Source organism: Paenibacillus sp. J31P13, from assembly GCF_056269295.1.
The window spans coordinates 1-183,842 of sequence record NZ_JBWDNR010000009.1 but is presented as its reverse complement, the minus strand read 5'-3'; the positions used below and the strand labels follow the sequence as shown (position 1 = coordinate 183,842).

General features: G+C 42.1%; 143 protein-coding genes, 4 tRNA genes, 1 rRNA gene, 3 pseudogenes and 1 riboswitch. Of the genes and pseudogenes, 27 read left to right on the top strand and 124 right to left on the bottom strand.

What is annotated here, in order from left to right:
• The 3 genes from AC0YOD_RS24175 to AC0YOD_RS24165 all read right to left on the bottom strand — a co-directional run.
• On the bottom strand, positions 1-3,746 hold a 3,746-nt coding region (locus AC0YOD_RS24175), incomplete at its 3' end, for an InlB B-repeat-containing protein (protein WP_475801890.1).
• A gap of 186 nt (positions 3,747-3,932) precedes the next feature.
• Entirely contained in the window at positions 3,933-5,303 is a 1,371-nt protein-coding gene (locus AC0YOD_RS24170; RefSeq protein ID WP_475801889.1) for a DEAD/DEAH box helicase, read from the bottom strand.
• Positions 5,304-5,464: 161 nt separating this feature from the next.
• Positions 5,465-7,315, bottom strand: a complete 1,851-nt coding sequence (locus AC0YOD_RS24165; protein WP_475801888.1) for an LTA synthase family protein — start codon at positions 7,313-7,315, stop codon at positions 5,465-5,467.
• 266 nt (positions 7,316-7,581) lie between these two features.
• Between AC0YOD_RS24165 and mbcS the strand changes: the two genes are divergently transcribed.
• Positions 7,582-9,177, top strand: coding sequence for an acyl-CoA synthetase MbcS (mbcS, locus tag AC0YOD_RS24160; RefSeq protein WP_475801900.1), 1,596 nt, complete (start codon positions 7,582-7,584; stop codon positions 9,175-9,177).
• Positions 9,178-9,311: 134 nt separating this feature from the next.
• Here the strand turns inward: mbcS and AC0YOD_RS24155 are convergent, their stop codons facing one another.
• The 22 genes from AC0YOD_RS24155 to AC0YOD_RS24050 form a co-directional block, all read right to left on the bottom strand.
• A complete protein-coding gene (locus tag AC0YOD_RS24155) occupies positions 9,312-10,358 on the bottom strand; it encodes a sensor histidine kinase (protein ID WP_475801887.1) in 1,047 nt (348 codons plus the stop codon).
• A gap of 3 nt (positions 10,359-10,361) precedes the next feature.
• Complete coding sequence (locus AC0YOD_RS24150) at positions 10,362-11,039, bottom strand: response regulator transcription factor (RefSeq protein ID WP_475801886.1); 678 nt, start codon at positions 11,037-11,039, stop codon at positions 10,362-10,364.
• A gap of 34 nt (positions 11,040-11,073) precedes the next feature.
• Positions 11,074-13,554 (bottom strand): ABC transporter permease, encoded by a 2,481-nt coding sequence (locus tag AC0YOD_RS24145; RefSeq protein ID WP_475801885.1) that lies wholly within the window; start codon positions 13,552-13,554, stop codon positions 11,074-11,076.
• Positions 13,541-14,242: an ABC transporter ATP-binding protein gene (locus tag AC0YOD_RS24140; protein ID WP_475801884.1), complete on the bottom strand. Its 702-nt coding sequence runs from the start codon at positions 14,240-14,242 to the stop codon at positions 13,541-13,543. The genes AC0YOD_RS24145 and AC0YOD_RS24140 overlap by 14 nt, the downstream gene beginning before the upstream one ends.
• A 142-nt stretch (positions 14,243-14,384) precedes the next feature.
• On the bottom strand, positions 14,385-15,092 hold the full coding sequence (locus tag AC0YOD_RS24135) for an ECF transporter S component (protein WP_475801883.1): 708 nt from the start codon (positions 15,090-15,092) through the stop codon (positions 14,385-14,387).
• A complete protein-coding gene (locus tag AC0YOD_RS24130) occupies positions 15,077-16,720 on the bottom strand; it encodes an ABC transporter ATP-binding protein (protein ID WP_475801882.1) in 1,644 nt (547 codons plus the stop codon). The genes AC0YOD_RS24135 and AC0YOD_RS24130 overlap by 16 nt, the downstream gene beginning before the upstream one ends.
• On the bottom strand, positions 16,693-17,574 hold the full coding sequence (locus AC0YOD_RS24125; RefSeq protein WP_475801881.1) for an energy-coupling factor transporter transmembrane component T: 882 nt from the start codon (positions 17,572-17,574) through the stop codon (positions 16,693-16,695). Before AC0YOD_RS24125 ends, AC0YOD_RS24130 begins: the two co-directional genes overlap by 28 nt.
• A gap of 5 nt (positions 17,575-17,579) precedes the next feature.
• A complete protein-coding gene (locus AC0YOD_RS24120; protein ID WP_475801880.1) occupies positions 17,580-18,410 on the bottom strand; it encodes a DUF4430 domain-containing protein in 831 nt (276 codons plus the stop codon).
• A gap of 11 nt (positions 18,411-18,421) precedes the next feature.
• Positions 18,422-19,921 carry an S-layer homology domain-containing protein gene (locus AC0YOD_RS24115; protein WP_475801879.1) on the bottom strand — a complete coding sequence of 500 codons (1,500 nt, stop codon included), beginning with the start codon at positions 19,919-19,921 and terminating at the stop codon, positions 18,422-18,424.
• Positions 19,922-19,990: 69 nt separating this feature from the next.
• Positions 19,991-23,125, bottom strand: a complete 3,135-nt coding sequence (locus AC0YOD_RS24110) for an S-layer homology domain-containing protein (protein ID WP_475801878.1) — start codon at positions 23,123-23,125, stop codon at positions 19,991-19,993.
• Between the two features lie 166 nt (positions 23,126-23,291).
• Positions 23,292-23,491, bottom strand: a riboswitch (cobalamin riboswitch).
• A gap of 54 nt (positions 23,492-23,545) precedes the next feature.
• The gene (abc-f, locus tag AC0YOD_RS24105; protein ID WP_475801877.1) at positions 23,546-25,465 is read right to left on the bottom strand and encodes a ribosomal protection-like ABC-F family protein; all 1,920 of its coding nucleotides are present in this window, start codon (positions 25,463-25,465) and stop codon (positions 23,546-23,548) included.
• 101 nt (positions 25,466-25,566) lie between these two features.
• Complete coding sequence (locus AC0YOD_RS24100; protein WP_475801876.1) at positions 25,567-25,710, bottom strand: RAxF-45 family protein; 144 nt, start codon at positions 25,708-25,710, stop codon at positions 25,567-25,569.
• A 106-nt stretch (positions 25,711-25,816) separates the two neighbouring features.
• Positions 25,817-26,413, bottom strand: a complete 597-nt coding sequence (locus tag AC0YOD_RS24095) for a PepSY domain-containing protein (protein ID WP_475801875.1) — start codon at positions 26,411-26,413, stop codon at positions 25,817-25,819.
• 124 nt (positions 26,414-26,537) lie between these two features.
• Positions 26,538-27,134, bottom strand: coding sequence for a PepSY domain-containing protein (locus tag AC0YOD_RS24090; protein WP_475801899.1), 597 nt, complete (start codon positions 27,132-27,134; stop codon positions 26,538-26,540).
• A gap of 84 nt (positions 27,135-27,218) precedes the next feature.
• Positions 27,219-28,619 carry a sensor histidine kinase gene (locus AC0YOD_RS24085; protein WP_475801874.1) on the bottom strand — a complete coding sequence of 467 codons (1,401 nt, stop codon included), beginning with the start codon at positions 28,617-28,619 and terminating at the stop codon, positions 27,219-27,221.
• Positions 28,616-29,311: a response regulator transcription factor gene (locus tag AC0YOD_RS24080; RefSeq protein WP_475801873.1), complete on the bottom strand. Its 696-nt coding sequence runs from the start codon at positions 29,309-29,311 to the stop codon at positions 28,616-28,618. Before AC0YOD_RS24080 ends, AC0YOD_RS24085 begins: the two co-directional genes overlap by 4 nt.
• A 171-nt stretch (positions 29,312-29,482) precedes the next feature.
• Positions 29,483-31,744 carry a helix-turn-helix domain-containing protein gene (locus tag AC0YOD_RS24075; protein WP_475801872.1) on the bottom strand — a complete coding sequence of 754 codons (2,262 nt, stop codon included), beginning with the start codon at positions 31,742-31,744 and terminating at the stop codon, positions 29,483-29,485.
• A gap of 305 nt (positions 31,745-32,049) precedes the next feature.
• Positions 32,050-39,612: a discoidin domain-containing protein gene (locus AC0YOD_RS24070; RefSeq protein ID WP_475801871.1), complete on the bottom strand. Its 7,563-nt coding sequence runs from the start codon at positions 39,610-39,612 to the stop codon at positions 32,050-32,052.
• A gap of 98 nt (positions 39,613-39,710) precedes the next feature.
• On the bottom strand, positions 39,711-41,273 hold the full coding sequence (locus AC0YOD_RS24065) for an ABC transporter substrate-binding protein (protein ID WP_475801870.1): 1,563 nt from the start codon (positions 41,271-41,273) through the stop codon (positions 39,711-39,713).
• A 68-nt stretch (positions 41,274-41,341) separates the two neighbouring features.
• The gene (locus tag AC0YOD_RS24060; RefSeq protein ID WP_475801869.1) at positions 41,342-42,211 is read right to left on the bottom strand and encodes a carbohydrate ABC transporter permease; all 870 of its coding nucleotides are present in this window, start codon (positions 42,209-42,211) and stop codon (positions 41,342-41,344) included.
• 14 nt (positions 42,212-42,225) lie between these two features.
• The gene (locus AC0YOD_RS24055) at positions 42,226-43,182 is read right to left on the bottom strand and encodes an ABC transporter permease (RefSeq protein ID WP_475801898.1); all 957 of its coding nucleotides are present in this window, start codon (positions 43,180-43,182) and stop codon (positions 42,226-42,228) included.
• Between the two features lie 346 nt (positions 43,183-43,528).
• On the bottom strand, positions 43,529-44,983 hold the full coding sequence (locus tag AC0YOD_RS24050; RefSeq protein WP_475801897.1) for a DHA2 family efflux MFS transporter permease subunit: 1,455 nt from the start codon (positions 44,981-44,983) through the stop codon (positions 43,529-43,531).
• Positions 44,984-45,509: 526 nt separating this feature from the next.
• On the opposite strand from AC0YOD_RS24050, the gene AC0YOD_RS24045 reads away from it, so the two are divergent.
• The gene (locus tag AC0YOD_RS24045; protein ID WP_475801868.1) at positions 45,510-46,163 is read left to right on the top strand and encodes a hypothetical protein; all 654 of its coding nucleotides are present in this window, start codon (positions 45,510-45,512) and stop codon (positions 46,161-46,163) included.
• Positions 46,164-46,202: 39 nt separating this feature from the next.
• Here the strand turns inward: AC0YOD_RS24045 and AC0YOD_RS24040 are convergent, their stop codons facing one another.
• The 4 genes from AC0YOD_RS24040 to AC0YOD_RS24025 all read right to left on the bottom strand — a co-directional run bounded on the left by AC0YOD_RS24040 (position 46,203) and on the right by AC0YOD_RS24025 (position 50,544).
• Positions 46,203-47,015: an MBL fold metallo-hydrolase gene (locus tag AC0YOD_RS24040; RefSeq protein WP_475801867.1), complete on the bottom strand. Its 813-nt coding sequence runs from the start codon at positions 47,013-47,015 to the stop codon at positions 46,203-46,205.
• Between the two features lie 78 nt (positions 47,016-47,093).
• Positions 47,094-48,686, bottom strand: coding sequence for an extracellular solute-binding protein (locus tag AC0YOD_RS24035; RefSeq protein WP_475801866.1), 1,593 nt, complete (start codon positions 48,684-48,686; stop codon positions 47,094-47,096).
• A gap of 70 nt (positions 48,687-48,756) precedes the next feature.
• Positions 48,757-49,629 carry a carbohydrate ABC transporter permease gene (locus tag AC0YOD_RS24030; RefSeq protein WP_475801865.1) on the bottom strand — a complete coding sequence of 291 codons (873 nt, stop codon included), beginning with the start codon at positions 49,627-49,629 and terminating at the stop codon, positions 48,757-48,759.
• A gap of 39 nt (positions 49,630-49,668) precedes the next feature.
• Complete coding sequence (locus tag AC0YOD_RS24025; RefSeq protein ID WP_475801896.1) at positions 49,669-50,544, bottom strand: ABC transporter permease; 876 nt, start codon at positions 50,542-50,544, stop codon at positions 49,669-49,671.
• 298 nt (positions 50,545-50,842) lie between these two features.
• Here AC0YOD_RS24025 and AC0YOD_RS24020 point away from each other — a divergent pair, with 298 nt between their 5' ends.
• Entirely contained in the window at positions 50,843-53,083 is a 2,241-nt protein-coding gene (locus AC0YOD_RS24020; RefSeq protein ID WP_475801864.1) for an AraC family transcriptional regulator, read from the top strand.
• 99 nt (positions 53,084-53,182) lie between these two features.
• On the opposite strand, the gene rlmD is transcribed toward AC0YOD_RS24020, so the two are convergent.
• Positions 53,183-54,577 (bottom strand): 23S rRNA (uracil(1939)-C(5))-methyltransferase RlmD, encoded by a 1,395-nt coding sequence (gene rlmD / locus AC0YOD_RS24015; protein ID WP_475801863.1) that lies wholly within the window; start codon positions 54,575-54,577, stop codon positions 53,183-53,185.
• Between the two features lie 364 nt (positions 54,578-54,941).
• Between rlmD and AC0YOD_RS24010 the strand changes: the two genes are divergently transcribed.
• The gene (locus tag AC0YOD_RS24010; protein ID WP_475801862.1) at positions 54,942-55,919 is read left to right on the top strand and encodes a tRNA dihydrouridine synthase; all 978 of its coding nucleotides are present in this window, start codon (positions 54,942-54,944) and stop codon (positions 55,917-55,919) included.
• 517 nt (positions 55,920-56,436) lie between these two features.
• Here the strand turns inward: AC0YOD_RS24010 and AC0YOD_RS24005 are convergent.
• Together AC0YOD_RS24005 and AC0YOD_RS24000 are read right to left on the bottom strand one after the other, a co-directional pair.
• Positions 56,437-56,610: pseudogene (locus AC0YOD_RS24005) on the bottom strand (S-layer homology domain-containing protein); the annotation flags it as partial.
• A 427-nt stretch (positions 56,611-57,037) separates the two neighbouring features.
• Complete coding sequence (locus tag AC0YOD_RS24000) at positions 57,038-65,704, bottom strand: family 10 glycosylhydrolase (protein WP_475801861.1); 8,667 nt, start codon at positions 65,702-65,704, stop codon at positions 57,038-57,040.
• Between the two features lie 201 nt (positions 65,705-65,905).
• On the opposite strand from AC0YOD_RS24000, the pseudogene AC0YOD_RS23995 reads away from it, so the two are divergent.
• Positions 65,906-66,034: pseudogene (locus tag AC0YOD_RS23995) on the top strand (TCP-1/cpn60 chaperonin family protein); the annotation flags it as partial.
• A gap of 155 nt (positions 66,035-66,189) precedes the next feature.
• On the top strand, positions 66,190-66,627 hold the full coding sequence (locus tag AC0YOD_RS23990) for a site-specific integrase (protein WP_475801860.1): 438 nt from the start codon (positions 66,190-66,192) through the stop codon (positions 66,625-66,627).
• 227 nt (positions 66,628-66,854) lie between these two features.
• On the opposite strand, the pseudogene groEL reads toward AC0YOD_RS23990, so the two are convergent.
• The 5 genes and pseudogenes from groEL to AC0YOD_RS23965 all read right to left on the bottom strand — a co-directional run.
• Positions 66,855-67,022, bottom strand: a pseudogene (gene groEL, locus AC0YOD_RS23985) (chaperonin GroEL); the annotation flags it as partial.
• Between the two features lie 150 nt (positions 67,023-67,172).
• Positions 67,173-68,090, bottom strand: coding sequence for an STM4504/CBY_0614 family protein (locus AC0YOD_RS23980; protein ID WP_475801859.1), 918 nt, complete (start codon positions 68,088-68,090; stop codon positions 67,173-67,175).
• 86 nt (positions 68,091-68,176) lie between these two features.
• Entirely contained in the window at positions 68,177-69,529 is a 1,353-nt protein-coding gene (locus AC0YOD_RS23975) for a YopA family protein (protein WP_475801858.1), read from the bottom strand.
• A 246-nt stretch (positions 69,530-69,775) separates the two neighbouring features.
• Positions 69,776-70,153, bottom strand: coding sequence for a tyrosine-type recombinase/integrase (locus tag AC0YOD_RS23970; protein ID WP_475801895.1), 378 nt, complete (start codon positions 70,151-70,153; stop codon positions 69,776-69,778).
• Complete coding sequence (locus AC0YOD_RS23965) at positions 70,150-70,854, bottom strand: DUF6710 family protein (protein WP_475801857.1); 705 nt, start codon at positions 70,852-70,854, stop codon at positions 70,150-70,152. The genes AC0YOD_RS23970 and AC0YOD_RS23965 overlap by 4 nt, the downstream gene beginning before the upstream one ends.
• A 313-nt stretch (positions 70,855-71,167) precedes the next feature.
• On the opposite strand from AC0YOD_RS23965, the gene AC0YOD_RS23960 reads away from it, so the two are divergent.
• Complete coding sequence (locus AC0YOD_RS23960; protein WP_475801856.1) at positions 71,168-71,887, top strand: hypothetical protein; 720 nt, start codon at positions 71,168-71,170, stop codon at positions 71,885-71,887.
• 620 nt (positions 71,888-72,507) lie between these two features.
• On the opposite strand, the gene AC0YOD_RS23955 is transcribed toward AC0YOD_RS23960, so the two are convergent.
• The 16 genes from AC0YOD_RS23955 to isdC form a co-directional block, all read right to left on the bottom strand.
• On the bottom strand, positions 72,508-74,253 hold the full coding sequence (locus tag AC0YOD_RS23955) for a DUF2326 domain-containing protein (protein ID WP_475801855.1): 1,746 nt from the start codon (positions 74,251-74,253) through the stop codon (positions 72,508-72,510).
• Entirely contained in the window at positions 74,250-74,666 is a 417-nt protein-coding gene (locus AC0YOD_RS23950) for a hypothetical protein (protein ID WP_475801854.1), read from the bottom strand. The genes AC0YOD_RS23955 and AC0YOD_RS23950 overlap by 4 nt, the downstream gene beginning before the upstream one ends.
• Before the next feature lies 1 nt (position 74,667).
• Positions 74,668-76,122 carry a metallophosphoesterase family protein gene (locus AC0YOD_RS23945; protein WP_475801853.1) on the bottom strand — a complete coding sequence of 485 codons (1,455 nt, stop codon included), beginning with the start codon at positions 76,120-76,122 and terminating at the stop codon, positions 74,668-74,670.
• A 692-nt stretch (positions 76,123-76,814) separates the two neighbouring features.
• Positions 76,815-77,387 (bottom strand): recombinase family protein, encoded by a 573-nt coding sequence (locus tag AC0YOD_RS23940; protein WP_475801852.1) that lies wholly within the window; start codon positions 77,385-77,387, stop codon positions 76,815-76,817.
• 372 nt (positions 77,388-77,759) lie between these two features.
• Positions 77,760-78,416, bottom strand: a complete 657-nt coding sequence (locus AC0YOD_RS23935) for a hypothetical protein (protein ID WP_475801851.1) — start codon at positions 78,414-78,416, stop codon at positions 77,760-77,762.
• Between the two features lie 1,013 nt (positions 78,417-79,429).
• Complete coding sequence (locus tag AC0YOD_RS23930) at positions 79,430-81,244, bottom strand: hypothetical protein (RefSeq protein WP_475801850.1); 1,815 nt, start codon at positions 81,242-81,244, stop codon at positions 79,430-79,432.
• 747 nt (positions 81,245-81,991) lie between these two features.
• The gene (locus AC0YOD_RS23925; RefSeq protein ID WP_475801849.1) at positions 81,992-82,435 is read right to left on the bottom strand and encodes a hypothetical protein; all 444 of its coding nucleotides are present in this window, start codon (positions 82,433-82,435) and stop codon (positions 81,992-81,994) included.
• 107 nt (positions 82,436-82,542) lie between these two features.
• On the bottom strand, positions 82,543-83,184 hold the full coding sequence (locus AC0YOD_RS23920) for a hypothetical protein (protein WP_475801848.1): 642 nt from the start codon (positions 83,182-83,184) through the stop codon (positions 82,543-82,545).
• A gap of 572 nt (positions 83,185-83,756) precedes the next feature.
• A complete protein-coding gene (locus tag AC0YOD_RS23915; protein ID WP_475801847.1) occupies positions 83,757-84,668 on the bottom strand; it encodes a tyrosine-type recombinase/integrase in 912 nt (303 codons plus the stop codon).
• A gap of 164 nt (positions 84,669-84,832) precedes the next feature.
• The gene (gene groL / locus AC0YOD_RS23910; protein WP_475801846.1) at positions 84,833-86,467 is read right to left on the bottom strand and encodes a chaperonin GroEL; all 1,635 of its coding nucleotides are present in this window, start codon (positions 86,465-86,467) and stop codon (positions 84,833-84,835) included.
• Positions 86,468-86,547: 80 nt separating this feature from the next.
• Positions 86,548-86,829, bottom strand: a complete 282-nt coding sequence (groES, locus tag AC0YOD_RS23905) for a co-chaperone GroES (RefSeq protein ID WP_102714681.1) — start codon at positions 86,827-86,829, stop codon at positions 86,548-86,550.
• A gap of 134 nt (positions 86,830-86,963) precedes the next feature.
• A complete protein-coding gene (locus tag AC0YOD_RS23900) occupies positions 86,964-87,743 on the bottom strand; it encodes an ABC transporter ATP-binding protein (RefSeq protein ID WP_475801845.1) in 780 nt (259 codons plus the stop codon).
• Complete coding sequence (locus tag AC0YOD_RS23895) at positions 87,733-88,716, bottom strand: FecCD family ABC transporter permease (RefSeq protein WP_475801844.1); 984 nt, start codon at positions 88,714-88,716, stop codon at positions 87,733-87,735. Before AC0YOD_RS23895 ends, AC0YOD_RS23900 begins: the two co-directional genes overlap by 11 nt.
• 63 nt (positions 88,717-88,779) lie before the next feature.
• Positions 88,780-89,706 (bottom strand): heme ABC transporter substrate-binding protein IsdE, encoded by a 927-nt coding sequence (gene isdE / locus AC0YOD_RS23890; protein WP_475801843.1) that lies wholly within the window; start codon positions 89,704-89,706, stop codon positions 88,780-88,782.
• 115 nt (positions 89,707-89,821) lie between these two features.
• Positions 89,822-91,756 carry an NEAT domain-containing protein gene (locus AC0YOD_RS23885; protein ID WP_475801842.1) on the bottom strand — a complete coding sequence of 645 codons (1,935 nt, stop codon included), beginning with the start codon at positions 91,754-91,756 and terminating at the stop codon, positions 89,822-89,824.
• 30 nt (positions 91,757-91,786) lie between these two features.
• Positions 91,787-92,833 carry a heme uptake protein IsdC gene (gene isdC, locus AC0YOD_RS23880; protein ID WP_475801841.1) on the bottom strand — a complete coding sequence of 349 codons (1,047 nt, stop codon included), beginning with the start codon at positions 92,831-92,833 and terminating at the stop codon, positions 91,787-91,789.
• A gap of 513 nt (positions 92,834-93,346) precedes the next feature.
• Here isdC and AC0YOD_RS23875 point away from each other — a divergent pair.
• Genes AC0YOD_RS23875 through isdG form a run of 3 tightly spaced genes read left to right on the top strand, consistent with a single transcriptional unit; the run spans position 93,347 to position 96,454 of the window.
• On the top strand, positions 93,347-94,294 hold the full coding sequence (locus AC0YOD_RS23875; RefSeq protein ID WP_475801840.1) for an ABC transporter substrate-binding protein: 948 nt from the start codon (positions 93,347-93,349) through the stop codon (positions 94,292-94,294).
• A gap of 10 nt (positions 94,295-94,304) precedes the next feature.
• Complete coding sequence (locus AC0YOD_RS23870) at positions 94,305-95,303, top strand: FecCD family ABC transporter permease (RefSeq protein WP_475801839.1); 999 nt, start codon at positions 94,305-94,307, stop codon at positions 95,301-95,303.
• Complete coding sequence (gene isdG, locus AC0YOD_RS23865) at positions 95,300-96,454, top strand: heme oxygenase (protein ID WP_475801838.1); 1,155 nt, start codon at positions 95,300-95,302, stop codon at positions 96,452-96,454. The genes AC0YOD_RS23870 and isdG overlap by 4 nt, the downstream gene beginning before the upstream one ends.
• A 110-nt stretch (positions 96,455-96,564) precedes the next feature.
• On the opposite strand, the gene AC0YOD_RS23860 is transcribed toward isdG, so the two are convergent.
• The 4 genes from AC0YOD_RS23860 to AC0YOD_RS23845 all read right to left on the bottom strand — a co-directional run bounded on the left by AC0YOD_RS23860 (position 96,565) and on the right by AC0YOD_RS23845 (position 101,363).
• A complete protein-coding gene (locus AC0YOD_RS23860; RefSeq protein WP_475801837.1) occupies positions 96,565-97,698 on the bottom strand; it encodes a glycoside hydrolase family 88 protein in 1,134 nt (377 codons plus the stop codon).
• Between the two features lie 40 nt (positions 97,699-97,738).
• A complete protein-coding gene (locus AC0YOD_RS23855; protein ID WP_475801836.1) occupies positions 97,739-99,580 on the bottom strand; it encodes a heparinase II/III domain-containing protein in 1,842 nt (613 codons plus the stop codon).
• A 108-nt stretch (positions 99,581-99,688) separates the two neighbouring features.
• Positions 99,689-100,582, bottom strand: a complete 894-nt coding sequence (locus AC0YOD_RS23850) for a sugar phosphate isomerase/epimerase family protein (protein WP_475801835.1) — start codon at positions 100,580-100,582, stop codon at positions 99,689-99,691.
• Complete coding sequence (locus AC0YOD_RS23845; protein ID WP_475801834.1) at positions 100,554-101,363, bottom strand: phytanoyl-CoA dioxygenase family protein; 810 nt, start codon at positions 101,361-101,363, stop codon at positions 100,554-100,556. Before AC0YOD_RS23845 ends, AC0YOD_RS23850 begins: the two co-directional genes overlap by 29 nt.
• Positions 101,364-101,550: 187 nt before the next feature.
• On the opposite strand from AC0YOD_RS23845, the gene AC0YOD_RS23840 reads away from it, so the two are divergent.
• Positions 101,551-102,345 (top strand): helix-turn-helix domain-containing protein, encoded by a 795-nt coding sequence (locus AC0YOD_RS23840; RefSeq protein ID WP_475801833.1) that lies wholly within the window; start codon positions 101,551-101,553, stop codon positions 102,343-102,345.
• A 154-nt stretch (positions 102,346-102,499) separates the two neighbouring features.
• Here AC0YOD_RS23840 and AC0YOD_RS23835 read toward each other — a convergent pair whose 3' ends face one another.
• The 8 genes from AC0YOD_RS23835 to AC0YOD_RS23800 form a co-directional block, all read right to left on the bottom strand.
• Positions 102,500-103,090 (bottom strand): TetR/AcrR family transcriptional regulator, encoded by a 591-nt coding sequence (locus AC0YOD_RS23835; protein ID WP_475801832.1) that lies wholly within the window; start codon positions 103,088-103,090, stop codon positions 102,500-102,502.
• 41 nt (positions 103,091-103,131) lie between these two features.
• Positions 103,132-104,292 (bottom strand): YhgE/Pip domain-containing protein, encoded by a 1,161-nt coding sequence (locus AC0YOD_RS23830; protein WP_475801831.1) that lies wholly within the window; start codon positions 104,290-104,292, stop codon positions 103,132-103,134.
• A gap of 132 nt (positions 104,293-104,424) precedes the next feature.
• Complete coding sequence (gene tatC / locus AC0YOD_RS23825) at positions 104,425-105,177, bottom strand: twin-arginine translocase subunit TatC (protein WP_475801894.1); 753 nt, start codon at positions 105,175-105,177, stop codon at positions 104,425-104,427.
• A gap of 127 nt (positions 105,178-105,304) precedes the next feature.
• Positions 105,305-105,538, bottom strand: coding sequence for a twin-arginine translocase TatA/TatE family subunit (gene tatA / locus AC0YOD_RS23820; RefSeq protein ID WP_475801830.1), 234 nt, complete (start codon positions 105,536-105,538; stop codon positions 105,305-105,307).
• A 73-nt stretch (positions 105,539-105,611) separates the two neighbouring features.
• Positions 105,612-106,667, bottom strand: coding sequence for a molybdopterin-binding protein (locus AC0YOD_RS23815; RefSeq protein ID WP_475801829.1), 1,056 nt, complete (start codon positions 106,665-106,667; stop codon positions 105,612-105,614).
• Entirely contained in the window at positions 106,664-107,158 is a 495-nt protein-coding gene (locus tag AC0YOD_RS23810) for a MogA/MoaB family molybdenum cofactor biosynthesis protein (RefSeq protein ID WP_475801828.1), read from the bottom strand. Before AC0YOD_RS23810 ends, AC0YOD_RS23815 begins: the two co-directional genes overlap by 4 nt.
• Before the next feature lie 26 nt (positions 107,159-107,184).
• Positions 107,185-107,664, bottom strand: a complete 480-nt coding sequence (gene moaC, locus AC0YOD_RS23805; protein ID WP_475801827.1) for a cyclic pyranopterin monophosphate synthase MoaC — start codon at positions 107,662-107,664, stop codon at positions 107,185-107,187.
• 29 nt (positions 107,665-107,693) lie between these two features.
• Positions 107,694-108,290, bottom strand: a complete 597-nt coding sequence (locus AC0YOD_RS23800) for a 5-formyltetrahydrofolate cyclo-ligase (protein WP_475801893.1) — start codon at positions 108,288-108,290, stop codon at positions 107,694-107,696.
• 163 nt (positions 108,291-108,453) lie between these two features.
• Between AC0YOD_RS23800 and AC0YOD_RS23795 the strand changes: the two genes are divergently transcribed.
• Complete coding sequence (locus tag AC0YOD_RS23795) at positions 108,454-110,391, top strand: ABC-F family ATP-binding cassette domain-containing protein (protein WP_475801826.1); 1,938 nt, start codon at positions 108,454-108,456, stop codon at positions 110,389-110,391.
• A gap of 112 nt (positions 110,392-110,503) precedes the next feature.
• Here the strand turns inward: AC0YOD_RS23795 and AC0YOD_RS23790 are convergent, their stop codons facing one another.
• The 6 genes from AC0YOD_RS23790 to AC0YOD_RS23765 all read right to left on the bottom strand — a co-directional run bounded on the left by AC0YOD_RS23790 (position 110,504) and on the right by AC0YOD_RS23765 (position 115,892).
• On the bottom strand, positions 110,504-111,154 hold the full coding sequence (locus tag AC0YOD_RS23790; protein ID WP_475801825.1) for a response regulator: 651 nt from the start codon (positions 111,152-111,154) through the stop codon (positions 110,504-110,506).
• Complete coding sequence (locus AC0YOD_RS23785) at positions 111,132-113,528, bottom strand: ATP-binding protein (RefSeq protein WP_475801824.1); 2,397 nt, start codon at positions 113,526-113,528, stop codon at positions 111,132-111,134. The genes AC0YOD_RS23790 and AC0YOD_RS23785 overlap by 23 nt, the downstream gene beginning before the upstream one ends.
• Positions 113,529-113,559: 31 nt before the next feature.
• Positions 113,560-113,733 (bottom strand): hypothetical protein, encoded by a 174-nt coding sequence (locus AC0YOD_RS23780; RefSeq protein ID WP_475801823.1) that lies wholly within the window; start codon positions 113,731-113,733, stop codon positions 113,560-113,562.
• Positions 113,734-113,862: 129 nt separating this feature from the next.
• On the bottom strand, positions 113,863-114,792 hold the full coding sequence (locus tag AC0YOD_RS23775; protein WP_475801822.1) for a polyprenyl synthetase family protein: 930 nt from the start codon (positions 114,790-114,792) through the stop codon (positions 113,863-113,865).
• Between the two features lie 48 nt (positions 114,793-114,840).
• Positions 114,841-115,080, bottom strand: coding sequence for a hypothetical protein (locus tag AC0YOD_RS23770; RefSeq protein ID WP_475801821.1), 240 nt, complete (start codon positions 115,078-115,080; stop codon positions 114,841-114,843).
• Between the two features lie 59 nt (positions 115,081-115,139).
• On the bottom strand, positions 115,140-115,892 hold the full coding sequence (locus AC0YOD_RS23765; protein ID WP_475801820.1) for an ABC transporter ATP-binding protein: 753 nt from the start codon (positions 115,890-115,892) through the stop codon (positions 115,140-115,142).
• A 751-nt stretch (positions 115,893-116,643) separates the two neighbouring features.
• Here AC0YOD_RS23765 and AC0YOD_RS23760 point away from each other — a divergent pair.
• The 3 genes from AC0YOD_RS23760 to AC0YOD_RS23750 all read left to right on the top strand — a co-directional run bounded on the left by AC0YOD_RS23760 (position 116,644) and on the right by AC0YOD_RS23750 (position 117,959).
• Positions 116,644-116,832, top strand: a complete 189-nt coding sequence (locus AC0YOD_RS23760) for a hypothetical protein (protein ID WP_475801819.1) — start codon at positions 116,644-116,646, stop codon at positions 116,830-116,832.
• Between the two features lie 517 nt (positions 116,833-117,349).
• Positions 117,350-117,589 (top strand): hypothetical protein, encoded by a 240-nt coding sequence (locus AC0YOD_RS23755; protein ID WP_475801818.1) that lies wholly within the window; start codon positions 117,350-117,352, stop codon positions 117,587-117,589.
• A 115-nt stretch (positions 117,590-117,704) separates the two neighbouring features.
• Positions 117,705-117,959, top strand: coding sequence for a hypothetical protein (locus tag AC0YOD_RS23750; protein WP_475801817.1), 255 nt, complete (start codon positions 117,705-117,707; stop codon positions 117,957-117,959).
• A gap of 213 nt (positions 117,960-118,172) precedes the next feature.
• On the opposite strand, the gene AC0YOD_RS23745 is transcribed toward AC0YOD_RS23750, so the two are convergent.
• The 14 genes from AC0YOD_RS23745 to yyaC all read right to left on the bottom strand — a co-directional run bounded on the left by AC0YOD_RS23745 (position 118,173) and on the right by yyaC (position 132,308).
• Positions 118,173-119,738 (bottom strand): 2-isopropylmalate synthase, encoded by a 1,566-nt coding sequence (locus AC0YOD_RS23745; protein WP_475801816.1) that lies wholly within the window; start codon positions 119,736-119,738, stop codon positions 118,173-118,175.
• A gap of 129 nt (positions 119,739-119,867) precedes the next feature.
• On the bottom strand, positions 119,868-120,005 hold the full coding sequence (locus AC0YOD_RS23740; RefSeq protein WP_475801815.1) for a hypothetical protein: 138 nt from the start codon (positions 120,003-120,005) through the stop codon (positions 119,868-119,870).
• Between the two features lie 696 nt (positions 120,006-120,701).
• Positions 120,702-121,778, bottom strand: coding sequence for a tRNA (adenosine(37)-N6)-threonylcarbamoyltransferase complex transferase subunit TsaD (tsaD, locus tag AC0YOD_RS23735; protein WP_475801814.1), 1,077 nt, complete (start codon positions 121,776-121,778; stop codon positions 120,702-120,704).
• Positions 121,775-122,263: a ribosomal protein S18-alanine N-acetyltransferase gene (gene rimI / locus AC0YOD_RS23730; RefSeq protein WP_475801813.1), complete on the bottom strand. Its 489-nt coding sequence runs from the start codon at positions 122,261-122,263 to the stop codon at positions 121,775-121,777. The genes tsaD and rimI overlap by 4 nt, the downstream gene beginning before the upstream one ends.
• The gene (tsaB, locus tag AC0YOD_RS23725; RefSeq protein ID WP_475801812.1) at positions 122,260-123,087 is read right to left on the bottom strand and encodes a tRNA (adenosine(37)-N6)-threonylcarbamoyltransferase complex dimerization subunit type 1 TsaB; all 828 of its coding nucleotides are present in this window, start codon (positions 123,085-123,087) and stop codon (positions 122,260-122,262) included. Before tsaB ends, rimI begins: the two co-directional genes overlap by 4 nt.
• Positions 123,084-123,572 carry a tRNA (adenosine(37)-N6)-threonylcarbamoyltransferase complex ATPase subunit type 1 TsaE gene (tsaE, locus tag AC0YOD_RS23720; RefSeq protein ID WP_475801892.1) on the bottom strand — a complete coding sequence of 163 codons (489 nt, stop codon included), beginning with the start codon at positions 123,570-123,572 and terminating at the stop codon, positions 123,084-123,086. The genes tsaB and tsaE overlap by 4 nt, the downstream gene beginning before the upstream one ends.
• Positions 123,573-123,587: 15 nt before the next feature.
• Positions 123,588-124,694, bottom strand: coding sequence for a thiamine-phosphate kinase (gene thiL, locus AC0YOD_RS23715; RefSeq protein ID WP_475801811.1), 1,107 nt, complete (start codon positions 124,692-124,694; stop codon positions 123,588-123,590).
• Positions 124,695-124,754: 60 nt separating this feature from the next.
• Positions 124,755-125,624 carry a YitT family protein gene (locus tag AC0YOD_RS23710; protein ID WP_475801810.1) on the bottom strand — a complete coding sequence of 290 codons (870 nt, stop codon included), beginning with the start codon at positions 125,622-125,624 and terminating at the stop codon, positions 124,755-124,757.
• 264 nt (positions 125,625-125,888) lie between these two features.
• Positions 125,889-126,971, bottom strand: coding sequence for an HD-GYP domain-containing protein (locus AC0YOD_RS23705; RefSeq protein ID WP_475801809.1), 1,083 nt, complete (start codon positions 126,969-126,971; stop codon positions 125,889-125,891).
• Positions 126,972-127,094: 123 nt separating this feature from the next.
• Entirely contained in the window at positions 127,095-128,750 is a 1,656-nt protein-coding gene (locus AC0YOD_RS23700) for a histidine kinase N-terminal 7TM domain-containing diguanylate cyclase (protein WP_475801808.1), read from the bottom strand.
• Between the two features lie 173 nt (positions 128,751-128,923).
• A complete protein-coding gene (locus tag AC0YOD_RS23695) occupies positions 128,924-130,111 on the bottom strand; it encodes a class I SAM-dependent methyltransferase (protein ID WP_475801807.1) in 1,188 nt (395 codons plus the stop codon).
• 85 nt (positions 130,112-130,196) lie between these two features.
• Entirely contained in the window at positions 130,197-130,859 is a 663-nt protein-coding gene (locus AC0YOD_RS23690) for a DUF6483 family protein (RefSeq protein ID WP_475801806.1), read from the bottom strand.
• Between the two features lie 18 nt (positions 130,860-130,877).
• Positions 130,878-131,720: an alpha/beta fold hydrolase gene (locus tag AC0YOD_RS23685; protein WP_475801805.1), complete on the bottom strand. Its 843-nt coding sequence runs from the start codon at positions 131,718-131,720 to the stop codon at positions 130,878-130,880.
• A gap of 57 nt (positions 131,721-131,777) precedes the next feature.
• Positions 131,778-132,308, bottom strand: a complete 531-nt coding sequence (gene yyaC / locus AC0YOD_RS23680) for a spore protease YyaC (RefSeq protein ID WP_475801804.1) — start codon at positions 132,306-132,308, stop codon at positions 131,778-131,780.
• 185 nt (positions 132,309-132,493) lie between these two features.
• On the opposite strand from yyaC, the gene AC0YOD_RS23675 reads away from it, so the two are divergent.
• The gene (locus AC0YOD_RS23675) at positions 132,494-132,721 is read left to right on the top strand and encodes a DUF1128 domain-containing protein (RefSeq protein WP_475801803.1); all 228 of its coding nucleotides are present in this window, start codon (positions 132,494-132,496) and stop codon (positions 132,719-132,721) included.
• 169 nt (positions 132,722-132,890) lie between these two features.
• On the opposite strand, the gene AC0YOD_RS23670 is transcribed toward AC0YOD_RS23675, so the two are convergent.
• From AC0YOD_RS23670 to AC0YOD_RS23655, 4 genes are all read right to left on the bottom strand, one after another.
• Complete coding sequence (locus AC0YOD_RS23670) at positions 132,891-133,343, bottom strand: hypothetical protein (protein ID WP_475801802.1); 453 nt, start codon at positions 133,341-133,343, stop codon at positions 132,891-132,893.
• A gap of 204 nt (positions 133,344-133,547) precedes the next feature.
• Positions 133,548-135,134, bottom strand: coding sequence for a UDP-glucose--hexose-1-phosphate uridylyltransferase (locus tag AC0YOD_RS23665; RefSeq protein ID WP_475801801.1), 1,587 nt, complete (start codon positions 135,132-135,134; stop codon positions 133,548-133,550).
• A 35-nt stretch (positions 135,135-135,169) separates the two neighbouring features.
• Positions 135,170-136,156 carry a UDP-glucose 4-epimerase GalE gene (gene galE / locus AC0YOD_RS23660; RefSeq protein ID WP_475801800.1) on the bottom strand — a complete coding sequence of 329 codons (987 nt, stop codon included), beginning with the start codon at positions 136,154-136,156 and terminating at the stop codon, positions 135,170-135,172.
• 49 nt (positions 136,157-136,205) lie between these two features.
• Positions 136,206-137,378 (bottom strand): galactokinase, encoded by a 1,173-nt coding sequence (locus tag AC0YOD_RS23655; RefSeq protein WP_475801799.1) that lies wholly within the window; start codon positions 137,376-137,378, stop codon positions 136,206-136,208.
• Positions 137,379-137,594: 216 nt separating this feature from the next.
• Between AC0YOD_RS23655 and AC0YOD_RS23650 the strand changes: the two genes are divergently transcribed.
• Together AC0YOD_RS23650 and AC0YOD_RS23645 are read left to right on the top strand one after the other, a co-directional pair.
• Positions 137,595-138,452 carry an AraC family ligand binding domain-containing protein gene (locus AC0YOD_RS23650; RefSeq protein ID WP_475801798.1) on the top strand — a complete coding sequence of 286 codons (858 nt, stop codon included), beginning with the start codon at positions 137,595-137,597 and terminating at the stop codon, positions 138,450-138,452.
• 113 nt (positions 138,453-138,565) lie between these two features.
• Positions 138,566-139,795, top strand: coding sequence for an NAD(P)/FAD-dependent oxidoreductase (locus tag AC0YOD_RS23645; protein ID WP_475801797.1), 1,230 nt, complete (start codon positions 138,566-138,568; stop codon positions 139,793-139,795).
• 118 nt (positions 139,796-139,913) lie between these two features.
• Here the strand turns inward: AC0YOD_RS23645 and AC0YOD_RS23640 are convergent, their stop codons facing one another.
• Positions 139,914-140,465 (bottom strand): hypothetical protein, encoded by a 552-nt coding sequence (locus AC0YOD_RS23640; RefSeq protein WP_475801796.1) that lies wholly within the window; start codon positions 140,463-140,465, stop codon positions 139,914-139,916.
• Positions 140,466-140,720: 255 nt separating this feature from the next.
• Here AC0YOD_RS23640 and AC0YOD_RS23635 point away from each other — a divergent pair, with 255 nt between their 5' ends.
• Entirely contained in the window at positions 140,721-141,920 is a 1,200-nt protein-coding gene (locus tag AC0YOD_RS23635) for a magnesium transporter CorA family protein (RefSeq protein WP_475801795.1), read from the top strand.
• A 77-nt stretch (positions 141,921-141,997) separates the two neighbouring features.
• On the opposite strand, the gene AC0YOD_RS23630 is transcribed toward AC0YOD_RS23635, so the two are convergent.
• Positions 141,998-142,966, bottom strand: a complete 969-nt coding sequence (locus AC0YOD_RS23630) for a Gfo/Idh/MocA family protein (protein WP_475801794.1) — start codon at positions 142,964-142,966, stop codon at positions 141,998-142,000.
• A 150-nt stretch (positions 142,967-143,116) separates the two neighbouring features.
• Between AC0YOD_RS23630 and AC0YOD_RS23625 the strand changes: the two genes are divergently transcribed.
• A complete protein-coding gene (locus tag AC0YOD_RS23625) occupies positions 143,117-143,938 on the top strand; it encodes a lipase family protein (protein WP_475801793.1) in 822 nt (273 codons plus the stop codon).
• 101 nt (positions 143,939-144,039) lie between these two features.
• Here the strand turns inward: AC0YOD_RS23625 and trhA are convergent, their stop codons facing one another.
• The 9 genes from trhA to AC0YOD_RS23580 form a co-directional block, all read right to left on the bottom strand.
• Positions 144,040-144,684 (bottom strand): PAQR family membrane homeostasis protein TrhA, encoded by a 645-nt coding sequence (trhA, locus tag AC0YOD_RS23620; protein WP_475801792.1) that lies wholly within the window; start codon positions 144,682-144,684, stop codon positions 144,040-144,042.
• A gap of 79 nt (positions 144,685-144,763) precedes the next feature.
• On the bottom strand, positions 144,764-145,459 hold the full coding sequence (locus tag AC0YOD_RS23615; RefSeq protein ID WP_475801791.1) for a hypothetical protein: 696 nt from the start codon (positions 145,457-145,459) through the stop codon (positions 144,764-144,766).
• A 64-nt stretch (positions 145,460-145,523) separates the two neighbouring features.
• Positions 145,524-146,912, bottom strand: a complete 1,389-nt coding sequence (locus tag AC0YOD_RS23610) for a glycoside hydrolase family 26 protein (RefSeq protein ID WP_475801790.1) — start codon at positions 146,910-146,912, stop codon at positions 145,524-145,526.
• Positions 146,913-147,185: 273 nt separating this feature from the next.
• Positions 147,186-147,389 carry a hypothetical protein gene (locus AC0YOD_RS23605; protein ID WP_475801789.1) on the bottom strand — a complete coding sequence of 68 codons (204 nt, stop codon included), beginning with the start codon at positions 147,387-147,389 and terminating at the stop codon, positions 147,186-147,188.
• A gap of 32 nt (positions 147,390-147,421) precedes the next feature.
• Complete coding sequence (locus AC0YOD_RS23600) at positions 147,422-148,339, bottom strand: TRM11 family SAM-dependent methyltransferase (protein ID WP_475801788.1); 918 nt, start codon at positions 148,337-148,339, stop codon at positions 147,422-147,424.
• A gap of 25 nt (positions 148,340-148,364) precedes the next feature.
• Positions 148,365-150,179, bottom strand: coding sequence for an FTR1 family iron permease (locus AC0YOD_RS23595; RefSeq protein WP_475801787.1), 1,815 nt, complete (start codon positions 150,177-150,179; stop codon positions 148,365-148,367).
• A 37-nt stretch (positions 150,180-150,216) separates the two neighbouring features.
• The gene (gene efeB, locus AC0YOD_RS23590; RefSeq protein WP_475801786.1) at positions 150,217-151,545 is read right to left on the bottom strand and encodes an iron uptake transporter deferrochelatase/peroxidase subunit; all 1,329 of its coding nucleotides are present in this window, start codon (positions 151,543-151,545) and stop codon (positions 150,217-150,219) included.
• Between the two features lie 4 nt (positions 151,546-151,549).
• On the bottom strand, positions 151,550-152,407 hold the full coding sequence (gene efeO / locus AC0YOD_RS23585) for an iron uptake system protein EfeO (protein WP_475801785.1): 858 nt from the start codon (positions 152,405-152,407) through the stop codon (positions 151,550-151,552).
• A gap of 150 nt (positions 152,408-152,557) precedes the next feature.
• Complete coding sequence (locus AC0YOD_RS23580) at positions 152,558-153,127, bottom strand: hypothetical protein (protein ID WP_475801784.1); 570 nt, start codon at positions 153,125-153,127, stop codon at positions 152,558-152,560.
• Positions 153,128-153,499: 372 nt separating this feature from the next.
• Between AC0YOD_RS23580 and AC0YOD_RS23575 the strand changes: the two genes are divergently transcribed.
• Positions 153,500-154,447 (top strand): hypothetical protein, encoded by a 948-nt coding sequence (locus tag AC0YOD_RS23575; protein WP_475801783.1) that lies wholly within the window; start codon positions 153,500-153,502, stop codon positions 154,445-154,447.
• Positions 154,448-154,741: 294 nt separating this feature from the next.
• Positions 154,742-154,993, top strand: coding sequence for an NHLP leader peptide family RiPP precursor (locus AC0YOD_RS23570; RefSeq protein WP_475801891.1), 252 nt, complete (start codon positions 154,742-154,744; stop codon positions 154,991-154,993).
• 80 nt (positions 154,994-155,073) lie between these two features.
• Here the strand turns inward: AC0YOD_RS23570 and AC0YOD_RS23565 are convergent, their stop codons facing one another.
• From AC0YOD_RS23565 to AC0YOD_RS23555, 3 genes are all read right to left on the bottom strand, one after another.
• Positions 155,074-156,996, bottom strand: coding sequence for an ATP-binding protein (locus AC0YOD_RS23565; protein WP_475801782.1), 1,923 nt, complete (start codon positions 156,994-156,996; stop codon positions 155,074-155,076).
• A gap of 169 nt (positions 156,997-157,165) precedes the next feature.
• Positions 157,166-158,080, bottom strand: a complete 915-nt coding sequence (locus AC0YOD_RS23560; protein WP_475801781.1) for a Gfo/Idh/MocA family protein — start codon at positions 158,078-158,080, stop codon at positions 157,166-157,168.
• Positions 158,081-158,184: 104 nt separating this feature from the next.
• Positions 158,185-158,802 carry a class I SAM-dependent methyltransferase gene (locus tag AC0YOD_RS23555; RefSeq protein WP_475801780.1) on the bottom strand — a complete coding sequence of 206 codons (618 nt, stop codon included), beginning with the start codon at positions 158,800-158,802 and terminating at the stop codon, positions 158,185-158,187.
• A gap of 167 nt (positions 158,803-158,969) precedes the next feature.
• Here AC0YOD_RS23555 and AC0YOD_RS23550 point away from each other — a divergent pair, with 167 nt between their 5' ends.
• Together AC0YOD_RS23550 and AC0YOD_RS23545 are read left to right on the top strand one after the other, a co-directional pair.
• On the top strand, positions 158,970-160,013 hold the full coding sequence (locus AC0YOD_RS23550) for a SepM family pheromone-processing serine protease (RefSeq protein ID WP_475801779.1): 1,044 nt from the start codon (positions 158,970-158,972) through the stop codon (positions 160,011-160,013).
• Between the two features lie 419 nt (positions 160,014-160,432).
• Positions 160,433-161,209 carry a DNA-binding response regulator gene (locus AC0YOD_RS23545; protein WP_475801778.1) on the top strand — a complete coding sequence of 259 codons (777 nt, stop codon included), beginning with the start codon at positions 160,433-160,435 and terminating at the stop codon, positions 161,207-161,209.
• A 22-nt stretch (positions 161,210-161,231) separates the two neighbouring features.
• Here the strand turns inward: AC0YOD_RS23545 and AC0YOD_RS23540 are convergent, their stop codons facing one another.
• Positions 161,232-161,555, bottom strand: a complete 324-nt coding sequence (locus tag AC0YOD_RS23540) for a hypothetical protein (RefSeq protein ID WP_475801777.1) — start codon at positions 161,553-161,555, stop codon at positions 161,232-161,234.
• A gap of 384 nt (positions 161,556-161,939) precedes the next feature.
• Between AC0YOD_RS23540 and AC0YOD_RS23535 the strand changes: the two genes are divergently transcribed.
• The gene (locus AC0YOD_RS23535) at positions 161,940-162,908 is read left to right on the top strand and encodes an acetylxylan esterase (protein ID WP_475801776.1); all 969 of its coding nucleotides are present in this window, start codon (positions 161,940-161,942) and stop codon (positions 162,906-162,908) included.
• 63 nt (positions 162,909-162,971) lie between these two features.
• On the opposite strand, the gene AC0YOD_RS23530 is transcribed toward AC0YOD_RS23535, so the two are convergent.
• The 9 genes from AC0YOD_RS23530 to speD all read right to left on the bottom strand — a co-directional run bounded on the left by AC0YOD_RS23530 (position 162,972) and on the right by speD (position 173,851).
• Positions 162,972-164,006, bottom strand: coding sequence for an SGNH/GDSL hydrolase family protein (locus AC0YOD_RS23530; protein WP_475801775.1), 1,035 nt, complete (start codon positions 164,004-164,006; stop codon positions 162,972-162,974).
• A 135-nt stretch (positions 164,007-164,141) separates the two neighbouring features.
• On the bottom strand, positions 164,142-165,584 hold the full coding sequence (locus AC0YOD_RS23525; RefSeq protein ID WP_475801774.1) for a nicotinate phosphoribosyltransferase: 1,443 nt from the start codon (positions 165,582-165,584) through the stop codon (positions 164,142-164,144).
• Between the two features lie 132 nt (positions 165,585-165,716).
• Entirely contained in the window at positions 165,717-166,316 is a 600-nt protein-coding gene (locus tag AC0YOD_RS23520; RefSeq protein ID WP_475801773.1) for a response regulator, read from the bottom strand.
• Positions 166,317-166,343: 27 nt separating this feature from the next.
• Positions 166,344-167,462 (bottom strand): sensor histidine kinase, encoded by a 1,119-nt coding sequence (locus AC0YOD_RS23515; protein ID WP_475801772.1) that lies wholly within the window; start codon positions 167,460-167,462, stop codon positions 166,344-166,346.
• A gap of 109 nt (positions 167,463-167,571) precedes the next feature.
• On the bottom strand, positions 167,572-168,630 hold the full coding sequence (gene desA, locus AC0YOD_RS23510; RefSeq protein ID WP_475801771.1) for a Delta(5) desaturase DesA: 1,059 nt from the start codon (positions 168,628-168,630) through the stop codon (positions 167,572-167,574).
• A 248-nt stretch (positions 168,631-168,878) separates the two neighbouring features.
• Positions 168,879-170,111: an aminopeptidase gene (locus AC0YOD_RS23505; RefSeq protein WP_475801770.1), complete on the bottom strand. Its 1,233-nt coding sequence runs from the start codon at positions 170,109-170,111 to the stop codon at positions 168,879-168,881.
• A 101-nt stretch (positions 170,112-170,212) separates the two neighbouring features.
• Complete coding sequence (locus AC0YOD_RS23500; protein ID WP_475801769.1) at positions 170,213-171,820, bottom strand: metallophosphoesterase; 1,608 nt, start codon at positions 171,818-171,820, stop codon at positions 170,213-170,215.
• Between the two features lie 345 nt (positions 171,821-172,165).
• Entirely contained in the window at positions 172,166-173,035 is an 870-nt protein-coding gene (locus tag AC0YOD_RS23495) for an SDR family oxidoreductase (RefSeq protein WP_475801768.1), read from the bottom strand.
• A 6-nt stretch (positions 173,036-173,041) separates the two neighbouring features.
• Positions 173,042-173,851, bottom strand: a complete 810-nt coding sequence (gene speD, locus AC0YOD_RS23490; protein WP_475801767.1) for an adenosylmethionine decarboxylase — start codon at positions 173,849-173,851, stop codon at positions 173,042-173,044.
• Between the two features lie 193 nt (positions 173,852-174,044).
• On the opposite strand from speD, the gene AC0YOD_RS23485 reads away from it, so the two are divergent.
• Positions 174,045-175,811 (top strand): hypothetical protein, encoded by a 1,767-nt coding sequence (locus AC0YOD_RS23485; RefSeq protein ID WP_475801766.1) that lies wholly within the window; start codon positions 174,045-174,047, stop codon positions 175,809-175,811.
• 90 nt (positions 175,812-175,901) lie between these two features.
• Here the strand turns inward: AC0YOD_RS23485 and AC0YOD_RS23480 are convergent, their stop codons facing one another.
• From AC0YOD_RS23480 to AC0YOD_RS23460, 5 genes are all read right to left on the bottom strand, one after another.
• Positions 175,902-176,612 (bottom strand): hypothetical protein, encoded by a 711-nt coding sequence (locus AC0YOD_RS23480; protein ID WP_475801765.1) that lies wholly within the window; start codon positions 176,610-176,612, stop codon positions 175,902-175,904.
• A gap of 39 nt (positions 176,613-176,651) precedes the next feature.
• Positions 176,652-178,136, bottom strand: a complete 1,485-nt coding sequence (locus AC0YOD_RS23475; protein WP_475801764.1) for a nicotinate phosphoribosyltransferase — start codon at positions 178,134-178,136, stop codon at positions 176,652-176,654.
• Position 178,137: 1 nt separating this feature from the next.
• Positions 178,138-178,947, bottom strand: a complete 810-nt coding sequence (locus tag AC0YOD_RS23470) for a ribose-phosphate pyrophosphokinase (RefSeq protein ID WP_475801763.1) — start codon at positions 178,945-178,947, stop codon at positions 178,138-178,140.
• Positions 178,948-178,970: 23 nt separating this feature from the next.
• Positions 178,971-179,771, bottom strand: a complete 801-nt coding sequence (locus AC0YOD_RS23465) for an NUDIX domain-containing protein (protein ID WP_475801762.1) — start codon at positions 179,769-179,771, stop codon at positions 178,971-178,973.
• Between the two features lie 136 nt (positions 179,772-179,907).
• Complete coding sequence (locus AC0YOD_RS23460) at positions 179,908-180,897, bottom strand: Gfo/Idh/MocA family protein (RefSeq protein WP_475801761.1); 990 nt, start codon at positions 180,895-180,897, stop codon at positions 179,908-179,910.
• Positions 180,898-181,132: 235 nt separating this feature from the next.
• On the opposite strand from AC0YOD_RS23460, the gene AC0YOD_RS23455 reads away from it, so the two are divergent.
• Complete coding sequence (locus AC0YOD_RS23455; protein ID WP_475801760.1) at positions 181,133-182,509, top strand: DUF5808 domain-containing protein; 1,377 nt, start codon at positions 181,133-181,135, stop codon at positions 182,507-182,509.
• A gap of 16 nt (positions 182,510-182,525) precedes the next feature.
• Here AC0YOD_RS23455 and AC0YOD_RS23450 read toward each other — a convergent pair whose 3' ends face one another.
• The 6 genes from AC0YOD_RS23450 to AC0YOD_RS23425 all read right to left on the bottom strand — a co-directional run.
• Positions 182,526-183,119: a P-loop nucleotide/nucleoside kinase family protein gene (locus tag AC0YOD_RS23450; protein ID WP_475801759.1), complete on the bottom strand. Its 594-nt coding sequence runs from the start codon at positions 183,117-183,119 to the stop codon at positions 182,526-182,528.
• 93 nt (positions 183,120-183,212) lie between these two features.
• Positions 183,213-183,287 (bottom strand) — tRNA-Gly (locus tag AC0YOD_RS23445).
• A 7-nt stretch (positions 183,288-183,294) separates the two neighbouring features.
• Positions 183,295-183,368, bottom strand: a tRNA-Gln gene (locus AC0YOD_RS23440).
• A gap of 32 nt (positions 183,369-183,400) precedes the next feature.
• Positions 183,401-183,477: transfer RNA gene (locus AC0YOD_RS23435), tRNA-Asp, on the bottom strand.
• A 37-nt stretch (positions 183,478-183,514) separates the two neighbouring features.
• Positions 183,515-183,591: transfer RNA gene (locus tag AC0YOD_RS23430), tRNA-Met, on the bottom strand.
• 170 nt (positions 183,592-183,761) lie between these two features.
• Positions 183,762-183,842, bottom strand: a 23S ribosomal RNA gene (locus AC0YOD_RS23425); the annotation flags it as partial.

Genomic DNA, 183,842 nt, shown 5'->3' with positions numbered 1-183,842 from the left:
GCAATCACTGTATTATAGTCTGCGCCCACATTCGCTACCGCACTGCCTCCATCTGTGTCAAAGCTTACTGCGTAGTTAATTGGTGTCCACTTCGCATAAAGAATCGTTGCACCCTCAACTTTATCTGTTGCAAAGTCCCATACATTCGTTAGACCAGATTCCTTATACCACCCACCAAAGGTGTAATGGGCTTTTGCTGGCGCGATCGGTGCAGCAATCACTGTATTATAGTCTGCGCCCACATTCGCTACCGCACTGCCTCCATCTGTGTCAAAGCTTACTGCGTAGTTAATTGGTGTCCACTTCGCATAAAGAATCGTTGCATCTTGAACCTTTTCCGTTGCAAAGTTCCATTCATTCTTTAAATTAGAATCCTTGTACCAGCCGTCAAACGTATAATGTGCTTTCGTTGGCGCTGTTGGTGCAGTGATTACCGTATTGTAATCAGCATTCACATTCGCTACCGCACTGCCTCCGTCTACATTAAAGCTGATGAGATAGTTATTAATCGTCCATTTCGCAAATAACTGCGTATCACCTAGCACCTTGTCTGCCGTAAAGTTCCATGCATTTGTTAGACTTGATTCCTTGTACCAACCACCAAACAAGTAATGTGCTTTCGTTGGTGCGATCGGTGCAGCAATCATCGAATTGTAGTCTGCGTCCACATTCGCTACTGTACTGCCACCATCTACTTCAAAGCTGACCTCGTAGGGAATCGGATTCCACTTCGCATAAAGAATCGTATCATTCTGAACTTTGTCAGCGGCAAAATTCCATGCATTTGCAAAACCGGATTCCTTGTACCAGCCACCAAAGGTATAATGGGCTTTTGTTGGCGCGATCGGTGCAGCAATCACTGTATTATAGTCTGCGCCCACATTCGCTACCGCACTGCCTCCATCTGTATCAAAGCTTATTGCGTAGTTAATTGGTGTCCACTTCGCATATAGGATCGTTGCGCCCTCAACTTTATCTGTTGCAAAGTCCCATACATTCGTTAGACCAGATTCCTTATACCAGCCACCAAAGGTGTAATGGCCTTTTGTTGGCGCGATCGGTGCAGCAATCACTGTATTATAGTCTGCGCCCATATTCGCTACCGCACTGCCTCCATCTGTGTCAAAGCTTACTGCGTAGTTAATTGGTGTCCACTTCGCATAAAGAATCATTGCATCTTGAACCTTTTCCGTTGCAAAGTTCCATTTATTCGTTAGACCTGATTCCTTGTACCAACCGCCGAAGTTGTAACCAGTCTTTGTTGGCGCGATTGGTGCCGAAATTGAAGTATTGTAATATGCGTTCACATTCGCTACCGCACTGCCGCCATCTACATCAAAGCTTATTGTATAGTTAATTGGCGTCCACTTCGCATAAAGAATCATTGCATCTTGAACTTTATCGGTTGCAAAGTTCCATTTATTCGTTAGATCTGATTCCTTGTACCAGCCATCAAACGTATAATGCTCTTTCGTTGGCTCTGTTGGTGCAGTAATCATCGTATCGTAATCAGCATTCACATTCGCTACCGCACTGCCTCCATCTACGTCATAGCTGATCACATAGTTAACAGGTGTCCACCTTGCATAGAGGATCATTGCGTCCTGAACTTTGTCTGTTGAAAAGTCCCATGTATTCGTTAGACCAGATTCCTTGTACCAGCCTCCAAAGGTATAATGGGCCTTCGTTGGTGCTGTTGGTGCAGCAATCACTGTGTCATAGTCTGCGTTCACATTCGCTACTAGACTGCCTCCATCTACATCAAAGCTAACCTCGTAACGATTAGGGGTCCACTTTGCATAAAGAATTGTTGCGTCTTGAACCTTATCGGTTGCAAAGCTCCATTCATTTGTTAGGCTAGATTCCTTATACCAGCCACCAAAAGTGTAATGGGCCTTCGTTGGCTCTGTTGGTGCAGTAATCACCGTGTCGTAGTCTGCATTCACATTCGCTACTGCACTTCCACCAGCTGTATTAAAACTTACCGTATAATTAATAGGTATCCACTTCGCATAAAGGATCGTTGCACCCTGAACTTTGGCTGTTGCAAAGTCCCATACATTCGTCAGACCAGATTCCTTATACCAGCCACCAAAGGTGTAATGAGCCTTTGTTGGTACGATAGGTGCAGTAATCACCGTGTTGTAGTCTGCGCCTACATTCGCTACTGTACTTCCTCCATCTACGTCAAAGCTGATCACATAGTTAACAGGTGTCCACTTCGCATAGAGGATCGTATCATTCTGAACTTTATCTGTCGTAAAGTCCCACGCGTTCGTTAGACTTGATTCTTTATACCAGCCACCAAAGGTGTAATGCTCTTTCGTTGGCGCGACCGGTTCAGCGATAATTGTATTATAGTTTGCGTTCACATTGGCTATCGTACTGCCTCCATCTACATCAAAGCTTACTGCGTAGCTAATTGGTACCCACTTTGCATAGATTGTCGTGCTGCTTGTGATTGTTTTTGTTGCAAAATCATACGGCGTCGCAAAACCTCCGTCTGCATACCACTTATCAAAGGTATACCCTGTCTTCGTTGGGTCCGCAGGTATGGCTGCCTTAGCACCATGATCGATTTGTTGCAAAGCGACTGGACTGCCTCCATCTACATCAAAGCTGACCGCATAGCTATTAATCGACCACTTAGCAAATAAAGTTGTATGGTCTAGTACCTTATCAGTCGTAAAGTTCCAAACATTCGTTAACCCTGAATCCGTATACCAGCCACCGAAGGTATAGTTCGCTTTTGTCGGTGCTGTTGGTGCAGTAATTATTGTATTGTAATCAGCATTCACACTCGCTACTGCACTGCCTCCATCTACATTGAAGTTTACAGCGTAGTTATTGGGTGTCCACTTGGCGTAAAGGATCTTATTTGCTGTTCCCATATTAAATACGGTATTCACAGCATAGTCTGTTCCACTTCCATCAGCTGCGCTATTCCAGCCTGCAAAAGTATATCCTGTCTTCGTTAAAGCTCCCGAATTGCCAAGTACAGTGACTTGCGACGCTTCTGCATAGGTGCCGTTGCTGTCTATTGGGGGTGTTCCATTTGAATTTCCATTACCGGAGTAGGTTAAAGTGAATTGAGGGGCTTCAAACACGAGATTATCAATAATGCCATACATATAATCTTGAGGAATAGGGTCAGTGTCTGTAAATCTAATTTGATCCACGTTTTTCCATGCATTTCCTATAAAGGTCAATTCCCCACCGGTATAATCTCCCGCAGCCGTATTATGCCTTGTCCAGGATACGACCGAGTTATTAGTTCCATAGGAAGTAGCCATTCCTTTTGCTGTTTTAAAATTGACCTGAGCGCTTGCAACCTCCACGCCATCATCATAGCCTGTTACCGTATAAATCTCAGAGAATCCGAAAGTATGATCATAAACTTCCATTTCTAATGAGCTCATTTTGAAATTATTTTCTTTAACTTCTGAAGCAAACTGAAAATAGGTTCCCGTTTGGTTTCCGACATATTTAAAAAACAAAACATTTCCGGAACCAATTGTTAATCCATTCTCCCATGAATCGACAGCAACTTGATCGTTCACAGAATCCGTAGAATAGACAATCCCATTCAAAGTCAAAGGACCGTTTATGTTACTAGCTGTACCTAATGCAACATTGTCAAAATTTTGATTTACGGGTGCCTGTGCTGCATTACCTATTGCAGACGATGCGACAAACAAAAGTATAATTGCCGTAAATAAAAAAAGCGACTTAAAGCGCTTACTCATACTGCTTCCTCCTAATGTTTTGTATTAATCATTTCTGACTAATTTTTTACAGTTTGAACTGTAACGGAATACCATTCGACAAATATCGGCAATTATCCTGCTGGGATTAATGAAACTCGACAAATATTTTTACAAAAAAAGGCACAGAGCATTTACTCTGTGCCTTTCGTATCTCAATATCAAAATTTAGTGTTCTCTGCTTGCTTTATTGCTTTTTTGAAACCATTCAGATTTTGGCTTACGTGCTGGAGCCTTGGATTTACCAGCAGGCTTAGATGACGCGTCCGTTGTTGTCCAAGGCGATTTATTAGCTGCTTTTACCGGCGCTTTTGCTGGTCCTTTTACCGGTGACTTTGATGGCGCCTTAGCAGGTGCTCTTCCCGATCCTGCTGCCGGTGCTTTTTTAGCCACTGGTTTATTCCGCATCGGGTAAGCATGGTCTGTCACTTCTGGTATAGACTTTCCGATCAGCTTCTCAATATCCTTCAAAAACGGAAGCTCATCTGCTTCACAAAAGGATATTGCAGTCCCGCTCATCCCTGCTCGGCCTGTACGGCCAATTCGGTGAACATAGGTTTCCGGAATATTAGGAAGATTGAAATTGAACACATGAGAAAGCTCATCCACATCAATTCCTCTTGCTGCGATATCCGTCGCTACCAAAACGCGCGTTGCTCCGCTTTTAAAATTTCTTAGCGCATTTTGACGCTCATTTTGAGATTTATTACCGTGAATCGCCTGAGCCGAAATATTCACCTTAGTCAGATCTCGCATAACGCGGTCAGCGCCGCGCTTTGTACGGGTAAACACGAGTGCTGATTTTATCGATTCATCCTTCAGCAGGTGATTCAGTTGATTTTGTTTGTTGCCGCCTTCTAACAAATAGATGGATTGCTCTATTCGATCCACAGTAGAAGATACCGGAGTAATTTCTACTTTCACTGGATTAACTAATAGCGTTTTGATCATTTTGGATATTTCCGGAGGCATCGTTGCCGAGAAGAAAAGAGTTTGCCTTTTGCTAGGCATCTTAGTAATAATTCTCTTCACGTCATGAATAAAGCCCATATCCAGCATTCTATCCGCTTCATCTAGAACTAATATTTTTACAAATTGCAAATCAATACGCTTTTGATTAATTAAATCAATAAGACGACCAGGAGTTGCAATAATAATATCTGCACCTTGGTTTAATGCCCGCTCTTGCGCCTTTTGAGAAACACCGCCAACAATAGCAGAACAACGGATATCGGTGTACTGGCTATATGCCTTAATGTTATCTGCAATCTGAATAGCAAGCTCTCTTGTCGGCGTTAGAATCAATGAGCTTATGCGACGCTGCGCATTCGAGCTGCTCTTCTGTTCGCTTAACAATTGAACAATTGGCACAGCAAATGCAGCCGTTTTACCTGTTCCTGTCTGAGCGCAGCCAAGCAAATCTCTACCTGCCAGCACAGCTGGAATTGACTGCTCCTGAATCGGAGTCGGTGCAGTATAGTTCTCTTTGCTTAAAGCTTTTAAAATCGTTGGTATAATACCTAAGTCGTTAAATGTCATGTTTCTCCTCAATTTCAACTACATATATTGTTAATCGTAAAACATCTCTTGTTGCGTCTCCACGAATCGGACTATTATGTCGTAACAAATAACGATAACACATATGAGTATGATAATAGAAGTGGAAATTTACGAGAGTATGAAAAAAAGATCATTTTTGGTTATTTATCCGGCAATTGTTCGACATAGTTATCGGATAGATTTAACAGCTTCAACGCACGGCTATACTGACTCTCAGTCGTCCCATGCTTCGTAATGCCATTGTCGGTCAGTTGATAATTTGTTCCATCTTCATAAGCGATACCCGGCAAATACATGTTGGTGTCATTAATAAATGATCCGGTAGGAAGAAAATGCCGCATAGGCAAAATATTCGTATTTTGGTTCAACAGATCCTCACCAAAATGAATTTGATCTTGCAGGGATATCCCCGTCAAATTCGCAACCGTAGGCAAGATGTCCACTTGACCGCCTGTCTTGTCAAAGACAGCTGGATAAGTTACGCCCGGCGCGGAAATAATAAACGGAATGTTGAACATGTCTGTATACCCATATTCTCTGCCGAGCAATTCCTTCATTAGGTCCTTTTCATCTGAGCTAAGCGAATAGAGCGGCAAGCCTTGATGATCTCCGTAGAATAATACGATACTGTCATCCCATATTCCTCGCTTCTTAAGATCATCAATGAAAAGTCCAACGGCATAGTCCGTATAGTTTTGTGCATGTATATAGTCACCGACTAAAGTGTCATCATATTTTGGGGACAATTTCATATGGTACTTGGACTCAGGCAGCTTATAAGGATGATGAGAGCTCATTGAAATAACTTGGGCATAGAAAGGCTTTGTATCCTTGTTCATTTTCTCAAGCTCATCTGCTGTCTTGGCATAGAGCACTTCATCAGAAGCACCGAAAGCAATATGATCATCATCTCCAAAGAAGCTTTGATCGTAATAATGTTCAAAACCGATAGCTTTGTAAAGCTCTTTACGGTTCCAAAAATCCACAGAGTTCGTGTGAAAAGTGGCAGTCGTATAACCATTCGCTGCAAGCAGCTTTGGCAAGCTTGGGAGTGATTTATCCACATAGTTCTTGATTGCCGGTTCATGCTGCGGTACATACAGTGATGTATTCACAACAAATTCGGCATCAGAAGTTGTCCCTTGACCCACCATCGTATAAAAATTATTAAAATAGAAATTTTCCTTTATCAGCTTATTCAGGTTCGGTGTAACTTCCTGTCCCTCAACCTTTAGGCCAAGCAAGAAGTTTTGAAAAGATTCCAGTTGAATGATAATGACATTCTTGCCTTTGTCAGCATCCCAGTAAGTTGATATTGGAGAATTTTTAATCCCTTTTAAATCATTTATTGCGTCTTGCGTGATTTCGCTGCGATCAACAAATTCCTTTTTCTGAGTCGAATCCTTGAAAATCGTATAAATTTCATAGCTTAGAATGCCCATTCCTTCAGCTTTCTTGTTCTCGTTCATGCTGGCTTGATTAGGCAAAATATTGAACACACATAGAGCGATTGAAACCACTAATGAAGCTAAAAGCACACGTTTATCCAATCGATTCATACCAAGCTTTTTAAGCTTGCGAACTGTTTTAGGTCTGAACATAAATACCCCGAAGACGATAATATCTATAAAGATTAACAAGTAATATGGGTCAAGTAAGGAATACGTACTCTCTCCAACCTTTGTCACCTTATCCGCTTGACTAAGTGCATGATAAGTCGCAATAATTCCATAATATTTGTAATACATGAGGACTGAGAAATAAATGACCGTTACTAGCAAATTGACAACCATGTAGTAGAGAAATTTACGCTTGGACGCAAACCATTCAATAAAGAAGAAAACAAGCCATAGAATAGGAATCTCTGTTAACCATGTTAATAGAGAAGGACCGTTATCAAAGATGACGAACCAAGCTAAAGAACTCTTAAGAAGAAGAATGATTGTAAACGTAATAAATGGTCTGTTGCGAAGCCATTGATATAAAGGCAAATCGGACGCCTTCCTTCTATATACGCACCAAAAAACCTGTTAATGAATTTAGGACAGATTCGATAGGTAACGTATTATTTTAGTAGTAAAGTAAATTTAGACTAGATGTATTATGAGCCATTTGCATCCTATTGTCAAAGGCAACTTTTACAATACAGTCACAAAACATTCTTGAAGTGATTATACAGCGCTAGCTTCTGAAATCTAGGGATCATGCTATACTTATGTTATTGATTCTAACCAACACTTTGTTATAGGAGATGCTCATTTTGGATAATCTGCAATGGATCGCACCCGAGTACTACAACATCACATCGGAAATGGAAATGCATCCTTCCGATAAACTTGCTCTTAAATGGTTAAGTGAACAAGGGGACTATAAGGAAATTACATACGGTGAGCTGCGTAAGCAGGCTAATCAGCTCGCGGGTGGATTAGCAGGCCTCGGTCTTCGCCAAGGAGATCGTGTTCTGGTCATGGTTCCAAGAAGAATTATCTCTTATGTCATCTATTTGGCTTGTCTCAAGCTGGGACTTGCCGTTATACCTTCCTCCGAGATGCTTCGGGCCAAAGATTTATCATATCGTCTTCAGCATTCTGAAGCCAAAGCGGTCATTGCATGGTCCGAAATCTCGCATGAAGTCGATAAAATTGAAGAAGATATCCCGGATCTTCGATATCGCATTTCCGTTTCTGACCATGGAGGAGAGACGGAAGCAGGCTGGCTGGATATTGAAAAGTTAATGCTCGGTCAGTCCGATACCTTCACTGCAGTAAATAGTCGCAGAGATGATATCGCTATTCTTGCCTATACCTCCGGAACGACTGGCAACCCGAAAGCTGTCGTTCATACGCATGGTTGGGGTTATGCTCATTTGCGTATCACATCTTCACTATGGCTCGATATTCGCGAATCCGATACCGTCTGGGCAACCGCTGCGCCAGGCTGGCAAAAATGGATTTGGAGCCCTTTCTTAACCGTTCTAGGGAACGGGGCGACCGGCTTCGTATACAATGGGTCGTTCCAATCTGAACGGTACTTACAGCTCTTACAGGAGCAAGGTATCCAAGTACTGTGCTGCACACCAACGGAATATCGCTTAATGGCTAAGACGGAAGGCTTGCAGCAGTATGACTTGTCTCAGCTGCGCTGTGCTGTCTCCGCTGGAGAACCCTTAAATCAAGAGGTCATCAGCACCTTCCAGCGGAACTTCGATATTACCATTCGCGACGGTTATGGACAAACAGAGAGCACACTGATCATCGGTACGCTCAAGGACACTCCCATTCGAGCAGGCTCCATGGGCAAGTCAATTGCTCCAGGACTTGTAGAGGTCATAGATGAAGATGGAAAACCGCTACCTGCGGGAGTCGTTGGAGATATTGCCGTGCATTTGAGCATGCCTGCTTTGTTCCAGACCTATTACAAAGACCCTGAACGAAAAGACATTTGCTCGCACGGGGATTATTTCATAACAGGTGACCGGGCACGGAAGGACGAGGACGGTTATTTCTGGTTCGAAGGCCGCGGCGATGATATCATCATCAGCTCTGGCTACACAATCGGTCCCTTCGAAGTCGAAGATGCTCTCTTAAAGCATCCCTCAGTCAAGGAGTGTGCTGTTGTTGCGAGCCCCGATGAAATTCGCGGTCATATTGTTAAAGCCTTTATCGTGCTGAAAGACGGATCATACGGATCTCCTGAACTAGTTAAGGAACTGCAATCCCATGTCAAAGAGTGGACAGCCCCTTATAAATATCCGCGCAAAATTGAATTCATACAGGATCTACCGAAGACGTCCTCAGGTAAAATACGGAGAATAGAGCTTCGTGAGCAAGAAAATCGTTCAACGCAAAAGTAATCTTGTGGAGAGCCGGTTCCAGGTAATGAAGAAAAGAGAGGCGAAAGCCTTTCTTTTTTTTTTATTTCTTCTGCTGTTTTCACACTTACAAGCAACGGGGTCTAGGGCTGACATTAAAGCAGCGATTCTTCCAGTCATCTCGCTTTGATGTCATTCATCCCGCTAATCGGAATAAATAGCGAGAACAAACTTCCCTTACCCAGCTCAGAGCTCACCTTCATATAGCCGCCCTGCTCCATAATAATCTTTCTGGTCAAATACAATCCAATGCCAACACCTTGCGTATACTTGGCATCAGCTCCGCGATAAAAGCGTTTGAATATATCACTAATTTCATGCTGGGGTATGCCCATTCCATTATCCTCGATATCAATTCTAGCAAACAGCTCATATTTCTGAATGGTGATGATCACGATTCCTGCTTCAGCAGTGTATTTCACTGCATTTTCAAGTACGTTCACTAGCGCTTCCCCTGTCCATTTGACATCATGAAGCAGCTTAGCCCCTTGCTCACCGCCAAATCGGATCTCCACACCCTTTGCTTCTGCACTCGGATAAACCTGCTTGATTGCGCCAAGTATCGTGTCGCGGATATCATGCTCCTCCGCATGGATCGTAATAATCCCGCTTTCAAGTCGGGACATCTTAATCAAGCTGTCCATCAGCCACGTCAGCTTCTCCGTCTGGCTTAACAGAATCTCTGTAAATTGCTGACGCTTATCAGCTGCTAGAGCGCTATCCATAAGCAATCCGTTATACATGTTCAGATTGGCGAGGGGTGTTTTTAACTGATGGGCAATATCCGAAATCAGTGATTTCATCTCTTCGCTTTCCTCTTTATAACGCAGCTTGCTCATCCTTAGAATACTGGTTAGCTTCAGAACCTGCTCCTGCAGCTTCGATAACATATTGTCTTCAAATAAAGGGAACTCTTCGCGTCCCTGCATATCAATAATTGATTGAATGGTTTCGGAGAGCTTGAGCAGGGTAAGTGACATTTGGTTCCGAATAGCCAGCATACACCATATAAGTATACAGGCTGCTGCCACTGCAAATAGAATTGATATTTTGATTACGACACTGCTTGCTTCACTGTAGATTAACAGGTAAAAAAATAAACTGCACGAGATAACATAAAGCGCCGTGCTAGTCATAATGATGCGGGTAAAGGAGCTTTTCATCATTCACTCCCCCCACGTATAGCCGATGCCAAAGACTGTTTTTATATAGATGCAATGTTTCGCATCATCTTCTATTTTATTGCGCAGCCGTTTGATATTTACACTGAGCGTGTTCTCATCGACAAAATCACTGTCCAAATCCCACAGCTTCTCAAGTATGAGCTGCCTTGTCAGCACCTGCTTATCATGCTGGGTAAGAATGCACAGCAGCTTATACTCGGTGGTCGTTAGCTTAATCTCAAAATTTCCCTTGTACACCTTCATTTTGTCATAGTGAATGGTCAAATCCTTATAGGTGAACAATTGCGAATTATCTTCCCTGCCGCTCCTGCGCAAAACCGCCTTCAGGCGTTGATATAATACTTCTACACTAAACGGCTTGGCGATATAATCATCTGCACCATTTTTGAAGCCCTCAAGCATGTCCTCTTCCGTATCTTTGGCTGTCAAAAATATAATAGGGACATCCGAGCTTTGACGGATATCCTTGCACAGTTCAATACCGCTTCTGCCCGGCAGGTTAATATCAAGAAGAATGAGGTGAATGTCATGGCTTCGGAAGGCAATGAGCGCCTCTTCACTTGAAAAAGCAGATATCGTATCATATTTTTCCTTAGCGAGCGCAAAGGAAAGCCCTTCATTTAATAAACGATCATCCTCGACAATTAACAGCCTGGCCATGACATTCACCTCCTTTTTTTACTATTATATCCTCTTACTCGCCCTCCCTCAATCGTTCCACAATACTCAGCTTCCTCGTCCTGTTATAGGCGATGATGGGTACACTCAGACAAACCCCGAATACAAGCACGAATGCAGTAAGCAAAGGAATGGTTGGGAAGGCGTAGATGGCATAATCCGCTTCTTGGGAAAAGAGATAGAAAGCACCATAACTGATGAGTGTGCCTAAAGATGCGATCAATGATAGTGATATAACTGCATAGCCTATTCCCTCCAGCAGCAGCATCTTACGCAGTTGACGCTTCGTCATGCCAATGCTCTCCATCACAGCAAGCTCATGCTTGCGTACCACTACACTCGTAACCATCGTACTAATAAAATTCAGTATCCCAATAAAGGCTAGAAGCAGTGTAACGGCACCGCCTAAAATGTAGAAGGTGATCTTGGCAGATTCCATTTTCTCCGCCCACTGCAGCTTTGACGTCAGTTCTATCTCTCGGTCGCCTCCGATTAATGCTTTCAATTGATCTTGAACTGCTGGCTGCTGCTCTTTATCGGCCATAATATTCATTTTGTACATTATGGGGTCTTTAATCAGCTTCTCTATAACACTTTGACTGACGTACACATTAGGCGCCATACCGCCGTAAGGACTTTCAAACTGTGGTCCAACAAATCCTCCAATTTCTAGATTTGCCCCCTCTCCACTCGGCAATTCAATCGAGAAATCATCGCCTAGCGTAATAGCGTCTCCCCGTGCGCCTAGCAGAGCAATTTCACCTTTTTTGAATCTTTCCACATCAATCGGTGTTTCCAAATCCTTATTTAATTCCGTAATATACTTATCATCAATCCCAATAAGCAGCGACCAAAATATATCACCCGCTATTATTTGCTCATCTGTTAGCCGCTCTGAACTGAACATTTCAGTAAACTGATCTACATATTTTCCGAATACCTGAGGTGAATATTTAATTTTGATCGATTCCACATAGGTTTTCCTGACATCGGTAACGCCTTCCGTATGCTGAACAGCCTCAACAAACGCCTCCGTTAATTTTTGCTTAGTCTCAGCCTGATAGCCGGCGCTGGCCGTTTGGTTAACCACTTCAAAATCATTTTCCAAATAGCTAGCAATAAAATTATCGGTATTCATGCTTAGCACAAGCGTATTAATCGTCAGGAAAATCGTAAGACCGAGGAATAGAGAGAGAAACACAGTAACTGCCCGCTTCTTATCTCTGAAAATATTTCGCATCGCCATGCGGTGGAGCTTGGAGCCATGCTTGCCCTTTTTTGCACGTGTTCTCACATACTTCTGAGCTTCAATCGGTGAGATCTTCCCAGCAATACGAGCCGGCTTCCTGCATCCGGCCATTGTTGTCATCCATGCAAATAATGCTGCTCCCATATAAATGACCGGATGGAAAGATATTTCAATATCCGTGTCTATGGTGAACGCGCTAAGCGCCATCGGAACCGCAACGAATGAGGTGATGAGACTCGCAGCAAGTCCAAGCGGTATGCCTATCCACGCTAATTTGACGGCTTGACCGTTAACCATTTTCTTCACTTGTTTTGGCGTCATGCCTATCGTTTTCAGCAAGCCGTAAAATTTAGTATCCGTAGATATAGAAATGTAGAGCACATTGTAAATAAGCAAATATCCGCTCAGCATAACAAACAAGACAATACCTGCAATCCCAGCCCCCGTTGCTATTTTTGAGCTATTTTCATTATTGCTTTCCGTGTAGTTGATCAGCTCTTGCTCTGCACTAAGCTTTAAATCCTGCTGCAGTTTTTCCAGCTCTTTTTTTACATTGGTTCCGCTTTTAAATTGTAGAGATGCAGCATCCGACTTATTGATATCCATCCCTGCGGACTCAGCAAAGGCATGGGATACGATAATCATCCCTTTATTGCCAACGTTCAGTTGTGAATAATCATCATACCAACCGCTCAGAACAAATGACTCCTTATGCTCCTGTGATCCATCAGCACCCCCGAGAGTATGATAGCTCAAGGGGAAAGTCATGCCGATCTTCGGCTCTGTTACACCTAATTTATCTAAAATCCAAGTCGGCACAATGATTTCATTAAACTTCTCTGGATAAGCATTCCATTTGTTTCCAAGCAAAGGAGCCCTCATCGTCTCCCATTCTGTATGATCGAACCACTGCATACGAATATCCGCATCGTCCAGTTCTCCAGCAGGAATCACTTTACCTGCCTCGCCGTTCAATCCTACCTTTTTCACATTAGGCGATTTTTTCAATTGCTCAATTTGCTTATGAGAAGGATGAATAAGTGCTGCGTCTGCTTTTGTACCGATCATTTTGAGCTGCTGCATATCCAAGGTCTTCATATAACTCATCCCGATACTAAATACGGAGGTGAGCAGCCACGTAGTCATGAGAATCGCCAATATCACATAACGATTTCTCGTACGATTGGCCTTCAAGCTTCTGCGGATTAGTTTTTTGATGATGGGCTTATTGGAATTAGGAAACATCATGCGTGTTCCCCCCAATCACCTTACCGTCACCAATGCGGATGATCGTATCGGCGAGTTGGGCGATTTCTTCACTATGCGTGATCATCACCATCGTCTGATTAAACTGTTTGCTTGTTACCTTTAATAATCCGATCACTTCCTGACTTGTTCGACTATCCAAATTACCTGTAGGCTCGTCCGCTAGAATGATAGACGGCTTCGTCGCCAGCGCTCGGGCAATCGCTACCCTTTGCTGCTGTCCGCCAGACAATTGACTAGGAAGGTTATCCAGCTTTTGCGACAGACCTAACGTTTTAACAATATGCTCTAGGAATGAATGATCGATCTTATTCCCGTCCAGCTCAATCGGCAGCACAATATTCTCATACACATTAAGAATGGGAACGAGGTTGTATTGTTGAAAAACAAATCCAATCTTCCTTCTCCTGAACACCGTCAGTTCATCATCATTCATATCAAAGATAGATTTGCCGTCTACGATAACTTGTCCGCTTGTCGCTCTATCCAAACCACCCAACATATGCAATAGTGTGGACTTTCCGCTTCCTGAGGTTCCTACAATAGCAGCGAACTCTCCCTCTTTGATTTCAATATTGATGCCATCAAGCGCCTTGACCTCATTGGATTCCTTCCCATATATCTTCCTAAGATCAACCGTTTGCAAAATACTAATGATGATCCGCTCCATCCTGTAATTTGATTTACAGTCTGAATTATACCCATCTCATCTTACATTCTTGTGACAAGGATGATTAAAGCAAAAAGAAGCTTCTCACAAGTTCGATGAACGGATGTGAAGCTTCTTTTTGCGTATTTATATATATGATTGATTACTGCAAGATACCGTATTTTTTCTTGAGACGCTCTAATTTCTCTCCAATTGGTTTGGCTAAGATAAATAGAAAAATGACATTTGAAACGGCGTAAATAATCGTAAAAGGCAAAGCCGATGCTATTGCTAGCATAAACGCTTCTTTCGAGAACATTCCTGTAGTTGAGATCGCACCCCAAATATCCATACCGAATGAAAAGAAGATACCAGCAAAAATGCCAAACAGCGCAAGTGGAATTTTACGATGCATCATTCCTGTCTTACCAAGCAAGCCGGCGATAAAGCCAATCATTCCCCATGTAAACATTTGAAAGGGCGTCCACGGTCCTTGTCCGAAAAAAAAGTTGGATACGAGCGAGGTTGTTGCTCCTGTTATAAATCCCGCTTCTGCTCCGAGTGAAAATCCGGTAATCGCCGTAATAGCGGTAACCGGTTTAATGCCTGGTGTTACAACAAATAAGCATCGACCTGCAACTGAAATTGCCGCCATGACCGCAATCGTTAATATTTCTCGAGGCTGCGGACGACGGCGTTCAAAACGAAGGAAAAATGGCACACATGCAAGCAGCACGAGCACAATCGAGACCATATAATATTTTCGGTCTTCCAATACGGTTACACCTAGATAAATAACAAACGGCATGACAATGAAAAAGATCATACCTGAAACGATAACGCGAAGGTTTTTCGTTATATATTGCGGCATGAAGCAATCACATCCTCACACGTAATCGCATGATCGAGAACATGGCGTGACATCCGATGTGCGGCAGTCGTATAAAAGCGATTGCCGCTATAAAATGTCCTTGGATTATCACAGGACACAATATTTCCGTCAAAGAACAGGGCGCATCGTTCACTATACATCGCAGAAAACTCAATATCATGTGTCACGATCACGACCGTAAGCCCCCTTCGTTGAAGGGATTTCAAAATATCTGCTAACGACTGCTTCGCAAAAGCGTCAATTCCTTTTGTAGGCTCATCAAGCAATAAAATTTGCGGTTCTAACAATAATACTTTTGCAAGAGCTACTTTCTGCTGTTCACCGCCGCTTAAGTCGTAAGGATGACGCTCCAGCAAATGACCGATTTCAAGAAGAGCAATCAGCTCTTGCAGCTTCGTTTCTGTCTCTTTTTTTCCATGAGCCATTTTCTGAAGCTCATCCTTCACTTTCTTTTCAACGAATAACGTTCGAGGGTCTTGCGGAAGGACAGCAATTAAGCTCCGATACAGCTCATCATTTGAATATTTTTTCAGCTTTCTTCCTTTTATAAGAACATCCCCGCGATATGGTTTTTCGAGACCAGCCAGCACTTTTAATGCAGTCGATTTGCCTGTCCCATTACCGCCTAAGATCGTCAGTATCTCCCCTTCATAAACCTGCAATTGGAAGGAACGCAACACATCCTCCCCATCACGCTCATAACGAAAAGAAACATCCTTAGCTTCCATGATGACAGGTCGATTAGTCTCCATTGGCTCTGCGTGCAGCTCCACTTTTTCAATGTGCTGAGTTGCCAGCCATTTTTGACCTTCCTTTATCGTTAGCGGGGATTCTCCCAGTTGGTTACTACTTGCATGAAATACACGCATAGCAGTTGGAAGAGCTTGAATCATGGCATGATTCTGGGGAAGTGATGCAAGCGCCAATCTCGGACTGCCGTCATAAATAATCTTTCCATGCTCCATTACGATGACTTTATCTGCTACTGGCAGCACTTCCTCAAGGCGATGCTCGATTAAAATAATCGTTATGCCCAGCTCTTCATTCAATCGATGCAGCGTCGAAATAAATTCCATTGCCGCAATGGGATCAAGCTGTGAAGTCGGCTCGTCCAATAGTAATACCTTCGGCTGCATAACCATAATAGAAGCTAAGTTTAGCTTTTGCTTCTGACCGCCAGACAGTTCAACGGTCTTTTTGCGAAACCATGTATGAATACCAAAAAAGCTTGCCATTTCAGCAACTCTTCGGCGAATGGTGGGTGTATCGACACCTAAGCTCTCTAATCCGAAGGATAGCTCATGCCATACTTTATCCGTTACCACTTGGTTTTCAGGGTTTTGAAGCACGAATCCAATGTCGGAAGCCGCGATTTGAGGATCAAGCTCTTCTAGAGGAATGCCGTTATAACTAATCGATCCGCTTCGCTGTCCATGCGGAGCTAATTCTCGTTTCAACTGTCTCAGTAACGTGCTTTTTCCACATCCTGATTGCCCGACTAAAACGACGAAGTCTCCTTGTTTAACAGAAAGCTGTATATTTTGTAATACCAATTGTTCGTCATTTGGATATTGAAAGCTTACATCGTTGATTTCAAATATCGCCATTTCAATCCCTCCACAAGCTCTATACCAACAGGAATGGCTATTAGCATGGCATACACACTATAAAAAAATAAATGCTCCAAAGTCGAGGAAATCCCCGTTAAGGTTGGATAAAAATAAAACGCTGTCGATCCGAGTAAACTCCCGATTCCACTTATAACAAATAATAAGAAAATAATGGCTAGCAGGATGCCGTCCCGTTTCTCAAATACAAAAAGTGAAAATGTCGTACGCTTCTGTAAGCCATAGCCTCTCGCCTTCATGGAATCTGCCGTTTCGATCGCATTCTCCAGCGCCCACGTGATTAATATCGATAAGATTTGCATAATACACCGAATACGATGCCATAGCGAACCAACTGTGTGGTCCATCCCAATCGTTTTTTGTGATTGTCCAATAAGCTTCAGCTGATAAGTAAAACGTGGTATAAGCCGCATCGTAATAGAAAGCACAAGGGAAAAGACCGGTGATATACGGCTGAACAGATACAAAAATTTATCTGACGTCATCACGCTGTTATAGCAGCTGCACCAAAGCATTACCGATACTAGCATCGTTGCCATCGCAAGCCCATATAAAATCGCTTCCAATGTTATTCGATTATCATTCATATAGAACAATACCATTTCACCATTATGGCTAATGAGCGGATTAATGATCATGATAATCAAAAATACCGGGATATACATTTTTAAGCTTTTAAAAAAGTAACGGCCGTTCAACACCGCGTTTAAGCTCATCGCTCCAATTAACGTAATGGCTAAATAAACGGGGTGCATAAAGAACATCGTCATGAAGACAACTACTGCAAAATAAGAAAACAAAACGATCGGATGATACTTTTCAAATACCCTCATCGCCCTTACATCCCCGCCCCTAAATCACGTCCTAAATCAACCGTATAATGCCACTCAATAACATCTCCGTCTTTCAATACATATTGACCGCAGCCATAATTGGGATAAATCCCATTCACTTGATACATCCAGCCGCTTAACTCTCCTGCACTAAATTCATACAAGTGGTTAATGCCTTCTACATAAACGCTCTTATAAATATTTTTGGATGCGCCTTGATATTCAAGCTGAATTTTATGCTCCTTTGTCGCACGGAGAAGAACATCCCACACACTCTCATCGTCAGTTAAAAGCTCATATTTCGCAGCTTTCAAAATAACGCCGTCTTTTGGCACATATTTTTCATCTTGCAATTCAGAATCTAGTAAGTCCCAATTTTTCAAAAGGGTTTCAGCATGAATAGCAATCGTAACAAAACGCTTCTCCTTCTTTATAGGTTCCTGTTCAGCAGGTTTACTTGTTGGTTTAGGTGAAGGTTTCGTTGACGGTTTAACGCTAGGTTTACTTGTCGGTTTAACTTGCTGCTGCACTTCGTTGGTTGCAGTCGGTAATGGAGTCTCTGGCTGCCCCTCAATTGATTGACCCGAATCGGTAGCAGCTGGATTGCCCGTACTTACTGCCTCTTCCTCTTTCGCTGCGTCCTTTTGAACACTTTCATCCTCATGAAGCTTATCTAACTTATCGTTAATAGCCGCTTCATCTTGCGCAGCTTCTTGTTGTTCAACACTTCGTTCCTCATTGGACATACGATCATGCTGCTCAACGCTTTGAATGGAACATGAAGCGAGTAAAAGGGAAAGCGTCATTAAAATGAGTGCTCTTAACAAATATTTCAACGTTATTCACCTCATTTCACTAGATTATAGAAGTTGACGAACAACTTTGACGCTTCTGCTCTTGTCGTATAGGCTGATGGATAGAATAGGCCATTCGATCCTTCTGCCAGTTTTAAATCATAGAGAAACGTAATGGACTGTTTGGTTTCGTCATTAAAGCGCGCTATATCGGAGAATGGAGCCAGCTTTGCAGCTTCGTACTTCTTGCCTTCCTTATATTGATAACCTCGCGCCAACATGAGAGCTAGCTCTGCTCGCGTCAACTTATTGTCGGGATTAAACTTGGCTGCATTCAATTGAATAATTCCTGCTTCAAATACTGCTGCAATTTCGTCCTTTGCTGCTTTGTTGTATTTGGCTATATCGCTATAAGGGGCATCTTGTGTGTGTTGAAGCTTTAGCGTTCTCGCAATTAACGATGCTGCTTGCACACGAGTTAGCTGCACTTGTGGTCGAAACGTACCATCCTCATAGCCTTTCATCAAACCAAGCTCAAATGCTTGCTCGATCACTTCGCTCCCCCAGTGATTCGATATATCTGAAAAGCTGCTTTCTCTTGGCTTTGCATCCGTCATATCATAGAGCTTTGTCTTGCCTGCAAGCATTCTCTCGTATGCTGCAATGGCATATGCTGCTTGCTCCGTTGCCATTCCATTGGATACCTTCTCAGTAAGCTGATGTTTAAAGCCTCCATCAGCCGCATAATAAAATTGAAGCAGACCATCCAAGACGCCTTTAAAGCGGTCATCCTTCAATGGATTAATCGATAAGCTGGTTAATGCCGTAATAAGCTGAGCAATATTTTCAACATTTCCTGTCTCCGCGTTCTCATACTTTCCTTTGTTCAGCAATGATTGACTTAACTCTGTCAGTGCTTTATTAATAGCTACTTTGACATCTGCTCGGTCTATATAAGTGGATAGAGCTTGAATAGCCATAGCTGTTATATCCGAATCCGATTGCGTCCCTGACAATGAAAACCCGCCATTATCAAGCTGCTTGCCCAATATATAATCGATCATCTCTTCACGACTATTCGTTGCTGTCTTAGGTATGTCATATTGCCATGAATCGAGAGCAATAAGTGCAAAGATAGGTCCATTAAGACCTTGCCATTTTACCTTATCAAAATCATAAAGCTTTTCAACTAAGTTATAACCGCCTACATTCCGTGCATCTTTACCGATAGATGACAATGCCAAAATAACACGCGAGTACTCGGTGTATTTGCGACTGTGCAGTTCCCCTTTTCTCTCCTGCACTTCCTTAACAAGATTTGTATAATAGTCCTCATAATAATGTGCAGGCACCTTATATCCACCGCGAGCAAGTGAAAGGATGAACCATTCATTGTTATATGTAGGATTGGGCACATTCTTGACCATGTACGCACTTGCCGTTTCATATGCAGCTGATACCGGTTCATTCGCAGACACGTGCTGCGTCAGTATCCCAGAGAACAAAAATAAGACCATAGCGATGATCATGATACTGCGTTTTAAAACTTGCATCTTAACACTCCTCTTCTAAAAATAACGGAAGAGCTGTTCTTGTACATGACAAGAACAGCTCCGCTATCTTTACATTAATCCGCTAACATTTAATGTCCGTTTTAGGATCTTCGCCATTTGTGCGCGCGTAAGCTTGCCTTCTGGGTCAAATGTACCGTCCGATTTACCTGTCATAATATCCAAAGCTTGAAGCAGCTTAATATCATCAAGGAAATAGGAATGAATATCTGCAGCATCGGAGTAATTATCCTTTGCTACCTTATCTGTTTGATATTTCACGTATGCCAGGACACGAGCCATTAATGCTGCTGCCTGCTCCCGTGAAATTGTTGCATCTGGATTAAATGTTGTTGCAGAAGTCCCTTCAGTAATTCCTGCTTCAAATAGTGCTTGGACTTCTCCTTCATACCATTTACCAGCTGTATCATCAAAGCTGCCTTTACCGCTGGATTGTAATCCGAGCGCGCGTGAAATCATTGCCGCAAACTCGCCTCTTGTAATCTCTGCAAGAGGATTGAAGGTTCCAGTGTCTTGGCCTTTAACAACATAACGTGATGCCAAAAATTCGATTTCATCCCTATTATTCACGCGATCCAAGTCATTAAATGATACATGGGTTGTCGTAATCACAAAATCATTATTTACTTTCGTGTAAATAACGATCTGATTATTAACGATAGTATGAGGTACTGCGCGATACTCCCCATTTACTTTTACTAAAATAACCGTATTATTCGCTAGATTTGCCGCTGGTATCGTTACTTTCACATACTCATTTGAAGTTGCAAATGGGATCACTTTACCATCCTTGTCTACTGCTTCAACATGAACAGAGATTGCATCACCACTTTGTTTCACTGATACAGTAAGCTTAGCTGCATCTGTTAGTGAAGCAAGCTTCGGCAGTTCAATCTTTGTGCCCGTCTTATCTGCAATGACAATCACATTTGTGGTTTTATCCTGAAGCTTTTGCTTGATGATTTCAGCTGATACTTCAGCCTTCATCTCGCCGTCTTTACTTTCAACAATAATGGCTGGAACTTCGACAGTAGGTGTGCCGCCGCCAACATCATTTCCAAGGTCTTCTGTGTAAACCCACTCCATACGGTCACCAGCTTTTACCGAGTAAGCATCAGAAGCATATTCGGGGAATACACCGTTAACACGGTACATCCAGCCGCTTTTTGGTCCTTTATCGAACTCTTTTAATCCATTAATCCCTTCCACATACATACCCATAGATGTCTTCCGTGTTTGCAATGAAATACCGTTTAGGTTTGCAGCCTTTTGCAATACATCAAAAGCTGTTGCATTGGCTGGAACATCCGCTTTAAACTCATTTAGTAGAGTCGAGCTGCCAGTACGAATTGAAATATAGGTTGAAATCGTTTGATTTTCATTGCCGTTACCGTTGCCGTTTCCTGGGTTGCCATTGCCATTTCCAGGGTTTTCTCCGCCTGTACCCGGGCCTTCAACTGGAGGAACGGTTGTACTTTCTTTGAGACGAACAAAAGTTGATTTCTGATGCAAAGCATCCGAAAATGCAATATATACTTGTTCTAAAGCCATTAAATTAGATTTTGTATCAGCGGCTTTCCAACGAATACCGCCATTTTCAAGCTGATAATTTTCTGCTAGGTAGCTTACGATATTAATCGTTTTTCCGTCTTTCTCGTACGTCCATTTATCAGAGAATAAATCTTCTCCTACAGACGCTAAACCAGAAATAATAGAAGCCATTGAATTTGCATTATCGATAAAGCCTTTTTCTATAAATGATTTATGATAGCCTGCAACTGCTTTTTGAATAGCTGACTCTACTGCCGGTTGATCACGATGTGGAGCTAAAGCAAACAATATCCATCCTGTTGCATCTAGATCTCCAAAATAACCGGTTGTTGCATTTTGCAATTTTAAAATAGCGTCAATCTGTTCTGCTTGCTTGTATTGTGCATTTACGAGATCAAGCGCGACCAAAGCAAATGACTCGCCCCAAATGGTTGAGAACATCCCCGAACCTTTTTGTTTTGCAATTAAATCTTCTACATAGTTACGTGTTTTTAAGTTCGTTGGATCGAGACCTAGAATCTTAGCGCCAATGATCGTTCCTGAATCTTCATTTGCAGCGCTTGATGCTTGTCCCGCAGCTTTTGTCCAAGCTGTGTTTTCACTTGTTGGTGAAACAAGCCATGGATAGCTTTTAATATCTACCCCAGCTGCATACATAGCTGAAAGCATCCAATAGCCGCTGTATGATTCATTGACACGAGTATTAACTAAACTTTTTTCAGTAAGAAAATACGTTTTGCCTTTTTCAAGAGCTTTCTCTACCTTCTCGCGAGGGGTAGGCTCCACTACTGGTTCTTGAATCGTTAATTCCTTGTATGTACGAATAATACGAGGATAAGAAGCGATTTCCTTTGTTTTCGTTCCAACGTACAAAGAGCCTGGTAAATCCTTAGTAAATTTAAGCTCATGTGTACCAGCAAGTGAGTCTTCAGCTGGTATCGTTGCTTCACCGTTCTCGTCTGTCACATATTGCTTGCCATTCATTTCAATCGTTACTTGATCCAAATTAGCTAATAAATCTTCTTCTATAGTCACGAAGATGTAACTTAAAATGCTGTATTTTCCCGTTACTTTGATTTTTATAGGTTCACCTGCAACAGCTGTTGTCGGCATCTCAATGAAGGGCTCAAATGTAACCTTATCTACCGTGTCGACTCCTGATCCAAGATTCATACCATAATCGGTGAAATTTTGGAGGACCGAAGAGAAGTTTATGTAATGCCAAACAATTTCATCGCCGTCTTTAATTTCATAATCTGGAGCATATACATCCGGATATACACCATTCACTTTATACATCCAGCCGCTGGCAACACCTAGCTCGCTATCTGCTTCACCATTGATAGATTGAAAATAACCGGATTTGTTAATATACGGAATTGCATTAGCATCCAACGCTTGCTTCGTTACCTCTTCTGCTGTAACGGCTGCGTTACCCGTTGCTACAAAATCATGAAGCTTTGCAATCGTACCTTTATATCCTTCTACACGTACATCCACTTTCACGGATACTTGCTCGGTAGCAGCTACGCTTGGTTCTTCCGCTCTTACAATTGATACAGGTAATACAAGTGATAATGACAACATGAGTGCGATGACTATATTAAGCCATCTTTTTTTCAATCCCAATCCCACTTTTAAATAACCTCCTAATTTTTTTGGTGAATGTCCTGCAAGATAGGCACAGCAAAAACCGCCATTTCTCAAAAAAAGAGAAATGGCGGAAAACAGTAGAATCGCATATTTAAATAGATACCCGTTCTTCTATTTGCCGTACATCCTCTTAGCTTCCGAAGAGAGTTGATACGATCAGAGAAAGGTAGGTCTCCTGGCTTGTGCGTCCTTTTACTTTAACGCCTTCCCATCTGCTAGAAGCATTGCACTCCTTGAGACAGTGGCTATCGTTATTTCATCTGCACATACAGTTGCGGAAACAGCTTCGGATTTTAACCGAATTCCCTATTAAGCTGACGAATCAGCACCTTTATCCTGCAATCTTATATTCACTTAAATAAGAGTATATCATAGAAATGATAGGTTAAGGAGTAAGATTTTTCACATCTCCATCCACAGTTCTAGAAGCTCATCGAGCTGCGATTGCTTCCCTTCACGCTCACGCCACTTTGCTTCAAGCTGAATGGTATTGCCAATACTATCTAATCGTTGCAGTTCATCATCATGACGGGCTAACTCCGCTTCCAGTACCGTAATCTTTAGCTCCAGTTGCTCACGTTTCCGCTCATTTATACGTGCCGTATTACTGCTTTCAACCAGCTTTGTATCTGAATACTGCCGATCAGTTTTGCGAGGTGGACCACTTATCGATGCACTTTCTTGCATTGACTGTTTCTCACGTTTTTCTTTAAAGTCATCGTAATTTCCAAGATACGTTGCAATTCTGCCTTGCTTCAGCTCCCATACTCGCTTCGCTAGGCGATTAATAAAATATCTGTCATGAGAAATCGCAAGCACTGTTCCCGGATAATCCTCTAGTGCTTCTTCTAATGCTTCCCGCGAAGCCATATCGAGATGATTAGTCGGCTCATCCAGCAGAAGCAGATTCGGCTTGCGCATCACTAACAGAGCTAATCGCAGACGTGACCATTCTCCGCCGGACAGCATTTGCAGCGGCTTGAATACGTCAGCGCCGTAGAATAAATATTTTGCCAGCACATTTCGCGCTTCGCCTTCCTCTAGACTTCCCTCCATACGGAAAAATTCCAGCACTGTCTGCTTGTTATCTTTAACCGGCTCCTGTTGTGCTAAATATCCGATCTCCACACGCGAGCCTTGTTCTACCTCGCCAGTATCCGGCGAATCCATGCCCATAATTAATTTAAAGAGTGTCGTTTTTCCCGAACCATTATCCCCGAGAAGCACAACCTTCTCCCCATAGAGCAGGCTTCCCTCCGTTCCATTCAAAATCATGCGACCATCATATTGCTTGGTCACCCCTTCGAATGAAATAACCTTACGACCAGAACGGTCTAGTGGTGATAATTCGAAATCCGCCGTTCTCCGCTCCAGAACGGGACGCTTAACTGACTCCATCCTCTCCAACGCTTTACGAATAGAGGCTGCTCGCTTGAAAAACTTCTCATTCCCAGCTACACGCCCCCATTCCTCCAGCTGGCGGATGGTTTCTTTCATTTTTTTGATCACCTTTTGTTGCTCTTGATACTGTGCGAACTGTTGCAGAAGACGCTCTTCCTTCTCCTTCATATATCCGCTGTAGTTAGTGAGGTACGTAAATGCCTCTCCGTCCTCCAGCTCGATCATTTTCGTACCGACAATATCGAGAAAATAACGGTCATGCGATACGATGACACATGCTCCTTCGTACCGCTGAAGAAATTGCTCCAACCACTCTATGCCCTTGAGATCCAGATGATTGGTCGGCTCATCTAATAGCAGCAAAGCTGGACGGACAACCAACTGAGATGCAAGCACAACACGCGTCTTCTCTCCGCCAGACAAGCTGCCAAACCTCCGCTGATCGTTTTTTCGATCAATTTGTAAACCGCTTGCCACCTGATCAATAGCTGTATCCATCTCATAGCCGCCGCTTCGTTCGAATCGCTCTTGAACGGTCGCATACATCTTGAGCAAACGCTCCAATTTTTCTAGATCTGCAACAGCCTCTGGGCTGGACATCTGCTGTTCCATTTCCGACATTTCTTGCTTGGTAATCATCAAATCCCGATAACCGTAAGCAAGCACTTCATATACAGTCAATTCCTCGAACTCAGCAGGAATTTGCGGCAAATATCCGATCTGCAAATCTTTTTTAATCGTAAGCGAGCCTTCGTCTACCCCTTCATGCCCTGCAATTAATCGGAGCAAGGTTGATTTCCCGCTGCCATTGCGGCCGATAAGTCCGACTTTCTCACCCTCTTGGAGTTGTAGCGTTACCCCTTCCAAAACAAGGTTTGCTGCATGGTATTTCTTTATCTGTTGAACATTAACTATTATCATAGTAAGAGCCTCCTGTTAGATGAAGACCCTAGCTCCAAAACACAAAAAGAGCCGCAGCAACAAGCCTGCGACCCTTAGGATTATCATACGATCCGTTGTGGTTAAGGTAGGCGTCTTCTCGCGAATGGTTCAATCGTATTAGCATTTTTGGACAGACTGATCCCGTTAACGGAAAATGCATGAACAATGCCAGCCATAGCTAACGGCAGCTGGCTAATACGGTTGTTGGCCATTTCGTGATTCACCTACCTCACCCCCTTCAAATTATTATTGTTAATGTATCATAGTGCATGCCGTCATTGCAATGCCTATTCCAAATAAGGAAATCTCTGATCATTTGAACACAGCATTTTAGTCGTCATTGTGGTCATCAAAATCATTATTAGCATCGTTAGCTTCATAATCAACCGAAAGAACGCTGCCGCCTACTGCTGCAATCTCTACTTCGGCGATCCCTTTGCTTGTCTTGATCTTCACTTCATATTGCTGCATTCCGTCATCCCGCTCACTCTTTATTTTCAGCACTTCACCTTTAACTACCTTCAAAGCCAGCTTGCTAGCCTGCTCTTCTGTAATAGCATTCTGAGAGTTGCCTGCATTGGAAGTATTGGGTGTTACAGCAGAAGTCGTTGAATCATTAAGAGCCTCATTACTCTCTTCATCTTCGTCATCATTCTCTGTGTACAACACTTTTCCTGAATTTGCAGCTATATACACATCAACCTCTTCAAGGCTGTCTTTTTTAGTAATCTCTACTTCATAAAAAACGTTGCCATTCTCGCGCTCTAGCTCAATATCCGTGACTGTGCCCGGCACCTCTTTCAAAGCAATCGCCTTTGCTTTTTCTTTACTGATGTTGGGCGAAACCGCATTTGCTGCAATAGCTGATCCAGGGACTGCGATTATCGTTGCAATAGCTACTGTCATAATCCAACTTTTTTTATTCATGTTCATCTTCCTCCTTCTATTAGCTGCTTGCTTAGCTTACTTACACTTTAACGCAGCTAACTATGAGCAAGATTACAGCTACATTAGAATTTGATTATAATCATAACGCTGATGTTTCACATGATCACCTATCTTCCATGTCATCATCATCCCACGTTATGGATATGATCTCACCAGAAGCTGCATTTAACTGAACGTCTGCCTCCCGTCCACCCTGTGTTTCAATCTCTACAACGTAATACCATTTGCCATGAACCTCATCAATATCTATGTCTGTTACCTTTCCATCGACCTTAGCTATGGCTAACTTAGCTGCCTCTTCCTCATTTATCAAAATAGCAGGATTATGAGGATGTCCTTTGTCTGGGGAAACCGAAGGAGCGGTTGGATGCGGGGTCTTTTCCGGCTCAGTCGTCTGCGTACCATTTGGAGTTGCATTTCCGTTTGGTGTATGGCTCTCATATTGTTCAACACTGTTGATCTCCGTAATGCCTTTATTCCCCTTGTCCACTTTCAAATCATATAGTCCTGTTTCAGCTTGCAAACGAATCAGGTAAGAGTTGCCGATTAATGCCGCGCTTATGATTTCTCCCTCATATTGATTCAGTACCTCTTGTTCCGCTTCATCAATCGTAAGGCTCGGCTTATTGTCCTTTTGTAAGTACAGAGCCATGGCTGCAACCAATATCAGTACGATAAAAAAAAGCGATGCAGCTAACACCCACAATCTGCGCGTTCCTTGAAATGCTATAGGATCATCCCCTCTATCGATCTTTCCCTTATCGTAACCAATGATTATTATATTTTACTGAGAAGGCATGGTTTGTTCCGACTGCTCCAAAGGGAGAATCAGAATAGCTGTAGTGCCTTTGCCTTCCCGGCTTTTCAATACTAATTTCACCCCTATACCTTCAGAAATTTCTTTTGCCAAGGAAAGACCAAGCCCAGCACCGCCCTCCTGATCAGCATCTTTGCTTCTCGCCTTATCTACCCGATAAAAACGATTAAAAACAAGCAAAAGCTCATCCTCCGGAATACCAATTCCTTGATCCGTTACTTCGATATAACTATTGCTTTGATTAACACCAACTTTAACTATAATTTCATCGCTGCTATATTTTCTGGCGTTATCGAGCAAAATAAACAATAGCTGCTTCAACATATCCGCATCCGTAAATGCAAGCGCCTTTTTATCGTCTTCCCTTACTACGGTTAGCTCTCTATTGTAAGTATTGCGAAAGCTCGTGGTCGTTTGTTCAACTAATGGAAGCAAATCAATTGTATCCATCGCAAGCACCCAATGCCGATGGGGCTTAGCGAGGAGTAAAAGTTGTTCAGTCATTACCTTCATGCGCACTGCTTCCGAATGAATGGCCTCTACTGACTCCATGTAGAGCTCAGGTCGCTGCTGTCCTCTTCGTTTCAATAGACTGGCGTAGCTTTCAATTATCGTCAAAGGTGTTTTCAACTCATGTGAAGCATTTGATACAAATTGCTCTTGTTTGCTAAAGCTGATCTCCAGCAGCCCAATCATTTCATTGAAAGTCTCACCCATCTCAACAAGTTCGTCCTTAGATCTTCCTTCCTGCTTCAGCTTTACAAATTTGCCGCTTCGGGTTATTTCTTGCATCGTCTTCGTCATCGCTGCTATCGGCCGCATTATGAGTCCTCCCAAAATACCACTCGAAATGACCGCAGGAATCATAACAGCAGCAGACACGCTTATCAAAACGATACGCAGGATACTAAGCAGCGCCATTAGTTCATCCATGCTTTTTGTAGCCTGCACATTAGCAATATTTCCTTCCGGCCCGATAATGGGTATAGATACGAAGCCGTAACTTTTCCCCTCAATTTCAATCCGTTCCTCCTGCCGCTTTGAATAAAAGACAGCCGATTGACCACTTAGCGCTATTTCCGATGATGAGGTGACAAGAGGCTCATTGTAACGATCCGTTTTTCTTTCATTCACGATTCTTAACATACCGTTCACTGGCACATAAGCGCGAAGAAGCTCACCGGTGGCAGTATGATTTGAGGCCTCGCGAATTGCAGCGGATGCTTGCTGTGTCTCGGCAACCATTTGATCCAGCTCACGTTCGATTGTTAGCTTATAAAAAATAAAATAAACAGTAAGATTTGCAGCCAACAGCAGCACGGCGAACAAAACCGAGGAATATAAATGCGTCTTGGTTCTCAGCTTCATGGTGCATCCTTCAGAACATAGCCGATGCCTCTAATCGTATGAATAAGCTCAGTCTCAAATCCCTCATCAACTTTTTTGCGTACATAGCGAATATAGACATCAACAACATTTGTATTTCCGTCATAATCGTATCCCCAAACCTCGGACAAAATTTGTTCGCGATTCAGCACAAGCTTTTTGTTACGCATCAAATAAGCGAGCAAGTCGAATTCACGCTGTGTGAGTTGAAGCTGCTTCTCTCCACGCTCTACCTCTCTTGTATTCACATTTAGTTTCAAATCTGCCGCTGTTAGCCACTCCCCTGTACTATCGGACTGAACCGCTCTTGCTGACAACCTTAGGGAAGCACGAATTCTAGCAAGCAGTTCCTCAATTTCAAAGGGTTTTGTCAGATAATCATTCGCACCAAGATCCAGCCCTGACACCTTATCCTCAACTGAATTTTTAGCCGTCAAAAGCAGAACAGGAACATCCTCATTAACAGATCGAATCCGTCTGAGCAGTTCAATACCGCTTATTCCAGGAAGCATCACATCCAACAAAATAAGATCCGCCTCATTTTCTTGAAATGCCGTCCAGCCTTCTAAGCCGTCTTGAGCCAGTCTTACCCGATAGCCTTCGCTTTCAAGCTCGATCTGCAACAGTCTGGCAATCTTGCGTTCATCCTCAACGACCAATATCTCTTTATCCACCCTATGTCACCGCCTTTCACTTCCTCTTTCCATTATTCCGCAGAGTTCGATAATCAAATCATTATGCAAAAAAAAAGAGGCCCCCATAAGTTCAAAGAACTCATGAGAAACCTCTTTAATTTGATGTAGAAAACAGTTTTCAGGGAAATGGATAGTCTGAAATCACCTAATCTAATTCGCCTTTTTCATTTGTCTAAACTGATTCGGAGATACCCCATGTTTTTTCTTAAAGACAGTAATGAAATAGGTACTATTCAAGAAACCGATATTCTCACTGATTTCCTTAATTCTTAAAGGCGTATGAAGCAGCAGCTCTTCCGCCTCATTGAGCCGTAGGTTTGTTACATAGTTTGAGAAGGTCATCTTCATATTCTCATTAAATAATTTACTGAAATAGGGAACCGAGATTTGAAGGGAAGCGGCTACCGCATCAGCGGATAGATCGCCTTTCCTATAATGATTCTGGATAAATTCGCAAGCATTTTTGACGATGACTTTGCAATCTCTATACCTATTCCCCTTTAATTCACGAATAATAAAATCCACCAGCTCTAAATAATAATCATTTACTTGTTCGATAGTAGTAAAGCCAGTCGTAATGTCTACCAGAGAATCCTTTTGATAATTTGCATACTGTGGAGAAAAGTCTACAATATCCTTAAACTCATGATCCATTTTCTCTCCTATATTTTTTAATATCCCGTATATTTCCTTAATCGAGTACCCTCTGATCTCCTTGAATAATTCGCCAACCTCCGCCTGTGCGCCTTCCAAGTCATTCAGCTTTAACTGATTCATTAGAGCTTGCTCGAGCTTCAACGGATTATTTACCTGTTTTCTTAAGCGTGCTTGAATTTCATCATAATAAAATACACTTTCATTGCTTCTCACATACTTATAATGCAGCGCCTCTTTTGCCGTCTCAAAAGATAACGGTAAGGATTGCACCGTATGAACATATACGCCCACCCCTACCTTCACTTGAATGCTCATGAATTTCTCGACTTGATAAATAAATCCGTTTAATTGATCTTCAATCGGGTTACCTTCAACAGCATTCATTATTAAAACTAAGGAATGATCCCCTATTTCTATTCTCTCAAGCCCATTATCGTTATGAACAGGAAAAATCCGAAGTGCCAGCTCATACATCGCATCCTTTACAAGAGCTCTCTTCGCATCGATTTCGCCTTCGATCTTCACTGCCTCCCCTTCCATCGCTATCACAAGAACGCGAAGATCAGCAGGTTTCAATTGGACACCCAGTTTGTTAAAATGAGCCTCCAGCTCGCTTTGTTCGATGCGAGCTTCATTATTCAGTAAGTCTTTGAGGAAACCTTCCTTCAGCTTGTTCCGATCCTTAACAGCTGTATCTTCAAGCGACGTCACTTGACTGATCAGTCCCTTGAAAACATCACTGACATATTGAACATCATCGTAATGGTCTGCTTTAGGTTCGTAGGGATGACTAAATTTGATCATCTTAATGACTTGACCAAAGGGCATATAAATTTTATTAAGGATTAGAATAGTTGCAGCAATACTAATAAATAGAATGATGATAGAACCGATTATGATATTTTTCAGCACATTGAAGCTATCCTTGGACAGGTAGGAATAGTTCGTTGTATGAATGAGATACCATTCCAGTTTGTCATTGTAAACCGAAGTGATCAATGACTTTTCACCCGATATGTCAGCAATAAAGTTATTGGATTTGGCTGGAGAATGGATGACCTTGCTAATAAAGGCCTGATCCTTGCTGTCGTGCATGAATAGATCTGGATGCTTGCCGTTTATGATATTGAGCCCTTGTTTATCCACAATGATAAAGTTTGAGTAATCGGAGCCTTCCATTTTATTGAATAGATCCCGAATGGCGTCCAGCTTCAAGTTAATGAAGATCGCATAGCCATTCCCATTCTTCGCTCCCGAGTAGGTAAATATTAAAGAAAGAATATCGTCGTTGTAGTCTTTTGATCTATAGGTATAATTCTGTGTATGTGGAAGAAAAGTCATTTTATTCATCGTTTTGCGTACATCGATTAATGACGGAGCATCCTTATCGATCGTTCGGATGTCGACGTCCTTAGAGATCGAGTGGATAAATCTCCTCGTGACCCCATTGTACAAATAGACCGAATTAATAAAAGAGTTCAAATTGACTACATCATTGATTCGCGTTGCAACCTTTATGGAATCGGCCGGGCTCAGTTCGTTCGAATAGAGACCCTTTATAACCTCCGTATCATTGAGAAACTGTTCTCCGATTTGAAAAACTCTCTCGTATAAGGTCTCAATATTATAATCGGTTTGTGACAGCAATTGCTGGTACGTCTCGGACGTATGCTTATCAATGATCTGCGTATTGTAATAGTAATTAATAACGGAAACCATGATAATGGAAAAAATAAAAACAATGACGTTCGCCACTATTATTCGACTAAGGAAACTCCCTCTCGACTTTATCAACATAGAATCATCCCTGTCATAGATATATAGTTTAAACGCTTATACTTGAAAGCGGTTTCATATCGTTTGAAATGTAAATTCCGCTAGTTATTTCTTTTTAACACGAATATACCCCTTTTATCTTCCAATCGTCAAGTTTTGTTATGTCGCTTTATCTCAATAAGGAAATGGCATGAATGCCCAAATCCAAAGCGCCTGGACATCTCCAATTGCAAGAGCCAAGCGCTACAGATTTGAATCATCGGTCTACATTAATCTAATGCAGTCTAATCTAATAGATTTGCAATAACCTGCACGCTCTCCGCTCGGGTTGTTACACCTTGCGGCGCAAATTGATTGTTGTCGCGACCCTTAAGAAGCTTCAACTCAAAAGCAGCTTGGACGGATCCTCTTGACCATCCGCTCATAAGCTTATCATCTGCAAACTGGCTTTGCTTGGATGCTGTGTCTACTTTATTCTCAGTCTTCACTTCATAAGCACGGATAATCATAACGGCCATTTCTTCGCGGGTAATGGTATCCCCCGGTGCGAATAGCGTTTGACTTCGTCCCGTTACGATACCAGCCTCATAGGCTGCCGCTACCGCTGATGTGTACCACGCGTCTTTCTTCAAATCCGTAAATGGTGTCGATCCCGTTGATTGCAAGCCTATGGCCCGAACCAGCATGGTTACGAATTCTGCACGAGTCACATAAGCCTGTGGAGCAAACTCGGTATCATTCACTCCCGTAACCACTTGACGAGCGGTCAGCCTTTTGATTACATCTGATGCCCAGTGCTTTTCTGGGACGTCTGTGAATGTTTTATCATACGTCAGTAAGCCATATTTGCTGAAATGATTAATTGGCGCTTCTATCATTCCATTAGACACGCGGCCTCCGATATACTGAAGCGCTCCATTGTCCTTCACATAATAGATTCCGGTTAGATTCTGATTAGCGGCTTCAATGGACTTAAGCTTCAATACGATCGGCTCCACGAATTCAGTTAATAACTTGAACATTGTTCCGTCTGAACCGACGACACCTAACGATAAATCATAGACATTTCCTATTGGTGTAATGGAAGCATGCGTATCACTTGCTGCGTTTTGTAAAAGTCGATCTGCTTCTGTCTCGGCAACTCTGGACAACTTAAAGGATACGTATGCCTGCTTCCCGTCATTCGCTAAACCGATCAATTGAGCAATTACAGCACTAGGCAGTTCCACAGTGATACCCTCACCTAGGAATACAAGCCTGCCTAAACTTTTCAATGCTGCTGATTGAATAGGAATCAGCACTTCCGTGATCCCCTGCTGCAGGGTCACAGCAGCTTCTCCATTCGTCACCTTAAGCTCCTCAACGATCTGCTGCTCTTTGGAAGGCCATTTCGTTCCGCCTCCAGACGAGCCTTCTGACGGATTACCCGTTCCTGGATCCGTACCTGGATCGGTTGTTCCAGGCGTGACTGTGAAATGAATCATGTAAGTAAGCAAGGTTATGCCATCTTCCGCCGTCACTACGACCGTTGTCGTTCCAGGCAAAGCTATCGCCGAGGTTACTTTCACGACCGCATCAGAATCAGCTGCAGAAGCAGATATTGACGGAACAGCTTCTGTCCCTGCTGGTAATGTAACGTTATACGTCAATTTGTCCTTTTGGAATCCGGCAAGGGATTGACCATTCATTACAATGCCGCTTAACGTTGCATCCGTGCTTGGCGCAACTACGACTGCAGGTTTAAACAATTTCGCATCAGCCCAATCGGCATGATCACTGCTGCTGCCGTTGCCGCCATCGGTCACAATCAGCTTCAACTCATGCTTGCCAGCAATATTAACACTAACCTTCTGAGCAGCAGAACGAATACCCAATTTATCGCTTTCGAACAATTTTTCACCATCTGCCCAAACTTGGAAAGTAACCAGTCCTTGCGTACTTTCCTGATCAACACCTACATAGGACTGGAATGTTTCATATCCTTTTCCGTCCAAATCATAGATGATCTCGGAGCTGGCATGGACTCCGATTCCTTTTTCATACGACTTGCTTCCCATTCCATCGAACACAGTCAGTACATTGCCTTGGATGCTGGCATTTTTCTTAACCTCGCCCCATCCTGTCGTTGCACTGGTCCAGTTCAGATCACTTAAGTAGGTTGGAGCATCGGAGTAGCTTACCGTATAATCATCATGATCATCGAGTCGCACACTTACGCTATTCGTATAGGTAGCAGCTAGCGTTATTGGTTTGCTGACTGAGTTTGCTTCTAACCAACCCGGATATGCTGCTGGATGCGACCAAATATTATTGATTGCCAACCTGACGGTTCCGTCCCCTAGTATAGAACCTTTTACAGAACCATTTCCGTCGCCCTGTACGGAGAGTCTATTACCCGATTCTCCTAGCAGCAAGGACGCGAAATTGAAATTGTTTTTGGAGGCAATAAAATCATTCGTTCCTCGCAATCCTGTATCATCCTTACCGTACGTGTTGAAATCCTTCTCATCCTGTGACCATGCCCGCGTCGGCTTGATACCGTATAATTCAGTACCTTCACTTACAGTCTTGAATGCGGTACCTTCATTTCTGCCGATCTGATCTTCTGGATAGTATGACCACTGGCCATTACGATTCCATGTGATCCGATCTGCTGCAGCAGAGACGTCGAAAGCTACACCTATTGCATCATAGTTGGTAGGCAAACCAGTTACTGTGTAGGTCGTCTTAATCAACCCAGTTCCGTCAACATGAAGCTCGAATATTACGCTCGTATTCCCGTAATTTCCTGCTATGTTCACGATTGCCTCGTTGTCCGTACTGGTGGTGCTTATGCTGCTTAATGTCCAAGCACCCAGTGAGGAGGTGAAGCCCAAATTCAAGTAAGGACCGCCGGTCAGAATCGTTTCTCCCTTGTAAATGCCTGTTTTGATCATGCCCGTAGCTTTGTCGAAAGTAAGACTAAAGTTTTCACCTGTAAGGGTAATAGCAGAATCATCAGTCATCATTTCTGGAGCTTGCCCTTGCGCTTCCTTGAAATGGAATGTCTTCTCACCAATGGTGAGGTTATACTCATCTACCAATCGATCAGTCTTGTAGCGATCACTCTGATAGAATTTCAGATGGACCGTATCTCCAAGCTTCCATGACCTTGCAGGAATAACCAAACTGCCGCTGCTCATAGGTTCAATAGCTGGTCCGGTCAATGTTCCCGATTGTCCGTTAATGGTCCACTCCACTTTGATCTCATTCAGATTGGTATGGTTATACCGATTCTCAATAGGAATTTGGAGCTCATTTCCCTTGCCAGGGTTAGGCAGCATATTGGTCTCGATGCGAATAGGTGAATAAGCCTTCTTCACATTCCAATACTCCGGCTTCTCCCGATTCCAGGAATCCATGAGTCCCCATCTTGCATTAAATCCGCATACTTTCTCTTCGCAGTAGGTTGTAATATCACGAGAGTGCCAAATCGCGCCTCCCAGCGCTCCTTCTGAATCATAGATATGATCCCAATAGCGCTTGATCGACTCTCCATAAAAGTCTAGGTTGGCAGGATCATTACTATTCCAGCTGCCATAATACATGAATAAATGCGCATACTCATCACGAATATCTGGCTTGTCACCGCCGCCGAACTTCAAACCATTCTCTCCATAATGAACACTAAAAAGATCATTATATTGGCTAGGTGCATTGACGCCAAAGCTAAATTTGACCGGTCTTGTTGGATCGATTGCTTTCACATAGTCATGAGTAGCCGCGACATTGCTTCCCCAGCTGCTTTCATTCCCTAGCGACCAAATGACAATGCTTGGATGGCTGCGATCCTTTTCAATAGTCTCTGAGAACTGTCCCATGAAATAACTCTTATAATTAGGATCACTCAATCGTGAGTCATTAATGAACATGACTGAGTTTTCCTGCTCGACATACAAGCCGATTTCATCCGCGTAATCGAGTACATATTCAAACTGCGGCCAATGCGAAGCCCGGATGTAGTTGATGTTGCCATCCTTCAGCTTCAGCAGGGATTCTTTATCATGCTCAACATCAACAGCAACCCCAGCCAAAGGGGATGATTGATGCCAATTGACTCCGCGCAGCTTGACTTCCTTCCCATTCACAAGCATTTTATTACCGTCAACCTTAATGGATCTAAATCCGATCTTGCGCACAACCGTCTGTACGATCTCCCCATTAACCGTAACGCTAGCAGTCAGCTTATACAGGTTCGGGTGCTCCGCATCCCACTTTTGAGGATTTTTCACGGGTATGCTGATCATACTGTCAGGATTTTCTGGGCTTAAAGGGATACTGCCAGGCTCAATTGGCACCTTGTTTCCATCTGGATCAACAAGCTCAAGATTAACAAGAGATGCTTGCGAGCTGCCGAAAATCATACCTGTGGAAACCTTCAAGGTTGCATCTGTGTAGGTGGAATCAAATTCGGTTTCCGCTTGCAGCCTAGTCAAATAATCAACAGGCAATGCAAACATTTTCACTTCTCCAACAAGTCCCCGAACATGCTGGTATTCAACAAATCCTTTCTCTGCGGTAATACCCACCGTAATCCAAGCACTCTCGCCAGGTGTCACATATTCCGTAATATCACAATCAAAGGTGGTAAAGCCGCCTCGATGCGTCCGTACCAAATGTCCGTTAACCCAGATTCTTGCAACATCAAATGCTGCTTCAAAACGAAGCATCGTTTTTTGCCCTTGATAATCCTCGGGGATCATGATCGATTTCTTGTACACATTCTCAACATTTCGGTCTGGGAACCAATCTCCACCCTGTTGACTTCGGATATCAAATCCAATGACTTCTAAGTTAGCTGGTACTTTAGCATCTGCCCAAGCAGAAGGCTCGACGCTGTTCTTCCAGAAGCCTTGAGCTGGTGTCTGTGTGAATTTCCAAGTTCCGCTCAAATCAATAATCGGATTCTGCACCCCTTCCACCATAAGCGGCAAAGGAGCAATGACAGGTCTTGGCCATCCGTTTGTTGAGGGTCCAACAGGCAGAGCAGGCATCTCTTCACTTGGATAACCAAGCACCTTAAACTCTTTAATGCCTGCCTTACTGCCGAGTTCAAAATCTGTTACCGTAATACGTACGTATCTCCGTGCTGCATCAAGGAAGTGATCCGCAATAACTTGATCACGTCCGCCATAACTTGATTGATCTACTGCCGGATACCAATTCAAGGCATCGGAGGACACTTCGATTTTATACTTGTAATTCTTGTTGGCTTCTTTCCAAGTCACTTCAGTACCAGTCAGTTCAAAATCTTGACCTAAGTCCACTTGAAGCCAGCTGTTTTTGTTTGAGTTATTGGAAGTCCATGATGTGTCTAGTTGACCATCTACCGCATGCGATGCCGGATTAGCTGCTTCCTCGGAAGAAGCTGTAGTATTTTTCCCAAGTGCTGCATTGATTTCTGTCTTAGCTAGGCTGAATGGGAAAGTAAGCACCGTGCTTTCTTGTGAGCCAACACTCACATAAGCTCGAATGGCTACATCATTCATAATCGCAATCGGGCTGCTATAGGTCTGCTTCGTTGTGGAAGTCTTTGGATCTGTCCCATCAGTCGTGTAATAAATGACAGCACCCGTGACAGAGCTCAACAAAGCAACCTCCGTATTCTCAGCAACGGTTCCCTTTTCTGGATTTGTTGACAAAGAAACGACCTGATAGGATTGTGATGTGACAATGCTATCCGCTTTTCCCTCTGCCTTTGCATAAGCCTTGAGAGTAACAGCCGTTTCAGCATCCACTCCATTTCCAATTAACGGGAAGCGCCCCGCATACAACTTTTTGGTATCGGATAGGATAGGATCGCTTCCATCGGTCGTATAGTAAATCGATGCATTAGGCTCTGAAGCTGATATACCGACCAGAGTGCCCTCTGCCACATTTTTGGTCAGCATATCGACTTGAACGGGCATGGTATTAGATGTGTTGTAAAGCTCAAATTCCCAAATTGCCGCCACTCCGCCAACATGAGCGATTTGATGCAATCGGACATACCTCGCGTTCTGTGCTGGGAATTTATACATTTGATCATCAGCATCTATATTGTTGTTTTCCGTTACAACGGTGGTCCAGTCATTTCCGTTCTCTGATACGTCAATCGTAAATTGTGTAATATAGTTTTGATGATCTGGATTTTTGCGTAAAACAGCATAATTAACTGGCTGTAGCTTTCCGAAATCGACGACCAGATCCCATAGTCCGAATTTCTCCGGTTGCGCATACGTATTCAGGTTTCCATCGATCGCTCTTCCTGCCACATTGCCCCATCCCGCTGCTTCCGTCATCGTTGCTACGGCGCCTTTTGCAAGATTAGGATAGTCCTTTAAATCCTCCAATACCAGCACCTTATAAGTAAGGCTCTGCACTTCCCCTTGGTTCCCACCAATCTCATCGATGGCAACAGCGTTGATGCTCACATCATTATTAATCGTTAGCGGTTCCGAATAAAGTAATCTGCTGGACGATATTCGCGGGTCGCTCCCGTCAACTGTGTAATAAATAGAAGCCGAAGGCAGACTGCTGCTAAGCGTTATCTTCTTCCCTTTTACTACTGTACTCGATTCGGGAGAAGCTGTTAGTTTAGGTACAAGCACGGTAGTTGCATACAGCTCCAACTCACCTATTCGCACAGCTGGCCAATCCGAACCTTCTGCTGCTTTCTTCGTCACGTGAAGCCGAACATACCTGGCGTGAATAGGCACAGTGAGTATTCGATCCGTGACTATAATCGTATTATTGATGACGGAGTCTGCAGTAAGCCAAGGGCCATTCCCGTCACCGGAGCTGTACTCCAGTTGAAAATCCCGCGTGTTTAAGCTGCCTCCACCTGCGTGCTTAACAATCCATCTGGCTATATCATATTGATCGCCGAGATCAACAACTGCCCACTCATCTGTAATGGGATTTGTTCCAAAGCCCGTATCGCTTGTCGACCACATGGTACGTGTGGAGCCATCTGTCATATAGCTTGGTGAATGCTGGGGAAGCGAACTGCTTGCGGTCACGCTCTTTCCGAGCGCTAAATTAACCGCTTCCGCTTCTTCTTTAGCCAGCTTGTACGTAAACGTCTTGACCTCACTTTGGCCGCCGCTCTTGTCATCAATCGCTACCGCCTTGATTATGATATCGCTTTCAATTGTTAGCGATTCACTGTACGTCAGCTTCGTTGTCGAAGTTGTAGGATCGCTCTCATCCGTCGTGTAATAGATTACCGCCGTGGGAAGTGAAGCGTTAAGCTTCACTTTCGTTCCCTTCGCTACAGTGCCGGAAGCCGTATCCGCCGTTAACACAGGAATACTCACGGCAGTGGAATAAAGCTCCAACTCTGCTATCCTTACGGCTGGCCATTCCACACCATCAGAAGTCTTCTTTGTTACATGAAGTCGGACATATCTTGCCTGGATCGGCTGCGCTAACATTCGGTCTGATAATTTTGCCGTATTGCCTGTTACCGTATCCGCCGTTTGCCAAGGCTCACCCTCCCCAGCAGTGCTGTACTCTAGTTGAAAATCACTTGTCACTAATGCGCCAGGGCCACCGCTCTTGACGACCCATCTTGCAATATCCTTCACTTCACCAAGATCGACCATTGCCCACTCATCGGTAATCGGACTAGTCCATTGGCCTGTATCGCTTGTTGACCACATCGTATCCGTAGAGCCATCTACCATATAGCTGGGCGAATGCTGTGACAGCGAACTGCTAGCTGTCACCGTTTTACCCAAAGCTAAGTTCACGTTTCCGGTATCCACCGCTTCTGCTGACACTTGGGTTGTTCCTATGTTCCACGACACAAAACTGGTCGATATCATCGCGAAACATAGAAAGAGATTAAGATACTTCCTGCCTCTTCGCATAATAAACGGGCCTCCTCAGCCTTTAATAGATCATGCTTTACGTGCTAGATTTCCTATTTCGCACTTTTTGCTTGAAATTCTGTGAATTGCTTCTGTACCTCAGCAACCACTTTATCTATGCCCGCTGACTTCAGTTTATTTTGGAATTCCGGATAGAACTTGTCATAATCGATAAAGCCTGAATAAGCAGCAACGACATATTCTTGACCAACTGCATCAATTTGTGCAATCTCTGATTTTACAGGATCTGCATTAAACCGGAAACCTAGCATAGGAGCTACAATGGCATCTGAATCCCAGTTTTTCAAATTTTCAATATAGCTGCTCTCTACATTTTTACTGAAATGCTTAAGCCTGATATCATCCCAAGCCCAGTAAACTTGATTATAAGTGGCATTATCCGCTATACCTTCAGTTGTTACAGCATCACCGTCAAGCTTATAGTTGACATCCTTGACCCCGTAAGAGAATAGATCATAGTTCTCTTGATTGCTTCTGAACCAGTTAACAAAGGCCATTGCCCCTTCACTGTTCTTGCTTGTTGAGAAGATCGATATTAAGTTAGAAGCCGCATCGAAAACGTACTTAGGTTGATCTGGATTTAAGAATACATCCTCCAGCTTTCCACTCGGAAGCGTTTGTTTGAAGGCGTCGATACGCTCCGAAATCTTGAGAACATTAGACCAGATTGCCCCGATTTTCCCATTGTTCAAAGCTGCTTCTGGATCTTTGATTTCTTGCGCATCTTTTGGCAGCCAACCGTTCAAATACCATTTTCGTTTCGTGTTTACAATGTTTTTGAAAATATCAGACTCATAAAAGCTTTTTACTTCAAGGTTGGGATCCGTTGGATCGATGTAAGCAGGACCAGCACCGGTATCGCCGATTGGGAGATACACATCGCCGAATTCTCTCAAAAGACCACGGTTACCGTCATTGGCGATAGGAACCATGTCCGGCTCATTTTTCTTAATGGCATCCAAGTAATTCTCGAAATCTGCCAGCGTCTTAATTGGCTCTAAATTGTATTTCTCTCTTAGATCTCCGCGAATAGTAAAGAAATTATTGTTTTCCGCTGTCGGTACGAGAGTTGGAATGCCGTAAATTTTGTTATCTATCGATGCGCTCATGAAGTTAGCAGCCGGTATATTCTCTTTAAGCTGCTGACCAAATCCATCTAGCAAATCATTCAAGGGAAGAACGACGTTCTTAGCTGTAATTTGCGATAACCAGCTTACATGTGTCCAGGCAAGATCATAATCCTCTCCTGATGCTGCAATCAGATTAAGCTTGTTTGAATATTGATCCCATGGGAAATACGTGAATGCCAGCTTGATATTCAATCCATCTGCTTTAAGTTTCGCTTCCATCGCAGCTCTTACACCTTCGATATCCTTTGGCGCATCGCCAGGAAGAACGATTTTGACAGTTCCCCCTACTTGAGAGGCCGCCGTTTCTGGCGTTTCCGCATTTTTATTCTCTGTCTTGTTGGTTGGCGCCGCTGTTGGCGTATTATTACCCTTATTCCCTTCATTCTTCGAACAGGCTGCTAGCATGCTAAGTAATAGAATTAAAACCATGAAGACCCCTGTTGCTTTTACATATGACCTTTTCATTTTTCTTCCTCCCTTTTTATGGTACTTCGCACATTTATGTTGAACCTACTTGCAGGCTGCAACCGAATCTAGCCTTTTACGGCGCCAATCATAATACCTTTGATGAAATACTTCTGTATAAAAGGATAAATGAGTATGATTGGCCCGATGGTCACAAGAACCATAGCCATCTGTGCTGTAATAGAAGGCAAGGTGCTGGTTCCAACCCCGAAGCTGCCTTGAGAGCTCATAAAATTAATCATGGATTGAATCTTGAATAACATGTATTGCAAAGGATATAGTTCACGGGAATCGATTAGCCATAAGGCTAGATTCCAATCATTCCAGTAGGCTAGCGAATAGAAAAGCGCAATTGTCGCAATGATGGGTGCAGAGAGAGGCATAATGATTTTCCCAAAAATGTACAGTGGGTTGGCTCCCTCTATCTCAGCGGATTCAATGAGCGCTGGCGGCAGTGATTTGAAATAATTACGAACTAAAAATACATTAAAGGGGCTAACCAGTATCGGTAAAATCAAGGCAAGGATGGTATCCTTCAGATGCAAATACTTTGTGATGAATATATACCAAGGAACAAGCCCTGCATTAAAAATCATCGGAATAAATACGCAAAGCGCGATAAAATTTCTATATTTCACCTTATGAACGGCTATGGCATAAGCCAGCATCGAGGTGACTAGCAAGCTTAGTATTGTTCCTAATATAGTCACTACAATAGAAATGCTATAGGCGTTATAGATGGAGCTTCCTGAGAATATCAGCTTATAGGCATCGAATGAAAATTGCTCTGGAATAAATCGATAGCCATGTTTGACGACCGAATTCTCATTGGTTAACGATACAATAATGGTGAGAATAAAGGGAACCGTCGTAAAGATGCAAAATGCGATAGCTATGATATGGATTATAATTTGTGATACTCTTCCATCCTTGTTCACTACTTCACCCCTAACTAAAACAATGAGTTTTCAGAGTTATATTTTTTCACTGCCCAATTGCACACGATAACGAAGATAAATCCACAGACGGACTGATATAATCCAACGGCAGCAGGCATGCTGATATCGCCTACGGTTTTAACTGCTCGGAACACATAAGTATCAATAACATCCGTAGTTGCGAAGAGTAATCCATTATCACCGACGATCGAGTAGATCGTTTGGAAATCTCCATAGAACATTTTGCCAACGGATAATAGAGTCAGAATAATGATTGTCGGCACCAGTAAAGGAAGCGTAATATATCGTATCTTATGCCATCTGCCTGCTCCATCAAGAGAGGCAGCTTCATATAATTCATCGTCAATACCCACGATTGTTGCAAGATACATAACGACTGCGTATCCCGTGTTCTTCCAAATAAATACGCCAACGAGTATAGAAACCCAGTACTGCGCATTCGAATACCACTCAATCGGCAGTTGATGGAACATGTTCAAAATCTGATTGGCAATACCAAATTTGGAACTGAATATCAAATAAACAAAGTTCCCTACTACGATAGCAGAGAAGAAAAAGGGCAAGAACATGAGACTTTGATAAAGTCTTTTTAGAAGCCCATGCCTGATTTCGTTTAATAAAATAGCAAATGCAACCGCAACGATTGTTCCGAAGATGATGTAATTGGCATTAATGAACAACGTATTAAAGGTCGTTCTCCAAGCATACTCCCCATTAAAGAAAAATCTGAAGTTATCAAAGCCTACCCACTTGCTTCCGAATATTCCATCGCGAAAGTTGTAATCTTTAAATGCAATGATCATCCCCGGCAATGGCATGTAACTAAAGACCAAGAAGAACAATAATCCTGGGAGCGCCATCATATAGTACCAACCGTTTTTCCATAACTCTCGAAACAGACCTTTTTTTAATTTGTTCTTTTGATAATCTTTTCTAGGTGTTACCATCACCTGACTCAATTAATTTGCTCCTCCCTGCTGAATAACTTTTGTAAGCGCTTAACATTTACAATGTGATCATAGAAGTTTTAAGCGCAATTGCCTATTTCTCTTTTCACAGAAAGGTTAAAAAACTTATGATTTGCTGTTTAAAATTTTTAATATGATATTGATTTCATATGTTTTCGTTAAAAAAACGGATAAAACCGACCCCAATCTTTCCGTTTTCACTGACGAATCAACAAAAAATAGCGAGGATTGTTATATACAAAAAAGGCTTCTCTATAAGTTCGATTTGTCGAACCCACGAGAAGCCTTTTGGAATATCACCAGTAAACTGAGAATTTAATAAATCTGATTACGCCGACTGCTTTTGCTCATCCTCTTTAGGCGCATTCGTTTTGCGAATAAACAGACCAATGAGCAATGCTAGAACAGAAAGAATGCCTCCAACCACAAACGCACTGTGGAGTCCGGCTACCATAGCTGGTATCCCTTCAGCAGGGTTGGTCGGATCCGGGGATGTTGACATGTAATCCTTCATGCCGGAAGACATGATACTGATGAAAAGAGCTACGCCAATCGCACCCGCAACCTGCTGCAGCGTGCTCATAATCGCCGTTCCGTGAGCATACATTCTTTTTGGCAGCTGATTCAAACCTGTAGTCTGTGCTGGCATCATCACTAACGAGATACCGATCATCATCAAGATGTGCAGGAACACCACATATCCGCTCGTCCACCCTGCATCAATTCCTGAGAACAGCCATATGGATATACTCATCAATATCAGACCAGGAATGACTAGCACCTTCGGTCCAAATTTATCAAACAAAATACCGGAAACGGGTGCCATAATCCCATTCAAAATACTGCCAGGCATCATTATGAGACCTGCGCTGAGCGCAGTAACCATCATTACATTTTGCAAAAATAGCGGAAGCATGATCATCGTGGAGAACATTGCCATCATCAACACGAGCATCAGCACCGTAACGAGCGAAAACATCGGATAACGGAATACGCGCAAATCCAGCATCGGTTCCTTCACCTTAAGCATACGCCATACAAAAAGAATCAAGCTGATACCGCCTATAACGAGGCACCATATCACTTTGGTATCAGACCAAGAACCTTCCCCCGCGCTGCTAAACCCATAAACAATGCCTCCAAAGCCGATAGAGGAAAGCAGGATAGAAATTATATCGACCTTCGGTCTAGTCAGTTCACTGACATTCTTCAGATAAATCGCTGCATACACGATGGAGATCAAAGCTAAAGGAATGACCAGATAGAACAGCCATCTCCAATTAAGGGAATCAACAATTAAACCTGACAAAGTCGGTCCAATCGCAGGAGCGGACATCATGACCAAACCGATCATTCCCATCGCGCCGCCCCTCTTCTCAGGAGGGAAAATAATAAGGATTGTATTCATCAATACTGGAATCATCAATCCGGTTCCTAAGGCTTGAACAATGCGTCCGACCAATAACATCTCAAATATTGGTGCAGTCGCACATATTACCGTGCCCAGAAGAAATAAGATCATTGCCCCGAGAAACATTTGACGTGTGGAAAACCACTGTTGCAAAAGTGCCGTTATCGGTACAAGAATACCAACAACAAGCATATAGGCTGTAGCCAGCCATTGAACCGTCGTTTCCGTAATGCCGAAATAGATCATTAGATCCGGAAATGCGATGTTCAACAACGTTTCATTCAGAATGGATACGAATGCGCCGATAATTAGTGCGGCGACAATTGGCCCTTTCTTGATCTTGCTCAAATCTAGGTTTGCTTTAACTTCCATACTAGGCCCGTTCAAAGATACCCCTCCTTCAATGATGTCAAGTAGTGCGGACAATTGTCCAAGTCACTTTAAAAATATACTTAAAAATTAACCACTATGTCAACTTATGTATTAAACTTCCAATCCAAAAATAGAAGTATTCAGGCCAGTATTATGCTTTTGTTGCAAATGGACTTTACGCTGTTGATAGATCTGTCATTATACCGAATGACGGCAAGCCTCATCAGCTCGTAGTATCCTATTGGAATACGAAAATCAACCCACTTACTAAACTAATCCTCTCTGACAAAAATTCAGGATGGCTCGGTGCTCTTAAACCACCTATTGCTGTTTGGGAACGCTAAACGAGATGATTACGAATCCTTAAGCTGAAAAAAGCTGGCATCGATACTTTATCGGTGCCAGCTTTTTCATTTTCAAGTCAGGTGCAATATTTTAATATCATATAATAGTATTGATAAATATATTATACTGAACATAATTACCAATCACTCAATAACTAAATGTTGGAATGGAGTACTTTAAAGTGATAAAGAATCTTTTGTTATTTACACTACGAGTCAAAAATTATGCCAGTATCTGGTGGGCTATTGTGATCATGGTAGCCGTTTCTTTGGTTATCCTCCTTTTTTCACCCCCAATATTTAAATATTTATTAGATAATAAAGAGCAATTAAAGTGGTTTAGCGGTATGGGGTTAAGTAATTTTAGTCTGTTATATGCATCTGTTATTGGTGGACTAATATCTGGAACTTTAACGATGTTAGGTGTGATTTGGCTTTCTCTAAAAGATAGAAAACTTCAAAAAACTCAACTACAGATACAAGACTTGGTAAGACTGACTATACTAAAAAATAATCTTGAAGATTTAAGTTACGGATTAGGAGATACTATACACTATAATGAAATAAAAAAATTCCGTGACATTATACATCAAATATTAGAGGAACAAGATCGGTTACCAATAAGCTTATCATTAGTCCGCTTCTTAATTTACCAATATAATGATCTCTGTAATCTCGTCAGAGCTAATAATGATATAGCATCCTTTAGCACAACTGAATATAAGAAAAGAATAATAGAAACAATTAAAGAATTAGATGAAACCATAAACAAAAATGAAAAAGAATTAGATAAAGAGCTAGGTAAAGAATATATTTATAATGGAAAAGTAAGCTAAATAAGATTGCGACTTTAATAAAGCACACGGGATGCAAATTTATATGTCCAGTTGCATCCCATCATAGGCTACTGTGATACCATTCGGCTCAAAAATTTGCATCAAATCTTCATGCAGTAGATGCGCATTATGAGAGAAATGAGTTACCACGATTTTTCCCTCTGGATTCATAACATGATTCTCCATTAACCAGTCTCGTGTTTTTAGTGTATCCTTGACATTCATATGACCGTTGCATTGTTCGGCATTTCCTGTCGTACATTCTAGAATGGCAAGATCCAGCTTCTTTCCTTTCAACCAGTCCCACGTCTGTTCAGGAAACCAACCACTGTCGTGACCATAAAAAATGGTTTTACCATCCTTCTTAATGAAATACAATAAACAAGTTTCTTTAGGATCATGGTTGGCAAGCAATGGGGTGATCGTAGCTGTTTGCGTTTGTACAGTCTCAAAGGGTTTCAAGTTGTGGAATTGGAAGCGATGTGATTCCGTCGCAAGCAATTGACTGCAGTGCTTAATAGGCAAGTCATGACCATACAGATGGAGTTCTTCCTCTTCAATAAATTGGGCATAACCAAGCGTACGAATCAGTAAATCTTCAGGATACAAATGATCCGAATGTGAATGTGTAAACAATAGATCACGAACTTTATCCATATCTACATTATCACGAATTGAATGATATAAGGTGTCCGCCGGAAAATCAATCTTAAGTACTTCATCAATCAAGACCGAAGTACGTGTACGAATATTTTTCCCGCCAAGTACCTTGGCTTGCTTGCAAGTCTGGCAATGACAGAATAGCGAGGGAATCCCTTCAAATGCAGCCGTTCCATGAAAATGAACCTTCATAAATAATCTCCACCCTTATAGTAAAGAACAACAGGACGTTAGTCCTGTTGTTCTCTTTGAATAGCACTCTCAACTGACTCACTTAATATTTGCATCATCCAAATACTGCAACCATTGCTTTTTATATTCGTCTTGAATCTTATCTAAACCTGCTTGTTTTGCCTTTTCCATAAATATCTTCAATCCACCTTCAACATCACTTACAAGACCAACATTCAGTGGATATAGATATTGTTTTTCAACTTGTTCAACTGCAGCTTTCTCTGCTTGATAAGGTGTCCAGTCTTCGGGGAATCCTTGGAAAATATCTGGCTTCTCCATTTTATCAAATTCGCTGAACATTTCGAGTACACCATCAAAGCTTTTGTCAAATAACATAATCTCCGGATTTCTCCAAGCCCAACCTTGCATTCCTTCCCTTGGGAAGCCATTAGATTGTGAATCGCCTAGCATCTTATAATATTTTCCGTCTTCTAATTCAAAGTTCTTGCCCTCTATGCCATATTGAGTTAACCAATTGTAGCGTTTATCCAACACCAATTTCTCGAAGAAGGCAAGTGCTCTTTCTGGATTTTTACTACTGCGTGGAATGGCAAACCCATTATGAATCGGATGAGCCGGCTGAGCAAATCCCTTGGCATTCGGATAAGGAAAATAGCCAAGCTCCCAATCCGGGTGCGTTGATTTAATTTTGAGTACAGAATCGTTAAAGCGATTCGGGTTTTCACTACCCAGTACTGCTGCAGCTTTGCCACTAGCAAATACATCATGTCCGCTGTCTTTAATATTTAGAGCGTTTTTTGGCCAGTAACCTTTATCTGCCCATCTTTTGTACATTTTCAGGTCTTCTAAATGTTGTGGAGATCCCCAGTATGAAGTTACATCCCTAGGAACATCGTACATAATATTCATGCCGTATGGAACATCATTACTGCTGTTCACTGTTTTTGTCGTAAGCTGACGAATTGCACCAGCATGGTAGCCTTGGTTATCAGCTAGAGGCAACATATCTGGCTCATTCTCACGTATACCATCCAAATATTGCTCTAATGTTTCAATAGATTCCGGTTTCGGCAAGTTATATTTCTTACGCAAATCTTCTCTGTATGCGATACCCTCTGTCACATATTCCTTCCAAGTGTTAGGAACAGTGTAAATCTTCTCATCAATTTTTACTGCTTCCCAATAATCCTTAGGTACAAACTCATTTAATTGGGGAGCTGCTTTTGGCAAAAGGTCTTCTAGTGGGAGAAATGCCCCCTTCTTAGCATAGGCCTGATAGTCCGTCCAGTCTGCTGTAAAGATTAGATCAATCGGTTGTCCCGAGGACAATAGCAGTTTGTATTTCTGCTCCCAATCCGTCCACGTTGTAAAATTAAATTTAACCGTTGCATTTAAATCTTCCAAAGCCATCTTGTTTATTTCTTCTTGAATGATCGGTAAATCCTTTGGTGCATCTCCAAGCATATAGAATTGCAATTCCACTTTCTTCGAAGTATCGATTCCAGCATCATTTTGTTCAGATGGAGCTTTAGTGCTGGTATCTGGATTCATTGATGGTTCGGGCGTACTTCCCCCAGTATTCACATTACTACTGCAGCCGGCAAGCATACTTACAGTTAAAAATAAAGAAGTGCAGATCGTTAGAAGTTTCTTTTTACCTTTTCTCATACTAACCCTCCCATAATTTAAATAATATATGTTAGTCGATTACATACAAATTTCAGCGTATGAACCGATACTAACCTTTTACCGAACCAACGGTCAAACCTTTCACAAAATATCTCTGGATGAATGGATACAGAAATATAATGGGTCCTGTAACAACAATCGCCATTGCCATTTTGGTCGACTCCGTCGGAATTTCTCTCCCTAGGCTTACCCCTGTTCCAGAAGCCATTTGCGAAATAAATAGCATCGTATTAATCGTATTGTATAGGTAATACTGGAGCTGGTATTTGCTCACATCATTAATAAACAATGAAGACAAGAACCAGTCATTCCAATATGATAAAGCCAAAAATAGACCAACTGTAGCAACTCCCGGCATAGCGAGCTTCAGCACAATACTGATATAGATTCTAAAATCATTTGCACCGTCAATTTTAGCGGACTCTATTATTTCATCTGGAATCACAGATTTGATGAAACTTTTCATTAATATAATTAGAAAGGGTGTCATCAGTCCGGGTAAAATTAGAACCGTAAAAGTGTCTACTAGATTGAAATATGCCGTAAGCATTATATACCAAGGCACCAATCCGCCCCCGAATAATGTTGTGAAGTAGATGAAGAACGATATTTTATTGCGATACTTGAAATCTTTTCGCTGTAGTACATAACCTGTCATCGTCATTAAGAACAGACCCGTGATCGTTCCAACCACGGTTACGAAAATGGTAACTCCGTAAGCTTTAAACAGCTGAGTTGGGAATGTAAATACCATCTTGTACCCTTCTAATGAGAACACTTTAGGGAACAAATGAAACCCGTCACGGATAATGGATTCATTAGCTGTTAATGATCCCGATATAATAAGTAGGAAAGGGAAAATACAAATCAGCGATAACAATATAATGATTAGGTAAGCAAAGGCATGAAAAACTCTTGACATGAAGGCATTATCCGCCAATGTGATCACTCCTAGACAATATTAGAATAATGCATAGTCCTCATTGTTTTTCTTGATGATATAATTCACCGTCATGATCAGTATGAATCCAAAGAGAGATTGAAACAGACCCGCTGAAGTAGCCATACCAATATCAAAATTGATTTTGAGAGAGCGATAAACGTACGTATCAATAATGTCTGTAACATTAAAGAGCAACCCATTGTTCCCAACAAGTTGATAGAACAAATCAAATTGTCCTTTCATAATGCTTCCGAGGGCAAACAAGAACAGTATGATGAATGTAGGCTTCAGCATCGGGACTGTAATGTACCAGATTCGCTGAAAAATATTCGCCCCATCTATTTTGGCAGCCTCATAATAATCGTCACTGATCCCCATAATCGTGGCAAGGTAAATAATCATGCCATAACCAATGTTTTTCCAAACATAGAAAATTGTAATCAGAATCGGCCATAGCCATGGTGTATTGTATACGTCGATTGGATTGAATCCTACAGATTTTAGTAGCTGATTGAGAAAACCTGCTTCAAAATTAAACATGTTATACGCTAAAACACTGATCAATACAAACGAAACGAAGTAGGGTAAAAATATAACTGATTGTGTGAATTTTTTGAATAACTTGCCTCGGACTTCACTTAATAGAATTGCTGCCACTATAGACATTACATTGCCTAAAATGATAAATACCACATTGTATCCAACTGTATTGATAGTCAGCCTCCACAGAATTCCAGATTGCGTTAAAAATTTAAAGTTGTCTAAACCCACAAATGGACTTCTAAATAAACCACCTGCAAAATCATAACTTGTGAAGGCGTAATAGACGCCTATCATTGGAAAGTAAGAATTAATTAAGAAAAAAAGCAGTGTCGGGGTTAACATCAAAAACATAATTTTGTTTTTATTTAATTCGTATAAAAATCCTTTCTTCTTAATCAAGTTTGACCACCTCCTGAAATAGAATCATTGTGAATGACTACAACCAAATCATAGAGGAAGCGAGTTCGTTAGGTATACTGCACAATGCCCCAGATTTCTGAAATCTCGGCACTTGTAGAGTGTGAACTTTATATACTTTCGTGAAGCTTTGCTACATTTGACCCTATTTAGGGGTGTTCAAGCACGAATTCAATTGAAAGCGCACAACTGATCAGGTATACTCAAACCATAAATGAAAGGGGTTTCAAACATGTTCAAACAGTGGTCTAGAGAGCATAAAAAGGTTTATATACGAATTTTATTTGGCTCTATCGGGTGTGTACTTATTACACTTTTGATCACTTCAACAATTCTATATATGAACTTTGAAAGCATCGCCCTTAAACAGGTTTATCGTTCTGATTCAAATAATCTGAATCAAATTAAAAGAGAATTATCTAATATGACAGAGACTGTTACCTCACTTTCTTCTCAGATTTACACGGATTCTGCGGTATCCAAATTGTTGTATTATGCGAATTTGAATATTTATGACGCCATTTTTGCACAGCAACAACTTGATAACTATCGCGCATCCTTACCATTCATTGAATCCATTTATGTATATAATGCGAAATCCAATCAGTTCTATATTAGTTCCAATAATGCACGAAACGGGATGCAATCGAAGTCCGACCTTGATGATGATGGAATTCTGGACCTTTTTAATAATTTCAAAAACTATCAACCATTCCAACCGATTCCCAGAACCTATAACATCGGTTCGATTGAGACCATTCCAGTATCAAGCTACACTTACTTATGCTATAGCATCATTGATGATAATAACGAATTAAATGCAGCGGTCGTTGTCAATATCTCGGCATCATGGCTAGGGCTGCGAATAGATCAATCAAAGAAAGAACTAAATGAAGATAATACGTTTATCATTAGTCAGGACGGAATATTATACTCCAGTAATGACATGCTGCCGATGCTAACCGATATATCGGACAAAAATTATATACAAAAAATTATTCAGGATACATCACACTCTACATATTTTGTAGACACAGTAGATGGCGTTAAATCTTTAATAACGTATACTTCACCCGATCCATTAGGCTGGAGATATGTTCGTATTACCCCTTACAGCAATATTAATCAAGAAATAAGTGATATGAGGTATCGAACACTCTATATCTGTTTGGGGATTCTTCTCTTAGGATTGTTGATTTCGTTAACTCTATCCCATGGTGTATATCGTCCGATCGACAAAGTAATACGCAAGTTCAAAACCCTGGAAACTGAAAGACGTAATCATCAGCATATTCTCAAACAGGATTTCCTTAGAAATACGATTTTAGGTAGAGAAACTAATAATGCTGAGATCTTGCAACAAAAATTGCATTACTTCAATTCTGGGCTCATGGTTAATAGTAAATCATTAATTGTATTGGTCCGGATTGATCAGTTCTCATCCGTTCTCGAGAAATACAAAGATGATATTAAATTAATCAAATACGGCATAATGAACGTTTGTACGGAAATTGCCTCACCGATCTTTCAAATCGAAGCCATTGATATGGGGGATGATAGTCTTTTACTTATTCTCAATTTCCATGATCCGCTTTATAACATGGAACGGGAATCGCTAATTGAAATGGCAGAGCTTATGCATATATCCATCACCAAACATTTGAAATTATCCATCTCTTTTACATTTAGTCCTGTGAAGGAATCAATCGAGCAATGCATTTTAGTTTACAAGCAAGTACTTGAGGCTTCTTACCATCGATTATTCAAAGGACACGGCAGCATCCTTTTCTCAGTTGACATTATGAACTTAAAATCCAAAGAATATATGTTTCCCGTTCACAAAGAAAAACAGTTTGTTGAATCCTTGATGTCAGGAAATGTGGATAAGGCCCGCAGCATTTATATCGATATCGTAGGAGAAATATCAGAATATTCTTTTACCGTTGTTCAGCTTGTCATATCGCATTTAGCACTGACCGTTAATACCGTATTACGAGCATTAAAAAAGAACAATGCGATTTTAACATTACCCGAATTCGATACAACGTTCTTATTACCAAATCATGTTGAAACCATGGAAGAAATCAACACTCCGTATTTCAAGATATTTGAGGCAATCAGTGAAAAGCTCGAAGAGAAACGAAGTACAAAGCAAGAGGATCTCATTAGAAAAGTACATCAAATTATTGAGCGAGATTATAGCAACTCCAACCTGTGCTTAAATTCAATTGCAGACGAGTTCTCGATGTCTCCCATTTATTTCAGTCGGTTATATAAACAACTAACCACAAAAGCATTATCTGATATTATTAGCGAAATACGATTGAATAAAGCCAAAGAGCTGCTTAGGAATTCTGAATACACCATTGTTGATATCGCTGAAAAAACAGGTTTTACTAATAGTTCGTATTTTTATCGTTTATTTAAGAGTAGTACTGGTATAACCCCAAGTGATTATAGGAAAACAAAATAAAACAGGACCGTCCTTATAAGGACGGTCCCGTTTCGTATGCGGAACATATTAACCTAGAGTTTGAGTAACTCAAGTTATTCATATAACTATATTGTAGATCTACATTTCCAGCTCCAACAAAGCCACACACTCCACATGCACGGTATGCGGGAACAGATCGACAGGTTGCACGGTTTTAAGCGTGTAGCCGAATGGCAGCAATTCAGTTATGTCCGTTGCGAATGTGTCAGGATTGCATGATACATAGACGATCCGTTTTGGTTTGGAGCGACCAATGCGGCGCATCACTTTCCCTCCAGCTCCGCTGCGTGGCGGGTCTATCAACAGAATATCTGCGAATCCGAAATGATCATGCATCTCATCTAGTCCCCTGCGTGCATCACGGGCAAGGAATGTCGTGTTATGCAAATCATTATCGATGGCATTCCGTTTTGCGGATTCAATCGATGTCTCGACAATCTCGATTCCTGCCAATTCCTTCACAAGTGCCGCGAACGGTAATGAGAACGTGCCTACACCACAAAACAGGTCGATCATTTTCTCGTCTTCCTTTGGCTTCCCCATTTTGAGTGCAAGGTCCACAAGCTTTTTGGCCTGTAAAGGGTTCGTCTGGAAGAATGTATCGAACCAAAGACGATAGCGATAGCCTGCCATTTCATCATAAATGAAATCACGCCCCGCTAACAGATGCGTATCCTCGGATTGTGTGCGATCCGCCCAGTCTGTGTTCACAAGCCAAAGAAGGCTTTTCACATTCGGGAACTTCTTCGTGATCCGCTCGACAAGATTTCGGGCTGCAGACGCTAATTCACCGTCAGGCGATTCCGTAGCAAACAATGCCAACATTATTTCGCCGGTCGCAAACGATTCCCGTATCATCAAATGACGAAGAAGCCCAGCATGTGCATCTTTGTCATAGCCTTTAAGGCCGAACTCTTTTACCCATTCGCCGACTTCCAACATGCCATCGACCATATTCCTACCTGCAATCAGACACGTTTCCAGTGGAATGATCTTACGAAAATTCCCTTGTTCATGCATGCCAATATCCCCTTCAGGGGAAAACGTGAACTCCATCTTATTACGGTAATGCCAAGGGTCGTCCATTCCGATCGTATCCAGTACCAATTCAGAATCTAATCCTTCACGTTTCAATGCGTTCTTCACATGCTTAGTCTTATGCTTCAATTGACCTTCATACGTCCAGTGTTGCCATACACAACCTCCGCAAAGCTCAAAATGAGGACAAGGCGCATCCGTCCGTTCGTGGCTCGCAGCTAGAATCTCTTCAGGCATTGCTTTTATTCGTTTCTTATCGGGATCATCGACGACGATCTGCACTGACTCCCCTATGAGTGTCTGCGGAATCGTCAGCCTCAGCTTTCTAGGGTTGGAACCTCTATCACTCTCACGCCAAATCACAGCTTGTCCATTGCCTTTATAATCTAAATGGTCAATTTCCGCGACGAGCGTTTGTTCTTTTATATTAGTCAAGGAATGATTCCCCTTTCAACAGTCCATTCATGTATTGAAGTATGATTCTCACAAGCCTTTGTACCTCTTCAAAACGGACATACCTTATCATTATAAGGAATATGGGTCTGGATGAACATGCACTTCATACAAATTCCACACATCAAATTGATGTGTGATCGGTGAGACACCACAAATGTTTCTGTCATTCACACAATTGATTCTGTGCATCAAACGCCAAAAAATGATACTATGTATGATGGGTAAAGGACTTTGCTATAGCTTATATCGTTTTTATAGGTTAAGCCCATGCTTCCGATGCGACTTTTCAGTTGCGAGATGCATAGTCAAGATGTATAACTGAAAAGTTTTAGGAGGAAATAATATGAGTAACGAACAAAATTTTTGGCTTGATTTACCAAAGCCATTTTTCATACTAGCACCAATGGAAGATGTCACAGATGTTGTATTTCGTCACGTCGTTAGTACAGCTGCAAAACCCGATGTATTTTTCACAGAATTCACAAGTACAGATAGTTATTGTAACCCTGCAGGAAGAGCCAGTACTCGTGGTCGGTTAACGTTCACAGAAGATGAGCAACCGATCGTCGCTCATATTTGGGGCAATAAACCTGCATTTTTTGAACAGATGAGTATGGATATGAAAAAACTAGGTTTTCGTGGTATCGATATAAACATGGGATGCCCCGTACAAAACGTCGCATCCAATGGAAAGGGTTCTGGATTAATACAACATCCTGAAGTTGCAGCCGAAATTATTCAAGCAGCAAAAGCAGGTGGATTGCCGGTTAGTGTTAAAACAAGATTGGGCTACTTTGAAGTTGACGAGTGGCGCGATTGGTTAGGACATATATTGAAACAAGATATTGCGAATCTTTCCATTCACCTTCGTACAAAAAAAGAAATGAGTAAAGTAGATGCACACTGGGAACTAATCCCTGAAATAAAAAAATTGCGTGATGAAATTGCACCCAATACGTTGTTAACCATTAATGGAGATATTCCTGACCGCGCAACAGGATTAAAATTAGTAGAACAATACGGCGTTGATGGAGTCATGATTGGCCGGGGCATTTTCACCAATCCATTTGCTTTTGAAAAAGAACCTAAAGAACATAGCCCGAAGGAGTTTCTCCATTTACTTCTTTTACAACTGGATCTCCACGATAAATATTCAAAAGAAAACGAACCACGTCCATTTAAACCACTTCTTCGCTTTTTCAAAATCTATGTTCGTGGATTTAGAGGCGCAAGCGAACTAAGAAGCCAATTAATGGATACCACGTCAACAGATGAAGTACGTCGTTTAGTAAAAACTGTTTTAGATCAAGAATTAGATTGAACCTTCCCCACATGTGCATGATTAAAAAGAGTTGCTGTGAAAACAAGTCTTTTTAAGAAATTATAGTTTTATTCTAAATGGAACTCCAGTTCCGATAACTTGATTATAAAAACGATGAGAGACCTCCCAAAAGTTCAATGAACTATTGAAAGGTCTCTCATTTTTGTACTATGAGGTCGAGCAGTGTTTCCTTTTAAGGGAACACTTGATGCTACAAGCTTTTCAGCTTATTACATCATGCCGCCCATGAGACAAATACGTTTTCATGTGTTTTTTGAATCTTTTCTTGTGCGTACAATCGTATTTTCTTCAGAAATCAGTCCTATATATCCAAGTGAATACGATGGGTGCGTAGAGTTCGTGGGCAAGTTGTGGGCATGGAATTATTCAGGTGTATGTTTCGTATGCGGGAACATATACGTTTTATCCATTTACCGATTAATAATTCATGCTTTTTGACAGGGCTACACAATAGCCTGCTTGGTCGGGACTTTGCCTCCAATCTCTTCAGACTCTACTACTCTACTTCTAATGAAAAACCAAGACTAATATTTAGCATACGCAAGATCATGAGCAACGACTCATATCTCGTAGCCTTAGCATTTGGTTCAAACAAACCATCGGATGTACCTTTTATGATACCCATATCGGATAACGTATTGATCTCAGCCTCTGCCCAGTTACCTGAAACATCCTTGAATTTAACTTTTTTTACTACGTCGTATTCATTACTTTTGAAAGCATAACCACGATCTCAGCTCTGGATATGCTCTGATTCGGTTTGAAGTTGCTAACTCGATTGTTTTAGCAGGTGAGGAATCTTTAGGTATATCCTTGAAAGTTAGTTCGGGAGCAGCGTTTGCTTTTTCTACTAAAGTTTTAATTACATCGATATTTACCATTTCCTTATATAACGGTTTAGGCGTTGGTGCAGGGATTACAGGCGAATTTTCGTTATTCTCGCCGTATTTTTAATGCACGTGTCAGTACATCTCCTTCGGAAAAATGAAATAGTGTATATGGTTTTACAGTAAGTAATGAATAAGTTTTTACCATGAGAAATCGCCAGGCCCCCGGTTCAATTGCCGGGGGCCTGGTTTTACTGATCGATTGCAGCTTTATTTACTTGCAAACTCTAGCGCTCTAAGCAAAACGACCACCGACTCGGCTCTTGTTGCCGTTTGATTCGGTGCGAACTTGTTGCCGCCGACGCCTTGAACGAGCCCGTTCTCAACAGCCGCTTCAACTGCCGCTCTAGCCCATGCCGGGATCTCGGCATCATCCGCAAATACAGTTGTTGCCTTGGAGTTGTCGGCGAAACCAAGCGCATTCACGATCATCGTCACCATCTCGACACGGCTGATCTTCGCGTTCGGTCTGAAGCTGCCATCGGAGTAGCCTTTCACGATTCCAGCTTGCACAGCTTGAGCGATGCCTTGTTTCGCCCACGCGCCGATGCCTGCCTTATCGTTAAACTCCAGCGCAGCTCCGTTTCCTTGCAAGTTCAGCATGCGAGCCAGCATGACTGCAAACTCGGCGCGGGTAACCTCGCTCTTCGGCTTGAAGGTGCCGTCAGCATAACCGCTAATAATGCCCTTAGCCGCTGCAAGTTTAATGCTTGCTTCCGCCCAGTGGCCTAGAATGTCGCTAAATTCGACTTCAACGTTCTCTTCAGGCTTAGTTTTCTCATCTTCTATTACCGGAGCACTTACATTTACAACGGAAGTTGCAGTCATATTTCCATCTGTGGTTGTTACTGTGATTATTGCTGTACCGCTGCCTTTTGCTATAACTCTACCTGTACTATCAACAATTGCAACATTTTCGTTGCTGGATTTCCATGTCACCTGCATAAAGTCAGCATTACTTGGCCTAATCGTTGCTGTCAGCTGAGTTTCATCGCCAATATTCAGTTCCAATGTCTGCTTATCAAGACTTACACCTGTAACATGTATAACAGGTATCACTTGACGTTCTGGTATTTTTGCGGCAGTAAATCTTGCTACAGCACTTTTTAAGTTTACAATTGCACTATCGATGTCTTCCTGGATCTGTGCATCCACTTTGGCTATTAATGCAGCTGTTATTGCAGCTTCCAAGGCATCTTTTGCACTTTGCGGATACTGCCCGGGATTTGTACCGATTCCTGCCATGTCTCTTAAATCTGCAGCTATTTTTATTTGATTATCCAATTCAGTTGTATCAATTGCCTCTGATGGTATGCTTACAGTTACAACAGCGGTTGCAGTTTTATTTCCATCCTCAGTTGTCACTGTGATAACAGCTATACCCTCGGCAATTGCTATAACCTTACCGGTGTTATCAATTGCTGCAATTCCATCATCGCTTGATGTCCATGTTACATTCTTATTAGCTGCTCCTGATGGAGTGATAATTGCTTCGAATTGGAATGTGTCGCCAACGTTTAATTGAAGCGTTTCTTTATTAAGGCTCACTTCCTCGACTTTTACATTCGGATCCAGTATTTGTGCCGCCTTAAAGCTTTCTACTGCGACTTTCAAGCCTTCCACTGCACTATCAATCTCTTCCTGGATCTGTGCATCCACTTTGGCAGTTAATGCAGCTGTTATTGCAGTTTCCAAGGCATCTTTTGCCTCTTGTGGATACTGCCCAGCTTCTGTACCAACCTCAGCATTATTTATTAATTCCACAGCAGCTACTATTTCACTGTCTAATTCAGTTGTATCAATTGTCTCTGATGGTAGGCTTACAGTTACAACAGCGGTTGCAGTTTTATTTCCATCCTCAGTTGTTACTGTGATAACAGCTTCACCCTCTGCTAGTGCTGTAACCTTACCGGTCTCATCAACTGTTGCAATGTCATCATCGCTTGATGTCCATGTAACATTCTTATTAGCTGCTCCTGATGGAGTGATAGTCGCCTCTAATTGGAAAACATCGCCAACGTTTAATGCAAGCGTTGCTTCATTAAGGCTCACTTCCTCGACTTTGACATTCGGATCCAGTACTTGTGCAGCCTTAAAGCTTTCTACTGCGGCTTTCAAGTCTGCTACTGCACGATCAATCTCTTCTTGAGTCTGTGCATCCGCTTTTGCAGTTAATGCAGCTGTGATTGCAGCTTCCAATGCTTCTATTGCCTCTTGTGGATACTGCCCAGCTTCTGTACCAACCTCAGCATTAGCCAGTAGTTCCTCAGCTGTTTCTATTTCGCTTTCCAATGCAGATGTATCAATTAGTTGTAATTGAGTGCTTGGATTTGACGGAAGACTTTCATCGCTAAGCCTGTTTAATGCAGTCACAACATAATTACTTGTTGGTTTTCCTGTATTATCAGTATAGCTTTGCAGACCTGTCTCACTCTTACGAACTTTAGCAATCAATTTAACAGGATTGTCAATGTTTACAGCCTCATTATCTTCAAAACGATAAACTGCATAATATGCTGTATTTTCATCATTATCCTGCCAACTAATTGTATTGCTTCCGTCTTCAAATGTTGCACTTATTAATACCGGAGCTTCAGGTATAATTCCACCCTTCCACGGCATTGCCGGCATAAGGGCTTTGTTAGCCCATAAGTCATTCTTTATAAGTGATGCAGCAGAAATAGCGTTAGGATCATTAACTTTAAATGAGTTATACGTAAAAATCATAGTACCGTCTATATTGGAGTTTGCAGCATTAAACTTAAGCTGGCGTACAATTTCCTGATCCCCAACACCCAGGGTATTCCAATATTTATCACTAGTTGCTTCAACAGGATTTAGCCAATACAAACCCACACCAATATATAGCTGTGTCTTTACATCAGGGTTGTTTTTAAGCAAGTCTGACCACCATGATGAAACAACTCCATACCCTGCAGCTGAATTTGCAAATGTCCAGTACACCTGTGGGGTTATATAGTCGATTATTTCTTCTAAAACCCACTTCTTAGTATCTGCATAAGCACGGTCATAGTTTGGTATTCCTGCCGAAGTTGCAGAACCATCCGGATGTCCGTCTTTAATGTTGCCCCATACACCTGCCGGGCTAATCCCAAATTTAACCCACGGCTTTACTGCGTTTATTCTATTATGCAGATTTTTAACCAGTGTATATGTGTTATTTCTGCGCCAATCCTCAATCTTCGGAAACTCAGTTTTGTCGGCATAGGTATCATATGTGCTTTTATCACTATACCCGGTATCAAAACCGCCATTGCTGCCAACATAGAAATAATCGTCAAAGTGTATTCCGTCTATATCATAATTCTCAACTATTTCCATAACCGAGTCTTCAACATATTTCGCAGCTTCTGGAATTCCTGGGTCAAGGACAAAGCGGCTTGTGCCAACTTTTATCCATTCCGGATGCTTGGCATAGATACTATCAGGCACCTTGCTCAACATATCTCCTACTGCATTTAAGTCCGATAAAGGCTTTCCTGATTCGTCCTTATACATTGCCGGCGGCATGGAAACGCGGTATGGGTTAGCCCACGCATGTAGTTCAAGATTTCTCTTGTGTGCTTCTTCAATTGCAAACTCCAGCGGGTCAAATCCCGGATCACCATCCTGTTTTCCTGTCAGCCAGTATGACCATGGTGCAAGCTCTGATTTATAAAATGCATCTGATGTCGGCCTTACCTGGAACATAACTGCATTGGCACCTGTTTCTGCAAGATCATCAAGAATTTTTATAAGGTCTCTTTTTTGCACCGTCATACGAGCTTCTGTGTCTTCAATCTTCCATGAGTCTGTTGATGGCCAGTCAATATTAACAACAGTGCTTATCCAGGCAGCACGCATCTCACGTTTGTTTACCGGTGTTTCCTCTGGAACATTATACTTATCCCATGGAGCTGCTATTCGTGCTGCAAGATATGTTGCTACTTCTGTATTTAATGCGACTACAGCAGCATCAATAGCATCCTGCTCAGCATGAATATCACCTAAAACTACTTGTGCTACTGCAATTGCGGTTGTAACAGCTGTTCTTGCATTTTGTGGATACTGTCCGCCAAGTGTCCCTATTACTGTTGAATTAACCTTAGCTTGTGCATCTGCTATAGCCTCATTCAGTTCAGTTTTATCAACATTTAATGGAACCATTGTCTCCTCAAAAGCCTTAATTGCAGCATTTAGATTGTTTAATGTAAGATCAATATCTGTCTGGATTTTTGCATCATCTTTAGCAGTTGTTGCAGCCGTTATTGCCGATAACAAATCATCAATTGATTTTTGTGGATATTGTCCAGGTTCTGTTCCTGCAACTGCTCCATCATGCAGAGCTTTAGCTTTTACTATCGCAGCATCTAAATCAATTGTCACTAAAGGTGAAACCACCATTCCGTCAAAATCAGCAACAGCTTGTGCTAATGCAGTTTTTGCCGCTTCAACATCTCCTTGTGTTGCACCTGCATTGTTATATACTGTGTTTGCTGCATCTATTGCAGCTTGCAGTGCTGCCTTGGCTCCGCTTTTATATTGTCCCGGCAGTGCTCCTTCAACTGCAATATCATGCTTTGCCTTTGCAGCATCTATCGCAGCTTGTAAACCCTCAATATCAATTAGCGGAATTTGTGAAGCGTTAAAGGTATTAACTGCAGCATTTAATATTTCTGCTGCACTATCAATATCTGACTGTACTGTGCTGCTTACCAAAGATTGTGCAGCAATGAGAGTATCATTCAAATTAGCTGTGGAGCCTATAGGGTACTGACCTCCCTGTGTCCCTTCCACTGCACCAAGAAGCAGGGATTTTGCAGTTGCAATAGCTCCTATCAGTGCTGTTTTGTTTAATGTTGCAGCCGGAGTAACATTATATATTGCAGTAAGGTCGTCAATGTAGATCGTACTGTTTACTCTGCCAGTAGCAGAGGTTTCAACTAATCCAGGCATAATGTTTAGTAAAAGGCCAGTTGATACATTAAAATTTGCTGTTGATAGATCATAGGTTACAAAATTCCAGCCTGATTTCATCACTGAATTGGCTGGCAAGAAAATGGCAGTAGTGGGTGAAGTACCGTCTGCCTTTCTTATTTCTGCACGTAAGCTGAAAATCGTCTCATCATTACCATAAAGCCAAAAACCAATTTTGTTTGGTGTATTATCCCCGGTAAATATCAATTTTGGGTTAGGGTAGGAGGCACCTTTTACATAAGCACTGGCTGTCCCAGTAGTTCCCGCAAAATTATAATCAATCTTAAATGATCTATTTCCGTTTTTCAAATAATTGGGATCATTGTTATATGAAATAGTGGGTTTAGTGTTTCCTCCATCATTAACCCAGTCAACCATGCTCTTTCCGCTGCCATGGTCTTCATAGTCCTCTATTATCTGATGTCGCTCGCTTACAATCTGTGCAGCAATATATGCATCAACTGCTGAATTAAGCAAATCGGTAGCACTATAAATATCTGCCATAACGGTAGCCGGATTGTTCATAACACTAGCTGCAGCATCAATAGCAGCATTAAGCCCCATGCGCTCTGATAAAGGATATTGCCCGTTGCCTGTACCGGCAGTTGTGATGTCATAAAGGCTTTGCGCAGCTGCAATTGCCCCACTTATTTCTGCTGTATCCTTTGTTTCACTTCCATAAACAGCCACAAGATCATCTATATAAATTGTGCTGTCCACCTTATCATTGGACGATGTGGCAACAATACCGGGCATAAGTGTTATAGTAAGGCCCGTAGTTTGATAGGAGGGAGCCACAGTGTACTCCAGGTACTTCCATCCAGTAAAATTCAGCGTATTAGAAATGTTTTGATTTGTATTAGTGGAACCAGTAGTAATTCCTGAACGGAATTCTGCCCTTAGAGAATAAGTTTGAACATTATTTCCATATACCCAGAAACCTATCTTTTGCGGTACTTCCCCGGGTTTAAACACAATGCCCGTACCTTGGTTCGGACGAATGTATGCGCTTGCAGTACCTGCAACTTTGGATAACTTATAGTCAACCTTCAAAGAACTATTTCCACTATGCTTTATAGCGGTATCATAGGACAAAGTTGGTGGTGAGCTGCTGACACTGTCGCCTGTCCACTTCATCATGCTTTGGGCAGCACCACCGTTAACAACCCCATTTTCAAAGTCTTCCAGCACTATAACTGCAGCAACTTCAACTGTAGCTGTAACATTAGTGGTTGTACCGTCTATTGTCCCTGTAACAGTAAATCTGTGTGTTGTTAAGCAGTTAACAGCCGGATCCACACTTGGCCAGGTTATTAAAAGAGTGTCCTTTGTACCATCATCATAGGTTGCATTTATAGTATTTGGAAGATTTGGCGCTACGCCGATACCTGTCTTAACATATACCGGATCAATGCTTACTATGTCTACAGCCCTTTCAACAGTTACCGCAGCTTCTACCTTCATTGCGGCACCTTCAACTGTTCCCTTTACGGTAAAGGCATTAATACTAGCGTAGTTTGCTGCCGGAATATCATCCCAGACTACTGCTACACTTGAGCTTGTACCGTCAGAGTACGTGGCATTAACGCTAGGGGGGAGTATTGGAGGTATTCCCACCCGAGTATTAATAGCTATGGGTTCATATAAGTTAACTGCCGGATATACGATATAATTGCCTTCTGCTTTTAGATTTGTTCCATTAACTATTCCCTGTATACCTTTCACACTTGGATTTTTGTATTCATTGAAAGGTGCAGCATTTTTATAATCTTCAGGATCCGGAGTTTCCCATATAACAGGAAGTGACGAAACTGTATTATCTGTATATATTACATCTACAGTATCTGGAAATACCGGAGCAGTATTTTGTTCTGTTCGTACAATTACAGGATTAATATATTTTATAGCCGGTGCAACAACTGAAACATGTGCTGTTGCAGTCATTTCTGTTAGTGTTCCGTTAGTATTAATAACTGTTCCGGTTACATCAAAGCTTTTTCCAGCAGCGGAATAAAGATTAGAGTCAGTGATCTCGTCCCACTTGACCATCATATTAGCCGGAGAACCTGATGTCATGTTAACCTTTACGGATACAGGAAGAACCGGGGCTGTGCCGACTGCAGTAGTAATGTCTGCATCGATTGCACTAACCGGTGTCGGTGCATTTGGCGAGCTCTCGTTATGAAGGCTGTCAAGTGCAGTGACAACATACTGTACCTTGCTTGGATCAGATACAGCTGTATCGGTATAACTTGTTATATCTTTACCGTCACTATCAACAGTCTTACCAACAACTGCAATTATTTTTGTTGGATCTGATGTATATAGATTTTCATCCTGTGCAAATCTATAAATCACATAATATGCGGTGCTACCTGTTTCATCATTAGATGTCCATGTAACTTGTGTAACACCACCTACAGCCTCGGCAGTAACGTTTGTGGGCATCGCTGGAGCAACGCTGCTCTTCCAGGTTGATTTTGGAGCTATAGCCTTATTCGCCCAGGCGGTTCTTACTCCCTCTTCTACAGCTTCCTTTTTATAAATTCTTGCATCTGGAACAATATTGCTGGCCTGGTATAGGAATGAACCATCGATCCCGCGGCCTGTGACTTCACTTATGTAATTTGTATTGAGCTGTATCTCCCTGATAATCTCATCTTTGGCGTAGGGATCCAAAAATCCTGTTTCAGTTGGATTAGTTGTATCATTTACCCTATACAATCCCATACCCATATAAAGCTTTGTATTGGGATTTGTAAGGTGATCCGCCCACCAAGAAGCTATTACACCGTAGGGAGCCACATCACGGCCAAAGGGCCAATAAACCTGTGGGGTCAAGTAGTCAATCAGCCCCTCGTTCCCCCATCTTAATGTATCTGCAAAGCTCCTATCATAGTTTGGTCCACCACCTGCAGTTGGAGAACCGTTAACATGCCCGTCTTTAATATTGGCCCACATACCAGCAGGGCTGATTCCAAACTGTACCCAAGGTTTTGCTGAACGAATTTTTTGGGAAAGATCGCTGATAAGAGTGTACGTATTATTTCTTCGCCAATCGCCTATGTCTGTAAAACCGCCCTTATACTTTTCAAATGTGGCTTTGTCATCATAATCATAGGCTTTACCCTCATGGTAGAAATAGTCATCGAAATGAACGCCGTCAATATCATACTTATTAACAACTTCCATAACGCTATCCACTATCCATGCTTGTGCTTCAGGTATACCTGGATCTACTACATACACACCATCATAGGCTTTTTTAATCCAATCAAAATGAGTGTTAAAAATACTCTTTGGCAGTGCCTTGAGTTGAGCAACCATGGCATCATTTATCGCAGTTGCAGCACGATATGGATTAAACCATGCGTGCAGCTCTATTCCACGCTTGTGCGCTTCATCTATTGCATATTCAAGCGGGTCAAAGCCTGGATCACCGCCTGGTGTCCCTGTCATAACTATAGACCAGGGAACTAGATCAGATTTATAAAGCGCATCGGAAGATGAGCGAACCTGAAACATAACTGCATTCAGATTGCTAGCAACTGCCGCATCCAAGATATTACTTAGTTCTTTCTTTTGCTTTTCCACCCTCGCTGTAGTATCAGAAATAGCTAACGATGCTGAGGATGGCCAATCTGAATTGTATACGCTTACAATCCAAGTTGCACGCATATCTTCCTTCTTAGAAACATCCGAGTTTAAGTACTGTTGATAAGGTGTCCATGCATCTGAATCTGGAGGAGTAACCCCCGCCGCTGAAACGTGAATAGCAGGTAACATGGATGTTAGCATTAATACTATAAGCATCCTGCTGCATATTGCTTTAAAACGCACAGATAAACGATTCATTTTCACTGCCCCTTTTATTAATTTTGGTATTTCGCTCCAAGCCACTGAACAGATTCGCCTTATTTCTTTTCCCCATCCCTCCCTATAAAGTAATTTTTTCTCCTGTTTTCTCTCTGTTTCTCAAGATTTCAACTTAGCTTAAAATCGCACAGTAGTTCTAAGTGAATATTATACAAATTAGAATATTCTGTCAATAAATTCCGTACATATATTTTATTATGAAATTTTATTTCGAAATAAAATCGTAAGGCGACTCTCTCTGCACTACAAAACACTGCATCTGTAGCTGCAATGTTCCTAACAACTGAGGCAGTAGTTGCTGACAAACCAGAAAAAGAAAAACCTGCTATACCTGACATGGGCGGCATGATGTAGGACTGACAAGGCTCTCGAGCTTTGTAGAGGCTTATAGCTTCTCCTATGAGTGTCCTTGTATCTATGTTCTCACTTTTCACTTTGTGAAGTAGTGTGATTCACAATTAATTCGCATAACGACTACCACTTCTCATGATTTCAAAAATCTTTGAGAGGTGGTAGTTTTTTTGTTGCTAAAATTTGTTTATGAGGAGTTTATTACTGACAGGGGATTCAAAAATACAACAGAGGTTAATATAAAGAACTATAATCAACTTCTGCAACCGCTTATTGATTATTGTGTGTCTAGAGGGGTATTGAACGTAGAGCATGTTACAATGTCTCATATTAAGGATTATCTGTTGATATGCCAAGAAAATGGGAATAAACCGAACACGATTAACACGAAAATCATGCGCTTAAGAGCGTTCTACAACTTCCTAGTGGAAGAGAAGATTTCATTCAAAGTGATAAGAAAGCCTATGAGCTGTATCAAAAGTATGAGGCTGATTCTACGTTTATATGTGGTAAACAAAGTCATTTTCAAAAATTTGTTAATGAAGAAAAAGTTAAATATATCACTCACATCTCGACTTTTCAGACACAGTTTCTGATAGCTACTTCTGCTCTTGATGTTGGAGTTAATATAATTGACCTTAACATAAAACATATCATTATTGATATGCTAGACAATTCAAGATAAACATGATAATTGTTGATGCAAAATTAAAGAGGCTTCTCTCGAGTTCGAATTTGAACTCTTGAGAAGCCTCTTCGTATATTAATGTGGTCAATCAGCGTTTCCCCTCAGGGAAATCCTTGATGCATAAGGCTCAAAAGCCTACATCATGCCGCCCATTCCACCCATACCGCCCATATCAGGCATTGCAGGAGCATTTTTCTCAGGCTTGTCAGCAACAACTGCTTCAGTTGTCAAGAACATAGCCGCTACGGAAGCTGCGTTTTGAAGAGCAGAACGTGTTACTTTAGCAGGGTCAACGATACCTGACAAGGCTTTCAGGGCAAATATATCACTGTTATTGATAACAAATTTAGAGCAATGACCACTTCTTGCAATCATGCTTACAATTACATTGTAAAGTGGTGGTTGTAAAATGTAAAGCTACACAAAATAAGTCAAGTTCGTCCCCCAAAATCTTTAGTTGGTTTCTTTATATCTCTCAACTAAAAACACAATATTAGAAGCACATAGATTCAGAGTATATCGAACAATAGAATCATCTACCTCTAATACAACTTCCCCCTGTCCATGTCCACCATTCTTATTTCTCAACACATGAGCACTATTCTCAAGCGCTTGTTTTAAACCTTGAATATGAGTCTGCATATATGATGGAATTAGTCCATTAACAAAAAGATGCCTTATTAAGGTATTCGCTGTATCTCTCTGCCCATCATAACTATATCCATTCTTTGAGCAAATTGTTTTCATCGTACTTTCAAACGCTTTTCCTGCGTTTACAACAGCGTCCTTATAATCGCCTTGTTTATAGTGTTCATGCGCTTTAAGAAACTCATCTGAAACAGAAAGAAACTCCTGCTCTTGTAATAGTTGAATGGAGGTCTTTACCACCTCATTATGAATAAATTGATTATCAATTCTAATAAGTCGATTTTCTAATATTTCATACCCCAAAGAATTTTCTTTTAACTTCCTGTTAATTCTATTGATTGCTCTTTGCCATTCTTCTTTAACACTATAGACGCTATCAGAATAAGCGTGATGGTAAAACACTAATAAATCCATTACATCAAGTGCTGATTTATTATCGGTGCTCAATAGAAAAGACATTATATGATTCACACGATTATCAACGCTATGGTTATAACTTACAGTTGCCATAAGATTTAATAGTCCCAATTCAATTTGTATTTCTGTTACCATACGTTCCCAAAAACGACTACTATCAGTATAGTACCCTTGTTTAAATTCATTTACTACCTCACTGATTAGCATGGCAAATTGTGTTCTGAAACTTTGTGGAATCTCATCATATTCATATACGTCTTCTCTTAACTCTGTAGTGTTTCTTCTTGAAAACAGTTCAAAAACCATCTATGAATCCTCCAGTTACTAGTTACTAATATTAGTATAAACTGAACAAAAGGTTTTATCATACAAATAACACTGAATATGTAGTTCTACTCAGTCTGAGACTTGACCTCATTCCATGGTACTAGATCATATTTTTTATCCCATCCAAAATAAAGTTGATTGACATATTCCCCTTCGTATTTCACTATAAAAAGTATACTTAGTTCAAGATAATGTATGCCTAACCTTAAAACATAGAAGCTAAAATCACTTTGTAATGAATCGAATTTTTTCTTTTTTTTAGGATGAACTATGTTATTTCTATAATCGGTAAGTAAATGTGCAGATTCTCTATAATTAAGTCTTCTAGCATCTTTTAGATACGGAAAATCATTTGGAACTGAACTATCCTCACGAAATTGCTTGAAAAATAAACGAAAAACATCCGATGCTCTCATGTCTTTGTATTCTTGTTCTTTAAGAATCCTCTTGTCTTCAACTAGATATGACCAAGCTAACGTTTCTAATGCCACTTGGCTTGAAACTATTTTGTGTTCAATTATCCCATCAGATTGACTCTCAAGATACCAACTTAAAGAATGCATCAAGACATTTGCCCAATATTCATCCTGCAGTTTATTGTATATTCGTGGGAGTATATGCAAAAGGGTTTTCCCATCATTGGTAGGGAACCATGTCTTTCTATTTTTCCAGTTATCAATTTTTGGTGTTTGATACTTCCTCCAAACTACATCATTATTTTTATAGCCCTCAAATAGAACAATTCCCACATGCCTTCCCGCAGCAAATGATAACGTCCAGTACAATGCTTTTTCCAATGCCGAAATATCATTAGTTTCAAATAACTGTCCATCATTTCTTTTAATCTGACATAGATGTGTTACAACATAGCCACCAGTATCTTTGAGTTTTTCTTTAATCTTTTTTTCACTATAATCTGGTCTTTTATCAATAATAATATCCCACTCATTAATTCTTATATTAATTCTGTTCCGAACACCACCCGTTTTGTATTTCACAATTTCTCCGTATGTATTTAGAAAGTTAACAATTCCACATTTTATATATGAGACTTTTGTTGAAGGTTGCTCCTTTATATTCGCTATTTCACCTGTAATAATTATACTGTCAGCCTTACTCGAAAATTTGTTTATATACACTTCACTCTCAAGATAGTTAGGAATTACTAGTTTAATCTTATTTTTCTCAACATTGTCAAATAGATTTAGAAATATCTCATCACGCATATTAGAAGATTCACCAAAAAACCTAATTTTTGGACTAGGAAGCCATTCCATTAATATTTCACCGTTAAAATCAAATTTTTCTTCATCATTCACTGTTAAGGAGATTCCTCCTTGATATATAGGAAAAGCCTCATTTATATCAAATTCAAGGTAATCGGCTTCTAATGCTGGATCATAATCAAAACTTAACAATAAACCCAACTCCTTAGTAAGTAATAAAAAAATCAATCAATTAATTATTACAGCTTTCATTATATAATCATTCTGTTACCAACACTATAATACCATATGTTGGTATTCCTTTCGTATCGCTATCAATTCACTTAGTCGAAGACTATAACTACTCAATACATTTTCGCCAATGAAAATGACTGGGTGGATGGCATTTTTGCCCCTCCCCCTGATCCTAAGTAACAAAAAAGCCACCTTCACAGGTGACTAATCTTTAAATATACGATCTACAGCTTTCTGCTTATCTTCTTCGGATGGTCTACTGTAACGTAAAATCATATCAGCACTTGAATGACCGCTAAGGCTCTGTATCACGCTTATGTCTTCTCCTGCTCTCACAAGCCCTGTAATGAAACTGTCTCGTGTCTGATGGACATTATGTCCGTTCTTCTCCATAAGATGTTGAACGCTTCTGATACTAATACGCTCTTGTCTGTTACTTAGGAATAAAGCAGAATGACTATCTGTTCGTTCTTCAAGATACTTTTCTATAGCCCTTCTTGCTTCCACATTAAGTGGCAGTGTACGCTCCTTATTGCCTTTACCCAACCTAACAACTAATGAGCCTTTACGGTAACGCTTCAGTAATCAATGTTGTATTCTTTTATTAGCCTGCCGATTTCAAAAATAATTGCAATTTCTACATTCCTTACTTCGCATACAATACTTTCATCTTGTATTGAATAATAATTTACCCCATCAGTTTTTATTAATTCAAATAACGGTTTCATGTCATAAACATCCTCTGTGGTAATTTTTCCAGTACCTTGTAAAATACCAGTCATAATTGAATGATTTCCACCTGAAACCCACCCCATACCGATAGGTAACCATAGCATTACTTGATGATTAGTATCTTGTCTCCAACCACCATTTAATCTGCCTTCGCCAATACGAGTGATATTCTGTAAAGTTCGTGATTTCTTCCATGGCCAAGGGAAAATTAAATTTTTAGATAAATCAAGTTCATATTTCTCATTCTCTACTTTTATTAATAAATCAAACAAGTTTTTATTAAACTTTCCCCTGAACTCAGCATTAGTAACAAATAAATTTAATGGATTGGCATCAACTCCACCTAAATCTTCATCACTATAAATAATATTAACTATAGTATCTGCTTGCAACTTTTTACCAAATATTTTGAGCAGATCATATATAGGATGTTGTTCCTCCTTTACCTTTGTATTTCTCTCAAATTGCTTATATTCATTTATTATCTCCTTTGCGAAAAAAATACTTCGTTCAAACAATTCTTTGTTTAAGTTATGTTTATCTTCAACCATTCAAACCACTCCTTCAAACTAGTTTTTTATAAAACGTTCTATGTATTTCATCTTTAAGACATATCAACTTCTCTTCATACTAAATTATTCTTTATATCTATACACCGATATAATGTTATAAGTATTTCTCAAATCTACAATTTTAGTTATAATGACCTATAAGTATCCTAGCATATTCCAAATGAATATTGGTCGGAATTTACCTAGAAGACGAAAAAAAACTATTTTGTTGATGTAACATAGCCCCCCTAATACGTTGTACCTAACTCTGTTCTTATAAGTTAGTAAATAAATTAAAAGAAATAGGTGTAGTATGACTGAGAAAATCATTAAATATTACAAAGAAAAAGTCATTACTTATGCATTAGTGTACAAACATATTAAAGTTTGGTACTACTTATTCATGTCGTTTTTTACATTATGCGGACTTTCACTTCTATTATTACTTTGTTTAAGTCCAATAATTTTCATTGCTCCTTCGAACAAACAAATCATTTATGCTTTGTCTCTACCAGTGCTGATTCTAGGCATCTTTACGATTATTTCTGCCTTCATATTGCTCAAGAAAGCGAAGAATGTATTATTACAAAAACATGGAATCATCGTTAATAAATCATTCTTAAACTCAAGTGAATATAAAGACAAACAACACAACCTCCTTACTAGTTTCTTAAAGCTGCATAACATATACGAAGAAGATAAAATAAAACTAATTATTGAGGTTCTTAATAAAGAAATTCAACGAAAAAAACTACCTTCATTTATTGCACCTGGTATATTCATCTCACTTTCTGTACCTGTATGGAATCAATATTTAATCTTTTCATTTAAGACAATCAAGACTGATACTGAAGCTTTTACAACTTTTATCATTATGTCACTATTGGCAGCAATGGTTGTTTTACTAGTCAGTTTTATAAAATGGTTTTCTTCAGACTTACTCGACTCATTATTTATAAATCAAATCAATATAAGAGAAGGTCTAATCGAAAAACTTGAAGACGTTCAAATTCAAATACCAATCAATGAATGAGATAAAACATACTATAGCCCCAAGTAGTTCAACGAGGATAAGAATATGGAGGGTTCAGAGCAAGAATAGTATTTATGTTGAACCAATATAGAACTGTCTCATTGAATGTCTCCGAATTTTTCATTCATTAGAACTAATTAAACTAATCCACGCAACCCAATTGGAAGCAACAGTACATTCAAAACACTTTTGGTGCATTAATCTTTATCATATCGTTTTCAATTTAAATGGTCGCAGACTGTAACTGTCTCATCCATTTCTAACAATAATATGATGGTGTGGATGGAAATATCGCCCCCTGACCCTAAAACAAAAGAGCTACCTTTAATAGGTGGCTCTTCCCTAAATATATTAATAAGCAATTATTCATCAAATCCTGTTACCAAATATGCCTTTGGTAACGGTATTACTTTCCTAATTAGAAATGAAATAATTGACTTAAACCCGCTCCTATACTACAAAATACAGACCACTATCTTGACTAGATTGTGGTCTGTTTCTTGAATATAATTTTTCGGCTTGCTACTATTAATGTTCTAGTCGAAGGGTAGTATCCTACTCTTTAAATCAATTCTCGACTAACCTAACCGCTTTGCCTACCTATTATCTTTCTGTATGCCTTAGAATCTAAAACCGAAGAATCTATTTTCATCAGCATTTCTGTCTAATTTTGCAACAACTTGCTTGTCTCTAACAAATTGAATTACATCCTTATCTAATAACTCATCAATATTTATTGTCACAAAATATTGCCCAACTTGTTTGTCCTTCAAAACAAAATCAATATATCTTAATAGTCTCGGTTTTACAGCAACATCTGGTTTCGAATATGAACCATCATGAATCAAAAAATTAATACTCCTGTGCGCCTCAATCCGATAAAGGAACCACGTTAAATCAAACATATTTATTTTCATGTATTGTCTTCCATGAGATTTCTCATCAGGAATTGAACAGTTTATTTTATTTCTTCCAGTAGCAACATTGCTTCTACCTGAGTTTTCATATTCAAAAAACAGAACTCCAGTTTGGTTATAAGTTTCATTCATTAATTGACTGAAACTGTCTTGAATATGATTAAGATGCTCACTATACGATAAAAATTCATCGTTCCTTATCGAAGTAATTCTCAACTTTTCCGTTTCTAGTAAATTTATCTTATCATTAATGCTGTTTCTTTGATTATATTCAGAAATTCTTATGTTTATCTCAGCTAATTCTAATTGTTTCTTCTCCAAATCGTTCATAATCGAGGTAATATCCTCAATAATATTATCATTTTTCAAAAGTTCTCCAGTCGATTTCAAATCATTTTCAAGAGTTACTTTTTCTTCATTTAATTCTTTTAACTTTAATTTTATTTTATCAATTTTATCTTTGAAATATTTACCTCTATTTTCCACCATAAATTCATAGAAAGATTCAATTTCTTCATAGTTTTTGCTGATGTTTTCGGGAAAATATCCTATGAGTTGATTATAAAAGGGGGCTACATCCTTTAATTCCTTTATATCCTTTGTTTTCACTGTTAAGTTTTCCACGTTTTTTTCATATTGTTTCATGATATGTTCGGATTCGAAAATATCTTTTTGTACAACATTCAATCTAGACTTTGTCTTTGAATATTTTAATGAACTCTTATTATATTGACCTGTAATATCAAATGATTCAATTGACCTTCTAATTAAGCTAATCTCATTATTCAATTCATCTTCTTTTAGCATTAGTAAGTTAATATTCGTACCACTTTCAATGAACTTTATTTGCTGTTTATGTTTTTCAATATCTTTCTTTATTTCATTTATTTCAAATTCAGAGTTATAGGGCAGAGTAAATAAATATGATAAGTAGGCGTGGTTTTTAGTAGCATCACGACCAAGTAACGTAATATCGTTATATCCCTTTTTTTCATCTCTTATAATATATTCTCTTAAAGCAGAAAAAGAAAACTCACAATCTTCACCCGAAAATACGCAATCATGAATAAGTTGCTTATACTCTTTGTCGGTATGAGTATTCCATTCATTAATATCAAAAGAGATATTATTACTGTTAAGACTATATCCCTTCTTTGGCGTATTGAATAATCTGGCAAAAAAGAATGAATTTTCTTTAACCTTTGCCTTAAGCACTATCATAATGTTTTCTTCGATTAAGGTTTTATTCAACTCATAATCTTTACTGATTGTTTTACCTAACAGCATTTCAATGCATTCAACCATTGTAGTTTTACCTACACCGTTCGTCTCATCATCTTCATTGCCTTTTTCTCCCAATATAATATTAAGACCAATTGTATTAAAACAATACTTCTTCATTACAGTTAAATTCTTAAGACTGTATACTATTAATTCATTTAGAATCATAATTGGTTCCTCTTTATCATGTTTTGGTTTATTTGAATTAAATTAAATGAAAACAGTAATGTAAGAGATAGATATAGGACTCTTTCCATATTTATGTTAAGCAGTAAATCTCTATCATTCGCATAGGATAAAAACAACTCATCAATGTGATACTCTTTGTCCAATAATTGAAATAGAGTTTTAGATGTAAATAATATATTTTCTTCGACAATTTGATGTTTTGATACTAGGAAGTAATCATACTCTGATATTGAAGTATTCTCCATTGCTAACTGCTTCCTTTCTAACAAAGCAGATTCAAAATCAATCACATTAAATAATGAGTGAATAAATTCGTTCTGCTGTAATTTAATAAGAATTGATGATTTAGGGTTTGTTTTTGCGTAAGTATTCCTACTAGTCATCATCTTCATTCTATTGAACCTCAACCTTACTTTTCTTCTCGTTATATATCCCGCAATCATATATAACCCATGCTACAAGTATTTTTATGTACCTTTTTGTTTTATTCCGAGTATATGGGAACTTCATTTTTGGCGTGTTATTAAATAATAATTCAACAACATGAGTGAATATCTCATCACCATTCGAGAAATTATTGTGAGTTCCCATATAAGTATCAATGATTATTTCTGAAACAATTTCTTTTTTTTCCGACTCAATATATGAAGTAGAGTTCATAATTTCATCAATTGCTGAAAAGTAGAGCGCATAATCTAAAAACATTTTTTCAAAAGTCTCACTACAATTCATACTCTCGAATTTTTCTTCTATTTCCTTTTGTTTTGTCTTGTACTTTGATATATTTCCTTTCTTCTCAGGGTGCTTATGCAAATCAATAATAAATTCTTTAAATTCATCTTCATCAAATTCATCTTCAAGATCACTTTCTTCGCTCGTTAGTAGCAGTTCATCTCCCTTATTTAGAAATCTTTCAAGCGTATAGGATAACAAGCCTGTACGAGCCTGCCTTCCCACTCCATTATTAATAGCCCAATAATAGTTATCACGATTCCAAGTGTGGTATTGAACTTCAACCTTTCCAGTAACTGTGCATATTTTCGATGTTACAAAGCCTCCATTAGCATATTCATCAATCAAGCCTGCTCCGCTCACAATACTAAGTACTGGTACATCACCATTAGCTTCTATATGATAACCAGGTTGATGAACATGACCAGAAAGATAAATATCTATTGAATAGTCTTCAAAATTAGTCTGTAATGCCTTCTTATCAGAAAGTGCCATACAATCTAAGGTGTGATGACCAATAGCAATATTCACCTTTTTCGTGTCTTTCTCTAGTTTATCAAGGCATGCAAGGAGTTTTTGCTTGGCGACCAGTAAGCTGCCTTCTTCCTTAGATGTATAAGCAACTAGGCAAGTGTTTATGTGAATTATGTTATAATTTTCGGTGCTTTTTATAAAATGAATTTCTTCCTTTGGATAATCTTCGCCTTTAAATTTTTTATAGAAGTTAAAAAAGTTATTAAAGCTTTTAAATAAAATTTTCTTTGAAGTTGTATTACTTAAAGAACCATCAAGTTCGTCAGAGGGAGAATTACCTTGATTTTTAATGCCATGGATTATCAATCCCCGTGTATCATCTCTGCTCAAATCGTGATTACCTGGGATTATATAAACTTCATTTCTAGATATACCCATTGAATGGATAACAGCATCTAGGAATGAGATTGTATCCTCTTTTAACTTTGACCCTTTATGTGATAAATCTCCTGTAATTATTAAAAAATCATAGTTAATATCATTGGATAAATTAGATAAGTATTTTAGTAGTTCATTTCTCATTTTCAGTGATTCATAATTCTTAAAATGATGATGCAAATCAGAAATATGAACAAAATTCATCTCCATAAGCCCCCTCTTTTCTCTAATAAATATAATTCTATTCAATACCATTATGTAAAACCCAATAAAGGAAACTTACTTATTTTCAGTAATTCACTGCTAATGTAACCCACTTTACTACCTTTCTATTTCCAATTTCTTTCTCAATATGTATCTCCGTATTGAATTAGTCAATTTTATAATTCTAGCTATTTAAATAGATTTAACGAGAATACTTTTCTTGATGTAAAATATAGATCAATAGAACTATACCTTTAGAAATATCAAGTAGAATTATATCATACAATTTGTTTTAATTGGATGAAATTTCTTTTCAATTAGCCGTAATAGTAATAAAAAAGAGAGCCACAAAGACTGTCCCTCAACTTGTAGTTATTTAATTTTCTAACACCACAACAGCATTCATTCCATTCACATTGGCTGCAAATCACATGTTCCTGGTGGATACGATTTACCGCTTAAACTCCTCTAGCTTATATTAATTAGTTAAGTTTCATCAGCACCATTATTACCATTTGTCGAATTTAGCGAATCGCTTTCATTTCTCATGGTCGCCAACTGTAACTGTCTCATCCATTTTAATCATTAAAAAGACAGTGTGGATGGAATTATTGCCCCTACTCCTATCAAAAAAATAGCTACCATAAGACTGGTAGCCATTCTTATTAATTCAATATTCTCATCAAAGGTCTTCAATTAACCACTTTTTCTTTTCTCTTACTGATAGCTCTATATAGTGTTGCTCTCTTAACCCCAGTCAACTCCTCAATCTCCTTCACTGTATGTGCCTCTGCATCATACAACTTCAGTGCTTGCTCAATCTTCTTCTTATCACTAACAGGTCTACCTCCGACACGTCCCCTTGCTCTAGCAGCCTTCAATCCAGCCTGTGTACGCTCTATAATGATGTTGCGTTCAAACTCCGCAAATACTGCCAACATTCCGAACAATGCCTTCCCTGCTGCTGTAGAAGTATCTATGTTATCAGACAAACTAACAAAATGAGCGCCTTTTGCCTTAATCTCATCCAACACCTGTATAAGCTTTAACGTTGATCTAGCGAGCCTATCGAGCTTATAAACAACGAACATATCACCCTTACGCAATAATTTTATTGCTTCTCTAAGAACCTCTCTATCATCTTTGGCTCCACTTGCTTTCTCTGTATATATATTCTCATCTTCTGCTCCGTATTTTTCCAATGCGTCAATCTGCAAATCAAGTGTCTGGTCAGCTGTCGAGACCCTTGCGTACCCAATAATCATTCTCTCATCTCCCACATTCCCTTGTCTGTACGATAATCGTATCATTAAACGGTATTTAATGATACATAGTTTTTGAGATGAGTTGTGAGACACTTACTGCGTTGTATAGATGAATAAACGATAGATTTCAGTGTCTCAACATAATGACTCATATACGAAGGTTTTTGGAACAGTTAAATCACTCTAACAAAAATGAAATTATAATCATTGAATATTCGGTGAGGTGGAGCTATTGGGGTAATGTACCAGAGTCATTAAGTGAAAAATAGAGCCATCATGTTAATGATGACTCTATTTCGACCAATTGAACTAACGTTTCCTGTTAGTGGAATTGGGTTTAATATTAAATTATATAGATTGGTGGCTTTTCTGTTATTCATGATTCGAGTTAATACCCAACTCTTTTAATTTCTGTTCGTGTATATATACTGTGAAACCGAAGAGATCACCATATTCTGAATGTTCATCTATTTTTTCATCCACAAAGTTTTTTAAAATATCTATAGTTTTCCTCTGTGTTTCAGAAATGGTGCCACTTAATCTATTATTCAGTTCTTCCATGACCTCTTCTCGTATACTTTGATTTTTATCGAGTGATAAAGCATATTGGTACATAAAGCCGTTTATCATTGGATACATAATGGCAGATGCATTTGCCAGAATTATTTCATCTTTCATCTCCAATAGTTGTTCTTCTTTTTTTTGTAGTTCATTTTCAAGTTTCCCTCTTTTTGTCTGCAACGAAGTTAAATCATGTTCTATACTCGATTTTTCTTGAAGTAAAGATTCATTAGTACTCATTAAGTCTTTATTTTGTACCGCTAGTTCTTCAACTTGTTCTTTTAATTTCTTTTCATCTACTAGAGGCTTCACAGTTTGAATATATGATAAGATACCATAACACAATCCAATTATAGTCAATAAACCACAAATTACACTAAAGTGAGTAGCACCGTTTCGATACCATTCTCTCTCGATAAGCTTCTTTCGTTCCTTTTCAGACTTTTTCCAATTCCATAGTTTACCCATTTCGCATCACCACGTAAGATTATAAACCAATTCAACCTAAATATCATTTAAAACTTTTATCAACTAAAGTTAGATGGATCAAATCCCTCAGTCTCTACGTATGGAATTAATCCCTACGTTTCACCATTTTGCCCGTTAGTTTAGTGACCACTCGCAATATTGTTTTTAGATTAAATCTTAATTGGCTCTACATATTAATCGTGGCTCTAATAATTCACAAGATAGTTCTAACTAATTAACTAGTTGGCTCTGCCCCACAGAAATCATATTCCATCGCTCAAATGAAGGTTTAACCTTTTATGTTAATAGCTTTGTTCACTTCATGGGCAAGAAGCAAGTTTCAATCAAACCCACGAAATCAAAAAGACTTCCCACTATTTCACTATACCATCGCATACATAATAATAACCGCTGAGCAGATGACATTTAACCATATCTCTATTTTTGAGCCATCAAACCTCTGCCACAATTCTTAAGAATCCTCTCTGGATGGCTACCCTATTCTTATCAATCCAGAATCCAATATGTCACTTGTATCTATAAGAGCGAAGCGAAGTCAAATTTGCCGTGAGGGGGTATGGGGGTGGTGCGGCAGGTATTTTTGTTCATTTGGTACTGTGAGCGTAGCGATTCAGAATCAAATGAACAAAATAGTTGGTTCTAGCACCCCCATTATTGTGAAGCGAAGCGGAACAATATAATAATATATAATATTCCCTTTACGTACTTCCCCTGCGCTTCGCTACGGTGTTGCTCCCGCAGACTTTGCTTCGCAAAGCCCTTGTGGCAACGAAAAAGCTTCGCTGTTTCCGTTGCATATTCGTTCACTTACACTCACTTTGAATCTTTCTGTTTTTAGGCTCAAACTACGGTATAACTTTTTCAAATACCGTTTCATAAATCCCTTTATATTACTAGTATTTTTGACCAAGTCATCATCGTATCTATATAATAAATAGAAATGATTACTTGATTGATTGTTTATTTTCCTAGATTAAAATATAAACTTTCCGTTATTCATCAGGCAGGTCGATGGGATCAGTCAGCTTCTCAATGTACTTATTATGGACATTTATGATGCCTAGACCAGTATCCGTAGGAAGTAAGGCTTTAACTCTTGCGTCAGTCAAGATTCTGTTGAAGTTCGTTGTTATGCCTATAGCTTGAAATACACCCTTCTTTTGATACTCTCCCTTTGACAATCTAAATACGTAATCTACAAATCTGTCAATGTTATCGCCTCTCTTTTCTCCCTTATTCTCCTGCTGAAAGTCCATCTCGATGGTTTTAGCATTGTCAGTACCCTTGATTTGGCTTAACACCATTGACACAATCTGTTCGTCGCCATTGACGATATAGAACTCGCCCTGTGGCATTTCATTTCGTTGGATACGTTTGATACTCTGATAAATTTCAGAAGCTATATAACCTATCTGAACAGCTTTAAATTCATCGTTTTTGAATCTGCCACGTACAATATCAGTTGACCTCTTCCCCAAATCATCTTGCTTGTACATCATGTATTGGACTAAATACTGCTCATATGGAATGTTCGGTGTTCCGATAATCCAACATTGGGTGAACTTGGAGTATTCATTTTTGCCAATCAAATTACCAAACCAATTGATAGCAAAATCTTCGCCATAGTATTCGTTACCAACGCCTATTTTCAATATTTCAGCTTTGTATAGCTGTTCCAATATGGCTTTGTAATTGTCCTTGTGGCAAATGATTAGCGTCTTGTCATCAGACTTGTGGTTAGCTTTAATCTTCTCGCATATTTCAGGATAGAATTTGCTTTGATTATGTCGTAAGTGGCTTTTACTTGAATTGAAGTTGATAATTGTGAAATTTGAGTTGCTGTGGTCAACAATTCTCTCCTGACCGATGAGTTTAAAGTTGCCAAGATTATAAATCCCATCGATTCCTGCACTTGCATCAAGGATGATGTTATTTTTTAGTCCCCACAACTTGTGTTTGCGATTGTATGTGGAGATGTTCCCACCATTGTAAACACATTTGGTATTGTACCATTGCTCAAGCCCTGCCATAAAATGCTTTAACGTGTTTCTGGTCTTCTTGTCTTTCTCATTTTCAATGTTTACTTCCATGACTTTCTGGAAATTATCAAGTGTTGCAGGGTGAATCTTTGGTTCACAACGCACTACTTTGTTCTTGTTCTTCTCGACTTCCTGTTTTTGAAGTTCTTTGAGAAGTTTTTGGCAGACTTTATCGTATTCTGGCTGAATACTTGTATGAAGTAGAGAACGAATTTCATCATATGTAGTTTTGGAAAATGTATAGATAGGGAAATTAATTTTTTCGTCATTGATAAGCACTTCTCTATTTTCCATAAATGCTTGTCTAACTTCATCATCAAGGCATAAGTTGATATACCGCTGATGGCTGATAATGAGGACACGAATATCTTTTAGCTTATCCAGATTGAATTGCCAATCAGACCAATTATCATACGTTATCCCTAACACATTATTACGGAGTGCGTTATTGTGACTTTCTAAGTGCTTTACGCTTTGCTCAATGTCTGATTTAAAGCGTCGTACAATTAAGAAGGATAATGGGTTATCCCAATCGTCAAGGTTTGAATCAATAATTTTTAGTGTTTGCAAACTCTTACCCAAGCCTGCTTCCAAGCTGAATACATTAAAAGACGTTTCACCTGTTTTTAATGCTGTGATGGATTCCTTTAATTCCTCAATTTTGCTTAGATATTGGTTGCCATAGACCTTTGCATAAATATCTCCGTTAAAATCGTCCTCTTGCGTTCCCAGTTCGTCATCTTCAAAAAAAATATTATCCAAATTCAAATTAAACCCACTCCTGTATGCCTTATTATCCGTTTACATATCAAATAATTATAATTAATTAAATATACCTATGTTACATTGCTTTCTAAAAAGAGGAATGGGCTACCATGCCCAATATAAAAGCCTCAGAGGACTCACAAGACTCATTATAGACTAAAATATCATTTACAATATTTAGGTGAATTTGCTATTAACCTTTGCTACACAAGGAGTTTCAGCGTTTAAATACATTTGTAAGTGTATCCCCATTTCGGGGTAAATATCACGTTTCGGAGAGGTATCCTTTCCTCATTTCAGACAGAATAATCGCCAATACTTATGTAGTGTCAGTAACATCATAGCCATCTGACGACAGTTGGATATTACCCAACCTCTTGCTCTCAATGCCGTTCAAAAGCCACTACAACGTCCCTAATTAGCAATGGAAGTAAAATGTGAATTTTAACGACATATTGTGATTTATACTACTACAACTTTAGATAGCACTTTTGAATCTCCAAGGGTAAACGTCAACTAGCCATACCTTGTCAATCAGGTTGAGGATTACTTGACGCTTACGGTTCTACAATCAGATAGGCTCCTTTAGTTTCGATCCAACTAATGTATAGGCTTATTTGTCACCGAGACTTCATACATGGCGCTATGCGCTCATCTGTTTCCTCGGGTGACTAATTCCCCTTTTCAAAAGTACAACCCTTAAGACTCAATACAGCGCAGTATGGCATGCTCATCAATCCACTGACTACACTATTCAGGCTTAAATAGCTCAAAGGGTATGTCTCTGATAATAAACGGCTTGATAATTTCCTTTCCACCTATATAAGTATATGGAATTGGTTCTATGCCATAGATTCCCGCTTCGCAAAGATCAATATTGCACTCGTCCTCTTTGATATGATGAATTACTGAATCAGCATTAAACAAGATCGTAATGTCAGATTCATATTGGGAGATTGTTGCATTATGGAGCGGAAAATCTAAGTCACCAACTTTTGGTATATTAAACTGCTCTTTCTGCTTGTTCAGATAGTTATCACGTTCGTTGAAAAGCTTAATTCCAACCAGATTGTCACTCTCATCGTAAAGGAGATTACAGACCACATCAGATATTGATTTGCCTTCTTTTTTATGGTTCTCTGGAGATTTCAGATAGATATACATCATTGTATTTGCTTCAATAGTTATTTGCATTAGTATGCCTCCTAAAGTTCAAATGGATATAATAAATAAATTCATTTATAAGAACTATCTGTTTCTCTAGCATATATTTATATAGACTAAATATTTTCTATTCTTCCCTATTCAACCCATGAGTTTTGTTCATCATTATAGTCACTGAACAACCTTTCCACTTCTTTTTTTTCGTAGTAATAACTTTCTTTAAGAAGTCTTCCTATCCTTTGATCTGATTCACTTCTGTTATCCCTATGACTATAGAAACAGTACGATTTCCATATTTTATTTAAGTCTTCTTGAGCCTTTCGATATTTTAACGATGCCTCAAAAGCTTCTGAGAACCTATAAGGGAGTTTTTCTGCCCCTACTATTTCTTTTCCCAATAACGTATCTCCAGTCGTAAAATCCGTTATGAGAAGTATATACTTCGGTTTGAGTTTCTTAAAATTTTTTATTATTGCGATATATTGAGTTTGGAATCGTGATTCATCTCTGACAATCTCGATAAACTCATCTACTACTAACCTATCTCCTGTGAAATAAAACTTCTTAGCATTATTAACCCACTTTTTCATTGCTTTAAGATCACCATCATGATAAATTTTAACAGCAACTACTGAACCATCTTCAATGAGTTCTGTTTTATTTGGGTATCTTTTAAAAACAAAAGAGTAGTTATGAAAATACTCAGGGCACGAAGCGAAAATTTCCATCTTAATGATAAAGTATTTCGCATCCATAGGGTCACTTGAAAAAAAGCCCATAAACATCACTCCTAAATTGGATTAAAATAATCTCAAAAAAGGTATTGCAATTACTTATCAGCTCTGGTATTCTAAATATGTACCAATATGTGAATATATAATAATCAAAATCGTTTAATGAGGATATTATACTCTATTTCCATAGATTTGTAAAATAAGAAAAAGAGAGCATATTCTGCTCTCTTTTTCTTATTTTTCATACCTCAAAGGGCATAGCAGTATTGGGTTGCTATATAATATTCCACAAAAGCTGAATCCCCCGTTCATTTATCAGAACAAATATACTCTCGGCAGATGTTTCTCCTTTATAGTAACCTAACTACCATCCAATTAGATTTTCAATCCACCTTAATTTCTGATTCTGCATCGCTAACGCATCGTTAAATATCCTGACCCTATTGGGACTTAGACTGTTTAATGTGTACATGCTTAAAAGAGTGCTACCACTTCGGAAATATCAGAAGTCGAACTATCACTATCTTGTTTAAAAAATAAGACGTATTAGATAATAGATTAGTCGATAATAAGAAAGAAGCGTCTTTAAATCAATCACCTCTTCTTTCTTATCATCATTAAATATCTAAATTGTTTAACGGATTGTACTTATCATTTTGCTCCCTTAGCTCGTTCCCCCACATAGCAACATATCTCATCGTAACTGCAATGTTTTGATGCCTCATTAGCTTTTGAATTGCAAAGGCACTCATGCCAGACATAGCAAGTCGATGACAAAATGTATGTCGAAAAGTGTGTGGTGATACTCTTATATTAGTAAAATTCATCTTCTCTCCTAAATACTGAAATACCTGCATCAGTGAGAACTCAGTTATCTGATTATAATCCCTCTTCGTAAAGACATATTCATTAATCTTCCCCCAATGTTGTTTGCAAAAGGTTTGATATGCACGAAGCTCTTTCGTTAGTTTTTCTGTCATTGGTAACGTCTCTTTGCGTCTCGTCTTGCCAAAGACAGATATTGATTGATTATCGAAATCAATGTCAGACCATTTTAAATTTATAATTTCCCCTCGTCTAATACCAGTCCCTAGAATCACAACAATAAGCATGTAGTCACGATAGGCACAATAACTCTTCTCTCTGCGTTTAATCCTCCGATAGAAACTCAACATTTGAATAATTTGCTCATCACTGAAAACTTCAATCTTCACATCCTCTTTCAATAATTTAACTTTCTTAGCAGGACTATTCTTGATTACCTCGCACTCCACCATATAGTTGAAGAAGGCTCTCATCCTCATTAACTTTGTGTTTACTGTCCCAGCTTTATTCCCTTTGTCCTGACAATGGATCAAATAGCTCTTCACATGACTTTGCGTAATGTCCTCTACATTGACTACTTCATGTTCCACACAGTAATTAATAAACTCACCAAGCAACGTTTGATAATTTCTGATGTTCACTTTTGTCGTATTCTTAAACCTACGGTCATCTAGAAAATCTTGAAATGCAAACTTTAACAACACAAAAAACCACTCCCTAATAGAATTATTAGGAAGTGGTCATTGCTTTATTTATTATTTTTAACAGTGACTACTTCACAAACTGAGATCAATATTACCTCAATTTAAGGAGCTACATGGTCTGATGGTTTAGAGCAGAAAGGCTGAAAAGCCTTATCCAGTCTACCCTACATCATGCCGCCCATTCCGCCCATGCCGCCCATATCTGGCATGCCAGCGCCTGCGCCCTTCGGCTCAGGCTTGTCAGCGATTACTGCTTCAGTAGTCAAGAACATAGCTGCAACGGATGCTGCGTTTTGTAGAGCTGAACGAGTTACTTTAGCAGGGTCAACGATACCCGCTTCGAACATGTTCACCCATGTGCCAGTAGCAGCGTTGTAGCCGATACCGATTTTTTCGTTTTTCAGACGCTCAACGATAACCGAACCTTCTTGACCAGCGTTCGCAGCGATTGTGCGAAGCGGCTCTTCAAGGGAACGAAGAACGATGTTAATGCCTGTTTGCTCGTCGCCGTCTGCTTTAACAGCTGCAACTGCATTGTATACGTTAATTAGAGCTGTACCACCACCGGATACGATACCTTCTTCAACCGCTGCACGAGTGGAGTTGAGGGCATCTTCGATGCGTAGTTTGCGCTCTTTCAATTCTGTTTCAGTAGCTGCGCCGACTTTAATGACAGCAACGCCGCCTGACAATTTAGCAAGACGCTCTTGAAGCTTCTCACGGTCAAAGTCGGAAGTTGTTTCTTCCAGTTGAGCACGGATTTGATTCACGCGAGCAACGATGTCAGCGGAGTTGCCGCTGCCGTCAACGATGATTGTTGTTTCTTTTGTGATACGAACTTGACGAGCAGAACCAAGGGAATCAACATCAGTTGATTTAAGCTCAAGGCCTAGCTCCTCTGTAATAACTTGGCCGCCCGTTAGAGCAGCGATATCTTGAAGCATTGCTTTACGACGGTCGCCGAAGCCTGGAGCTTTAACCGCTACGCAAGTGAATGTTCCACGAAGTTTGTTCACTACTAGTGTAGCTTGAGCTTCGCCTTCAACATCCTCAGCAATGATTAGAAGCTGTTTGCCGGATTGTACGACTTTCTCAAGAACCGGAAGGATCTCTTGAATGCTCGTAATTTTTTTGTCCGTGATAAGGATGTAAGGGTTGTCGAGAACCGCTTCCATTTTGTCCGTATCCGTGATCATGTAAGGAGAAACGTATCCACGGTCGAATTGCATACCTTCAACCACTTCAAGCTCAGTTACAAAGCCTTTCGACTCTTCAACTGTGATAACGCCGTCGTTTCCTACTTTTTCCATAGCTTCAGCAATCAGTTGGCCAACTTCATCATCAGCAGATGAGATCGAAGCAACTTGTGCGATCGATTGTTTGCCTTCGATTGGTTTCGAAATAGCTTTAAGCTCTTCAACAGCAGCTTTAACAGCTTTCTCGATACCTTTGCGGATAACCATAGGGTTAGCGCCTGCTGTTACGTTTTTCAAGCCTTCGCGAATCATCGCTTGAGCAAGAACAGTAGCGGTAGTTGTACCGTCACCAGCAACGTCATTTGTTTTTGTTGCTACTTCTTTAACAAGCTGAGCGCCCATGTTTTCAAAAGCGTCCTCAAGCTCGATTTCTTTTGCAATGGATACACCGTCATTTGTGATAAGCGGGCTTCCAAATTTTTTCTCCAATACTACGTTACGGCCTTTTGGACCAAGTGTTACTTTAACTGCATTTGCAAGAGCATCAACACCGCGCAGCATTGCGCGACGAGCGTCTTCACTAAATTTAATTTCTTTAGCCATTATTCAGTAACCTCCCAAAAATAATGTAAGTACATTTGCCATGCACTGTCTTGCCTTCTATGTGTCCCTAAAAGGGCTGCTTATCCAAAAATCGCGTGAATGTCGCTTTCTTTCATAATCAAATACTCTTTACCTTCGTATTTAATTTCAGTACCTGCATATTTGGAGAAAAGAACGCGGTCGCCTTCTTTAACTTCCAAAGCAACACGAACGCCATCTTTCAGCGTACCGCTGCCAACTGCTACCACTTTACCTTCTTGCGGCTTTTCTTTCGCTGAATCCGGCAATACGATACCGCTAGCGGTTGTTTCTTCTTTCGCGATTGCTTCGATCAATACGCGTTCACCCAAAGGTTTGATCATTGAAAATAGCCTCCTTCAAAAATTGTCGCTTATTTTTTCCATTAGCACTCGTAACCTTTAAGTGCTAACAACTATTTTTATCATACTCATTTTCGTTGTGGATTTCAAGTGCTTGGCATGAATTTGCCGTTTTTTTACACGATACCTAGCGGGACGACGATCATCCCCGTCTGCTCATCTCTCCTGATCGCTACATTCACACCGTAAATCTCTTTCATAGCTTCCTCCGTAATGACTTCTCCCGGTGTACCGCTCATCACAATCTCTCCGTCTTTCATAACCATAATCGTGTCGCTATAGCGAACCGCTTGATTAACATCATGCAGCACCATAATAATAGTCAAGCCAAACTCTTCATTTAAGTTTCTTATTAAATCAAGTACTTCTATTTGATAGTACATATCCAAGTAAGTCGTCGGCTCATCCAAAAATAGGAATGGTGTTTTCTGCGCGAGCGCCATAGCAATCCACGCCCGTTGACGCTGACCACCTGATAACTGGTCAAGCCGTGACTTGCGCTTCTCGATTAGCTTCGTACTCATTAATGCCCACTCTATGGCTGAATCATCCTCTGAAGCCCTTTGTCCCTGTGACCACATACTGCGATGAGGAATCCGTCCGTAGCTCGTCAGCTTCTCCACCGTCATATCAATCGGGGCATCATTTTGCTGGTGTACGACCGCTAGCTTACGAGCCAGCTCCTTCGGTTTAAAATCTACAATACTTTTCCCCTCTAAAATGACCTCACCGTTCTTCGGGGTAAAATTACGCGCCATCACACCAAGAAGCGTTGATTTCCCGCTGCCATTCGGTCCGATAATCGTTGTTACCTTCCCCTTAGCAATGTCTGCCGTAACATGCTTTAGCGTATCGACCTTTTTATCATATGAGTAGGTAATCTCTTTAAGCTCCATGGATACGATCACTCTTTCTGAGCATGAATACTAAAAATGGCCCGCCGATTATCGTCATTATAATAGAAGCAGGAATTTCAGTTGGAGCAAGAATGGTTCTCCCAAGCGTATCGGCAGTCAGTATGAGTAAGGCTCCGGCTAATGCAGAGAATGGTATAAGCAGCTTATGATCCGACCCTATTAATAATCTAGCTATATGGGGAACAAGCAGTCCTACGAAAGCAATTAATCCGCCAACAGCTGTCGCTACAGAAGCTAGCAGCACAGCTATAATAGAAATAACAAGCCTTGCACGCATCACTCTGAGTCCTAAATTCCCTGCTGTTTTGTCCTGCAACGCCAGCATATTGCACCATGAACATACGAAAAAGGATAATACCAGTCCAATTGAACCATACAGACCTAATATTTCAACGTCACTCCATGTCTTTAATGTAAAAATAGAGCTGATCGCTTGATTCACAGAGGTTACCGCATAGCTTCCCCGGTAATTAAAGGATTGTCCAAGACCGGTAAAGGTCGCGTTAATCGCTACTCCTACCAATATAATGCGCATAGGACTAAGGCCCGTCTTCCACGATAAGGAGTAAACCAAGAAGCATGCAAAAGCTCCGCCCAAAAACGAAAAGAGCGGCATCCAAAAAAACAGCGATGGAAAGATCGTTACAACTAACAGAGCGATGAATCCCGCTCCAGATGAAATACCGATAACCCCTGCATCAGCAAGAGGATTTCGCATAACCGCTTGTAGCAGTACACCGGATACAGCAAGAGCAGCTCCTGTTAATAAAGCGACTATAATACGAGGCAGCCTTAAATCTTTTACTACTTCAACCTCATCATTCGTACCGCTAATCAAGCCTTGCACCAATTCCAACAGACCAACCTTTATACTTCCCGTTGTGACAGAAATTATAATAACGGCAAGAAGTAAAACTATGACACCAATAAAACTAACTATTTTTTTGTTCATCATCAACGCCCTCAACGTTTTATCAAGCAAACATCAATCTAAACCAAATCTTCAAGGCTTCAATTATTCCGGATAAAGCATCTCCACCAAAACATCCAACGCCTCGCTTGCATTTAAGCCACCTGTCGTTCCAAACAGCTCTTCTTCCAAGTCATATACGCGATTATTTTTAACAGCATTAAAATGCTTCCAAATATCATTTTTCTTAAATTCTTTATCAAACATCTCAATTACTTCTTTAGGCATCCCGTGCGCCGCACGTAAAATAACATCGGGATTCGCCTGCTGCAAATACTCTGTATTGGACGCCAAAAATTCCACACTCTCACCCTGCACGATGTTGACGCCTCCCGCCAACTTAACGAGATCTCCAATATAGGAGTTCTCCGTTGCTACAAGGTAACTGCCGGGAACACCAAGCAATATAAGAACCTTAGGCTTTTCCTTAACCGCTACTCTCATTTGAATATCTGCTATTTTATCATCGAATGCCTGCACAATTGCCTTAGCTTCACGCTCATGACCATACTTTTGCCCGAGCTCAGAAATCGCTGCTTGCATCCGTGATAGACTGGTCAAATCGAGAAATGTAGCATTGATTTTCACACTTTCGAACACGGGCTCTAAATCATATTGAAGCGTTGTAACAGACAATACATCGGTTGGCTTCAACGATTTCACAAGCTCCATATCTGGGCTCATTGGATTCCCAATCTTCTTAACATCCTTATATCGTTCTGGAAGCGTCTTGGTACTCGTTGGAATGCCGACTAGATCAACACCAAGCGCATTCATAATTTCTGTAATGGCAACTGTAGTAGCAATGATTTTGGGCTGCGGCTCTGCTTCTTTATCAGAATGCTCGGAGCTTACAGTAGATTGGGTACTTTGCACATTTTCACTGCTCGTAGATCCCTTATTATCCGCGGAGCATCCTGTATGCATGAGTATAAATAGAATACCAGCGGCTATCATGATCATTTTTTTCATTTTCTACTCCTACTCTCCCAAGCGTAAGCAGCTTATTCTTTCCCATATTAAAAAAACTACAGAGGATACCCCATTCGCGGTATCCTCTAAATCTTCAGCTTATGTTTACTCTATTTTATTTCGCAGCTGCTTCTTTGGCTGGCTGATTTGCTTCTAGATAATCCAGTGTTCTAAGAATAAAGGTAACAGCTTCCGCTCTTGTTGCATTGGTGTTTGGATCGAAGTGATTGTTGTCTTTGCCGTTAATAAGGCCTGCTTTCACAGCTGCTGCGATAGATGCTTTTGCATAAGAAGGAACTTTGTCCCCATCTGCAAAAGTAAGCTCCTCATTCTCATCCAGCGTCAGTTTCAAAGCGCGAACCATCATAACAGCAATTTCCGCACGACTAACGTTTTGCGCAGGACGGAACGTACCGTTTTCATAGCCGCTAATAATTCCAGCTTCTATGGCTTGCTCGATATACGTTTTAGCCCAAGCCGGAATTTTCGCTTCATCACTGAAATCAATCGATCCAGCAGTCCCCTTAAGCTTCAATGCTCTTGCAATCAATGCCGTGAACTCAGCGCGGCTTATAGTTGCCTCTGGACGGAAGGTGGAATCTCCATAGCCTGTTACAATACCTAGTTTAATTGCACGTTCGATAGAATCTTTAGCCCAGTGTCCCCCGATATCATTCAGGACTACCGCTGTTCCAGGCGCTTCTTCCTCTTCCTCTTCCTCTTCTTCTACATCTGGAACAGTTGGAATGCTGCCAGTCGGTTTCGACGGATCAACATAGTCGGTATGGCTGCCAAATGAAATTTGAACATCATAATCATGGTTATAGCCAACTTCAGGCCAATTGATATGCACCCAAGCGTTTAGCTTCGTGCTAAGATCTGATACCGTAAATTGCACATCTCTTGTATTGACGGATGAATCGGATGCCACAGTAGAAGGTGTTGCGCCCTCAACCTTAAACTCAGTAATTTCTTTGCTTTGTGTCAGACGCAGCGTTACTTTCTTCACGCCATTTACAACATCAAGTGTAGCAGGATGATACACGAAGCCATTCATAACAGAAGCTTCGGATGTACCGGCCTTCAATACAGAGAAGTTAACGCTATACTTTCCATCCGCAATGACTCCAGGTGTTGGTGTTCCTGTTCCAGGTGTTTCAGTTCCAGGCGTTCCCGGCTCTGGCACTGTTATCGTTGTACTTTGAATACTAGCCGTGTTGAATAGAAGGCGAATGTTATGCCACATATCATAGACCTGTGTCACACCATTTTTATCCACATAAGAGGTTACAACATGAACTTTAGAGTTCAGTTTTTCTATTAGCTTATCTACCTCGAATTTAACGATAGTCGACTGATCTGTTGTGCTGTCCTTTGCGGTTGCTGCCTTTACATAGGTTATTCCATCACTTGCTATCTGGAATTCGGTAACCGTATTTCTATCCTTCAAAGTGAGGTAGACTACTCTCTTGCCATCCTTCACCTCTAGCAATGCTGCGCTTTCCAGATAGTTCTTCATGCTCGATTCCTCTTCTTTTGTTGCATGGAGCACAGAAAGATTCATCGTATACGTTCCATCCACCAATACCGGCTCTACCTTCGTCATGCTGCTCGCATCGAATACGAGTTGAATATCAAACCATTTATCGTAAGCGGCACTGCTTACAACAACATGAATCTTTACATCCTTGCCTGCTGTCAAATCAGCTGCATCAAATTTTACTACCTTTGTATTTTCACCAGTTTCCACAACTGGAGCAGAAGCGTAGCCTCCATCACTCTCTACTTGAAAATCAGTAATGGTTGTACTGTCAAGAACGTTAACCTTTACCGAATAGGTTGAATTGGAAACGGTCACAGTAGCTGTTTTGTTCAAATAAGCATCAAATCGAGTACTCTTTACCCCAGCGTAATAAACATCATAATTGATTGTGTATTGCCCGTCGTTCAATGTGCTTCCAGCTGCTCTAGCAGGAGACACCTGCACGAATGCAAATAGCATCAGCAATGTAGTAAGTGCTGCAATCATTTTTATAAATTTATTATTCAAAATAGTTCTTCTCCCTTTTTCCCGTATGGGTTATTTGACGATTTCTTGGTTCGATTTCTTTCTTTTCCATATCCAAATCAAGAATGTGATTGCGAGCAAGAGGAGTGGTATTGAACCTACTAAAACAGCATTTTTGTTGGAGCTCCAATCATCTGCCTCCTCGGCAGCTTCCAGTGCAGCCATTCCTTCAGAAACCGTTGAAGAAGGCTCATCAGCTGTTATTGCACCGGCATCAAGCTCAGGTTCTCCAGCAGGTTTTACAGCCGCGGATTCTTCATTTTGCTTACTCTCATTCTCGGTTCCATCCTCTGCAATTGAAGCTTGGCTTGCTGGTTTATCTGCTGAATCTAATTCACCTGCTGGCTTCTCAATTGCATCCCCATGTGCTGGGGCAACTGTTGCTGCTGGAGCTGTTTTCCCATCTGCTTTGTTTATTACAGTCTCGCTTACTTCCTTACCGGCATTGCTTTGTACAACCGGTTTATCCATCGAGGTATTCACTTTCTCATCCGTTTTATTAACGGCTTCCGAAGATCCCCCCTTCGAATCGGAGTTTCCCGAGGCTTCGACAACCGGTTCTTTTGTATCCTTCTTCACTTCTGGCTCGCTAGCTTTCACAAGGGTTAGGCTTTCCATGTCAAACACGAGCTTGATCGAGTATTTATGGTTATAATCAATCGATTCCACAATGACATGAATTTTTGCTAACAACGGCTTAGACAAATCATCCACACTAAACTGTGCGACCCTTTTATCCTCCTCCGTATTGGCAGAAATTGTTTTTGCCTCCTTGAAATCGCTGCCCGCTGACACCTTAAAGGATGATACCCATTGACTGTGATTAATCGTAGTCTGGACGGTCCAAACACCATTTTTGAGAATGACAGTCGCAGGCTTCTCCCAATAATCATTTGCCATTGAAGCTGAATCATTTTCCGGCTTTAGGACCGTATAGGAAATCGAATATGTACCCTCGGACAAATCAGATTGTGCTCCAGCGATGGACGCATGAAGCAACATGCTTAAGGCGCAAATGAGCGACAAAAGGAAAGTCCGTTTTGCAAAAAGCCTTATCATTTTCACCATCCCCAAATAATTACATAATTTTAAAAATAATAATTAATAATTTAATTATCATGACATTCATGATTTAAAACAATTAATACTCTCAATAACAAGTAATGATTATCATTCTCAATTAGTGATTAAAAAAAATAAACAACTTTAAATGGGATAATCATTCATTAATCGCTATTTGCTCAATAAATACGCCTATTCCGAGTAAACAGCTTCTCTTCTCGAATAGGACATGAGCGATTTCATCCTCCTCATTTTTTTGCTTATATAAGCGCACCTCTTCCAAAAAATGCTTATCATCTTAAACTCGAGTCAATACTACTTCACATTCTCACTCTCAGTCAAGTATTATTTTTTTTGATAAAATCGTTATTTTTATAATTATTAGTAGATTTTTTTCATAAAATAAAAAGTAAATATTTTCTTGATAAATCTGTTGACAGTAGTTCAGATAATCCTTATTCTATAAATGATATTGATTATCACTATCAAACATTGTGCCTGGAGGGTTAAATGAGCAAAAGTTATCTAATCGTTTTTATTATTCTACTGCTTACTTTGACAGGCTGCGGAAATGATTCGAACGCAAATGGATCGCTAAATCATAATGCCAGTCTCATTCAAATAAAGGATTTCGCCAATCGAACACTATCCTTTGACGAGGTTCCAACCCGTATCGTCGCGCTCAGTAACGGTGAAACAGATATTATTTATGCATTAGGCGGCGAGCTGGTCGGCAGACCTACCGCCTCTTCTCCTCTAACTGTTGAAGCAGCTAATAATGTGCAGCAAATTGGTTCCGCCCATGAGGTTGATCTTGAGAAGATCACACTGCTCCGTGCAGATGTTGTACTAGGTAATAATCCCATGAATACGAAAGACATCCCTATATTAAAGAGTGTCGGCTCCCAGATTATATTAACAAGTGCCAATTCCGTTGAAGAAATTAAGGGTCAAATCAGCTTATTCGGCCAACTGCTGCGGAAAGAAGCCAAAGCAGAAGAACTCATTGCAACAATTGATGGCAAGCTGAAAGAATATGAAGCTGTCTCAACTGGCAAGAAACCAAGAGCTCTTATCGTTTATGGCGCTCCCGGGACCTATATGGCTGCGTTGCCGAACTCATTGAGCGGCAATATATTAGAGCTCGCCGGCGGTGAGAATATTGCATCCGATTATCCGAGTCTGCAAAGCTATCCGCAATATGCGCAATTAAACTCGGAACGAATCGTAGAGGCTAATCCACAGCTTATTCTCATCACTACACATGGCAATCCAGAAGAAGTGAAAAAGGGCTTCTTGAAGGAGATGAAAACGAATCCGGCTTGGAGCAGTCTAGAGGCCGTTAAGCAAAATAAAGTTGAGGTGCTGCCGTCCGATTTATTCGGTTCTAATCCAGGAACTCGGGTTATAGAATCACTCGATATCCTGCATGACATGCTGAAGTCGGTACAGCAATGAGAGGATTGAAATGAATATTAGGCGACGAGCAAAAAGAAGAAAGATTGCCATAGCGGCAGCCCCTATCCTACTCCTTTTAAGTGTATGTTATGGTCTTTCCTATGGATCTGTTTCTATATCTTTAAGTGAAATTTGGCTTGTACTCACGAGTGATACAGGGTCGGCTCATGATTCAATAATTATGAATTTAAGATTGCCTCGTGTATTGGTCGGCTTACTAACAGGTGCTTGTCTCGCTGCAGCCGGTGCTATATTGCAGGGTGTGATGCGTAATCCGCTAGCAGATCCAGGCATTATTGGTGTATCAGCAGGAGGCGGACTCGCAGCTGTTATAACGATGGTTTTATTACCGCAATTAAGCTACTTGCTTCCTGCCGCAGCTTTTATCGGCGCTTTTGCTACTTCGATTATTATTTATTTGATTTCATGGGACAAAGGAACCTCTCCTGTGAAAATTGTGCTAGCGGGCGTAGCCATTAACGCCTTGCTCGGAGCCATTATGAACGGGATTATGGTCGTTTACAGCGACCGCGTCCAATCTGTTCTGCCTTGGCTGTCGGGAGGGCTTAATGGTCGAAGCTGGTATCATCTTTCCTTCATGGCTCCTTATGCGCTAATTGGGCTTGCTTTAACGGTTCTTGCCATCAAGCCAGCCAATTTAATGTTGCTTGGAGATGATTCCGCTAAGCTGCTGGGGCAGAAGGTTGAGCTGCAAAGACTTCTCCTCATTCTTCTCTCTTCCTTACTTGCAGGAGCAGCAGTCAGTGCCGCTGGGCTAATTGGTTTTGTGGGACTCGTCGTCCCTCATGCCGTTCGCTTGCTTATTGGTGAAGATTATCGTTTCCTTCTCCCCATTTCCATTGTGGGCGGAGCAGCGCTTGTTGTTTTTACAGATACAATAGCAAGATCCTGGTTTGATCCAGTCGAGCTTCCTGTCGGCATCATCCTCGCGTGCATCGGTGCACCATTCTTTTTAATTTTACTAAGGAAGCGGAGGAATCTGCGATGACTGCTAATCCTACAGCGATTGAATTAGAGGATATCGGGCTTGCGATGGGCATGTTTGAACTGTTTGATATCAACGTAGCCATTCCTCATGGAAAAATGACTGCCATCATTGGCCCGAATGGTTCCGGTAAATCAACGCTTCTCAAAGTCATTACTAAACTGCTGCAAGAGGATAAAGGTAACGTTCAGATTCAAGGAAAGGACGCAGGCTCGTATTCAAGAGGTGACTTCGCACGAACCATTTCCATGCTTCCGCAAGCGAAGGATATGCTGCCAGAGCTTACCGTTCGCGAGCTGGTTGCTTATGGACGATCGCCTCACAAGCGTCTATTCAGCCAACGGCTGACTGATGAGGATCAACGAATCATTAACTGGGCTATGAAGACCATGAGCATACGCAGACATGATGATCGGATGTTCCATACTTTGTCGGGAGGTGAGCAACAAAAAGCGAGAATTGCGATGGCTCTTGCCCAGAACACGGACATTATTTTGCTAGATGAGCCCACAACTTACTTAGACCTATCCCATCAACTCGAAGTAATGGGCATACTGCGAAAAATTAACCAAGAGCACGGCATCACGATTGTCATGGTACTGCATGATCTGCAGCAAGCTGCCGCCTATTGCGATCATCTGATTGCGATGAAGGATGGTGAGATTGTCACAACCGGTCATCCACAAACTGTTATTACTTCTCGCTTTTTGAGGCAAGTGTACGAAATTGAGGCGAAAGTGAGCTTCGATGAAAACTATCCGGTTATTATTCCCATTCCTAAAAATTACGAGGAGGATGCAACGATGATTATTGTAACGAATACATCCCACATTACAAAAGGTGACGGCGATAAGCTGATCGAACGTTTCGACAAGGTTGGCAAGGTAGAGGCTATGGAAGGCTTCCTTGGACTAGAGGTTCTTCTAACGCAAAACACAAAGGAATATGATGAGGTATCCATCGTAACCCGCTGGAATTCGAAGGATGACTTCCAAGCATGGACACGAAGCGAAGCCTTCCGTGAATCCCATTCCCATCGGAAGACACCTGATTACATTATCTCCAATACAATCTCATTCCAAGAAGTGAAAATTAGAAGAAAACCGCTTCCGTCCCTGCAAGATGATACTATTGCAGAAGCACAAGCACAATAAGAGCAGAAAAAAGGCAGACCAGCATTTTAGTGAACTGCACCTCCATTGTTAGTCTTGTCTAACAATGGAGGTGCAGTTCATTTTGCGGTCTGCCTTCTTCCTCTTTTATCCTACCAGAACGTTGATGAATCTCCTTTTAAGCGAGCTAAACCTTCGACAAAGAAATAATCACCATAGATCAGCGGCACATCAATATTTCTTCTCTCCGGATAGTGGCTTGTCCCATGCAAGATCAAGCCCTCTTCACTATGATCATCCCAAGCTCCATAATTCTCGTACATGGATTGCAGTATTTTCTCTCCCGCATGCTGATAAAGCTCTGCTTCCTCTTCTGGAACAGAAGCTGCAATTTCAAGTAAGCCGCATGCCGCACAAGCGCCTGCAGAAGTATCACGGTATCGCTCAATACCCGATGGCAGTCGGAAATCCCAATGTGGAACGTTGTCCTCTGGCAGATTGGCGATAAAGAAATGCGCAACCCGCTTCGCTGCCTCCAAATATCTACTCTCTCCCGTATAGCGATAGCTCAGTGCCATTCCATAGATGGCCCATGCTGCTCCTCTTGACCACGCAGATTCCGGCGCAAATCCTTGACCGCCATTTACACTCTCAAACTCTCCGGTTTCCGCATTGAAAATTACAATATGATTGACGGAACCATCAGACCGTATAAAATGTTCGATCACCGTATCCGCATGCTCCATCGCCAAATGCTTAAATCTAGGATCTCCTGTCGTTTCACTAGCCCAGTAAAGCAGCGGCAAATTCATCATACAATCTATAATAGCCCAGCCTTCATTTCGCTGCCCTTCACCCCATGGATTCCATGCACGTATATAATTGCCTTTCACATTAAATCGACCGCTAAGCACGCTTGCCGCAAGCAGCGCCCTTCTACGTGACTGTTCTTCCCCAAGGAGTTTATATCTTGCGACGCTTGTCAGCGACCACATAAAGCCAATATCATGATCAAGCCGATCATATCCGTAGAGTACCTCGTCCAGCTGCTTTTCACAAGCCTCTGCAATTTCCTTATAGCGGTCATCTCTCGATTCAGGATCACGGTAGAGCAGCCAAAGCATACCTGGCCAAAATCCAGCTGTCCACCAATTCGGCGCTTCCAGCACATAAGCTCCGTCAACACTTGCATGCGGAAATCTAGCTCCTATGCGTTCGCTCGTTCTCGTTACCTTCTCATGCACGTGCTCCCATGCCTCTTGCACCCAGCTTTTCTCCTGCTCCATAACTCTCAGCTCCTCACTTCATTTTCAAGCTATTTGTTCATTACGATTGAAATTGAAATAAAAAACGACTCTTGATCCTAACTCTATCGCTAGTCTCTGAAATCAATGCGAAATCTAGCGTATACCAGAAACGCTCGCGTCCATAATGGTCAACATCGCTTCTAGCCGTTATAGCAGGCTCCCATTCCTGATTATCATAAAAAATATCCAGCTGTTTCTTACCTTCTAAACGGAACTGGCCTTCCTTGACTTTAACGGGTTCGAGTAAGCATATAAATCGCTCCACTACGTTTCGCTTGTCTATATCTCCTCCAGAATCAGAGAAGACGATTGTATCGGTAATCGTCAACGATGGAAGCTCCGTCTTGCTCCAATGGAAGCGACGCTCAAGCTCCACAAGCTGCTCATTCGTGTAAGCTCCGCTCATCTCAAGCGTGAATAGATCATCCGTCTCACTTGTCACTGTTTCATTCACCGTACATTTGAACATCCGCCCATTACGTTGATGTTCTCCGCCGATAATAGGAACGGAATGACCTTGTGACCCATTACACCAAAAATCATACCGCTCTGAGCCAAAATATGACGATGTGTACTCGCCGCTGCCTAAGTCTGCCAGATACGTATCTCCATCACCATGCAAAATAAAGTGACCGACATCATTATGATTATGCGGCTCATCATTATGCCCGCCCTTTGCTGCAAAGCTCCAGTTGTCGCCCTTCTTTCCTACATGACGAGACAGAAGCCATTGCGTATCAGGCATATAATGTGACTCAGCCGGCCACATCGATTGGCTTTCCTCCACTGCTGAATCCGCTTTCAACTCTTTCGTCCAAAGCAGATTACGAATTGCCGGTGCCCAGCGGCCGCAATGATCCGCAGTATACGATGCTCTTAGACTCCTATCAGGAATTACGACATCCTCATACACATCATGCAGGAAGCAGCTTAACCCCATGAAAATGCCGCACTCAGCCATGGAATCCGAGAAGTTAACCACGGTATTAGCGTCTGTAAAACATTTCTGCTGAAAGCGAGCAATTTCCTTCACTTTACTAGAACGAAACAGGTTGATCCCGCCATCTGTTGCTGCCTTTAATAACTGAGCAAAGTATACATAAAAACCGAACCCGTACTGCCAATACATATAGCCTTCCGCGCATGCCCCGTCATCACCAAAGCCGGATAAATAACATTCAAGCGCCCCGAGCACTCGTTCCAGAACCTCAGCCAACCGCTCCGTATCTTGAATCAGATGAATGGCTGTCGCTCCAATGGAACCCGCGCATACTGCAGCCCAATTATGATCAGATCTCTCCCAGAAGAAGGGACCTTCTTCAAGGAATGGAACCAATAATCGTCGTTCTATTTCATCCCTGATTCGTTTTTGCAGCAGAGGAGGCAAGCTCTCCTCATTCAGCACTAGCACCTCGCTAAGCGCAAAACCGGTTTCAGCAGCGAATAAATCAATTGCCATCTTATCCGAATGCATATCGAAATGAGCAGGAAGACACCATGTATACTCATTGCATAGACTCCAAATCGTATTATGAAATGCTTCTACATACGCTGCATGGTCTGGCTCAAGCATAGACAAAATCGCAAATGTGTTCAGCCTTTTTCGCCTTTCAAAATAAACATGTTCATAGGTCAGCCGCTCTCCGCTGTCACTATATATACGGAACAATGAATAGGTAAGCTCTGGGTCACTCTCAACCAACATTCGCTCCGCTTCTGCTTTTACCTCAGCAATAAGTGATCGATTCCAATCTGATTCCATTCTCGCTTTTAGCTCCGAGAGTGTGCTTCCCGCTCCAAGCAGTGACATCCCCTGCTTCCTGCTGCTCTGAAGCGCTTCCATAATCAGCTCGATTTTCATGTTTTCCCCCTTTTTTATCCAAAATACGTTTTGTAAATTATAACCTACTTCCTTTTGTAGGTGTCAATTATTTATAAAAAAGCCCCCGGCTTCACCGGGAGCTTTCATTCACTTCTTTACATTTGTCAAATCTCCCCACAACTCCCTTGCGATTCGGGCGAACAATAAGGATTGCGACCAACGATCGCTCACCTCACTCGCCCCTCCTTCAAGCCCCTTCCTTGTCATGGCATATGGCGGAGGACCCAATTCACAAACAAACGGAAAGACCTCATTCGCGTCCGCAGTATGCAGCCAATTACTCATGCCAGCCGACCACCAGCGTTTGTAATTCTCCATCATCGGTTGCAACGTTTGATCCTCGATATCGACTTGAATTTGCTCACCGTTTGACACCCTTGCATGGATGCTTGAGGTTCTCGAAAGCAGCTTCTGCAAGTATAGCTCTGCTTCGTCGGATATCGTAAGCATTTCCCCTGCTAATATATAATGAGAAAAGTCGATCGTCAGCCGCAGTTCCTTTAGCTTCTCAATCATTCTAACCGTACGGATCAAGTCTTGCGTAATTGTGCCGCGATGGGTTTCGATAAAAACTGGAATCCCTGCACTTTTGGATAAATCGATGATACTGCAAATGAGTTCTTCCGCCGGTTCATCAATCAAAAATGGAGTCAACACTTGTGCGTTTATGAATTGTATATGACCATAATTCTCTGCACCCTCCAGAAAACGTTCCATTTCTGAAGCACTTTTGGGATAAGCATTCACGCTAAAAGATAGGCCGTTTGCTTCTAAGAGCGAGCGCCAATCATTCGCATCCGCCGGGGCAGGAATGAACCCATTAATCCCATCGAATCCAGCCTGCGCGATGCGTTCTATCCGTTCTTCCGTGCTCCATACCTTGCCGTTAACGCCCAGTCCAGTCATCGTCCACCATGACATTTGAACCTCCATTCGCGGCTTAATGCTTGGTTTAATGAGGGTATGAGATTTCGAATTCAATGCCGCATGGCCCTCCATTCGGATTGTTCTCCAGATCCGCAATCGTACCGTCCTCTCGGAATAAAGGACGATAATGGGCACCTATATGCGTAGCTGACTCATTTGCATAATGACTAATGAACGCTCTGCGGAAGCGATCCTTTGTCTTGTTCCGGTAGGAGCCATGAATCAGATTACCGTTAAAGAAGAGGACATCTCCTTTATCCATGACGGCCGGGATGGGTTTCTCATCCTTTGGAGGTTTTACGTAATGGGTAGTAAAAGACTCGTTGGGATCAGCCAATTCTGGACAGACAATCTCGTGTCGATTAGACTTCGGCACGATGAGGAGTCCGCCGTTCTCTTCATCGGCTGCATCGACAGCCGTCCATGCAGCAATACAATTGCCTGGCTCCACTTTCAAATAGAAATTATCCTGATGAAGCGCTTGCCCCCGCGAACCCGGAGGCTTGAAATAAAACATGCTTTGAGCCGCGAGTGCTTCCTCTTCATACAAGTCCGCAAGCACGTCCATTACTGGTTTATGCAGCATATATTTCATTGCGGTTTCATTGTATCGATGCGGATGCATAACCCTCGGGTAGCGTTTTAGCGGATCTGTGGATAATGCATCCAGCTGCGGTTCAAAATAACCTGGGATAGTTTGATGACTAAGCTCCTCAAAGGCAGTTTCGATTTCAAGCAGGTTTTCTTTCGTGAACAATCCTTTTACAATCAGGTACCCTTCGATTTCAAACCTCATCTTCTGCTCCTCGGAAAGTATCCTTAGCATATAGCTCATATAGCCTGCCAGCCCCCATTTCATTGTTGTTGCGATCATGCTGTTAGTATAAGAGCATTTGCTGAAAGAATGAATTATCGATCATGCTATATACTCATGCGATTCTGCTATCCTCTTGATTCAAAGCCTTATACCGACTATGCTGTAACCATCAAAGATGTCGTTGGTTATGGGAGGACATTATACTATGGAGGATAATCAAAAAGGTCTGGTTCAGGGAAATATATTTGGCGGCCATTTCAACAATCCTGATACTTATATATCGAAGCGGCCTAATGGTATGAGTGATTGGTTGATCGTCTATACACTGGATGGCGAAGGATATTTTAAGACACCGGACGATGATAAGAAGTGCGGTGCGGGCGACGTAACGATTCTCAAAGCGCACACGCCTCATCAATATGGCACAATGCCGGAGAAATATTGGCATTTTGTCTGGGCCCACTTCACTCAACAGACACTAGAGACCTATCTGCTCCCGGCCGAAAGCTTATATCAGCTAAACATAGAGAATAGCTCGACACGCAAACGTATTTACCGAGCATTCAGACGCATTCTCGCAGATTCCAGACAACAGAACAAATACGGACAGGAGCTATGTATGAATGCCCTGCGGGAAATTTTTCTCCTCCTGCTTCAGCGAACCGTACAAAGGGTCGACCCGCGCGTTGAAGAAGTGCTTCACATCCTGTCTCAGCGTTTACAAGAACCCATCCTTATCGAACCACTGGCCAAATCAGTAGGTTTATCCGTTTCAAGACTTTCCCATTTGTTTAAGCAATGCACCGGGCATTCGATTATTGATACGGTAAACCGCATGCGTGTGCAACAGGCTGCTTTATTAATGGAGCACACCGACAGAAACGCTTCGGAGGTCTGTAATGAAGTCGGATTTCTCAATTACAACCATTTCAGCAGTCAATTCCGTAAGGTTTATCATATGTGTCCCTCTCAATTCAGAAAGAACAAGAGGGATGCATGATAAGGATGGGTCAAGATTACAACTTATAATTGAAATCTCGATCACTTCTTGATTAGTGGATAGACACGTAAAAACCCGTAGGATAGTCACTTTTTTCAAAGTCACCATCTTACGGGCTGCTGTTCATGATCTCTTGTATATCGTCACTTACTACCTATTTACTGTTGTACTGCAAGGCATTTAAAATAAAAATCGTCATATCCTCGACCATTTGATCAACCGTTATCGACTCGACATCATACAGTACATCCCAATAGGAAACATGTCGATAGAATAGCAATGTGCCTATAATGGACATTAGTGTCGAATCCAATGAGCGATAATGAAATACTCCTTGTTCCCGTCCTTGCTCAATCCAATTCCTTAACTGCTGCCAAATCGGTATGGCATGCAATTGAATTTTTTGGATACGGGCCGTATTCATAACGATTTCCTGCTGAATGATTTTAATGAGTTCAGGTTCACTGTTACGATATACCGTTACTTCTCGAATAACGAGCTCAACACCTTTTACCGGATCTAACGAGGTATCGACTTGAGCAATTTGAGCATTTGGAAAAAAATTTTCGAATAAGGCGCCAAACATATTTTCTTTTCCGCCAAAATGATAGGATACGAGTGCTACATTCGCACCTGCCTCCTCGCATATTTGACGCACAGTCGTTTTTTCGAAGCCATATTGGGCAAAAAGCTTTTTAGCTGCTGACAATATTCTTATTTTGATATCCGCATCTCCTGTTGTCATTTCGATCCTCCAAAGTAACTCAATTTATTAGTTTGAATGGACTATGCGCTCTGACTAGCGATTGCAGGCGCTGCTTGTTGTTTGGTTTTGCGTTTTAACCCTACAGCCAGCATGCTTATTGCCAAAGCGATTACAATAACAACCACGAGCGACCATGCATCAGAGGTTACAGAAGGTCCCCCGAACAAAATATTCATATTCCCTTCCACCGCGTATGTCGCAGGAAGAAAGCTTCCCAGCTTAAGGTAAAAGTCCGATAGAAGCTCACGCGGCACAATCGCACCCGATGTCACGAGTTGTGCAGACAATAACATAATATTAAACAACATGCCAGCCATTCCAAACAGGTAAAGGAACATTTGAGTAACAAATATGAATGTCAGAAGGAACAACAACTGGAACAACCAGAGATGAAGGAAGCCCTGCTCCATTTGACCTCCGAAAGAAACTAATAAAGTAGAACCAACCAAAGAAACGATTACAGCTGCTATTATATTAATGATACTTCTTGCACCGAATCTGTACCATTTACCGACAGTCCCGCTAATCATCATGGAGGATTGCTCGAAATTCATCCCCATTATCATCGCTCCGACGAAAGAGGCTAGAACCATCATCATAGGAACCATTTGATTATTCATACCCTTTACAACATTTGTCGTTTGAATATCAGATGTTACACGCTCTGATAATCCTTGCGCTGCTGCTGTTGCCTGCTCAGCTGGCACATTCAAGCTGCCAAGTACATTTTGCACACCGCCTGAGACCGCTTGCCCATTAACCTCAGCTGTAATACTCGCAGCTGCTCCGCTCATGATGCTTTTAATAAGTGCGGGGTTAGACTCATTGATGAGATATTGAATTTTAGCCGTATTCTCTGCCGATGCAACATTCTGAGAGAAATCAGATGGGATCACGACCACCATTTGAAGCTCACGCTCATCCAGCTGCTGCTTTGCATCCGCTAGACTAGCAATCTCTGTCATGTCGAAAGGCAGCTTTTCAACTAGTTGTTTGGAAATTTGCTGACCCATTTGCTGGTCCTCATTCACAACTGCAATGCGCAGCTGATCTACACGGTCAGTCACTCCATTATAGCCAGTCATCCAAATGACCGAGAAAATCACCTGAAACATGATAGCAGTAATAAGACCTACCCATGTTGTTGGTCGCTTCATAAAGGCTTGTAATGCTTTTTTCATATCTATCCACTCCTGTTTTTCTATTTAAACAACTGTTTTAAACGATTGTTTAAATATTACGCATCACACCTGATTTTGTCAATAGGAAAAGAAAAGAAAAAAAAGAAGAGGAACAAGATCCTCTTCTTTCCTTTATGCATGATCAATGGATTGATCAAATTCAGCTTCCCATTTCGCATCGGCGGCAAGCTGTTTTTTGTATACCGTTCCAGAAAGAAACACACTAATTTCATATAAGAGAAGCAGCGGGATCGCTACTAAAATGTCAGATATGAAGTCTGGCGGAGTAATAACGACTCCAATAACGATCATGATGAAGTAAGCAAGACGCCGCATTTTGCGAAGCCTAGTCGGATTCAATAATCGGATTGCGGTTAGGAACATAATAACCAGCGGTAATTCGAACAATAAAGAAATAGGAATCAGCAGATTAAACATAAAAGCAAAATATTGTGCAATGCCGTAAGTTTCTTCGAGATTCAAATGCTGCGATACGGATCTTGTAAAGCCGAAGGCAAGCGGAAACACGACGAAATACGAAAAAGCTAAACCTAATAAAAACATAAAAAGCGCGAACGGCACGTATTTCAACGTGGAACGCTGCTCATTTTTACGCAAAGCGGGTTTTACGAATGCCCACAGTTGATAGGCAATAACAGGCATCGAAATCGTCAAGGCAATAACAAATGCAAACTTCATGTACATGCCTATTCCGTCCCAAAGCGAAAACGTATGTAAAGAAATCGTATTAGCGGGTTTCTGACTCATTAAAAAATTGTAAGCCGGCTCTGCAAAGATAATACCGACGACTAACCCTAAAGTAAGTATAATTAAAATATAGATAAGCCGTTTTCTCAGCTCACCAAGATGCTCCAAAACAGGCATAAGTCCTTCTTCGCGAAGCAGCCCTCTACGAGACTTCTGCTCATTTTTTGGGTTTGATTCTGTTCCCACATGCTTACCTCCTTCGCCTTACGCTGCATCCTTTTAATCAAGAAAAAAGCGGGCCCGATTAGTCCGGAAGCCGCTTAGTATCTTTATCATTATTTTCAGAACGATTCACTTCTGCACGACTGGAATCCCGGTCTTTACGATCATCGTCATCCATTATATCTCTTGCTCCAGCTTTGAACTCTCGCAATGTTTTACCAAATGCACGGCCAAGCTCCGGCAATTTATTTGGTCCAAACAGCAGCAAAGCTACTAGTACGAGCAGTATAACACCTGTTGCACCTATTCCACCCATTAGATAAACCTCCTATATGATTACTTTATCATTAGCGCTAGATCAACCTTTGTCGTTCGAGATCTATACGCGACTAACAGCTGTACAACCCGCCATATCCCATACTAACAATATCCTCACGGACGATTTTGTCTCCTGCAAGAATACGAGGCAGAAGAACATCGAAGGACGTGTATGGATCATGCATCACACAGCCCGGCAAGCCCATAATGGGAACATCGTTTATGTAGCCCATGAGAAGCATCGAGCCTGGCAGCATAGGTGTGCCGTAGCTAATAATTTCCGCACCTGATGCTTTGATAGCACCTGGAGTACGATCATCAGGATCTACGGACATTCCGCCAGTTACTATTATCATATCATACCCTTGATCTAGCAAATAGTGTATTTCCTTGACAATTGTTTGTCGATCATCCGTAGCAAATCGCTGTTCAGCAACTTCTGAGCCAAGCTCCTCCAGTTTCTTTTGAACTGCAGGACCAAATTTATCTTGAATTCTGCCGTTAAACACTTCACTGCCAGTCGTAAGCAAGCCAGCTCGAAACTTCTGAAAAGGACGAATATGCAATGGATCGGCACCATTATTATCGAGCCGATATTGCGCAGCTAGTCTTTCTACCGTTTCTACCTTAACCCTCGGCACAACAAGCGGTATGGCTCTTGTAGCTGCAATCATTTGTCCGGGCTTAACAACTGTATTGGTCTTGAGTGTTGCCAATGCGATCTCACCAAGATCATTTATATGATCTACCAATTGTTTATCGATACTGGCTAAACCAAGCAATTTTGACTTTATGCTTACCTTGCCCTCATGAGGCTCCGTTAACTGCATCTGGTCGCCATACAAAGCCTCGGCCATGCGAATAGCGGCATCATCCTCATGCAGCTCGCTTTCTCCAAGCTCCATAATATAGATGTGCTCTTTACCGATATCTAGAAGACTAGAAATATCTGCTTCTGTTATGACATGTCCTCTTTTGAATAAGCGTCCTTTGAATTGACCCGGAATAATTTGTGTCAAATCATGAGCCAATCGCAAACCAATTGCATCATAAACGGCTACTTCCTTCAGCACAGTTGATCCATGCTGTACGCTTGCTTCATCTGAACGATGCTGATCCTTGCTCATAGATTATGTTCCCCCAGTTGACCGGATAAAATTCCCAGCGCATGCGGCAATTGATCTATAATGGCCATCAAGCTCTCCTGTACACCCTTTGGACTGCCAGGCAGGTTAATAATAAGTGAGCTTCCTCTAATCCCAGCTACCCCTCTAGAGAGCATGGCTCTTCTTGTCTTCTGCAGCGCTCCTATGCGCATTGCTTCCGCAATACCTGGTACAGAGCGATCAATGACTTTCAGCGTAGCCTCCGGCGTTACGTCACGCTGAGCAAGTCCCGTTCCTCCTGTTGTAAGCACAAGATCGGCATGGAAGTATTCCGTCATTTCAATAAGTGCTGCCATAATTTCGTCCTGCTCATCTGGAACAATGCGGTAATCAACAATTTCCCCGCCTATTTCCTCTTCAATTAACTCACGAATAACCTGCGCGCTGGTATCTTCCCGTTCTCCGCGTGAGCCTTTATCGCTTGCTGTTAATATCGCTACTTTCCACCGCATTTTCCATTCCTCCCATCCTCGTTCTCTTATGGGTTTGACGAAACATGATAATCCCCGCTCTTGCCTCCGGTTTTGGATACGAGCTGCGTCGGACCAATTATCATATCCTTTTGCATCGCCTTACACATGTCATAAACAGTAAGGGCTGCAGCTGACACAGCGGTCAGCGCCTCCATTTCAACGCCTGTCTTTCCTGTCGTCTTCACAGTTCCTTCTATGTAAAGTTCATCCGTTCCATTATCGCTAAAAACGATATTTATGCCTGTCAGAGGAAGCGGATGGCACATTGGAATCCAATCTGCTGTTTTTTTGGCTGCCATAATTGCGGCAACCTGAGCTACTGCAAGCACATCGCCTTTTCCAATCTTGCCTGCTTTTATTTGTGCCAATGTACTTGGGTTCATTTTAACCATTGTTTCAGCGATTGCGGTTCGTGAGGTGACTTCCTTATCTGAAATATCCACCATTCGCGCTCGGCCTTGTTCATTAAAATGAGTTAGTTCCATAGCTTTTCCTCCTCTCTGTCCTAAATCGCTTAAAGCTTATATATGTGTTGTTCTGTTAGTATTCCATCCATAGGTAAGTCATGAATTTCTAGCGGGACTTGCTCAATAAGCTGCATTTCAAAAGCCGTACCTATCCATAACGTTCTATCCGAAGATTTCAAGCTCCCTTGCCGAGACTCTGCAAATCGGTCATAATAACCGCCTCCGTAGCCAAGCCGACCGCCTCTGCGATCGAATGCAAGTCCTGGAACAAATATGGTATCTATCAAATAATCTTTATCAATTGGAGGACTAATAGCCGGATCCGGCTCCATAATACCATAAGCACCAGAGGAAAGTTCGTCCCAATTCTTCATGGAGTGAAGGGTCATCGAACGATCAGCAGCAAGGCAGCGCGGTACGATTACCGTTTTCCCTGTTTCCCATCCCCATTCGATAAGCTTCGATAAATCGAGTTCGCTGCGAAATGGCACATATACCATAAATGAGCTTGCAGATCGACTCTCCAGCAAAAGCTGCGCTTTTGCGCATGCCGCCTCTGACCAAATTTTTCGTTGCTCAGCGGTTACAAGATTTCGTTTCTGTGTCATTTCTCTTCTTATGTAAGCTTTCTTATCCCGTTCCATTCGATCGGCCAAAGAGTTCACCTATTCCGCTTTCGATCTTTATATTTCATTAACTGTAGTTTACCACTGTTATGTAACTTTCGCCAATGTTAGCGCTTGTTTATGGTACACTAATATAGAATGTAAGCAACGTTCTTTACAATTATTTGGTGGAGGTTTCAAAATGCTGCTGCAGGTTTCCAACATTACGAAGAGCTACGGCGTGAACGTCGTATTATCAAATATTTCCTTGCAGGTTCAAGAACGTGAACGAGTTGGCCTCGTTGGCGTGAACGGTGCCGGCAAATCAACACTATTAAAGATTATCGCAGGTGAAATGTCTGCTGATTCTGGTGCCATTCATAAGGCGAAGGAAACAAAAATCGGTTATCTGGCACAAAATAGCGGGCTTCAGTCCAATCGCACAATTGAAGCTGAAATGCGTGCTGTATTTGCGCATTTGCTTGAAGCAGAGCAAGAGCTGCGTGAGCTTGAGATCAAAATTTCTGATCCTGCTCTTCATGCGGACGAGAAAAAATATGCAGATACATTAGATCGCTATTCGAAACGATCAGACTGGTTCCGTGAGCAAGGCGGCTTCGAGATTAATACGCGCATCAATAGCGTTCTGCACGGGATGGGATTCGGAGATTTCCCCCCTGATACCATAATTGATACCTTAAGCGGTGGTCAAAAAACCCGTTTGGCATTGGCGCGTATCCTGCTTCAAGCTCCCGAATTGCTCATGCTTGATGAGCCTACCAACTATCTGGACATTGAAACACTGACATGGCTGGAATCCTATTTAAGGGGTTATTCCGGCGCGATTCTTGTCGTCTCTCATGACCGTTATTTCCTAGATGCGCTTGCTCAAACGATCATTGAAATCGAGCGCCATACATCCAAGCGCTACACAGGCAATTACAGCCGTTATATGGAATTGAAAGCTGCTGAGTATGAAATCAATTTGAAGCATTTTGAGAAGCAGCAGGATGAAATATCTCGCTTGGAGCAGTTCGTACAGCGCAATCTCGTTCGCGCTTCAACGACCAAACGAGCACAAAGCAGACGTAAGCAATTAGACAAGATGGATCGTTTAGATAAGCCGCTAGGTGATTTGAAAAAAGCATATTTCTCTTTTGAAATCGAACGTGCGACAGGCAAAGACGTTCTTTCTGTTGATGATGTTTCCGTTACTTTTTCTGGTCATGACAAGCCTATTTTCAAAAATGTTTCTTTCAAGCTTACACGCGGTGAAACCGTTGCACTAATCGGACCTAACGGAATTGGGAAATCAACGCTTCTCAAAGCTATTGTGGGGCAAAATGAACCTACCACAGGTTCCATCCAGTTCGGAACTCACGTCAAGCTTGGCTACTACGACCAAGAACAAACTCGTCTAAACGGACAAAACACCGTTCTTGAGGAAGTATGGGGCAACTATCCTCATATGGAAGAGGCGCGAATTCGAACAGTACTAGGCAACTTCTTATTCAGCGGCGAAGATGTTTTGAAGAGAGTATCTTCACTTAGCGGCGGAGAAAAAGCCCGTGTATCGCTTGCTAAGCTAATGCTGGCTCAAGCTAATGTGCTCATTTTGGACGAACCTACCAACCATCTGGATCTATACAGCAAAGAAGTTCTGGAATCAGCGCTGTTGGATTATGAAGGAACACTGCTATTCATTTCTCATGACCGTTATTTCTTAAATAAAATGGCTGAACGAATTATTGAGCTTCATCCAGCAGGAACCCAACATTTCCTAGGAAATTATGACGAAATGATAGAGAAAAAAAGCGAAATTGAAGAAGAACGTCTCGAAGCATTAGCCAAGCAACAAACCACGAGTTCCAAAGCAACAGCAAGTTCCGACAATAATCCAGCAAACTCTTACGAAGCGAGCAAGCAAGCGAAACGTGATGAGCGGTCAAGACAACGTAAGGTTGAGCAGCTGGAGCAAGATATCGCAACACAAGAGGAGCAAGTTTCTGAATTGGAGCTTCAGCTGACTGATCCTGCCATTTTCAATGACTACATCCGCATTCAAGAAATACAAGCAGCCATAGAAGCATTGAAAGCTTCTCTTGCTGCGGCATATGAAGAGTGGGAGCAGTTCATGTAAAAGCTGATATTAGCGATAAAGGCATGAAATAACACAAACGGCAGGCTAAGGATTAAAACCTTAACCTGCCGTTTGCGTTTTCTAGTTTATCATTCCAGCAGATTAGCTTCCTTTAAAATTGCTCTACTCGAATAATGCCTAAACGCTGAGCTTCCTTGATTGCTTCTGAACGCGAACGAACATTAAGCTTGTCAAAAATGCGAGACAACTGATATTCCACATTCCTTTGACTAACATGAAGCATAACCGCCAGCTCTTTATTACTAATTCCAGTAGCAACTTCATTCAAAATAATTTGCTCTTTTTCATTAATGGAAACATCCTCAATCGCAACCTCTGCACGGCCGATCATGACCTCATGTCTTCTAAGCTGCTTCAACAATGAGATCGGTATTACCGCATCGCCACGCATTGCGCATCGAATGGCATTATGAAGCTGATCTCTTGATACGGTTTTGGAAATAAAGCCTGATACGCCTGATTCAATAAGCAGGTTAAAATGTGAGCCTATCTCATAACCAGAATAGATAATGACCTTCCGTTCGGGATCCTGTTGAATGAGACGCTTCGTCAATTCTAATCCGCTTATACCCGGCATATTTAAATCGCATAAAATGAGATCGAATTGCTGTGTTAAAACAATATCCAATGCTTCAACTGCAGATAAAACGACCGACACCTTCATCTCACTGTCTTGCTCAATCATAGTCTTGGTTCCTTCACCAACGGAAGGATGATCATCAACTAATAAGATACGAATCACGCGATATCCCCCTCTCCGATCTGCCGGTTGTCATGATTTCTGGCAATAAAATAACAACCTCCAGGCCGTCACCGCGTTGTGAATAAAAGGATATGTCACCTTCAAGCCCCGTCACGCGTTCTTTGATACCTGATAAACCCATATGTTCAAACGAAACATTCATCTGATTAACATCCATTCCTACACCATCATCCTGGTAACGGAAATAGATTGTCCCTTTGCGCAGTTCAAGCTCTAATATGACCTGCTTCGCTTGTGAGTGCTTGTCTGCATTACGAAGCAGCTCTTGTACAATTCGGTAAATAGCTGTAATCTGCTCCTCATTGAGCGGTCGACTAATGGTTTGTGCGCGAAAGTCCACAGCAAAATTCACACGCATTTGCGTATGCTCAATAATGGATTCAACAGCTTCCACAACGCCCATTTCCTTCAAAAGCGGCGGTCGAAGTTCATTGCATGTTTCACGGATTTGATGAATAACATCCAGCAATCCTTCTTTTATATCCTCAAGCTCGCTTTCAAGCTTACTAGAAATCGGATGATCCACCATGATTGCTTCAAGCTTCCGATACCAAAGCAGCTGATCCTGAAGGGCAGAATCATGCAAGTCTGCCGCCAGCTTTCTCCGTTCGTTCTCGGACAAACAGAATAATAGACGCAGTACCCAAGGAGAAGTGGAATGCTCTTTACGCACCTCTGACTCTAGGTCTTCAATCAAACCTTCTATTAAATACAAATTTTCAAATACGATGCTCGCATAGTTCGCCATCGTCTTCAACCAACGCACCTCATCAGAGTTAAAACGCGTATGGTTTGTTTTCAGTCCAATCCATAAAATATGATATCTCGTTCTCTGCCGGCCAATGACAAGCCCTAATCCATAAGGCAAATCAATAAGCTCTCCAACCTGAAGCGAATTTACTGTTCCCAATAGAAACTCCGCTGTAATAAGCTCCTCCGGATGTTCACCCATCGGAAGTACCGAGTTTTCTGATTGCTCTACCACTAAGAAATGAATACGGCTAACCGGTAGAAGCTCAGATATTTCTTGTTTAAGCACAGCTTCTAGATCGCCCTGCTTCATTACTCTAGCAATTTTTCGTGAGAAACGATCAAGACTATCCTGATAGCTATACATCGCTTTAAAGAGTTTTGGTCTAAATCGCTGATCAATTTGTTCCTTCACATATAAAAACAACGTCATTCCGATATAGACGACAAAAAATACGCCAAACCAAGCGGACCATGACGGACTGTTCTCACCTAATATTACAAACACGACTAAGGTTGCAACAATAATAGACGGCACTGATGCAAGAGCGGTGTAATATTTAAATCTAGTTAATATAAAATCAATGTCAAACAGTTGATTAGAGGTAGATAAATAGAAATAAACAATTGGAAGCACGAATAAGAAGAGCGCTGTAAACGCTGCAGGCAATATCTGCTTCTCTCCAAATATTTGAGGGAGTAAATTCAATAACGCAAACGGAGTAAATGCAACGAGATGCGAAACTAAAGTAATGGTAAACAAGGAATGTAGCTTGGTTTTCCTATGCTTAATGAACTTCCGAATTAGTGTCGAAACGCATATCAAATTACCTATTAGCACAACTCCGCTAAAGGCCATTTCAACGTAGCTATATACTTTTCCGGAAAATAGATCAGTCCAAATATAAACCAGACTAAATATGCTCACCAAGCCCATTAATCCAAACAGTGCGCGCAATAATTTTTTACTAATGAAATGATCTTCAAATCTTTGTAGATACAGGTTCATAAAGCTCATAAACAATAAAGGAATATTCGGAAGTACGAGATAGATCGTCGTTATACCCATAGGATCTCTGCGATAAGAAGCAGCTGAGCTATAATAACTTAACCCGATCGATAAGAAAAATAGTATAAGTAGTATTGCTGCTTTGTCATTTCTTCTTTTCACATATAGAAAACCGGAAAAAGCACAAAAAATAACGAGTGAAATACCGGGAATATATAATTGAAGCATTAGTTCCCAAACAGAATGCTCTCCCGACCAGCCTTTAGGGAAAGAGATAAACTGTTGTGTACTATTCTTATGCAAGACCAATACATTATCTGCATATTCGATAGAGTTGTATTTTAAGACATTTTTGAATTCTGTTACCGGTTCATTATTTACTTGTAATATTTGATCACCGACAAGTATACCTCTTACTTCTGCTTGGCCTGCTGGCTCAATAGATTTAACAAAGTAACTTTGGTTTGGCCTATTCTCTAGAACAGCTCCAATTGTTGGTATCCTTACTGTAACTGCCGTTAAATAAAAAAGTAAGGAAACAAAAACTGCTAGGAAGAGGATTACAATGATGCGATTAAGTAATGTTGTTCTCATGAGGTCCTCTTCCTTCCGAACAAATTAAATATTAGCTCCAAACGTAAGCGTAACCGCTGCTCTTTTTGTCCTTGTTGTTCAGTTCGCCTTGTAGGGCTTTTAGTTCTGCTGCGGAAATACCTGCTAATTGAGGTTGTCCACCCATAGCCAATGACATTTTTTCTGCACTGTTGCTTACCAACTGACGAATTGTTTCTTTCAACATTTTAACTCCTCCGCTTCTCTACTATTATTTGCTAACCTATCTCACATAATATACTATAGCAGGAATAAAAGGGACCGCAAACGCAAAAGTAATTCGTATTTACCGAAAAGACTTTTGCGCGGTTTGTTATTATGCAATTTCTTTATTTAAAATTTGCAAAAATTCCGATTTCCAAGGACTTTCTACCTGGATGGTATCTAGTAATTCGATGAACCGATTATAGTGCATTCTACTCATGACAGATCCATACAAAATTGCTCCTGTCCGTTCACAGGCCTCTTGGAACCGCTCTTTATTTAATATCGCCTCTTCAATTGTTAAATCCCCTTGATAGTATTGCTGTATCCAGCGATCCTCTTCTGCTTCGCCTTCTAATAAATATATAGTAAGCAGCGTATGCTTACGCTGCAAAAAGTCACTTTTATCATCCCAACGTAATAAATCATGAAGATCATTTTGTATTTGAGCGGCAACTCCTACTTCAATTGCGTATTCAGCTACAATGGGATTCCATGGATGACCAGCAAGAACTACACCTGTCATGCATGCGAATAAAAGCAACGAAGCGGATTTTTGCTTGACCATTTCTAAATAAGCCTGCTCATCCATAATTTCATTCATAATGTCATTCATTTGACCGTTTGCGGACTGTAAAATTTGACGATTCATCAATTCTACCAGCTCGACTCGTATGTATGCATCTGACGTACAATGAAGCATAGCTTGCTGTGAAAGTGTTAATAACGAGGAAGCAACTCCAATCGCTGCAGCCTGCGGCACTCTCATCCACGCCTTCGTTGGCGCATCCTGATCTTGTAGGTCATCTAATATATCTGAAGCCAAAATAAACAGCTCAACTGCGGCTGCCGCATCATATATCTCTTCTTTTGTACCACCGAACATACGGTAGTGAATAAGAGTCATTTGTCCAAATTTTAATGATTCTCGTATTTTCTCCGTAATAAAAAGCTCGCTAAAACGCAATAACGGCTCAGATGTAAACCATCTCTGAACCAGTTCTCGCATCTTCTGTTCTATGAGTGAGATACTATCGTTCACAATGTTCCCTCCACTGCCTTTACATCCTTCTATTATACAATGTTTTACTTAAGGAAACATATGCTGAACCATATTTACCAGTCGTCCAAGCCAATACGCTTTGATTTTGCCGTTGCAGTCGTTTTTATTTATGCGCTTTTTATCCCCATGATTACTATCATTGCTATTCTCGTCGGTACTCTCCCCTTCGCTCATTCTTTGAAATAATTGTCCGACCATCTCCATTCGTTTCTCTAACAATTTTCTGCGCTCGACTGACGGACTTTCGATGCGATCACGATGATCCATGTGCTTCTAAGCCCTCCTTGAAGTATTCGTAAGCTTTTTCAAAGATTTTCTGATGTCAATTATCCAATTCTAAGACTTACGCTATCCTTAACATCGGCTGCATAATACATATAAACAGCTTCCATTGTCATGCCGCCGCCAGGCAATTCCGAAATTAGCTTAGTAGGCTGATCACAAATGACAAGCTCGCCTTTACGCATTACACCGACTTGATTACAGTTTCGTTGGATTTCATCCATATCATGTGAAGCAACGACAATAGTTTTCCCCTGTTGTCTTAATTGACGCAATAGCAGCCAATATTCTTTTTTAGTTAACGGATCTAATCCAGTAGTTGGCTCGTCCAAAAAAATGATTTTCGGATCATTTACAAGAGCAATAGCGAGTGCAGCACGCTGTCTCCAGCCGCCTGACAAACGTTTTATCATCTTATCCGCGTAAGGACAAAGTCCCAGCTGCTCAATAATAGATTCCAAATCATTTTTCCGATTATAAAAAGCTTGGAATAGCTCCAATGCCTCGCGAACCGTCATTTTATCGACCAAGGAAGTGCTTTGCAGATGAATACCTATGTATTCCTTCAAGCGTTCTACTTCCATAAGTGCATCTAATCCTAAAATTTTGATGTTGCCGTTATCCGGCATACGGATGCCCATAAGCATTTCTAGCAGCGTTGTTTTCCCAGCACCGTTTGTCCCGATAATGCCGAAAATTTCTCCTTCTTTTACCTGCAAGGATACTTTATTTACTGCTTTTTTCGCACCATATGACCTGCTGATCGAGCTTACCTGAATGACCATTTGCTTATCCATTCCCTGGTTAACCTCCATTCACACTTTAACGAACGTATTAACTAATCGTTTTAAGGTGAGATTTGTGTAGTTGGTATGCGCTTTAGTTTTACGATAACGTATTAGGCTCTTTTTTTCACCGAAAACCTTACTTGTAATTCGCGCATTTTTTTTGCGTGACCGCAAATACAGCGCAATATGGCGATTTCTTTTCTTAACTCGCTTATTTTAGGCAAAAAAAATAACTAACAACTATCCACAGAGATATCCACATCTCTGTATAAATTGTTAGTTAATTCTGTCGATATCACTCTATCGATATAGTAGTATTTTCGCGGATTTCGTCGATATATAGGTACAAACTCATACCTCTCCATCAGTTGTGCACATTATCCACAGAATCCACAATTTAAACCCGTAGATAATATCCCCTTTTTACGCACAATGTTGAGCTTCCGTAAAGACTGTTATTTCGCGGGTTTTTCCATTTTATCCACAAAATCGACCTCTATTGTGCATAACTTTGTGCACAACACTAATATTGGAAGAAATACGATTCATTATAAGTATCAAAATTGACTTTTAAGAAGCAATCCTAAATCCTCATTACTATTTGCTAATCTATTTTCGATGACTAATCTTTACTTACTATAAAAGGATGGATCTTCTCTATTAAAAAAACAAAATCCGCATGTCCCCTGCTCCATATGCTTATACATCCTAGTTCAAACTATCATAGAATACTCTATCAAGCCGGAAAGGAGGTTAGTATATGTCCAGATCAAAAGCTATTGTAGAAGATGTAAAGAAGGAACATCGGAATTCCGGTAATTCATTCAACTTTGATCAGGTTGAAAAAACCGAGGGCGCTACTACTGGGCCAAATCCCGTTGCTAATCCCTTAACATCGGACAGCAATGGTGGAGGCGGTACTTCTCCTCCTACTGTCAGCGGGACTTGATTCTATGAATTATGTTCAAAAAGCAGTTATTCCATTTTGAGAGGAGAGATCGACAATGTCATGCCGTAAATCCCATCGTAGAAACCATCGTAAATCTCATCATCGTAATTCAAAATCTAGCAAAGCAATCGCAGTTGTGAGAGATGTTAAGAGCACAGTTATTAAAAGTGGAAATTCATTCAACTACGTGGATGTCTATTAATAGGATGACATCTGGCTCATTCCTTTAATTACTATTAATAAAATATGTTTATTTTGAGAGGGGTTAACAATCATGAGACACAACCGTAGACACCACCGTGGGCACCATCGCAATTCAAAGTCTAATAATAAAGCTGTCGCAATTGTGAAAGATGTTAAGAGCGAAGTTGAAAAAAGCGGAAATTCATTCAACTATGTAGATGTTTATTATTATGGATTAACTACGCCGGCACCTACTACAACTACCTGACGTTGGACATTAATTCTATCATTCTATAAAAATAATTATTTTGAATTTTGAGAGGAGATAACGACCATGTCTTTCCGTAAACACCGTAATTCAAATTCTAGTCAATCCACCGCAATCGTGAGAAATGTTAAGAGCGAGGTTGAGAGAAGTGGAAATTCGTTCAACTTTATAGATGCTTATTATCTAGGACCGATTACTCCAGAAACTCCTACGACTCCCGATGCAGCTTTATTAGCACAAAACTTAGCAAGCAAAAAACAACTCCGCCAAGAAGCGCTTGATCAATTTCGTTCCCTAACTCAATAATAGCTTTGGGCAAATAAACAAAAGTGACTGTTGGGCCATCTCTGGCTCAACAGTCACTTCCTACCATACCCGTTCAATAGCTATTATCAATAATGAAAAATGGAGGGATATTACGATGAGCACTGTAATAAGAAAAACGCAGGCGGAAATTAAAGACAGCGGCAATTCATACAATTTCATATTTATGGAGCAGTCAAGTGCGCTTGCAGTCGCGCTTCAAGCAATTGCTATAGCATTGGCAAGTATTAATGGGGACACCCCTTCCAGCCAAGCGATGATCTCATCAATGAGACAAGTAATGAACTCTGCTCTTGAAGCTGACAGAAGAAACCGCGAAGCATTTCTTGCTTCAATTCAAGATATTAAATAATTTAATTTAACCATTTACTAATCACACACTATTCCCGTATAACTGAAGTTTTGCTAAAGCCAAATTAAGCGTAATCGCTTTAATAGGCTGCTCTTTTTAATAAGAGACTCTGACTTGAATGATAGACACTTTGAAGAAAGTGTCTGTCATTCAGGTCTTTGCGTTTTTAAAATATTTCTCTCCCTAGAAAGATACGGTTGAAGCAAGACCATTTTAATTTATAGCAGCGCTAAGACTTGCCTCTACAATTCTGCTTCCCGTTGTCATCACAGCCTGATTGCAAGCCGCAATGTATGCCTGCGCGGCTGCCAACACAATATCATTATGAGCTGAGGTTCCACGGAAGCGTTTCTGCTGATGCACGATACTGACTACGGCTTCCCCATGTGCATCCTCACCTGTCGATAACGAATGCAGTTCAAGATCTTCAAATTCGGCTGCCACTGGAATAGCTTGCTGTATGGCATGAATAACGGCTTCAATCGGCCCCTCTCCTATCGCAACATAGGATTGCTCTCTGCCAAATTCATTCTCACGGATCGTTACCGTTGCTGTTCGTGAGCGTTGTGTTCCTGCATGAACATGAAGATCAACAAGCACATAAGGATCTGGCTGAGTCTCGGTCATCTCGCCAGCAATACGAATCAGTTCGTCGTCAGTCACGATTTTTTGAGCATCTGCCTTTTCTTTGAACTTATCGTATACATCCTTTAATTGATCATCTGTAACCGAAATGCCAAACTCTGATAGCCGATGCTTGATGGCATGACGACCTGAATGCTTGCCAAGTACGATCATATTGCGAGGAATGCCCATTGCCTCAGGATCCATAATCTCATACGTATTGCGGTTTTTCAGCAAACCATCCTGATGGATGCCGGATTCATGCTGGAAGGCGTTGCGGCCAACAATTGGCTTATTATAAGCAATCGGGAAGTGCATAGCCCGACTGACAATCCGTGATGTTTCATATATTTCACTGATCTGAATATTCGTTTCAGCTTTTATGACATCCTTGCGTGTCTCAATTGCCATAACCAGCTCTTCCAGCGAACAGTTGCCTGCCCGCTCCCCTATTCCATTTACCGTTACTTCAATTTGAGTGGCACCGGCTTCAACCGCAGCCAGACTGTTCGCGACTGCTAGACCTAAGTCATTATGACAATGCGCGCTATATCTAACCGTGTCGCCGCCTCTTGCTTCCTTCCGCACAGTGCGGAATAGTTCACTCATTTCCTGCGGCATCGCATAGCCAAGTGTATCCGGCAGATTAATAATCGTAGCACCTTCAGCAATTACGGCTTCGACTAGCTGAATAACAAAATCTTTACCAGACCTTGAGGCGTCCATTGCCGAAAACTCAATTTCGTCAACAAACTGTTTACCGTAAGCAACCATATCGCGGGCAATTTTAATGACCTCATCACGAGACTTACGCAGCTGGTGATTTAAATGAATATCTGAGGAGGAGATAAAAAGGTGCAGCCTTCTGCGAGCCGCATCCTGCGTCGCTTTAACAGCAGCATCAATATCGATCTTCATCGCTCTTGCAAAACCAGCAATTTCAACATGCTGGAGCTCACGAGAAATTTGCTGTACCGCTGCAAAATCCCCAGGACTGGATACGGGGAAGCCTGGCTCAATAACGTCTATTCCAAGCTTGCCAAGCTGCCGAGCAATAATGATTTTGCGCTCAGGATCAAGAGATGCACCTGGTGATTGCTCGCCATCCCGTAAAGTCGTATCAAAAATTTGAATTTTTTTCATTTCGTTTGTCATGTTCATCTACCTCCAAGGTTTTTTTATCATTTTCTAACCATGAATCCTTAGTCCATAAAATTTGTACACAAAAAGGCTCGTCATCTCCTTGTAAGAGACGACGAGCCTTTACGCTGCCGTGGTACCACTCTAATTGACCGGACCATGATGCAGAAGACGAGGATGTCCTCTCTCATAGAGGGTGCATTCCGCTTGCTGCGGGGTCCGAGCCCGCTTAAAAGCTTGATGACGGCGGCTAGCCGTAACGATGTACATGGGGGTTGCCATTCGAAATAATAAAATCAACCCGTTTCCAACGTTCCGCTCCCAGGCGAGATTCAAACCTCAGCTTCGACTGCGTCGCACCACCCCGCAGCTCTCTGTACGTCTTCAAATGCTTTATCCCGCAATAGGGATTGCATTTGGAATACGCTTTGCCAGCTTACTGTTCTACTGCTCCTGTTCATAGCGTTTTTTCTCTATATGTTAATTGCTTTTGTATTTCTAGTTGAACATTTCACTTCGTAGACAACAAGAAAAGCCTATCGTCTCTTTATTCAAGAGACGACAGGCTATAAAAGACCCGCGCGGTACCACCCTTGTTGACTCCCATACGTTCGTAAACGAGCAGGGACGCCCACCTTAAGCAATATGGTCAACTCCGGACGTTGACTCATACGCACCCTGTGACGAGGGTTAATCGTAACCATGTACTCACTAAGATCAGCCATTGTTTATGATAGCTGAGCTTGCTTCCAAAGTTCCGCTCCCAGGTGAGTTTCAAGCATCCTTCGACTGCGTTGCACCAACCCGCAGCTCTCTACTTCGCAGTTGCAGCTAGATGATCATCATCCTGTGCCCGACTGTCGATATTCCCGGATAAAGCTTTACTATTCCTGTTCTTAGCGTTTGATTAGTATGAAGTTTGAAGTATTGTTGCTTATTATATGCGTTAGCAAATATTCTGTCAATTACAAATGGAAATTAATTTTCAGAATGCTTGCTCACAGACCAGTCCTCTAGTGAAAAGCCTGGATCTGCTTTCAGATCGAGATCGGTGAATTGTTTCCTCTTCAGCTTCAGATGTGCTGCTGCGCCAATCATGGCCGCATTATCTGTACAAAGTGTATTCGGCGGTATGAGCAAAGGAATTTTTTCTGATTCGCATCGTTCCGTTAATACCTTTCGCAAGCCTCGGTTTGCAGCTACCCCTCCGCAAAGCAGCAGCTGCTTAGCTCCAAATTCACCAACAGCACGCAGTGCCTTCGTGACGAGCACTTCCGTCACCGATTCTTGAAATCCGCGTGCTAAGGCTGCTTCATTCAGTACGAGTCCCTTCATTCGGGTCTGATTTATGACAGAAAGCACAGCAGATTTCAAGCCGCTGAAGCTAAAATCATAACTGCCCGCTTCCAGCCAAGCCCGTGGAAGAACAATGCTTTCCTCCGCTTTGACAGCCAGCTTATCAATATGCGGTCCGCCCGGATATGGCAAGTGCAGCGCCCTCGCTACTTTATCATAAGCTTCCCCAACCGCATCATCTCTCGTTTTGCCGACCACACGGAAATTACCCTCGCTCTCAAGCAATACCAATTCTGTATGACCTCCTGAAACAACGAGTGCCATACTAGGGTATACAATGTCATGAACCAGCTCATTGGCATAAATATGTCCGGCAATATGATGCGTGCCAATCAGTGGAATATCAAGAGCCATTGACAAGCTTTTGGCTGCAACAATTCCGACGAGCAGCGCCCCGACAAGCCCTGGCCCCTGCGTCACAGCTATAGCCGACATATCCTTAAGCGTTAGGCCGGATTCCTTTACCGCTTGTTCGATAATAAGCGTAATGGACTCCACATGCTTCCGTGAAGCAATTTCCGGGACAACGCCTCCATAGCGCTCATGAATTTCAATTTGACTGGATACCACATTCGATAAAATATGCTTGCCGCCGCGAATGACCGAGGCTGATGTCTCATCACAACTTGTTTCTATTGCCAGAATAATACTGTCCATCTGCTCATTCCCTGCTGCTTGCTCCATTTGATTCACAATCATTGCTCCCCTGCCTTCAACTGCTCTTGGTCCAGTTCCGCCCACATTATAAGCGCGTCTTCGTTATTATCCGAATAGTACTTTGGCCTAACGCCGGCAGGCTCGAATCCGAATTTACGATACAGCCGCTGTGCAATCTCGTTGGAAGGCCGAACCTCCAGCGTCATTTTTGCAGCGCCAAAAAATACAGCTGTCCGCTGAAGCTCCATCAGCAAACAATTGCCCAACCCTAATCCTCGATATTGTGCCGTAATAGCTATATTAGTTACATGCGCCTCATCCATGATGACCCACATGCCTCCGTAGCCGATAACTTCACCATCTAATTCCATCACCATGTAACGAGCAAACATATTATTCAATAGCTCATTTGTAAAGGCTTCGGTCGTCCATGGGCTGGTGAATGCTTCCTGCTCGATCTCAACAATCGTTGAAATATCCGCGAGCGTCATTGCACGATAAATAATCTCATTCACATCTATAGTCATGGCTTCGCACCGCCTGCTTGCTTGGCCTTCCAAACGACCTCAGCCTCTGTTAACTGCGTATAATTAGGAATAAAAGTATGCGGGTTCTCGGTCAATCCTGCTTCAAGCCTAGCTCGGCCAAGCTCAGCAATCCATCGTCCCTCTTGAACGAACGGCTGCAATATAACAGCTATGCCAGCCTCTTCGCCAACTTTCTTCAAGCTCTCCGCGCCTTCTTCATGCAGAGATAAATCACCAACCAATGAAATACTGCACACGGCTCCCTTTGGCAGCCCATCTAATCGTTCTGCAAGCCTCTGAACCCAGTCCTTCATCAGACGCACGCCGTCATCAGCCCACTGATTCCATTCTGAATCACTCGTAATGGAGAAGCCGGATGTGTATACTTGGCCTCTTCTAGCATCCATGATCGGAAGCACCCAGTGTTCCCCTGTTTTATCTGCTGTATAATCATTTTCACTCATTTTCATTTTCAACTCTTGATGCCAAGCGCCATAAGCAATCGCCTCAAGGCTGGATACACCAAGGAGCGGCTTATCCCATACCCATGCCAGCGTCTTCGCTACCGTTACGGCTATCCGCATACCGGTATAGGAGCCCGGACCATTGCCGACAGCGATCGCTTCGATATCCGTATCCCTTATCCCGCTTGTCTCCAGCAATTGTTTAACATGCGATACCACATGCACCGAATGATTTCTTTCCGCTAATGATTGAATTTCAGCCAATACTTCATGACCTCTTACAATCGCCGCCGCCATGGAAGCCGTAGAAGTATCCAGCGCCAGTATGACGCCAGGTTGTTGCTTTTGCTCTATACTCATCTGTTCTCTCCTATCTCATTCAACGCTTCGCACCACTTGGCATATTGCTCTCCAAAGCCAGTCAAATGAATGCGCCTTGCTTCATCGCCAAGATGCTCCATATACAACTCCATCCGTTCAGCGGGCAGCAGCTCCTTGATCAAGCTCGCCCATTCCACAATCGTCACGCCTTCACCGAAAAAATAATCATCTAAACCAAGCTCGTCCGCTTCTTCGAGCGACAGCCGGTATACATCCATATGATAAAAGGGAAGCTGTTCCCCTTCGTATTCCTTAATTATCGTAAATGTTGGACTATTTACTATTCCCTGCACGCCAATGGCTGCTGCAAAAGCTTGTGAAAATCTTGTTTTGCCCGCTCCAAGATCACCGTCAAGTGCCAGCAACATGCCGGGCTTCGCCCAAGCAGCAAGCTTCTGTGCCAAATTAATCGTATCCTGTTCCGTTTGCGCCAGCCAAGTGGCTTGTCCTGTTCCCGATTGCATTCTCTTCACCCTTATTTACGAGAAGTGATTGTAGCCGCGTTTCAACAGCTCGATCCTCTTGCCTCTTAATGCTCTTGAACCTTGTTCTTCCATCACATGTTCACTGATTACTAGATCAACTCCGGCTGCTCCAGCTTCGGTTTCTCCAATAATAAAAAAAGGGATGCCTTCCTGATGAAAAGCGAAGCGTGCCGCTTCCGCATCCTCAGAAACCATCGTACCAAGCAACACGTAATCCTCACCGCCATAAAGCATCCACTCCAGCGGATCTGCACCCACTGCAGATGCGTACGCTGATAGACTTCCGCTTTTTGGCAGCAGCCTTTCATTCAGCACCACTCGCAAGCCAGACGCCTCGGCTATTTCCCATGCCTCGCTTGCCAGCCCGTCACTCACATCATTCAGGGAGTGGCAGCTTCCGCGTTTCAATAGCAGCCGGCCGCTGCGCACGTTAGGGCTAGGACGCTGATGCGCATGAACAAGCGCTTCAGCTTCAGCAAGCGAAATCCCGCTGCAGCTTGCAATCGCCGCACCGCTATGATCTCCAGCGCTCACACTGCCCTGCGCAAGCAAAGCGTGCAGCCCTGCCGCCGCCATACCCGTCGCGCCGGTCACAAACACAGCATCGCCAGGCTTCGCACCTGAACGACGCAGCTCATGCTCCGCTTCAACGGTTCCCGTTACCGTCACAGCGACAACCAAATGCTCCGGCGACGATGTCGTATCGCCGCCTACAACAGCAACCCCATAGCGCTCGGCGCACTCGTACAGCCCATCATACACGCTCCGCATCCGCTCCGGTGTATACGAGGGCGGCACGCTGACCGATACGAGCGCATGCAAGGGCACGCCTCCCATCGCGGCAATATCGCTAATGTTGGCGGCAAGCGCCTTATAGCCGACATCCGCGTCCCGCATCGTCGACTCCTTAAAGTGAACGGTCTCCACCATCGTGTCGACCGTCAGCAGCAGCCGCTTCGGCTCGCTAACCGTATCCGCAGCCTCGGCTGGATCAACAACAGCGGTATCATCACCGATACCGATGACGACCCCGCGCTGCGCCTGCCATTCATTCGACTGTCTTGTTCTCGTCCAATGCGCTATACTTGCAAACTCATCCAAAGTCGAATCACCCTCATCTCTGCAAAAAACGATCCCAACACATACATGATATTATCATCATTAGTGAATATCCCGTTTCTTAAACCGTCCGCCCTTCACATCGTGAATATTGCCGACCGCGAGAAACGCAACCGGATCAAGCTCCGTGACAATCGACTTCATCTTTGCTTCTTCAAGTCTGTTAATAACGCAGAAAATAACGCGTTTCGAGCCGCCAGTAAAGCCGCCTTCGCCGTGCAAATAAGTTACACCGCGTCCAAGCCGGCTCATAATCGCATCCCCGATTTCCTTTGATTCCTCGCTAATGATCCAGATCGCCTTCGACTCATCGAAGCCCTCGATGGTGATATCAATCATTTTGAAAGCAATGTAATAGGCAATAAGCGAAAACATCGCTCGATCCCAGCCAAACACAAAGCCTGCGCTGCCGAGAATAAAGAAATTAAAAAACATAACCGTTTCGCCAACCGAGAATGGTATTCGTTTATTAAACAGAATCGCAACAATCTCTGTTCCGTCAAGCGAGCCTCCAAAACGTATAACGATACCTACTCCGACACCGAGAATGACCCCGCCAAATATAGCAGCGAGAAACGGCTCAACCGTAAGCGGCATTACCGGATGAAGCAGCGCTGTTCCAATAGACATAACAGATACGCCGTAAAGGGTTGAAATAGCAAAGGTTTTGCCAATCTGCCTATAGCCTAACACTAAGAATGGTAAATTCAATACGAATAGAAAAATGCCCAATGGGATTTTCAAAATATAGGATGCCATAATAGAGATACCTACTATGCCACCATCAATAATATGATTTGGTACTAGAAAGATTTCCAGAGCTACTGACACGAGTGCTGCACCGAGCGTAATAAAAAGCGCCCTTCGCAACACATCCAGCTTCGACAGCTTGTGGTGCTGAAATGTCCCCATCTATGAAACCACATCCCTATTCACTCTATTTCTCATTATTTTACCTTAAACACTCTCATAGATAAAGCAACTCTACTATTATTGCAAAAAAAAGAAGTCTATCCTTTCAGCGGTAAAATGACCGTTAAAAGGGTAGACTCCTTGTTAATAAGCGCCCGGGGGCATCCAAACGAACGAGAGCTTCTCTACATCTGCTATATTAAACTATCGCTTATGCTGGATAGGACTCGTTGTCATCTTGATCAACGAACCCAAGTCATGTCATTAAAGCTCCTTTATTATTGTGATATAGAGATCATCCTTGAGTTCAAGCTCGTATGGTTCCTTTGGCTGTGATCCGTCCTTTTCCATAATAATTCTCACACGCGGTCGATGCACCGCAAGCTCATTATTTTCCGATACAACCCCTACCTGACCCGTGCTTAACAACAGTGAGGTCGAGATGGGATAGATAGAGATGTGTCGACAGAAAAGCTGAATCAATTCTAAATCAAAAAACGTGCCGCCTGAAGCGAACAAAAACTCAATGGCTTCGTTTGCCGTATAGCGCTTGCGATAAGGTCTTGGAGAGGTGAGTGCATCAAACGTATCTGCTATACCCACAATTTGAGCATACATATGAATTTCGTTTTCTTTGAGTCCTCGTGGATAGCCGGAGCCATTAAAACGTTCATGATGCTGCAAGGCACAATGAGCCGATACAATAGAAATGTCGTGATATTTCCGCAAAATATCAAAGCCTTCTTTGGCATGGGTATGAATAACATCACGCTCAGCGAACGAAAGGCCGCCGGTATGAGAAAGCAGCTTCTGTGGCATTTTCGTCATACCGATATCAAAAAGCAGAGCACCGATGCCAAGCTCCTCTAACTGATTTCGATTAAAGCCCTTCGCAATACCCATAATGCCCGCAAGTACGGCAACGTTAAAAGAATGCTGAAACAAGTAGGCATCCTTCGCATGGATATTCGTTAAATTGACAAGCATATTTGGTCTAGCCGAAAGATCCTGCATGATTTCTCCGAACACCGCTCGGAAATTTCGGCCCATATCAGGAGCAATAGTTCTTCCACTTGTTATGGTTTGGTCCTTGAACGAATTCATAGTCTTAGAAATGGTATCGACGGCATGCTTTCGTGTTTCATCTCGTATCGTATCCTCTGGAATCAGATCCACTGTCGTTCCATCCTCGATAAACAAAAAATCGATGCCTAGTATGCTTAAACGATCAATATAACGATCATTAAGCTCGACCCCTTCTCCAAGTAGCACATTTCCGTTTTCTTGGAAAATAGGCTTTGCCACCTTGTCACCAGGCTTGACCATTCCAATTTGTACTTTTCTCATTAGATTAGTTCCCGCCTTTGAATGTAATAACGCTTGCAGTCGGATACCCTCTATTTTATCAGAACTAGGACAGACTTACTATGTAATGAGAAGTAAAAAAAACCTGAACGATCTCGTTCAGGTTTAAGCTAATTTACGTTTCACGATCCGATTGCGCCCATTGTACTTCGCTTCATACAGAGCCGCATCCGCTTGCGCCAGTAATTCTCTTAAAAAAGCTTTGGGGTCATCCAGATCAGCAGGCTCGAAATGCTCGATAGAAATAACGCCCATACTAATCGTCACAGCTATGGATTTCCCGCCCATAACAGTATCTATCCTATTTTGTTCAACCGATTCCATGACCATCTCAGCAATAATATCCGCTTGCTCACGATTCGTATGCGGCAAATACACCGTAAACTCCTCGCCGCCATAGCGAGCCAATACATCAGTCAGCCTAAGCTTGCTGCGAACAGCATCAACCGTGCTGCAAAGCACCTCATCACCAACCAAATGACCATATTGATCATTTATGGTTTTGAAGTAATCAAGATCAAATAAGAAGATAGAAAACGGAATGCCATAGCGTATATTGGCAACTACTTCTTGTTCTAACTGATGCAATAAATAACGACGGTTATAGCAGCCTGTTAATCCATCCGTAATCGCCATATGCTCTAGCTTTTTATTAGCTTGAAACAGCTCATCCTGAACGATTAGCAAATCGCGATTGCGATCCTGCAGCTGTTCATTCTGAATATTTGTCTCCTGCACAAGCAGTCGCAGCTCCGTTACATCCTGGAAGGTAAGCAGGCGGCCAACCAATGTTTTCTTACCATTTAAAATTGGAGCGGAATGCACAATAAAATGACGATATCCATCTAAGTCGATTCCAATCTCAAACTCAAGCTGATCCAGAGGACGTTTGCGCAGCGCCTCGAAAAACGCCGAAAACTCTCTTCCCGTATCTCCCTTGAATTGAGCAGCGATGATTGCAGGATTGAACTTATCGCCGATCCGAAGCCTGATCAAAGGTTTTATCGCCTTATTTACCTCAATAATGATATCGTTTTCATCTAAAACGATAAGACCCATTGACATCGTGTTCGTTACGTCGCGTTGAACCGTTTGAATAATGTCAAACACCTTGTTACGACCGATCGCGTAAACCAGATATACAGCTACAAACGCCATCCCAACAGATATAAGCGGAATATAACGGGAAATTAAATGAATCAATAATACATTAGTGACCAAATCACCAGCAGAAAATAGTAAAAGCACAAATATACCGGTTAGTGCCGTTTTGACCAAGGTTCTTTGTCTAACAGACTCTTCTCCCCGCAGCTTATACATCATAATGACAACGGAAACAGCCATGTAAGCTAGCAACTGTGAGATCATAAACCAAAATAGCGGTCCGTGCTGAAGCTGCTTAAGGGAATCATACTGATCATTAATTTTCATAAACATGCCGTTTGGATTAATAACTACTGCTGCCACCGAAAGGAGCGCCGGCGTTGATAGAAGGAATATACGAAACTTTCGTATGACATAAGACTGTCCAGTTAAGAAAACGATAAACACAAACCAACCTACCCCTTGAAGGGATAAGCCTACATAAGAAACGGTTAAATAAAAAAGCCTATACGGGTTTGAAGAGGCTGTTTGTGAAATAAATTGAAAAAGAGGCCAGATCATAAATACTAAATGCAGTAATAAATAAATCCGATGCAGTATCGTAACAGAGCTTGAAGCCAGAACGTAAAAAAATAAACCTAGTAGTACTAGAAACATAGAAAAATCTAGCCAGATCATCCATTCCAATAGGGTTCACCCATCCGTTCAAAAGCCATCTTCTTCCATTGTAACAAATGTTAAATCTATCGACAATTGCCTATTTCGAGACAAAAGAGTAAACGGCTGCAACCATCTTAATCAGCTGCAGCCTACTACTCCACATATTACCATTATTTCATCTGGTTAGGAAAGTGTTGCGATAACATTTGTTCTAATGATGGTGAAATGTTAAGAAATTGACGGAATTGCTCGTATTGCTCCCACTTTTTCATAGAAGGCTGTTGCTGCTTTTCAGATCGCACAGCTCGAATAAGCAGATTTTTAGGCGTATGCTCAGGATCAACGAATTCCAGCATTTGCACTTTATATCCCAGCACCTCAAGTAAGGTTCCTCGCGCAGCATCGGTTGCAAGCGCAGCGAATCGTTCTTTTAACAGACCTTGAGACAAGATCGGCGAAAGCACATCATTGCTTACCTGGCGGAACAGCTCATGCTGACAGCATGGGACTGACATAATAACCGATGCTCCCCAATTTACTGCCTTCGCAAGCGCAGCATCAGTTGCTGTATCACAAGCGTGAAGCGTGACAACCATATCTGCCGCCTGCAGCTCTTCGTAATCGGCGATATCGCCGACAAGAAATTGGAGCTTGTCGTAATGAAGTTTTTCTGCAAGCTCCGAGCAGAACGCTATAACATCAGCTTTTAGATCAAGACCGATCACATTAATTTTCCTTTGCTGCTCAATAGCTAGGAGATGATAGAGCGCAAACGTCAAGTAGGATTTCCCACAACCGAAATCAACAATCGTAAGCTCTCGATCAGTAGGCAGATAAGCAAGCACATCTGTAACCATCTCTAGAAAGCGATTGATTTGGCGGTATTTATCCTGCTTCTTCGCATGCACGAGACCGTCCTTAGTCATAATGCCCAGCTCAACTAGGAATGGCGCTGCTTTGCCCTCCTCTAGCACTCGCTGCTTTTGCCGATTATGCTGCAAGTTCGCTCCTCGCGCATTGCCGGTAGGGGGCTTGGTTAAAACAGCAGCCTTCCCTTTCTTGTTGAACAGAAGCTGAACGTCAGCTTCTGTCGTTTTCAGAAGCGCTTGACGATAGTTTTCCTGAAGCAGGTCAATCATACGCTCTGATGCCTGTCCCTCCGGAATATTATCATGCGTCACCTTATTAGCGTAATGATACTCAAATTGATAGTGAAGCCCATTCTTTAGTTGAATAGGACGAATGATTGTTTTGGGAGATGCTTCTCCGTCCTTGCGTCGAAGCTGACTCAGAGTTGCTTGCTGCAGCTCTCCGTTGCTCATCCAGTTACTAATATCTTGCTGCCATTGTTCAATCATGCTCTACCTTCATTCTAAAAATTTTTGTGAAGCAAAGCTTGCTTCTGAAGCATATGCTTTTGTGAATGAGCCCTACTTCAGTTGCTTACGCTTTTATATTTTCTGTTGGTCCTGTAAGAGCTTCAAGCCCTTGCAGGACCTCTTCACGCGGCAGACCGCCTGATTCTAATTTCTCATCGCTTAGAAGCAGCATGCGTCTATAGATGTCAGCGGCTTCCTCCATGCGAAGGAGGCTGTCATCCAACAGCTCGTGCATCATATTTTCAGCCAAATCAAAGCGTGCTTCGTCTTCATACCACTCCATAAGGAGTCGTTTGGTCGATACAGGCAGCTCATAAGGTTGAAGCAGAACCAACAGCTCCTGAATTTGGTCACGCGGTTTTACCATAATAGGCTCTGCACCTGCCAGTGACAAGCGTAAAAATAAATGCAGCGACTTTACATAAGAGGAGAAGCTCTCATCCTCTCGGCCAAGCTCATCATTCAGCTCTGCTTCATGCCTGATCAATACGGCTATCGCACTCATTTGATCGGTCTCAAGAATGCCATTCGTCGTCATGACCTTCATTAAATCCTCATCGGATAAGGAGCGAATCAATTTACTGCTTAATCGAAAGCGCTTATCCAGCAAATCATCAATGACGAGCAGCGCCTCTTCTTGCTTGCGCTCACGCCGCAAATTCATAATTTGTCCAACCGCTTCGGTCATTTGCTCTATCATTCTCATGAAATAATCACGTTGAAACAAATGATTCCCCCCTAGCTGTTACTGCTTGGATTTCACAAATTTCAAAATAGCTGCGGTCAGTTCCTTTGGCTGTTCCATCATTCCCAGATGTCCAGCGGTTTCCAGTACAACCTTCTCCGTTGATCCATTACTTGCGGCAAACGTGCTGTCCGATGGAATCACGCCATCATTCGCTCCTGATACTAGCAGCACAGGGAGATCTGATTGTTCAATAACATGCTTGCGATCCATTCTAACCTTCATTCCTCTTGCTGTTGCCATAGCTCCTTGCAGTGACGTCGCATAACCGATTCCTTTTACTTCCTCAACGGTTTTCGGCATAGATTGGAGACTAGCTGCTGCAAACAGCTTTGGCACTAGGCCGTCTACGAAAGCTTGAACACCAGTTTGCTGAAGGGTTTCAACCGCTTTATCTCTGTTTTGTTTCGCTGTTTCGCTATCTTCAAGAGCTGTTGAATGAATAAGCCCAAAACCGGACAGCTTCTTGGAAAATTTCTCTGCGAATGCTAAAGCAATGTATCCGCCCAAGGAGTGCCCTAGCAGAACCGCATTGTGAATTTGCAGCTTTATTAGCATGCCAGCAATATCTTCTGCATACATTTCCATCGTATAAGCTTCATAGATCGGAGCACTGCTTCGACCATGTCCGCGCAAATCAGGTGCAATGACCCGTACCGATTGTTCCAGATCTTCTGCAATATGATCCCAATAAGCCGAGCTGCCGCAGTAGCCATGAAGCAACACCACGACCTCAGTAATGCCATCCTCAGCGCCGCCATCCACGGGATGGGAATCATAATAAGCGAGCTCAACACCGTTATCCAAAAACATCTTCCGCTGTGCGATCGAGCTTTTATTCATTGCTGCTCCTCCTGTCATCATCTGCACTCTCCTCTTCATCATTCAAATTTGTTGGAATTAATTCTCGATAATCGTTACATTCACACTCTTATTCCATGCCTCGTCTATGGCGTCCACAAGCTCTTTTGCCATTCCCATGACATGGTAAAGCGACGTGGTTTGCAGCATCCAATATGCTTTAGGTCCATTTGCATTGACTACGCCCGCAATACTATAATGTCCAACAGCCGGCAGCCTGCGGCCAATCGCTTTTCCAGGCTGCAATGGACCATCCGTCACAAGAAATTGCCCCACCGATTTCGGCTTGCCTAAGCAAGCATCAATAGCAATAACAATTGCATGATCTCTAACATTCCTTATTTCATGTTCAACCGCGTGAGCATCACAAGGCTTCTCTAGTGTCCCAATAACATCTCTCCAGCCCCGCTCTTGCAGCATAGTACCCACAAGAGGACCGAAAGAATCACCGGTAGAGCGATCTGTTCCTATACACATAAATACAATTTGCCCGCGATCTTGATGCGCTGCGGCGATCGATTCTAGAAATTGCTTCATTCCCATTTCCACTAGCTGTTCCGTTTCCCGCACCTGCCGATCCTTGCGTTATCTATTTGCGATTATCGCTTCTTTCAATTGTATCCAATTTTAAGTACCTGTTCAATTTGTGGTCATCTCGGAATGAAACATGATACAATTGCATCAAAGTAAAGGCTTATGAATAAGACGAAACTTACGATGCCAGTTCGGATCGCAATAATTTTAGGAGGCATCCCATGACGAATTTACAATTACAAACAAAAGAAAATGTAGAGTTTATGATTGATGTAATCAAGACCAAACTAAAAATGGCTTCAGCTGCTGCCATGCAGGCTTCTCATTTCGATATCAATCAATACGAGGATATACGCGAGCTCTATGAAGTTGTTGCGGCTAAAGATAAATTCAGCATTAGCGAGGTTGAAGCTCTCGTATCCGAGCTGGGTAAATTACGCAATACTTAACAAAACGTTATATTCAACATTTTATTCCATAATCAGACATTTATTTTCGAAATTCGATAAATTAACTTTTTACAAATATATCTAGAGTTTTCGTTGATAATAGCATGATATGGAATGAAAAACCGAGTTCGGGCATTTTAGCCGAACTCGGTTTTTTTGTGTAAATACGCTATTCTTGTTCCTCTTCTTGAACCTCGGCAGCTTCGATCGAAAGTTTAATCGTTACGTTCTTAAGTTCGCCTTTAAGAAAATGTGCGATTCTCTCAAGCTTATCTGCAAGCTCGGGTCCGCTAAGCGTTGTATTCAACTGATAATCAAAGCTATCTGCCGGAGGCTTACGGTCGCTATATCCGCCCTGCCCTCTCCAGCCGCGCTCTCCGCCTGAATTAGCTGGTGTTAATGCATGCTCTTGTACAGGATAAAACTTGTCTGACTTGTTCACGACTCTTTCATAGATCCGCAGCTTTTTCAGCAGCATGTAGTATTGCGCGGAATGCTTGAAATTCCAAGCCTCCCTAATATCTTTCAGCGTGTAATCCATCTTCCAACGCTTTAGCTTCTCTACTTGCTCATCTGTGCTTAGCTGTAGAAAGTCATCTAGCGGCAGCATTTTTTCGGACATTTTGACCCCTCCGATAATAGTTTAAAACCATATAAATTAATAAATCTTCGTCTTTATTTATTCTATAAAAAAATACCATAAATTTCGGCGGTTTACAAATAAATATATTTCATTCGTAATGATTGTGATTACTTTTACGAAAAAAACATAAAAAAAGAACCTCCGTTAATACGCTTTATGCGAGCGCACTTGGAGGTTTCTGCTTTATTCACTCTTCTGAAGCCCGATTGATGCTAAGAACCGCTCAAATGCTGCTGCTCCGTCTGCTGTACGTTTATACACGCCCGCATCTTTTAGCACCTCAAGAAACTTTCCACCCGCCTCAGACTCAACTGTAATCCTTGCTTGCTCATCTGAGAGGGCAGTTCCATATCGCTCGATTAGAGCTGATACCCATGAAGCATGCTTATGAAGGGGATGGTCTTCACTAAGAAGCTCTTCTGCACCAATTGAAGCACCAGTCAAGTAAGCAGCAATTTGCTCCAGCTCCTCCTTGAGACGTCCCGGCAATACAGCCAGACCCATGACCTCAATTAGTCCAATGTTCTCTTTCTTAATATGATGCAAATGCTGATGCGGATGGTATATACCGTCCGGATGCTCTTCGCTCGTGCGATTGTTGCGCAGCACCAAATCGAATTCATATTCACCGTTATCCTTCAATCTTGCAATCGGCGTAATTGTATTATGCGATGTAAGCGAACCATCAGCTTGCTCCGTATAAGCTAATATATCAGAGGACGCGTCATTATAAACACGCCACTCATCAAGCAGTCGGCACGCTGCGCTGTGCACAGCAGCTTTGGAGCTGCCGTTAACCCGTACAACGGACATTGGCCACTTTATAATGCTGAAGCGAACATTTGGTAGCTCAGGATCAATAAATGACGTCTCTTCTGGCGCCTTTTCCATTGGAAAGACATGACGTCCCGCCTGGTAGTGATCATGGGTCAAAATCGATCCGCCGACAATAGGCAAATCAGCATTAGAACCAATAAAATAATGCGGGAATGCTTCAACGAAATCTAACAGTCTTGCAAAGGATGTATGCGTGATGACCATAGGATCATCTGCGCCCTTGAATACTATGCTGTGCTCATTGTAATAAACGTAAGGAGAGTATTGAAAAAACCATTGTTCTCCTTGCAAAGTGAGCGGCACAACACGAAGATTTTGCCTAGCTGGATGATCTGCCCGACCGGCATAACCAACGTTTGCTATGCTCAGCAGACTTTTCGGATACTTAGACTGCGGGAGCGTTTTGAGCAGCGCTATTTCTTTTGGATCCTTCTCGGGCTTGGATAAATTAATGGTAATTTCAAGATCGCCGTATTCCGTTTCTTGAAGCCAATATTTATTTTTTCTAATGCGGTCCATCCGAATATAATTGGAATCTACGCTTAGTTTATAGAAGGCGTTTGTCGCTTCCATAATGCCCTCTTGATTCGCTTTTCTCTCAAAAGCGGCTGCTGCTTCCGATGGACGCGGCAGAAGCAAACCCATGATTCGAGCATCAAGCAAATCGCGGTACGTTGTGATATTATCCGGAATAAGTCCGATTACAAAGCCATAATCAAGCAATGGCTCAAGCAGCTCTACTGCACTATCTAACGCCTCCACAGGCACTAATCCCTCGTACGGCTCAGCAAGCTGGAATAAATCTAGAAGTGAATTGCGAGACGCTATAAGATCAAGCTCCCCCAGCATTTCTCGCTGTTTCGCAAATTGCAGCAGTCTTTCTATAAGAAGCAAAGCATCGTTTGCTGATGATGTTTGTTGTTCAATTGCCATGAGATGAAGCTCCTTCCACTTAAACAGATTGCTCTTTAGCCGTTATAGCCATTTGGATTGGCTTCTTGCCAGCCCCAAGCGCTTTTGATTATATCCTCAAGCTTGCTGCGCTTCGGATTCCATCCCAGCTCTTGACGAGCACGGTCAGAGGAAGCAACCAGTATGGCAGGGTCGCCAGAACGACGGGCTTCCATAACAGCAGGAATTTCTCTTCCTGTTACGCTGCGAGCGATATCAATAACTTCTTTTACAGAGAATCCTGTTCCGTTACCAAGGTTGTAAACAGCGCTATCCGCGCCGCCGCGAAGGCGGTCAACTGCGAGAATATGCGCATCAGCTAAATCGCTTACGTGGATGTAATCGCGAATGCATGTGCCGTCCGGTGTATTATAGTCCTCTCCGAATACGGAGATATGTGGACGTTGTCCTAGCGCAGCTTGCAGCACAATCGGGATGAGATGCGTTTCCGGATTATGGTCCTCACCGATTTTACCGCTCTCATGCGCACCTGCAGCATTGAAATAACGCAGAGCAACATATTTGATACTGTGAGCTACATCAAACCATTTCATCATTTTTTCCATGGCCAGCTTCGTTTCGCCGTAAGCATTCGTTGGCAATGTACGATCATACTCATCGATAGGCACATTTTCAGGCTCACCATACGTTGCAGCTGTTGATGAGAATACAATTTTGCGAACGCCGTACTGGTTCATTTTCTCAAGCAAGCACAATGTACCAAATACATTGTTGTGATAATATTTCCCTGGTTCTTTCATGCTCTCGCCAACGAGTGAATTCGCAGCGAAATGAATAACTGAGTCAATTTCATTTTCTTGGAATACGGTATCCATGAAATCCGCATCACGAAGGTCGCCTTCATAAAGCTTGCCTCCGAGCACCGCTTCCCTGTGTCCTTGCTGAAGGTTGTCAATGATTACAACCTCCTCGCCGCGCTCATTCAACGCTGCTACAGCATGTGAGCCAATATAGCCTGCTCCTCCTGTTACGAGTACTGCCATAATTAATTTCCCCTCTCCATTTTCAAAAATGATGTTGCGAATGCAGCTCCTATACGAGACGTTCTACGCCATTACCGATGGTGCATACATAGAAGTCTGCCGTTAAGCCCGTTTCGTCCTTGTATTTACGACCTACCTCCGTTTGGAAGGTCTCTACGCTATCTTCATGCACAAGGGATACTGTGCAGCCGCCAAAGCCGGCACCTGTCATACGCGAACCAAGCACACCATCAATTTGACGTGCCGCTGCAACCATAGCATCAAGCTCAGCGCCTGTTACTTCATATAGATCACGAAGCGAATCATGCGACCCATTCATAAGCTGACCGAATTGCACCAAATCATTTCCTTGAAGCGCTTTGATGGATTGCAGTACGCGATCAATTTCCTCAACAACATGCTGTGCGCGTTTTTGAACGATTTCGTCTTTGATCAAATGCTTAGCTGAGTTGAATTGCTCCAGCGTAAGTTGACCGAGCAGTGTAAGCTCTGGAAATGCCGCCTGCAGTTCCTTTACCGCTTGCTCACATTGGCTGCGACGCTCATTGTAAGCAGAGTCTACAAGGCCGCGGCGCTTGTTCGTGTTGCCAATAACAAGCTTATAGCTTCCGGAATCAAATGGTACCAGCTCATACTGGAGCGTGTCGCACATTAATAGAATAGCATGATCTTTTTTGCCGTTTGCAACAGCGAATTGATCCATGATGCCGCATTTAACGCCATTGAACTCATTTTCGGATTTTTGTGCAAGCAATGCGATTTTCACTGTATCTGCTTCGAGTCCCTCGAGCGTTTGCAGCGCGTAAGCCGTTACAACCTCAATAGAAGCAGAAGAAGATAAGCCGGCACCATTCGGAATTTCACCATGGTAGAGCAGGTCATAGCCATTTTTGAATATGATGCCGCTTTGCTGCAATTCATTCACAATGCCCTTCGGATAGTTCATCCAGTCGTCAGCCTCATCATAAACGATGGTTTCCAATGAAAATTGCTTAGATGCAGGGAAATTTGTCGTTGCAAGACCAAGTTGTTTGTCAGAACGTTTGCGAATCAGCAAAGTTGTTCCAAATGTTAATGCAGCTGGGAAAACATATCCACCGTTATAGTCGGTATGCTCACCGATGAGATTAACGCGGCCTGGAGCATGGAAAACAGCGATGTCGCCAGCTTCTCCGCCGTATTGATTTATAAATTGCTGTGTCAGCTCTTGGATGTTTGCCATTTGCTATCACTTTCCTTTTTTTCATATTTAGTGGTTTCTAAGTACAACTTCAGTATAGAGTAACAAGGTTCAAAACAAAATGGCGATAAGTGCTTTTTGTATGGATTAATGTGACTTTTCGCTTTGTAGATGGACATGGTATTATAGTTAAAACATTACAAACGATAACCCTATCATTCTAATATGAAGCAGGTGTAAAGTAAATTGCAGCAGGATATGTATACGGTAGCTTCTAATCCCGTCATCACGCAAGGCGATGAGGGCTATTTGAAAGTATGGTTTGCAGGAGAGAGTCAGACGAAGCCTCTCCACCGACTCGGACCAAAGGTATACGATTTCTATTTAATGCACATCGTCCTTGCAGGAAAGGGCACGTTCAGCTGTGACGGGAAAACACATGCTCTATCCGCGGGACACACTTTCCTCATCGAACCGGAGCAGTTGATCAGCTATGAATCAGATCCCGCTGAGCCCTGGCGCTATCGCTGGGTAGCCTTCAGTGGTTCACTCTCTTCTGAGCTTGTTGCTGCGGCAGGATTTACAAGAGAGCAGCAGGTCGTCTTCACTGCGGATAAACGTCGCGCCAGCGCGTTGTTCCGGCAAATCTATGAGACCTTCCGCCATGGGGGTGCAGCAGCAGATATGAAGGCTGTAGGTTATTTGCATTTGTTGCTGGCTCAATACAAAGCTTTGCTTGATGCAGCTGACGAAAGCTCTGATCGAACGGGTCATTCCGAGAGCGATCATTTGCTTCAACAAGTGGTTCATTATTTATCAACGCAATACGCTCATCCTGTTTCGATCGAACAAATGGCGGAATCACTCGGCTATAACCGTGCCTATTTGTCTCGGCTGTTCAAGCAGCGAACCGGTCTATCCCCTGTCACCTTTCTCTTAAAGCTGCGCATTGATAAAGCCCGCCAAATGCTTCGCGATCGTCCGGAGCTTACGATTGAACAGATTTCCGCCTCAGTCGGTTTACAAGATGCCCTCTATTTCTCTAAGCAATTTCGACGGCTGCATGGACAATCTCCAAGTGCATATCGCGATGCAATGAGAAGCTTAGGCGAGTAATTCCTCCAAAGTAACATCCTCATCATACACGCAAGTAAATTAGCATTCATTTTATGACTTCCCTAGCTTCATTTTTAAAATTTGGGGTAATACTAAGCTAGGGAGTGATAATTATGAAAGAGCTGCATACGGGCAGCCTATTTTGGCCGAGTACGTTAAGCAACACGAAAAACTATGAGCCCTTAAAGCAAAATAAAAAAACACAGGTAGCCATTATTGGAGGAGGCATGTCCGGTACGATTTGCAGTATGATTTTTGTTAAAAGCGGTCTTTCAACCGTCATACTGGAGCGCGGTCAGGTTGCCGGCGGCAGCACCTCCGCCAATACCGGATTACTCCAATTTTCAAACGATATCATGCTCTGCGATCTCATAGATCAAATCGGGGAGCAGGATGCACAATTCTTCTATAAATCATGTGCAGATGCAATTGATATGCTTGGCGCTCTTGCAGCTGAGCTTCCTGTTGATGTCGGATTTATTAAACGAAACAGTCTTTATTATGCTACCGATGAATCGGACCTGCCTAAGTTACAGAAGGAATATGAAGCCATGAAAGCATGCGGTCTCTCTGCTGAATTTTTGTCGCCAAATGAGATAGAGGAGCATTTTCCTTTCCGCAAAGCAGGAGCTATCATCACGCATGGTGATGCAGAGATTAATCCCTTCCAATTCGTGTCGGGCCTTGCCGATGCCGCTGTTCGGAAAGGTCTGCAGATCCATGAGGAAACGGATGTTGTTGAACATATAACGCTGCCTAATGGGTATCATCTCTTGCGAACAAAGGATGGTTTTGAAATAGAGGCCGAGCATGTCGTCTATGCGATCGGCTATGAGCCTGAGGAGCTTCGAGGGAAGCTGATTAAAGCGGATATCAACCGTTCCTATGCAATCGTTACGGAGGTACAGCCAAATATTCAAAGCTGGTATGAAGGAACCATGGTCTGGGAAACAGCCCGTCCTTATTTGTATTTACGGACTACTGTAGATGGACGTGTCGTAGCTGGCGGGCTGGACGAGGATGAAGAACAGCCGCTGCACAGCGAGCAAGGGCGGCATAGCAGAGGCAAGAAGCTTTTGGATTCGCTTCAAGCTCTTTTCCCAGAGCTGACGGCACCGATACAATTTGAATGGAGCGCTACCTTTGGTGAATCCTGTGATGGACTGCCCTTTATAGGCAAAGATCCAGCTTGGAAAAATGTCTATTATTGCTTAGGCTATGGAGGTAACGGTACGGTCTACAGCATGCTCGCAGCCAATATCCTTCGCGATCTCATTATAGGCAAGGAGCATCCACTGGCTGATATCGTTAAGCTGGATCGCAAATCACTGGCTAATGTGTAGCCCATCACTCATTTAGTTAAGTCGCTACAAAAAATCTCCGTACTGCTTCATAACATTTCATAGTAGTACGGAGAGCATGAACAAGCGCTTTATTGACCGCTTTTTATACCATTTAGGATCAGGAGCCTGATACAATCTTCGAGGCATTGCATTCACGAAATACGGACTCAGCTGTACCAAGTCTCGATAAATCAGGGCCGCCCTCTATATCCATTAGTGACTTGCTCTCATCGGTTTCTACAATTACGACCAACGCTCCGCTTTGCAAAGCTGAGCTGCAAATTTGACTTTCTTCATGGTCGAGTCCCAGCCTTTGCAATGTATTTTCGTGACCATTATCACCGAAAAATACAGAGCCGAACAGTGGAAAGGCTCCACCCATATATGGTGAATTGGCATAGCCAGGAATAGCAGCCGTTACACCAAGCCCGTTATATCCGGCTGCACCAATCATACCAATGCTTTGAAATCCATCAGGATGATCCGAGACATCCTCTAATTCACGCAGCTCATCAGCATGCACATCGCTTTCGGATTCTATTCGTCTGGAATGCTCGGAATCCTTCGCCAGCACTCGTAGCTCACCTGGTACAAATCCCGCTTCCTCGAGCTGCTTGATAGCGTTTATCGCCCCTTGTTCCGTTTCAAAAATACCAATCTTTCTTGCCATGTTATTCCCCTCCTGCAATGCATTACATGTGCAATTAATGATTACATAAGCAGCGGTTCTAATCTATTTCCCACAGCAAGCGCACATGCTAAGCTTGGTATGCCCTATTTTGACGGAATAAGTCGGTTTTTGTTTGAATATAGTATGAAAGTATGAAACGGTTCTCTATTGCAAAGCACAGGTTGCTCAACAAGGAAGTTCGGGGTATGATGGAGGAATATATATTGGAAAATCGGACAAGCAGGAGGCAAAGCGATGGTTCATCGAATGCTTCGCTATCCCGCAGGGTGGGAATGGCATGTTCTGCAGCAAGCTAGGGGGCAATCTGTTAGGCAAGAGCCTTTGCCGAGTAGGAAAGACAGCGTGAAACAAACGACTGCCCCGCATGAAGAACAGCGAGCGAGCAAAGCAGCATCCAAGAAAGAAATAGAAACCTCACAAGAACTTAAGGAAGAACAGAAGCGTCTATTTCCTGAGAGCGCTACTTGGATCGACGAATGTTCTGGCAGAAGGACTAATCATATAGCCATTAGAGGATTTCCTCCTCATGACCAAATACTCTGCGGCACATTGATGATTCAAATATCGGAAGATCAAACGGATGTTCAGCCTCTTCATTTCTGGCTATCGCAGAACAAAATCATTACCATGCAGGATGATTTGCGTTCTGCTATGCGTCTTCAATCCGAGGAGCATACAGTCAAACTCAATAATTGCGATACAGCTCAAGAAGCTTTTTTTGTTATGATCAGTATTCTTCTGAGACCCTTCCATACTGGATTAGATGGCTTTGAAAGTCGTTTGGGAGACCTAGAAACCTCCATGCGTAGAAAAAATCGAACAGGACTGCTCAATGATATTTTTGAGCGTCGCTACGAGCTGCTGCATTGGAGTCATCTCTTTATTCCTGTGCGTGAGCTTCATGGTGCAGCCAAGGAAGCTTTTATGGAAGAGTTAACTGAAATGAATGGCTTCAAACGCTTTACCCATAAGCTGGAACGCATTGATATGCTGCTTCAGCATTACACCCATGAAATTGATACACTTTTGTCCATGGATGAAGCAATCGCCAGTTTCAGAGGCAATGATATTATGAAGACATTAACGATATTCACTGTCATGTTCCTACCTTCCACTGTAGCTGGGGCTATCTGGGGATCTAATTTCGATAAGTTGCCATGGGAGAAATATGAATGGGGATTTACTGGAATGATGACTATTATTGTGGTCATTACGGTCTTAATATATATTTGGCTGTGGAAGAAAGGTTGGACCGGCGATTTGTTGAATGCGCGGAACTCGAAAGAGGTTGTTGCGGATAATTCAACTTCAAGAGGAAGCCGCTCCAGCAAAAAGAAGTCCAAACCCCTCCCTCATGCATTACAATCTTCCCATCAAGAAACAGTCGAGGTCGATGGGCTCTCACGTCGAAAACGTAACCATTCAAAAGGATAATGGATTAACAATAGTCCGCTTGCAGAGACCCTGGATCTCTGTAAGCGGACTTTTTACTTTTTTCACATAGGTTTTGCTTAAAGCTTAACCGGCAAGCCTGAGAGAGCCGACTCGTTAGCGGCAATCGTCACTCTATGCGTCTGCCATGCGTCCGCATAGCTAGAACGGATTCTCGAGGTGTCACCTGTTTTAATCGCATGCAGAAAAGCCTCGTTTTCCAACTCATATGGATTAGTCCTATTTGCATATTCCGTTTTACGTCCCGCCTGTATATCCAGCAAGCGGTCATGTCCAAGCTCCAGAACGCCTTTATTTGTGTAAATATGGAGCCCTGAGCGGTCTCCTGCGGGAATAGCACAGGTATTGCTGATTGTGGCAACAGCACCTGATGTAAGCTTAAGTGTAACAGAACCTACATCCGGAACGGATACACCCTCCTCAACTTTCCCCATAATGCGCTGCCCATAGGCAGCATATACTTCGCTTACTTCTCCAAGCGTATAACGAAGCAAATCAACGATATGTGTTGTTTGCTCGACGAATTGCCCGCCAGATCCTTCTATTTTTCTCCACCAGCCTACGCCAGGCATGGAGCCCATCCAATAGCCAAGCGCCATTCCAATTTCACGCTCGCGAAGAATTTCTCTTGCACGATCCGTACTGTCCATATAACGGAAATGGTATCCGACTGATGTAATAAGCCCCTTATCCTGAATTCCCTCCAAAATAGCAGACGGTATTTCCTCATCTACTCCAAGTGGCTTCTCCACCAAAAAAGGAATGCCTCTTTCCGTTAAAGCGCTCTCAATTCCTCCATGCGCAAAGGGAGGAACGCATACATAAACGGCATCGAGCTTATGTGCATCAAGCATATTATCAATAGAGCTATAGCCCTCTGCACCGTGAAATTGTTGTGCTGCTCGCTCTGCTTTTTGCTTGTTTGTAGCACAAAAGGCTGCTACCTTCACCCCTTCGATTTTAGAGAGCTTTTCTGCATGCATCATACCAAACCAGCCTGTACCAACAATGCCTATCTGAAGCGTCATCAACCATTCTCCTCTCACTCTCAGCATACTCTCTTAATTATACTTGCCCCACTCTAGGTAAGTCTATTTTTATCCGCTGGTACCTATTCGCCCACCTCAACATACAATACTACATCAATAGGACCGGGGTCGTATGAGCGGAGGGATGTCATGGGAAAAAGCAAGCGAAATTCACGACAAGAACCGCAAGAGCTGGATCTTCGAACCGCCCTGTTTTTGGCTGCGGTTTGCGGACAAACGTACATGCAATTCAATAACAAGGATGGCCTGTTTCTTGTACCGAGCACCTATAGACTCGCAGGCGAATTTACAGCTAAGGGAGTCGATAATAGCGAAGAGCGCTTTGGCTTTGTCCTGACATCCGATCGCGCCTCTGTCCTTGCTTTTCGCGGCAGCGGCTCTGCTGTAGACTGGGTGGCTGATTTCATTGCGCAGCAGACAACTTATCGTCCTGTCAAAAATGTCGGGCTTACTCACAAGGGCTTTACAGACATTTATATGTCTATGCAATCTCAAATTTTCAACATTGTTAAGGAGCTGCCGTTAGATAGACCTTTATTTATAACCGGTCACAGTCTCGGCGGAGCGCTTGCCACACTCGCTGCAATGGATCTTGCTAGTAATTCACCATTTACTGAGCCTCTTGTTTATACTTTTGGCGCGCCTAGAGTCGGTGATCCAAAATTCGTCAGCAACTATAATACAACGGTCGCAACCCATTGGCGCTTTCAGAATGAATTCGATATCGTTCCACATCTACCGACACTTGTCTACCAATCCCCGAAAACGAAACAAACCTACTATTATATGCACGTAAAAGGCGAGGTTAAGCGCTCATTCCGCATGGGCTCTGTCTCCGGCAACCATATTTTATCCAGCTACTTCGCCGACCTTGCGAATCAAGAGCCCGCTTTCGCCATGTCCATATGCGCGAATCCACCAGGCTTTTGCCCGCCTGTCGTCATTATGTAGCCGTTATATATACAAAAAAATAGTGAGGAAATTCTCACACGCCATGAGCTTACCGTCACGGGGATTGAGATTCTCTTCACTATTTATGCATGGCGGGATGATTAGGCCGGCAGCACATAAAGCAATATGGCGAAAAAATGCACGATGGAACCAGCAAGTACGAACAAATGCCACACTGCATGATGATACGGGAAACCGCGCCACATATAGAAGACCGTCCCGAACGTGTATAGCAATCCGCCAGTTATTAGCAGCTGTACGCCTCCTGGAGCCAAATGAGTCGTTAACGGTTTCCAAGCAAACACAATGATCCAGCCCATAGCAATATAGATAATGGTTGAAGTGAACAAATACTTGGATGCAAAAAACGATTTGAATATGACGCCAAATATTGCAGCTCCCCAGACGATACCAAAAAGCACCCAGCCCAGTTTCCCTTGTACAATATGGAATAGAATTGGCGTATACGTTCCTGCAATAAATACATAAATGAATGAATGATCTAATGATTCAAACACTCGCTTTGCTTTGCCTTCAGGAAAACTGTGTACAAGCGTAGAAGCAGCGTAAAGCAAAAGCATAGCTGTACCGTATATCGTGAAGCTAACGACATGGAATGCCGTTCCTTTCGTCGCCGCGAATACAATCAGTACGACCAGCGCTGCGATACTTAATCCAACACCTATGCCATGAGTGACAGCATTTGCGATTTCTTCCTTCTTCGAATACGTATGGGTATTGGCCATAGGTCATTCCCCTCCTGCACCGTAAGAAGCCCCATTATTTAGTATAATTGGTCTCTTACCTTTCCTTTAGTGTATAGGATCAGACCCAACCTTTCAACCATTCACACATCCTGTTAATGGTTTTGTCTAGGTTACAGACAGCCTCATCATCCATATAGGGCTGTGTATGGCGGAAGTAATCCGCATGACCGCCTAGTGTCGGTATGCCTTCGACGTATCCTGGCGCATACTTCAATCGATTCCAGCGGGGCATGAGATAGCCTGATCTGCTCCAGCCTCCCCAGCTGCCAATGCGGCTTATGGGATCATTGAGCTTTCCAAAGCTGTCAATGGAGTGAAAATAGCTAACCCGCTCCTGAAGCCCCGGATCAATAGGTGTTCGCGGTGAACCGATTTGCACGATGCGAAAATCCTTCAGCTCATCCTTCTCATGCAGCATTTTTGCCGCTTGATACGCTGCAGCCCCGCCTCCGCTGTGTCCAATGAGAAGCGCTCTTTCGGATGTCAGCGTCTCTTTTATTTGGTTCATAGCAAGCTGTCCGCCTATGCGGCCTGCGGTGATTCGATTCGACAGATCGCTTCTCACCTCAAGCACCTGTCTGACTAAACTGCGACTGGCGTCGCCGTATGGAAGCAACACATGAATGGATGGCGTTTCTCCGTCATATTGGAACAGCTTCTCAAGCTTTATTTTGCATTCATTGAATAACGTGTTGGATGTTGCTACACCTGCAAGCAAATAAATGCTCATACGTGATGATTTAATCGTATTCAAAACAAGACCCTCCAATCATTAAATACGGTAGATCTATATTCATTATGTGGGTCTGCCCCAAAAATCATTCTTGTATATAAATGTTATTTCCTCGTAAATTCATCTTATAGCCAATGGCAGCAATCGTTTGTTCCAACGGCAACGCTCGCATATTTCGATAAATGCGCTGGTCCATTCTTGTTTTGGTACCTGTCCATATTTTACGTTGTAAAACCTCAACAGGTGCCATATCGTTCATAACTGTACCATCATTCCGTAAGATTTGAGCGGCACGCATTCCTGTATCAAGACGTGTCTCCTTGACCTCCAGCTTCAATATGCGAGTGAAAAACAGCTCGTCCACATACAAAATACCGTTTTCCCTAAAGACCGCTCCCGTGTACGTAAAACGCTGCTCTACACCCAAATTCTCATCGTCTTCAGCTTGAGTGAGCCTCTCCAAAAAATGAGATGAGCTGGTCGCTAATTGATAGGCATCCAGCAGCTCCGGCTCGCTTGTAATGGAATAGTCATTCACTCTACGCGATAGGTTAGCGGCTGTCACATTATTTACATCAAAATAAAAAACAGCTTTTATCCGGGGATAATCCGATTCTAAATGTGTGTATAACCGAGTAATACGCGCACTGGCAAAATCATTATCCTTTTGGCCATCCGTCGTGTTAAAATGTGTCACCCCAAATTCCGAAAGCTGAATAGGTTTGACTCCGCTAAAACGGTTATAGACATAATTAAGCAGATCAAGCGGGTCCTCATAATCTGCCTTCTGACCTTTTTTTCCATTATGATACTTCACATTGTACACATTCACGCCTACCCAATCCACATACTCATCACCCGGATAAAATCGCTCAATCGTATCAACGGGCATAGCCAGCACCGTCCATACCATCGCGACATTAGGAGCCTCCTCCTCGAAAATGTCATGAACCATTTTCCACGTTTTCTTATACCAATTGGAATACCCGCTATAGTTGGTCCATGTACCGTTCATCTCCGAAGCAAACCGTAAAAAAATCGGTATGTTGGCTGCTTTTGCTTGCTCCGCGAAGGTTCGAATATACGCGTCATCCTTCACCTGCTCCAAGCCCTCGTTTGGCTCCCATGCAATATGCGGGAAGGCGCCTACAGACTTTACCTGCTGGACCCATTTGGCGGGAAAGGGCTGACCGTAGCCAACATATTTAAAATAGCTGGCATGATGGCGGCCTGTCCATTCATTAAAAGCTTTCATGCTGAAGCTGATCGTATCATCCTGCAGCACATAGGCACCGAGATAGACACCGTTCTCCGGCTCCAATTTAGCTAGCTTGTATGACCGCTCCTTCGGGGTATATTGCAGTGTCCAATCCTCCTTCTCCGCTATTGGAAGATTGTATTGCAGCATTTTTGCCTGCGTTATACTGCTTGTAACGACTCTTGATAACGTCCCATTCTCTATTCTTAGTATCATTAAAAATGCTGCCCCCAACGTGATGAGGGTTGTCATTATACATTTCTTACGTAACGAAATATTGCCGCTGCCGGAATGATCCATTCCCTTCACTCTCCTTGAAAACATGCACACATCGTATTTAGGAAGCAAGGCTTCATTCCCAGCATCGGCTTTCCGAATAATGGTTATTCGAATAAATATCATCATTAACAAAAAAAGAACGCCGAGCTGCTGCCAGCCGGCGTTCTTCTTCCTTACTATCGCTGTGCGAAAAGACTTTCGCTCCAGCAGCTATACACCCATTTTTTTACGCTGATTGTTAACTTTTTTCGTATTCTGGCTCTTCATCGCCTGCGTCCCTGTGGATAGGTGCGTTTGGCCTGGAGCTCCGCCAGATTTCGTTTTATTCTTCTGGGCCAGCATTTGCTTTGCTTTCTCTGCTTGAGACAGCTGTTTCGGCTGCTCTACAGATCCGTTTTCTTCAATTGTAGACATAGGTTCACCTCGCTTCATGCACTACATAGTTCTTATTCTACTACACTTATATATCTGGTAAAAGAGGCTTTACTCAGTGTTATGCAATCCTTTACTCGCCAATTAGCAATTTCCAGCTGTTTCTCCACCATTTTCGTCGTAATAATGACTGCTCGATCCGCCATTCTTCTTACACTCTCCAGCATAACGAGCTGCTCGTCATCCGGCAGCACTGAGCATAAATTATAAGGCATATCGACAATCGCGGCATCATAATGTTCCTCCAGCAAACGCATATCTCCAAGCTTTACTTCATTAGGGTAGCCAAAATGATTCAAATTCACCCGTGCCCCTCGTACGGCAAGCGGATTGAGATCGACCCCCTTTATATCGATCCCCATAGATAACGCTTCAACGAGGACGGTTCCCATCCCGCAGCATGGATCAATCATGCGTATATGCTCAGCCGATTGCTGAGCAGCGATATTGACGATTGCTCGAGCCGCCCTGGCGGGCAGCGCTGTAGAATAATTTTGCGGCTTTTCCGCATGCTTTAGCCACTGTGCGCTATTTTCCTGACAAAACCCAAAATACCATCGCCCGTTAACCACCGTTAGCCCAAATAGACATTCCGGTTTCCGCATTTCCGCTTTGCCGCGTATAGACGCCCCAGCGATTCGCTCCAGACCTCGCTGCTCTTCGAACGAAAAGGATTCTGTTCCTGGTGTGAAGAGCACCTTAAACGTTTTCCCTTCAAGCGTGATGCTCGGAAGCAGAGCTGTTAATTCCTCTAAGCTGTTCCCCTCCAGCATAACCTCAATGCGGCGTTTCACGAATGGGCTCCGATCAGCCGAAATTCCATAACTGCTCATAAAAATGCCGCCTTGAACCTTCTGCCCAAACAAAGAAAGGAGCTCTAGCCCGCATAAAGCTGCTTCGTTTTCATGACTTGCATACGTATAAATGTACATCGGGCACATCTCCATCTAAGCTGAACTATTTTGTATTTATCGCATGAGCTGCAGTCGCAGACCCCCGCTTAAGCTGTGTTCGAATCACTTTGCCAATAATATAAGCAAGCACGAGAAGCTGAGGCAGTGATGTTTCCCAAGTTGGATAGACGCCAAGCGCGCTTATGGTTGGCAAGCCTGACGCAGTGTGCGAGGGTATCCATCCAGAAACCTGCAGGGAGTGTATGCTTTCTCCGAGAAAGCGTACCACTAAATAGTAGATCAGTACAGATGCAACGATAAAGAACGGTCTTATCGGCAGCTTCGTACTAAACTTAATAATAGCAAATCCCAGTGCGATCAATAGAATAAACGTTACACCAAACCCAAGTGCAAGCTGCAAAGGTTCAATAGAGGGCGCCATCCCTATATAAAAGATAGTCGTCTCTGCACCCTCACGGAATATGGCAAGACAGGATACTGCGAACAAGGACCAAAGACTTCCCCTTGCCAACGCCTTGCCCATTTGTCCATCAATATAGTTATTCCAGTTCTTCATGTTGGACTTGCTGTGCAGCCAGTTGCCAACCGTAATCATAAGCACAACGGACAAGAGTCCCGCAATGCCCTCAATCGATTCACGTGCGCTGCCTGCCGCTACTTGAGCGATCGCATAGGTCAATACAAAGGCCATAACCCCGCTCATTAGCAAGCCTGCCCAGACGCCAGACCATACCCATTTTCGCTTGTCTCCATTGCCTGTTCGCTTCAAGTATGCCAGTAGGGCAGCTAATACCAATATCGCTTCCAGCCCTTCTCGCAGCAAAATCATACCTGCATCCCAAGCCGTATAACGAGTCTCCGCTTTCATCGGCTCTAACTGCGTTAGCATCTCCACAATGAGCTTCTCTGCTTTATCAACAGCTGGCGGTTGAGACAATAAATAACCTGCAACCTCCGCCATTCTAATTTCAATATTGCTATAAACTGCAGCAGAGCGCAGCGCAACCTCTCCTTCAATCGCAGGCCATTGGACAATGAAAGCCTCTATTTGTGCTGCAGCTTCCGTATAATGCCCGCCTTGCGTATCCGACAGCGCTTGTTCCAAAATAGCTGTGGAGTCTGCTACGGTCAATCCAGATTCCTTGGCAACGGAGGCAATTTTCCCATCTTTGTAATCATGGATTAATTGAATAAGCCCCTGTGCTTCCTTCTCAGCCTGTTCTGCACGAGGAGGATCCGCTTGTACCGAAATACGAATCATACTCATTTTCGTTTCCATGCTGCCGTATACGCTGAAATTATCAGCTCTAACAGCTGCTTCGATTGGAGGCCAATTACTATTCATCTTCCGATAATCAACATTTGCATTTTCCCAGTTTCCTGCTTTTATCTGTACTAATAAGTCCTCCGCCAGCGGCAAAAGACTGCTAGCCGCCTCTTGTCCAGACAGCTGCGGTGTTTCCTCGTCCACGCTCTTTACGTATTGATTAAGCGCCTTTGCGAGTGTCGAAAGTGAGGTTTTCGCAGCTGCAGGATCACTCTCCGATGCGGCTAGCGCTTTACGCGCTGCTGCTAGAGCGGAATTGACATTGGCAGACTGCGTGCTCGCTTCTGGAGAGAGAGACTCCCATCTAGCAGCAGCATCCTCTACATGAGAAACAGCAGCCTCCCATTTGCCTTGGCCGGCTTCAACAAGAGCACCGCCAATCAAAGGGAGGAGTTTATCAAGATCAGATGCTCCCTGCTCTTCTGCCAGTGCAAACCCAGTACTATGACTAACCATCATTAATAATAGAAAAAAAACGGAACAAAAACGAATCATTTTCCGTTTCATTCCGCTGTCATATTTTGCGAACATCATCGTTCGCTCCTTTCATCATAACAAGCTTATTCGATTAAAAAAGCGTTTCACCTATATAGCCGCCTTCTTGAACACCCGGGAAGCAAGCGAATAAAGCGCTGCCTGTATGAACAATATACTCATTCAACAAATCGCTTTGTCCCATTCTCTGCTGCATAGGTATAAATTGCTTCCGAGAATCCCGATTGAAGCAAATAAACAGCAGCCCTGCATCAAGCTGACCCGTCTTATTATCCATACCGCTTGAATAAGAGAAGGAGCGCCGTAATATTTTCACCGTACCGTCGCCATGCGCCAATCGAACATGAGAACGCATCGGAATAAGAGGCTTGCCATTGGCATCCTTGCCCTCCATATCCAGTGCATCGAATTCACGCGCAGCGCCAATTGGCGCCCCGCTTTCGCGATGGCGGCCGAATGTCGCTTCTTGATCGCCAAGGGTAGAGCGGTCCCATACTTCTACTCGAATCCGAATTCGTCTAACGACCATATAGCTTCCTTTATCCATCCACCCAGCACCATCTGAAGCAGCAGCCCAGACAACCTTCTTCATTTCCGCTTCATCAGATACATTTGGGTTGCCTGTTCCATCTTTAAAGCCCATTAGATTGCGAGGAGTCGCTCCCGAAGGATCGGCGCCGCTTGATCGCTGAAATCCTTCCTGCGTCCAGCGCAGCACTGCCTTACCTCTAGCAATCCGAGCCAAATTACGTATCGCATGAAAGGCGATTTGCAGATCATTCGCATTTACTTGAACACCAATATCACCGCCAGACCATTCCGTTCGAAGCTCATCACCGCCGAATGCCGGCAAATCCACCAGGGCAGCAGGACGTTTACCAGCTAAGCCGAATCTGGCATCAAAGAACGACCCGCCTACTCCGAAAGTAATCGTGGTGCGAGATGGAGAAAGCCCAGCTGCCTCGCCTGTATCCGAAGGCGGCATGTTGACATTACTATTCGTGCTTCCAATCATCTCTCCATTTGCTAATGAAGCCGAGGCCGAAGTCCAAGCTTGGAACAGACTGCGAACCTGATCAAGCGAAGTCGCAGTAATATCAAAAGCCGCGAAGACAATGAAATCCTGCGGCGGTGTGACAATACCAGCCTGATGAGGCCCGAAAAAACTTACGATATTGCTCGCATCTGCTGCTTTCGATGCCTTTGTTTCAGCTGAAGCAGTCTTTGCTGCCTTGCTTTCCCCTACTGATAGCAACCCGCCAACGCCGGCTCCACCAAATAGAAGCCCTGCTCCTCCAACGCCAGCCAGCCGCAATAAATCTCTGCGGCTGATTGATTTCTTTAACATTCCCGTTTCTTTATCTTCACCTTGAGAAGGTTCCGAATCTTTAGGTTGATTCATAACATTACGCCTCCAAAATTGTTCCCATTTGCGAAAGAGGCTCTGCTAGCGCATCGATAAGCTGGCTTAGCTTCTTCGTATCTTCCTCTTTCAAATCAAGATAGGATACATAACCATCACCGGATTTATAAGCAGCCAGCGCTTGCTCCAAATCAGCAAAGCCTTTGCCGATTTGCTCGTTAAGCGCGGCATCTTTTTCATTCAATTTTTCTTTTAGCAGCTCGTAGATTTTGTCTGCACCTTCCACATTAGCAACAAAGTCATATAAATCGGTGTGCGAGTATCGCTCTTCCTCTCCAACAACCTTAGAAGAGGATACTTCATTCAACAGTTCTACCGCTCCCGTTACAAGCAAGCTAGGCTCGACCTCAACTGTTTCCATCAACGCACGAAGCAGCTTTACATCCTCTAATAGACGATCAGCATAATCATTCATGCCTTCAGTTGAGTTTTTCTCCCAAAGCGCTTGCTCGATGCGGTGGAATCCGCGCCAGTCCTTGTCTTCAACATCATTTTCACGTGCATCTATATTGGGATCAAGATCACCGAGAGCATCTGCAATCGGTTCGATTCTTTCAAAATACATTCGTGTCGGCGCATACAGCTTCTTCGCTGTCTCTACATCGCCGCCTTTAACAGCCGTTACAAATTTCTCTGTTTCAATAATAAAGGTGTCCGCTTGTTCAATGGTAAATTGACGATAGCTCTCCAAAATTGGAGTCCATGTCTCATCCGTTGCAGCCGTATCCTTCTCCACATTTGCCGTCGCAGTTGCAGGCTCATTCTTATCCGCCGCGTTCGTGCCGCACCCTGTAAATACGATCATGCACGCCGTTAAAAAAGCTACTAATTTAAACTTCATTATTTAAGACTCCCCTGCTCCATAAATTGGATCTTTTTATCCTAAAATGAAGTATAGTAGCAAATGATAATCATTGTCAATGGATGTTTTATGTGCAAAATATACCACTTAAAGGATCACAAAAAAAGATCTCCACATGAGAGATCTTCATTAGGCTGTTCGAAATGCTCCTGTTGCCTGCAGCTCTTCATTGCATCCTGTATAGGACTGCAGCTTGCCGTGATAAACAAGTTCAAGAACTGTTGTTTTCTGCAAATCGCCAGGCGTTACAAAAATCGATGGCTTATCTACTAGGCATACACCATTTTGTTCGAACACAGACGCTACGAACTGTGAGCAGAAATACGCGTACTCTCGTTTCATCTCAATATTGAGCATAACGCCCAGCATGCCGAGCAAATTGTATTTATATTGATCGCGATTTTGCTCCATATAATGAATTTGCTTTCGAATGCTCGTATACGCACTCATACTTATTGTACATCTATAAATCGAACAGGTTGAATGCTCGAAAAACTCTCCGCGCACGTCTTCCTTCACAAACCCTGCAAAAAAAGGATTGCTCGGATTTTTTCTTCCAAAGCTATATACTTCATTCAATTCACTGTCAAATGCTATAGAAGCATGGTTTAACATATCTTTGGTATACCATTGGATTGTTTTTGAAAATAAAGTACCCGTACTTGTTAGAAGCACATAAATTTCAACTTCTTTACTCATCCCTACTACCTCCACATTAAAGAACTTTCATCTAAGTAATAACTTTAATGCAGGAGAACATATTTCTAAACCTGCTCAGGTAATAAGTGGCACCTCGACCTTAGTCCAGTTTTTTGGCTAGTAAAATGTGATAGAGAACCGTTAAGCTGCCGCTCATTATTTCATAACCTTTCTTCATTTTACTGGATTTTCTATTTTTACTCAACAAATTCTTAATCTATTTTCTGCTATCTCCAAAAATGTTACCTTTTACTTACTAGTGACATGTTATAGTAGGAAAAGATTTACAACAATCATTTACTATATATATGCAGAAGGTCTCTATTTAGTATAGACGGTTGATTCAATTCTTTTGTTGCGGAGGATTCTTCTATGGATTGGTATAACAAATATAAAACAAATCTCAGTTCCGTTTTCACTATTGCAGAACAACAGATAGCTGCCTTTCCCCAGCCATTGGACATGATTGGACTTGCTTTTGCAGATAAATTCAATCCCGTTAAGCATGACAGTGGAAAAGATTATATATGCACGCTGCTCCCTTTTTGGATCAAAGATTGGGCTGGCATCAACGACTCACAATGCGAACAGCTTGCCTTAGCTAATGTATATGGCATGCTCTATTTTTTTATTCAGGATGAGGTTATGGACAGCAAACAGCCTTCTTCTAATTGGAAAGAACGACTTGCGCTGGGAAACCTTCTGCTGCTGGAAATGTTCAAGGTGTTTCGTGCGTTATTTTCTTCCGATTCGGTGTTTTGGAGCTATTATGACGGATATACGGCAACTTGGGCAGATAGTGTTGTGAATGAGAATCGGCTTAATTATTTCGTCAACAAACCTTTACGCACAGCTGGTAAGGCAAGTCCTGTGAAAATCTCCAGCACCGGAGCACTGCTGCTATCGAGACGTGAGCAGATGATTCCAGCAATGGAAAACGCGGTCGATATCGCTCTGACTACACTTCAAATGGCAGACGATTGGGCAGATTGGCGAGAGGATTGGAGCGAGGAAAGCTATAACGGCTTAATCGCTATGATCGCTGCGGGCAGACCATCTGATGCAAAGCCACTTACAGAAAAAGATATCGAGAATGCAATTTATATTAGAGGCTGCATGTACGACTATGTCCAAATCGCAAGCGAAAATCATGACAAATTAATCGCCTCCAAGATTGAAGTGAGCGAACTAATAGATTTCCATGCCTATATTCTAAATCATTTGAACCGGACTGCTGAGAAGTTACAGACGAATTTAAACTTACAGATGAACGGGGGATTTCATTCCTTTTTGTCTACTCAGGTCATGAATGAGATCTAAAATTAATGGTTTTTTTTGTATAATTTTCACGAAACTATATCATCATACATGATAAACGATTAAAAGAAATATTACCTCATTTAGGTACTATTTCATAATGAGTATCTATTAAAGGTGTCCTATGCCCTATTAGCATAGAACACCTTTTTTCATGTCAACTGACGACTGGTTCAATAACCTGTTACTTTAACACCATTTATTTCATTATTTTTGTCGAATTCTTATGAATTAACATAGATTATGTCGAACAAACATGATAAGCTATATGTGGTAAACTTATACATATTGGGAAGGGTGATTATATTGTCTAATCAACAAACACTAAGAGATCAAATTATCCAAAAAGCATGGGAAGATGACGCTTTTAAAGCGAAGCTTCTTGCTGATCCAAAAGCAGCTATTCAAGAAGCCTTTGGCATTGAAGTACCTGATTCAATTGAATTGAATGTTGTAGAAGAGACGTCTAACAAGTTTCATTTGGTTATTCCACAAAATCCATCTGAAATAAAACCAGATGCTAGCGTTAAAGCACCAATGTGGCTATAATTTAGTCTTTGATCCCTTCATCCAGTTTTTAATAGGAGCTCAGAGAGCTGAGCAAAAAATAAAAGCGTCGATAACTCTAATTAAAGAGTTATCGACGCTTTTTCACCTACCGGGAAAACAATATTGACCTCCGTACCTATTCCTCTTTCACTTTTAAACGTAATCTTGCCTTGCATCACTTCAATTATTCGAAAAGTAACCATCAAGCCTAGACCAGTACCTTTTGTTTTTTTGGAGTAATAAGGCTCACCCAATCTCTTTAGATCGGATTCATGCATTCCTTCACCGTTATCTATAATTCGAACAACAATTTCTTTAGAATCTTTTTGTTCGTAGGCTTGAATATGTATCAATCCTTCACTTCCAAGCGCTTCTATACTGTTTTTTATGATATTAATTAAGGCTTGTTTAAACTTAGATGAATTCCCTCTTACGAATAAATCTTTGTCTAAATCTACTTTAATTATTCCACCTTGCATGGTAGCTAACGGAATAAGTATGCCTTCTATTTGATGAAGCTCCTCTGCGATATTAAGCATAGTTGTTTGTTCAATCTGAGGTTTCGCAAATGTCAGGAAATCAGTAATGATTGCAGATGCACGATCAAGCTCATCAATTGCAAGCAGCATATAGCTTTTATCCTTATCATTTGTTGTCTTCTCTCCAAGCAGTTGAAGAAATCCTCGTGTTACCTGCAATGGATTTCTCACCTCATGGGCTACAGAGGCTGCCAGTTGACTGATAATTTCCATTTTCTCTGAACGTTGGAGCTCTGTGTTGAACACTTCCAGCCTTTTGGAATATCTGACTACTTGCTCGTAGTTTTCCAGTATTCTGCGGATCAACAATATAACAAGAGATGCTAAAAAACAAAGCATTCCCCACTTCCAGTAATACAAATCATAGCTTACTTCTCTTACAAAAAATAAAGTGATCTCAACAATGCCAATCCCTGCAAAGATACCAAATCCAATAAATAATATCATTGCTTCTTTCTTCCCAATCTTGCTGAAGAATATAAGGGAGATAATTAACAAAATGTTCCCAAAAACAACTGATAGTCCGAAACCAATAGTAATAACAATATCATATATGTCCTTAATCCCAGGTGATGCAAATGATATAAAGAGCCATATTATACTAATTGTTGCGAAGATGACTTGAAATTTTCTAAATCTAGTAACCAGCTTATAGGGTCCAGATCCGAATGTTTTTTCGAAAAAGATAAAGATAGCCGGCATTATAATTGTGGATGCTATATCAAATAAATAATATGTAAAGACGCCTAACTCCGAATACATTTTATGCAGGTATGGCGAGTAGGTTAGGATCATAACACCAACTGATAATATAACAACGGCTAGCGATGACCAGCCCTCTAAGTAGGTCCGATTTAAAAAAATCATACAAATCAGCATAGCCACCGATATAAATATAAGTGAAGTTCCTAATACAAAGTCTAAAATGTCTCGCTTCATAAACCATTTGTTTAGAATCTGATATTCTCCCACTATCATTTGCTCTTGCAAACCGATTTGAGCAATATCAGAATTTAATTTTATCATGAGTATTTTATTTGCATCGCTCGTATTTAACGTTAGTAAGATTTCATTTTTATTGTATGGATATTTTCTATTTGATTCATAAACGATTTTATCATCAATATAAATGGTGACATTCTTTGAATAAAGCTTATGTATAAGCAATGCAGGACTAGCAAACTCGAAATCGGGCAATTGCACTCTCATCCAAGCAGAACTCACATCAACTGGTGGAATAGGCATCGGTTCATAGGCAGAAATAGGCATCCATCCCGCTTCAGTTTGAATGAGAGATGGATTCTCCGATCTGTTTAAATGATTACCGTTCTCCCACTTCATTTCCCATTTTGTAATTGTGGAGTTAGGCACGTCAGAAATAGCATAAACAGGACTGACTAGTATGGGGAATATGAGTAATAGCGATAGCACGAGGACAACCGCAAATCTATGTATAGCTTTCATTGGACACCTCAAAAATTCTGATGCAAATCTATTGTACGGATATAATTCGACAATCTTCGATAAACTTCCTGCTAAGATTTGCCTATTTGCAGAAATAAATTACAAAGAATCTCCTACATAAAAAAGCTGTCTCTAGGACTTTAGCCTTTTGAGACAACTTAATGTCTTTCTATTCATTTAACATGTTCATTAACATTTGTTGTGACTTCATAGCTTCCTCACCATTAATGGTCGGTTCTATATGATCTATTATGCATTTTATAAAATACTGCACGGCATCTTCAAATCCTCGTTGCTTCAATATACTCTGCCAAGAAGGAGCGTGTGTGGTTTTTATTTCCTCCCCTTGCTCTACCTCTATTAAATTCATGTTTTTGATCCGAATAATTGCGCCGTCCTTAACGATCTCAAGCTGCTCAAGGTTTGTTCCCGCATGACGATGCATGGCCGTAGAGATGGCAAGCCCCTTTTCCGTAACATAATGATGCTGTGCGTGAAGCAGCTGATTTTGTTCGTTGACCCGAATACTGCCCTGTTTCATTGTAATGCTGCTGTTTCCCAGCCATCTAGCGGTATCCAACAAATGCAAGTAGTCATCCAGCATCGTATATTCTGCTCCATGTGGACCAATGGCATGGGCTCGATGCTTCTCTATTGTAATCCAAGCAGCCGTATCCAACTGTTCCTTTACCTTTGCATACAAAGGGGCGAATCGACGATTAAAGCCTACCATTAGCTTCCTTCCTAGCTTAGCGCTCAGCTCAGCAAGCTGCTCCGCTTGCTCTAATGTTGATGCCAACGGTTTGTCTACATATACATCTTTCCCCATCCGCAGAAGATTGGACACAACCTCATAATGCGATTCCGTTGAGCTGTGTACAAACAACGCGTCACACTGCTGTGCGAGATCGGATAAGCTGCTGAAATCTTTCAAGCGATACTGCTCGCAAATCGCCTGGCTCTTCTCAGCATTTGGCGAGTAAGCTCCCTCAAACGTCCACTCTGTTGCCTTGGACAATATCGGAAGATATGCTTTTTGAGCAATCCCGCCTAGTCCAACCATTCCTATTCGCGGTTTATTCATCTGGCTGCTCCCCGATTCTTTGTAACATGGTTTATGCTGATTTTATACGATTAATCCATAAATTAGTAGTAGCTTTATAAACCTATAATTTTCATAATACGAATTTACACTTTGAAGTTCCTCTTTCGGAGCGTAAGTGACTGAAAGTGCGGCTTATTGTGACCCAGCTGGATCGTGTGAAAATCAATAATATCAAAATGCCTCTGAACAATTTGCTCCAGATCCGCATCGTTATACATAGCAAAAAAACGTTTGGGCTCATAAAAATCCTGCTCCCATATTCCTTCCGTATCCTGACCTCCGTAGACGCCATAAAAAAACAAGCCATCCGGCATGAGAACCCTCTCGATTTCTGTCAACACATTGTCGATGTCTGATTTCGGTACATGCAGCAAACAGTTGAGCGCGTAAACACAGTCGAAGGACTCATCTGGAAGCTCCAGATTATAAAAATCTAAATTCCGAGCATCAAGTCCCTTATCTAGACAAAGTAAAATCATTTCATCAGAGAGATCAGTCGCTACGACCTCAAGTCCATTTTGTGCAAAAAACAAACTGTCTCTTCCGGGTCCCGCTCCTATCTCGAGCAACGTGAGCTTGTCTTCTTGATTCAAAAGGTTTAGAAATGCGGAACGCTCCGCTTCCTTCCACGGCTCAATGCCGCTTTTATCTCTTTCTTCAGCATGCTCATTATAGCTTTGACGCAGCGATTGCTTTCTCATTTGGTTAACCCCTTCAGTTCAATGAAGTCCTTTCAAAATGGTCGGATTTTAAAATAGACTTCGACACATCGGCTTCAATTCCCTTCCATTTTCCAACTCATTATTATTGATCTTCTGTTAATATAAATAGAGATTACATTTATTCAATGAGAAAGAGGACTCTTAAGATGGATAGAACCAATTATAGACGCAATAACAAAAGAATGATTTTGCTGCTCGGAATGCTCCTTATATTTGCTTCTGCAACAATGATTCCTCTGCCCTACTACATTTATGAGCCGGGGTCGATTGAAAACCTTGCGAGTTATGTAAAAGTAGAAGATGGACAACTCTCAGAGAAAGGCAGTTTTAATCTCACGACAGTATTCTCATTAAAAGCAAATAATGCACTTACTTTATTGTACGGCTGGATTCGCAAGGACACTGAAATTCGAGAGGCTAAAAAGGTACGTGGTACTTTAACTGATGCCGAATATACAAGCTTGCTGGCCCATATGATGAAAAGCTCGCAAAACAATGCCATTGTCGCTTCGCTTGAACAGATTGGCAAACCTATTCCGATGACTTATACAGGCTTATTCGTTCAAACGATTTTCGCTGATTCCAAGGCAGCAGGTGTGCTTTACCCTGGTGATGTCATTATTGAAGCGGATGGCAAAGCTGTAACTCGTCTTAATGAGATGAGTGCCGTTCTCAAAGGTGGAAAGAAAGCAGGCGATACACTGAAACTCGTCGTCCTGCGCGGAGACAAACGGATATCTTTAGAGGTAGAGCTTCAGACTTCGTCCACGAATGCTGCAGCCGTGCCTCGAATCGGGATCGTAACCGAGGATCAATATACAATTGACCCTCCTGTTCTGATCGATTTTACAACATCTAATATAGGCGGACCATCAGCAGGGCTTATGTTCTCATTAGAAATTATTGATCAGTTGACCGATGGTGAGCTGACGCATGGCAAGCTTATTGCCGGAACGGGAACCATAGATCCTAGCGGGAAAGTTGGACAAATTGGAGGCATTCGCGACAAAATCATTGCCGCTGCTCATGCGGGCGTAGATATCTTTTTTTGCCCATCGGATGAGTTGGAAAGCGACGATAATGAAAAGGATATTTTAGACGAGGCTCGAAAAAAAGGCTATGACATTACAATCGTACCAGTTCACACACTAGAAGAAGCTGTCCATTATTTGGAGGGGCTGTCTGGTTAGAGAAGTTTGTTGAGATGATTTAGGTTAATTCAATATCCGGCAGAGAAATTGTGCATGCTGTTCAATTGCATCATGAATAGGCTTGTGACTTCGTGCATGTTGTTCGACTGAATCATAAATAGGCTAGCGACTTTTTGCATGTTGTTCGACTGAATCATAAATAGGCTAGTGACTTTTTGCATGTTGTTCGACTGAATCATAAATAGGCTAGTGACTTTTTGCATGTTGTTCGACTGAATCATAAATAGGCTAGTGACTTTTTACATGTTGTTCGACTGAATCATAAATAGGCTAGTGACTTTTTACATGTTGTTCGACTACAATAATTTTAGGTGAAGCACACCGCTCTTTCCTCGAACTCTCGTTCGTGGAGGAGCGGTGTTTTTTATTTTTATAATGATGGGGGCGGGATACAGCTGATGGTTAATGGGCTAATTCAAAGTAACATTGTTCGTGATGCAGCAAGGGATTTAGAAGCTTCAAGTTATTTAGGGAATACGACTAATAGGGAAATGTTGGAGAGCAAGTACCGTGCATGGATACTGCAGCATACAGAAATGCGAGACCTTCACAGTGAACGAAGACGCCGCTTAACGGATCGTGATGATCATGGTGAACGACTATTTGCGAGTAATATATGGTGGCCTGTTGTGGGCAACTTTGAATATCTGCATCCTGAATATGAAGTGAATGATTATCGTGATGGCAGTCGGTTTCTAGATTTCGCATACATTCGCACTCCCTATCGAATCTCGATAGAAATTGACGGCTATGGCGGGCATCAAAGAAATGCATCACGAAGAGTTTTTGGAGATGATCGTTTTAGACAAAATCAACTCGTGCTAGATGAATGGAAAATTGTACGCTTCTCGTATGATGACGTTCGTGAGCGGCCACGGCAATGCCAACAATTTATTCAACAACTGCTTGGCAAACTATATGGTATCGGAATGAATGATTTGCTAGAGATTCAATTCTCCATAATGGAACGTGAAATCATCCGATGGGCGAAGCGGCGTGGACACAAGGTTACCTTCACTCCGAAAGAGGTAGAAAAGCTGCTTGGGGTAAGCCATTACACAGCACTGAAATACTTAAACAAACTGAGGCAAATGCAATGGATTGAGCAAGCCTCAGGTGGTAGCAGAATACGCAGTTATCACTTGTCCGCCAAAACCACCTCTATCCTAATATGAAATTAGCATATTTCTTGTAAATTTATGTTTGAATGCATTCCTTCAACGTTGAGTTGGCGGACATTTGCATAACTGCATTGGATATCAGCTTGCGGAGCAAATTAGAGCTAGTTTCTAGCTCTATTGGCTGGGTTTTGGTTGGTTTGACTAGAATAGAGCTAGTTTCTAGCTCTATTCGGTCGGTATCGGCGTTTCTTCGGCTGATATGCGGCTCTTGGAGCAAATTAGAGCTAATTTCTAGCACTGTTGGCTGGGTTTTGGTTAGTTTAACCAGAATAGAGCTAGTTTCTAGCTCTATTTGATCGGTATCGGTGTTTCTTCGGCTGATATGCGGTTCGCGGAGCAAATTAGAGCTAGTTTCTAGCTCTATTAGCTCGATTTTGGTTGGTTTGACCAGAATAGAGCTAGTTTTTAGCTCTATTCGCTCGATTTTGGCTGGTTTGACCAGAATAGAGCTAGTTTCTAGCTCTATTTGATCGGTATCGGCGCTTCTTCGGCCGATATGCGGCTTGTGGAGCAGAATAGAGCTAGTTTCTAGCTCTATTGGCTGGGTTTTGGTTAGTTTAACCAGAATAGAGCTAGTTTCTAGCTATATATATTCGGTACACTAGCGCAAGCTATTACCGTTACACTTACAGTTACGGTTGCGCTTTCACCTTACAATTGATATCATCATGCTAGCTTTTACTTCTTCTATTACTTCATACTAAATAAAAGGGATGGTAACGACATGGCACAGCCTTATGATTTGCCTCTTGAACAGCTTCGTGTATACAAACCTGAATCCACCAAGCAAGCTGATTTCGACGAGTTTTGGACGAGAACGCTAGCTGAATTAGCTGCCGTCCCTCTGGAATATGAGAGAACAGAACTCAGCTATCCCGTGAAGGGTATAAAGGTATATCGTATTTTCTATAAAGGCTTTAATCATGCGAGAATTGAAGCAATTCTAGCATTGCCAGATCAAGCAGAGCCGCTGCCTGGTATCGTCGCCTATCACGGCTATAACTGGTGTATGGACGGAGATATTCATGATACGGTGAACCAAGCCTTGAAGGGTTATGCGGTTCTGAAAATGTTCTGCCGCGGCCAGCATGGCGAGAGTGAGGATAATGTTGTCTCAACAAACGGTCATGTTGCCGGATGGATGGCCAAGGGCATTCAAAATAAGGATGAGTATTATTACCGCGCTGTCTATATGGATGCTGTACGTGCCATCGCTGTACTAGCTGCTATGCCAGAGGTGGATAAGAGCCGCATAGCTGTAACTGGCGGCAGCCAAGGCGGAGCGCTCACGCTAGCAGCTGCAGCCTTGTCGGACATACCTAAGCTCGCAGTTGCAGACCATCCCTACTTGTCACATTTCGAACGGGCGATTGATACCACCCCGCGCGGACCATACAGCGAGCTCAATGACTACTTCCGCCGTCATTCTGGCAGCCCTGAGCTTGAGACTAAAGCAAAGAAAACACTGAGCTATTTTGACATTATGAATTTGGCACCGCGTATTCGCTGCTATTCGTGGTTGACGATTGGACTTATTGACGACATTACGCCGCCATCAACCGTATTTGCCGCATATAATCACTTAACCTGTGAGAAGGATATTGCTGTCTATCGGTACTTTGGACATGAGCTTGTACCGGGATCTATCGCACCGCGTCTGCAATTATTTATGGATTTTCTGCAAAACAACTAATACGAATAACACAAAGGACATTTTCCTCATACGAAGGGGAATGTCCTTTGCCTTACAAGCCGGCTACCAGCTCCGTTTTTGTTTAATTTCCTTCACTAATTGTTCCGCCATAAGAGCATGCGTGATAACCGTGGGGTGACCTGTTTCTCCCATTCCATCCCGCTCCGCGTTCGCTTCATCGAATAGAAAGAAATGCACATTCTCATCTCCGACATTGCGAATATGATGGAATGCATCCCATATATGTTCCTTCACAGGAGAGGTTTGGAAAGGTCCTAATGTCATAAAAATAGAAGCTGAACCATACCGATTTCGAATACGAGATACAAATGATGTATAAGTTCCAATGAAATATTCCCGATCAATCGAATAATTGTTATCATTTGTACCGAGGTTAATGACCACGACATCCGGAATCCAATTCTCAAAATCCCATCTTGACTCCGAATACAGTGGATTTAATAGCTCATACTGATCCTTCATCGTATTCACACGTTCATCGCCATAATTAACGGTCAGACCGATTCCGGATACTGCAATCGTATGATGCTCGGCATCTAAAGCGCGCGCAGCCATTGTTCCATAAGCGAAGCTATTATTTTCATGCTCTGCAATGTTCGGATCGCCGTTCTTTCCCTCATTGCCTGAGCCTGCGCTTATTGAATCACCAATAATCTCGATTTTTCGCATTAAATGAGGAGGGGGAGTCAAAAATATTCCACCCTCAGGAAGCGATACACCTAAAAATTGAATCGTACCAAACATGGCTTCCGTTCGCTTATAAATTTCGATCGTATGCGCTTCGGTGCTGTCCAAACCTTTCGCGATCGAAAGTAACCCATCTGCTTCACCGACATGATACTTACAAGGAGCTCCACCGTCCAAACTTATATCCATCCAAGAATCTGCTCGCTCACTAACGATCATATTCAGATCTATAGCGCTCGCCTGAAACCGAATTGCTATTGAACTGCCTGCCCAAGACAGGATCGGTCCCTTTGGGTCCGTCCAATCTAGTCTGCCTATGTACCTCGCATGCTCACGAAGATCAAAAAGTTCTGTTCCTGCTTCTTTGGCTGATTTCAACCCGTTACTCAAATATTCTGCCACTTCATTCACCCGTCTCATCATTATCTTGTTTGAAAAGGCGATGCCAATAACAGAATTATCATAAGGGTATTACTTCCATAAATCAAAACCTAATTTTGTTAGGTTCTGCATCCATACTTTAAGCTATATTTGATGCTGCTTGATGAGGTCCATTTTGAGTGTCCAAGCAGCTTCACTTAAGTTAACCCGATAAGGCTCTGCATTTAAACGACGCAAAGTCTGGGGCCAAAATTGTTCAATTTGCTTCGCATGATAATCACGAATATGCTCCAAAGTAGGCAGCTCATATACAAGCTCGCCTTGGATCATAATGGGCTTCAACAAAGAGATTGCGTCATATCGCTCAATATACTTGTTCATATAAGGATGAATGGGATCAAAAAGCTTAATCGGCTTCCATTCCTCAACATGTACTTCGTCTCTTAGCGTTATATAATCCGCCTCTGCTTTTCCTGTATCTTTATTAATAATGCGATAGACGTTTTTGAAGCCGGGACTGGATACCTTCTCTGGATTCGCTGAAATTTTGATAACCGGCTCATAGACACCGTCTTTCTCTCTTGCAACCAGCTTGTACACTCCGCCTAATGAAGGCTGATTCGCTGCGGTAATCAGCTTCGTACCGACTCCCCAAATATCAATAGCGGCTCCTTGGGATTTCAGGTTCGCAATCAGATCTTCATCCAAGTCATTTGAGGCAACAATCTTCACATCGGGAAAGCCTGCCTCGTCCAGCATTTTACGGGCCGTTTGGGATAGATAAGCTAGGTCACCGCTGTCAAGCCGAATAGCATTCAGCTTCTTACCTTGCTTCTGGAGCATTATAGCTATTTTGATTGCATTCGGTACACCCGTTTTTAACGTATTATATGTATCGACCAGCAAGGTCACGTGATCAGGCAGTGCTTCCGCATAAGCCCGGAATGCTTCTTCTTCCGTATCATGTCCCTGCACCCAGGAATGAGCATGTGTCCCTTTTGCCGGAATGCCAAATAGCATACCTGCTCTCATATTTGAGGTCGCATGGAAACCTGCAATATAGGCGGCTCTTGCTCCCCATATTGCAGCATCCGCTTCCTGTGCTCGTCTAGAGCCAAACTCAAGAAGCACATCATTTGGGGCAATCAGCTTCAAGCGAGATGCTTTGGTAGCAATTAGTGTTTGGTAATTCATCATGTTGAGAATAGCCGTCTCTATAAGCTGCGCTTCAAAGATTCTTGCTTCCACACAGATCAGAGGCTCATTTGCAAAAACTAGCGTTCCTTCCTCAACCGAATATATATTGCCTGTAAATCGGAAATTTCGCAGTTCCTCTAAAAAATCTTCCCGATAATTTTCTTCCTGTGTACGTAAATAAGCAATTTCTTCGTCTCCAAAATGAATGGATTGTATGTACTGCATGATTCTTTCCAGTCCTGCAAATACAGCAAATCCGTTCCCAAATGGCAGCTTACGGAAATAAGTTTCAAACACAGCCTTATCATTTAAGGTGCCTTGAATCCAATGTGCGTACATCATATTAATTTGATATTTATCAGTGTGCAGCGTTAAGTTCGAATAGCTCATCTCATAAACTCCCTTCCTTACTACTCTGTCCTTTACCACCAATTCTAACTCATAGAAACAGAGTGTAAACGGCTTTAAATGTTAAAATGAAAAAAACGCTACAAAGAACAAGATTCTGTTCCCATAAGCGTTTTATTTGAACCAGCCTTTTTCTTTAAACCGTGTAATCGCTTCAATACGGTTACTGACATCCAGTTTATCCAAAATGACGGAAATATAATTCCGAACAGTTCCCGTTGTCAGAAATAACTCGCTCGCAATTTCTTTCGTATTTTTTCCGTCGGCAACCAGTTCAAGGACTGCCTTCTCTCGCTCTGTTAAGGGATTTTCTTTGCCGTAGGCTTCATCAACCAGCTCAGAGGCGAAAATTCGTTTTCCCGCCATCACGCTGCGAATGGTGTCAGCCAGCTCTTCACTCGGACTGTCCTTTAGCAAATACCCGCTTACCCCTGCTTTAAGCGCTCGCTCAAAGTATCCCGATCGAGCAAATGTGGTTAGAATCATGACCTTGCAGCCTTGGCCCTTTAACTCTTCTGCTGCATCCAATCCTGTCTTAGCCGGCATTTCAATATCCATAATACAGATATCTGGTTTTAGCTCATGTACCAGCTTAATCGCGTCCTCACCGTTGCTGGCTCTTCCCACGACCTTCATGTCCTCTTCCAAATCGAGCAGAGAGGCGAGGGCGCCTAACAGCATGCGCTGATCTTCAGCAATAACGATTGAGATCAAATTCCCTCACTCCTTTCATACTCCGTATTAGACTTGTTTTAGTACCTTAGGTACTCTTATAATAAGCGTGGTTCCTTGACCCGAAACAATCTCGAGTGTTCCATTTACAAATTCGAGTCGTTCCTTCATCCCTTGAAGACCATGACCTCTATAGTTTCTATCCTGTTCTGCAATACCGACTCCATCATCTTCCACTTTGAGAACAAGCTCCGTTCGTGCTGATTCTATCATGATCATGCAAGTTGAGGCGCTGCTATGCTTGACCACGTTGGTCACGGCTTCCTTCAAGCACATGCTCATTACATTCTCAGTCAACAAATCTGTAACGCCGAGCTTCATATCTCCGATAAGCCTGCAATCAATCTCAGCGGCTTTCAAAATCTGCTTCACGCGGAAGAGCTCATCCTCTAGTCTCGCGCCCCGCATCTGTGTAACCATTTCCCTTACTTCCTTTAATGCCATTCTTGCCGTTTGCCGAACATCATTCATTTCAGCTTGTGCTTGTGCCGGGTTCTTAATCATTAATTTCCCCGCTAAATCACTCTTTAAACCGATCAAGGAAAGCTTCTGTCCCAGTGTATCATGCAGGTCACGGGCAATACGCTGCCGCTCCTCCATTTTCACAAGCTCAGAAATTCGTTTATTCGCATCCTCCAGCTGTCCTTCCAATTGTCCCTGCCTATTTCGGTTAAAGGTGTTGAAGGGAATCAGAATAACCATAATCAGACTGATTAAAATGAACGGAAATTGCGTAAAAAACAATTTATTCTGAGTAGCAAAGCCATAATTGACGGTAACAAATGTGCTCACAATATGAATGGTATATAGGGTAAAGAAACCAGCGCGATTCTGAATATTCCCAATAAAGAAAGCAAGAAAAATAGAAAAATAGACATAGCTAAACAATAAGGTCATCGCAATGGATATGACGATTTGCACACTAGTCCAGAAATAGACGAGCCATCCTTTTGATACAAATGAAAGCCTGTAGCATACGAAGAAAAGGATGATCATTATAATGCCGGATACAACCTCATAGGGCGAGGAAGACCGAAAGATAAAATAGAAAGGCAGGATACAGAAGACGACCCAAACATAAGGGTTTAGACCTGTGTTTTTGTGAAAAATCTGATACCACTTATTCAAAGTCGTCCACCCTTTTTCCTGATAGCTCATTTGATTCCTGAAGAAGACATAATTTATTTTAGCATATTTGTTTAGCAGTAAACCTATTTCTGCCCAAGATAGGCTTCAATTATTTAAACTTTAAGCTTGGCGATGTCGATTTCAACTTCTCAACTGCCACAGGATCCACTTTTTTCAGACGCTGCTTAATGCCTTTGAAGCTGACAAATTTTTTGTTTGATTCATCCCATAAACGGAATTGAAGCGACTCCAAGCTCTCACTAATATTGATTGTCGTAGCTTTGTGAAGCGGCGGCGTTGCATTATGCGCCTTCTCCAAATTGTAGTTAGGCACCTTCGGGCTCAAATGATGAACATGGTGGAAACCGATGTTTCCTGTAATCCATTGCAGAACCTTAGGTAATTTATAATACGAGCTTCCATCTACAGCAGCCTTCACGTAGCTCCACTCGTCTTCATTTTCAAAGTAAGAATCTTCAAATTGATGTTGAACATAGAATAACCAGATACCTAGCAGACCAGAGATGAAGAAGACTGGACCTTGAACAAGTACAAATGCTTGCCAGCCAATTGCCCAGATCAGCAATGCATACAGACCAACGATTAGTACATTAGTCAAATACGTATTCATCCGCTCTTTTCTTCTAGCGCCTTTTACATTAAAGCGATATTGAAGCAGGAAAACACCGATTGGGCCAAGTCCAAACATAACAATCGGGTGACGGTACATACGGTAAGCAATACGACGCATCATTGGTGCTGCAGCATATTCTTCTACAGTTAGAATCCATAGATCGCCAGTCCCTCGTTTGTCGAGGTTGCTGCTTGTTGCATGATGAATCGAATGCGAATTTTTCCATTGTCTATATGGGACAAGCGTAATGACACCCGTAATGGTTCCAAAAATGTCATTTGCTCTTTTGCTTTTGAAAAAAGATCCGTGACAGCAATCATGAAAAATGATGAACGTCCGAATAACAAAACCAGAAGTAAGCAGCGCGAGAGGGATGGTCAGCCAATAGGAAATCGAAAGACTTAAGTAAGAGGCATACCAAAGTATTACGAGCGGCACTAAGGTGTTAACAAGCTGTCTGATACTCGAATTCAAATCCGTTTTCTCAAAAGGGGCTACTTCTTTCTTCAGGTGAGCTAATTTCGGCTCTGTCATCTCATAATTCCTCCTCAATTTGACGCTTGGAGTGTGTCCTGGACGTCTTTCGCACTATTCTAACTTTATTGTAAAGGGAAATGTCAGGACAAAGTAGTCATAAACGTCAATACGGCTATATGACAAATGTCATATAGCTGTTTGGGCATTCGCCTTTAATATGTATTTATTTCCTTATATAAGAAAAATAAAAACCCAAAGAAGCAATTGCTTCTCTGGGTTTTCTAGATCCTTTAATTATCCTTTAATTAAAACGCCCAATTTCCCTTACGGAATACAGGAACGACTGTACCATCCTTCAAAATACCGTCTATGTCCATTTCGGCAGAGCCGATCATGAAATCATTATGCGTAATGCTGGCATTGACACCATTCTCCTCTAGCTCCTCAGGAGACATCGTCTTACCGCCCTCGATGTTAAAGGCATAGCCGCTGCCGATTGCAAGATGGTTGGATGCATTCTCATCAAACAGCGTGTTATAGAACAAAATGTTAGATTGAGAAATTGGCGACTCATGAGGAACAAGTGCAACCTCGCCCAAATAATGTGAGCCTTCGTCCATCTCAACGAGCTGCTTCAGAATTTCTTCTCCCTCGCCCGCTTCTACCTTCACAATCCGACCATTCTCGAAGGTGATTTTGAAGTTATCAATTACATTGCCTCCGTAGCTAAGCGGCTTCGTGCTTGAAACGTAGCCATTCGTACCTGTTTTTAGAGGCACCGTGAACACTTCCTCTGTTGGCATATTCGCCATAAAAGGAACATTGTTTATATTTGTGCTGCCGGCTGCGACCCATACATGCTTATCAGACAATTCAATTGTAAGGTCAGTTCCCGGAGCCGTGTAATGCAATTTTTGAAAATGAAACTCATTCAGCTTCTCGCCTTTGGTATGCAGTGTTGCATTATGCTCTTCCCATGCTTTGACTGGGTCCGCTGTGTGCAATCTTACGGAATCAAAGATCGCTTTCCAAAGCAATTTGACTGCTTCAGTTTCATCGGCTTCTGGGAACACTTTTTGAGCCCATTGCGGACTAGCTGCCGCAACGACAGTCCAGCTTACTTTATCCGCTTGAATGGCTCTGCGGAACTCCTTCAGCCCTTGACCAGAAGCTTTCTGGAAGCTCGAGATCCGTGCTGAATCAATTCCTTTGAGCAAATCAGGGCTTGATGACACGATGGAAATAAATGCTGCACCGCGCTCAACAAATGAATTGCGCTTACCCGTCTCCCATTCAGGGAAGTTAGTAAACACCTCATCAGCCGCTTTTTCATACTTCAAACGTGACAAGGAATCATCCGTCCAATCTACATGCACATTGCTTGCACCAGCATCATACGCCTTGCTTGCTACGAGTCTTACAAGCTTTGCATTATCGACGGAGCCTGTTACGAATACCTCTTGTCCTTGCTGTACGTTTACACCGACTTTGACGATCAGCTCGGCATATTTTTGTAAATGATTTTCAAATTCACTCATTTTTAAAAGCTCTCCCTTCCAGGTAGAAAATATGTACGGTACATCCTTGCTATAGCAAGCATTGTATCGAATTATGAAGACCATAGTCAAATGAGCGAGCTCTACTTATTTATTCGAACGTCAAAGAAATCCGTAGCTATTCGTTTATTAATAGATCCAAACTCCATGTCCAAGGAAAATTCATCTTTTTCAGGGAACTGTTCACGATCATAATAATTGAATTTATCCAATGTAGGCGAATAGGTTTGGATGTGCAGCTTTTTATTCAAAGCATCGAATTTCAAAAGCCTAATATAACCTAGTCCGCCGTCCTCAGCATTTTGATAATCGGCTAGCATTTGATAAACGTTGCGATCCGGCGTTCCGTCACCATCATCATCAATGGCATCGGCCTTGAGCATTGCGCCATGGTAATGCCCGGATAGTGTTGCGACGACATTTTTGTTAGGCAATACTACCGATTGATACACCTTCTCCCCGATCGGCGCTCTCTCGCCTGTATCGAGCAAATATTCATGAAAAGCCAGTATCCCCATGTGGTCTGGATATTGTTTGACTACTTTATCCATCCACTCAAGCTCCGCTTTGCCAAGTCCCCATCCCATATATACAATAATGAAATCCTGTCCCCCTGCAGAAACCAAATCATAATGACCTCTATTGTTTTTGTAAGAGTCGCCAAACGTCGGTTTAGCTTTAAACCGTTCGTCTCCAAACCATTTCCCATATTGCTTGTAGGATACAGCATCGTGATTAACATCATGATTGCCGGCTAATACACCATATGGAATATCAGCATCATCAAGAACTTTCATATTGGTATCTGCTTCAACCCATTGCTTAGCTTGACTGTGGTCATCAATGATGTCCCCTGTGTGAATGACATATTTAATTTGCTTTTCTTCTTGATTATCCTTAATCCAATGAACAATATCCCGATAATAACGTTCGTAGTTTCTCGAATAATATTGTGTATCCGACATCCATACAAAGGAAAATGATTCAGGTTCATTCTCTTCCTCTACCTGCTCATGTACAATAACCTGTATACGATTCCCGTCTCGAAAATCTCCAGCTACAGCTTCCCCCTTTAATGATAAAGGGGCATTTCCCGCTATCTCTGATTGCAGCTCATACCACTTTTTTAGTGATGGGCTCCATGCGTATAAGGACACCTTGCGACCTTCAACTGATTTCCCCTTCCATTGCACCTGGACGACATCTGTATCCCGAGTACGCTCATCAAGCTCAATTTGAAATCGTTGATAGGTAAAGGGCTCGGATGTATGATCTTGCAAGTAATTACCGTCCGCTTCCCTTATCGCTTCGTAATCTTCTGACCGAAAGGCCTTCTCTCCAACACTCATTGTTTCAAAAGTAAGGAGTTCATTCTCTCCAAATACATTCGGTCCCGATCCCATCAACGTTTGAAAATCCGAACCTCCTGGGAACATTTGCAATGCAGGCAGTGAAGCTGGACTATATTGGTAGGCGCGGATGCTGGTATTATTTGTTCTATTTTCAAGCTCATCATTCGATTCAGATTCTGCCAGATCCACTCTCCATGATTTATCACTTGCATCATATCCTGCAGCTGCTCGGCTCTCGCCATCTGAACTAGACCATGGAATAACGCTTAATAGGAGAAGTCCCGCTGTTAACAACGCTATGTACACCTTTATTCTTTTTCGTTTAGGATTCGTATTCATTTTTAAAGCACACCCCTTAAGTTATGTCTCTTAGATTCCAATGGTTGCTACCGCATGGTATTGAATTTACCCTAATTCACTTTTAATGAACCAAATATTCTTTCTTTGCTCTAGCAACCGAAACGCTACACTCCTTCTATTATAAAATTGGATATCCTTGAGTGATTGCATGCAATCGATACGTATTATGTACATAGTTAAACCTCATTTCATAGTGAAAGGCTCTTGGCGTCTTCCTTTTAAATGGAATAAAGAAAAAACCAGCTTGCCCCAAGCTTGAACCTTATAAAAAAGTTCAGACTTAGGGTAATGCTGGCAGTTATCTGATCCTATTTACTTAAATGGTTAACCATTAACGACTTGTCCACCATTAATATGAAGAATTTGACCTGACATATAGCTGGAGTCATCGCATGCCAGATACACATAAGCCGCAGCAAGCTCATGCGGCTGACCTGGACGCTTCATAGGCGTATCTGATCCGAATGTCGCGACGTCATCTTCCCCAAAAGAGGCGGGAATTAGCGGCGTCCAAATGGGTCCAGGCGCAACGCCATTCACGCGAATGCCCTGTTCAACAACATTATTCGCTAGTGCGCGAGTAAACGAGACTATCGCTCCTTTGGTCGCGGAGTAATCAATTAACTGTGGATTACCCTGATAAGCGGTAATGGAGGCTGTATTGATAATCGAGCTGGATTTCTTTAAGTGCGGCAGAGCGACAATCGTCAAATAGAACATACTGAATACATTGGTGCGGAAAGTCGTCGTTAGTTGGTCTGAGGTAATATCCTCAAGCTTTTGCTGAACATGCTGCTCAGCTGCATTATTAACCAAAATATCGAGCTTGCCGAATTTTTCAATCGTTTGATCGATAACGCTTTTACAGAAAGCTTCATCACCAACATCGCCGGCAATCAACAAGCACTTCACACCAGCCTTCTCAATGATCGCTTTCGTTTCATTCGCATCCTCATGCTCGTTCAAATAAACGATAGCAACATCTGCGCCTTCCTTGGCATAAGCAACTGCTACCGCCCTGCCGATCCCGCTGTCTCCACCTGTAATGATTGCCGTTTTCCCTTTCAGCTTGCCCGCTGCTTTATAAGAGTCGGACTCATAGATCGGCAAGGGCTTCATTTCGGATTCAATACCTGGTTGCACCTTTTGATGCTGCGGAGGGTTTATTTTCTTCTTCGTTGTAGAGTTAGACATGTAAGATCAGCTCCTTATATTTTTCCCATAAAAGATTTCATCCATCTCAGTTTTCAGCCTTTTCGTAATTTCCTCTTGTTCCTTAGCCGACAATTCGTCCTTCGTATAGCCAAACAAATAATTGTTCAAATCAAATTGCTTCAGCTTGCATTTGGTGTGAAATACATTTTCCTGATAAATATTAACGTCAATCATGTCATACTGCTGGCATATATCCTTCGGTATGTAGTTTTGGATTGAATTAATATCATGGTCGATGAACAGCTTATGTCCTTTAATATCACGCGTGAACCCACGCACCCGATAATCCAGCGTCATAATATCAGTGTCAAAGGAATGAATTAAATAATTGAGTGCCTTAAGCGGGGAGATTTCACCGCACGTAGACACGTCAATGTCCGCACGAAATGTGCTGATTCCTTCATTCGGGTGATATTCTGGATAGGTATGCACCGTTATATGGCTTTTATCCAAATGCATCACAACGGTATCGGGCAGTGGGCCTGGCGACTCATCGAATGTCTCCGTCTTTGCTTCCAATACCGGTCCCTCCGATACGAGAAGCGTAACGCTCGCACCCTGCGGATTGTAATCCTGCTTTGCGATATTTAAGACGTGAGCGCCTATAATGCCTGATACTGTGCTTAAAATTTTCGTTAGCCTATCCGAGTTATATTGCTCATCGATATAGGCGATATAGGCTTCTCGTTCTTCCTTCGTTCTTGTATAACATACGTCATACATATTGAAACTTAACGACTTCGTCAGGTTATTGAAGCCATGTAATTGAATCCGCTGTTCTGGTGTTAGTGACAACGCGAATCCCCTCCTTGTTCAATAACTACTATTTCCTATTACCCACCTGCCGATGCGACAAAACCTCTATGAGCAAAAAAAGAGAACATTTTTCTCGTCTCGGTACTTTAGCCCTATCCATATTTTCATTGCGCTATTCCAATCGGTATTCCATAATAATGGGATATAGCTAAGAAGAAGGCGGGGTTACATCATGTCATTTCAGTTTGGTTCCAATTCGCCAGACATTAAAAATCCATTTAAACGTGAGGGATTACTTTATTTAATTAGCGGTATTCTTATCGCACTCATCGGTGTCCTTTCTATTATGATTATGCGAAAAGAATTAGGTGACGATGCAGCCATAGCCGGCTGGTTTCAACTCATTCAAAGTCTGCTTTTACTCGGTGTCGGCACTACTTTTATGACAAAAGGTTTATTGAAGCTCTTCCGCTTCTACATTGGCAGAGGTATTCCAACCAGCTTAAGCAATAATCAAGCACGCAGTGAAAAGCATGTTTTCGAGCCGCATGCCGCTTATCATGATCAACACTTGGACCAGATGCTGGCAGGACGTAAGAACATCACATTCGTTGAACCGAATACGCTGCTGGATCGAATGATCTTCAGTATTTTTCCTAAAATGCTCTTTCTGCCCTACTCTATGCGGAATTTTTTGCATATCGTCATCCATAACACCAGCTATGCCTATCTTGCTTTAGGCGCTTATCTTTTATCTCTTCTCTCGGGCATGCTAGGTCTCACATCACTAACTTCAAGTCCGGTTGGCACGTGGCTGGGAGTCAGCTTGCTCGTCTTTGTCATTGCACTTTGGCTCTTTAATGCACCTACCTTGAAGAAAGTGAATAATAATCAGCTTATTATTGGAAATCGTTTCTTCCTGTTTTTAGTTCCGCTCATTTCCTTAGTCATTCCTACTGTTGGAGAGCTGCTTGTAAGACAAAATATTGAGATTCCAGTCATCGGCTTACAACCGGCACTGCCGTTAGCCTTTATATTTGTATTTATCACCATTCTTACTCTAGTCACTATTTTCATCTCAAAAACACGTTCTGAATTGTATGATCCGCTTACAGAGGTTTCTGAGTTTCGGGAGCATTGGCAAGAAAATGTTCATCCTCAAGATTTCTTCCGATCATTGGATATGGAGCTGGCATCATTGCGGTACAAGGAGTTCCCTAACCGCGTATATAGAGAATTAATGCCTACACTCCAAATGGAGGGGAGTATGGATAAGGGGAGCTTTAACGGCGATACGATACAAGAAACACAGCCGATTTTCGAAGAAATCGCCTATCCGCCATTGCTGCAGCAATTAAGACTATGGATTTCGGTTGGCGGACATCTCCTCGTTATTTGCGGGGCTCTATTTCTATTCCTACTAAATCAAAATATAGATAGCGGCGTTCATTTCCAAGATCTATTCAATGAACTCTTTTATCCCATTGTATTAGGCTTATGCGGCTTCTCCGCGCTTCTATTGGCTCATATGTATTGGGCAGAGATGCATTTTACAAGCTATCTCATTCAATTTCAGGGTGAAGGCACGTATACCGAATCAAAGGTTTCCGTTGGCATGGCTATTACGGATTCCACTCGCAGCGAGAATACGATTGTACGTTCATCATTCAGCCCTTGGCTGCTCGTCACGAGACTTGTAACTAGCACGCTTGCCGGCTCAGGCTCCGGTAATCTCTCCGGCCCGCGCTATATTATAAGCATGCATAAAGCCGATGATTTACTAAGCCATCTTGTTCAAAAAACACGCAGCTTCGTCCAAAATCGGGAGATCATTGCGAACACGACATCTTCCAAGGATTTTGATACCCTTAAACAAATCTACGCGATGAATGAAGCTGCGCCTGCCAAGGATACACTTCTAGCTTCCGGATCCAAACCGATTGCAAAATCTTTGGATGCGGCCGGCAAACCAAATAATAACGATTCAACTGAATCTTAATGTTCTAGTGAAATGCCACTGAGCATATAAAAAAGCCCTCCTCATCTGCGCTAGGCAGATGAGGAGGGCTTTTTGGTATGGGATATAGGATTAATGATCTTGTAGTAAAATTTCAATATTTTTCGTATTTTGGGTAGCTGAGGCATACCATTCTTTAATCGCTTCGAAATCTGAAGATTGTAGATCTGCTGACTTTATAATAAAACGTTTATTATCTAACCAATTGTAATCAAGAATAGGCCAAGTTGGGCTATCCGTATCCATATATGCATTAGCTTGATCAGTAGATGGATGCGGCATAATCTTTAACTGCACTAAATCAATGGCTATAAGAATATGCCGAATAACATCGTAGCCTTCATGATAGCCATATCTCAATAATGCTTTCCCGTTATCAGCCGAAATCTTATAATCCTGAAAGATTCCATTTACCAAAGCAAGGCTTTCAACATTGGAGTCGCTTACCTTTACCAGTAGAGTATCGCAGAGCTTATTTCCACAGCTGTATTGTAATAATACGTACTTTATTCCTTGTGCAGCATCTAATATTGTAAACTGCGTTCGGTCTATCTCATTCTTACGATTCTCTTGTGTATCGAGATAATCCTGATATAAGGGTATATCTTTGACAAATAGACTGAAGCTTTCACCGTTCTCTTCACTAATTGTCAATTGTTCAACATTCTCGTCCGAGACCGTTGTCTCTGTTGATTTTGATATAGAAGTACTCGCAGGGCTTCGTTCATTGTATATGAAGATTAATAGTAAAGAAGCCATGACAATCAGTAATGTGACTCGCAATAATTTATTTTCCATCATTTTTATGGTCTCTGTTTATTGTCATAAATGAGCCAATAAGTTCGAGCGAACTTCTGCTAGCGTAAGATCGCGTATGAGCTTACCATCTTCGAAAACAACCTCAAGCATATCTTCCGCTTTTCTCGCTTCATATTCTGCAACGCTTAGATTATCAGTAAAGGTAAGTTTGCCATCTTCTTCAGTTACGAGCACAAGACCGGTCTGCGATTTTTTCACACCGCTATCTGTTTTCGGATCTTTATAAATTTTCCGTTCTTCCCCGTTCACGATGGTGAATGTCGATTTAAGAGCAAATCCGAATGTGTCACGTGTATTATATTGATACGTAAACGATCCAATACCATAGACCATATTCGTCGAAGCGAAGCCTTTCGCTGCGAGGCGCTCGCAAATTTCACTGCAGCGCGAGATCGTAATGGCATCGCCATAAATAGCGCCGATGTGCGAGTCGAGTTGTTTATAGCCCTTCTCCGTAATCGTTCCGCCGAAAATATCCCATAATATTTCGATGACACCTTTGCGCTCAAACTCGCTTTCCCCATCAGGATCACCGCAAATGATCAAGACTGGGTCACCACTGTCAGGGCGAATCACAACCTTGCCGTCTCTGCTCATAATATCGTCTTTTAAACCGCGAATTACGACATCTAGCACGCTCCATAGATCCCATGTATCCGATACAATCGAGACGAAGCCGCTAGGGTATACCTCCTTAATTAAATAGCGGTACGAGCTCATCTCATCCCGACCATGCGCGCACATGACACTATGCTCAGTTGCCGGTATCGAGGTTCCTACAAGCTCTTTCTCAATATTGGCATTATAGTAGTTCTCCAAATATAAAATTGCAGGAATTGTGTCTGTTCCGGTAAACGAAAGGAGATGTCCCGCGCTGCTGCCCAAAGCCGCTTCCAATGCGCCCATTCCTCTCATCGAGAAATCATGTCCTTGGAACGGTACACCTGCTGTGTCTCCGTTTGTCTGAAGCGCATAAGCCTCGAGAATCTTACGATATTCAAAAGCAAGCGTAGCGCTCGTCGCCGGCATCCATAGCTGGCACGACATCAACGTCTCCAAATAGTTGGTTAACCAGAAAAACTCCGGCTTAGTATTTTCAATCGTCAGCATCGGTACCTTAATAGGTACAAGCGTACCTTCCTTAACCGCTTTTATTTTTATAGGCAGATATCCGAGGTCATGAAGCTCCTCAATATGCGATGCATCCGGTTCTGCTGCACCAAGTGCGTGTTGAATGACCCGTTTGTATTCCGCTGCAACGTCCGCCTTCGCTCTTGCGAAGAAATGCTCATTAAAGTATTGAATCACATATTGTTTAATGAAGGATTGAAATCCAAAGGCAACAACCTCATTCATTTCTTGAAGTCTGCTCGTACGTGCTGTCCAAGTCGAGTAGACAAGTTCCGTGCCTTTTGGGTATTGATTTTTGTGGCTTACTTTATAAAAATCACATAACAGCGTAGCTGGATAAACGAATGCTTGTGTCATCTTAAAGACCTCCCATTTCGAATACGTGAATTTTCTCATGACCTGCTTCATCCAATATCGTATCAGTCGTAAACACTTTGTCGATGAGATCTGAGTCTAATATGTTTCCTTTATGAATCGACTTCTCACAATGGCCAACCAGCAAATAAATATGAGATGCGCCAAGCTCCTTCAGCTTCTCAGCACTTCGCATGAACGTCCCGCCATAAGAGCAGAGATCATCTACAATAATGGCTTTAAAAGCTCCGCCGTCTACATGCCCCACTACATCAAGACTCTTAATTTCACCCGTCTGAAAGTCACGAACCTTAAACCCGACTAGCTGTTTATAACCATCCACCTTACTGTAACGCTTCTGCGCGCCAGCATCGGGGAAAAATAGAAAGTCCTTCTCCGGCTGAAATCCTATTTCCTCTACAACCTGATCAAGCAGCTGAATGGTCGGATACTTCCCAATGCTTCGGTCAATTAAGGCAAGCGATACATCGGAATGCGGCTCAATGACAATGACCGATTCGAAATTCATGCTGTTAATAAATGCTGCCGTATATTTCAATGTAAAAGCCGACCTGCCCTCCACTCGATCCATCCGACTATAAGGCATATAGTAAATCGTCAGCGAGCATTTGACTCTTCGCTCATCCAAATAACTTTTCACGAACATCAGCTTAATGAGGTCGCCGTCATTCTCATATTTCCAAGCGATGGTGTTGAAATCCGTCATATGCGTTAAAATTTCATCCCCATTCACCAGCGTTTCCCCGTTCGGAAACGTCTTTAGACCAAGCTCCATGCCATTCAACTTCAGCATCTCATCACACTCCTCTTGTATGTTCAGCTATATATGGACAATTGGGGTTCCTCATTCGTGAATTTGTACAATTGCGCCGCCCGCTGAGAGTATTGATTGGATTGCATAGGCTTTCCAAACTCATCCTTAGCTTCCTCGATAATGGAGCTGCGACTTTTGGTTGACGTTAGCTTACGAATAAAGTTCGGTTCCTCAAATCCTGGCACAACCGTTCGAATAACCTGATAGAGCTCACTAAGAGTAAATGCTTCAGGAAGAAATTCCTTAGCAATCTTCGTGGTCAGCATTTTCTTGCGAATGCCTTCCAGCGCATCAGTTAGAATTTGCCGATGATCAAAAGCAAGATCCATATTCAGCGCATCCTCGACTGCAAACAATCCAACATCAGATGCATCTACATCAGCAGCCCGCTTATCCAGCATTTTTTCATTTACAAGCGCTAAGAAAGCATGCGAGATGATCCATCCCCGTGGATCTCGTTCAGGTGCACTGTACACATTGAAATATTCGATATGAACATCCTTTACGGCTGTCTCTTCCTCCAGCTCACGTATCGCGCACTCGTATACCGTTTCCGTTTCCTTTGTAAATCCGCCCGGGAGCGCCCACTGTCCATTGAAGGGCCATACATTGCGCTGGACTAGCAGAACCTGTAATTCTCTAGTTGGCAGAGCCTTCTTAGATGACTGCTTCTCCGTCGACACTATGGTAAAAATAACGATATCTGCGGGTGCTCCATCGGGTGAACGGTAATGGCTGGCACTATAGTTGGATTCATCCTCCACCATGCTTCTTATCACATCCTTATGATTGGTATCCGTCATTTGATATTGTTATTTTGACATTATCAAATGACGTTGTCAATCGTTTTTTCCAAAAATAGGCTATTAGTCATGGTTACTAGTGCCAATAGCAACAAAAAAAGGAGCAGCTCCATGCTGCTCCCTACAAGCTTTCTATTTACTCCACTGCATCAGCCGGATAGACAAGTCCCATTTGTTTTCTTGCCTCGTCCATAATTTCCATCGTTAATAACGAGTTTTCAAAGGAATTTACGGTAGACTCTGTTTTTCCTGCCTTAATAAGCTCAATAAACTCTTTTACTTCATAGTACATCGTATTGCTCACGTTAGGCTGAGAAATATCCTCTGAGCTTCCGTTTCGATATTGAATCTCAATTTTGTTGGAATCACTAATTTTATCAATGACGATGCTTCCAAGCTCACCTTGAATTTCAGACGGCAGTGAGGAGTGTGTGATTTTCGAATACATAATGACAGCATCCATATTCGGGTATTTCAGCAATAGGCTGCCTTCCCCATCCACACCAGACTCCAGCATAACACCTGTCGCTTTAACGATCTCAGGCTTGCCGAACAGTGCAACAAGCGGATAAATACAATAGATACCGAGATCCATCAAAGCTCCGTTCGAGAAGACCGGATTGAATGCATTGAGCACTGTGCCTGCCTTGTAAGCATCATATCTGGATGAATACTGACAATAGGTTCCAAAATAGCGACGAATCATTCCTAGCTTATCTATATTCTCTTGAATAGCTTTGAAGTTCGGCAGCAGCGTAGATTTTAATGCCTCCATTAATAAAACACCGTTCTTCTTGGAAGCTTCAATCATTCCTCTTAGCTCGCGAGCATTGGAAGCAATTGGTTTTTCACAAAGCACATGAATGCCTTTGTTCATACAAGCGATCGCATGTCCTGCATGAAAGGAGTTTGGACTCGCAATATATACCGCGTCGATCTCTCCGCTTTCTGCCATCTTCTCAATATCCGTGAAAATGTTCGCAATTCCATGCTTCGCCGCAAAGGTTCTCGCCGTTTCCTCTGAACGAGAATATACGGCGGTCAATGAAAAGTCTTCAACCGTTAGCGCCGCCTCAATAAAAGACTCCGTAATCCAGTTCGTGCCGATAATGCCAAATCGTATCATGCTAGTTGCTCCTTACATTCGTATATTTCCTACTTATTTTTCTTTCTATTATCGTTACCTTATGTTCTAAGCTCTCGTATTCATTATAGACGTGCTTCAAGCATACTGCCAGAAATCTTCTAGCCTATCCTTTGACAAGCCCCTATACTTGTATTAATATAGGCAACTAGTGCCAAGATATCTGCCGCTGCCGTCAATAAGTATGACTGATCAGACTAGGAGGATGTAGTTGTCCATGATTTTACTTTTAATAACATTCATCATTTATATTTGTATTCTTGCCGTTTTTTTCGGTCAAGGCAAACTCAAAAATAACATCATTTTTGGAGTGTCACTGCCTGAACAAGCCCAGAACGATAACGCGATTAAACAGCTGCAAGCCGAATACAAAAAAGCCTATACCGTATACGGTGTGCTCATTTTGTTTACTCTTATTCCATACTTTCTGCTTGCAGATTATTTTTCATTATCTTTCATTTATACGTTCATTTGGGTTGTTGCAATTATCTATACTTCCAAGCTGCCTTTCTTGAAATTTCATCATAAAGCAGCAGCATTAAAGAGAGAGAAGAAATGGTTTGTAGGAGAAAAAAGATTAATTGATATCACTAGTAAAGTAGCTAAGTTGAAGGATTCAAAAATAATAGCTCCTTACTGGTTTCTGATTCCAGCCCTTATCTCTCTTGTGCCTATTATTCTTTCTTTCCAAAATGATAATCTATTAATGAAAATGACGGGTTACGCATCACTAGCCATGACCGTTATTCTCTATATCATTTACTCTGTTTTCGCCAAAATGAAGCCAAAGACATATAGTAAAAACGATGATATCAATGCAGCTCTAAATGGAAGGAGCAAGCGTTACTGGTCTATTTTATGGATAGGCATGGCTATATTCGAAAGCTTAAACGCAATCGTGGCCTACAGTATCCTAACACAAGGCAACTCCTCCAGCTTTACCTATTGGATCATCGGTATCATTATGGTATCGCTCGTTCCGCTTGGAAGTATATTTTTTGTACATAATAAAGTTCGCGCACTAGAGGAGAGTCTTGCAGATACCGACGGAAAAGCTATCGTCTCCGATGATGATGCTTGGTGGATTGACGGTTTCACGTATCATAATCCCAACGATACATCTATCAAGGTTGCAAAGCGTAGAGGGATTGGCACAACTTTTAATATGGCAACCCCAGCTGGAAGATCGATGCAAAACGGCAGTATCATAATCGTACTTCTATTGGTCATCTTAACGGGCTTCTTGACCATACAATCCGATAATACGTCTCCCTCCTTACTAATAGAAGAATCAGGAGCCATAACGATTGATTATCCGCAATATGATTATAGATTCTCAGTCGAGGATATACAGGAGGTCAAGTTGGAGGACACCATTCCTTCAGGCTTTAGATCAAATGGCATCGCAACCTCCAAATATGCTAGAGGCAGCTTCTCCATGGAGAAGCTTGGAGCAACCAAGCTGTATATTTTCAAAAATTCGCCGCCATACTTGTTTATAAAATTGAAAGATAACTATGTCATTTATAATGACAAAGATCCAGTTGTAACTAGAGCTTTATATAATAAATTACAAGAAATGATAGCGAAATAACATGCTTCAACCCGAGTTAAATGAGATCATTAAATATAAAATGCTCCAGCATTTGTAACGAATGCTCATCTAATGCCTTGGAATTATCAAAATATAAGACAGAGGACGAAGGCAGGCTCCAGCTTAACGTTTTCTTCTTTAGGGACAGGCGAAATTGATCCCAGTTATCCAGCTTCCACTGGTCGATCTCTGATCTGCGCTCCACTATACGGTTATAGTAATGCTGCTCGTCCGTAAGCGAGACGAAGACAACCTTTACGACCACATCTTCTAATGAGGCCCCGATGGATGAGAGCTCCTGCTCGATCCAATTCTGGGTCTCTATTTCTTTTGTAAAAGGACCAATCACTAATACATCATTTCCAAGAGCAACGTTCTCCAGCGCCGCATCCATCGTAATACGATAGCCAAGATCACGACAGAGCGTCTTGTACGCTTTAGAGTCTCTATCACTCGGATCAAGGCCAGCTTGCGTCATGAGGGCAACTGCAGCCGGACGCAGCAGTGTATCCATATCAAGCAAGGTTATGCCTCTCCGCTTGGCTACAGACTTCGCTAACGTTGTCTTGCCTGCGCCAGCACCGCCTACAAAAAACACTAATCTCCGCATCGTTTCACTCACCCATTCCATTCATGTTCATGTTATACCTTTATTCATAACAAAAAAACACCTCGCAATGCAAGGTGTTTGGAATGTAAAAGATGGAGCGGAAGACGGGAATCGAACCCGCGACCCTCGCCTTGGCAAGGCGATGCTCTACCGCTGAGCCACTTCCGCAAATATATGGCTGGGGATTCAGGATTCGAACCTGAGATGACGGAGTCAAAGTCCGTTGCCTTACCGCTTGGCTAAACCCCAACGTAAATCAGAATCACTTTTTTTAAGAAAAATGGCGGAGCTGACGGGATTCGAACCCGCGGTCTCCTGCGTGACAGGCAGGCATGTTGGGCCACTACACCACAGCTCCATATATGTAAGCTCGGATAAATCCGAAAGTGAAACCTTGGTTGCGGGGGCAGGATTTGAACCTGCGGCCTTCGGGTTATGAGCCCGACGAGCTACCGGGCTGCTCCACCCCGCGTCGTTAAATTGAAAATTTCTCACTGACAGAACAAAACCCACTGATGTGGGTGGTTCACTAATGCAAAAGCATTAGGGAGTTGCGCCCTGAAAACTGGATATGAAAGATAGAGGCTGCTGAAGCCTTAAAGCTATTGCTTACTGGATGTATGGGTCACAGCAAACCATTTTTAGGATAAGCCCTCGACCGATTAGTATTCGTCAGCTCCACACATTGCTGTGCTTCCACCCCGAACCTATCAACCTCGTCGT

Coding starts and splice junctions, on each gene's coding strand:
- AC0YOD_RS24170 (WP_475801889.1), bottom strand. CDS start 5,303: ATGACATTTAACGACTTAGGTATTATACCAACGATTTTAAAAGCTTTA.
- AC0YOD_RS24155 (WP_475801887.1), bottom strand. CDS start 10,358: ATGAAAAGCTCCTTTACCCGCATCATTATGACTAGCACGGCGCTTTAT.
- AC0YOD_RS24150 (WP_475801886.1), bottom strand. CDS start 11,039: ATGGCCAGGCTGTTAATTGTCGAGGATGATCGTTTATTAAATGAAGGG.
- AC0YOD_RS24145 (WP_475801885.1), bottom strand. CDS start 13,554: ATGATGTTTCCTAATTCCAATAAGCCCATCATCAAAAAACTAATCCGC.
- AC0YOD_RS24140 (WP_475801884.1), bottom strand. CDS start 14,242: ATGGAGCGGATCATCATTAGTATTTTGCAAACGGTTGATCTTAGGAAG.
- AC0YOD_RS24135 (WP_475801883.1), bottom strand. CDS start 15,092: ATGCCGCAATATATAACGAAAAACCTTCGCGTTATCGTTTCAGGTATG.
- AC0YOD_RS24130 (WP_475801882.1), bottom strand. CDS start 16,720: ATGGCGATATTTGAAATCAACGATGTAAGCTTTCAATATCCAAATGAC.
- AC0YOD_RS24125 (WP_475801881.1), bottom strand. CDS start 17,574: ATGAGGGTATTTGAAAAGTATCATCCGATCGTTTTGTTTTCTTATTTT.
- AC0YOD_RS24115 (WP_475801879.1), bottom strand. CDS start 19,921: ATGCAAGTTTTAAAACGCAGTATCATGATCATCGCTATGGTCTTATTT.
- abc-f (WP_475801877.1), bottom strand. CDS start 25,465: ATGATAATAGTTAATGTTCAACAGATAAAGAAATACCATGCAGCAAAC.
- AC0YOD_RS24095 (WP_475801875.1), bottom strand. CDS start 26,413: ATGAATAAAAAAAGTTGGATTATGACAGTAGCTATTGCAACGATAATC.
- AC0YOD_RS24085 (WP_475801874.1), bottom strand. CDS start 28,619: ATGAAGCTGAGAACCAAGACGCATTTATATTCCTCGGTTTTGTTCGCC.
- AC0YOD_RS24070 (WP_475801871.1), bottom strand. CDS start 39,612: ATGATATCGACCAGTTTTGTGTCGTGGAACATAGGAACAACCCAAGTG.
- AC0YOD_RS24065 (WP_475801870.1), bottom strand. CDS start 41,273: ATGAAAAGGTCATATGTAAAAGCAACAGGGGTCTTCATGGTTTTAATT.
- AC0YOD_RS24050 (WP_475801897.1), bottom strand. CDS start 44,983: ATGGAAGTTAAAGCAAACCTAGATTTGAGCAAGATCAAGAAAGGGCCA.
- AC0YOD_RS24040 (WP_475801867.1), bottom strand. CDS start 47,015: ATGAAGGTTCATTTTCATGGAACGGCTGCATTTGAAGGGATTCCCTCG.
- AC0YOD_RS24035 (WP_475801866.1), bottom strand. CDS start 48,686: ATGAGAAAAGGTAAAAAGAAACTTCTAACGATCTGCACTTCTTTATTT.
- AC0YOD_RS24030 (WP_475801865.1), bottom strand. CDS start 49,629: ATGTCAAGAGTTTTTCATGCCTTTGCTTACCTAATCATTATATTGTTA.
- AC0YOD_RS24025 (WP_475801896.1), bottom strand. CDS start 50,544: ATGTTTTTGATGTTAACCCCGACACTGCTTTTTTTCTTAATTAATTCT.
- AC0YOD_RS24020 (WP_475801864.1), top strand. CDS start 50,843: ATGTTCAAACAGTGGTCTAGAGAGCATAAAAAGGTTTATATACGAATT.
- AC0YOD_RS24010 (WP_475801862.1), top strand. CDS start 54,942: ATGAGTAACGAACAAAATTTTTGGCTTGATTTACCAAAGCCATTTTTC.
- AC0YOD_RS23980 (WP_475801859.1), bottom strand. CDS start 68,090: ATGGTTTTTGAACTGTTTTCAAGAAGAAACACTACAGAGTTAAGAGAA.
- AC0YOD_RS23965 (WP_475801857.1), bottom strand. CDS start 70,854: ATGGTTGAAGATAAACATAACTTAAACAAAGAATTGTTTGAACGAAGT.
- AC0YOD_RS23960 (WP_475801856.1), top strand. CDS start 71,168: ATGACTGAGAAAATCATTAAATATTACAAAGAAAAAGTCATTACTTAT.
- AC0YOD_RS23955 (WP_475801855.1), bottom strand. CDS start 74,253: ATGATTCTAAATGAATTAATAGTATACAGTCTTAAGAATTTAACTGTA.
- AC0YOD_RS23950 (WP_475801854.1), bottom strand. CDS start 74,666: ATGAAGATGATGACTAGTAGGAATACTTACGCAAAAACAAACCCTAAA.
- AC0YOD_RS23945 (WP_475801853.1), bottom strand. CDS start 76,122: ATGAATTTTGTTCATATTTCTGATTTGCATCATCATTTTAAGAATTAT.
- AC0YOD_RS23940 (WP_475801852.1), bottom strand. CDS start 77,387: ATGATTATTGGGTACGCAAGGGTCTCGACAGCTGACCAGACACTTGAT.
- AC0YOD_RS23935 (WP_475801851.1), bottom strand. CDS start 78,416: ATGGGTAAACTATGGAATTGGAAAAAGTCTGAAAAGGAACGAAAGAAG.
- AC0YOD_RS23925 (WP_475801849.1), bottom strand. CDS start 82,435: ATGCAAATAACTATTGAAGCAAATACAATGATGTATATCTATCTGAAA.
- AC0YOD_RS23920 (WP_475801848.1), bottom strand. CDS start 83,184: ATGGGCTTTTTTTCAAGTGACCCTATGGATGCGAAATACTTTATCATT.
- groL (WP_475801846.1), bottom strand. CDS start 86,467: ATGGCTAAAGAAATTAAATTTAGTGAAGACGCTCGTCGCGCAATGCTG.
- groES (WP_102714681.1), bottom strand. CDS start 86,829: ATGATCAAACCTTTGGGTGAACGCGTATTGATCGAAGCAATCGCGAAA.
- AC0YOD_RS23900 (WP_475801845.1), bottom strand. CDS start 87,743: ATGGAGCTTAAAGAGATTACCTACTCATATGATAAAAAGGTCGATACG.
- AC0YOD_RS23895 (WP_475801844.1), bottom strand. CDS start 88,716: ATGAACAAAAAAATAGTTAGTTTTATTGGTGTCATAGTTTTACTTCTT.
- isdE (WP_475801843.1), bottom strand. CDS start 89,706: ATGAAAAAAATGATCATGATAGCCGCTGGTATTCTATTTATACTCATG.
- isdC (WP_475801841.1), bottom strand. CDS start 92,833: ATGATAAGGCTTTTTGCAAAACGGACTTTCCTTTTGTCGCTCATTTGC.
- AC0YOD_RS23875 (WP_475801840.1), top strand. CDS start 93,347: ATGAGCAAAAGTTATCTAATCGTTTTTATTATTCTACTGCTTACTTTG.
- AC0YOD_RS23870 (WP_475801839.1), top strand. CDS start 94,305: ATGAATATTAGGCGACGAGCAAAAAGAAGAAAGATTGCCATAGCGGCA.
- isdG (WP_475801838.1), top strand. CDS start 95,300: ATGACTGCTAATCCTACAGCGATTGAATTAGAGGATATCGGGCTTGCG.
- AC0YOD_RS23860 (WP_475801837.1), bottom strand. CDS start 97,698: ATGGAGCAGGAGAAAAGCTGGGTGCAAGAGGCATGGGAGCACGTGCAT.
- AC0YOD_RS23855 (WP_475801836.1), bottom strand. CDS start 99,580: ATGAAAATCGAGCTGATTATGGAAGCGCTTCAGAGCAGCAGGAAGCAG.
- AC0YOD_RS23845 (WP_475801834.1), bottom strand. CDS start 101,363: ATGAGCTATATGCTAAGGATACTTTCCGAGGAGCAGAAGATGAGGTTT.
- AC0YOD_RS23840 (WP_475801833.1), top strand. CDS start 101,551: ATGGAGGATAATCAAAAAGGTCTGGTTCAGGGAAATATATTTGGCGGC.
- AC0YOD_RS23835 (WP_475801832.1), bottom strand. CDS start 103,090: ATGACAACAGGAGATGCGGATATCAAAATAAGAATATTGTCAGCAGCT.
- AC0YOD_RS23830 (WP_475801831.1), bottom strand. CDS start 104,292: ATGAAAAAAGCATTACAAGCCTTTATGAAGCGACCAACAACATGGGTA.
- tatC (WP_475801894.1), bottom strand. CDS start 105,177: ATGCCTGTTTTGGAGCATCTTGGTGAGCTGAGAAAACGGCTTATCTAT.
- tatA (WP_475801830.1), bottom strand. CDS start 105,538: ATGGGTGGAATAGGTGCAACAGGTGTTATACTGCTCGTACTAGTAGCT.
- AC0YOD_RS23815 (WP_475801829.1), bottom strand. CDS start 106,667: ATGAGCAAGGATCAGCATCGTTCAGATGAAGCAAGCGTACAGCATGGA.
- AC0YOD_RS23810 (WP_475801828.1), bottom strand. CDS start 107,158: ATGCGGTGGAAAGTAGCGATATTAACAGCAAGCGATAAAGGCTCACGC.
- moaC (WP_475801827.1), bottom strand. CDS start 107,664: ATGGAACTAACTCATTTTAATGAACAAGGCCGAGCGCGAATGGTGGAT.
- AC0YOD_RS23800 (WP_475801893.1), bottom strand. CDS start 108,290: ATGGAACGGGATAAGAAAGCTTACATAAGAAGAGAAATGACACAGAAA.
- AC0YOD_RS23795 (WP_475801826.1), top strand. CDS start 108,454: ATGCTGCTGCAGGTTTCCAACATTACGAAGAGCTACGGCGTGAACGTC.
- AC0YOD_RS23785 (WP_475801824.1), bottom strand. CDS start 113,528: ATGAGAACAACATTACTTAATCGCATCATTGTAATCCTCTTCCTAGCA.
- AC0YOD_RS23780 (WP_475801823.1), bottom strand. CDS start 113,733: ATGTTGAAAGAAACAATTCGTCAGTTGGTAAGCAACAGTGCAGAAAAA.
- AC0YOD_RS23770 (WP_475801821.1), bottom strand. CDS start 115,080: ATGGATCATCGTGATCGCATCGAAAGTCCGTCAGTCGAGCGCAGAAAA.
- AC0YOD_RS23765 (WP_475801820.1), bottom strand. CDS start 115,892: ATGGATAAGCAAATGGTCATTCAGGTAAGCTCGATCAGCAGGTCATAT.
- AC0YOD_RS23760 (WP_475801819.1), top strand. CDS start 116,644: ATGTCCAGATCAAAAGCTATTGTAGAAGATGTAAAGAAGGAACATCGG.
- AC0YOD_RS23755 (WP_475801818.1), top strand. CDS start 117,350: ATGTCTTTCCGTAAACACCGTAATTCAAATTCTAGTCAATCCACCGCA.
- AC0YOD_RS23750 (WP_475801817.1), top strand. CDS start 117,705: ATGAGCACTGTAATAAGAAAAACGCAGGCGGAAATTAAAGACAGCGGC.
- AC0YOD_RS23745 (WP_475801816.1), bottom strand. CDS start 119,738: ATGACAAACGAAATGAAAAAAATTCAAATTTTTGATACGACTTTACGG.
- AC0YOD_RS23740 (WP_475801815.1), bottom strand. CDS start 120,005: ATGGCAACCCCCATGTACATCGTTACGGCTAGCCGCCGTCATCAAGCT.
- tsaD (WP_475801814.1), bottom strand. CDS start 121,778: ATGATTGTGAATCAAATGGAGCAAGCAGCAGGGAATGAGCAGATGGAC.
- rimI (WP_475801813.1), bottom strand. CDS start 122,263: ATGACTATAGATGTGAATGAGATTATTTATCGTGCAATGACGCTCGCG.
- tsaB (WP_475801812.1), bottom strand. CDS start 123,087: ATGAGTATAGAGCAAAAGCAACAACCTGGCGTCATACTGGCGCTGGAT.
- tsaE (WP_475801892.1), bottom strand. CDS start 123,572: ATGCAATCGGGAACAGGACAAGCCACTTGGCTGGCGCAAACGGAACAG.
- AC0YOD_RS23710 (WP_475801810.1), bottom strand. CDS start 125,624: ATGGGGACATTTCAGCACCACAAGCTGTCGAAGCTGGATGTGTTGCGA.
- AC0YOD_RS23705 (WP_475801809.1), bottom strand. CDS start 126,971: ATGAGAAAAGTACAAATTGGAATGGTCAAGCCTGGTGACAAGGTGGCA.
- AC0YOD_RS23700 (WP_475801808.1), bottom strand. CDS start 128,750: ATGTTTCTAGTACTACTAGGTTTATTTTTTTACGTTCTGGCTTCAAGC.
- AC0YOD_RS23695 (WP_475801807.1), bottom strand. CDS start 130,111: ATGATTGAACAATGGCAGCAAGATATTAGTAACTGGATGAGCAACGGA.
- AC0YOD_RS23685 (WP_475801805.1), bottom strand. CDS start 131,720: ATGAATAAAAGCTCGATCGCACAGCGGAAGATGTTTTTGGATAACGGT.
- AC0YOD_RS23675 (WP_475801803.1), top strand. CDS start 132,494: ATGACGAATTTACAATTACAAACAAAAGAAAATGTAGAGTTTATGATT.
- AC0YOD_RS23670 (WP_475801802.1), bottom strand. CDS start 133,343: ATGTCCGAAAAAATGCTGCCGCTAGATGACTTTCTACAGCTAAGCACA.
- AC0YOD_RS23665 (WP_475801801.1), bottom strand. CDS start 135,134: ATGGCAATTGAACAACAAACATCATCAGCAAACGATGCTTTGCTTCTT.
- galE (WP_475801800.1), bottom strand. CDS start 136,156: ATGGCAGTACTCGTAACAGGAGGAGCAGGCTATATTGGCTCACATGCT.
- AC0YOD_RS23655 (WP_475801799.1), bottom strand. CDS start 137,378: ATGGCAAACATCCAAGAGCTGACACAGCAATTTATAAATCAATACGGC.
- AC0YOD_RS23650 (WP_475801798.1), top strand. CDS start 137,595: ATGTATACGGTAGCTTCTAATCCCGTCATCACGCAAGGCGATGAGGGC.
- AC0YOD_RS23645 (WP_475801797.1), top strand. CDS start 138,566: ATGAAAGAGCTGCATACGGGCAGCCTATTTTGGCCGAGTACGTTAAGC.
- AC0YOD_RS23640 (WP_475801796.1), bottom strand. CDS start 140,465: ATGGCAAGAAAGATTGGTATTTTTGAAACGGAACAAGGGGCGATAAAC.
- AC0YOD_RS23635 (WP_475801795.1), top strand. CDS start 140,721: ATGGTTCATCGAATGCTTCGCTATCCCGCAGGGTGGGAATGGCATGTT.
- AC0YOD_RS23630 (WP_475801794.1), bottom strand. CDS start 142,966: ATGACGCTTCAGATAGGCATTGTTGGTACAGGCTGGTTTGGTATGATG.
- AC0YOD_RS23625 (WP_475801793.1), top strand. CDS start 143,117: ATGGGAAAAAGCAAGCGAAATTCACGACAAGAACCGCAAGAGCTGGAT.
- trhA (WP_475801792.1), bottom strand. CDS start 144,684: ATGGCCAATACCCATACGTATTCGAAGAAGGAAGAAATCGCAAATGCT.
- AC0YOD_RS23610 (WP_475801790.1), bottom strand. CDS start 146,912: ATGATACTAAGAATAGAGAATGGGACGTTATCAAGAGTCGTTACAAGC.
- AC0YOD_RS23605 (WP_475801789.1), bottom strand. CDS start 147,389: ATGTCTACAATTGAAGAAAACGGATCTGTAGAGCAGCCGAAACAGCTG.
- AC0YOD_RS23600 (WP_475801788.1), bottom strand. CDS start 148,339: ATGTACATTTATACGTATGCAAGTCATGAAAACGAAGCAGCTTTATGC.
- AC0YOD_RS23595 (WP_475801787.1), bottom strand. CDS start 150,179: ATGTTCGCAAAATATGACAGCGGAATGAAACGGAAAATGATTCGTTTT.
- efeB (WP_475801786.1), bottom strand. CDS start 151,545: ATGAATCAACCTAAAGATTCGGAACCTTCTCAAGGTGAAGATAAAGAA.
- efeO (WP_475801785.1), bottom strand. CDS start 152,407: ATGAAGTTTAAATTAGTAGCTTTTTTAACGGCGTGCATGATCGTATTT.
- AC0YOD_RS23580 (WP_475801784.1), bottom strand. CDS start 153,127: ATGAGTAAAGAAGTTGAAATTTATGTGCTTCTAACAAGTACGGGTACT.
- AC0YOD_RS23575 (WP_475801783.1), top strand. CDS start 153,500: ATGGATTGGTATAACAAATATAAAACAAATCTCAGTTCCGTTTTCACT.
- AC0YOD_RS23565 (WP_475801782.1), bottom strand. CDS start 156,996: ATGAAAGCTATACATAGATTTGCGGTTGTCCTCGTGCTATCGCTATTA.
- AC0YOD_RS23560 (WP_475801781.1), bottom strand. CDS start 158,080: ATGAATAAACCGCGAATAGGAATGGTTGGACTAGGCGGGATTGCTCAA.
- AC0YOD_RS23555 (WP_475801780.1), bottom strand. CDS start 158,802: ATGAGAAAGCAATCGCTGCGTCAAAGCTATAATGAGCATGCTGAAGAA.
- AC0YOD_RS23550 (WP_475801779.1), top strand. CDS start 158,970: ATGGATAGAACCAATTATAGACGCAATAACAAAAGAATGATTTTGCTG.
- AC0YOD_RS23545 (WP_475801778.1), top strand. CDS start 160,433: ATGGTTAATGGGCTAATTCAAAGTAACATTGTTCGTGATGCAGCAAGG.
- AC0YOD_RS23535 (WP_475801776.1), top strand. CDS start 161,940: ATGGCACAGCCTTATGATTTGCCTCTTGAACAGCTTCGTGTATACAAA.
- AC0YOD_RS23525 (WP_475801774.1), bottom strand. CDS start 165,584: ATGAGCTATTCGAACTTAACGCTGCACACTGATAAATATCAAATTAAT.
- desA (WP_475801771.1), bottom strand. CDS start 168,630: ATGACAGAGCCGAAATTAGCTCACCTGAAGAAAGAAGTAGCCCCTTTT.
- AC0YOD_RS23505 (WP_475801770.1), bottom strand. CDS start 170,111: ATGAGTGAATTTGAAAATCATTTACAAAAATATGCCGAGCTGATCGTC.
- AC0YOD_RS23500 (WP_475801769.1), bottom strand. CDS start 171,820: ATGAATACGAATCCTAAACGAAAAAGAATAAAGGTGTACATAGCGTTG.
- AC0YOD_RS23495 (WP_475801768.1), bottom strand. CDS start 173,035: ATGTCTAACTCTACAACGAAGAAGAAAATAAACCCTCCGCAGCATCAA.
- AC0YOD_RS23485 (WP_475801766.1), top strand. CDS start 174,045: ATGTCATTTCAGTTTGGTTCCAATTCGCCAGACATTAAAAATCCATTT.
- AC0YOD_RS23475 (WP_475801764.1), bottom strand. CDS start 178,136: ATGACACAAGCATTCGTTTATCCAGCTACGCTGTTATGTGATTTTTAT.
- AC0YOD_RS23470 (WP_475801763.1), bottom strand. CDS start 178,947: ATGCTGAAGTTGAATGGCATGGAGCTTGGTCTAAAGACGTTTCCGAAC.
- AC0YOD_RS23465 (WP_475801762.1), bottom strand. CDS start 179,771: ATGACGGATACCAATCATAAGGATGTGATAAGAAGCATGGTGGAGGAT.
- AC0YOD_RS23460 (WP_475801761.1), bottom strand. CDS start 180,897: ATGATACGATTTGGCATTATCGGCACGAACTGGATTACGGAGTCTTTT.
- AC0YOD_RS23455 (WP_475801760.1), top strand. CDS start 181,133: ATGATTTTACTTTTAATAACATTCATCATTTATATTTGTATTCTTGCC.
- AC0YOD_RS23450 (WP_475801759.1), bottom strand. CDS start 183,119: ATGCGGAGATTAGTGTTTTTTGTAGGCGGTGCTGGCGCAGGCAAGACA.